General features: G+C 72.0%; 211 protein-coding genes, 2 tRNA genes, 1 other RNA gene, 1 pseudogene and 2 riboswitches (2 of these 217 cut by a window edge). Of the genes and pseudogenes, 99 read left to right on the forward strand and 116 right to left on the reverse strand.

The genetic code is table 11. The features are described 5' to 3' along the window. From BJ984_RS14255 to BJ984_RS14270, 4 genes are all read left to right on the forward strand, one after another. Positions 1–295, forward strand: the final stretch of a protein-coding gene (locus BJ984_RS14255) for a PspA/IM30 family protein (RefSeq protein ID WP_179548562.1). 452 nt of this gene lie to the left of the window's left edge; only the last 295 of its 747 coding nucleotides appear in the window; its start codon lies off the left edge, out of view; the stop codon is at positions 293–295. A gap of 40 nt (positions 296–335) precedes the next feature. Continuing rightward, positions 336–1,199, forward strand: a complete 864-nt coding sequence (locus BJ984_RS14260; RefSeq protein ID WP_179548563.1) for an arginase family protein — start codon at positions 336–338, stop codon at positions 1,197–1,199. Positions 1,200–1,301: 102 nt separating this feature from the next. Continuing rightward, positions 1,302–2,747 (forward strand): dihydrolipoyl dehydrogenase family protein, encoded by a 1,446-nt coding sequence (locus BJ984_RS14265; protein WP_179548564.1) that lies wholly within the window; start codon positions 1,302–1,304, stop codon positions 2,745–2,747. Positions 2,748–2,800: 53 nt separating this feature from the next. After that, the gene (locus tag BJ984_RS14270) at positions 2,801–3,187 is read left to right on the forward strand and encodes a Fe-S oxidoreductase (protein ID WP_179549477.1); all 387 of its coding nucleotides are present in this window, start codon (positions 2,801–2,803) and stop codon (positions 3,185–3,187) included. Positions 3,188–3,209: 22 nt separating this feature from the next. Here BJ984_RS14270 and BJ984_RS14275 read toward each other — a convergent pair whose 3' ends face one another. From BJ984_RS14275 to BJ984_RS14300, 6 genes are all read right to left on the reverse strand, one after another. Next, positions 3,210–3,596 (reverse strand): SIP domain-containing protein, encoded by a 387-nt coding sequence (locus tag BJ984_RS14275; protein WP_173181222.1) that lies wholly within the window; start codon positions 3,594–3,596, stop codon positions 3,210–3,212. A gap of 82 nt (positions 3,597–3,678) precedes the next feature. Continuing rightward, positions 3,679–5,109, reverse strand: a complete 1,431-nt coding sequence (locus tag BJ984_RS14280; protein WP_218870082.1) for an amidase — start codon at positions 5,107–5,109, stop codon at positions 3,679–3,681. A gap of 8 nt (positions 5,110–5,117) precedes the next feature. Then, complete coding sequence (locus BJ984_RS14285; protein ID WP_179548565.1) at positions 5,118–5,708, reverse strand: GNAT family N-acetyltransferase; 591 nt, start codon at positions 5,706–5,708, stop codon at positions 5,118–5,120. Positions 5,709–5,743: 35 nt separating this feature from the next. Beyond that, positions 5,744–6,442 carry a uracil-DNA glycosylase gene (locus BJ984_RS14290; RefSeq protein ID WP_179548566.1) on the reverse strand — a complete coding sequence of 233 codons (699 nt, stop codon included), beginning with the start codon at positions 6,440–6,442 and terminating at the stop codon, positions 5,744–5,746. Beyond that, positions 6,439–7,170, reverse strand: a complete 732-nt coding sequence (locus tag BJ984_RS14295) for a type 1 glutamine amidotransferase family protein (protein ID WP_179548567.1) — start codon at positions 7,168–7,170, stop codon at positions 6,439–6,441. Before BJ984_RS14295 ends, BJ984_RS14290 begins: the two co-directional genes overlap by 4 nt. After that, complete coding sequence (locus BJ984_RS14300) at positions 7,167–7,736, reverse strand: phosphoribosyltransferase (protein WP_179548568.1); 570 nt, start codon at positions 7,734–7,736, stop codon at positions 7,167–7,169. The genes BJ984_RS14295 and BJ984_RS14300 overlap by 4 nt, the downstream gene beginning before the upstream one ends. 58 nt (positions 7,737–7,794) lie before the next feature. On the opposite strand from BJ984_RS14300, the gene BJ984_RS14305 reads away from it, so the two are divergent. Further along, positions 7,795–9,288, forward strand: coding sequence for an MFS transporter (locus BJ984_RS14305; RefSeq protein ID WP_179548569.1), 1,494 nt, complete (start codon positions 7,795–7,797; stop codon positions 9,286–9,288). Positions 9,289–9,291: 3 nt separating this feature from the next. On the opposite strand, the gene BJ984_RS14310 is transcribed toward BJ984_RS14305, so the two are convergent. After that, positions 9,292–10,065 carry an SDR family oxidoreductase gene (locus tag BJ984_RS14310; protein WP_179548570.1) on the reverse strand — a complete coding sequence of 258 codons (774 nt, stop codon included), beginning with the start codon at positions 10,063–10,065 and terminating at the stop codon, positions 9,292–9,294. A 65-nt stretch (positions 10,066–10,130) separates the two neighbouring features. Here BJ984_RS14310 and BJ984_RS14315 point away from each other — a divergent pair, with 65 nt between their 5' ends. From BJ984_RS14315 to BJ984_RS14340, 6 genes are all read left to right on the forward strand, one after another. Continuing rightward, positions 10,131–11,204 carry an acyltransferase family protein gene (locus tag BJ984_RS14315; RefSeq protein WP_179548571.1) on the forward strand — a complete coding sequence of 358 codons (1,074 nt, stop codon included), beginning with the start codon at positions 10,131–10,133 and terminating at the stop codon, positions 11,202–11,204. A 32-nt stretch (positions 11,205–11,236) separates the two neighbouring features. Next, positions 11,237–12,562: a bifunctional o-acetylhomoserine/o-acetylserine sulfhydrylase gene (locus BJ984_RS14320; RefSeq protein WP_179548572.1), complete on the forward strand. Its 1,326-nt coding sequence runs from the start codon at positions 11,237–11,239 to the stop codon at positions 12,560–12,562. A 78-nt stretch (positions 12,563–12,640) separates the two neighbouring features. Then, entirely contained in the window at positions 12,641–13,846 is a 1,206-nt protein-coding gene (gene metX / locus BJ984_RS14325; protein WP_179548573.1) for a homoserine O-acetyltransferase MetX, read from the forward strand. Positions 13,847–14,009: 163 nt separating this feature from the next. Continuing rightward, complete coding sequence (locus tag BJ984_RS14330; RefSeq protein ID WP_179548574.1) at positions 14,010–15,173, forward strand: sensor histidine kinase; 1,164 nt, start codon at positions 14,010–14,012, stop codon at positions 15,171–15,173. Continuing rightward, positions 15,170–16,483: a hypothetical protein gene (locus BJ984_RS14335; protein ID WP_179548575.1), complete on the forward strand. Its 1,314-nt coding sequence runs from the start codon at positions 15,170–15,172 to the stop codon at positions 16,481–16,483. Before BJ984_RS14330 ends, BJ984_RS14335 begins: the two co-directional genes overlap by 4 nt. A 22-nt stretch (positions 16,484–16,505) precedes the next feature. After that, a complete protein-coding gene (locus BJ984_RS14340; RefSeq protein ID WP_271206550.1) occupies positions 16,506–17,213 on the forward strand; it encodes a response regulator in 708 nt (235 codons plus the stop codon). 13 nt (positions 17,214–17,226) lie between these two features. Here the strand turns inward: BJ984_RS14340 and BJ984_RS14345 are convergent, their stop codons facing one another. Next, positions 17,227–17,550, reverse strand: a complete 324-nt coding sequence (locus BJ984_RS14345; protein ID WP_173181234.1) for a thiamine-binding protein — start codon at positions 17,548–17,550, stop codon at positions 17,227–17,229. Beyond that, the gene (locus BJ984_RS14350) at positions 17,498–18,805 is read right to left on the reverse strand and encodes a glycosyltransferase 87 family protein (protein WP_179548576.1); all 1,308 of its coding nucleotides are present in this window, start codon (positions 18,803–18,805) and stop codon (positions 17,498–17,500) included. Before BJ984_RS14350 ends, BJ984_RS14345 begins: the two co-directional genes overlap by 53 nt. Before the next feature lie 157 nt (positions 18,806–18,962). Between BJ984_RS14350 and BJ984_RS14355 the strand changes: the two genes are divergently transcribed. Next, positions 18,963–19,652, forward strand: coding sequence for a YceI family protein (locus BJ984_RS14355; RefSeq protein ID WP_179548577.1), 690 nt, complete (start codon positions 18,963–18,965; stop codon positions 19,650–19,652). Positions 19,653–19,680: 28 nt separating this feature from the next. Here BJ984_RS14355 and BJ984_RS14360 read toward each other — a convergent pair whose 3' ends face one another. After that, positions 19,681–20,583 carry an ADP-dependent NAD(P)H-hydrate dehydratase gene (locus BJ984_RS14360; protein ID WP_179548578.1) on the reverse strand — a complete coding sequence of 301 codons (903 nt, stop codon included), beginning with the start codon at positions 20,581–20,583 and terminating at the stop codon, positions 19,681–19,683. Here BJ984_RS14360 and BJ984_RS14365 point away from each other — a divergent pair. Further along, positions 20,582–21,682, forward strand: a complete 1,101-nt coding sequence (locus BJ984_RS14365) for an NADH:flavin oxidoreductase/NADH oxidase (protein WP_179548579.1) — start codon at positions 20,582–20,584, stop codon at positions 21,680–21,682. The two genes, BJ984_RS14360 and BJ984_RS14365, sit on opposite strands and share 2 nt — an antisense overlap. A 32-nt stretch (positions 21,683–21,714) precedes the next feature. Here the strand turns inward: BJ984_RS14365 and BJ984_RS14370 are convergent, their stop codons facing one another. Together BJ984_RS14370 and BJ984_RS14375 are read right to left on the reverse strand one after the other, a co-directional pair. Beyond that, positions 21,715–22,755, reverse strand: a complete 1,041-nt coding sequence (locus tag BJ984_RS14370) for a hemolysin family protein (RefSeq protein WP_179548580.1) — start codon at positions 22,753–22,755, stop codon at positions 21,715–21,717. Next, the gene (locus BJ984_RS14375; protein ID WP_179548581.1) at positions 22,748–24,136 is read right to left on the reverse strand and encodes a hemolysin family protein; all 1,389 of its coding nucleotides are present in this window, start codon (positions 24,134–24,136) and stop codon (positions 22,748–22,750) included. The genes BJ984_RS14370 and BJ984_RS14375 overlap by 8 nt, the downstream gene beginning before the upstream one ends. A gap of 139 nt (positions 24,137–24,275) precedes the next feature. Here BJ984_RS14375 and BJ984_RS14380 point away from each other — a divergent pair, with 139 nt between their 5' ends. Further along, positions 24,276–28,109: a multifunctional oxoglutarate decarboxylase/oxoglutarate dehydrogenase thiamine pyrophosphate-binding subunit/dihydrolipoyllysine-residue succinyltransferase subunit gene (locus BJ984_RS14380; protein WP_179548582.1), complete on the forward strand. Its 3,834-nt coding sequence runs from the start codon at positions 24,276–24,278 to the stop codon at positions 28,107–28,109. A 70-nt stretch (positions 28,110–28,179) separates the two neighbouring features. Here the strand turns inward: BJ984_RS14380 and BJ984_RS14385 are convergent, their stop codons facing one another. Together BJ984_RS14385 and BJ984_RS14390 are read right to left on the reverse strand one after the other, a co-directional pair. Next, entirely contained in the window at positions 28,180–28,419 is a 240-nt protein-coding gene (locus BJ984_RS14385; RefSeq protein ID WP_179548583.1) for a zf-HC2 domain-containing protein, read from the reverse strand. After that, positions 28,416–29,051 (reverse strand): sigma-70 family RNA polymerase sigma factor, encoded by a 636-nt coding sequence (locus tag BJ984_RS14390; RefSeq protein ID WP_370545272.1) that lies wholly within the window; start codon positions 29,049–29,051, stop codon positions 28,416–28,418. The genes BJ984_RS14385 and BJ984_RS14390 overlap by 4 nt, the downstream gene beginning before the upstream one ends. Before the next feature lie 80 nt (positions 29,052–29,131). Here BJ984_RS14390 and aroA point away from each other — a divergent pair, with 80 nt between their 5' ends. The 6 genes from aroA (at position 29,132) to BJ984_RS14420 (ending at position 34,862) form a co-directional block, all read left to right on the forward strand. Then, positions 29,132–30,529 carry a 3-phosphoshikimate 1-carboxyvinyltransferase gene (gene aroA, locus BJ984_RS14395; RefSeq protein WP_179548584.1) on the forward strand — a complete coding sequence of 466 codons (1,398 nt, stop codon included), beginning with the start codon at positions 29,132–29,134 and terminating at the stop codon, positions 30,527–30,529. Then, positions 30,526–31,569, forward strand: a complete 1,044-nt coding sequence (rsgA, locus tag BJ984_RS14400; protein WP_179548585.1) for a ribosome small subunit-dependent GTPase A — start codon at positions 30,526–30,528, stop codon at positions 31,567–31,569. Before aroA ends, rsgA begins: the two co-directional genes overlap by 4 nt. Before the next feature lie 80 nt (positions 31,570–31,649). Further along, on the forward strand, positions 31,650–32,573 hold the full coding sequence (locus BJ984_RS14405; RefSeq protein WP_271206549.1) for an inositol monophosphatase family protein: 924 nt from the start codon (positions 31,650–31,652) through the stop codon (positions 32,571–32,573). A 193-nt stretch (positions 32,574–32,766) separates the two neighbouring features. Next, positions 32,767–33,270 (forward strand): septum formation family protein, encoded by a 504-nt coding sequence (locus tag BJ984_RS14410; protein ID WP_179548586.1) that lies wholly within the window; start codon positions 32,767–32,769, stop codon positions 33,268–33,270. Positions 33,271–33,301: 31 nt separating this feature from the next. Then, the gene (locus BJ984_RS14415; protein WP_179548587.1) at positions 33,302–34,159 is read left to right on the forward strand and encodes a DUF72 domain-containing protein; all 858 of its coding nucleotides are present in this window, start codon (positions 33,302–33,304) and stop codon (positions 34,157–34,159) included. 43 nt (positions 34,160–34,202) lie between these two features. Then, positions 34,203–34,862 (forward strand): histidine phosphatase family protein, encoded by a 660-nt coding sequence (locus tag BJ984_RS14420; protein WP_179548588.1) that lies wholly within the window; start codon positions 34,203–34,205, stop codon positions 34,860–34,862. An 84-nt stretch (positions 34,863–34,946) separates the two neighbouring features. Here BJ984_RS14420 and ssrA read toward each other — a convergent pair. Next, positions 34,947–35,345, reverse strand: a transfer-messenger RNA (tmRNA) gene (gene ssrA / locus BJ984_RS14425). Between the two features lie 124 nt (positions 35,346–35,469). Here ssrA and BJ984_RS14430 point away from each other — a divergent pair. Both BJ984_RS14430 and BJ984_RS14435 read left to right on the forward strand, forming a co-directional pair. Continuing rightward, a complete protein-coding gene (locus BJ984_RS14430; protein ID WP_179548589.1) occupies positions 35,470–36,150 on the forward strand; it encodes an SIMPL domain-containing protein in 681 nt (226 codons plus the stop codon). Beyond that, positions 36,147–37,109, forward strand: a complete 963-nt coding sequence (locus tag BJ984_RS14435) for an SDR family NAD(P)-dependent oxidoreductase (protein WP_179548590.1) — start codon at positions 36,147–36,149, stop codon at positions 37,107–37,109. The genes BJ984_RS14430 and BJ984_RS14435 overlap by 4 nt, the downstream gene beginning before the upstream one ends. An 80-nt stretch (positions 37,110–37,189) precedes the next feature. On the opposite strand, the gene smpB is transcribed toward BJ984_RS14435, so the two are convergent. From smpB to prfB, 4 genes are all read right to left on the reverse strand, one after another. Further along, a complete protein-coding gene (gene smpB / locus BJ984_RS14440) occupies positions 37,190–37,666 on the reverse strand; it encodes an SsrA-binding protein SmpB (protein ID WP_173181252.1) in 477 nt (158 codons plus the stop codon). A 110-nt stretch (positions 37,667–37,776) separates the two neighbouring features. After that, positions 37,777–38,691 carry a permease-like cell division protein FtsX gene (gene ftsX, locus BJ984_RS14445; RefSeq protein WP_179548591.1) on the reverse strand — a complete coding sequence of 305 codons (915 nt, stop codon included), beginning with the start codon at positions 38,689–38,691 and terminating at the stop codon, positions 37,777–37,779. Continuing rightward, on the reverse strand, positions 38,688–39,848 hold the full coding sequence (gene ftsE, locus BJ984_RS14450) for a cell division ATP-binding protein FtsE (protein WP_179548592.1): 1,161 nt from the start codon (positions 39,846–39,848) through the stop codon (positions 38,688–38,690). Before ftsE ends, ftsX begins: the two co-directional genes overlap by 4 nt. 110 nt (positions 39,849–39,958) lie before the next feature. Further along, positions 39,959–41,065, reverse strand: coding sequence for a peptide chain release factor 2 (gene prfB / locus BJ984_RS14455; protein WP_179548593.1), 1,107 nt, complete (start codon positions 41,063–41,065; stop codon positions 39,959–39,961). 55 nt (positions 41,066–41,120) lie between these two features. On the opposite strand from prfB, the gene BJ984_RS14460 reads away from it, so the two are divergent. The 3 genes from BJ984_RS14460 (at position 41,121) to BJ984_RS14470 (ending at position 43,326) form a co-directional block, all read left to right on the forward strand. Further along, positions 41,121–42,383, forward strand: coding sequence for an MFS transporter (locus BJ984_RS14460; protein WP_179548594.1), 1,263 nt, complete (start codon positions 41,121–41,123; stop codon positions 42,381–42,383). Between the two features lie 41 nt (positions 42,384–42,424). Next, positions 42,425–42,506: transfer RNA gene (locus tag BJ984_RS14465), tRNA-Leu, on the forward strand. Between the two features lie 55 nt (positions 42,507–42,561). Next, entirely contained in the window at positions 42,562–43,326 is a 765-nt protein-coding gene (locus tag BJ984_RS14470; protein ID WP_271206548.1) for a DedA family protein, read from the forward strand. Positions 43,327–43,352: 26 nt separating this feature from the next. On the opposite strand, the gene BJ984_RS14475 is transcribed toward BJ984_RS14470, so the two are convergent. From BJ984_RS14475 to murI, 4 genes are read right to left on the reverse strand one after another with little or no spacing between them, the layout of a single operon-like run. Further along, entirely contained in the window at positions 43,353–44,294 is a 942-nt protein-coding gene (locus tag BJ984_RS14475; RefSeq protein ID WP_179548595.1) for a cation diffusion facilitator family transporter, read from the reverse strand. 46 nt (positions 44,295–44,340) lie between these two features. Next, a complete protein-coding gene (gene rdgB, locus BJ984_RS14480; protein WP_246306789.1) occupies positions 44,341–44,940 on the reverse strand; it encodes an RdgB/HAM1 family non-canonical purine NTP pyrophosphatase in 600 nt (199 codons plus the stop codon). Continuing rightward, a complete protein-coding gene (gene rph, locus BJ984_RS14485; RefSeq protein WP_179548597.1) occupies positions 44,937–45,701 on the reverse strand; it encodes a ribonuclease PH in 765 nt (254 codons plus the stop codon). The genes rdgB and rph overlap by 4 nt, the downstream gene beginning before the upstream one ends. After that, positions 45,698–46,534, reverse strand: a complete 837-nt coding sequence (gene murI, locus BJ984_RS14490) for a glutamate racemase (RefSeq protein ID WP_179548598.1) — start codon at positions 46,532–46,534, stop codon at positions 45,698–45,700. Before murI ends, rph begins: the two co-directional genes overlap by 4 nt. Before the next feature lie 39 nt (positions 46,535–46,573). On the opposite strand from murI, the gene BJ984_RS14495 reads away from it, so the two are divergent. Both BJ984_RS14495 and BJ984_RS14500 read left to right on the forward strand, forming a co-directional pair. Then, the gene (locus BJ984_RS14495) at positions 46,574–47,932 is read left to right on the forward strand and encodes a nicotinate phosphoribosyltransferase (protein WP_179548599.1); all 1,359 of its coding nucleotides are present in this window, start codon (positions 46,574–46,576) and stop codon (positions 47,930–47,932) included. Between the two features lie 54 nt (positions 47,933–47,986). Continuing rightward, positions 47,987–48,280: a DUF3039 domain-containing protein gene (locus tag BJ984_RS14500; RefSeq protein ID WP_173181261.1), complete on the forward strand. Its 294-nt coding sequence runs from the start codon at positions 47,987–47,989 to the stop codon at positions 48,278–48,280. A gap of 10 nt (positions 48,281–48,290) precedes the next feature. Here BJ984_RS14500 and BJ984_RS14505 read toward each other — a convergent pair whose 3' ends face one another. Both BJ984_RS14505 and BJ984_RS19220 read right to left on the reverse strand, forming a co-directional pair. Then, the gene (locus BJ984_RS14505; protein WP_179548600.1) at positions 48,291–49,874 is read right to left on the reverse strand and encodes a hypothetical protein; all 1,584 of its coding nucleotides are present in this window, start codon (positions 49,872–49,874) and stop codon (positions 48,291–48,293) included. Next, positions 49,850–51,106 carry an ABC transporter ATP-binding protein gene (locus BJ984_RS19220; protein ID WP_373877439.1) on the reverse strand — a complete coding sequence of 419 codons (1,257 nt, stop codon included), beginning with the start codon at positions 51,104–51,106 and terminating at the stop codon, positions 49,850–49,852. Before BJ984_RS19220 ends, BJ984_RS14505 begins: the two co-directional genes overlap by 25 nt. Positions 51,107–51,350: 244 nt before the next feature. On the opposite strand from BJ984_RS19220, the gene BJ984_RS14515 reads away from it, so the two are divergent. The 4 genes from BJ984_RS14515 to BJ984_RS14530 all read left to right on the forward strand — a co-directional run bounded on the left by BJ984_RS14515 (position 51,351) and on the right by BJ984_RS14530 (position 54,148). Then, a complete protein-coding gene (locus BJ984_RS14515; RefSeq protein ID WP_179548601.1) occupies positions 51,351–52,043 on the forward strand; it encodes a phosphocholine cytidylyltransferase family protein in 693 nt (230 codons plus the stop codon). 140 nt (positions 52,044–52,183) lie between these two features. Then, on the forward strand, positions 52,184–52,969 hold the full coding sequence (locus BJ984_RS14520; protein WP_179549483.1) for an ABC transporter permease: 786 nt from the start codon (positions 52,184–52,186) through the stop codon (positions 52,967–52,969). Then, positions 52,969–53,733 carry an ABC transporter ATP-binding protein gene (locus BJ984_RS14525; protein ID WP_179548602.1) on the forward strand — a complete coding sequence of 255 codons (765 nt, stop codon included), beginning with the start codon at positions 52,969–52,971 and terminating at the stop codon, positions 53,731–53,733. The genes BJ984_RS14520 and BJ984_RS14525 overlap by 1 nt, the downstream gene beginning before the upstream one ends. Before the next feature lie 109 nt (positions 53,734–53,842). After that, positions 53,843–54,148: a hypothetical protein gene (locus tag BJ984_RS14530; protein ID WP_218870086.1), complete on the forward strand. Its 306-nt coding sequence runs from the start codon at positions 53,843–53,845 to the stop codon at positions 54,146–54,148. Positions 54,149–54,184: 36 nt separating this feature from the next. Here BJ984_RS14530 and BJ984_RS14535 read toward each other — a convergent pair whose 3' ends face one another. The 3 genes from BJ984_RS14535 to BJ984_RS14545 form a co-directional block, all read right to left on the reverse strand. Continuing rightward, positions 54,185–54,487: a helix-turn-helix domain-containing protein gene (locus BJ984_RS14535; protein ID WP_179548603.1), complete on the reverse strand. Its 303-nt coding sequence runs from the start codon at positions 54,485–54,487 to the stop codon at positions 54,185–54,187. 85 nt (positions 54,488–54,572) lie between these two features. Next, positions 54,573–57,263 (reverse strand): ATP-grasp domain-containing protein, encoded by a 2,691-nt coding sequence (locus BJ984_RS14540; RefSeq protein ID WP_179548604.1) that lies wholly within the window; start codon positions 57,261–57,263, stop codon positions 54,573–54,575. Beyond that, positions 57,260–57,832: an SRPBCC family protein gene (locus BJ984_RS14545; RefSeq protein WP_179548605.1), complete on the reverse strand. Its 573-nt coding sequence runs from the start codon at positions 57,830–57,832 to the stop codon at positions 57,260–57,262. The genes BJ984_RS14540 and BJ984_RS14545 overlap by 4 nt, the downstream gene beginning before the upstream one ends. 148 nt (positions 57,833–57,980) lie before the next feature. Between BJ984_RS14545 and BJ984_RS14550 the strand changes: the two genes are divergently transcribed. Further along, positions 57,981–58,271: a hypothetical protein gene (locus BJ984_RS14550; RefSeq protein ID WP_179548606.1), complete on the forward strand. Its 291-nt coding sequence runs from the start codon at positions 57,981–57,983 to the stop codon at positions 58,269–58,271. A 126-nt stretch (positions 58,272–58,397) separates the two neighbouring features. On the opposite strand, the gene BJ984_RS14555 is transcribed toward BJ984_RS14550, so the two are convergent. After that, a complete protein-coding gene (locus BJ984_RS14555) occupies positions 58,398–62,171 on the reverse strand; it encodes a TM0106 family RecB-like putative nuclease (protein ID WP_179548607.1) in 3,774 nt (1,257 codons plus the stop codon). A 134-nt stretch (positions 62,172–62,305) separates the two neighbouring features. Here BJ984_RS14555 and BJ984_RS14560 point away from each other — a divergent pair, with 134 nt between their 5' ends. After that, on the forward strand, positions 62,306–63,121 hold the full coding sequence (locus tag BJ984_RS14560; RefSeq protein ID WP_179548608.1) for an SDR family NAD(P)-dependent oxidoreductase: 816 nt from the start codon (positions 62,306–62,308) through the stop codon (positions 63,119–63,121). A 36-nt stretch (positions 63,122–63,157) separates the two neighbouring features. Here BJ984_RS14560 and BJ984_RS14565 read toward each other — a convergent pair whose 3' ends face one another. Next, positions 63,158–63,802, reverse strand: a complete 645-nt coding sequence (locus BJ984_RS14565) for a TetR/AcrR family transcriptional regulator (protein ID WP_179548609.1) — start codon at positions 63,800–63,802, stop codon at positions 63,158–63,160. A gap of 106 nt (positions 63,803–63,908) precedes the next feature. Here BJ984_RS14565 and BJ984_RS14570 point away from each other — a divergent pair, with 106 nt between their 5' ends. After that, a complete protein-coding gene (locus BJ984_RS14570) occupies positions 63,909–65,405 on the forward strand; it encodes an MFS transporter (protein ID WP_179548610.1) in 1,497 nt (498 codons plus the stop codon). Between the two features lie 91 nt (positions 65,406–65,496). On the opposite strand, the gene BJ984_RS14575 is transcribed toward BJ984_RS14570, so the two are convergent. Both BJ984_RS14575 and BJ984_RS14580 read right to left on the reverse strand, forming a co-directional pair. Further along, the gene (locus tag BJ984_RS14575; protein WP_179548611.1) at positions 65,497–66,288 is read right to left on the reverse strand and encodes a PhzF family phenazine biosynthesis protein; all 792 of its coding nucleotides are present in this window, start codon (positions 66,286–66,288) and stop codon (positions 65,497–65,499) included. A gap of 81 nt (positions 66,289–66,369) precedes the next feature. Beyond that, positions 66,370–67,014: a hypothetical protein gene (locus BJ984_RS14580; RefSeq protein ID WP_179548612.1), complete on the reverse strand. Its 645-nt coding sequence runs from the start codon at positions 67,012–67,014 to the stop codon at positions 66,370–66,372. Between the two features lie 159 nt (positions 67,015–67,173). On the opposite strand from BJ984_RS14580, the gene BJ984_RS14585 reads away from it, so the two are divergent. Both BJ984_RS14585 and BJ984_RS14590 read left to right on the forward strand, forming a co-directional pair. Then, positions 67,174–68,301 (forward strand): NAD-dependent epimerase/dehydratase family protein, encoded by a 1,128-nt coding sequence (locus BJ984_RS14585; RefSeq protein ID WP_179548613.1) that lies wholly within the window; start codon positions 67,174–67,176, stop codon positions 68,299–68,301. A 22-nt stretch (positions 68,302–68,323) separates the two neighbouring features. After that, the gene (locus BJ984_RS14590) at positions 68,324–69,595 is read left to right on the forward strand and encodes a M18 family aminopeptidase (RefSeq protein WP_179548614.1); all 1,272 of its coding nucleotides are present in this window, start codon (positions 68,324–68,326) and stop codon (positions 69,593–69,595) included. A 73-nt stretch (positions 69,596–69,668) separates the two neighbouring features. On the opposite strand, the gene BJ984_RS14595 is transcribed toward BJ984_RS14590, so the two are convergent. From BJ984_RS14595 to BJ984_RS14615, 5 genes are all read right to left on the reverse strand, one after another. Then, on the reverse strand, positions 69,669–70,280 hold the full coding sequence (locus BJ984_RS14595; protein ID WP_179548615.1) for a hypothetical protein: 612 nt from the start codon (positions 70,278–70,280) through the stop codon (positions 69,669–69,671). Positions 70,281–70,408: 128 nt separating this feature from the next. Next, positions 70,409–70,666 (reverse strand): hypothetical protein, encoded by a 258-nt coding sequence (locus BJ984_RS14600; protein WP_179548616.1) that lies wholly within the window; start codon positions 70,664–70,666, stop codon positions 70,409–70,411. 116 nt (positions 70,667–70,782) lie between these two features. Further along, the gene (locus tag BJ984_RS14605) at positions 70,783–71,457 is read right to left on the reverse strand and encodes an alpha/beta hydrolase family protein (RefSeq protein WP_173181323.1); all 675 of its coding nucleotides are present in this window, start codon (positions 71,455–71,457) and stop codon (positions 70,783–70,785) included. Continuing rightward, positions 71,454–72,257, reverse strand: coding sequence for an alpha/beta fold hydrolase (locus BJ984_RS14610; protein ID WP_179548617.1), 804 nt, complete (start codon positions 72,255–72,257; stop codon positions 71,454–71,456). Before BJ984_RS14610 ends, BJ984_RS14605 begins: the two co-directional genes overlap by 4 nt. A gap of 72 nt (positions 72,258–72,329) precedes the next feature. Continuing rightward, complete coding sequence (locus BJ984_RS14615; protein ID WP_179548618.1) at positions 72,330–73,691, reverse strand: NAD(P)/FAD-dependent oxidoreductase; 1,362 nt, start codon at positions 73,689–73,691, stop codon at positions 72,330–72,332. A gap of 214 nt (positions 73,692–73,905) precedes the next feature. On the opposite strand from BJ984_RS14615, the gene BJ984_RS14620 reads away from it, so the two are divergent. Continuing rightward, positions 73,906–74,787 (forward strand): glycosyltransferase family A protein, encoded by an 882-nt coding sequence (locus BJ984_RS14620; RefSeq protein ID WP_179548619.1) that lies wholly within the window; start codon positions 73,906–73,908, stop codon positions 74,785–74,787. 38 nt (positions 74,788–74,825) lie between these two features. Here the strand turns inward: BJ984_RS14620 and BJ984_RS14625 are convergent, their stop codons facing one another. Then, complete coding sequence (locus BJ984_RS14625) at positions 74,826–75,044, reverse strand: hypothetical protein (protein ID WP_179548620.1); 219 nt, start codon at positions 75,042–75,044, stop codon at positions 74,826–74,828. A gap of 93 nt (positions 75,045–75,137) precedes the next feature. Between BJ984_RS14625 and BJ984_RS14630 the strand changes: the two genes are divergently transcribed. Then, positions 75,138–75,854: a GAF and ANTAR domain-containing protein gene (locus tag BJ984_RS14630; protein ID WP_179548621.1), complete on the forward strand. Its 717-nt coding sequence runs from the start codon at positions 75,138–75,140 to the stop codon at positions 75,852–75,854. Beyond that, on the forward strand, positions 75,851–76,564 hold the full coding sequence (locus BJ984_RS14635; protein ID WP_271206547.1) for a GAF and ANTAR domain-containing protein: 714 nt from the start codon (positions 75,851–75,853) through the stop codon (positions 76,562–76,564). Before BJ984_RS14630 ends, BJ984_RS14635 begins: the two co-directional genes overlap by 4 nt. Here the strand turns inward: BJ984_RS14635 and BJ984_RS14640 are convergent. The 6 genes from BJ984_RS14640 to BJ984_RS14665 form a co-directional block, all read right to left on the reverse strand. Continuing rightward, positions 76,561–77,061: an SRPBCC family protein gene (locus BJ984_RS14640; RefSeq protein WP_179548622.1), complete on the reverse strand. Its 501-nt coding sequence runs from the start codon at positions 77,059–77,061 to the stop codon at positions 76,561–76,563. The two genes, BJ984_RS14635 and BJ984_RS14640, sit on opposite strands and share 4 nt — an antisense overlap. A 79-nt stretch (positions 77,062–77,140) precedes the next feature. Continuing rightward, positions 77,141–78,589 (reverse strand): phytoene desaturase family protein, encoded by a 1,449-nt coding sequence (locus tag BJ984_RS14645; protein ID WP_179548623.1) that lies wholly within the window; start codon positions 78,587–78,589, stop codon positions 77,141–77,143. Then, the gene (locus BJ984_RS14650; RefSeq protein ID WP_179548624.1) at positions 78,586–79,599 is read right to left on the reverse strand and encodes an SDR family oxidoreductase; all 1,014 of its coding nucleotides are present in this window, start codon (positions 79,597–79,599) and stop codon (positions 78,586–78,588) included. The genes BJ984_RS14645 and BJ984_RS14650 overlap by 4 nt, the downstream gene beginning before the upstream one ends. A gap of 97 nt (positions 79,600–79,696) precedes the next feature. Further along, positions 79,697–81,382, reverse strand: a complete 1,686-nt coding sequence (locus tag BJ984_RS14655; RefSeq protein WP_179548625.1) for a RecQ family ATP-dependent DNA helicase — start codon at positions 81,380–81,382, stop codon at positions 79,697–79,699. 89 nt (positions 81,383–81,471) lie between these two features. Continuing rightward, positions 81,472–81,768: a hypothetical protein gene (locus BJ984_RS14660; RefSeq protein WP_179548626.1), complete on the reverse strand. Its 297-nt coding sequence runs from the start codon at positions 81,766–81,768 to the stop codon at positions 81,472–81,474. A gap of 175 nt (positions 81,769–81,943) precedes the next feature. Further along, the gene (locus tag BJ984_RS14665; RefSeq protein WP_179548627.1) at positions 81,944–82,945 is read right to left on the reverse strand and encodes a glycosyltransferase family 9 protein; all 1,002 of its coding nucleotides are present in this window, start codon (positions 82,943–82,945) and stop codon (positions 81,944–81,946) included. Positions 82,946–83,097: 152 nt separating this feature from the next. Here BJ984_RS14665 and BJ984_RS14670 point away from each other — a divergent pair, with 152 nt between their 5' ends. The 7 genes from BJ984_RS14670 (at position 83,098) to BJ984_RS14700 (ending at position 89,880) form a co-directional block, all read left to right on the forward strand. Next, positions 83,098–83,658 (forward strand): D-glycero-alpha-D-manno-heptose-1,7-bisphosphate 7-phosphatase, encoded by a 561-nt coding sequence (locus BJ984_RS14670; RefSeq protein WP_179548628.1) that lies wholly within the window; start codon positions 83,098–83,100, stop codon positions 83,656–83,658. After that, positions 83,658–84,728, forward strand: a complete 1,071-nt coding sequence (locus tag BJ984_RS14675; RefSeq protein WP_179549485.1) for a glycosyltransferase family 9 protein — start codon at positions 83,658–83,660, stop codon at positions 84,726–84,728. The genes BJ984_RS14670 and BJ984_RS14675 overlap by 1 nt, the downstream gene beginning before the upstream one ends. Beyond that, positions 84,725–85,714, forward strand: a complete 990-nt coding sequence (locus BJ984_RS14680) for a glycosyltransferase (RefSeq protein ID WP_179548629.1) — start codon at positions 84,725–84,727, stop codon at positions 85,712–85,714. The genes BJ984_RS14675 and BJ984_RS14680 overlap by 4 nt, the downstream gene beginning before the upstream one ends. Next, a complete protein-coding gene (locus BJ984_RS14685; protein ID WP_179548630.1) occupies positions 85,711–86,958 on the forward strand; it encodes a glycosyltransferase in 1,248 nt (415 codons plus the stop codon). The genes BJ984_RS14680 and BJ984_RS14685 overlap by 4 nt, the downstream gene beginning before the upstream one ends. Then, complete coding sequence (locus BJ984_RS14690; protein WP_179548631.1) at positions 86,955–87,629, forward strand: D-sedoheptulose-7-phosphate isomerase; 675 nt, start codon at positions 86,955–86,957, stop codon at positions 87,627–87,629. Before BJ984_RS14685 ends, BJ984_RS14690 begins: the two co-directional genes overlap by 4 nt. Beyond that, positions 87,626–89,095 carry a PfkB family carbohydrate kinase gene (locus BJ984_RS14695; RefSeq protein ID WP_179548632.1) on the forward strand — a complete coding sequence of 490 codons (1,470 nt, stop codon included), beginning with the start codon at positions 87,626–87,628 and terminating at the stop codon, positions 89,093–89,095. Before BJ984_RS14690 ends, BJ984_RS14695 begins: the two co-directional genes overlap by 4 nt. Positions 89,096–89,181: 86 nt before the next feature. Further along, a complete protein-coding gene (locus tag BJ984_RS14700) occupies positions 89,182–89,880 on the forward strand; it encodes an SDR family oxidoreductase (protein WP_179548633.1) in 699 nt (232 codons plus the stop codon). A gap of 67 nt (positions 89,881–89,947) precedes the next feature. Here BJ984_RS14700 and BJ984_RS14705 read toward each other — a convergent pair whose 3' ends face one another. Beyond that, the gene (locus BJ984_RS14705; RefSeq protein ID WP_246306471.1) at positions 89,948–91,114 is read right to left on the reverse strand and encodes a glycosyltransferase family 9 protein; all 1,167 of its coding nucleotides are present in this window, start codon (positions 91,112–91,114) and stop codon (positions 89,948–89,950) included. Positions 91,115–91,322: 208 nt separating this feature from the next. On the opposite strand from BJ984_RS14705, the gene BJ984_RS14710 reads away from it, so the two are divergent. The 6 genes from BJ984_RS14710 (at position 91,323) to BJ984_RS14735 (ending at position 96,832) form a co-directional block, all read left to right on the forward strand. Then, positions 91,323–92,768 carry an aldehyde dehydrogenase family protein gene (locus BJ984_RS14710; protein WP_179548634.1) on the forward strand — a complete coding sequence of 482 codons (1,446 nt, stop codon included), beginning with the start codon at positions 91,323–91,325 and terminating at the stop codon, positions 92,766–92,768. After that, positions 92,765–94,369 carry a D-glycero-beta-D-manno-heptose 1-phosphate adenylyltransferase gene (gene rfaE2 / locus BJ984_RS14715; RefSeq protein WP_179548635.1) on the forward strand — a complete coding sequence of 535 codons (1,605 nt, stop codon included), beginning with the start codon at positions 92,765–92,767 and terminating at the stop codon, positions 94,367–94,369. Before BJ984_RS14710 ends, rfaE2 begins: the two co-directional genes overlap by 4 nt. Beyond that, on the forward strand, positions 94,366–95,247 hold the full coding sequence (locus BJ984_RS14720; RefSeq protein WP_179548636.1) for a glycosyltransferase family 2 protein: 882 nt from the start codon (positions 94,366–94,368) through the stop codon (positions 95,245–95,247). Before rfaE2 ends, BJ984_RS14720 begins: the two co-directional genes overlap by 4 nt. 94 nt (positions 95,248–95,341) lie before the next feature. Beyond that, positions 95,342–95,536 (forward strand): DUF2795 domain-containing protein, encoded by a 195-nt coding sequence (locus BJ984_RS14725; RefSeq protein WP_179548637.1) that lies wholly within the window; start codon positions 95,342–95,344, stop codon positions 95,534–95,536. Positions 95,537–95,613: 77 nt separating this feature from the next. Further along, entirely contained in the window at positions 95,614–96,432 is an 819-nt protein-coding gene (locus BJ984_RS14730) for a sigma-70 family RNA polymerase sigma factor (protein ID WP_179548638.1), read from the forward strand. A 70-nt stretch (positions 96,433–96,502) separates the two neighbouring features. Continuing rightward, positions 96,503–96,832, forward strand: coding sequence for a DUF7882 family protein (locus BJ984_RS14735; RefSeq protein WP_179548639.1), 330 nt, complete (start codon positions 96,503–96,505; stop codon positions 96,830–96,832). 37 nt (positions 96,833–96,869) lie between these two features. Here the strand turns inward: BJ984_RS14735 and BJ984_RS14740 are convergent, their stop codons facing one another. The 3 genes from BJ984_RS14740 to BJ984_RS14750 all read right to left on the reverse strand — a co-directional run bounded on the left by BJ984_RS14740 (position 96,870) and on the right by BJ984_RS14750 (position 99,498). Then, positions 96,870–97,394 (reverse strand): SRPBCC family protein, encoded by a 525-nt coding sequence (locus BJ984_RS14740; protein WP_179548640.1) that lies wholly within the window; start codon positions 97,392–97,394, stop codon positions 96,870–96,872. Further along, positions 97,384–98,916: a serine/threonine-protein kinase gene (locus BJ984_RS14745; RefSeq protein ID WP_179548641.1), complete on the reverse strand. Its 1,533-nt coding sequence runs from the start codon at positions 98,914–98,916 to the stop codon at positions 97,384–97,386. Before BJ984_RS14745 ends, BJ984_RS14740 begins: the two co-directional genes overlap by 11 nt. A gap of 126 nt (positions 98,917–99,042) precedes the next feature. Further along, positions 99,043–99,498, reverse strand: a complete 456-nt coding sequence (locus BJ984_RS14750) for a DUF3817 domain-containing protein (protein ID WP_179548642.1) — start codon at positions 99,496–99,498, stop codon at positions 99,043–99,045. A 131-nt stretch (positions 99,499–99,629) separates the two neighbouring features. Between BJ984_RS14750 and BJ984_RS14755 the strand changes: the two genes are divergently transcribed. The 4 genes from BJ984_RS14755 to BJ984_RS14770 all read left to right on the forward strand — a co-directional run bounded on the left by BJ984_RS14755 (position 99,630) and on the right by BJ984_RS14770 (position 103,742). After that, positions 99,630–100,001, forward strand: a complete 372-nt coding sequence (locus BJ984_RS14755; protein WP_246306472.1) for a UBP-type zinc finger domain-containing protein — start codon at positions 99,630–99,632, stop codon at positions 99,999–100,001. A gap of 67 nt (positions 100,002–100,068) precedes the next feature. Next, complete coding sequence (locus BJ984_RS14760; protein ID WP_179548643.1) at positions 100,069–101,232, forward strand: helix-turn-helix domain-containing protein; 1,164 nt, start codon at positions 100,069–100,071, stop codon at positions 101,230–101,232. Between the two features lie 27 nt (positions 101,233–101,259). Continuing rightward, entirely contained in the window at positions 101,260–102,525 is a 1,266-nt protein-coding gene (locus BJ984_RS14765) for an NAD(P)/FAD-dependent oxidoreductase (RefSeq protein ID WP_179548644.1), read from the forward strand. Further along, on the forward strand, positions 102,522–103,742 hold the full coding sequence (locus BJ984_RS14770) for an MFS transporter (RefSeq protein ID WP_179548645.1): 1,221 nt from the start codon (positions 102,522–102,524) through the stop codon (positions 103,740–103,742). The genes BJ984_RS14765 and BJ984_RS14770 overlap by 4 nt, the downstream gene beginning before the upstream one ends. Positions 103,743–103,774: 32 nt before the next feature. Here the strand turns inward: BJ984_RS14770 and BJ984_RS14775 are convergent, their stop codons facing one another. Then, the gene (locus tag BJ984_RS14775) at positions 103,775–104,353 is read right to left on the reverse strand and encodes a GIY-YIG nuclease family protein (protein ID WP_179548646.1); all 579 of its coding nucleotides are present in this window, start codon (positions 104,351–104,353) and stop codon (positions 103,775–103,777) included. A gap of 130 nt (positions 104,354–104,483) precedes the next feature. Beyond that, positions 104,484–104,867 carry a Rid family detoxifying hydrolase gene (locus tag BJ984_RS14780; RefSeq protein WP_179548647.1) on the reverse strand — a complete coding sequence of 128 codons (384 nt, stop codon included), beginning with the start codon at positions 104,865–104,867 and terminating at the stop codon, positions 104,484–104,486. Between the two features lie 158 nt (positions 104,868–105,025). Between BJ984_RS14780 and BJ984_RS19225 the strand changes: the two genes are divergently transcribed. The 3 genes from BJ984_RS19225 to BJ984_RS14790 are packed head-to-tail and all read left to right on the forward strand — an operon-like array spanning position 105,026 to position 107,023. Further along, positions 105,026–105,553 (forward strand): DUF7882 family protein, encoded by a 528-nt coding sequence (locus tag BJ984_RS19225; protein WP_476729754.1) that lies wholly within the window; start codon positions 105,026–105,028, stop codon positions 105,551–105,553. Next, entirely contained in the window at positions 105,475–106,653 is a 1,179-nt protein-coding gene (locus tag BJ984_RS19125; RefSeq protein ID WP_444979740.1) for a zinc-ribbon domain-containing protein, read from the forward strand. The genes BJ984_RS19225 and BJ984_RS19125 overlap by 79 nt, the downstream gene beginning before the upstream one ends. A 58-nt stretch (positions 106,654–106,711) precedes the next feature. Then, a complete protein-coding gene (locus tag BJ984_RS14790; RefSeq protein WP_179548649.1) occupies positions 106,712–107,023 on the forward strand; it encodes a hypothetical protein in 312 nt (103 codons plus the stop codon). A gap of 66 nt (positions 107,024–107,089) precedes the next feature. On the opposite strand, the gene BJ984_RS14795 is transcribed toward BJ984_RS14790, so the two are convergent. Further along, positions 107,090–107,329, reverse strand: coding sequence for a hypothetical protein (locus tag BJ984_RS14795; RefSeq protein WP_179548650.1), 240 nt, complete (start codon positions 107,327–107,329; stop codon positions 107,090–107,092). A 233-nt stretch (positions 107,330–107,562) separates the two neighbouring features. Between BJ984_RS14795 and BJ984_RS14800 the strand changes: the two genes are divergently transcribed. After that, positions 107,563–108,183: a DnaJ family domain-containing protein gene (locus BJ984_RS14800; RefSeq protein WP_373877438.1), complete on the forward strand. Its 621-nt coding sequence runs from the start codon at positions 107,563–107,565 to the stop codon at positions 108,181–108,183. Positions 108,184–108,238: 55 nt separating this feature from the next. Here the strand turns inward: BJ984_RS14800 and BJ984_RS14805 are convergent, their stop codons facing one another. From BJ984_RS14805 to BJ984_RS14830, 6 genes are all read right to left on the reverse strand, one after another. Then, positions 108,239–108,475: a three-helix bundle dimerization domain-containing protein gene (locus tag BJ984_RS14805; protein WP_179548652.1), complete on the reverse strand. Its 237-nt coding sequence runs from the start codon at positions 108,473–108,475 to the stop codon at positions 108,239–108,241. 24 nt (positions 108,476–108,499) lie between these two features. Beyond that, the gene (locus BJ984_RS14810) at positions 108,500–108,937 is read right to left on the reverse strand and encodes a hypothetical protein (protein ID WP_179548653.1); all 438 of its coding nucleotides are present in this window, start codon (positions 108,935–108,937) and stop codon (positions 108,500–108,502) included. A gap of 59 nt (positions 108,938–108,996) precedes the next feature. Then, positions 108,997–110,463 (reverse strand): hypothetical protein, encoded by a 1,467-nt coding sequence (locus BJ984_RS14815; RefSeq protein ID WP_179548654.1) that lies wholly within the window; start codon positions 110,461–110,463, stop codon positions 108,997–108,999. Next, positions 110,463–111,281 (reverse strand): TIGR03943 family putative permease subunit, encoded by an 819-nt coding sequence (locus tag BJ984_RS14820; protein WP_246306473.1) that lies wholly within the window; start codon positions 111,279–111,281, stop codon positions 110,463–110,465. The genes BJ984_RS14815 and BJ984_RS14820 overlap by 1 nt, the downstream gene beginning before the upstream one ends. Beyond that, positions 111,274–112,323: a permease gene (locus BJ984_RS14825; RefSeq protein ID WP_271206545.1), complete on the reverse strand. Its 1,050-nt coding sequence runs from the start codon at positions 112,321–112,323 to the stop codon at positions 111,274–111,276. Before BJ984_RS14825 ends, BJ984_RS14820 begins: the two co-directional genes overlap by 8 nt. A gap of 64 nt (positions 112,324–112,387) precedes the next feature. Further along, positions 112,388–112,819, reverse strand: a complete 432-nt coding sequence (locus tag BJ984_RS14830; RefSeq protein ID WP_179548655.1) for an arsenate reductase ArsC — start codon at positions 112,817–112,819, stop codon at positions 112,388–112,390. A gap of 149 nt (positions 112,820–112,968) precedes the next feature. On the opposite strand from BJ984_RS14830, the gene BJ984_RS14835 reads away from it, so the two are divergent. Beyond that, a complete protein-coding gene (locus tag BJ984_RS14835; protein WP_179548656.1) occupies positions 112,969–114,150 on the forward strand; it encodes a Na+/H+ antiporter NhaA in 1,182 nt (393 codons plus the stop codon). A gap of 21 nt (positions 114,151–114,171) precedes the next feature. On the opposite strand, the gene BJ984_RS18965 is transcribed toward BJ984_RS14835, so the two are convergent. After that, positions 114,172–116,805 carry an acyltransferase family protein gene (locus BJ984_RS18965; protein ID WP_179548657.1) on the reverse strand — a complete coding sequence of 878 codons (2,634 nt, stop codon included), beginning with the start codon at positions 116,803–116,805 and terminating at the stop codon, positions 114,172–114,174. 91 nt (positions 116,806–116,896) lie between these two features. Then, entirely contained in the window at positions 116,897–118,549 is a 1,653-nt protein-coding gene (locus tag BJ984_RS14845; RefSeq protein ID WP_179548658.1) for a CYTH and CHAD domain-containing protein, read from the reverse strand. Between the two features lie 67 nt (positions 118,550–118,616). On the opposite strand from BJ984_RS14845, the gene BJ984_RS14850 reads away from it, so the two are divergent. Continuing rightward, positions 118,617–119,507 carry an aminodeoxychorismate lyase gene (locus tag BJ984_RS14850; RefSeq protein WP_271206544.1) on the forward strand — a complete coding sequence of 297 codons (891 nt, stop codon included), beginning with the start codon at positions 118,617–118,619 and terminating at the stop codon, positions 119,505–119,507. Between the two features lie 51 nt (positions 119,508–119,558). Here BJ984_RS14850 and BJ984_RS14855 read toward each other — a convergent pair whose 3' ends face one another. Further along, positions 119,559–119,957: a winged helix-turn-helix transcriptional regulator gene (locus BJ984_RS14855; RefSeq protein ID WP_173181376.1), complete on the reverse strand. Its 399-nt coding sequence runs from the start codon at positions 119,955–119,957 to the stop codon at positions 119,559–119,561. A 116-nt stretch (positions 119,958–120,073) separates the two neighbouring features. Here BJ984_RS14855 and BJ984_RS14860 point away from each other — a divergent pair, with 116 nt between their 5' ends. Then, complete coding sequence (locus BJ984_RS14860; RefSeq protein ID WP_179548659.1) at positions 120,074–120,937, forward strand: SDR family oxidoreductase; 864 nt, start codon at positions 120,074–120,076, stop codon at positions 120,935–120,937. Between the two features lie 112 nt (positions 120,938–121,049). Next, complete coding sequence (locus BJ984_RS14865) at positions 121,050–122,420, forward strand: HNH endonuclease signature motif containing protein (RefSeq protein WP_179548660.1); 1,371 nt, start codon at positions 121,050–121,052, stop codon at positions 122,418–122,420. Positions 122,421–122,511: 91 nt separating this feature from the next. Here the strand turns inward: BJ984_RS14865 and BJ984_RS14870 are convergent, their stop codons facing one another. Genes BJ984_RS14870 through budA form a run of 3 tightly spaced genes read right to left on the reverse strand, consistent with a single transcriptional unit; the run spans position 122,512 to position 124,847 of the window. Continuing rightward, positions 122,512–123,477 carry an LLM class F420-dependent oxidoreductase gene (locus BJ984_RS14870; RefSeq protein ID WP_179548661.1) on the reverse strand — a complete coding sequence of 322 codons (966 nt, stop codon included), beginning with the start codon at positions 123,475–123,477 and terminating at the stop codon, positions 122,512–122,514. A 60-nt stretch (positions 123,478–123,537) separates the two neighbouring features. Then, positions 123,538–124,101 carry an MOSC domain-containing protein gene (locus BJ984_RS14875; RefSeq protein WP_271206543.1) on the reverse strand — a complete coding sequence of 188 codons (564 nt, stop codon included), beginning with the start codon at positions 124,099–124,101 and terminating at the stop codon, positions 123,538–123,540. A gap of 8 nt (positions 124,102–124,109) precedes the next feature. Then, positions 124,110–124,847, reverse strand: a complete 738-nt coding sequence (gene budA, locus BJ984_RS14880; RefSeq protein WP_179548663.1) for an acetolactate decarboxylase — start codon at positions 124,845–124,847, stop codon at positions 124,110–124,112. Between the two features lie 48 nt (positions 124,848–124,895). On the opposite strand from budA, the gene BJ984_RS14885 reads away from it, so the two are divergent. Together BJ984_RS14885 and BJ984_RS14890 are read left to right on the forward strand one after the other, a co-directional pair. Next, on the forward strand, positions 124,896–125,729 hold the full coding sequence (locus tag BJ984_RS14885; RefSeq protein WP_179548664.1) for a hypothetical protein: 834 nt from the start codon (positions 124,896–124,898) through the stop codon (positions 125,727–125,729). Between the two features lie 89 nt (positions 125,730–125,818). After that, a complete protein-coding gene (locus tag BJ984_RS14890; RefSeq protein WP_179548665.1) occupies positions 125,819–126,040 on the forward strand; it encodes a hypothetical protein in 222 nt (73 codons plus the stop codon). A gap of 48 nt (positions 126,041–126,088) precedes the next feature. Here the strand turns inward: BJ984_RS14890 and BJ984_RS14895 are convergent, their stop codons facing one another. The 5 genes from BJ984_RS14895 to BJ984_RS14915 form a co-directional block, all read right to left on the reverse strand. Next, a complete protein-coding gene (locus tag BJ984_RS14895; RefSeq protein ID WP_179548666.1) occupies positions 126,089–127,369 on the reverse strand; it encodes a CDP-glycerol glycerophosphotransferase family protein in 1,281 nt (426 codons plus the stop codon). A 125-nt stretch (positions 127,370–127,494) separates the two neighbouring features. Beyond that, entirely contained in the window at positions 127,495–128,340 is an 846-nt protein-coding gene (locus tag BJ984_RS14900; protein WP_271206542.1) for a glycosyltransferase family 2 protein, read from the reverse strand. Positions 128,341–128,393: 53 nt separating this feature from the next. After that, complete coding sequence (locus BJ984_RS14905; RefSeq protein ID WP_179548667.1) at positions 128,394–129,200, reverse strand: CDP-alcohol phosphatidyltransferase family protein; 807 nt, start codon at positions 129,198–129,200, stop codon at positions 128,394–128,396. A 2-nt stretch (positions 129,201–129,202) separates the two neighbouring features. Continuing rightward, positions 129,203–130,291 (reverse strand): glycosyltransferase family 2 protein, encoded by a 1,089-nt coding sequence (locus tag BJ984_RS14910; RefSeq protein ID WP_179548668.1) that lies wholly within the window; start codon positions 130,289–130,291, stop codon positions 129,203–129,205. A gap of 127 nt (positions 130,292–130,418) precedes the next feature. Beyond that, the gene (locus tag BJ984_RS14915) at positions 130,419–132,101 is read right to left on the reverse strand and encodes a S1C family serine protease (RefSeq protein ID WP_179548669.1); all 1,683 of its coding nucleotides are present in this window, start codon (positions 132,099–132,101) and stop codon (positions 130,419–130,421) included. 177 nt (positions 132,102–132,278) lie between these two features. On the opposite strand from BJ984_RS14915, the gene BJ984_RS14920 reads away from it, so the two are divergent. Continuing rightward, positions 132,279–133,472: an aminotransferase class I/II-fold pyridoxal phosphate-dependent enzyme gene (locus BJ984_RS14920; protein WP_179548670.1), complete on the forward strand. Its 1,194-nt coding sequence runs from the start codon at positions 132,279–132,281 to the stop codon at positions 133,470–133,472. Positions 133,473–133,476: 4 nt separating this feature from the next. Here BJ984_RS14920 and BJ984_RS14925 read toward each other — a convergent pair whose 3' ends face one another. The 3 genes from BJ984_RS14925 to BJ984_RS14935 all read right to left on the reverse strand — a co-directional run bounded on the left by BJ984_RS14925 (position 133,477) and on the right by BJ984_RS14935 (position 136,981). Beyond that, positions 133,477–134,289, reverse strand: coding sequence for a carbon-nitrogen hydrolase family protein (locus BJ984_RS14925; RefSeq protein ID WP_179548671.1), 813 nt, complete (start codon positions 134,287–134,289; stop codon positions 133,477–133,479). Between the two features lie 65 nt (positions 134,290–134,354). Beyond that, on the reverse strand, positions 134,355–135,653 hold the full coding sequence (locus BJ984_RS14930) for a cytochrome P450 (protein ID WP_271206541.1): 1,299 nt from the start codon (positions 135,651–135,653) through the stop codon (positions 134,355–134,357). Further along, a complete protein-coding gene (locus tag BJ984_RS14935; protein WP_179548672.1) occupies positions 135,650–136,981 on the reverse strand; it encodes a F390 synthetase-related protein in 1,332 nt (443 codons plus the stop codon). The genes BJ984_RS14930 and BJ984_RS14935 overlap by 4 nt, the downstream gene beginning before the upstream one ends. A 115-nt stretch (positions 136,982–137,096) precedes the next feature. Here BJ984_RS14935 and BJ984_RS14940 point away from each other — a divergent pair, with 115 nt between their 5' ends. Next, complete coding sequence (locus BJ984_RS14940; RefSeq protein ID WP_179548673.1) at positions 137,097–137,834, forward strand: GAP family protein; 738 nt, start codon at positions 137,097–137,099, stop codon at positions 137,832–137,834. A 7-nt stretch (positions 137,835–137,841) separates the two neighbouring features. Here the strand turns inward: BJ984_RS14940 and BJ984_RS14945 are convergent, their stop codons facing one another. Then, complete coding sequence (locus BJ984_RS14945; protein WP_179548674.1) at positions 137,842–139,095, reverse strand: hypothetical protein; 1,254 nt, start codon at positions 139,093–139,095, stop codon at positions 137,842–137,844. Beyond that, positions 139,092–140,330, reverse strand: a complete 1,239-nt coding sequence (locus tag BJ984_RS14950) for a sensor histidine kinase (RefSeq protein ID WP_179548675.1) — start codon at positions 140,328–140,330, stop codon at positions 139,092–139,094. The genes BJ984_RS14945 and BJ984_RS14950 overlap by 4 nt, the downstream gene beginning before the upstream one ends. Positions 140,331–140,422: 92 nt before the next feature. Between BJ984_RS14950 and BJ984_RS14955 the strand changes: the two genes are divergently transcribed. Continuing rightward, entirely contained in the window at positions 140,423–141,103 is a 681-nt protein-coding gene (locus tag BJ984_RS14955) for a response regulator (RefSeq protein ID WP_173181394.1), read from the forward strand. A 78-nt stretch (positions 141,104–141,181) separates the two neighbouring features. On the opposite strand, the gene BJ984_RS14960 is transcribed toward BJ984_RS14955, so the two are convergent. Next, entirely contained in the window at positions 141,182–142,735 is a 1,554-nt protein-coding gene (locus BJ984_RS14960; RefSeq protein ID WP_179548676.1) for a family 14 glycosylhydrolase, read from the reverse strand. A 50-nt stretch (positions 142,736–142,785) separates the two neighbouring features. After that, complete coding sequence (locus BJ984_RS14965) at positions 142,786–144,546, reverse strand: M28 family peptidase (RefSeq protein WP_271206540.1); 1,761 nt, start codon at positions 144,544–144,546, stop codon at positions 142,786–142,788. Between the two features lie 105 nt (positions 144,547–144,651). On the opposite strand from BJ984_RS14965, the gene BJ984_RS14970 reads away from it, so the two are divergent. Together BJ984_RS14970 and BJ984_RS14975 are read left to right on the forward strand one after the other, a co-directional pair. After that, positions 144,652–144,966, forward strand: a complete 315-nt coding sequence (locus BJ984_RS14970; RefSeq protein WP_179548677.1) for a hypothetical protein — start codon at positions 144,652–144,654, stop codon at positions 144,964–144,966. A 53-nt stretch (positions 144,967–145,019) separates the two neighbouring features. Continuing rightward, positions 145,020–146,003 carry a DMT family transporter gene (locus BJ984_RS14975; protein ID WP_179548678.1) on the forward strand — a complete coding sequence of 328 codons (984 nt, stop codon included), beginning with the start codon at positions 145,020–145,022 and terminating at the stop codon, positions 146,001–146,003. A gap of 42 nt (positions 146,004–146,045) precedes the next feature. On the opposite strand, the gene sufU is transcribed toward BJ984_RS14975, so the two are convergent. The 5 genes from sufU to BJ984_RS15000 form a co-directional block, all read right to left on the reverse strand. Next, positions 146,046–146,486, reverse strand: coding sequence for a Fe-S cluster assembly sulfur transfer protein SufU (gene sufU / locus BJ984_RS14980; protein ID WP_179548679.1), 441 nt, complete (start codon positions 146,484–146,486; stop codon positions 146,046–146,048). Further along, positions 146,486–147,814 carry a cysteine desulfurase gene (locus BJ984_RS14985; RefSeq protein WP_373877437.1) on the reverse strand — a complete coding sequence of 443 codons (1,329 nt, stop codon included), beginning with the start codon at positions 147,812–147,814 and terminating at the stop codon, positions 146,486–146,488. The genes sufU and BJ984_RS14985 overlap by 1 nt, the downstream gene beginning before the upstream one ends. A gap of 150 nt (positions 147,815–147,964) precedes the next feature. Beyond that, positions 147,965–148,038 (reverse strand) — tRNA-Met (locus BJ984_RS14990). A gap of 52 nt (positions 148,039–148,090) precedes the next feature. Next, on the reverse strand, positions 148,091–151,063 hold the full coding sequence (locus BJ984_RS14995) for a UPF0182 family membrane protein (RefSeq protein WP_373877436.1): 2,973 nt from the start codon (positions 151,061–151,063) through the stop codon (positions 148,091–148,093). A gap of 144 nt (positions 151,064–151,207) precedes the next feature. Next, a complete protein-coding gene (locus tag BJ984_RS15000) occupies positions 151,208–152,311 on the reverse strand; it encodes a YlbL family protein (RefSeq protein ID WP_271206539.1) in 1,104 nt (367 codons plus the stop codon). Between the two features lie 143 nt (positions 152,312–152,454). Here BJ984_RS15000 and BJ984_RS15005 point away from each other — a divergent pair, with 143 nt between their 5' ends. After that, complete coding sequence (locus tag BJ984_RS15005; protein WP_179548680.1) at positions 152,455–153,798, forward strand: zinc-dependent metalloprotease; 1,344 nt, start codon at positions 152,455–152,457, stop codon at positions 153,796–153,798. Between the two features lie 863 nt (positions 153,799–154,661). Here the strand turns inward: BJ984_RS15005 and BJ984_RS15010 are convergent. Then, on the reverse strand, positions 154,662–156,386 hold the full coding sequence (locus tag BJ984_RS15010) for an ATP-dependent helicase (protein ID WP_179548681.1): 1,725 nt from the start codon (positions 156,384–156,386) through the stop codon (positions 154,662–154,664). Beyond that, positions 156,383–157,537, reverse strand: coding sequence for an NAD(+) diphosphatase (gene nudC / locus BJ984_RS15015; RefSeq protein WP_179548682.1), 1,155 nt, complete (start codon positions 157,535–157,537; stop codon positions 156,383–156,385). Before nudC ends, BJ984_RS15010 begins: the two co-directional genes overlap by 4 nt. 62 nt (positions 157,538–157,599) lie before the next feature. Here nudC and BJ984_RS15020 point away from each other — a divergent pair, with 62 nt between their 5' ends. Then, positions 157,600–158,682 (forward strand): phosphotransferase, encoded by a 1,083-nt coding sequence (locus tag BJ984_RS15020; RefSeq protein ID WP_179548683.1) that lies wholly within the window; start codon positions 157,600–157,602, stop codon positions 158,680–158,682. 56 nt (positions 158,683–158,738) lie between these two features. On the opposite strand, the gene BJ984_RS15025 is transcribed toward BJ984_RS15020, so the two are convergent. Together BJ984_RS15025 and BJ984_RS15030 are read right to left on the reverse strand one after the other, a co-directional pair. After that, on the reverse strand, positions 158,739–162,542 hold the full coding sequence (locus tag BJ984_RS15025) for an ATP-dependent DNA helicase (protein WP_179548684.1): 3,804 nt from the start codon (positions 162,540–162,542) through the stop codon (positions 158,739–158,741). Beyond that, positions 162,539–165,982 (reverse strand): UrvD/REP family ATP-dependent DNA helicase, encoded by a 3,444-nt coding sequence (locus BJ984_RS15030; RefSeq protein WP_179548685.1) that lies wholly within the window; start codon positions 165,980–165,982, stop codon positions 162,539–162,541. The genes BJ984_RS15025 and BJ984_RS15030 overlap by 4 nt, the downstream gene beginning before the upstream one ends. A 215-nt stretch (positions 165,983–166,197) precedes the next feature. On the opposite strand from BJ984_RS15030, the gene BJ984_RS15035 reads away from it, so the two are divergent. After that, on the forward strand, positions 166,198–166,422 hold the full coding sequence (locus BJ984_RS15035) for a DUF3107 domain-containing protein (protein ID WP_173181406.1): 225 nt from the start codon (positions 166,198–166,200) through the stop codon (positions 166,420–166,422). A 9-nt stretch (positions 166,423–166,431) separates the two neighbouring features. Then, on the forward strand, positions 166,432–166,734 hold the full coding sequence (locus BJ984_RS15040) for a hypothetical protein (protein WP_179548686.1): 303 nt from the start codon (positions 166,432–166,434) through the stop codon (positions 166,732–166,734). A gap of 132 nt (positions 166,735–166,866) precedes the next feature. Here BJ984_RS15040 and BJ984_RS15045 read toward each other — a convergent pair whose 3' ends face one another. Next, positions 166,867–167,583 carry a ferritin-like fold-containing protein gene (locus BJ984_RS15045; RefSeq protein ID WP_271206538.1) on the reverse strand — a complete coding sequence of 239 codons (717 nt, stop codon included), beginning with the start codon at positions 167,581–167,583 and terminating at the stop codon, positions 166,867–166,869. A 277-nt stretch (positions 167,584–167,860) separates the two neighbouring features. On the opposite strand from BJ984_RS15045, the gene BJ984_RS15050 reads away from it, so the two are divergent. Next, positions 167,861–169,543 (forward strand): DEAD/DEAH box helicase, encoded by a 1,683-nt coding sequence (locus BJ984_RS15050; RefSeq protein ID WP_246306799.1) that lies wholly within the window; start codon positions 167,861–167,863, stop codon positions 169,541–169,543. Between the two features lie 284 nt (positions 169,544–169,827). Here the strand turns inward: BJ984_RS15050 and BJ984_RS15055 are convergent, their stop codons facing one another. Continuing rightward, entirely contained in the window at positions 169,828–170,697 is an 870-nt protein-coding gene (locus BJ984_RS15055; RefSeq protein WP_179548688.1) for a PHP domain-containing protein, read from the reverse strand. A gap of 104 nt (positions 170,698–170,801) precedes the next feature. Here BJ984_RS15055 and BJ984_RS15060 point away from each other — a divergent pair, with 104 nt between their 5' ends. Then, positions 170,802–172,280 carry an aminopeptidase P family protein gene (locus BJ984_RS15060; protein WP_179548689.1) on the forward strand — a complete coding sequence of 493 codons (1,479 nt, stop codon included), beginning with the start codon at positions 170,802–170,804 and terminating at the stop codon, positions 172,278–172,280. Positions 172,281–172,295: 15 nt separating this feature from the next. Here the strand turns inward: BJ984_RS15060 and BJ984_RS15065 are convergent, their stop codons facing one another. Then, a complete protein-coding gene (locus BJ984_RS15065) occupies positions 172,296–172,784 on the reverse strand; it encodes a YflT domain-containing protein (RefSeq protein ID WP_271206536.1) in 489 nt (162 codons plus the stop codon). Between the two features lie 197 nt (positions 172,785–172,981). Between BJ984_RS15065 and BJ984_RS15070 the strand changes: the two genes are divergently transcribed. The 4 genes from BJ984_RS15070 to BJ984_RS15085 all read left to right on the forward strand — a co-directional run bounded on the left by BJ984_RS15070 (position 172,982) and on the right by BJ984_RS15085 (position 177,168). Further along, a complete protein-coding gene (locus tag BJ984_RS15070) occupies positions 172,982–174,319 on the forward strand; it encodes a magnesium transporter MgtE N-terminal domain-containing protein (RefSeq protein WP_179548690.1) in 1,338 nt (445 codons plus the stop codon). Next, a complete protein-coding gene (locus BJ984_RS15075; protein WP_179548691.1) occupies positions 174,306–174,896 on the forward strand; it encodes a DUF1003 domain-containing protein in 591 nt (196 codons plus the stop codon). The genes BJ984_RS15070 and BJ984_RS15075 overlap by 14 nt, the downstream gene beginning before the upstream one ends. A 62-nt stretch (positions 174,897–174,958) precedes the next feature. Next, complete coding sequence (locus BJ984_RS15080; protein ID WP_246306800.1) at positions 174,959–176,164, forward strand: P-loop NTPase; 1,206 nt, start codon at positions 174,959–174,961, stop codon at positions 176,162–176,164. After that, positions 176,161–177,168 carry a hypothetical protein gene (locus tag BJ984_RS15085; RefSeq protein WP_179548692.1) on the forward strand — a complete coding sequence of 336 codons (1,008 nt, stop codon included), beginning with the start codon at positions 176,161–176,163 and terminating at the stop codon, positions 177,166–177,168. The genes BJ984_RS15080 and BJ984_RS15085 overlap by 4 nt, the downstream gene beginning before the upstream one ends. A gap of 334 nt (positions 177,169–177,502) precedes the next feature. On the opposite strand, the pseudogene BJ984_RS15090 reads toward BJ984_RS15085, so the two are convergent. Further along, positions 177,503–177,755: pseudogene (locus tag BJ984_RS15090) on the reverse strand (twin-arginine translocase TatA/TatE family subunit); the annotation flags it as partial. A 204-nt stretch (positions 177,756–177,959) separates the two neighbouring features. Here BJ984_RS15090 and BJ984_RS15095 point away from each other — a divergent pair. Further along, a complete protein-coding gene (locus tag BJ984_RS15095; RefSeq protein WP_179548693.1) occupies positions 177,960–178,589 on the forward strand; it encodes an O-methyltransferase in 630 nt (209 codons plus the stop codon). Between the two features lie 74 nt (positions 178,590–178,663). Here the strand turns inward: BJ984_RS15095 and BJ984_RS15100 are convergent, their stop codons facing one another. The 3 genes from BJ984_RS15100 to dapE all read right to left on the reverse strand — a co-directional run bounded on the left by BJ984_RS15100 (position 178,664) and on the right by dapE (position 181,318). Continuing rightward, the gene (locus tag BJ984_RS15100) at positions 178,664–178,837 is read right to left on the reverse strand and encodes a DUF3117 domain-containing protein (RefSeq protein WP_022897336.1); all 174 of its coding nucleotides are present in this window, start codon (positions 178,835–178,837) and stop codon (positions 178,664–178,666) included. A gap of 142 nt (positions 178,838–178,979) precedes the next feature. After that, positions 178,980–180,239 carry a mannosyltransferase family protein gene (locus BJ984_RS15105; RefSeq protein ID WP_271206535.1) on the reverse strand — a complete coding sequence of 420 codons (1,260 nt, stop codon included), beginning with the start codon at positions 180,237–180,239 and terminating at the stop codon, positions 178,980–178,982. Further along, complete coding sequence (gene dapE / locus BJ984_RS15110) at positions 180,218–181,318, reverse strand: succinyl-diaminopimelate desuccinylase (RefSeq protein WP_179548694.1); 1,101 nt, start codon at positions 181,316–181,318, stop codon at positions 180,218–180,220. Before dapE ends, BJ984_RS15105 begins: the two co-directional genes overlap by 22 nt. Before the next feature lie 39 nt (positions 181,319–181,357). Between dapE and dapD the strand changes: the two genes are divergently transcribed. Continuing rightward, on the forward strand, positions 181,358–182,311 hold the full coding sequence (gene dapD / locus BJ984_RS15115; RefSeq protein ID WP_179548695.1) for a 2,3,4,5-tetrahydropyridine-2,6-dicarboxylate N-succinyltransferase: 954 nt from the start codon (positions 181,358–181,360) through the stop codon (positions 182,309–182,311). Positions 182,312–182,340: 29 nt separating this feature from the next. Here dapD and BJ984_RS15120 read toward each other — a convergent pair whose 3' ends face one another. From BJ984_RS15120 to BJ984_RS15140, 5 genes are all read right to left on the reverse strand, one after another. Next, positions 182,341–183,630: a citrate synthase gene (locus BJ984_RS15120; protein WP_271206534.1), complete on the reverse strand. Its 1,290-nt coding sequence runs from the start codon at positions 183,628–183,630 to the stop codon at positions 182,341–182,343. 91 nt (positions 183,631–183,721) lie between these two features. Continuing rightward, on the reverse strand, positions 183,722–184,834 hold the full coding sequence (dapC, locus tag BJ984_RS15125; protein WP_218870088.1) for a succinyldiaminopimelate transaminase: 1,113 nt from the start codon (positions 184,832–184,834) through the stop codon (positions 183,722–183,724). Positions 184,835–184,889: 55 nt separating this feature from the next. Then, positions 184,890–185,210 carry a ferredoxin gene (gene fdxA, locus BJ984_RS15130; protein ID WP_173181419.1) on the reverse strand — a complete coding sequence of 107 codons (321 nt, stop codon included), beginning with the start codon at positions 185,208–185,210 and terminating at the stop codon, positions 184,890–184,892. A 22-nt stretch (positions 185,211–185,232) separates the two neighbouring features. Further along, positions 185,233–185,781: a DUF6113 family protein gene (locus tag BJ984_RS15135; protein WP_179548697.1), complete on the reverse strand. Its 549-nt coding sequence runs from the start codon at positions 185,779–185,781 to the stop codon at positions 185,233–185,235. A gap of 97 nt (positions 185,782–185,878) precedes the next feature. Further along, positions 185,879–187,555, reverse strand: a complete 1,677-nt coding sequence (locus BJ984_RS15140) for a helicase HerA-like domain-containing protein (protein WP_179548698.1) — start codon at positions 187,553–187,555, stop codon at positions 185,879–185,881. 164 nt (positions 187,556–187,719) lie between these two features. Here BJ984_RS15140 and efeU point away from each other — a divergent pair, with 164 nt between their 5' ends. From efeU to BJ984_RS15160, 4 genes are read left to right on the forward strand one after another with little or no spacing between them, the layout of a single operon-like run. Beyond that, the gene (gene efeU / locus BJ984_RS15145; protein WP_179548699.1) at positions 187,720–188,580 is read left to right on the forward strand and encodes an iron uptake transporter permease EfeU; all 861 of its coding nucleotides are present in this window, start codon (positions 187,720–187,722) and stop codon (positions 188,578–188,580) included. A gap of 56 nt (positions 188,581–188,636) precedes the next feature. Beyond that, on the forward strand, positions 188,637–189,824 hold the full coding sequence (efeO, locus tag BJ984_RS15150; protein WP_179548700.1) for an iron uptake system protein EfeO: 1,188 nt from the start codon (positions 188,637–188,639) through the stop codon (positions 189,822–189,824). Between the two features lie 17 nt (positions 189,825–189,841). After that, the gene (gene efeB, locus BJ984_RS15155; protein WP_179548701.1) at positions 189,842–191,140 is read left to right on the forward strand and encodes an iron uptake transporter deferrochelatase/peroxidase subunit; all 1,299 of its coding nucleotides are present in this window, start codon (positions 189,842–189,844) and stop codon (positions 191,138–191,140) included. Continuing rightward, positions 191,137–192,510, forward strand: coding sequence for an MFS transporter (locus BJ984_RS15160; RefSeq protein WP_271206533.1), 1,374 nt, complete (start codon positions 191,137–191,139; stop codon positions 192,508–192,510). The genes efeB and BJ984_RS15160 overlap by 4 nt, the downstream gene beginning before the upstream one ends. A 23-nt stretch (positions 192,511–192,533) precedes the next feature. On the opposite strand, the gene BJ984_RS15165 is transcribed toward BJ984_RS15160, so the two are convergent. The 6 genes from BJ984_RS15165 to BJ984_RS15190 all read right to left on the reverse strand — a co-directional run bounded on the left by BJ984_RS15165 (position 192,534) and on the right by BJ984_RS15190 (position 200,447). Then, positions 192,534–193,001 carry a hypothetical protein gene (locus BJ984_RS15165; protein ID WP_179548702.1) on the reverse strand — a complete coding sequence of 156 codons (468 nt, stop codon included), beginning with the start codon at positions 192,999–193,001 and terminating at the stop codon, positions 192,534–192,536. 90 nt (positions 193,002–193,091) lie between these two features. Then, a complete protein-coding gene (gene typA / locus BJ984_RS15170) occupies positions 193,092–194,999 on the reverse strand; it encodes a translational GTPase TypA (protein WP_179548703.1) in 1,908 nt (635 codons plus the stop codon). Positions 195,000–195,094: 95 nt separating this feature from the next. Beyond that, a complete protein-coding gene (locus BJ984_RS15175; RefSeq protein WP_179548704.1) occupies positions 195,095–196,855 on the reverse strand; it encodes a dipeptide ABC transporter ATP-binding protein in 1,761 nt (586 codons plus the stop codon). Next, positions 196,852–197,802, reverse strand: a complete 951-nt coding sequence (locus BJ984_RS15180; protein WP_173181428.1) for an ABC transporter permease — start codon at positions 197,800–197,802, stop codon at positions 196,852–196,854. Before BJ984_RS15180 ends, BJ984_RS15175 begins: the two co-directional genes overlap by 4 nt. Then, complete coding sequence (locus tag BJ984_RS15185; protein ID WP_173181429.1) at positions 197,792–198,721, reverse strand: ABC transporter permease; 930 nt, start codon at positions 198,719–198,721, stop codon at positions 197,792–197,794. Before BJ984_RS15185 ends, BJ984_RS15180 begins: the two co-directional genes overlap by 11 nt. A gap of 109 nt (positions 198,722–198,830) precedes the next feature. Next, a complete protein-coding gene (locus BJ984_RS15190; RefSeq protein ID WP_179548705.1) occupies positions 198,831–200,447 on the reverse strand; it encodes a peptide ABC transporter substrate-binding protein in 1,617 nt (538 codons plus the stop codon). A 199-nt stretch (positions 200,448–200,646) separates the two neighbouring features. Here BJ984_RS15190 and BJ984_RS15195 point away from each other — a divergent pair, with 199 nt between their 5' ends. After that, on the forward strand, positions 200,647–201,423 hold the full coding sequence (locus tag BJ984_RS15195; protein ID WP_246306475.1) for a CPBP family intramembrane glutamic endopeptidase: 777 nt from the start codon (positions 200,647–200,649) through the stop codon (positions 201,421–201,423). On the opposite strand, the gene BJ984_RS15200 is transcribed toward BJ984_RS15195, so the two are convergent. The 7 genes from BJ984_RS15200 to BJ984_RS15230 form a co-directional block, all read right to left on the reverse strand. After that, positions 201,420–202,208 carry a pentapeptide repeat-containing protein gene (locus tag BJ984_RS15200; RefSeq protein WP_179548707.1) on the reverse strand — a complete coding sequence of 263 codons (789 nt, stop codon included), beginning with the start codon at positions 202,206–202,208 and terminating at the stop codon, positions 201,420–201,422. The genes BJ984_RS15195 and BJ984_RS15200 overlap by 4 nt on opposite strands. A 60-nt stretch (positions 202,209–202,268) precedes the next feature. Continuing rightward, positions 202,269–205,223 (reverse strand): aminomethyl-transferring glycine dehydrogenase, encoded by a 2,955-nt coding sequence (gene gcvP / locus BJ984_RS15205; protein WP_179548708.1) that lies wholly within the window; start codon positions 205,221–205,223, stop codon positions 202,269–202,271. Between the two features lie 3 nt (positions 205,224–205,226). Further along, positions 205,227–205,598, reverse strand: a complete 372-nt coding sequence (gcvH, locus tag BJ984_RS15210; protein WP_173181434.1) for a glycine cleavage system protein GcvH — start codon at positions 205,596–205,598, stop codon at positions 205,227–205,229. Position 205,599: 1 nt separating this feature from the next. After that, positions 205,600–206,748 (reverse strand): glycine cleavage system aminomethyltransferase GcvT, encoded by a 1,149-nt coding sequence (gene gcvT / locus BJ984_RS15215; protein WP_179548709.1) that lies wholly within the window; start codon positions 206,746–206,748, stop codon positions 205,600–205,602. Between the two features lie 68 nt (positions 206,749–206,816). After that, positions 206,817–206,915: riboswitch (glycine riboswitch) on the reverse strand. A gap of 1 nt (position 206,916) precedes the next feature. Then, positions 206,917–207,006, reverse strand: a riboswitch (glycine riboswitch). Between the two features lie 101 nt (positions 207,007–207,107). Then, entirely contained in the window at positions 207,108–207,860 is a 753-nt protein-coding gene (locus BJ984_RS15220) for a copper resistance CopC family protein (RefSeq protein WP_179548710.1), read from the reverse strand. A 38-nt stretch (positions 207,861–207,898) separates the two neighbouring features. Beyond that, positions 207,899–208,999 (reverse strand): fatty acid desaturase family protein, encoded by a 1,101-nt coding sequence (locus tag BJ984_RS15225; protein ID WP_373877435.1) that lies wholly within the window; start codon positions 208,997–208,999, stop codon positions 207,899–207,901. A 184-nt stretch (positions 209,000–209,183) separates the two neighbouring features. Continuing rightward, a complete protein-coding gene (locus BJ984_RS15230) occupies positions 209,184–209,390 on the reverse strand; it encodes a cold-shock protein (RefSeq protein ID WP_173181437.1) in 207 nt (68 codons plus the stop codon). A 224-nt stretch (positions 209,391–209,614) separates the two neighbouring features. On the opposite strand from BJ984_RS15230, the gene lgt reads away from it, so the two are divergent. Beyond that, a complete protein-coding gene (gene lgt / locus BJ984_RS15235) occupies positions 209,615–210,631 on the forward strand; it encodes a prolipoprotein diacylglyceryl transferase (protein ID WP_179548711.1) in 1,017 nt (338 codons plus the stop codon). A gap of 49 nt (positions 210,632–210,680) precedes the next feature. Here the strand turns inward: lgt and BJ984_RS15240 are convergent, their stop codons facing one another. Both BJ984_RS15240 and BJ984_RS15245 read right to left on the reverse strand, forming a co-directional pair. Next, positions 210,681–211,463 (reverse strand): hypothetical protein, encoded by a 783-nt coding sequence (locus BJ984_RS15240; RefSeq protein ID WP_179548712.1) that lies wholly within the window; start codon positions 211,461–211,463, stop codon positions 210,681–210,683. 96 nt (positions 211,464–211,559) lie between these two features. After that, a complete protein-coding gene (locus BJ984_RS15245) occupies positions 211,560–212,951 on the reverse strand; it encodes an FAD-binding oxidoreductase (protein ID WP_179548713.1) in 1,392 nt (463 codons plus the stop codon). Positions 212,952–213,130: 179 nt separating this feature from the next. On the opposite strand from BJ984_RS15245, the gene BJ984_RS15250 reads away from it, so the two are divergent. Continuing rightward, complete coding sequence (locus BJ984_RS15250; protein ID WP_179548714.1) at positions 213,131–213,304, forward strand: hypothetical protein; 174 nt, start codon at positions 213,131–213,133, stop codon at positions 213,302–213,304. 101 nt (positions 213,305–213,405) lie between these two features. On the opposite strand, the gene BJ984_RS15255 is transcribed toward BJ984_RS15250, so the two are convergent. Then, a complete protein-coding gene (locus tag BJ984_RS15255) occupies positions 213,406–214,032 on the reverse strand; it encodes an LON peptidase substrate-binding domain-containing protein (RefSeq protein WP_373877446.1) in 627 nt (208 codons plus the stop codon). Between the two features lie 51 nt (positions 214,033–214,083). On the opposite strand from BJ984_RS15255, the gene BJ984_RS15260 reads away from it, so the two are divergent. Next, positions 214,084–214,581: a DUF427 domain-containing protein gene (locus BJ984_RS15260; protein ID WP_179548715.1), complete on the forward strand. Its 498-nt coding sequence runs from the start codon at positions 214,084–214,086 to the stop codon at positions 214,579–214,581. A gap of 21 nt (positions 214,582–214,602) precedes the next feature. Here BJ984_RS15260 and ychF read toward each other — a convergent pair whose 3' ends face one another. Both ychF and BJ984_RS15270 read right to left on the reverse strand, forming a co-directional pair. Then, positions 214,603–215,676, reverse strand: coding sequence for a redox-regulated ATPase YchF (gene ychF / locus BJ984_RS15265; protein WP_179549501.1), 1,074 nt, complete (start codon positions 215,674–215,676; stop codon positions 214,603–214,605). A 96-nt stretch (positions 215,677–215,772) separates the two neighbouring features. Further along, a complete protein-coding gene (locus BJ984_RS15270) occupies positions 215,773–217,287 on the reverse strand; it encodes a CoA-acylating methylmalonate-semialdehyde dehydrogenase (protein WP_179548716.1) in 1,515 nt (504 codons plus the stop codon). A gap of 160 nt (positions 217,288–217,447) precedes the next feature. On the opposite strand from BJ984_RS15270, the gene BJ984_RS15275 reads away from it, so the two are divergent. Next, positions 217,448–219,130, forward strand: a complete 1,683-nt coding sequence (locus tag BJ984_RS15275; protein ID WP_179548717.1) for a DNA recombination protein RmuC — start codon at positions 217,448–217,450, stop codon at positions 219,128–219,130. A 122-nt stretch (positions 219,131–219,252) separates the two neighbouring features. On the opposite strand, the gene glpX is transcribed toward BJ984_RS15275, so the two are convergent. Further along, the gene (glpX, locus tag BJ984_RS15280; RefSeq protein WP_179548718.1) at positions 219,253–220,233 is read right to left on the reverse strand and encodes a class II fructose-bisphosphatase; all 981 of its coding nucleotides are present in this window, start codon (positions 220,231–220,233) and stop codon (positions 219,253–219,255) included. A 177-nt stretch (positions 220,234–220,410) separates the two neighbouring features. Between glpX and fbaA the strand changes: the two genes are divergently transcribed. Both fbaA and BJ984_RS15290 read left to right on the forward strand, forming a co-directional pair. Further along, complete coding sequence (fbaA, locus tag BJ984_RS15285; protein WP_179548719.1) at positions 220,411–221,436, forward strand: class II fructose-bisphosphate aldolase; 1,026 nt, start codon at positions 220,411–220,413, stop codon at positions 221,434–221,436. Between the two features lie 59 nt (positions 221,437–221,495). Next, the gene (locus BJ984_RS15290; RefSeq protein ID WP_179548720.1) at positions 221,496–222,149 is read left to right on the forward strand and encodes a DUF6264 family protein; all 654 of its coding nucleotides are present in this window, start codon (positions 221,496–221,498) and stop codon (positions 222,147–222,149) included. 25 nt (positions 222,150–222,174) lie between these two features. Here BJ984_RS15290 and BJ984_RS15295 read toward each other — a convergent pair whose 3' ends face one another. Beyond that, positions 222,175–223,209: a 4-hydroxy-3-methylbut-2-enyl diphosphate reductase gene (locus BJ984_RS15295; protein ID WP_179549502.1), complete on the reverse strand. Its 1,035-nt coding sequence runs from the start codon at positions 223,207–223,209 to the stop codon at positions 222,175–222,177. Positions 223,210–223,293: 84 nt separating this feature from the next. Here BJ984_RS15295 and xseA point away from each other — a divergent pair, with 84 nt between their 5' ends. The 5 genes from xseA to BJ984_RS15320 all read left to right on the forward strand — a co-directional run. Next, positions 223,294–224,649: an exodeoxyribonuclease VII large subunit gene (gene xseA, locus BJ984_RS15300; protein ID WP_179548721.1), complete on the forward strand. Its 1,356-nt coding sequence runs from the start codon at positions 223,294–223,296 to the stop codon at positions 224,647–224,649. A gap of 9 nt (positions 224,650–224,658) precedes the next feature. After that, entirely contained in the window at positions 224,659–224,880 is a 222-nt protein-coding gene (locus BJ984_RS15305) for an exodeoxyribonuclease VII small subunit (protein WP_179548722.1), read from the forward strand. 2 nt (positions 224,881–224,882) lie between these two features. Next, complete coding sequence (locus BJ984_RS15310; protein ID WP_179548723.1) at positions 224,883–225,551, forward strand: DUF4245 domain-containing protein; 669 nt, start codon at positions 224,883–224,885, stop codon at positions 225,549–225,551. Beyond that, on the forward strand, positions 225,548–226,300 hold the full coding sequence (locus BJ984_RS15315) for a carbonic anhydrase (protein ID WP_373877434.1): 753 nt from the start codon (positions 225,548–225,550) through the stop codon (positions 226,298–226,300). The genes BJ984_RS15310 and BJ984_RS15315 overlap by 4 nt, the downstream gene beginning before the upstream one ends. A gap of 108 nt (positions 226,301–226,408) precedes the next feature. After that, a protein-coding gene (locus BJ984_RS15320; protein WP_179548724.1) for a class II fumarate hydratase crosses the window boundary here: on the forward strand, positions 226,409–226,759 show its 5' end (the start). Its footprint extends 1,107 nt past the window's final position; only the first 351 of its 1,458 coding nucleotides appear in the window; the start codon lies at positions 226,409–226,411; its stop codon lies beyond the right edge, outside the window.

The raw sequence follows: 226,759 nt of genomic DNA on the forward strand, positions 1-226,759 counted from the left end.
CAAGCGCGACAACCTCGTCGCCCGGGCCAAGACCGCCGAGGCGCAGGGCCAGGTGCAGGCGGCGCTGAAGAACATCGACGTGCTCGACCCCACCAGCGACCTGGGCCGCTTCGAGGAGAAGATCCGTCGCGAAGAGGCCCGCGTGCGCGGCCAGGAGGAGCTGAACGCCTCCAGCGTCGACGCCCAGTTCGAGAGCCTCGACGACCTCGGCGAGCTGACCGAGGTCGAGGCGCGGCTCGCCGCGCTGAAGGCCGGCTCGGGCAGCGGGTCGCGCGCCGTCACGAGCGGCGAGTAGGCACGGCGATCGCGGTGAGCACGCGGGCTGGGTGGCGGTCATGAGCGCGACCTTCGTGGTCGTGCCGAGCTGGCAGGGCTCCGGCTCGAGCCGGGCCATGCGGCTGATCGACGGCGCGGAGGCGGTGCGCGGCGATCTGCCCGCCGCCGCCACCCGCGTCGTCGAGGTGCCGCAGGGCGCGGGCGAGTCGCTCGACACCGGCGTACAGCGCTTCTCGTCGATCGCCGCGATCGCCCAGGCCACCGAGGCCGTGCTCGCCGATGCGCCTGGAACGCCGATCCTCGTCGGCGGCGACTGCGGCGTGGAGTTCGCCGGCATCCGTCACGCCGCGGCGGTCGCCGCCCGGAGGTCACCCGACGCCCGGCTCGCCGTGGTCTGGTTCGACGCGCACGCCGACCTCAACACCCCGCAGAGCTCGCCGTCGGGCGCGTTCCACGGCATGGTGCTGCGCGCGCTCCTCGGGGGCGGCCCGGCCGAGCTCTCCGACCCGTCCGGCACGGGCGCCGTCGCAGCGGTGCTCGAATCCGCGCAGGTAGTGCTCGCGGGGGCCCGCGCCCTCGACGACGCCGAGGCGGACTACGTGGCCGAGGCGGGCATCCGGATGCTCGGGCCCACCGAGCTCGCCGACCCCGCCGCGCTCGTCGAGACCCTCGTGGCCTCCGGTGCCACCGAGGTGTACCTGCACGTCGACCTCGATGTGATCGACCCGGGCGAGATCGGGGGCGTGCAGTTCCCGGAGCCGTTCGGACTGCCCGTCGCGGAGCTCGTGGCGGCCATCCGGGCGGTGCGCGAGCGGTTCCCGCTCACGGGCGCCGGGATCACCGAGTTCGCGCCCTCGACCCCGGAGGCGGCGGTCGACGACCTGCCGGCCATCCTCCGCATCGTCTCGGCGCTGGTGCGCTGAGCCGCATCGGCGCAGGCACCATCCCGCCGCACCCTCCGCCCCCACCCTCCGCGCCATACCCGAACCACGAACCGCACGACCCGAGAAGCACCAGGAGCAGCTGTGACCCAGGAATACGACCTCATCGTCATCGGAGCCGGCGCCGTCGGCGAGAACGTCGCCGACCGCGCCGCCCGGGGCGGCCTCTCGGTCGCCCTCGTCGAGGCCGAGCTGGTCGGCGGCGAGTGCTCCTACTGGGCCTGCATGCCGTCAAAGGCCCTGCTGCGCGCCGGCGAGGTCGTGCGCGCCGCCCGGGCCGTCGGCGGAGCGAAGGAGGCCGTGACCGGCGAGGTCGACGCCGCCGCCGTACTGGCCCGGCGCAACTCGTTCACGAGCGACTGGAACGACAGCGGTCAGGTCGACTGGGTGAAGGGCGCCGGCATCGACCTGGTGCGCGGTCACGCCGTCTTCACCGGTGTCAAGACGCTCACCGTGACGGCCGGCGACGGCAGCACCACCGAGCTGCGCGCCCGTCATGCCGTGACGGTCTCGACCGGCTCGGTCGCGCTGCTGCCCGACATCCCCGGGCTCGCGGAGGCCGCGCCGTGGACGAGCCGCGAGGCCACCAGCGCCCAGACGATCCCGCCCCGCCTCGCGATCGTCGGCGGCGGCGTGGTCACGGTCGAGATGGCCACGGCCTACGCGACACTCGGCTCGACCGTCACCCTCGTCGCCCGCAGCGGCCTGCTGGCCAACCAGGAGCCCTTCGCGGGCGAGCTGGTGGCGGATGCGCTGAAGGAGCTCGGCGTCGACCTCCGTCTCGGCGACTCCCCCGAGCGCATCGAGCGCGACGAGGACGGCGTCGTCCGCACAACGCTCTCCGACGGCAGCACGATCGAGTCGGAGGAGATCCTGATCGCGACCGGGCGACTGCCCCGCACCGGTGACCTCGGTCTCGAGACGATCGGGCTCACCCCCGACGAGTGGCTCGACGTCGACGACACGATGCTCGTGCTCGGCGCCGACGGCTCGCCCCTCGAGGGTGAGTGGCTCTACGCCACCGGCGACGTGAACCACCGGGCACTGCTGACCCACCAGGGCAAGTACCAGGCCCGCGCCGCCGGCGACGTGATCGTCGCGCGTGCGAAGGGCGAGACCGTCGACGACGCCCCCTGGGGCCGGCACGTCGCCACCGCCGACCACCGCGCGGTGCCGCAGGTGACCTTCACCGATCCGGCGGTCGCCTCGATCGGGCTCACCGCGAAGGCCGCCGAGGAGGCGGGCCTCGCCACGACCGTCGTCGACTACGAGATCGGCAGCGTCGCGGGCGCCGCGGTGCACACCGACGGCTACAAGGGCACCGCGCGCATCGTCGTCGACGACGACCGCCAGGTGATCGTCGGCGCCACCTTCGTGGGCCCCGACGTGCAGGAGCTGCTGCACTCGGCGACCGTCGCGGTCGTCGGTGAGGTGCCGCTGAAGCGGCTCTGGCACGCGGTTCCCTCGTACCCGACGATCAGCGAGGTCTGGCTGCGTCTGCTCGAGGGCTACGGACGGAAGAGCGCATGACGACGCGCGAGAGCGCCCCGGGGCCCGCCACGCCCGCCCCCGGTGGGCCGCTCATGGAGCGCGTGCGGAGCATCCTGTACTACCCGCCGCTCGCCCGGGCCGGCTACCTCTACGCCACCGCGGTCGCCGCGACCTACGGCACCGTGCTCGGCACCGGGCGCGTGCGCCGGGTCGAGGACGGCCTGATCGTCTGCACCGGGCTGCCGAAGTGGGCCTTCAAGCGCGGCGGAACCTGCGTCGGCGGCGTCTACCTCACCGACCGCAACGACGCCCCGCACGTGCTGCGGCACGAGGCGGTGCACCGCCACCAGTGGAAGAAGTACGGTCTGATGTTCCCGCTGCTCTACGCGCTGGCCGGCAGCGACCCGCTGCACAACCACTTCGAGATCGAAGCCGGCCTCGAAGACGGCAACTACCTGCCCCGCCCCAAGAAGGGCTGAGGAGAAGGGCTCAGCAGAACGGCTAAACCGCGAGGTGCTCGGCCGGCACGGCCTGGCCGAGCCAGACGCAGATCTCGTCGCCGTCGAGCTCGAGTTCGCCCGTCGACATCTCGCCGATCCACGCGGTGACCGCGCGGCCGAGGGCCTGACCGGGAGCGCAGGCGAGACCCGTGCCCATGGCACCGCTGCGCACGTCGCGCGGCAGCCAGGTGACGGTGACGCGCTCGGGCGTCGCGATCGGGTCGATCTCGGCGGCGGTGGGCACCTCCACGAAGACCTGCCCGCGGGCGCGGTGGCCGAGGGTGGCGACGAGGGCCCGGAGGGCGTCGAGGTCGGCCTCGGTTCCGGCGAGGAGCACGCGGCCGGAGGCACGGGAGACGAGGGTGGCGTCAGAGGCGATCGAGTACATGTCCTGATGAGTATAGGCATGCCTTACTTAGGATTGCCACACCTACGGCGATCCTTCAGGATGCGGGTGCCGGAGCACCCCGCTACCACTGGGGCGGATGGATCCGACCCCAGCGCAGCCGGCGCTCGAGCTGCGCTCCGAGGGCCAGCAGCGTCGCCTCTCCCCCGGGCCGGCCGATCAGCTGCGCCCCCATCGGGATGCCGCCCTCCGTGCGGTGCACGGGCAGTGTGATCGCCGGCAGCCCCGCCACGTTCACGTAGGAGGTGAAGGGCGCGTACTCGACCTGCTGCGCGAAGTTGCGCTCCCCCTCCTCCCGGTCGTACCAGCCGACCGGCCGGGGCGTGAGCGCGAGCGTCGGCGTGAGCACCGCGTCGAAGCGGTCGAACTGGCGCACGATCGAGCGCTCGAAGCGCGAAAGCGTGGCCAGGGCCGCCACGAGCTCCGACGCGGGCAGGGCGCGCCCGCGATGCATCAGCCAGCGCGTGAGCGGTTCGAGCAGGTGCTCCGTGCTGTCGTCGGCCGGCAGGGTCGAGGCCCCGGCCTGCCAGATCGTGCGGAACGCGGGCCCGTACTCCGGGGCCGGTTCGAGCGCGAACTCCTCGACGCCGTGGCCGAGCGAGGCCAGCGTGTCGCGGGCGACGGCGAGAGCATCCGTCGCCGCCGGATCGAGCCGGATCTCCTGCACGAGCTCCCAGGGGGTGCTCGTCGTCACGCCGATGCTGAAGCGGCCCTCGCCCCGCACGGCGGCGCCGAGGAACAGGCCGTCGTCGTAGGCCGGTGGGCGCAGCGTGTGGGTGTGGCGGATGCGGTCGCCGGTGCGGGCGATCATGCCGTCCAGGAGCAGGGCGGCGTCGACCACGGTGCGGGCGATCGGACCGGCGACCGGCAGCCCGGCCAGCGAGTCCTGCCCCGAGCCCGCGGGCACGAGGCCGCGAGAGGGCTTCAGCCCGACCAGCCCGCAGGCCGCCGCCGGGATGCGGATCGAGCCGCCGCCGTCGGAGCCCGGCGCGAACGGCAGCAGGCCGGCCGCGACCGCGACGGCCGCTCCCCCGCTCGATCCGCCCGCGCCGAGCGCCAGGTCGTAGGGATCGCGGGCGGGCGGCGCCACGCTGCTCTCGGTGTAGCCCGTCAGCCCGAACTCGGGCGTCGCGGTCTTGCCGAGGCTCACCGTGCCGGCGGCGTCGAGCTGCAGGGCGAGCTCGTCCGATTCCTCGGGCACGAACTGCTCGAACAGGCGCGAGCCGAAGGTCGTGCGCACACCGGCGCGGCGCACCAGATCCTTGTCGGCCACGGCGAGCCCCCAGAGCAGCGCGGTGCGGTCGTCGGAGGAGTCGAGCATCCGGGCCCGCTCGCGCGCAGCCTCGACCGTGACGGTATGGAAGGCGCCGAGCGACGGGTTCAGGCGCTCGATGCGCTCGAGGTAGTGGTCGACGGCCTCGAGCACCCCGAGCTCGCGGCGCTGCAGCAGCCGGTACTGCTGCAGTGCGCCGAGCTCATGGATCTGCGTGGGCAAGACTTCCCCTACTTCAGCGACTTCTGCAGCAGCACGGTGCCGAGCCAGTGCTCGAATTTGAAGCCGACCCGGCCGAGCCGCCCGACCTCCTTGAAGCCGAAGCGCTCGTGCAGCGCGATCGACGCCTCGGCGCCCTGGTCGGCGATGACCGCGAGCATCTCCTTGATGCCGGCCTTCTTCGAGCGGTCGATCAGCTCACCGAGCAGCACCTTCCCGAGGCCCTTACCGGTGGCGGCCGGCCCCAGGTAGATCGAGTCCTCGACCGTGCGGCGGTAGGCCGCCTTCTGCTTCCAGGCCGAGACGTAGGCGAAGCCGAGCAGGGTGCCGCTGGGTGAGACCGCCACGATGAAGGGGTAGTTCGCCTTCTGCGTCCAGGCGAACTTGTGCCGCCACTCCTTCAGGGTCATCGCGTCCTCGTCGAAGGTCACGACCGTGTTGGCGACGTAGTGGTTGTAGATCTCGCGGATGTACGGCAGATCGCCGGCCACCGCATCCCGCAGCTCGTACTCGAACGGCACCTCGAGCGGGGGCTTCTCGGTGGGGGCGGGGCGCAGCGCGCGGGGCAGCTGACGGCGCGGCTGGTACTCCTCTTCCAACATGCGTTCAGCCTACCGAGCGCCGGATGCGGAGCGGGTCAGCGCACCGTCCAGTCGACGGGCACGGCGCCCTGCTGCTCGAGCAGCGCGTTCACCCGGCTGAACGGCTTCGAGCCGAAGAAGCCGCGCGAGGCCGACAGGGGGCTCGGATGCGCGGACGAGACCACGGGCACGCCCTCGAGCATCGGCTCCAGCCGCGCCGCGTCCTTGCCCCAGAGCACGGCGACGAGCGGCGTGCCCCGCTCGGCCAGCACCCGGATGGCGTGCTCGGTCACCTCTTCCCACCCCTTGCCGCGGTGCGACGCGGGCTCCCCCGGCCGCACGGTCAGCACGCGGTTCAGCAGCATCACGCCGGCCTCGCCCCACGAGGAGAGGTCGCCGTGCTCGGCGGGCCGCAGCCCGAGGTCGTCGTCGAGCTCGCGGTAGATGTTCGCGAGGCTCCGGGGCACGGGGCGCACGTGGCGCTCGACGGCGAAGGAGAGCCCGATCGGATGCCCGGGCGTCGGGTACGGGTCCTGCCCCACGATGAGCACCCGCACCCCGGCGAGCGGCGCGCGGAAGGCCCGCAGCACGTCGTCGCCGGCCGGGAGGTAGGGCCGCCCGGCCGCCACCTCGGCGCGCAGGAAGTCGCCCATGGCGGCGATCCTCGGTGCGACGGGCGCGAGGGCCTCGGCCCAGCCCGCGTCGATCAACCCGTGCTCGGCCAGCTCGCCGAGTGACTGCCCCGTGGCGCTCACGCCCGGTCGGCGCCGGCCGTCGAGACGCGCACGCTGCCCGAGTCGGGCGTGACCTTCCAGACGCTGCCACGGCCGACGACCCACAGGGGGCCCTCGCCGATGACCAGTCCGGTGTGCTCGTCGATCGCCACGCCGCCGTCGACCAGGCCCGCCTCGGTCGCGGCGATCAGGCGCGAGACCGAGCCCCACTGGGCGGCGTGCACGTCGACCGCGAGATCGATCAGGCCGAGGCCCTCGGCGACGGTGAGCTGCTCGAGGTCTTCGGACGCCTCTTCGGCGCCGATCTCGACCTCGTCGATCTTCCAGCCGCCCACGATCGCGCGCTCGGCGACAATCGCGGCACCGGCCGAGAAGCCGAGGTAGGGCACGCCGGAGGCGACGAGGCGCCGCAGCTCGAGGAAGGAGGGCTCGAGCGACTGGCGGTAGGCGGGGGTGAGGCCGCCCCAGACGACGATTCCGTCGACGTCGGCGAAGGCCGCCGGCGCGATCGGCGCGTTCTCAGGAGCCAGCACGGCCACCGGCTCGATCTTGCCGAGCAGCTCGAAGGCGGACACGAGCTCGGCGTACTTCTCGGGGGCGTCGCCGTCGCGCACCAGCACGATCGCGAGCCGGGCGCCCTCGAGCTTGCCGGCGGCCTCGGCGTGCGCCGCGAGCTCGTCGAAGAAGGGGCGGTAGACCGCGCCCTCGTCCTCGACCGGCCAGCCGCCGCCGATCAGGTGGATGCTCACGCCTCGAGCGACCGCTCGTCGCCCACCGGAGGGTGTGCCGACCAGGGGAACACGATCCAGCGGTCGGTCGTCTTCCAGTGGAAGTCGGGGGCGATCACGGAGCGCGGCTTGATGTACAGGGTGGCCGACTTCACGGTGATGTCGACCTTCTCGAGCAGCTCCACCACGAGGGCCAGGGTGCGGCCCGAGTCGGCGACGTCGTCGACGAGCAGCACGTTCTTGCCGATCAGCGGCTCGTTGTCGAGCAGCGGCGGCAGGATGATCGGCTCGGGCAGCGTCTCCTCGACGTCGGAGTAGAACTCGACGTTCAGGCTGCCGCAGCTCTTCACGCCGAGCGCGTAGGCGAGGGCGCCGCCGGGGATCAGCCCGCCGCGGGCGATGGCGATCACGAAGTCGGGCTCGAAGCCGCTCTCGACGATGTCGCGGGCGAGCGAGCGGGATGCGTCACCGAACTCGAGCCAGCCGAGCACCTCGCGCTCGGAAGCGGCCGGGGCCTCCTCGGCGGCCGGGGCGGCCGGGACGGCCACCGATTCGTCGAGGGTCACGTCGTCTGAGGCCGAATTCATGGAGGCAACGCTATCGGTAATCCGCCCACCGGGACGACCCGGCCGCTAGCATCCGTTCATGACCAGCGCCGTCACTCCCGCCGCCCCCTCCGCCCGCGGCGTGCTGGGCGTCTCGGCCTCGCTGATCGGCTTCCTGTTCGCGGTCGAGCTGACCAGCGGCATCCTGCAGGGCTACTACGTGCCGCTGATCTCAGACCTGGTGCAGCATCTCGGCATCCGCGACGCCGACTTCAACTGGTTCGAGGCGGCGCAGCTGCTGCTGTCGGCCCTCGTGGTGCCGGTGCTGGCGAAGCTCGGCGACATGACGGGCCACAAGCGGATGCTGCTGGTCGCGACCGTGGTGACGGCCGGCGCCAGCTGGTGGCTCGTCGTCGCGAACGACTTCACGAGCTTCCTCGTCGCCTGGGCGCTGCAGGGCTTCTACGTGGTGTGGCTGCCGCTCGAGGTGGCGCTGATCTTCGACCGCGGACGCCGCTCCGGCCGGGCGGCCTCGCAGACCCGCCGGGCCGCCGGCCTCCTCGTGGTCGCCCTCGAGACCGGTGCCATCGTCGGTGCGCTGGCGGGCGGCGTCGTGTTCACCGCCCTCGGAGGCGACGTCGGCCTGACCCTGACGATCCCGGCGATCGCGGTGACCCTGGTGTTCTTCGTCATCCTGTTCGGGGTGCCCGAGTCGACGCCGGAGCCCGGGAAGCGCACCCTCGACGTGGTGGGCTTCACCCTGCTCACGATCGGGCTGCTGCTGATCACGAGTGGACTGACCTTCCTCCGGGTGAACGGGCCGGGAACCTGGTGGGTGTGGGTGCTGATGCTCGTGGGGGTGCTGGCGTTCATCCCGTTCGGGCGCTGGGAGCTGCGGCAGAGGGATCCGGCGATCGACCTGCGGGTGCTCCGCCAGCCGTCGATGTGGCCCGTGCAGCTCACCGCCGGACTCGTGGGCATCAGCCTGCTGGGCGCCCAGGCGCCGCTCAGCACCTTCGCCGGCACCGATCCGGCGAACGGCTACGGTCTGGGGCTCGCCGCGACGAGCCGCTCGATCCTGATCGGCGCCTACCTGCTCTCGATGATCGTCGGCGCGCTGCTGTTCCCGCTGGTGTCGAGGCGGTCGAGCCCCCGGGTCGCGCTGATCGCGGCGACGTTCCTGGTGGCCATCGCCTATGCCCTGTTCCTTCCGTTCCACCAGGAGACCTGGCAGGTGGTGACGAACATGGTGATCGCCGGGCTCGGCTCGGGCGCGCTCGTGGGGGCCCTGCCCGCCGCGGCCGCCGCCGCCGCACCCGCCGGGCAGACGGGGATCGCGGCCGGGCTGACGAACACGACCAAGACGATCGGCGGATCGTTCGCCTCGGCCGTGTTCGCGGTGGTGCTGTTCCACGGGGCGTCGACCGCGGTGGGGGCCACCGCGTCCAGCCTGTCGGGCTACCTCGTGGTCTGGGCGATCTGCGCCGGTGGGGCGCTGGCGGCCGCGGTGCTGCTGTTCTTCGTGCCGAAGCTCGCGTTCGCCGATCCGGCTCCGGATGCGCGGCCGGCGCCGTCCCCGGTCAGCTCTCCGTGAGCCTCAGCTCTCCTTGACCTTCAGCTCGCCGCGCGCGATCTTGTGCACCGCCGACTGGGCGACCGGCTTCACGATCACGAGGTCGAGGCTGACGTGCGCGGGCATCCCGAGCATCATCGCAATGGTCGCCGCCACGTCGTCCGCGCTCAGCGGGTCGGGAACGTTGTCGTAGACCGAGTCGGCCCGCTCCTGGTCGCCGCGGAAACGGTTCAGCGAGAACTCCTCGGTCTTCACCATGCCGGGCGCGACCTCGAGCACGCGGATCGGCTCCCCGCTGAGCTCCAGCCGCAGCACGTCGACCATCGAGTGCACCGCGAACTTGGAGGCGTTGTACCCGCCACCGCCCTCGTAGGAGAAGTGGCCGGCGGTCGAGGAGACCATCAGGACGTCGGCGGAGCCGCCCGGCTCGACGGATGCCCGCAGGAGCGGCAGCAGAGCGGCCGTGACACGCTTGACCGCGAGCACGTTGATCTCGAACATCCATCGCCAGTCGTCGGCGTCGCTCTTCTCGACGCTGTCGAGGCCCATGGCGCCGCCGGCGTTGTTCACGAGCGCGTTCACGCCCCCGGTCGCGGCGAGGAAGTCCCGCAGGGCGTCGACGTCGGCGGCCCGCGTCAGGTCGGCGACGAACACCTCGCAGCCGGTCTCGACCGCCAGCTCCTCGAGCCGGTCGGCCCGGCGGGCCACGCCCACGACGCTCCAGCCGTCCCGACGCAGCCGGCGCACCGTCGCCGCCCCGATGCCCGAACTCGCCCCTGTCACTACCGCGCGCTTCATCAGCGAACCTCTCCGACCGGGACCGCCCCGGTCCCTTCCGTGCCTACAAAGGTAGTGTGAAGAGGGTGACTCTTCCTGCCACCCCTGCTGAGCGGGCCCCCTCCCGGCCCAAGCGCGAGCCGCTCTGGGACAACGCCCGCTTCGTCGCGATCCTGCTGGTGGTCACCGGTCACGCGATCCTCAAGCTGATCGCCGAGTCGGATACGGCCTACGGCGTCTACCTCTTCATCTACGCCTTCCACGTGCCCGTCTTCGTGGCCGTGGCCGGCTATTTCGCCAAGTCGGATGCTCCGGGCCCGAAGCAGCTGCGCCGCATCGTCACCGACCTCGTGCTGCCGTACCTGATCTTCGAGACCATCTGGTCGGTCGTCCACTCGATCATCTCCGGCTCGCTCTCGTTCGACTACGCCGTGCCCTCGTGGACGCTGTGGTTCCTGCTGGCACTGATCATCTGGCGCGTCTCGTTGCCCTATCTCGCGCTGCTGAAGCATCCGCTGCTGATCGCGATCGCCATCTCGGTGGCCTCGGGCTACCTGCCGGGCATCGGCGGCGTCTTCGCGCTCGATCGCACCCTCACGCTGCTGCCCTTCTTCGTGCTGGGCTGGCGGCTGCGGCAGCTGCCGCTGACCGCGATCTGGCTGCGGGCGTCCGTCGGCACCGTGCGGCTGGTGCGGGCGGGGGCGATCCTCGTCTTCGCCGTGCTGGCGCTGGTGATCGCACTGAACGTGCCGCTCCTCCGCGAGATCAAGCTGCGGCGCTTCCTGCTGTTCGAGGAGGCCTACCCCGCCTTCGGCTACGACGAGTGGTGGGCCGGGGCCGTGCGGCTCGGCGTGATCGCGCTGGCGGGCATCCTGGTCTTCGCCTTCCTCGTGCTGATGCCCCGCAGTGCCACCTGGTTCTCGCCGCTCGGCCAGGCGACCATGTACGTGTACCTGCTGCACTCGTTCGTGCTCTACCCCATCCGCGAGTCGGGTGTGCTGAGCGGGCCGCAGAACGACCTGCTGCTGGTCGGGATGATCGTGTTCAGTGTGCTCCTCACCCTCCTGCTGGCCTCGAAGCCCGTGCGCCGGGTCACCCGGCCGCTCGTCGAGCCGCGGGCACGCTGGCTGTTCGTTACGCCCCGCGTCGCGCGCGATTGATCGCCGGTCGCGGCGGCCCTACTCTCCAAGACATGAGCGATTCCGCAGCGAACTGGAAGTTCGAGACCAAGCAGATCCACACCGGCGCGCAGCCCGACCCGACGACGAACGCACGGGCGACGCCGATCTACCAGACCACCTCGTACGTCTTCAACGATGCCGACCACGCGAAGAACCTGTTCGCCCTGGCCGAGTTCGGCAACATCTACACGCGCATCCACAACCCCACGCAGGACGTGGTGGAGCAGCGGGTGGCGGCCCTCGAGGGAGGCACGGCAGCGCTGCTGGTGGCCTCGGGTCAAGCCGCCGAGACCTTCGCCGTGCTGAACATCGCGCAGGCGGGCGACCACATCGTCTCGTCGTCGTCGATCTACGGCGGCACCTACAACCTGTTCAAGTACACGCTTGCGAAGCTCGGTATCGAGACCACCTTCGTCGAGGACCAGGACGACGCCGAGGAGTGGCGCCGCGCCGTGCGCCCGAACACGAAGCTGTTCTTCGCCGAGACCATCGGCAACCCGAAGATCAACATCCTCGACATCGAGCTCGTCTCGGGCGTCGCCCACGAGAGCGGCGTGCCGCTGATCGTCGACAACACGATCGCCACCCCGTACCTCATCCGCCCGTTCGAGCACGGTGCCGACATCGTCGTACACTCGGCCACGAAGTTCCTCGGCGGTCACGGCACCGTCATCGGCGGCATCATCGTCGACGGCGGCCGCTTCGAGTGGTCGAAGAACACCGAGAAGTTCCCGGGGCTCACCGAGCCCGACCCCTCGTACCACGGCGTCAGCTACACCGGCGCCCTGGGTGACCCGATCGCGTACATCATCAAGGCGCGCGTGCAGCTCCTGCGCGACCTCGGCGCCTCGATCGCGCCGGCCAGCGCGTGGCAGCTGATCCAGGGCATCGAGACCCTGTCGCTGCGCATCGAGCGGCACGTGCAGAACGCCCAGGAGATCGCGGAGTGGCTCGACGCCCACCCCGACGTGGCCACCGTGTACTACGCCGGACTGCCGTCGAGCCCCTGGTACGCGGCGGCCAACAGGTACGCCCCGAAGGGCGTGGGCGCGGTGCTCAGCTTCGAGCTGAAGGGCGGCGTCGACGCCGGCGCCCGCTTCGTGGAGAGCCTGTCGCTGTTCAGCCACCTGGCGAACATCGGCGACGTGCGGTCGCTGGTCATCCACCCCGCCTCCACAACGCACTCGCAGCTGACGCCGGAGCAGCAGCTGACCGCGGGCGTGACCCCGGGCCTCGTGCGGCTGTCGGTCGGCCTGGAGAACATCGACGACCTGAAGACCGACCTCGAGTCGGGTCTCGAGGCCGCCCGCCAGGTGGTCGCGGCCAACGCCGTCTGATCGTCATCTCCCCGAGGGGGCCCGGCGCGCGTAACAATCGCGCAGCGGGCCCCCTTCTCGTGCAGAATCGACAACGACATGGACTGGCAGACGAACGAGGACACGGTTCCGAGCGGCTTCGTCACCGACGCCCAGATCCGTTCGGTGCTCGGCAAGCCGCCCGCCTCCGGAGCCTGGCGGGTCGGTGATCCCGTGGGCCGGCGCTCGTTCGCGGCGATCGGCGACGTGGTCTTCGAGACCGGCGAGACCGTGCCGAACGTGCAGATCGCGTACCAGAGCTACGGCACCCTGTCCCCCGCGCGGGACAACGCGGTGCTCGTGCTGCACGCCCTCACGGGCGACAGCAACCTGAACCATCCGGCCGAGCCCGGGCATCCGACCGACGGCTGGTGGCCGGGGCTCGTGGGGCCGGGCCTGCCGATCGACACCGACCGCTGGTTCGTGGTCGCCCCCAACATGCTGGGCGGCTGCCAGGGCACCACCGGGCCCTCGTCGATGGCGCCCGACGGGGCGGAGTGGGGCGCCCGCTTCCCGTTCACCACCATCGTCGACCAGGTGCGGGCGCAGCACGCGCTCTCCGAGGTGCTCGGCATCGACCGCTGGGCGGCCGTCGTGGGCGGCTCGATGGGCGGCATGCAGGTGCTCGAGTGGGCGGTGCGCTACCCCGAGGCGATGGAGCGGATCGCCGTGATCGCGGCGCCCGCCTTCAGCTCGGCCGACCAGATCGGGCTGAACTCGGTGCAGGTGCAGGCCATCCGCGCCGACCCGGCCTTCAACGGCGGCGACTACTACGACGCCGCCGACGGCGACGGGCCGCACCACGGGCTGGCGCTCGCCAGACGGATGGCGCTGCTGAACTACCGGAGCCCGAGCGAGCTGAACGACCGGTTCCGGCGCAGCTGGCAGAGCGGTCTCGACCCGCTGGGCGGCGGCGGCCGGTTCGCGGTCGAGTCCTACCTCGACTTCCACGGCAACAAGTTCACCCGGCGGTTCGACGCCAACAGCTACATCACGCTGGTCGAGGCGATGAACTCGCACGACCTCGCACGCGGCCGGGCGGGTGTGCAGGCGGCCCTCGAGTCGGTGCGGGCGACGGCGCTCGTGGTCGGCATCGACAGCGACCGGCTGTTCCCCGTCGCCGATCAGGAGCTGATCGCCCGGCACCTGCCGAACACGCTCGACGGCGACCGGCCCGTGGTGATCGAGTCGAAGTTCGGCCACGACGGGTTCCTGATCGAGTTCGACGTCGTCGGGCGGGAGATCGCCAGGCTGCTGGCGACATGAGAAAACCGGGGGCCGCCTCGACGACCCCCTGAGCATGAGAAAACCGGGGGCCGCCTCGACGACCCCCGGTGCATTTCCCCCCGGAACTGCTTCCATGTTAGCGACAAGTGTCGAGTTGGTCGACGCCCCCGTTGTGGGGAGGCCCGCCTGTACTATTCAGACTGTGCCCAGGACCGACCGTGAACGGCGAAAGCTCCTCACCCGGTCGGCGCGCGATCTCGGCATCCTGTTCACCGGCGCCTCGCTCGGATCGGTGGTGCTGGCGAACCTCGGCCGGCTCGAGCAGATCGCCGTGCCGGTGGTGCTGTTCGCCCTCACCGGCCTCGGGTTCTACCTCGTCGGCAGCGCCCGTTCCCTGCTCTGGCCCGGCATCGTCTACGCCCTCAGCCTCCTCACCCTCGCGAGCTTCGCCCTCTCCGACACCCTGATCCCCGACGTGGCCACGACGGGCGCCGTGACGTTCTTCGCGTCCACGGCGATCCCCACGCTCATCCTCACCGTCGCGACAACGCGGCGCCTGCTCTGGATCGTCGTGCCGGCCTACCTCCCCGTGCTGGCGATCACCACCGTCATCACCTGGCCGACCGGGCGGGCGCCGTTCGTGATCGTGTCGATCGTCGCCGGCTGGGTGGCCCTGTTCATCACCGCGACCTGGCTGTCGGCGAGCCTGCGTCGGGCCTTCGGCGGCATGGCCCGCCTCGGCCGGGCCCACGCCGTGGAGCGCCAGGCGAGCGAGTTCGAGGCGCAGCGCCGGCGCAGCGCCCGCCTGCTGCACGACACCGTGCTCGCGACCCTGACGCTGCTCGCGCACTCGGGCATCGGCGTGAAGCCCGAGGCCCTGCGCAAGCAGGCCGGCGAGGACGCCCGGCTGCTGCGCCAGCTCCGTCTCGGCGGCACGCCGATGCCCCGCTCCTCGGGCGGCTACACGCTCGAGCACGTCGAGACGGGTGACCTCGGCCACACGCTCGAGTCGGTCAAGCAGCGCTTCGGGCGGATGGGTCTGCAGGTCGCCTGGCACGGCAGCGGCCAGATCCTGCTGCCGTCGCACGTGCTCGACGCCTTCCTGCTCTCGCTCTCCGAGTGCCTCGAGAACGTGCGCCGGCACGCCCAGGTGGGCTCCGCCGACGTCACCATCTCCGAGGACGACACCTCGGTGCGGGCCATGGTGACGGATGCGGGGGTCGGCTTCGACCTCGACACCGTCGACATCGAGCGGCTGGGCCTCGCCGAATCGGTGATGGCTCGGGTACGCGACGTGGGCGGCAAGGTGCGGCTGTTCTCCTCCCCCGGCGCCGGCACGACGGTCGTGCTGGAGGTGCCGAAGTGACGGAGCAGGATCGGCAGCAGCCGGCACAGCCGACCCCCGTCACCTTCACGCCCGGCGCCGGCACGCGCAGCCGCATGCGCAGTGCCGACCCCGACGGAGCGCTCACCCAGCTCGTGCGGGCGAGGCGGCTCGGCCCCGACGCGGTCGACGCCGTGCGACAGGGCATCGCCCGCGACTCCCGCCTGGGCATCGGCTACCTCGGCATCGGGGCCGTGATCATCGGCGCTCTGCTCGTGCTGCGCGGCCTGTTCTCGCTCGGCTGGACCTACGACCGCAACGAGCTCGTCGGGTTCAGCATCGCGGGGTGGCTGATCGTGATCGGCTCGTTCGCGGCGTCCGTGATGATCGCGCGGCGCACCCGGGGCAGCCTGCCGTCGGCGGCCTGGATCGGGCTGCTCGCGGCCGGTGCGGTCGCCCTCACCCTCGACCACGTGGCCGTCTGGAACTCCCCGGGCACGAACTACGTCTCGGTGCCGATCGGGGTCGGCGCGACCCTCCTCGCCTGCTCCACCTTCCGCCCGGTGAACCAGGTGCTGTTCGCCGCCGTCGGCCTCACGGTCGTCGAGCTCAGCAACATCGTGGTGGTCGCCCTGATCGACCCCGACGGCGTCGCGTACACCGGCCAGCAGGTGTCCCTCGCCGTCGCCCCGCTCTTCGCCGGCGTGATCGTGGTGCGCTCCTTCGGCCGCCTGGTGCAGCGCGAACTCGACCGCACCGTGGCCGAGAGCACGATCACCGCCCCCCGCTACGGACTGGGGCTCCTCGCCTCGGCGGAGCTGGCCCGCCTCGACCTCGCCGCCGAGGAACTGCTGCAGGACGTCGCCAGCGGCCGCACCACCCTGCCGCTGGACCGCTCGGAGGCGGCCACCGCATCCGGTCTCGCCACCGACCTGCGCCGGCTGCTCGTCGCCGGGCGGCGCGAGACCTGGCTGCACCACGCCGTCGCCGACTCCGAGTACCTCGCCTCCGCCGTGCGGCTGATCGACCCCGACGGCCTCGCCGGCTACCTCGAGGCCGGCCAGCGCGACGGACTGCTCTCGACGGTCTGGCTGATCGTCGACGAATCCGGCCGCTACACCCCCACCATCGATGTCGAGATCGGACGGCCCGGCTCCCTCAGCGGGCCCGACGCTCTGGATAGGATGGTGCTCCCGATAGTCATGTCGGTCGGCGGCATCCCCCGGCGCCGCATCGACCCGGCTGTCTGGTCGGCACTTTCCCGAGTCGGCCAGTACTCCGTCGACGGCCGCACCGGCCGCCTCCGGGTCAGTGTCGACGCCCACGTTGTCGTGCCGGACGCCTCACGGTGAGCCGGACAGAAGGAGACCTGTGGTGACGATCACACGCGAACCGATCCGACTGGCCATCGTCGACGACCACCGGATGCTCCTCGGCGCCCTGACCGAGTGGATCCGCGGCGCCGCCGACGACATCTCCATGGTCGCGGCCGTGACCACCTGGCCCGACCTGCTCACCCACCCGGAGTTCCCGGTCGACGTCGTGCTGCTCGACCTCGACCTGAAGGACAACCTGCCGGTCTCGGTGAAGCTGCGGGCACTGAAGTCGGCCGGCGTGAAGACCGTGCTGATGAGCACCTACTCCGAGCCCGTCGTGGTGCGCGAGGCCATCGCGGCCGGCGCGCTCGGCTACCTGGTGAAGAGCGAGGAGGCCGACATGATCGTCGAGGCCATCCGCGCCGCCTCGGCCGGCGACAGCTTCATCTCCACCGAGCTCGACCTGGCCCTGGCGGCCGACGACCTCGACTCCTCGCCGCGCCTCTCGGCCCAGGAGCGCCGCGTGATGGCTCTGTACGGCGGCGGCGAACCCGTGAAGCAGGTCGCGAAGGCGCTCGACATCTCGGAGGAGACGGCGAAGTCGTACCTCAAGCGCATCCGCGAGAAGTACCGCCTCGTGGGCATCGACGTGGGCACCAAGGTGGCACTGCGGAAGCGCGCGATCCAGGACGGACTGCTGCCCCGCGACGAGTACCTCGGCAACCAGACGGCCGACGACTTCGAGGACGACGTGCTGCCGAGCTAGGCGTGCTGCCGAGCTAGCTGCGGCGCTCCAGCGCCGCTTCGAGGCGCTCGACCTTGCCGGTCAGCTCTCCCGAGTGCCCGGGCCGGATGTCGGCCTTCAGCACGAGCGAGACCCGCGAGCCGTAGGCACCGACGGCCTCGGTCGCGCGCTTGACGACGTCGAACACCTCGTCCCACTCGCCCTCGATCGTCGTGAACATCGAGTCGGTCGAGTTCGGCAGTCCGGATGCCCGCACCACCTCGACCGCGGCGGCGACGGCGTCGTGCACGCTCGCCCCGTCGCCCTCACCCGCGGGGAAGGCCCCGCCCGACGGTGCCACCGAAAACGCCACGAGCATGCTGATCCGCCTTTCCCGATCCGCGTCTACTCTGCCACAGCATCGCCACCGCGATCACGAGCATCGTGATGCTCAGCAGGTTGCGCAGGGTGAGCACCGCGAGCATCACCGGGTCGAGCCCGAGGATCGCGTCGTAGGCGACCGGGTAGATCACCTGGGTCAGCCCGGCCATCACGAACGCGAGCACGGCGGGCCAGAAGAACCGCCGTCCCTGGGTGACGACGCCCAGGATGATCGGGGCCGACAGCCACACCATGAACTGCGGCGAGCCCACCTTGTTGAACACGATCAGCGCCATCACGAGTGCCAGGGCGAGGGGTGGCAGCACGTGCGTCGCGGGAGCGCCCTTCCGCACCACGTAGACGGCGAACAGCAGCACCGCGGCGACCGCGACCACGAGCAGCGGGGTCATCAGCATCGCGGCGACGTCGCTGCCCGGGCCGGTGACCTGGAAGGTCAGGATCTCCATGTCGTAGTAGACCTCGGAGCTGCCGCCCGCGTAGGCCGACCAGAGCCAGAACACCGAGGCCGGGGCCTCGACCTGCATCCCTCGGCCGGTCTGCTCGGAGACGAAGCTGAAGGCGTTCAGGCCGGCGCCGAGTGCGAGGGCGACGGCCAGCACCGCGACGAGGGTGACGGCCGCGGCGACGGCCGCGCGCATCCGTCGACGCAGTGTGATGACGACGGCGGCGATCATGGCCGCGGGCCAGACCTTCACCCAGGTGGCGATCGCGAGCAGCACGCCCGCGAGCACCGGACGGTTGCGGGCGACGAGCAGCCCGGCGATCACGATGTCGACGGTGACGATGTCGATGCGCCCGACGGCGACGGGCCCGAGCAGCAGCAGGAAGAGCAGCCACCACCACGCGGCGGCGAGGCGCAGCCGCTCCCCCGTCTCGAGGGGTCGCGCGGCCGCACCGTGGCCGGCCCGGCGGCGGGTGGTGAGGTAGGCGAAGATCGCCGCGTTCGCGATGCCCACCACGATCATCCAGCCGATGCCGTAGAGGCCGGGGCCGAGCGCCATCGCCGCGAGCATCGGCACGAAGGCGAGGATCGGGTAGACCCACGGGCCGTCGATGCCGAGCCGGTAGCCGTCGAGCGATTGCTCCACCCAGCCCTTGTAGACGCTGGTGACGTCGCCGAAGGGCTGGTTCGGGTGCGTGAGACCGTCGTAGCCGAGCCAGACGTGGAGGGCGAGGAAGGCCGCCCAGAGCACGAGGGGGTTGGCCGCGAGGCGGTGGAGGCGTGTCAGCACGAGGGTCATCCTAGGGTGTGCCCCGTGGGTGGCCCGTGTGCGTGGGCCGTGCGGCCGGGCCGGGAACCGCGGCCCAGGGCGCGCACCGGTCGTTCTCAGCCCGCAACCACCTTTCCTTGGTTCACTGGAGTCACTCCCACCGAACCGGAAGTCCTTCGTGAACAGATCCGCCAAGACCGCCGTCGCCCTGATGGCCTCGGTCGCCGCCATCGGCGCCGTCGCCCTGGTCGCCGTGCCGATCCTCGCGCGCAGCATGACGCTCGATCAGAGCGCCACGGTGCAGGCCGTCATGCCGACCGTCTTCGGCACCCCCGACGACCAGCTCGACGGCGCCGACGAGTCGACGAGCTTCTCGATCGACCGCTCCTCCTCCATCGGCTACCGCATGGAGAGCGCCTCGGGAGACGACCTCGTCTCGGCCGAGACCGACGAGATCTCGGGCGTCATCGCCCGCACCGGCGACACCATCACCACGGCCGAGTTCATGGTCGACCTCGCCACGCTGGCGGGCGACGGCGGGCCGCGCAACGCGGTGCTGAGCGCCCTGCTCGCGGCCACCGGCGGCAACTCGACGGCCTCGTTCGTGCTCTCCGACCCGGTGGCCCTGCCCGAGGCGGGCGGCGACCCGGTCGAGACGACCATCACCGGCACGCTCACGGTGCGCGGCATCAGCCATGAGGTGCAGGCGCAGGCCGAGATCGGCTTCGACGGCGAGTCGGGAACGCTCACCGGCAGCATCCCGATCGCGCTCTCCGACTACGGCTTCTCGAGCACGGCCCTGGCCGTGGTGGGGGCCTCCGACACGGCGCACATCGACATCGACCTGGTGGCGGCGCCCGCGTCCTGACGGGCTGGACCGGTTCTCGCTGCCGAGGTCAGTCGGCGACGCCGCTGACCAGGCGGGCGATCACGCGGGGCACGGCCTCGGCGATGTCGAGGGCCGCGATGGGTCCGCGATCGGATGCGCGCTCCGCCGCCCAGGCGTGCACGAACGCTCCCGTGGCCGCCAGGGCGACCAGCAGCTCGGGGTCGGCGAGCACCTCGTCCGAGTGCGTCGCGACGAGGGATCCGACGATCCCCCCCAGCACGTCCCCGCTGCCCGCGGTGGCCGCCCAGCTCGACGGCGCCTGCACCCGCGCCCCGACCCGGGGGCTGGCGCCGGCCAGCGGCGCACAGACGTGTGTCGTGCGCCCCTTGAGCAGCACGACGTGCCCGGTGGCGTCGGCCGCGCGGGCGGCCCAGCGCTCCGGGTCGGCGCTGACGGTGGCGCGGTCGATCCGGGTGCCGATCCTCTTCAGCAGGGTGACCAGCTCGCCCGCGTGCGGGGTGAGCACGGCCGGCGCCCCGAGGCGGTCGACGAGGTCGAGGGCGCCGGCGTCGACGACGAGCGGCACTCCGTCGGCGATCGCGTGATCGAGGGCGGCGGTCGTCTCCTCGTCCCGCGTGTCGGAGCTCTGGCCCGAGCCGATCAGCCACGCCTGCACCCGGCCAGGGGCCGTCACGATCTCGGGCCGGCGCCGCAGCACGAGGTCGGCCGCGCGGGCCGCACCGAGGTAGCGCACCATGCCGACGCCGGTGCGCACCGCGGCGTCCACGCCGAGCACCGCGGCGCCCGGGAACTCGTCGCTGCCGGTGACCACGCCGAGCACCCCGCGGCTGTACTTGTCGTCGTCGGGTCCGGGCACCGCGATGCTCCCGGAGGCGGCGAGCTCGGTCCAGTCGCGCCACTGGACGGGTGCGTCGGCGCGGGCGTCGGGAATAGCGGCGGGGTCGGACATGGTTCCACGATACGTGCCCCAGACCGCTCTGTTCCGTCCGTTCACCCTGCGCTCCGTCACCACCCGCAACCGGGTCTGGGTGGCGCCGATGTGCCAGTACTCGGTGGAGGCGCGCGACGGCGTGCCCACCGACTGGCACCTGATGCATCTCGGCCAGTTCGCGGCCGGCGGCGCGGGCCTCGTGATGACCGAGGCCACGGCGGTCGTGCCCGAGGGACGGATCAGCCCCCAGGACCTCGGCCTCTGGAACGACGGCCAGCGTGACGCCCTCGCGCGTATCGCCGCCTTCATCCGCGCCCAGGGGGCGGTTCCGGCCATCCAGCTCGCCCACGCCGGCCGAAAGGCCTCGACGTTCCGCCCGTGGGACGCCCGGCGCGGCACCGTGCCCGCCGAGGACGGCGGCTGGCCGACCGTCGCGCCGTCCGCGATCGCGTTCGGCGACTACGCCGAGCCCCGCGCGCTCGACGCCGCCGAACTGCCCGCGCTCGTCGCCGCCTTCGGTGACGCGGCCCGCCGCGCCCGGGAGGCCGGCTTCGAGGTGTTCGAGGTGCACGCCGCCCACGGCTACCTGCTGCACCAGTTCCTCTCCCCTCTCTCGAACACGCGCACCGACGCCTACGGCGGCTCGTTGGAGAACCGGGCGCGCCTCGTGCTCGAGGTCGTCCGCGCCGTGCGGGCCGCGGTCGGCGACGAGCTGGTGGTGTTCGTTCGGTTGTCCGCGACGGACTGGGCCGAGGGCGGCTGGAACGAGGAGGAGACCACGATCGTCTCGGGGTGGGTGCGCGACGCCGGCGGAGACCTGGTCGACGTGTCCAGCGGCGGGAACGTGCGGCATCAGAGCATCCCGGTCGGCCCGCTCTACCAGGTGCCGCTCGCCGAGACCGTCAAGGACGGCTCAGGGGTGCCCGTCTCGGCCGTCGGTCTCATCACGACGCCGCAGCAGGCCGAGGACGTGGTCGCGTCGGGGCGCGCCGACGCCGTGATGCTGGCGCGCGAGCTGCTGCGTGACCCGCACTTCGCCCTGCGCGCCGCCGAGGAGCTCGGCGAGGACATCGACTACTGGGCGCCGCAGTACGTGCGGGCCCGCCCGGCCCGCTAGCCGACCGACCCACAGCCACGGCAGGAGATCGGCTAACGCACCCGCCGAGTGGCGTCGTGCACCTCGCCGACGAGCTCCTCGATGATGTCCTCGAGGAACAGCACGCCCGTGGTCACGCCCGACTCGGTGAACGAGCGGGCGAGATGGGCACCTGATTTGCGCATGCTCGCCAGGGCGTCCTCCAGCTCGGTCTTCTCGAACAGGGAGGGCAGCTGGCGCACGCGCTTCGCGGGGATCGGGTCGTCGAACTCGTCGTCGTCGAGGTCGATCACGTCCTTGAGATGCACGTAGCCGGCGGGCATCCCCTCGTCGTCGAGCAGCACGTAGCGCGAGAAGCCGTACTTTGCCACGGCCCGTTCGACGTCGGCGGGCGTCGCGTCGGGCGGCAGGCTGACGAGCGAGTCGAGGGGGACGGCCACGTCGGCGACCGTCTTGGCCGTGAACTCGAACGCCGCGGTGAGCGTGCCCGCCGTGTCGGAGAGCACGCCCTCCTTCTGAGACTGCGCGACGATCGTCGACACCTCGTCGAGGGTGAAGGCGCTGGCGGCCTCGCTCTTCGGCTCGACCCGGAACAGCCGGAGCACTCCGTTGGCGGTGGCGTTCAGGGCGACGATGGCGAACTTCAGCACCCGGGCGATCGCGACGAGCGGCGTCGCGAGGAGGAGCACCGCGCGGTCGGGCACCGAGAACGAGATGTTCTTCGGCACCATCTCCCCCAGCACGACGTGCAGGAACGACACGAGCACGAGCGTGATGACGAAGGCGACCGCGCCGCTGGCCTCCTCGGGCAGCCCCACCAGGTGCAGCGGGCCCTCGAGCAGGTGGTGGATGGCGGGCTCGGAGACGTTGAGGATGAGCAGCGAGCACACCGTGATGCCGAGCTGCGTGGTGGCGAGCATGAGCGTCGCGTGCTCCATGGCCCAGAGCGCCGTCTTCGCGCTCGCCTTGCCCTGCTCGGCCAGCGGCTCGATCTGCGAGCGGCGGGCGGAGATGACGGCGAACTCGGCCGCGACGAAGAAGGCGTTGCCGGCCAGCAGCACGACGAGCCAGACGATCCCGAGCCAGTCAGCCACGGGGCACCTCTGTCTTGGTGCTCGTGGCGCCACTCGTGCCCGCGGCGCCGTCGGACGTCTCCTGTTCAGGGGCCTCGGGGTCGACGGCGGGCGAGGGCACGAAGCGCAGCCGGTCGATGCGTCGGCCGTCGAGCCGTTCGACCCGCAGGGCGCCGTCGGGCAGGGCGACCGTGTCGCCCACCACGGGCATCCGGCCGAGCACGCTCATCACGAAGCCGGCGACGGTCTCGTAGGGCCCGTCCTCGGGAACGTCGATGCCGGCCTGGTCGGCCAGCTCGTCGGGCCGGAGCATGCCGGGGAAGGTGGTGCCGGCCCGGGTGCGCACGACGCCGGCACGGGAGCGGTCGTGCTCGTCGACGAGCTCGCCCACCAGCTCCTCCACGAGGTCCTCGAGCGTGACGACCCCGGCCGTGCCGCCGTACTCGTCGATCACGACGGCCATCTGGTAGCCCTGCCCGCGGAGCTCCCCGAGCAGCAGGTCGAGGGTCATCGTCTCGGGCACGCGCACCGTCTCGGTCATGATCGCCACGGCGGGCACGTCGCCGCGCCGGTCGCGGGGAATGGAGACCGCCTGCTTCACGTGCACCAGCCCGACGATGTCGTCGATGTCGTCGTCGACGACCGGGAAGCGCGAGTGGCCGGTGGTGCGGGCGAGCTCGAGCACGGCCCACGCCGACTCGTCGCGCTTGACGCTCACGATGCGCGGCCGCGGGGTCATCACGTCGGAGGCGTCGTGCGAGGAGAAGAGGAGCGTGCGGTTCAGCAGCGTCGCCGTGTCGACGTCGAGGCTGCCCTGCACCGCAGAGCGGCGCACGAGCGAGGAGAGCTCCTCGGCGGTGCGCGCGCCCGACAGCTCCTCCTTCGGCTCGATGCCGATCAGCCGCAGCAGAGCGTTCGCGCTGTTGTTCAGAAGTGCCACCGCCGGGCGGAACACCATCGTGAACGCGAGCTGGAACGGCACCACGATGCGCGCCGTCTTGAGCGGCAGCGCCAGCGCGAAGTTCTTCGGCACGAGCTCGCCGACGATCATCGAGAGCAGCGTGGCGAACAGGATGCCCACGGTGGCGCTGATGGCGGGCACGACGCCCTCGGGGATGCCGATCCCGGTGAGCGGGGCCTCGAGCAGGCTCGAGACGGCGGGCTCCATGGTGTAGCCCGTGAGCAGCGTGGTCAGGGTGATGCCGAGCTGGGCGCTGGAGAGGTGCGTCGAGGTGTGCCGGAGCGCGGTGATGGCCGGCTGGAGGCCCTTCTCACCGCGGGCGGAGCGCGCCTCGAGATCGGAGCGGTCGAGGTTGACGAGCGAGAACTCGCTGGCCACGAAGAACCCCGTGCCGACCGTGAGCAGCAGCCCGACACCGAGCAAGATCCATTCGAGAGCCATTGTCTCCCTGACTCTACAGCCGCCCGAACGGCACCGGGAAAGGTTTAGGGTTGAAGGTGCACGTGTCCGCGCGTGAACACGCAGCGAAGCAGACACCGGCACGTGCCATCACGAGGCAACGGGAAGTGGGCGATCGGCTTTGGCTAGCCAATTGACGGGTACGAATACAGACGAGGGCGCGTCGGGCGAGTTCGGCGCGAACGAATGGCTCGTCGACGAGCTGTACGAGCAGTACCTCGCCGACAAGGACTCGGTCGACAAGTCGTGGTGGCCGGTGCTCGAGAGCTACCGCTCGCACCAGCAGGCGAAGTCGGGCGCAGCCGCACCGGCGGCGGGCCAGGGCAGCACGCCCGCCGCTGCGCCCACCGAGCAGGGCACCGCGCCCGCCGCCGACCAGGGCGCAGCCCCGGCCGAGACCGCCGCGCCCGTGCCGCAGACCGAGTCGGCCCAGGTCGCCGAGGCCTCCGGTGCCCGCGCCGCGACCCAGCCGGTCGCGAAGACCACCAGCATCGAGGCGAAGCCGCAGCCCATCCCGGCCGAGGCGCCCTCGACCCGCAAGAGCACCGCCGAGGAGGCCGCAGACCAGGCCGCCGCCGACGCCGAGAAGGACGTCGTCAGCCCGCTCCGCGGCATGGCCAAGTCCCTCGCCACGAACATGGATGCCAGCCTCACGGTGCCCACCGCCACGAGCGTCCGCTCGATCCCGGCCAAGCTGCTGATCGACAACCGCATCGTGATCAACAACCACCTGCGCCGCGCCCGCGGCGGCAAGGTCTCCTTCACCCACCTCATCGGCTGGGCGCTCGTGCAGGCGCTGAAGGAGTTCCCGAGCCAGAACGTCTACTACGACGAGGTCGACGGCAAGCCCTCGGTCGTCGCCCCCGCCCACGTGGGCCTCGGCATCGCGATCGACATCCCCAAGCCCGACGGCACCCGCGCCCTCCTGGTGCCCGGTATCAAGCGCGCCGACACGATGTCGTTCAACGAGTTCCTCGCCGCCTACGAAGACCTCGTGCGCCGCGCCCGCGGCAACAAGCTCACCGCCACCGACTTCCAGGGCACCACGATCTCGCTCACGAACCCGGGCGGCATCGGCACGGTGCACTCGGTGCCGCGCCTCATGAAGGGCCAGGGTGCGATCATCGGCGCCGGCGCCCTCGAGTACCCGGCCGAGTTCCAGGGCGCCTCGCCCCGCGTGCTCTCCGACCTCGGCATCGGCAAGATCATCACGCTCACCAGCACCTACGACCACCGCGTCATCCAGGGTGCCGGCTCGGGCGAGTTCCTGAAGAAGGTGCACGAGCTCCTCCTCGGGGAGCGCGGCTTCTACGAGAACATCTTCGCCGAGCTGCGCATCCCCTACGAGCCCATCCACTGGGCCGCAGACATCTCCGTCGACGAGGCCAGCGCCATCGACAAGACGGCCCGCGTGCAGGAGCTGATCAACGCCTACCGGGTGCGCGGCCACCTGATGGCCGACATCGACCCGCTGGAGTACCGACAGCGCACGCACCCCGACCTCGACATCGCGACCCACGGTCTGACCTTCTGGGATCTCGACCGCGAGTTCGTCACCGGCGAGTTCGGGCTGACCCGCCAGGCCTACCTGCGCGACATCCTCGGTGTGCTGCGCGACTCCTACTGCCGCAAGATCGGCATCGAGTACATGCACATCCAGGACCCGGCGCAGCGTCGGTGGATCCAGGAGAAGATCGAGCGCCCCTACGCCAAGCCCGGCCACGACGAGCAGATGCGCATCCTGGAGAAGCTGAACGAGGCCGAGGCCTTCGAGACGTTCCTGCAGACCAAGTACGTCGGACAGAAGCGCTTCTCGCTCGAGGGCGGCGAGTCGACCATCGCGCTGCTCGACGCGATCATCCAGGGCGCCGCCGAGGAGGGCCTCGACGAGGTCGCCATCGGCATGGCGCACCGTGGCCGCCTGAACGTGCTGACGAACATCGCCGGCAAGACCTACGGCCAGATCTTCCGCGAGTTCGAGGGCACTCAAGACCCGCGCACCGTGCAGGGCTCGGGCGACGTGAAGTACCACCTCGGCACCGAGGGCACGTTCACCGCCTCCGACGGCAAGGAGATCCCGGTCTACCTCGCCGCGAACCCCTCGCACCTCGAGGCCGCCGACGGTGTGCTCGAGGGCATCGTGCGCGCCAAGCAAGACCGGAAGCCGATCGGCACCTTCTCCACCCTGCCGATCCTGATCCACGGCGACGCGGCCCTCGCGGGCCAGGGCGTCGTGGTCGAGACGCTGCAGATGTCGCAGCTGCGGGGCTACCGCACCGGCGGCACCATCCACGTCAACATCAACAACCAGGTCGGCTTCACCACCCCGCCCAGCGAGTCGCGCAGCTCGGTGTACTCCACCGACGTGGCGAAGACGATCCAGGCGCCGATCTTCCACGTGAACGGCGACGACCCCGAGTCGGTCGTGCGGGTGGCGCAGCTCGCGTTCGAGTACCGCCAGAAGTTCCACCGCGACGTCTTCATCGACCTGATCTGCTACCGCCGCCGAGGGCACAACGAGGGCGACGACCCCTCGATGACCCAGCCGCTGATGTACAACCTGATCGAGGCGAAGCGCTCCGTGCGCAAGCTGTACACCGAGGCCCTCGTCGGCCGCGGCGACATCACCGAAGAGGAGTACGAGGCCGCGCACCGCGACTTCCAGGACCGCCTCGAGCGCGCCTTCGCCGAGACGCACGCGGCGCAGACCGCGTCGATCCCGGTGATCACGGCCGACACCCAGGCGGTGTCCGACCTCGAGCGCCCCGAGGCGCAGCGCGACGACAGCACCACGGCACCCTTCGAGACGGCCGTGTCGCTCGACGCCCTGCACTCCATCGGCGACGCCTTCGACAACAAGCCCGCGGGCTTCACGGTGCACCCGAAGCTGCAGCAGCTGCTCACCAAGCGCGTCGACATGAGCCGGAACGGCGGCATCGACTGGGCCTTCGGCGAGCTGCTCGCGCTGGGCTCCCTGCTGAACGAGGGCACCCCGGTGCGCCTCGCCGGTCAGGATGCGCGTCGCGGAACGTTCGTGCAGCGCCACGCCGTGCTGCACGACCGCGAGAACGGCCAGGAGTGGCTGCCGCTCGCGAACCTCAGCGACAAGCAGGCCCGGTTCTGGATCTACGACTCGCTGCTGAGCGAGTACGCGGCCATGGGCTTCGAGTACGGCTACTCGGTCGAGCGCCCCGACGCGCTCGTGCTCTGGGAGGCCCAGTTCGGCGACTTCGCCAACGGCGCCCAGATCATCATCGACGAGTTCATCTCCTCGGCCGAGCAGAAGTGGGGCCAGCGCTCGTCGCTCGTGCTCCTGCTGCCGCACGGCTACGAGGGCCAGGGCCCCGACCACTCCTCCGCCCGCATCGAGCGCTACCTGCAGATGTGCGCCGAGGACAACATGACGGTCGCCCGCCCCTCGACCCCCGCGTCGTACTTCCACCTCCTGCGCCGCCAGGCCTACGCCCGGCCCCGCAAGCCCCTGATCGTCTTCACCCCGAAGGCGATGCTGCGCCTGCGCGGTGCGACGAGCTCGGTCGAGGACTTGACGACGGGTCGCTTCCAGCCGGTAATCGACGACGGCCGCATCACCGACAAGGGCGCCGTCACCAAGGTGCTGCTGCACTCGGGCAAGATCCACTACGACCTCGCCAGCGAGCTGCAGAAGAACCCGAACGAGGCCATCGCCCTGGTTCGGCTCGAGCAGTACTACCCGCTGCCGATCGAGGAGATCACGGCCACGCTCTCCGGCTACCCGAACGCCGAGCTGGTCTGGGTGCAGGACGAGCCCCAGAACCAGGGCGCCTGGCCGTTCATCCTGACCGAGCTGGCCCGTCACCTCGAGGGCCGCACCGTCTCGGTGGTGTCGCGCCCCGCCGCGGCCTCCCCCGCCGCCGGAAGCGCGAAGCGCCACGCCACCGAGCAGGCGGCGCTGATCGCCCGAGCGCTCAGCTAGGTCGAGCAACGAAGAAGGGCCCCGCCGGCAGCTGCCGAGCGGGGCCCTTTTCGGTGAGCGGATGCGACGGCTAGTACGTCTGAACCTCGCGGAGGCGGGCCAGCAGCTGGTCGCGCAGCTCCTCGGGAGCGGTCTCCTTGCAGGCCCGCTGCACCGTCTGCGTCAGCACCACGCCGATGTGCAGCTCCGACTGGCAGCCCTCGCAGGTCGCGAGATGGTCGCGGATGTCCTTCGCGTCGGTCGTGCAGATCTCGTTGCGCAGATACTCCTCGAGTTCGGCGCGGGCCTTGTCGCAGCCGCAGTCACTCATTTCTTGCTCCCTTTGGCAGTGGCGGTGGCGACCTCGAGGCCGCGCGACCGCGCGTAATCGGTCAGTAGTCCGCGAAGCAGCCGCCGGCCTCGGTGCAGGCGGCTCATCACGGTTCCTACGGGGGTCTTCATGATGTCGGCGATCTCCTGGTAGGAGAACCCCTCGACGTCGGCCAGGTACACGGCCAGGCGGAAGTCCTCGGGGATCGACTGCAGCGCCTCCTTGACGTCGCTGTCGGGCAGGTGGTCGATCGCCTCGGCCTCGGCGGAGCGACTCGACATGCTCGCGGTCACCGACTCCGCGGTGCCCAGCTGCCAGTCCTCCATCTCACTGGTGGAGCCCTGGTAGGGGTCGCGCTGCTTCTTGCGGTAGGTGTTGATGAAGGTGTTCGTCAGGATGCGGTAGAGCCACGCCTTGAGGTTCGTGCCCTGCTCGAACTGCCCGAACGCGGCGTAGGCCTTGACGAAGGTCTCCTGCACGAGGTCTTGGGCGTCGCTCGGGTTTCGCGTCATGCGCAGCGCAGCGCCGTAGAGCTGATCGAGGAACGGGATGGCCTGCTCTTCGAAAAGGGCGCGCGGATCAGGGGTGGTATCACTCATCACCGGCCAGTCTACGACCGGGCGGTCCAACACGGCGGTCGCGGTCAAATCGCTCCTCCAGAGGGCTCTGCTGCACCGGCAGCGGATGCTGCGGGCGACTATTCTGATAACCGATGCCTGTCCAGAGATATTCCGCTCCGCAGTTCAACCCCTACGGCGACGACTCCCCGCAGGCGGTCGACGAGCACTGGCCCGCGCCGCGCGCGAGCGGCCCCGTCTCGGCCGTCCTCTTCCTCCCCGGCTCGAAGTCGCTGACCAACCGCGAGCTCGTGCTCTCGGCCCTGGCCGACGGCCCGTCGCGGCTGCGCGCCCCCCTGCACTCCCGTGACAGCTCCCTGATGACGGATGCGCTGCGAGCCCTCGGCACCACCATCGTCGAGACACCGGGCGACGGCGCCTTCGGCCCCGACCTCCTCGTCACCCCCGCCGCGGAGCTCGTCGGCAGCACCACGATCGACTGCGGACTCGCCGGAACCGTCATGCGCTTCCTGCCGCCGGTCGCCGCCCTGGCCCTCGGCCCCGTGACCTTCGACGGCGACGAGGGCGCCCGCCGTCGCCCGATGTCCACCACGATCAGCTCGCTCCGGGCCCTCGGCGCCGACATCGCCGACGACGGCCGCGCGGCCCTCCCCTTCACCCTGCACGGCTCCGGCCGCATCGAGGGCGGCCCGCTCACCATCGACGCGTCCGCCTCGAGCCAGTTCGTCAGCGGGCTGCTGCTGGCGGCCGCCCGCTTCGAGAACGGTCTCGAGCTGCAGCACGAGGGCTCCCGGCTGCCGAGCCAGCCGCACATCGACATGACGGTCGCGGCGCTGGTGCGCCGCGGCGTCGACGCCGAGTCGGAGGAGGGCGGTCGCTGGCGCGTCGCGCCCGGCCCCATCGCCGGCATCGAGATCGACATCGAGCCCGACCTGTCGAACGCCGCACCGTTCCTCGCAGCCGCGCTCGTCACGGGCGGCAGCGTCACGATCACCGGCTGGCCCGAGTCGACCACGCAGGTCGGGGCCGACCTGGAGCAGCTGCTGCCGCTGTTCGGCGCCACCGTCGTGCGGGACGGAGACCGGCTGACGGTCACCGGGGGCCCGAGCATCCGGGGCGTGTCGATCGACCTGTCGACCGGGGGCGAGCTGGCGCCACCGCTGGTCGCCCTCGCCGCGCTGGCCGACGAACCCAGCCGCATCACGGGGATCGGCCACATCCGGCACCACGAGACCGACCGCCTCGCCGCGCTCGCCACCGAGATCAACAACCTCGGCGGCGACGTGAGAGAGCTGGAGGACGGCCTCGAGATCACGCCGAGGCCGCTGCACGGCGGCCTCTGGTCGAGCTACGAAGACCACCGCATGGCGACGGCCGGTGCCCTGATCGGCCTCGCCGTCGACGGAGTGCTCGTCGACGACATCGCGACCACCGCCAAGACGCTGCCGCAGTTCCCCGAGCTCTGGGCGTCGATGCTGGCCGGTTCCGCACCCGACGGCACGGCGGCCGGCCTGCCCGGGGCGGCCCGATGAGCTGGTGGGACTCCGCCGACGACGATGACGACGAGGGCGACTTCGACGAGTCGACCGTGCGCATCCGCCCGAACCCGAAGGGCAACCGCCCGCGCACGAAGCAGCGCCCCGACCACAAGGACGCGGTCACCGGCCGCGTCATGACCGTCGACCGCGGGCGCTTCGCCGTGCTGATCGGCGAGGACACCCCCGAGGAGCACGAGATCACCGCCTCGCGCGCCCGGGAGCTCGGCCGCACGCCGATCGTCACCGGAGACCGGGTCGACCTGGTCGGCGACGTCAGCGGCGAACCGGGCAGCCTGGCGCGCGTCGTGCGGGTGCAGGAGCGCTCGACGCTGCTCCGCCGCAGCGCCGACGACTCCGACGCGGTCGAGCGGGTGATCGTCGCGAACGCCGATCAGATGCTGATCGTCGTAGCCGCCGCGAACCCCGAACCTCGGGCACGACTGATCGACCGCTACCTGGTGGCGGCGTTCGATGCGGGCATCACCCCCATCCTCTGCATCACCAAGACCGACCTCGCCGACCCGGGCGAGCTGCTGTCGGAGTTCGCCTGTCTCGACATCCGGGTGATCACGCTGTCGCGCGACGAGGTGCCGCTGGAGGAGCTGACCGACCTGCTGGTCGGCCACACCACGGTGACCGTGGGCCACTCCGGCGTCGGCAAGTCGACGCTGGTGAACGAGCTGGTGCCGGGGGCCGACCGTGCGACCGGAGTCGTCAACACCGTCACCGGCCGCGGCCGGCACACCTCCTCCTCGACGCTGTGCCTGCGGCTCCGGGCCGCCGACGGACGCACGGGGTGGATCATCGACACGCCGGGCGTGCGCTCCTTCGGCCTCGGCCACGTCGACCCGGCGAACATCCTGCGGTCGTTCGCGCAGACCGCGCGGGTGCCCGAGGGCGAGCCGCCCGGGGGCATCCCGCTGACGGAGGCGCACGACTGGGAGATCGTCGACCGGGTCGCGGCCGGCGAGCTCGGCGAGAGCGGGCGGGCGCGGCTCGAGTCGCTGCAGAAGCTGCTGCAGACCACCGCCTGACCCGGGCTCGTGCATCTCCTGGGTCGCTGACGGAGCCGGCTCGCGAACCGCTCGAGCGTCGCTCCCGCTAGCCTGGTCGCGTGAGCTCCGCGACGTCCCGCCCCGAGTCCCTGACCGACCTCTCCGACGACCTGGCCCTCGCCCTGGCGCTGGCCGACGCCGCCGACACGCTGTCGCAGCAGCGCTTCCGCGCGCACGACCTGCACGTCACGACGAAGCCCGACCGCACGCCCGTGACGGATGCCGATCAGGCCGTCGAGCGGGCGATCCGCGACGGGCTCGCGAACGCGCGCCCGGGCGACGCCGTCCTCGGCGAGGAGTACGGGGAGACCGAGGGCGAGCCCGAGCCCGACGCGACCGCGGACGAGGGCGGCGCACCGGGAGCCCCCGACGCCGGAGCGGTGGGCCGGGCATCCCGAGCCCACCCCCACCGCCAATGGATCGTCGACCCGATCGACGGCACCGCGAACTTCCTGCGCGGGGTGCCCGTCTGGGCCACGCTGATCGCGCTCGCGATTGACGGCGTGCCCGTGGTGGGCGTGGTGTCGGCGCCCGCCCTCGGCCGCCGCTGGTGGGCCGCCACGGGGCTCGGCGCCTTCACGACCGACCGGTTGGATGCTCGGGGCGACGGGCCCCGGGCGATCCGCAGCTCGGGCATCTCCGCGCTCGAGGACGCGTCGCTCAGCTACAACAGCCTCAAGGGCTGGGACGAGGAGGGCCGGCTCGACGAGCTCGTCGCCCTCTCGCGGTCGGTCTGGCGCACCCGGGCCTACGGCGAGATGTGGTCGTACATGATGGTGGCCGAGGGTCAGCTCGAGCTGGCGGCGGAGTTCGACCTCAAGCCGTACGACATGGCGGCGCTCGCCCCGATCGTCGAGGAGGCGGGAGGGCGGTTCACCTCGGTGGACGGTGTGGACGGGCCGTGGAGCGGCAGCGCCCTCGCGAGCAACGGGCTGCTGCACGACGCCGCCCTGGCGCTGGTGGGGCGACCTCTCCCGGCGTGACCCTCGCGGAGCGGTCGTGACCCTCGCGGAGCGGGCGTGACCCTCGCGGAGCGGGCGTGACCCTCGCGGAGCGCGCCCCCGAAATGGGCACACTCGGGCCATAATGGTGAGGCGGGGGCCTGCACAGCCGTTTCCCAGGTGCTGTTGCCGGGGGCGGTGCCCTCGGCGTTCCATCCCTACCTCGGAGGCCTCCATGGCGATTTCCCCGTCCAGACTCTCGTTCGCTGCTGCCGCGCTGCTCGTCACCGGCCTGTCCCTCACGGGCTGCACCGCGCTGTTCCCGAGCTCGGCCCCGCCGGCCACCGACTCCTCCACGGGCGAGGAGATCGAGCAGACCGACACCGACGTCTTCGCCCTCAGCGTCGGCCAGTGCCTGAACGACACCGACGGCACCGAGGTCAGCGAGGTGCCCCTCGTCGACTGCGCCGACGAGCACGACTTCGAGGTCTACTCCGACTTCGAGCTCACGGGCGACGAGTTCCCCGGCACCGACGAGATCAACACGCAGGCCGACGCGCAGTGCCTGAGCGATTTCGAGAGCTTCGTGGGCATCTCCTACGACGACTCGACGCTCGGCTACACCTACTTCACCCCCACCGAGGGCTCGTGGACCGACGGCGACGACCGCCTGGTCTCGTGCCTCATCGGCGACCCGAACGGCAAGGTCTCGGGCACGCTGAAGGGCGCGGCCAAGTAGCCGCCGCCCCCAGCACGAGGATCAGCGGGGCATGACGGCGCGGGCTCTCGTCGGCATCTCCGGCTGGCGCTACCCCCGCTGGCGCGGGGACTACTACCCGACGGGGCTCGCGCAGCGCCGTGAGCTGTCCTACGTCGCCGAGCGGATGGACAGCGTCGAGCTGAACGGCTCGTTCTACTCCCTCCAGCGACCCGGGAGCTACCGCCGCTGGCGGTCGGAGGCGCCGCCCGGGTTCGTCTTCGCCGTGAAGGGCGGCCGCTTCATCACGCACATGAAGCGGCTCGCCGGCGTCGAGACGGCGCTGGCGAACTTCTTCGCCTCGGGGGTGCTCGCGCTCGGGCCGCAGCTCGGGCCGGTGCTCTGGCAGCTGCCCGAGCGCCAGGAGTTCGACGAGGCGCTGCTCGAGCACTTCTTCGAGCAGCTGCCGCGCAGCACGAGCCAGGCGCTCGCCCTGGCGAAGAGGCACGACGAGCGGCTCGAGGGCCGGGCGCACCTCGAGATCGAGGGCGACACCCCGATCCGGCACAGCCTCGAGGTGCGGCACGCGTCGTTCCTCGGCGACCGGCCGGCCGCGCTGCTGCGGGCGCACGGCATCGGGCTGGTGATCGCCGACACGGCCGGACGGTGGGTGGAGCCGCAGGCGATCACCTCGAGCCTCGTCTACGTGCGGCTGCACGGCTCGCGCGAGCTGTACACGAGCGGCTACACCGACGAGGAGCTCGACGACTGGGCCCGGCGCATCGGCCGCTGGCTCGACGGCACCGGCACCCCCGACGGCGACCCCCGTGACGTGGTGGTGTACTTCGACAACGACGCCGCCGGCCATGCGCCCTTCGACGCCGAGCGCCTGCGGGAGCGGGTGCGGGGGCTGCCGGCCGGTCGGCCGTAGGAGGTGCGGGCGCTGCCGGCCGGTCGGCCGTAGGCTGGTGGGGATGCGACTCCTCCTGATCAGACACGGCCAGACCATCGACAACGTCAAGGGCGAGATCGGCACGGTCGTGCCCGGCCCCGGGCTCACCGAGCTCGGCCGGCAGCAGGCCGCCGCCGTGCCCGCCGCCCTCGTGTCCGAGTCGATCGACGCGATCGCGGTCTCGACCATGCGCCGCACCCAGGAGACCGCCGCCCCGCTCGCCGCGGCCCTCGGCCTCGACCCCGTGGTGCTCGAGGGCCTCCAGGAGATCTCCGCCGGCGACCTCGAGGGCCGGGGCGACCGCGAGTCCGTCACCACGTACATGCGCACGCTGCTGTCGTGGTGGACCGACATCGACGCGCGGATCCCCGGCGGCGAGAACGGCGCCGAGTTCGTCGAACGCTACTCAGCGGCGATCGCCGAGCTGTGGGCCGCGCATCCGGAGGGCACCGTCGCGGTGGTCAGCCACGGCGCGGCCATCCGCACCTGGGCGGCCTGGTTCTCGCAGAACATCGACGAGTCGACGACCCTCGCGCTCGAGCTGCACAACACCGCGGTGGTGGTGCTGGAGGGCTCCCCCGAGGGCGGCTGGGTGTGCGTCGAATGGGCGGGCGAACCGCTCGGCGGCGCGGCGCTCGACGACCCCACGGCCCCCGACCCCACGGGCGAAGCGAGTTTCTAGCTGAATCCACCCTCTGGCTGAATCCACGCACTGGCTGAATCCACGCACTGGCGGATGAGGGGCAACAGCGTACGACAACGGCGCTGGTGGAGATGGGGGGAATTGAACCCCCGTCCACTACTGTGATTCCGCGCCTTCTACGGGCGTAGCCTGTGCAGGCGTTCTGCTCGGCCCCGACCTTTGCCACAGGCATCCAGGTCGACGGGCCCAGTCACAGTGCAAGTCCCACGTGACCCTGAGACACAGTCACGCAGCAATCTCTCTAGATAATGCCGGAACCCGGGTAGAGAGCATTCCCGGACCGACAGTTGCTATTTAGCTAGGAAGGAAGACCTAGGCCGCGAGGGCGAAGGTGGCCTTCTTGGCCGCAACAGTGCTGTTTGAATTGGCACTTATGTTTTGCGGAGGGCGTTAACGAGATAACCCCGCATCCTCGGCCCGCTTCTCGCAGTTTCGCAGGCAGTGTCGAAACCGATCATCCCCGCGATGGGCCGTTGTCGTACGCTGTTGAGTTTCCAAATGCACCGGATGCTCATCCGCTGCAGCCCTCTAGTATACGTCAGCGGCGGCTCGGTGCGCCACCAGGGTCATGGGCTAGCGTGAAGGCATGCCAGAGACCATCATCACCGTCGCCGGCACCGGCCGGCTGCGCCGCACCCCCGAACGCGCGAAGGTGCGCATCGGCATCGGCTTCGAGGGGTCCAAGCGCGACAGCGTGCTCGCCGCCACCCGCGCCGCCCACGAATCCGTGACGGGCTCACTCGTCACCCTGCTGCACCCCGACGGCGGCCCCGTCATCGACTGGGCCTCCGAGGACATCCGCGTCTGGGGCCAGCGCCCCTACAGCCCCGACGGCTCGCGCCTGCCGGTCGAGTTCCACAGCGCCGTGTTCGTCGACGCCGAGTTCGGCGACTTCGAGGCGCTCTCCGAGTGGATCGACGTGGTCTCGGCCGGCGACGGCATCGCGGTCGACGGCATCGAGTGGCGCCTCGCCCCCGACACCGAGGCCGTGCTGCAGCGCGAGGTGCGCCAGGCGGCGATCCAGGATGCCCTGACCAAGGCCCGCGAGTACGCCGACGCCCTGGGGCTCGGCACGGTCACGGCGCTCTCGCTGAGCGACCCGGGGCTGCTCGACGACTCCGGATCGGGCTCGCCGGGCGGTCAGCCACGGATGCTCGCCATGGCCAAGTCCTCGGGCGGCGGCGGCATCGAGCTGCGGCCGAACGCGATCGTGATCGAAGCCTCGGTGCACGCGCGCTTCAGCGCCGCTCCCCCGGCCGCCCGATGAGCGAGTCCACGGCCGGCTCTCGCGCCGGCGGGGCGCGCGACGAGCTGCGTGGCCGCCACGTCGTCGTCACCGGAGGCACGGGCGGGCTCGGCTACTGGGCGAGCGAGCAGCTGGCCGCCCGCGGCGCCTCCGTCGTGATCGCGGCCCGCTCCCCCGAGAAGGGCGCAGCCGCGCTGGCCTCACTCGCCCAGCACGTGCCCGGTGCCGACGCCCGCTTCGTGCGACTCGACCTCGCCGACCTCGCCTCGGTCGAGGCCGCCGCGATCGAACTGGCCGGACTGCCGCCGATCGACGCCCTGATCGCCAACGCCGGCGTGCTCTCGAGCGACGGCCGTCAGGTCACCGCCGACGGCTTCGAGTCGATGATCGGCACGAACCTCCTCGGCCACGCCGCCCTGATCGGGCGCCTGCTGCCCCGGATGCTCGAGCCGGGCCGTGCACCCGGGCGCGCTGGTCCCCGCATCGTGAGCCTCGGCTCGATCAGCCACGAGTTCTTCCGGATCGACCTCGACGATCTGCAGAGCGAACGCGGACGGTTCCGCGAGTTCCGCACCTACGGACGGTCGAAGCTCGCCGTAATGACGTTCGCGTTCGAGCTCGACCGGCGGCTGCGGGCGGCGGGGGCCGACGTGGCGAGCCTGGTCGCGCATCCGGGCTTCGCTGTCGACGAGCTCACGCCCCCGCGCGACATCCTGCCGACCCCGAAGACGGCCGGCGCCCTCGTGCGCGCCGGCTACCGCCTCGGCGCCCAGGGCAAGGACGCGGGGGCTCTGCCGCTCGTGGTCGCCGCCGTCGATCCGCGCTCCGCGGGCGGGCAGTACTGGGGCCCAAGCGGCTGGCGCCAGCTGAAGGGCCGCCCCGCTATCGTGGCCGCGAAGCCCTACGCGCGGGATCGCGCCGTCGCCGAACGGTTGTGGGCCGCCATCGAGGAGCTCACGGGCATCCGCTACCCGGTCTGAATCAGGCAGGCCGCAGAGGCGACCGAGTGAGCAGGAACGGCGACCAGTGAGCAGGAGCCGCCGACCCGGCCGGGGAGCCCTCAGTCGCCGAGGTTGCGGCGGCCGGCCATGGCGCGATCAGCCTCGCGCTTGTCCTGCCGCTCGCGCAGCGTCTGGCGCTTGTCGTACTCGCGCTTTCCCTTGGCGACCGCGATCTCGACCTTGGCCCGTCCGTCGAGGAAGTAGAGCCGCAGCGGCACCAGTGTGTAGCCGCCCTCTTTGGTCTTGTGCGAGATTTTGATGATCTGCTCCTTGTGCAGGAGCATCTTGCGCTTGCGCCGGGGCGGGTGATTGTTCCAGGTGCCCTCGTTGTACTCGGGGATGTGCACGGCGTCGAGCCAGGCCTCTCCCCCGTCGATGAAGGCGTAGCCGTCGACGAGCGAGGCGCGGCCGGCGCGCAACGACTTGACCTCGGTGCCGGTGAGCACGAGGCCGGCCTCGTAGGTGTCTTCGATGGTGTAGTCGTGGCGCGCCTTGCGGTTGGTCGCGACGACCTTCTCTCCGCGTTCGCGGGGCACGGGCTTCTCCTGGGGTTCGATGACTGTGACGGCGTCGCCGGAGCGGTGACCGTGACGGGCCGCCGGATGCGGCAGCCCACCAGTCTATCCGGTCGGACGGTCGGGGGTGGTCAGACCTTCAGGTAGCGGGTGATCGCGAACTTCGCCGAGAAGGCCGCCAGCACGGCGCCCACCACCAGCAGGATCGGTGCCACCAGCAGGGCGTCTCCGATGCTCACGAACGAGGTGAACGGGAGCGCGGGCACGAGGAAGTCGCGCACGAAGAACTGCACGATCGCCACGATCGCGCCGCCCGCGAGGATCGATCCGATCAACGCGGCGATCACCCCCTCGAGGATGAACGGCGTCTGGATGAACCTGTTCGAGGCACCCACGAGCCGCATGATGCCGATCTCGCGGCGTCTCGAGAACGCGGAGAGCCGGATCGTGGTGGCGATCAGCAGCACGGCAGCCACGAGCATCAGGGCAGCGATGCCGATCGCGGTGTAGCTCGCGGCGTTCAGGATCGAAAAGATCTGCTCGAGGTAGCTGCGCTGGTCGGTGACGCTGTCGACACCGGCGAGGCCCGAGAGGCTCTCGACCAGAACGTCGGACTGGGTCGGGTCGACGAGGTTCACCCAGTAGGTCTGGTTCAGCAGGTCGGGGGTGACGTACTCGGTGACCGGGTTGCCGGCGAACTGCTTCTGGAAGTTCTCGTAGGCCTGGTCGTGGTCCTCGAAGTAGAACCGGTCGATGAACGGCGCGAGGGTGGGCGACTCGAGCTGCCCCTGCACGGCCGCGATCTGGTCGGGCGTCGCCTCGCCTCCGGCGCAGTTGTCGCCGCCGGAGGTCGCGGTGCACATGTACACGGCGACCTGGGCCTTGTCGTACCAGAAGTTCTTCATCTGGCCGATCTGCATCTGCAGCAGGATGGCCGTTCCCACGAAGGTGAGGGAGATGAAGGTCACGAGCACGACGGAGACGACCATCGAGACGTTGCGGCGGAGGCCGGTGCCGACCTCGCCCAGGATGAGTGCGAATCTCACGTCGTCGGCCCCACGTTCTGGTCGTTCGCCGGGTCGGCGGCGGCGCCGGGAGCCCGGAGGCCGAGCTTCTCGGCCAGGGTGAGCGACTCGGTGGCCGGGTCGCGGGGATCGTGCGGGGCGCCCTGCGGCGGCATCGGCGGCGCTGCGGCTGCGGCTGCGGCGGCCCGGTTCTGCTGCACCTGCTGGAGGGCTGCCGCCTGCTGCGCGGCGGCCTGCTGCTGGGCGGTGGCGCGCTGCTGGCGGGCGGCCTGCTCCTGGGCATCCGTCGTCTGCTCGGGGGCAGGAGGCACCGTGACGCGCTCACGCTCGGGCTCGGCCGGGCGCACGAAGGGCGTCGCCGCGGTCGCGGGAGGCATGGGGGGAACCTGGCGCACGGGCGCCGTGTGCGGCTGGGCGGGACCGGTCGGCCGCACGAGACCCTCGGAGAGGGCGATCTCGGCGGTGAGGCCCGAGTCCTGCAGAGCGATCTCGGCGGTCATGCCGTAGCCGCCCTGGTCTTCGTCACGCACGATCTGGCCGGTCACGAGCTCGACGACGCGGCGCTTCATGTGGTCGACGATCGCGTTGTCGTGGGTGGCCATCACGACGGTGGTGCCCCCGGCGTTGATGCGCTCGAGCACGGTCATGATGCCGGCACTGGTGGAGGGGTCGAGGTTTCCGGTCGGCTCGTCGGCCAGCAGGATGGCGGGCTTGTTGACGACCGCGCGGGCGATGGCCACGCGCTGCTGCTCACCGCCCGACAGCTCGTGCGGCAATCGGTTCGCCTTCTCGGCGAGACCGACCATCTGCAGCACGTCGGGCACGGCCTCCTGGATGAAGCCTCGGGACTTGCCGATGACCTGGAGGGTGAACGCGACGTTGTCGAAGACGTTCTTGCCGGGCAGCAGGCGGAAGTCCTGGAAGACGACACCGAGGTTGCGCCGGAAGTAGGGCACCTTGCGGTTGGAGATCGCGTTCAGGTCCTGCCCGAGCACGTGGATGTTTCCGCCCGTGGGGCGGTCCTCCTTGAGCACGAGGCGGAGGAAGCTGGACTTGCCCGAACCGGAGGCGCCGACGAGGAACACGAACTCGCCCCGGAGGATTTCGAGGTCGATCGAGTCGAGTGCCGGCCGCTTGGTGCCCCGGTAGGTTTTGGATACGTGATCAAACCGAATCATGACGTGATGACTCTAAGCAGAGCCCCCGGCGATCCCAGCGCGCGACTCGCTGGACACGCCGATTCATAGGATCCACATGAAGCGGCCGAGGAGGCCGGCATCTCCGGTCGCTAGTCCTGCTTGCGCTTGCGCCAGCGGATGCCCGCGTTGATGAAGCCGTCGAGGTCGCCGTCGAACACCGCGGAGGGGTTGTTGACCTCGTGGTCGGTGCGCAGGTCTTTAACCATCTGGTAAGGCGCCAGCACGTAGCTGCGCATCTGGTCGCCCCAGCTCGCGGTGATGGTGCCGGCGAGCTCCTTCTTCTGGGCCGCCTCCTGCTCGCGCTGGAGCAGCATCAGGCGCGACTGCAGCACCCGCATCGCCGCGGCGCGGTTCTGGATCTGGCTCTTCTCGTTCTGCATCGACACGACGGTGCCCGTCGGGAGGTGGGTGATGCGCACCGCCGAGTCGGTGGTGTTCACCGACTGGCCGCCGGGGCCGGAGGAGCGGAAGACGTCGACGCGGATGTCGTTCTCGGGGATCTCGATCACGGCGGCCTCTTCCAGCAGCGGGATGACCTCGACCGCGGCGAAGCTCGTCTGGCGCTTGCCGGCCGCGCCGAACGGGCTCATCCGCACGAGGCGGTGCGTGCCCGCCTCGACCGAGAGCGTGCCGAAGGCGTAGGGCGCGTCGATCTCGAAGGTGGCCGACTTGATGCCGGCCTCCTCGGCGTAGCTCGTCTCCATCACGGTGCTGGAGTAGCCGTGCTTCTCGGCCCAGCGCAGGTACATGCGCATCAGCATCTCGGAGAAGTCGGACGCATCGACGCCACCGGCCCCCGCACGGATCGTGATGACCGCCGGCCGCGCGTCGAACTCGCCGTTCAGCAGCGTCTGCACCTCGAGGTCGCCGAGCACCTTCTGCAGCGAGACGAGCTCGACGCGGGCCTCCTCGGCCGACTCCTCGTCGCCCGCCTCGTTGGCGAGCTCGATCAGCACCTCGAGGTCGTCCAGCCGCGACTCGATCGACTCGATCTTCGCCAGCTCGCCCTGCCGGTGGCTGAGGGCGCTCGTGATCTTCTGCGCCTTCTCGGTGTCGTCCCACAGATCGGGCACACCGGCCTCCTCGCTGAGGCGGGCGATCTCGGCCCGGAGGCCGTCGACGTCGACCACCGTCCGGATGTCGGCGAAGGTGCTTCGCAGCTGGGCGATCTGGTCACTGAGGTCTAAGTCGAGCATTATGCGAGAAGTCTACCGGGCGGGCCAATCGTTAGCGGGGGTAAACTAATCGGTGATGAGCGACGCACAGACCGACACCTTCCGGTTCCGCTCGATCGCGCTCCCGGCCCTCCTGCCCTCCCTGCTGTTCGCGATCGGCGAGGGCGCGGTGATCCCGATCATCCCGGGCATCGCCCACTCCCTCGGCGCCGGGCTCGCGGGCGCCGGCCTGATCGCCGCGATGATCGTGGTGGGGCAGCTCGTCGGCGACATCCCGAGCGGCTGGCTGGTGTCGAGGATCGGCGAGCGACGCTCGATGATCGCGGCGGGCATCCTCTCCCTCTTCTCCGTCGTGCTGGCGATGCTCGCGCCGAACGCCGTGCTGTTCGGCGTCGGCATCTTCCTGCTCGGGCTCTCGGCCGCGGTGTTCGCGCTCGCCCGGCAGGCGTTCATGACGAGCTTCGTGCCGGTGCGCATCCGGGCCCGTGCCCTGTCGACGCTCGGTGGCGCATTCCGGGCGGGCTGGTTCGTCGGGCCGTTCCTCGGCAGCGCGGTGATCACCCTGACCGGCAGCGTCTGGACCGCGTTCGGGGTGCACATCATCTGCCTCGTGGCCGTCGTGATCATCCTGCTCCGGATGCCCGACCCGACCGCCCGCCTCACGCAGCCCGATGCCGGACGGACGCTCGTCGAGGCCGAGGCGAAGGGTCTGTTCCGCACCATCGCCGACAACCGCGGCGTGCTGCTGCGCGTCGGATCCGGAGCCGGCGTCGTGGGCGCCCTCCGCGCCAGCCGGATGGCCATCCTGCCGCTCTGGGCCGTGAGCATCGGCCTCTCGCCCTCGACCACCGCGCTCGTGATCGGCCTCGGCGGTGCCGCCGACTTCGCCCTGTTCTACACCAGCGGCTGGATCATGGACCGCTTCGGCCGGCTCTGGAGCGTCGTGCCCTCGATGGTCGGCATGGGCGCCGCGCTGATCACGCTCTCGTTCACCCACGACCTCGGCGGCGCGGAGCAGTGGTTCGTCGTGATCGCGATCGTGATGGGAGTGGCGAACGGCGTGGGCAGCGGCATCATCATGACGCTCAGCGCCGATCTCGCGCCGCGCGAGAACCCGGCGCCCTTCCTCGGCGCCTTCCGCTTCACCGCCGACGCGGGGGCGGCGCTCGCCCCGCTCGGCGTCTCGGCCGTGGTGGCGGTCGCGTCGCTGCCGCTGGCGACCGGACTGGTCGGCGTCGTCGGCATCGTCGGTGCGGGCATCCTGATCCGGGCCATCCCCCGCTACCTGCCGCGGCCGGGCCGCGCGGCGGCGCTCGAGACCGCCCCGCCGGCTCGCTGACAAGCCGCCGACGACCCACCCCCTACACTGGATTTGCGTCTGCGGGAGTGGTGGAATTGGCAGACACGCAGGATTTAGGTTCCTGTGCTTTCGAGCGTGAGGGTTCAAGTCCCTTCTCCCGCACTCTCATCGATTTGCCGCCGGGCGGACGACCGCCCCGACGACTGGAGAACCGACCGTGATCGCCGCCGCACCTGCCGCCCTCATCCCCTGGCTCGATCCGAACACGCTTCTCAGCGGTGTCTTCGGCCCCGTGGCCCTGCTCGTCGTCTGCGCGATCGTGTTCGCCGAGACCGGCCTGCTGGTCGGCTTCCTGCTGCCGGGCGACACGCTGCTGTTCTTCACCGGCGTGCTCGCCGTCGGGGGCAAGTTCGGCATCGACATCTGGTGGGTCTGCCTCGCCATCTCGCTCGCGGCGTTCCTCGGCGGCGAGGTGGGGTATCTGATCGGCCACAAGCTCGGCCCGCGGGTGTTCGAGCGCAAGGAGTCGGGGCTGTTCAGTGTGCGCAACGTCGAGCGCACCAACGCCTTCTTCGAGCGCTTCGGCGCACTCGCCGTGATCATGGCCCGCTTCGTGCCGATCGTCCGCACCTTCGCGCCGATCGCCGCAGGCGTCGGGCACATGAATTACAAGAGATACTCGCTCTACAACGCCATCGGCGCCCTGATCTGGGGCTCGGGCATCGTGCTGCTCGGCTTCGCCCTCGGCCAGATCGAGCCGGTGCGCGAGTTCACCGAGAAGTACCTCGACATCGTGCTGATCGCCGTGGTGGTGCTCACGGTCATCCCGACCGTGTTCCACTACATCCGCGAGTCCCGCAAGGCCAAGCGCGACGTGCTCGAGGCCGAGGCCGAAGAGGTCGAGATCACCGGTGCGGCCGAGCGGCTGACGCTCGAGCCGGAGGTGTTCGGCGGAGACGTCGACACGAAGCCCAAGGGCTAGCTGGACTGTCGGCCCGACCCCGCGCCCTAGCGGTGCGGGTTCTCCTCGTGCCGCGCGTGCTCGACCGGTTCCAGCTGGAACGTCGAGTGCTGGACGTCGAAGTGCCCCTCGAGGCACTCCCCCAGCGAGTCCAGCAGCAGCCCGGTCTCGCCGCGCTCGAACACGAGCGGCTCCACCACGACGTGGGCCGAGAACACGTAGCGGCCCGAGGTGATGGCCCAGACGTGCACGTCGTGCACCTCGACCACTCCGGGCTCCGCCATGATGTGCGAGCGGATGCCCGAAACGTCCATGCTCGGCGGTGTCGCCTGACTCAGCACCTGCACGACGTCGCGGAGGAGCGACACCGCGCGGGGGACGATCATCGCGGCGATCGCGAGTGACGCGATGGCGTCGGCCTTCTCGAAGCCGGTGGTCAGGATGACGACGGCCGCCACGATGACGGCGATCGAGCCGAGCAGGTCGCCGAGCACCTCGAGGTAGGCGCCGCGCATGTTGATCGAGGATTTCGCGCCCCCGCGCAGCACCATCAGCGAGGCGAAGTTCGCCACGAGGCCCACGGCCGCGACGCCCAGCATGAGCGCGCCCTGCACCTCGGCGGCCTCGCTGGAGAGCAGCCGGCCGACGGCCTCGATCGTGACGAACACCGCGACGACGATGAGGATCAGGCTGTTGATCAGCGCCCCGAACACCTCGGCGCGCTGATAGCCGTAGCTGTGCCGCTCGTTCGGCGGCCGCGCCGCCACGACGGTGGCGATCAGCGCGACGATCAGCCCGATCAGGTCGGACAGCATGTGCCCGGCGTCGGCGAAGAGCGACAGCGATCCGGAGAGCACGGCACCGACGGCCTCGACCACGAGCACGGTAGAGACGATCGCGATGGCGACGGTCAGACGGCGGCGGTTCGCGCCGGCGCCGTGCGAATGACCGTGGGAGTGGCCCTCGGCAGTGCCCCGTGCATCCGTCATACCGACCACCGTAACCGCCCGTGGGTGCCTCACGGGCGCGTTTCGGCTAGTCGGGAATGACGTTCATTCTCAACACCGGGATGGCGGCCTCGAAGGCCCGCGCGCGGTGGCTGATCGCGTTCTTCTCGGCGGGGCTCAGCTCGGCGGCCGAGACCTCGAGACCCTCGGGCACGAACACCGGGTCGTAGCCGAAGCCGCCCGCACCCGCCGCCTCGCGCGCGAGCCGCCCGGGCCAGCGGCCCGAGACGACCTGCTCGAAGCCGGTCGCCGGCACGACGATCGCGATGTGGCAGGCGAAGCTCGCCGCGCGGTGCTCGTCGCGCACGTCGGAGAGCTGGTCGAGCAGCAGCTCGACGTTCGCGCGGTCGCCCTTGCCGTGGCCGGCCCAGCGCGCCGAGAAGATGCCGGGCGCGCCGCCCAGCACGTCGACGCAGATGCCGGAGTCGTCGGCGAGGGCCGGCAGGCCGGAGTGCTCGGCCGCCGTGCGCGCCTTGATCAGAGCGTTCTCGGCGAAGCTCACACCGTCCTCGACGGGCTCGGGGCCGTCGTAGGCGACGATCTCGAGCTCGGGAAGGGCCTGGCCGAGGATGTTCTGGAACTCCTCGACCTTGTGCGCGTTGTGGGTCGCGAGCACGACGCGCATCAGGCGGTCTCCCCGGCGTCGTCCGTCAGCACCGCGGTCTGCAGCGTCGCGAGCTCGGCGGTGCCGTGCAGGGCCAGGTCGAGCAGGGCGTTCAGCTCGGTGCGGTCGAAGGGTGCGCCCTCGGCGGTGCCCTGCACCTCGACGAAGAGGCCCCGGCCGGTGACGACGACGTTCATGTCGGTCTCGGCCCGCACGTCCTCGACGTAGGCGAGGTCGAGCATCGGCGTACCGTCGATGATGCCCACCGAGACGGCCGAGACCGAGTCGATCAGCGGCTGGGACTTCTGGCCGATGAACTTCTTCTGGCGGGCCCACTCGATGGCATCGACCATCGCGACGTAGGCGCCGGTGATCGCGGCGGTGCGGGTGCCGCCGTCGGCCTGCAGCACGTCGCAGTCGATCACGATCGTGTTCTCGCCGAGTGCCTTCATGTCGACGACGGCGCGGAGCGAGCGGCCGATCAGGCGGGAGATCTCGTGGGTGCGGCCGCCGATGCGGCCCTTCACCGACTCGCGGTCGGTGCGCGAGTTCGTGGCGCGGGGCAGCATCGAGTACTCCGCCGTCACCCAGCCCTTGCCCGAGCCCGACTTCCAGCGCGGCACGCCGTTGGTGAAGGATGCGGTGCAGAGCACTTTGGTCTTGCCGAACGACACCAGGGCCGAGCCCTCCGCCTGGTCGCTCCAACCGCGCTCGATCGTGACGCGACGCAGCTGGTCGGCCGTGCGGCCGTCTTTTCGGGGGCCGGTGGTCGGGGAATCGGTCACGGTGCTCTCCTTGCGGGATGGGGGATGGGGATGACGCCGGTCTCCACGAGCTCGACCCGCGAGACCTCGGGGCCGAGGAACATCTCGGCCAGGCGCAGGAACTCCTGCGCGCTCGTGCCGGTGGCCTCGTAGCGGTACTCGGGAGGTTCGGTGCTCGTGCGCTCCATTCCGGTGCGGACGAGGGTGCGGTAGACGTCGTTGGCGGTCTCGGTGTCGCTCGAGACGAGCCGCACGCCCTCCCCCACGACGTAGGAGATGGCGCCCTTCAGGAACGGGTAGTGGGTGCAGCCGAGCACGAGGGTGTCGATGCCCTGCTCGACGAGCGGCGTCAGGTAGTGCTCGGCCAGGGCGACGAGCTCGCGGCTGGTGGTGTCGCCGGCCTCGACGTGCTCGACGAACTCAGGGCAGGCCTGGGTGAACAGCTCGAGGTGCGGGGCTGCCGCGAAGGCGTCGTTGTAGGCGCGGGAGGTGATCGTCGCCTCGGTGCCGATGACGCCGACGCGGTCGTTGCGGGTGACGGTGACCGCCGTGCGGACGGCCGGCTGGATGACCTCGATCACCGGCACGTCGTAGCGCTCCCGGGCGTCGCGGAGCATGGCGGCGGACGCCGTGTTGCACGCGATCACGAGCATCTTCACGTCCTGGGCGACGAGGTCGTCGAGCACGTCGAGCGCGTAGCGGCGCACGTCGGCGAGGGGCTTCGGCCCGTAGGGCGAGTGGGCGGTGTCGCCGACGTAGAGGATGGACTCGCGCGGGAGCTGGTCGCGCACCGAGCGGGCGACCGTCAGCCCGCCGACTCCGGAGTCGAAGATCCCGATCGGCGCGTCACTCACGGTAGACCAGCCTAGCCCCGCCCGTTCTAAGCTCGAGCCGTGACCTCCTCCGCTGCCTCTCCCGCTGCTTCCCCTGCGGCCTCCCCCGCCGCCTCGACCGCGCTCCTGACCGACCGCTACGAGCTCACGATGGTCGACGCCGCGCTGCGGGCCGGCACCCACGACCGCCCGAGCGTGTTCGAGGCCTTCGGCCGCTCGCTCCCCCGGGGCCGGCGGTACGGGGTCGTCGCGGGCACCGGGCGGCTGCTCGAACTGATCGAGCGGTTCCGCTTCGGCGACGACGAGCTCGACTGGCTGCGCGCGAACGAGGTCGTCAGCGCCCCGACGCTCGACTGGCTGGCCGACTACCGCTTCACCGGCACGATCACGGGCTACCGGGAGGGCGAGGTCTACTTCCCCGGCTCGCCGCTGCTCGTCGTGGAGTCGAGCTTCGCCGAGGGCGTCGTGCTCGAGACGCTGATCCTCAGCGTGCTGAACTACGACTCCTCGGTGGCGGGCGCCGCGGCGCGGATGGTGTCTGCCGCGCGGGGACGGCCACTCGCCGAGATGGGATCGCGCCGCACCGGGGAGCGCTCGGCCGTCGCCGCCGCGCGCGCCGCGTACATCGCCGGGTTCGGGGCCAGCTCGAACCTCGAGGCGGGGCGCAGCTGGGGGGTGCCGACGATGGGCACCGCCGCCCACGCGTTCACGATGCTGCACGACTCCGAGGAGGAGGCGTTCCGGGCGCAGGTCGACGCGCTCGGACCCTCGACGACGCTGCTCGTCGACACCTACGACGTGCCGGCCGGCGTCGCCACCGCCGTGCGCGTCGCGGGGACCTCGCTCGGCGCCGTGCGGCTCGACTCGGGCGACCTGCTGACGCTGGTGCACGAGGTGCGCGAGCAGCTCGACTCGCTCGGTGCCGCCTCGACGAAGATCACCGTCACGAACGACCTCGACGAGTACGCCATCGCGGCGCTGGCGGCCACGCCGGTCGACTCCTACGGGGTCGGCACCTCGCTGGTGACGGGCTCCGGCCATCCGGCGGCGGGGATGGTCTACAAGCTGGTGGCGCGGCAGGGGGCGGACGGGGCATGGGTGTCGGTCGCCAAGAAGTCGGCCGACAAGGCCACGCACGGGGGGCGTAAGCATCCGGTGAGGCTCCTCGGAGCATCCGGGACCGCGGTGTCGGAGACGATCTACGTGGGCGACGCGGCACCGGCCTCGGCGCTCGGAGCGGGGCGGGCCCTGCACGTGACTCTCGTCGTGGACGGACTGGTGCAGGACGGGTTCACGGGTGCCGAGGGCGTGCGGGCCGCACGCTCGCACCACGCCTCGGCCGTCGCGGAGCTGCCGGGTGAGGCGTTCCGGCTGGCGGCCGGCGAGCCGGTCGTGCCGACCGTGTACGAGACCGTCTGAGCAGCTGCTCCGGTACGGGCCGAGCACCCCGCGACGCGTTCTAGAATCGTCTCCATGTCCGATCCTCTCGCGCGCACCTCCGAACCCGGCGACCTCCCCGACGGCGGTGGCGGAACCACGACGCTCGATCGCGAGCTCGAGGAGCTGCTCAACACCGAGAACATCGATCCGGGCGATCACGAGCGCTTCTCGCACTACGTCGAGAAGGACAAGATCCTCGAGTCGGCGATGACCGGCAAGCCCGTCAAGGCGCTCTGCGGCAAGAAGTGGACCCCGGGCCGCGACCCGGAGAAGTTCCCGATCTGCCCCACCTGCAAGGAGATCTACGAGCGCCTGCTCGACGAGTGATCGTCCGGCGCTAGTTGCGCTGGGCCGCGGCGAGGATCTCGGGGCCGCGACGGTCGAAGATGCGGGCGCCGGCGATGACGCCGACGACGAGCACCACGACGCCGACGCCGAGGCCGGTCCAGAGCGAGACCCAGAGGTACATCGGGTCGACGAACACGCCGAGCACGCCGTAGACGAGCGCCGGGGTCGACAGCGCGATGGTGCCGAAGAGCGAGAACAGCTGCGCCAGCACCGAGGTGGGCCCGGTGGACTGGGGCTGCGTGAAGGCGCTGTCGCCCGGGCGCGTGGCCGCGTAGGGGAAGCGGGCCGAGAAGATGCTGCCGAGACCGAGGCCGGTCAGCACGAGGCAGGTGCAGACGCCCAGCACGGCGGGCAGCGCATCCAGATCGTCGGCGAAGAGCACGCTGAGGAACGAGCCGATGCCGATCAGCGGAACGGCGATCAGCACGATCGGGATCATGCGGCCGATGCGGTCGGCGAGACCGACCTTGCCGGCCACCAGGTGCAGCCAGACGGCGGTGTTGTCGAAGGCCGTGTCGTTGTGCACGACCCAGCCGAGGAAGACGCACATCATCGGCAGGGGCAGCAGGGCCAGGTACTCGATCGGCACGCCGACGAACGCGAAGACGAGCACGGCGAGCACGGCGGGAGCCGGCACGATGACGAGCTGGGCGAAGTAGCGGGGGTCGCGGGCCCAGTAGGTGAGCACGCGGGCCGCGATGGCGCCCGTGGGGGTCGACGGGGTGCGACCGAACCAGCCGAGACCCGCCTCGTCACGGGTCTCGTCGTCGCGGGTGCCGGGTGAGACCAGCATCAGGCCGACGAGGCCGCGCCAGGCGAGCCAGAGCAGGCCCACGGTCGCGACCGCGATCAGGAGCTTCAGCACCGCGTAGACCCACTGGCCGTTCACGGCGTCGGCGGGGACGGCCCAGGCGGCGCCGAGCGGCGTCCAGCCGAGGGCACCCGCGAGGGCCGGCAGCACGCCGTCGCCGGCGGAGGCGTTGCCGCCCCAGCTGGTGATCATGAGCAGCAGGAGGCCGGGCACGAGCACCACGACGGCGAGCACGCCGACCACGGCGCCCACCTCGCGGGCGCGCCGGCTGGTGAAGGCGAAGGAGCCGAGCGAGATCGAGATGCGGGCACCGAGCACGCAGGTGATCGCGCCGATCAGGCCCGAGACGATCGCGAGCAAGGTCGACCCGGGCGATTGCGACCACGTGATGGCGGTGGCGAGGCCGACGATCGTGACGACCAGGGCGGGGACGCCGAGGAAGGCGGCGACCAGCAGGCCGATCGCGAGGCGCCCGTCGGTGACGCCGAACAGGGCGAAGGAGCGCGGGTCGAGGCGGTCGGTCAGGCCGAACACCACGGGCACCAGCCAGAAGGCGGCGACCACGACGCTGCCCGAGATGACGACGATCGTGCGGGCGAGCTCGGGATCGGCGTCACGCAGGGTGACGAGGCCGGCCACCAGCGCGATCGTCATGACCGCCGCGTAGGCGAGGCCGATCAGCACCCCCACCAGCTGCGACGCCGGACGCCGCCCGGCGTTTCCGAGCAGTCGCAGTCTCAGTCGGAGGAACTCAGCAACCATTCCATGCCTTCCGCGCTCTTGCGGCCGCCGGCCAGCTCGATGAAGCGCTCCTCGAGCGTGCCGCCCTCGCGCACCTCGTCGACCGTGCCCTTGGCGAGCACCCGGCCCTCGACGATGATCGCGACCCGGTCGCAGACGCGCTGGATCATGTCCATGCTGTGGCTGGAGAGCACGACCGTGCCGCCTCCGGCCACGTAGCGCTCCAGGATCTCGACGACGTTCGACGCCGACACCGGGTCGACCGACTCGAACGGCTCGTCGAGCACCAGGATGCGCGGCGAGTGGATCATCGAGCTCGCCAGGGCGATCTTCTTGGTCATGCCCACCGAGTAGTCGGAGACCAGGCGGTTGATCGCGTCCTCGAGGCCGAAGGCCACCGTAAGGTCGTCGGCGCGCTGACGCACCGTCGCCGAGTCGAGTCCGCGGAGCGTGCCGGAGTAGTGCAGCAGCTGACGGCCGGTGAGGCGGTCGAACAGACGGAGGCGGTCGGGCAGCACGCCGATCAGCCGCTTCGCCGCGGCCGGGTCGCGCCAGACGTCGTGGCCGAAGACCGTGATGGAGCCGCCACCCGGACGGAGGAGGCCCGTGGCCATCGAGAGCGTCGTGGTCTTGCCGGCGCCGTTCGGGCCGACGATGCCGTAGAAGGAGCCCTGGGGCACGTCGATGTCGATGCCCGCGACGGCCGTGGTGCTGCCGAACTTCTTCGTCAGGCCCGAGATGGAGAGGCTGATGCGGTTCGGGTCGAGGTCGCGCACGACGGATGCCGGAGCGGAGCGCTGGGCCGGGCGGCGCGCCGGGGTGCGGGGCTTCGAGGGGGTGCGGGGGGCGGCCGGGGTCGTGGCGCCGGAAGCGGGCTTGCGCTGCACCGGCTTGCGGGGGCTGGCGGGCTTCTTGGCCGGTGCCTTCGCGGCAGGCGCGGTGGTGGCGGCCTCGGGGGGCCGGGTCGCCTCGGGGGGCTGGGTCGCCTCGGGGGCGGCCTGAGCATCCGGAACCGTCGTCGGGTCGGCGGCCTTGGCGGTCGCCGCACGGGCTGCCGCGGTCTTCGCCGCGGTCGTCTTGGGCGCGGTGGTGCGCGCGGCAGTCGTCTTGGCGGCGGCGGGCGTGCGCTTCACCGGCTTGCGGGGCGCTGCGGAGCTCGTGGCGGCCGCCGAGGTGGCCGGTGCCTTTCGAGGTGCGCGCTGATCGCCCGAGCGCGCTCCTCCAGCATCTGGAGTGTCTGACTCTGAGCTCACCGCACCAACCTATCAATCCCGTCGAGACGCCGCACCGGCCCCAGGCGCACGTTCACGAAGCCCCCAGTCTGACACTCCCGGCCCCCGCCGACGCATCACGAAAGAGAAACGATACACGGGTTTCCCCTTGCCCGAAAAAGGGCTCATAGTACGCTGTCAGGAGGCATGAAGACGTGTCTGGATCATGACCATGAGGTTAACCAGGCCTGAGAACTGGCCGAACCCATCGACCAGAGGAGAAAACATGACAACGCAGGTCGTCATTCTCGCCGCCGGCATGGGCAGCCGCTTGGGCCGCTCACTTCCGAAGCCGCTCACCGAGCTGAGCGACGGGCGCACCATCATGGGGCAGCAGTTCGACAACATCCGCCACACCTTCGGCAGCGCCGCCAAGGTCACCGTGGTCGTCGGCTACAAGCTCGAGCACATCATCGAGGCGTTCCCCGACGCGTCCTTCGTCTACAACGAGGAGTACGACCAGACGAACACCTCGAAGAGCCTGCTGCGCGCCCTCCAGGCGTCAACCTCGGGCGGGGTGCTGTGGATGAACGGTGACGTCGTCTTCTCTCCCAGCGTGCTCGACCGCACCGTGCCTCTGATCGCGCGCGACCAGTCCTTCGTCACGGTCAACACCGCCAAGGTGTCCGACGAGGAGGTCAAGTACACGACCACCGCCGAGGGCTACATCGACGAGCTGTCGAAGACCGTCGTCGGCGGGCTCGGCGAGGCCGTAGGCATCAACTACATCTCCTCCCGCGACAAGGCGGCGTTCATCCGCCACCTGCAGCGCGTCAACGATCAGGACTACTTCGAGCGCGGCCTCGAGCTCGCCATCGAGAAGGACGGCGTGCTCGTCGAGCCGATCGACATCAGCGACCTGTACGCGGTCGAGGTCGACTTCGCGGAAGACCTGGAGCGCGCGAACCTGTTCGTGTGACCTGTGATTCCGGCGTCCTCGCCGCCGGAATCGCCTCGGCGAACCTGACTGGCGGTGCTGATTGCCTTCACCCGGGGGCGGGGCGTTAGGCTGAGCCCTCAGGCGACGAAAGGGCACCATCCGTGAGCGCAGCGACACAGCTGCCGCCGGCGCGCAAGGGCGGCGGATGGTCGCGGTACCGTCACTCACTCTGGCTCCTGACCCGCCGCGACCTGCGGGTGCGCTATTCCACCTCGGCGCTCGGCTACGTCTGGTCGATCCTCGATCCGCTCGTCATGGCGGGCATCTACTGGTTCGTCTTCACCCAGGTGTTCCAGCGACCCGTCGGCGCCGAGCCGTACATCGTCTTCCTGCTCTCGGCGCTGCTGCCGTGGATGTGGTTCAACGGCTCGGTGTCCGACTCGACCCGTGCCTTCCTGCGGGAGGCGAAGCTCATCCGCTCGACGAAGATCCCGCGCACGATCTGGGTGAACCGCCTCGTGCTCTCCAAGGGCATCGAGTTCGTGGCGAGCATCCCGGTGCTGGCCTTCTTCGCGATCTTCTCGGGCGCGGCCGTCAACGTCGACCTCGTCTGGTTCCCGCTCGGCATCCTGCTGCAGGCCGTGCTGACCGTCGGAGTGACGCTCATCGTCGCGCCGCTCGTGGTGTTCTTCCGTGACCTCGAGCGGGCCGTGAAGCTCGCGCTGCGGTTCCTGTTCTACGCCTCGCCCATCATCTACGGCACCCACGACCTGCCCTCCGAGCTGCAGAGCTGGGCGGCCTTCAATCCATTGAGCGGCATCTTCTCGCTCTACCGGGCCGGGTTCTTCCCCGATCAGCTGGACTGGTACCAGGTCGGCATCGGTGGCCTGATGTCGCTCGTGCTGCTGGCGATCGGCGTGCTCGTCTTCCAGCGCTCGGAGCGCTCGGTGCTGAAGGAGATCTGATGGCGTCGGGATCTGATCGGACGGTCGGCGCGGGTCACGACGTGATCGCGGTCGAGAAGGTGGGCATCCGCTTCAAACGCAACCGCCGCGCCCGCCGCAGCTTCAAGGACCTGTTCGCCGGCAGCACCCGCCGCTCGCGCCCCGACGAGTTCTGGGCGCTCCGCGACGTGAGCTTCACGGTCGAGCAGGGCGAGGCGATCGGGGTGATCGGCCGCAACGGCCAGGGCAAGTCGACGCTGCTCAAGCTCGTCGCCGAGGTCGTGCTGCCCGACGAGGGCCGCGTCGGTGTGTTCGAAGGCGTGGCGCCGCTGATCGAGATCACCGGCGGCTTCGTCGACGACCTCTCGGTGCGCGACAACGTGTACCTGACCGCGGGCCTGCACGGCATGACGCGCAAGGAGGTCGACGCCCGCTTCGACTCGATCATCGAGTTCGCCGAGATCGGCGACTTCCTCGACACCCCGTACAAGCATCTGTCGAGCGGGATGCGCGTGCGCATCGCCTTCTCGGTCATCGCGCAGCTCGAGGAGCCGATCATCCTGGTCGACGAGGTGCTGGCCGTGGGCGACAAGGGCTTCCGGGAGAAATGCTACCGGCGGATCGAGGAGCTGCTAGCCGGTGGCCGCACGCTGTTCTTCGTGTCGCACAACGAGCGTGACCTGCGGCGCTTCTGCACCCGGGGGCTGTACCTCGACAAGGGGCGGCTGGTGTTCGACGGGCCGATCGACGAGGCGCTGGCGAGGTACGCGGCCGACACGGCCTGAGGGGCGACTCCTCCCGCAATTGCCTGTGCACTTCCGCGTTCTCTCCACAAGCACGCCCCCACGGCCCCCGACCGCCCCCACCGTCAGTGGCACCCGGTGGGGTGGAGCCATGACCACCACACCCATCACCCGCCCCAGAACCGGCACCCTCGCCTACCAGGTCCCGCTCCGCCTCGACCGCCGCGGCGCCCCCGACCGCTACCTCCTCCGCAACGTCGGCGACGAGCCGCTCCGGGGGCTCTCGTTCAGCCTGCTCGGGGCCGGCCTCATGCGGGCCACCGCCCCGCTCCTGCTCGCGCCGGGCCAGGAGGTGCGGCTGGGCATCCGCGGCGCCACGCTGCCGCTCACGGCGGTGCTGGTCGTGCGGTGGTTCCGGCCGAACGGCGATGAGTACCTCTGGCGGGTGAGCTTCTGAGCGGGCTCGCCCGCCGGGGGCGTGCTGCGTCTCCGGCTAGGAAGTGCCGCCGGTCTCGCGGGCGCGGATGAGGTCGGCGACGGTGACCTTGTGCGGCCGCTCGGGCAGCATGTCGGGCGTCATCCCGTCGATCAGCACGGCGGGGTTGAGGTTCAGGGCCCCGGCGATCCGCAGGATGGTGTGCAGCGACGGGTTCGCCTGCCCGCGCTCGATCTTGCCCAGGTTCGTGAAGTGCAGCCCCGCGAGCTCGGCGAGTTCCATCTGGTTGATCGCGAAGCGCTGGCGCTCCTCCCGGATGCGGGTGCCCAGCAGCCGGGCCGCATCGGAGTTCGAAGTCACACCCCATGCCTACCTGCCCCATGCTCAGGCAACCAGAGCGAGCGAAGCACATGCGTTCCCGACCAACGCGTTCCGACCGCTCAGCTCACAGTCCCTCGCGTGCGAGGAGCGGCACCGCCACCCGCGTCAGCACGACCTCGAGCACGCCCCAGGCGAGGCGGCGGCGCCACGGCAGGTGCCGCACGAAGACGGCGGTGTACTCGAGTTCGGCCTCGCCTCCGCGGTAGCGCTTGAAGTCGGCGACCCCGCTCGAGGCGTGCAGCTCTGCGCCCTGGTCGTGGGCGCGGCGGGCGACGAGCCAGCTGAGCATCCGGTACAGCCCCGTCTCGGGCGGGAGAGCGGTGTCGTAGCCGAAGACGGGCGCGGCGAGGAAGCCGTGCGCGGTGCGCGTGCCCATCACGCCGTCGATGCGCCCGAAGGCGGTGCCGATCTCGGGGTCGGGGTGGTTCTCGGGGTCGGGGTGGTTCTCGGGGTCGGGGCCGCCCCGCTTCACCAGGAGTGTGAAGTCGAGGAAGCCGCTGCGCTGCGCCGCCGCGACGAACTCGGGCGTGTAGGCGGGGTTCAGCGGCGAGTACTTGTCGAGGTAGAGCATCCGGTACAGCTCGACGATGCGCTCGCGGGTCGGCCGGTCGGACGCGCCGGTTCGGGGGTCGATAGGCGCCGGCACGGCCTCGTAGCCGGAGGCCTCGAACAGCTGCCGGTCGCGACGCACGTCGCGCAGCGCGAGCCACTCCCGCCCGCGCGTCGGAACGAAGAACACGCTGCGCGACGGCAGCAGGCGGTAGCCGCTCCGTCGCAGCACCTCGGGCAGCAGCATCCCGCGACCGTGCACGCTTCGGAACCCGATCGCGCGGTCCGGATGCTCGCGCCGCAGCCGCACGGTCACCTCCGTCACTTCCCGCTGCCCCAGATCGGGCAGCAGATTCGTCGACACGAGCCCGTTCCCGATCAGCACCACGTCGTCGGCCCGTCCCGCGTCGAGCACTGCGCCGAGGCCCCGCAGCAGCAGAGTCGCGGCGCGCCGCATCCCGGCGGACCGCAGCTCGCCGAGCTCCTCGCGGGCGTAGTCGACGTAGTGGGTGAAGGGCGAGACGACGTAGCTCTCGGTCGGTGCATCGGCGGAGGTGATGGCGCCACCGTGTCGACGTCCTCGGCGGTCGTCCTCGCGCGTGGCGTGCCTCGATCGCGAGCGGTGCGTGGACACCGTCAGCGGCAGCTCGTACCGCCCCACCCGCACCGTCTCGAGTCCGGCGGTCGCGTTCGTCACCGCGGCGGTGACCCCGCCTTCGTCTGCGATCGCGGCCGCGAAGGCTCGTGCCCACCCGCGGCTCCCCTGCTCGTCGCCGGCACCGAGCAGTGACAGCGGCTCGGCCGGCGGGCCGCCCGACGACGGACCCGGGACGATGGGCTCGCCGTTCCACTCCAGGTCGTGGGTCGATGCCGCCAGCAGATCGACGTGGGCGCGACGGCTCTCGCGCAGCTGCACCGCGAGCGACCGCGCCAGGGACGCGAGAGGGAGGCGATCCTCGGGCGGACGCAGAGCATCCGGGTATCGCAGTTGCTCGGCGTAGACCTTGAGCCGCTTCAGTCGATTGCTGCCGGCTTCAGCGGGGGCGCCAGTGAGTGGCGGGTACATCGCGTGGGGCAGGCCCAGGCGACTGGTGGCGCGGGAGGCTGCGATCGCCGGCAGGCGAGCATCCGGTGCCGACGCCGACGCCGGCGCAGACACAGACCCAGACGCCGACGCGGACGAGGACGCGGACGTGGCTGTGACCGGCGATTGCGGGAAACCGAGCACGGACTGCGGGAGGAACGCGCGGGCGAGGTGGTCGGCGGGAGCGAAGAGGTGGATGCCGCTCGTCGCACGCGGGTTGCACTCGAGCACGACGACGGACGCGGCGGCGTGGCCGGGGCGGTGCATCAGGTCGAGGCCGAACTGTCCGGTGAGGGTGAGGGCCTCCGCCAGGCGCTCGGAGATGCGGCGGGCCTCTCTCGCCGGTGCGGTCGACGGGTCGAGCTGCTCGAAGGCGACACCCGCGCCCGTGTCGCCGCCGCGGCCCGCCCGCCAGACCGGGCGGTAGGCCACGAATGCCGTGAGGCGACCCTCGAGCGCGACCGCGTAGGTGCAGAACTCGGTGCCGCTGACGTGCTCCTGCAGCACCCATCGCTCGTCGAGCGTGACGCGCGGGAGGGTCGGGAGGGGCTGGTGCGGCGCGATCATCTGCGTCCGGGTGCCGAAGCGCGAGAAGGCCGGTTTGAGTACCAGGCCTGCGGGACCCTCGGCGCCGTCACGACCCCGTGCGCGCTCGCGGGACCGGGCGCGGTGACGCCAGTCGATCGCGGAATCGACGACCTCGGTCGCCGGGTGCGGTAACCCCAGCTCGGCCAGCAGGGCGGCGAAGTCCGCCTTGTCGTGCAGGCGGCGCAGCACGTCGATCGGGGGCGCGAACAGCATCCGCCCGAGCGCGGACGCCGATCGCGTCGCAGCTCCTGACGTCTCCGCATCGACCGCTGCAGCGAGCCAGAACGTCTCCTCGCAGGTGGGGATGACCAGATCGACGACGTGGCGGCGGGCGATGCCCGCGACGGCCTCGGCGAACTCCACGGGCCGGAACCGCGGCGACGGAACGCGGTAGGCCGCCGAGACGGCCCTCGACGCCGAGCTGATCGAGGTCTGGCTGTCGGCGACGATCACCCTCACGCCCTCGTCGGCGAACCGCCGGGCGAGGTCGAGCGTGGCGGGGGCCCGCGCCCCCGTCAGCAGCACCGTCGTCATGGTGCCGGGCGCGGGCCGCCCGTGGGGTCAGCGCCGTCACCGCTCGGCGCGGCGGGGGGTTCGTAGCCGTCGGTGCCGTGGGCCGCCGCGACGCAGACCGCCATGCTGCGGCGCATGGAGGCGCGCCAGACGGGGCCGATGAGGTGGGCCACGGCGAAGCGGCGGCCGGGCAGGGGGCGGAAGCCGTAGGTCCAGCGGATGCGCGAGCGCTCTCCCGCAGGACCGGCCGGCTCGAAGCGCCAGCGCGCCTCGGCGTCGGAGACGAGGTGCGCGAGGGTCTTCGTGTAGTCGGTTACGGTGTAGTCGAAGCGGCCCACCGCATCCGGAACCAGGGGCGGGTGGTGGACGTCGAGGTGCTCGCGGAAGCGGCTGCCGTCGGACAGGTGGACGGTGCGGGCGCGGCCCGGGGTGTCCCACGGGCCGGTCGCGTCGGTGACGCCCGTCACCCCGGGGAGCACGAGGAAGCGGTGGAAGAGGGTGCTGTCGTCGCGCGGAACGACCCGGGCGAAGGCGACCGCGGCGGGCACCGCCGTCTCGCCGACGGTCTCGAAGAGCACGAGCTGCTGCATGTGCTCACCGTAGCGCGGGACGGCGGATGCTCCCCGGATGGCACGGGTGGCGGGACCGGTCGCTCCGCGGATGTCGTGGGTGGAGGGACCGGTCGCTCCGCGGATGTCGTGAGTGGGCGAGACCCGAGCCCTCCCCTACGCTGTGGGCATGCCTTCGTACCGCGTGACCATGATCGTCGGATCGCTCGAGCTCGGCGTGCGCCCCGAGGAGGTGCTGCCGACGCTGACGCAGGCGATCGCCGACTTCACCACCGTCGAGGCGTCGGACGTGACCGTCGTGAAGGGCGCGCCACGTGTCGTCGTGCGGTTCACCGCCGACACCGACGAGGCCGCTTACCTCATCGCCGAGCAGGGCGTCGACGGCTCCCGCGTGTCGGTCGAGCCGATCGCCTGGCAGCTGACGCGCCGGGTCGGCGGGACCTGGGAGCTCGTGCAGTAGTCGCGTCCCCGCTCGCTCGATCGCCGCACCGTCCCGTTCGTCGGTGACGGGCGGATGCTCGGCACCCGCGGAGGACCGCTCGTCCTCGGTGGTGGGCTGATGCTCGGCCGCGCCAGCGGCCCGGGTCTACGACGTCGGCGGGTGGGTGAGGCGGAGGAACGCCGAGAGGGTCGCCAGCTCGGACGGGTTCAGAGGCAGGTGGTCGGTGAGCGCCGGCGAGTAGACGAGGTGGGCCGCCCACTTGGCGCGGGAGATCGCCACGTTGAGGCGGTTCTTCATGAGGAGGAAGGCGATCCCGCGGGGGACGTCGGCCGCCGAGGACGCGGCGAGGGAGACGATCGCCACCGGAGCCTCCTGGCCCTGGAACTTGTCGACCGTGCCGACCCGGACGCCCGGGAAGCCCGCCGCCGTGAGGTGCGCTCGGAGGCGCTCGACCTGGGCGTTGTAGGGCGCCACCACGATGATGTCCTCGGGCAGCAGCGGGCGGCCGGTGGCGTGGTCTGAGAGTGCAGGCTCGGCGGGGTCGTACCAGGGGCGGCCGACGGCGTCGCGGACGAGGGCGACGACGCGGTCGGCCTCCTCGGGGGAATCCGTCGAGTTGCCGTGGTGGAGCACCGGGTGCAGGTGCAGGCCCGGGGCGACGCCGACGAGGGAGCGGGCCGTGGTCGCCGTGGGCTCCGCGTGCAGCTCGCCCTCGTAGGAGAGGGCGCTGACCGGAGCGCAGACCGCGGGGTGCATGCGCCAGCTGACCGCCAGGAAGTAGCCGAGCTCCGGCGGCAGCACGTCGTGGCCCTCGGTCAGCCAGCCGAGCGCCGAGGAGTCGACCGGCTCGGGGTGGGTGCCCTGGGTGACCTGCGGGAGCTGCTGCGGGTCGCCGAGGAGGAGCAGGTTTCGGGCCGCGACACTGACGGCGATGGTGTTCGCGAGCGAGTACTGGCCGGCCTCGTCGACCACGAGGAGGTCGAGCTCCCGGCGGTCGATTCGGGTGGGATTGGTGAAGTCCCAGGCGGTGCCGCCGATGACCGCACCGGTGCCGTTCGCGGAGGCGGCGTCGAGGAAGCGGCGGTGGGCGTTCTTGGCCAGGGGGGTGAACCGGGCATCCGGATTCTCGCTGACCTTGCCGACGAGCGAGGGGTCGACGCCGGCGCCCACGATGGCCGTGAGCATGTTCTCGACGACGGCGTGGGACTGGGCGACGACCCCGACGCGCCAGCCGTGGTCGCGCACGAGGTCGGCGACGACTCGGGCGCCGGTGTAGGTCTTGCCGGTTCCGGGTGGGCCCTGCACGGCGAGGTAGGAGTCGTCGAGGGCGAGGAGGGAGTCGAGGATGGCGTCGATGGCGCCTCGCGGATGCTCGGCCACCGGTTCGAGTGGGCGACCGTCATGGCGTCGGGGGGCCCGACGGCGGAGGATGTCGACGGCCGCGTCGTTCGGGAATGCCGGGAGGGAGTCGGCGAGGGTGCGGCCCCACTCGGCGATGGCGTCCTGCAGGGAGGCCGTCTTGGGCGGGGCGGCCGGGGCGACGGCGACCGGGAGGGCGTCGTAGGGGTCGGCGCCGACGGTGAGGGCCTCCTCGAAGACGTACTGGGTGACTCCGTTCGGGAGTTCGCGCACCTCTCGCAGAACGGTGCGGGCGTGGGCGACGCGGTCGGCGGGGCGGGTACGCGGGGCGGGCCACGGATGCGGGGGGTCGTACACGAAGAAGCGCCCGTTCGCGCCCGGCTCGAGCCGGCTGCCGGGAGCGAGCGTGCCGCGGAGGCGGAGTTCGCGGCGGTCGGCGCGCTGGCCGGCGTTGCGGTACCAGGGGCGGTCGACGACGGCGGTCTCGACGGCGAGCACGTCGCGGGTGTCGGCCCACTCGTCGAGGGGCTGCTCGAGGCGGTCGAAGTGCTCCCACCAGAAGGACTTGTCCTCGCGGCGGTGGTAGTCGATGGCGGCGGCCGCCACGGCGACGGCCAGCTCGTCGGCGCTGCGGCCTGCGGCGGCCGGATGCGCGGGGTCGCGCTTCTCGGATGTCGGGGCCGTGGCGGCGAGGGCTGCGGCGTGGGCCATCAGGTCGCGGTGGAGGGGGCTCTCCTCGAACTCGAAGGACGCGGGGTCGTCGGGGTCGGGGACGCGGCCGGCGGACGCGGCCGGGTCGACGAGGGATGCCGCGTCGAGGAGGGTGGCGGGGTCGTGGGAGGCGGACTCGCCGAAGGCAGAGGCGCCGGAGGGGTAGGCGCCGGAGGGGTAGGCGCCGGAAGCGGCGGCGGCTGAGGCGGCGGCGAGGCGGGAGGGGGCGAGCGGGCCCGTGTCGAGGGCTGCGGCGCGGGCGAGGAGCCAGTCGCGGAGGCGGAGGGTCGAGAGGCAGTCGTACTCGTTGTAGTCGGCGATCTCGGCGAGCTGACGATCCGCCGCGAGAGCCGCGGCGGGGTCGGTGCGGCCCGCGTCGCGGAGCTCGGTGTAGTGCACGTAGGCCGTGATCGAGTCGGCGCCGTTGGTGACCTCGCTCTGGCGCAGCTGCTCCCCCATGTACAGCGGTTCGAGCTTCTTCAGGCTGTACGAGCGGGAACTCACGCGCACGCTCTTCTTCACGACCGGGTAGAGGTCGACCAGCACGTTGCCGCGGAGGAGCTCGTCGAGCTGCTCCTCCCCCACGCCGTGGCGGGCGCAGAGCATCTGCAGGTGGGCGCGCTCGTAGTTGGCGTAGTGGTAGACGTGCAGGCCGGGGTGGTCGCGCAGGCGCGAGGTGACGTGGTCGAGGAACGCGCGCAGCGCCTCCTTCTCCTCGGCGTAGGAGTGCGCCCAGTACGGGAGGAAGACCGTCTCGCCGGGGCCGTCGGGGTCGTGCTCGATGAGGCCGAAGAGATAGTCGAGGCCCCAGTCGGCCCCGTCGCCCTCGGAGTAGAGGGGGTCGCCCTCGAAGTCGAAGAAGATGTCGCCCGGGTCGGGCTCGGGCAGGCCGTCGAGCGCCGTGGTGTCGTAGACGCGGGCCGCCAGGCCGTGGCGGCCGTCGCGCTGCATGCGTGCCTGGTCGCGGAGGTTCTCGAGGGTCGTGGCCGGCAGGCCCTCGACCGGGCCCTCGGACAGGGCGAGCTCGTCGAGCGTCGCGACGCCGGACGCCAGCAGCTTGGCACGCTGAGCCACTCGGATACCCGCGACCAGCAGCAGGTCGTCGTGCGCCTCGACCTCGGGCGCGCAGACCTCGCAGCGGCCGCAGATGGTGTAGCGGGGGTCGCCCCACTGGACGGCGGGCTCGTGCATCCGCTCGTCGAGGAGGGCCTCGAGGCGCCGCCGCCGATCGAGGTAGACCGGGAGGATATCGCGCAGCTGGTGGGTGGAGCGGCTGCCGTCGCCGAGCAGCAGGTGCACCTCGTCGCCGAGAGGCACGTCGAGGCGGTCGAGCTGGTCGGCGTAGGCGGCGAGCTGCAGCAGCGCCGTGATCTTCGCGTGGCGCGCGAGCTTGGTGTCGTAGACCTCGTAGCGGTGGGGGGCGGATGCGGTGGGCGAGTCGGGCTGGGCGGGCGCCCTGACCAGGAAGTCGGCGAAGCCGAGGAAGCGGCCGTCGAAGAAGGTGGCCTGGAAGACGACGTCGGCACCCGCCCGCAGCGCGTCGAGCGTGTAGCGCTGGTGCTCGAGCAGGGCCTCGGGGGTGGGGCGCTCGGGCCGCGGGATCTCGGCGACTCCGCGCGGGTTCACCCCGTCGAAGGGGCCGTAGAGCTCGCGGAAGGCCTCGAGGGTGCGCAGCTCGTGGGCGTCGCCGAGGCGGGCGGTGCGCTCGAGCATCTCGTCGACCACCTCGGGCACGGGCTCGATGCGGCCGAGCTTGGCGTCGAGGCGACGCACCAGGGCGAACTCGCAGACCGCCGCGGCCGTGAGGTCGGTGGCGCTGTAGAGCACGCGGTCGCCGGCGACGATCATGGGGCCTCCCTGGGGTCGGGTTCAGGGTAGTGCGAGCCTCCGACAGCGAGGCGCTGACGGCGGGCCGATGACAGCGGCCCGGGATAGGGTGCGGAAGGATCGCCGGAAGAGGCGACGGGACGAGGAGCAGGCGCATGGCGGGCAAGATCATCGTGATCACGGGTGCGAGCGACGGCATCGGGGCGGCGGCGACGCGGGCCCTGAGCGAGCGGCACACCGTGGTCGTCGTGGGGCGGTCGGCCGAGAAGACGCGGGCGGTCGCCGAGTCGGTGGGGGCCGAGTGGCTGCTGAGTGACTTCTCCCGCCTCGACGAGGTGCGGGAGCTCGGCGCCACCCTGCTCGAGCGCTACGAGCGCATCGACGTGCTGGCGAACAACGCCGGTGGCATCATGGGCCCGCGCACCGAGACCGTCGACGGACACGAGCTGACGCTTCAGGTGAACCACCTCGCGCCGTTCCTGCTGACGCAGCTGCTGATGCCGCGGCTGCTCGATAGCCGTGCGAGCGTGATCGCCACCTCGAGCATCGCGCACCGCTACGGGTCCTTCGACTTCGACGACCTCGAGGCGCGACAGGGCTACCGGCCCGAGCGCGCCTACGGCACGGCCAAGCTCGCGAACCTGCTGTTCGTGCGGGAGCTGCACCGGCGGTTCCACGACGAGGGCCTGTCGGCGGCGGCGTTCCACCCGGGCGTCGTGTCGACGAGCTTCGCCGGGCAGACCAACAGCGCGCTGCGGCTGGTCTACACCTCCGTGCTGAAGCGGCTGCTGCGCACCCCCGAGCAGGGCGCCGAGACCCTCGTCTGGCTCGCCGCGGGCACCCCGGGCATCGACTGGGAGAGCGGCGCCTACTACGTCAAGCGCGCGCCGGCGGCGATCCGCAGCGGGGCCGACGACCCGGCTGTGGCCCGCGCGCTGTGGGAGCACACCGAGGCGCTGCTCGCCGAATAGCGGGCGAGCGGATGCGCGGCGGCGGTCGCTGCTCGCTCAGGCGCGGGAGGCCGAGAGACCGACCGCCGGCAGCACGACGCCGTCGATGATCGACAGCAGGTACTCGCGGTCGACCGGGCGCTGCGTGACGAGCAGGCGGTAGGCCGTCATCGACGGGGCGACCAGGGCGATGGTGGGGATGTCGACGTCGGCCGAGATCTCGCCGCGGGCGACGGCCCGCTCGAGCAGCCGGCGGTTGACCTCGGCGCGGGGCGCGACGATGGCCGAGTTGATGGCGTCGACCAGCTCGGGCGAGCGGGAGAGCACCGACATCAGCCCGGCCATGACCTGCATCTTGCGGTCGGCCTCCTCGAGCGTGCGCGGCTTGATCATCGCCACCAGGTCGCCGCGGAGAGTGCCCGTGTCGGGGAGGTTGTCGAGATCGAGGTCGCGCGACTTCATGCACGCCACCGCGTCGACCACGAGCTCGCCCTTGGACGGCCAGCGGCGGTAGAGCGTCGCCTTGCCCGCCTTGGCCCGGGCGGCGACCATCTCCATGGTCATACCGTCGTAGCCCTCCTCGGCGAGCACCTCGATGGCCGCGTCGAGGATCTCAGGGTCGCGCGAGTGGTCGCGGCGACGGCCGGGGCGGCCAGGAGCGGGCGCAGGGGTGGGCGTGGAGTCGATCAGGTCGAGCGGCATCGTCGCAGCTCCTCCTTCGGGTGTCGGATTGGACACTCTGATTGTTTCACGACATTTACAGAACTGATGGTATCCGAAACTGATTGGTTCCGTATATAGTCCCTCCATGCCTGAAAATTCTTCGCGCCGCTGGCTCACCCTCACCACGGTCGCCCTCGCCCAGCTGATGGTCGTGCTCGACGCCACCGTCGTCAACATCGCCCTGCCCTCCACGCAGGCCGACCTCGGCTTCTCCGACGGCGACCGCCAGTGGATCGTCACCGCCTACTCCCTCGCCTTCGGCAGCCTGCTGCTGCTCGGCGGCCGCCTCTCCGACCTGATGGGCCGGAAGCGCGCCTTCATCATCGGCCTGATCGGCTTCGCCGCGGCCAGCGCCCTGGGCGGTGCCGCCGACAGCTTCGGCCTGCTCGTCGCGGCCCGCGCCCTGCAGGGCGTGTTCGGCGCGCTGCTCGCCCCGACCGCCCTCGCGGTGCTCACCACGACGTTCACGATCCCCAAGGAGCGGGCGCGCGCGTTCGGCATCTTCGGCGCGATCGCGGGCGCCGGGGGTGCCGTGGGCCTCCTGCTCGGCGGACTGCTGACCGAGAACTTCAGCTGGCGCTGGAACCTCTACATCAACGTCGTGATCGCCGTCATCGCGATCGTAGGCGCCGTGATCTTCGTGAGCACGCCGAAGCGCGAGGGTGCCCGGCCGAAGCTCGACCTGCCGGGCACCGTGCTCGTCTCGGCGGCGCTGTTCGCCCTGGTCTACGGCTTCTCCAGCGCCGAGACGAACGACTGGGACTCGCCCTTGACCTGGGGCATGCTCGGCGCGAGCGTCGTGCTGCTGGTGGCGTTCGTGCTGTGGCAGCGGCGGGCCGCGCATCCGCTCCTCCCCCTCTCGATCGTGCTCGACCGCAACCGGGGGGCCGCCTACAGCTCGGTGCTGATCGCCGGTGCGGGCATGTTCGGCATCTTCCTGTTCGTCACGTACTACCTGCAGACGACGCTCGGGTACACGCCCATTCAGACGGGGCTGTCGTTCCTGCCGATGATCCTGCTGCTGATCACGGCGGCGCAGCTGTCGACGAACATCTTCGTGCCGCGGTTCGGTCCGAAGGTGATGGTGCCGATCGGCATGGCGCTGGCCGCGCTCGGGATGGCCTGGCTGACGCACCTCGACGTGACCGCCGTGTACGCGCTCGACGTGATGCCGCCGCTGATGCTGCTCGGGCTAGCGATGGGCACGATCATGCCGGCGTCGATCCAGACCGCGACGCTCGGGGTCGACCGGCAGTTCGCCGGGGTGGCCTCGGCCATGGTGAACACCTCGCAGCAGGTCGGCGGGTCGATCGGCACGGCGCTGCTCAACACCCTCGCCGCGACCGCCGCCGCGAACTACTTGGCCGACAACCTGCCGGCGACCGCCGAGGTGGCCGCGCAGGCCGCCGTGCACAGCTACGCCACCGCCTACTGGTGGGGCGCGGGATTCTTCGCCGTCGGTGCCGTGATCGCGGCGCTGCTGTTCCGGCGCAAGGGGCAGGGCGTGACCGTGGGGGTAGCGGTGCCCGAGGAGCGGGCCGACGAAGCCGTGGCCGAGCCGGCGCCCGCGATGGGTCACTGAGTTTCGGAGCCGCCCGAACCGGAGCCCCCCGCCGCGGCGTCACACGTCGCGGGTGCGGGGCTCCGCGCGTCCGGGGCCGAGCGCCTCGGCGTCACACGTCGAGAGTGCGGGGCTCCGCGGCTGCGGTGCGGCCGCCCACCTCGACGTCGCCACCCGGGAGCACCCGGGTGAGCAGGCGCGAGCCGAGGCCCTGGTCGATCGCGAGGTCGCGGCCGAGACGGGCCGTCAGCGCGACGGCCGCCGAGCCGGTCGCCTGATCCTCCGGCACGCCGAGCGCGGGGGCGAACATCCGCGATCGCAGGTGGCCGGCGGCTTCGTCGATGAAGGCCCAGGCGTAGTGCCGCCCGTTCGGGAAGCCGGACGGGTCGAGAGCGTCGACCTCGGCGGGCGAGGCCAGTCGGGTGAAGGCGAAGTCGGGTGCCCAGGCGGCACGGCCGGTGATCCAGACGAGGTCGCCGGTGTCGCGCACCGCCACCGGGCCGGCCGGGGTGTCCAGGGCGACGACGGGGGTGCCCTGCCGCGCCAGCAACCACGCCGTTCCGACGCAGGGGTGGCCCGCGAACGGCAGCTCGGTCGCCGGTGTGAAGATGCGGATGCGCGCCCGGCGGCCACCCGCAGCCGCAGTCGCGGCCCCGGCCACCGTCGACACCCCGTCCGAACCCGTTCCCCCGGCCGCACCCGCTCCCCCGGCCGTGCCCGACCCGCCGCCGCGCTCGATCAGCTCGTCGAGGAAGACCGTCTCGCTGAACCCGAGGCCGGTCGCGATCCGCTGCTCGGCACCCCGCGTGCGCTCGCTCGAGCGGATGATGCCGAGCGGGTTGCCGTGGCCGCCGCTCTCGTCGGTGAACACGGTGACGACGTCGACGGAAAGGCTGGTGCTCATCCTTCGAGTGTGGTCGGGCAGAGGCGGTGGCTCAAGGTGCCACCGCAGGGCTCGTGGCCTGGCACTCGCGAGACCGGGCGATCAGGCCTTGACCGCGATGTTCTGCGCGATCGGCACCCAGCCGGTGCCGACCGTCATGTACTCGGTGTGCAACCACACGCGGGTGCCCTCCGCGCCGAGGCGGAGAGTGGCGCCGTGCGAGCCGAAGGAGTCGGGCGAGAGGCACACCGCCTCGGGCTGCGACACGCTGAGCGAGGGCACCGGCAGGGTGGGCGCCGCGGTGGTCGGCGGCCCGAAGCCCTGCGAGACGGCTGCCGGGGTGGAGGCCGCCGCAGAAGCCGCCGCCGAGGCCGAGGGCGTCGGGGTCGCACCCGGAGCGGCGGTGCCCGCACCGGCCGGCGACGGTGTGGGCGACGGGGTCGCGAGCAGATCGGCCGGTGCCGGTGCCGCGATGAAGCAGATGTCGTCGGCCGAGGTGGCTCCGACCCAGAACGCGGTGCCGTCCTGCTCGGCGAGCAGGCGCACGCTGGAGTCGACGAGGTCGGCGTCGACATCCGGCACGACCGGCGGCACGATGTGGCCGGAGACGGGGGTGCCCCGGTCGAGATGCGCCATGCGCGACAGGGCCGCCGTGGGGCTCGCCGCGCATCCGCTCAGCAGCACCGGCACCAGCGCGACGACCGTCAGCCCCAGGGCGATCGACGCGCCCGCCCCTCGCCCGTGCATCCGCTCCCTCTCCGGTCCGCCGCTCGGCGGATCGCTCCGACCCACGACCGTAGCCCACGAAACCGACCGTCAGCTTCACGCGGGCCGCCGGGCGAACGCCGCGCTCTGCCGTCGGCAGACAGGCTGGATCGGGGCGGCCGGAGAGGGTTGACTCGCAGCATGGTCGAACGGGTGCTGGTGCTGGGTGGGTCCGAGTTCGTGGGGCGGGCGGTCGTCGAGGCCGCGCTGGCCCGCGGCTCCGAGGTGACGGTCGTGAACCGGGGGCGGCAGCCGGCGCCGGCGGGGGCGAGGTCGCTCGTGGCCGACCGGCGGGTTCCGGATGCTCTCGCCCGCGCCTTGGGCGACGAGCTCGCCGCTCCCGCCTCCGAGGGCTACCGCTACGATCTCGTCGTCGACACCTGGTCGTGGGAGCCGGAGGTCGTGCGGGAGAGCGCCCGGCTGCTCGAGCCCGTCGCGGAACGGTACTGCTACGTCTCGTCGCGCTCGGTGTACGCCGAGCCGGGCGCGGGGGCGGACGAGACCGCGGCGCTGGTGCCGGTGCCCGAGGAGGACGACGGCGACTACGCGGGGCGGAAGGCGGGCGGCGAGCGGGCGGTGGAGGAGGCGTTCGGCGCGCGGGGGCTGCTGGTGCGGCCCGGGCTGATCCTCGGGCCGTGGGAGAACGTGGGACGTCTGCCGTGGTGGCTCGGGCGGATGGCGCGGGGCGGGGAGGTGCTGGCGCCGGGTGAGGCCGGGGCGGGCATCCAGTACGTCGATGCGCGGGATCTGGCGTGGTGGCTGCTGGGGCTGCCGGCGGCGGTGCCGGTGCCGGTGGCGGGGGCTGCTGTGCCGGTGGCAGGGGTGGCGGGCGCTACGGCGCCGAGGGCCACGGACTCGGGAGTGACTGGAGCAGGTGCGAGGCGGAGTCTCGCGTTCGACGCGGTGAGCCCCGTCGGCCGGCACACGATGGGCGAGCTGCTCGAGGCCTGCGCCGCCGTGGCGGGATCGGGCCCGGCCGTGCAGCTGACCTGGGCGCCCGAGGACGTGCTGCTCGCCGAAGGCGTGGAGCCGTGGATCGAGCTGCCGGTGTGGCTGCCCGCCGGCCCCGACCACGACGCCCTGCACGGGTCCGACGTGTCGAGGGCGCTCGCCACGGGGCTGACGTTCCGGCCGCTGGCCGAGACGGTCGCCGACACCTGGGCGTGGCTCGGCGAGCGGGGTGGTGTGCCGCCGCAGCGGGCCGACCGGCCGGCGCTCGGCCTCTCGCCCGAGAAGGAGCGCCGCGTGCTGCAGCGGCTGCGGCACTGACCCCGGGTGGTTGGATGGGGGGATGATCGACACCGCCACGCACATCGACGACTTCGCCGCCTTCATCCGGGAGTCGCCGTCGTCGTACCACGCGGCCGCCGAGACGAGGCGGCGCCTGATCGAGGCCGGCTTCACAGCCCTGGACGAGGCGGACGAGTGGCCGCGGGAGCCCGGCCGCTACGTCGTGGTGCGCGACGGCGCCGTGATCGCCTGGGTGGTGCCGGAGGGCGCGACGGCGCTCAGCGCGTTCCGGGTGCTCGGCGCGCACACCGACTCCCCCGGCTTCAAGCTGAAGCCGAAGCCCACGACGGGCTCGAACGGCTGGCTGCAGGCCGGCGTCGAGGTCTACGGCGGCCCGCTGCTGAACTCCTGGCTCGACCGGGAGCTCGAACTCGCCGGGCGTCTCGTCACCCGCGACGGCGTCGAGCACCTCACCCGCACGGGTCCGTTCCTGCGCATCCCGCAGCTCGCCATCCACCTCGACCGCGACGCCAACACCGGGCTCACCCTCGACCGGCAGCGGCACACGGCGCCGGTCTTCGGGGTGGGCGACGCGAGCCAGGCCGACCTGCTCGGAATCCTCGCGCGGGCGGCCGGTGTCGAGGTCGAGGAGGTCGCGGGCTACGACATCCTGACCGCCGACACCGCCTCGCCGGCCCGCTTCGGGCTCGACGCCGCCCTGTTCGCCGCCGGGCGGATGGACAACCTCAGCTCCGTGCACGCGGGCCTGGCGGCCCTCCTGACGGTGGGGCTCGAGGGCGACACGGTCTCGGTGCTCGCCGCCTTCGACCACGAGGAGCTCGGCTCCGAGTCACGTTCCGGCGCGAGCGGTCCGCTGCTCGCCGAGGTGCTCGGGCGGGTGCAGAACGGTCTCGGCGCGAGCGAGGAGGAGCGGGCGCGGGCGTTCGCCGCCTCGTGGTGCCTGTCGTCCGATGCGGGGCACTCCGTGCATCCGAACTACCCCGAGAAGCACGACCCGGTGAACCGGCCGGTCGCGGGCGGCGGCCCGCTGCTGAAGATCAACGCGAACCAGCGCTACGCGACGGATGCGCACGGCGCCGCGCTCTGGCGCCGGGCGTGCGAGCGGGCCGGGGTCGACTACCAGGAGTTCGTGTCGAACAACACGGTCCCGTGCGGGTCGACGATCGGGCCGCTCACGGCGACGCGGCTCGGCATCCGCACGGTCGACGTCGGGGTGCCGCTGCTGTCGATGCACTCCGCGCGCGAGCTCGCGCACGTCGACGACCTCGTGGCGCTGTCGGCGGCGATCGGGGCGTTCTTCGCCGGAGCCTGAGGGTCAGGCCGTGCTGCCGGCCTCGTCGCGCGGGCCGCGGCACCCCAGGCTCTGACGCGCGGGGGCGTGAGGCTCAGGCCGTGCCGCAGCGCGAGATGCTGCGCAGCGTCACCGTCGTGCCGTCGTCGCCGGGCGAGACGATGGCGGTGAGTGGCACGAGGTTCAGCCCGATCAGACGGATGCTCGTTCCGCCGTCGTCCCCCTGCGCCTCCGTGACGACGCTCCACCCCTTCGCCCCGTACGAGTCGGAGACACTCGCCGCCCACGCCGCCGGGTCGAACCCCGGAGCCATGGTCAGCACCCGCTCGAGCTCGTACTGCCGGCGGTCGCTCTCGTCGACGCACGGTTCGACGACCGAGGAGTCCTGAACCGAGACCGGCGGCGCCGGCAGGGTGGCCGTCAGCTCGTCGGCCTGGGCCGTCGCCTCGGCGGTCGCCCCTTCGAGGGTCGTGGGGGCGGATGACCGCGAGGTCGTGAGGCCGATGACGACGGCCACCACGAGCACGATGCCGATGCCGAGCCAGACGAGCGTCGCCGGCCGGAGCAGCCCGGCCCATGGCTCGCCCTTCGGCGGGATGACGGGCAGCTTCCGGCGCGGCAGCAGCCGGAACCCGTCGAGGGCCGAGGCGGCGGTGGGCTCCCGGCTCGGCAGCTGGGGGTCGCGGGGCGCGCGGTCCTCGGGCATCGGGCCCCTTCCGTTCTCGACGGCCCGATGCTACCGGAGCGCCATCGGAGCCGGCTGAGCGGTGCCCGCGGGCCGCCCAGGCGGGGCCGGGGCCGGCCCCAGGGTAGGGGCTAGCGGCAAGGTCGGGCCTAGCCGTCGAGCGTGCCCGAGTCGTCGCTCGAGGTGGGGGCGGGCGTCGGGAAGTCCGACTCGGCCGGCGCCGGCGTCGAGGACTGGAACGGCGACGGCGTGATGTCGTCGTCGGGGGCCACGGGCGTTCCGGACGAGGTGCGCTCGGGATACGGCGTCTGCGCGTCGGCATCGCAGCCGGTGAGCCCGACGACGGCCCCGCTCGCGAGCAGGGCGGCGGCGGAGAGGGAGAGGATGCGGTGGCGGAGGGTGGTCATGGGTCGTCCTTCCAGGGCGGGGTCTCCTCCCAGCAAACCCCCCGGAACGGGGGCTCGCCAGGAGGCTGGACAAACCCGGCCGGTCGCCATGACCGCGAGCGCGACCAGGTAGCGGGTCACGGCCGGGCCGCCGCCTCGACCGTCACCGCCAGCGTCGTGGCGTGCCGGAGCACCCGGAAGTGCCCGCCCACCCGCACCTTCACGTTCTCGGCCCCGGGCAGCACGCTCGACTCGGGGATGATCGGGTCGTACTCGCCGAAGACCGAGGTGATGCGGTCGTTCACCCGGTCCTCTTTGTTGAGCAGCACGGTCAGCGGGTCGCTGGCACGGAAGGCGCGGAGGGTGCGGTTCGGCGCGAAGTCGGCGTAGCGGGAGCCCGAGAAGGGAGTCGCGATCGCGACCATCCGCACGAGGCGACGGTCGGGGTCGAGCTCGAGCATCGCGTACTTGCCGATCAGCCCGCCCTTGCTGTGCGCGGCGATGAAGACGTCGTCCAGGCCGTTCTGCCGCACGAAATCGGCGACCACGCCGGCGCTGTCGATCACGGGCCGGCGGTTGTGGCGCAGGGCCTCGATCACGAACACCGGATGCCCGCGCCCGTGCAGCGCCTCGATGACCGGCGCCATGAAGTGCCAGGTCTCGTACACCCCGGGGATGACGATGCACGGACGCTCGGTGCCGGTCTGGAAGTCGGCCGGGTCGGAGCGGGAGGCCATCCCGGCGAGCTGGAGGCCGGCGGCGGTGGCGTAGTCCTCGACGAACCAGCGGGCACGGGCGACGAGGCCCGTCACCCGTGCACCCCGGCCGCGCGCTCGGGCCGGTGCGCCTGCGCAGGCCCGTGCACGGGCGCCTGCCCGTGCGGGTGCTCGTACTCGGCCGCGAACTGCTCGATCGAGGCCGCCACCGTGCGGGCGGCCGAACGCTGCACGACGTGGCCATGGCCCCGCACCTCCAGCAGGCGTCCGTCGGCCGCGACCGCGGCCAGCTCCCGGCACCACGGTGCCCGGGCGATCGGATCACGGCTGCCGCGCACGACCAGGACGGGCGCCTGCACGGCGGCGACCGCCTCCGTGGTGGGGTACGTGAGCATCGGCCCCAGTTCGGTGAAGAACCAGCGCACCCCTGTGCGGAGGTAGTCGGTCACGACGATCGCGTTCGTGCCGAGCGGCTCGCAGAAGGTGTCCGCCGCCAGGTCGAGCGCCTGCTGCCACGCCGTGGGTCGCGCCGGATCGGTCACGGGCCCGATCAGCACCAGGGCGCCCACGAGGTCGGGTCGGCGGAGCGCCAGCTCCAGCGCGAACTGCACCCCCATGGAGTGCCCGACGACGGTGCACCCCGACAGGCCCCGGGCGTCGAGGGCGGCGGCCACGACCTCGGAGTGGTCGGCGACCGAGAAGGGCCGGGGCGGGCGCGGGGTGCCCGCGAAGCCGGGCAGGTCGAACGAGAGGGTCAGGCGGCTGTCGGAGAGCTCCTCCTGCAGCCGGTCGCTGTAGCGGTGCGAGACGCCGATACCGTGCAGGATGACGACCGCCGACGGCTCACCGGGCGTGCCGGCGGAGGGGCCGGATCGCGGCGCGGTCGTGCCGGCCATGTCAGCCGACAACGACGGTGCCTGCCGCCGACTCCCTGCCGCTGGTCACCGGGGTCATCCTGGCGGGAGGATTCACGAGGACTTCCGCTTCTTCGCCGCTGCGGCGGCGAGCGCCTTGAACGACCCGTCGAAGGCGCGCTTCGGGTGGCGCACCGCCGGAAGGGCGACGAGCTCGCGGCCGGCCACGGCCTCCGCGATCCAGCCGAGCAGCACGCGGGTCTTGCGGCCGAGGGTGGGCAGGGCGAGCAGGTGGTAGCTGCGGTGGGCCAGCCACGCCGGCAGGCCGTTCAGGCGCACTCCCTTGATGTTCGCGGCGCCGTCGCCGATGCCGTAGCTCGCCACGGTGCCGAGCGAGACGTGGCGGTACTCCTCGGGCTCCCGGCCGGCCAGGTCGGCGAGCACGTTGCGGGCCGCCACGGGACCCTGCCGCATCGCGTTCTGCGCGTTCGGCGGGTAGTAGGCGGGCTGCGATTCGGCGGTGAGGTCGGGGATCTGGGCGATGTCACCGACGGCCCAGACGCCCGGAACCGGCGTGCCGTCCTCGCGCACCACGCGCAGCGAGGCGTCGGCCATCAGGTGGCCCTTCGGCCCGCGCGGCAGGTCGGTGGCGTCGAGCACGGGATTCGGCTGCACCCCGGCCGTCCAGATCACGGTGCCGGCGGCGAAGCTCTCCCCCGTGCTCAACTCGACGACCGCGTCCTCGACGCTCTTCACCGTCGTCTCCAGCCGCACGTCGATGCCCTTCTCGCGCAGGTGACCGAGGGTCCAGCGGGAGAGCTCCGGGCCCACCTCGGGAGCCACCCGGTCGAGGGCCTCGACCAGCACCCAGCGGATGTCCTTACGGGACAGATGGTCGTGCTGGGCGACGGCCTTCACGCTCAGGTCGGCCAGTTCGGACAGCCCCTCGACCCCGGTGTAGCCCCCGCCTACGACGAGGAAGGTGAGCGCCTTCGCGCGCTCGGCCGGGTCGTCGGTGCCCGCCGCGCGTTCGACCTGCTCGATCACGTGGTCGTGCAGGAAGGCCGCCTCCTCCACCGTCTTGAAGCCGATGCCGTGCTCCTGAAGCCCAGGCGTCGGGAAGACCCGTGAGATGGCTCCCATCGCGACGATCAGCTCGTCGTAGCCGAGCGTGGACTCGGAGCCGTCGGCCGCGCGGAGCGACACGCTCCTCGAGCCGGAGTCGACACCAGTGACCGAGGCCTGCAGCACCCGGCAGCGGCGGAGTGTGCGGCCGAGCGGCACCGTGACGTCGCGCGGGGCGACGTGCCCGCCCGCGACCTCGGGGAGCAGCGGCTGGTAGGTCATGTAGGTGTTCGGGTCGACGACGGTGACCTCGAGGTCACGGTCGACGTGCCGCTGCAGCAGCCGGGCCGCCATCAGGCCGCCGTAGCCGCCGCCGAGGATCAGCACTCGGGCGATTCCGCCTGTTCTCATGGTCGTCTCCTTCGCGTGATCGGGTCGTGGAGTCCTGGGCGTGACCATACTCGCGGGCGCCTCCGTCCGCAGGGGCCGGGCGGGAGACGGTTCCGCAGAGTACGGTGACGACTCGTAGCGCCACATCGACTTCCCCGGCGGCACCCGGCCCCACGCCGGAACTCCGTGCCGTGGAGAAGGCCGCCCAGGTCGAGAAGGACATGATCAGCACCACGTGACGAACCATCGACGAGACACCGCCGGAGACCCCGACCGCCCCGCCGCCGCCCGCGACACCCCGCCCACGATCTCGGTCGTGATCCCGGTGCGCGACGACGCCGACGGGCTCCGGCGGTGTCTCCGCTCGCTGGCCGCCCAGACCCTCGCGCCCCTGGAGATCGTGGTCGTCGACAACGGGTCGAGCGACGACAGCGCGGCCGTGGCCCGGGCCGCGGGCGCCCGGGTCGTGACGGAGGACGAGGAGGGCATCCCGGCCGCCTCCGCCCGCGGCTTCGACGAGGCCAGGGGTGACATCGTGGCGCGGCTGGACGCGGACTGCGTGCCGCCCGTGGAGTGGATCGCCGGCATCGCCCGCGCCTTCCGCGAGCGCCCGGGGCTCGTCGCCGTGACGGGCGACGCACGGTTCTCCGACGGGCCGCGGCTGCTGCGCCGGCCCCTCGCCGTCGTGTACCTGGGCGCCTACGCCCTGTTCTCGGCGCCCGCCCTCGGCCATCCGCCTCTGTTCGGCTCGAACTGCGCCGTGCGGCGCGAGGCCTGGCTCGCCGTGCGGGACGAGGTGCACCGGCACGACCTGCTCGTGCACGACGACCTCGACCTGTCGGTGCACCTCGGCGCCCTGCCGGCGGCCGCGCACGGTGCCCGTGGCCGGTGGCGCCGGCCGGGCATCCGTCTCGACCGCCGCATCGGCATGGGCATCTCGATGCGGCCCTTCGCCGACCCGCGGGCCTTCCTGCTGCGGGTGCGGCGCGGAGTGCACAGCCTGACGGTGCACGGCGGGCAGGAACTGCCCCGGCCGCTGCTACCCCGGCCGATGCTGCGCCGGACCCCGCTGCCCCGCTCGCCGCGGCCCCGCACCCCGCTGCCCCCCGGCCGGTGAGAGGAGCACGGTGATCCCCTGGATCGCTCGCCGAGCGGCTACGCCTGACCGCCGTCGTCAACGGGCAGCAGCGCGAGGGCCACGCCGGGCGTGATCAGAAGTCGCGCCTGCTGCGGCACGCCCTCACCGTGATTGACGATGAGCCAGCCCGGCTCGCCGCTGCGCACGATGGTCTCGATCTCCTTCTGGAGCTCGTCGACGTCCCGGCCGCCCACCGAGTAGTGGTTGCCGGCGTAGTCGATGTTGATTCTCTTCATGTCACGCTTCCCTCGAATGCTCCAGACTGAGCCTCCGGCACCGGTTTGGCAATGGCCCGGCCGAAACCGGCCGCAGTTGATACGGTTCTGTTCATGGCCGATGCATTCTCCGACGCTCTGCAGGAGCTCCGAGAGTTCAGTGGAGCCGATGCCACCCGCCTGGCCGAGCCCATCGCCCGCAGCTTCCCGGTGTCGGGCGCCTCGATCTCCACCCTCGGTGAGATCCTCACGTCCGAGACGGTCTCGGCGAGCGACCCGCTGGCCGCGCGCCTCGACGAACTGCAGCTCGACCTGGGCGAGGGCCCCTGCTGGGACGCGCTGCGCACGTTCGCCCCCGTCTTGGAACCCGACATCCGCCACCGCCCGCGCGGCTCGTGGCCGGTGTTCCTGCCGGCCGTCGCCCAGGAGGGGATCGGAGCGGTGTTCGCGTTCCCGCTCGCCGTCGGCCACCTGCGGCTGGGAGCCGTCGACCTCTACTCCGTCGACCCGACGACCCTCACGCCCCGGCAGGCCCGGCAGGCGTCGGCGATGGCCGCCGTGGTGAGCCGGCTGGTCCTGCGACGCGCCCTCGAGGCGGCCTCCGACGATGAACCGGTCTCGGCGCCGATCGACCGCTACTCCCGGCGCGCCATCCACCAGGCCACCGGGATGGTGATCGCCCAGCTCGGGGTGTCGGTCGACGACGCGGAGATGCTCGTGCGCGGTCACGCCTACGCCGAGAGCCGCACCATGGCCGAGGTGGCCGACGACATCCTGAACGGCCGCCTGCGCTTCTCGGTCGACGGGGACCTCATCGAGGACCGCGCGTGAACGGCGAGCTGCGGGAGACCCGCCTGATCGAGGGCTTCGCCACCCTCGCCGACACACTGGTCGAAGGCTACGACGTGGTGGATCTGCTGCAGACCCTCGTCGAGATCTGCCAGGACGTGCTGGCGGTCGAGGCCGTCGGCCTGCTGCTCGCCGACGAGAGCGGCGAGCTCGACGTGGTGGCGTCCACCAGCGAAGATCCCCGGCTCGTGCACACCATGCAGCTCGGTGCCGAGGCCGGCCCCTGTCATCGCAGCTTCGAGACCGGGGAACAGGTCAGCCTCGGGCGGTTGGACGACACCCCCGACGAGTGGGGCCCCTTCCGGAAGGCGGCCGAGCAGCTCGGCTTCGGGGCGGTCGCAGCGGTGCCGATGCGCCTCCGCGAGACCCGGATCGGGGTGCTCAGCCTGTACCGGCTCGAGCAGACGCCCCTGTCCTCCGCCGACCTCCGTGCCGCCCAGGCACTGGCCGACGTCGCGACCATCGGCATCCTGCACGAGCGTGTGTTCCGCGAGACCGACGCCGTGCGCACCCAGCTGCAGCGCGCCCTGAACACCCGGGTCGTGATCGAGCAGGCCAAGGGGGTGCTCGCGCACACCCACGGCGTGTCGACCGAGCAGGCGTTCGACCTGCTGCGCGGCTACGCCCGCTCCAACCGGCTGGGCCTGCACGACGTGGCCCAGCGCCTCGTCGGGCGCACCCTGATCTTCTAGCGGTCCGCGCCCGGCGCCCCGGTCGCGCCCGGCGTCGTGGTGCGACTCTCGGTCGCGTCGTTCTTCGGCCGGTTCTCGGCGATCCAGGCCAGGCGGCGGAGCGTCTCCACGTTGCGCACGTAGAGCGGCACGTCGAGCACCAGGGAGGGCACGAACGCACCAGGGCCCTTCACCGCGCGTTCCCGGATGCGCACGAGCGAGCCGTCGCCGCGGGGCTTCACGTCGACGGTCACGCGCGCTTCACCGATCGGCCAGCCGGCCGGCTGGATGACCATCCGGTGCGGCGGGTCCCACTCCAGCACGGTCGTCTCGTCGTCGATGACCGTCGGCCAGACGCCGAAGGAGTGCTGCAGCTTCGACCCCACTCGGGGCCAGTCGTCGTCGACCTCGCGCATGCGGGACGCGCCGACGACCCAGACGGGGAACAGCCAGCCGTCGGCGAGCACGTCGAAGACCTGCTCCGGGGTGGCTCTGACGAAGCGGACGTTGGTCGACATGGTGGTCACCTTTCCGGTGGAGGGGGCGATGACGCCCGGCGAGGAGTTCAGCGAGTGAGGAGTTCAGTGAGCGAGGAGTTCAGCGAAGCGAGGGCGGGGAATCGATCCCGAAGTCGGCGGCGAGTGACCGGCGGGCGGCGTACCAGCCCGCCAGTCCGTGCACCCCCGGCCCGGGCGGGGTGGACGAGGAGCAGAGGTAGACCCCCTTCGCGGGAGTCGCCCACGGGTTCAGCGAGAACCGCGGCCGGGCGGCGAGCTGCACGAAATCGGCCGCACCGGCGGCGATGTCCCCGCCGATGTAGTTCGGGTCGTAGCTCTCCAGCTGCACGGCCGAGCGGGCCGACGAAGCCAGCACCAGGTCGCGGAAGCCCGGTGCGAAACGTTCGATCTGCCGGGTGATCGCCTCGGTCGGGTCGACGGTCGACCCCCGGGGCACGTGCGTGTAGGTCCAGAGCACGTGCTTGCCCTCGGGGGCGCGGGACGGGTCGGCGATCGAGGGCTGGGCGGCGAGCACGTACGGCGAGTCGGCGTGCCGGCCCTCGGCGACGGCCCGCTCGGCGGCGGCGATCTCGGCCCGGGTGCCCCCCACGTGCACGGTGCCCGCCTGCCGCAGCAGCTCGTTCGTCCAGGGCACCGGGCCGTCGAGCGCGAAGTCGACCTTGGCGGCCGCGTTGCCGTAGCGGAACCGCTCGAGCCGCGCGCGGAACCGCGCGGTCAGCCGGTCTCCCGCGATCCGGGCCAGGGCCCGCGGCGTGACGTCGAGCAGAACGGCCCGCGCCGCCGGCAGCTCGTCGAGGCTCGTCACCTCGGAGTCGGTGACGATCTCTCCACCGTGCGCGACGAGGTCGGCCGCCATCGCGTCGACGATCGCCTGGCTGCCCCCGATCGGGATGGGCCAGCCGCGCCCGTGCGCGTAGGCGCCGAGCGACAGCGCCGCCCCGGCCGTGGCGAGCCCGGGCATCGGGAGGATCGAGTGGGCCGCGACTCCGGTCAGCATCGCCGGCGCGACCTCGCCCCGGAAGCGCGCGTTCCAGAGCGGCGAGCCCTGCTCGAGCGCCCGCAGGCCGAAGCGCGCGGCGACCAGCGGATGCGCGGGGATGCGCAGGAGCGGGGAGCCGGCGAACTGGGCGACCCGGTCGGCCTCCTCGGCGAGCGGCCCCATCAACCGCATCCAGGCCGGGCCGTCGGCACCGAGGTGCTCGGCCGTCCGCCGGATGTCCCGGAACGCGATACCGGCCTCTCCCCCGTCGAGCGGATGCCCGTACGACACCTCGGGCACAACCAGGTCGATCCGGCGCGCGAGCCCGAAGCTGCGGAAGAAGCCCGACGCGAGGGCCATCGGATGCACGGCCGAGCACAGATCGTGCAGGAAGCCGGGAAGGGTCACCTCCGCCGAGCGCGCACCGCCGCCGACGGTGCTGTCGCGCTCGTGCACCTGCACCGACAGCCCCGCCCGGGCGAGCGTCACGGCGGCGGCGAGACCGTTCGGCCCCGCCCCCACGACGATCGCGTCGGGCGTGGAGGTCATCGGCGGCCGCTCAGGACCGACCGTGCGGCGATGCCCAGGGCCCCGATTCCGGCCGCGGCGCCGGCTCCCGCGATCGAGAGGGCGAGCGGCCGGTGCAGGATGTACCAGACCTCGAGCGAGCGTGTCTTCGCCTGGTCGCTGAAGATGCCGCGGGCACCCTGGTCGCCGGGGGTCGGCTCGTACAGGTTCGTGGGCAGCATCGGCTCGGTCTTCTCGGGCGCCTGCTGACCGTCGTAGCCGGTCTTGGCGAGGTACCAGTCGAGGAAGCCCGCGACGAAGCGGTTGCCGATGACGGTCTTCGCGGTCGGGCCGCCCACCCAGGTGCGCCGGCGCGGATGCTCGGCGACGTGCGCGATCACGCTGGCCCCCACCTCCGGCTCGAAGATCACGTCCATGGGCTGCGGGTGGTGCGGCAGCGCCGACTTGACCCAGTTGAACTGGATCGTGTTCATGGCGGGCATGTCGACCGTCGAGATGCGCACCGGGCTCTCCCGGTGGATCAGCTCGGTCGTCACCGACTCGGTGAAGCCCTGCACCGCGTGCTTCGCGCCGCAGTACGCCGCCTGCAGCGGGATGCCGCGGTGGGCCAGGGCCGAGCCGACCTGGATGACGTGCCCGCGCTCCCGCGGGATCATCCGCGTCAGCGCCGCCCGGGTGCCGTTGACGAAGCCGAGGTAGTTCACGGCGGTCGCCCGCTCGAAGTCCTCCGGGTCGGTCTCGACGAACTCCGCGAAGGAACCCACCATCGCGTCGTTGACCCAGAGGTCGATCGGGCCGAGCTCCCGCTCGACCTGGTCGGCGGCCCGCTCGACGGCCTCGCGGTCGGCGACGTCGGTCACGATGCCGAGGCCCCGACGGCGGTACGCCTCGATCTCCTCGACGACCCCGTCCAGTCCGTCGGTGCCGCGCGCGAGCACGGCCACGTCCCAGCCCCGGCCCGCCAGCGCGCGGACGGTGGCCCGCCCCAGTCCGGCCGTGCCTCCGGTGACGACGGCGACTCCCCTGCTCATGCTGCTCCTCTGGTGTCCGGCGGAGTGCTCCGGCCAGGTGGCCGGCCCGGTGGACTGTGCTCGTCAACGTACCCCGGGCCGATCCTGCCCGCTCGCATCAGGCGATCAGGTGCTGTTCGGCGATCACCGAGCGTGAGAGCACGGTGTAGCCCTCGCCGTCGAAGAACACGGTGATGCGGTCGGGGTCGACGCTCACCACGGTGCCCTCCCCGAGGCTCCGGTGGCGGATGCGCTGCTCCACCGCGAAGTCGCCGGGGCCCTCCGCCGTGTCGGCGAGTGCCGTTCCGGAGGCGTCGGGACGTGCATCCGGAACCGCCGCCCGCGCCTCGCAGAGGTCGCAGTGCCCGCAGAAGGTCTCAGCGTCGTCGACGGGGGTGGCGCCGTCGACCGGGCTGGTGTCGCCGAAGTAGTCGAGCAGGAAGCGGCGGCGGCAGCCGAGCGTCTCGGCGTAGCCCCGCATCATGTCGATGCGCGAGTGCTCGATGCGGGTACGACGCTCGTGCGCCTCGACCGCCCCGCGCACGGCCTTCTTCGCATCGATTCCGCGGACGAGCCGGAGCCCGGCGCGCCGGTCGATCACGGCCCCCGCCTCGGCGAGGAGGTTCACCTGCTGGGTCACCGAGCGGGCGGGCACGCCGGAGGCCTTCGCCAGGGCCGCCCGGGTCAGCGCGCGGTCGGCCGAGGCGAGCGCGGAGACGATCGACCGCAGCCGCGACTCGTCGGGCGAGGAAGAGGCGAAGAAGCTGCGGAGCCCGAGGTCCTCGGGCCGGTAGTGCAGGGTCGTCTCGGCCGGCTCGCCGTCGCGGCCCGCCCGGCCGATCTCCTGGTAATAGCTGTCGACCGAGTCGGGTACGTCGGCGTGCACCACGAAGCGGATGTCGGCCTTGTCGATGCCCATGCCGAAGGCCGAGGTGGCCACCACGATCTCGTGCTCGCCCGCGTGGAACGCGGCGTACACCTCCTCCTTGACCCGGGCCGGGAGACCGCCGTGGAAGGCCGCCGCCCGCCGGCCCCGCTCTCGGAGCGCCTCGGCGTACTCCTCGGTGGCCCGCCGGGTGGCGACGTAGAGCAGCCCGGGCACCTCGAGCGAGGCGAGCTGCTCGAGGACGGCACGCCGCTTCTCGTCGGGGCTCTCGTGACGCACGACCGCCAGGTGCAGATTCGGGCGGTCGAAGCCGCTGACCAGCACCCGTGGATCACGGAGGTGCAGCTTCTCGAGGACGTCCTCCCGCACGGGGGCCGAGCCGGTGGCGGTGAGCGCGACGATCGGCGGATGCCCGAGCCGGTCGGCGATCTCACCGAGCCGGAGGTAGTCGGGCCGGAAGTCGTGCCCCCACGCCGACACGCAGTGCGCCTCGTCGACGACGAACTGCACCACCCCGACCGCCCGCAGCCGGTCGACCGTCTCGTCATTGGCGAGCTGCTCCGGAGCGAGATGGAGCGTGCGCGCTCCCGTGCCGTGCTCGGCCAGCTCCCACGCCGCGTCGTTCTCGGCCGCCGACTGCGCCGAGTTCACCGCCGCCGCCCGGAGCGGCCCGCCGTCCTCGTCGACGTGCCGCACCTGGTCCCACTGCAGGGCGATCAGCGGCGTGACCACGACCGTGAGCCCGCCGAGCGCGAGGGCGGCGAGCTGGTGGATGGCCGACTTGCCGTGGCCGGTCGGCATGACGGCCAGCAGGTCCCGGCCCGCGAGCACGGTCTGCACCGCAGCCTCCTGGCCCTCCCTGAGGGTGTCGTAGCCCAGACGGGCGGCGAGCAGGGAGAGGTCGGGGGTGGTGGTCAACGGGTTCCTTCCGGCACGCGCGCGGTCAGCGCATCCGGAACCGTACGCGCGCCGAAAAGCGCCGGCACGGGGTTGACAGCAGTGCCCGATCAGGCGGGTTCGTCACCCGCGGCGATCGTGGTAGGGAGCGGCTCGCCGGGGAGCCCGAACACGTCGTAGTCGTCGTAGACGTCGGTCCAGCCGGCACTCGTGGGCCCCGGCCGGGCGAGCGAGCGGAGTTCGCCGAGCGCGTCGGCGTCGGCCGGATCCGGGTGCTCCGAGTCGGCGCTCAGCGCGACGATCGGCGCGCCGGGCCCGAGGAGCAGACGGGCCGGCCGCACGCAGCCGTCGGGGCCGACGACGGGGATCGTGGCGACGCCGGTGGCCCCCGCCCGGCCGAGCAGCACCGCGTAGTCGAGCAGGGCGTCGGAGAAGGCGTCTCCGGTCAGGAGATCGGCCGCGCCGATCAGGATGCGCTTCAGGGCCGCACGACCCTCGTCTGGCGTACGATCTTCGACCGGCTGGACATAGCTACCCCTTTTGCGTTCGTGTCGTCGAACACCGGGGTCTGGGGCGTCCCTCTCAGAGTACGCCCTCCGGGGACAAGGCGGCGATGGCCGCCAGGACGTCCTCGACGGACACGGCGAGGATGGCCGGGTCGGGGGTGTCGGCGAACGCGTCGCCCCGGCGCTGCGCGGCGTCGGTCAGCACGATGTGGGGGCCCGGGGGCGGACCCCAGATCTCGGGCGCCGCCGGGCCGAACAGCACGACCGAGGGCCGGCGGTAGGCCGACGCGAGGTGGGCCGCCCCGGTGTCGGCCGAGACCACGAGCCGGGCGTGGGCGATCACGCCGGCGAACTCGGCCAGCCCCAGCTCGCCGGCCAGCACCCGGCCGGGTCCGAGCCCGGCCGCCCCCGCGACGGCGAGCGCCCGCTCCCGTTCGGCCGCGCTGCCGGTGAACACGACGTGGTGGCCGCCCTGCTCCAGCTGACGGGCGACGGCGGCGAAGCGGTCGGCGGGCCACAGCCGGGAGCCGTAGAAGGCGCCCACGTGCACGACGGTCGGCGCCGTCGTCAGCGGATCGGCGCCGAGCCGCCGCGCATCCGGAGCCGGGGCCGCGATCTCGAGCGTGGTGTCGCCCGGGTCGGCCGGCACGCCGTACGCACCGACCAGTCGCACCCAGCGCTCGCGCTCGTTCATCTCGTCGATCCACTCGGGCGCCGGTGCCGGAGCAGCGGGCAGACCGGGCACCTGGTGCACCATCGCCTGGCGGGCGCCGAGCGCGTCGACGATCAGGCGGCTCTCCGGCCCGCTGCCGTGCAGGTTCACCGCGACGTCGATGCGCCCCGGTGCGATCGGCAGCGGGTCGTTCAGGCCGGGGGTGGGGAGCAGCGCGTCGATCCCTCCGACGAGGTCGACGATCGGCTCGAGCCAGCCGGGCACCGCCAGCACCAGCCGGTGGCCGGGGTGCGCCCGTCGCAAGCCGTGCAACGCCGGCACGGCCACCAGCAGGTCGCCGAGCTTCAGGGCGCGGAGGGCCAGCAGCACGGGGCGGTCGTCGTCGCGGGGATCGAAGTGCAGCATGCCCCCATGCAACCCGCATGCCGCGCCGTGCGCCACCGGCAGGCGGCGGAGAACAGCGGAATGCAGCGGATTCCGGCGAGGGGCTTGACTCCGGGCAGGAGAAGAAGAGAAGACGGTGTTTAGTTCTCCGGGGAGCGGGGAACTCCTCCAGCATGCAAGCCAACGCCTCCCCCTCCGCCTGGCCGGCCGCCGTGCTGTTCGACCGCGACGGCACGATCGTGGTCGACGTGCCGTACAACGGCGATCCGTCGCTGGTCGAGCCGGTCGCCGGCGCGGCGGCGGCACTGCAGCGGGTGCGCGACGCCGGGCTGGCCGTCGGAATCGTCACCAACCAGTCGGGCATCGCCCGCGGGCTGGTGAGCGCCGAGCAGGTGGCCGCCGTGAACGCCGAGGTCGAGCGGCGACTCGGCCCGATCGACGTCTGGCGGCTCTGCCCGCACGCACCGGGCGACGGATGCCCGTGCCGGAAGCCCGCACCCGGGATGGTGCTCGACGCCGCCCGCTCGCTCGGAGTGCCGCCCGCCCGCGTGGTGCTGATCGGGGACATCGGCGCCGACGTCGAGGCCGCCCGCGCGGCCGGTGCGACGGGCATCCTAGTGCCCACGTCCGTGACGAGGCCCGAGGAGATCGCGGCGGCACAGCTCGTGGCGGGCGACCTCGCCGAGGCGGTCGACCTGGCGCTCACGGCCCTCGACGATCGGGTGCCCGCGTGATCCGCCGCGCTCTGGTCGCGCGGCTCGACAACGCCGGCGACGTGCTGCTGGCCGGTCCCGCGGTGCGGGCCGTCGCCACGTCGCCCGGTGTCGACGAGGTCTGGATGCTCGTCAGCCGCCAGGGCGAGGCCGCGGCCGCCCTGCTGCCGGGAGTCGATCGCGTGCTCACCTGGGACTGCCCCTGGATCACCTCCCCGCCGCCGGACGCCACCCGGGAGCAGCTCGCTCGGCTCGACGGGCTGCTCGACGAGGCCGCAGCCGGTGCGTCGCTCGACGTGGCCGTGCTGCTGACCTCGTTCCACCAGTCGCCGCTGCCGCTCGCCCTCCAGCTGCGGCTCGCGGGGATGCCCCGCATCGTCGGCGCCTCGGTGGACTACGCCGGCGCACTCCTCGACGTGCGCCTCCGCCCTGGGGAGGACCTCGACGAGGACCAGCCCGAGCCCGAGCGCGCCCTCGCCATCGCGGCGGCGGGCGGCTTCGTGCCGCTCCCGGGAGACGACGGGCGGCTCGCGGTGCGGATCGGCGCGGAGGACCGCGCGTCGGCACAGGCTCTCGCGCCCGATGCCCCATACGTCGTGCTGCACCCGGGAGCCACAGCGTCGTCGCGGCGCTGGCCGGCGGAGCGCTACCGCGAGGCGGTGCGCCTGCTGGCCGCACGGGGGATCCGGCCCGTGGTGACGGGAGGCGCCGGGGAGCGCGAGCTCACCGCCGCCGTCGCGGGCGGCGAGGGACTCGATCTCGTCGGCCGCACCGGGCTCGGTGCCCTGGCCGCCCTGATGGAGGGCGCCGAGGCGGTCGTCACGGGCAACACCGGACCGGCGCACTTGGCGGCGGCGGTGGGCACCCCGGTGGTGAGCCTGTTCTCCCCCGTCGTGCCGGCCGTGCGCTGGGCACCCTACCGGGTCGATCACGAGCTGCTCGGCGACCAGCACGCACCCTGCCGGGGCACCCGGGCCGTCGAGTGCCCGGTGCCCGGGCATCCGTGCCTGGCATCCGTGACGGCGACGGAGGTGCTCGAGGCCCTCCAGCGCCTCGTGCCGCTCGCCGAGCGGGCGGGGGCGGCCCGATGAGGATCCTGGTGTGGCACGTGCACGGTGGCTGGATGGACTCCTTCGTGCGCGGCGGCCACGACTACCTGCTGCCGACCGGCGAACCCGAGCGGGGCGGCGGCATCGGCCGGGGCGGCCGCGACTGGCCGGCGACGGCGGTCGAGGTTCCGTTCGCGGAGCTCCGGGACGCGGAGGTCGACGCCGTCGTCCTGCAGCGGCCGGTGGAGCTAAACCACGTCGAACGGCTGCTCGGCCGACGGCCGGGCCGGGACCTGCCCGCGGTGTTCGTGGAGCACAACACCCCGAAGGGCGAGGTGCCCTCGACCGTGCATCCGCTCGCCGATCAGAGCGCCGTGCCGATCGTGCACGTCACCCACTTCAACGCCTTGATGTGGGACTCGGGCCGCGCGCCGAGTCTCGTCGTCGAGCACGGCGTGCCCGACCCCGGCCCGCTCTACACGGGCAGCCTCGACCGGATCGGCGTGGTGGTCAACGAGCCGGTGCGTCGCGCGCGGGTGACCGGCACCGACCTGCTTCCCGCGTTCGCCGCCGTGGCCCCGCTCGACGTGTACGGCATGAAGACGGATGCCCTGCCCGGCGCCCTGGGCCTCGCCGACGGCCTCGTCACCGCCGCCGGTGACCTCCCGACCGCACTCCTGCACCCCGCTCTCGCGGAGCGCCGGCTCTACCTGCACCCGAACCGCTGGACCTCGCTCGGGCTCTCGCTGCTGGAGGCGATGCACCTCGGCATGCCGGTCGTCGCGCTCGCGGCGACCGAGGTGCCCCGGGCCGTGCCGCCCGAGGCGGGGGCCGTCTCGAGCGACGTCGCCGAGCTCGTCGCCGCCGCCCGACTGCTCGTCACCGACCCCGACGAGGCCCGGAGCCGCGGCCGGATCGCCCGGGAGTTCGCGCTCGAGCGCCACGGCCTGTCCACCTTCCTCGACCGCTGGGACGGCGTGCTCGCCGAGCTCGTGCGCGGTCGACCGACAGTAGGGAGCACCCGGTGAAGATCTCCATGGTGTCCGAACACGCCAGCCCCCTCGCCACCCTCGGCGGGGTCGACGCGGGCGGCCAGAACGTGCACGTCGCGGCCCTGTCCACGGCCCTCGCCGAGCGCGGGCACGAGGTGACGGTGTACACCCGGCGCGACTCGGCGACGCTGCCCGAGCGGGTGACGCTCAGGCCGGGCGTCGAGGTCATGCACCTCGACGCCGGACCCGCCGAGCCCGTGCCGAAGGACGAGCTGCTGCCGCTGATGGCCGACTTCGGCGCGCGGCTCGCGGAGCACTGGGAACCGGGCCCGCCGGACATCGTGCACAGCCACTTCTGGATGTCGGGGCTCGCCGCCCTCGACGCCGCCGGCCGCGACGGGATCGGGGTGCCGGTGGTGCACACCTTCCACGCCCTCGGCACCGTGAAGAAGCGGCACCAGGGGCGCGACGACACGAGCCCGCCCGAGCGCACGGTGCTCGAGCCGATGGTGGGGCGCGGCGCCGACCGCATCGTCGCGACCTGCTCCGACGAGGCCTTCGAGCTGAAGGCCATGGGCGTGCCCGCCGGACGCATCTCGGTGGTGCCGTGCGGGGTCGACGTCGAGCTGTTCAGGCCCGACGGGGAGGTCGCCCCGCGGGGCGCTCGCCGGCGCATCATGACGGTCGGCCGGCTCGTGCCCCGGAAGGGCGTGGGCTCGACGATCTCGGCGCTCGCCCGGCTCGTGGCCGAGGGCCGCGACGACGTCGAGCTCGTGATCGTCGGCGGCTCGACCGGGCCGGACGCGGTGCTCGAGGATCCCGACGTGCGGCGGCTCCGTGCCCACGCCGAGCGCCTCGGCGTGCTCGACCGGGTGACCTTCCACGGGCAGCTCCGCCAGGCCGAGCTGCCCGCGATGATGCGCTCGGCCGACGTCGTCGTGTGCGCGCCCTGGTACGAGCCCTTCGGCATCGTGCCGCTGGAGACGATGGCGTCGGGCGTGCCGCTGGTCGCCGCCGCGGTCGGCGGCCTGACCGACAGCGTCGTCGACGGCGTCACCGGCCTGCACGTGCCCCCGCGGGACGACCGGGCGATCGCCTCGGCGGTCGGCTCGATCCTCGACGACCCGGCTCTCGCCGCCGCGCTGGGAGCCGCCGGGCGCCGGCGCACCGAGCGGCGCTACGCCTGGTCGAGGGTCGCCGCCGAGACCGAACGCGCCTACCGGCAGGCCGCCCAGGCCCGCCCATCCGAGAGAGCACGCCGAGGGAGCGTCACGCTATGACGACGAGCAGCAGCACGACGAGCAGCAGCACCACGAGCACCACGACAACCTCGACGCGGCGCGCACCCGCCTCGGTGCCCCTCGGCACCGCCGACCGGGCGCTGCTGGGGCTGCACCTGCGCGACCACGCCCGGGCGATGGCCGAGCTCGAGGCGCAGGTGCCCGTGATCGAGCGCTGGGGCCGTGAACTCGCCAACCGCCTCGGCCGTGGCCAGCGACTGCTGGTCGCGGGCAACGGCGGATCGGCGGCGGAGGCCCAGCACCTGTCCTCCGAGATCGTCGGGCGCTTCGACGGCGAGCGGGCGCCCTTCTCGGCGCTGGCCCTGAACGCCGAGAGCTCGAGCGTCACCGCCATCGGCAACGACTACGGCTTCGAGCAGGTCTTCGCCCGGCAGGTCACGGCCCACGCCCGATCGGGCGACGTGGTGGTGCTGCTGTCCACCAGCGGGCGGAGCCCCAACCTCGTGGCGGCGGCCCGCGCGGGAGTGCGAGCGGGCGCCGCGACCTGGGCGCTCACGGGCGAGGGGCCGAACCCGCTCACCCGGGCGAGCGCGGAGTCGCTCGCCCTTCCGGGCACGGCGGCGAGCGTGCAGGAGGCGCAGCTCGTGGCGATCCACCTGCTCTGCCGGGTGTTCGACCACGCCATCGCCACGGCCGGGCGGTCGTCGTGATCGTCACCGTGGTGGGCGACGTGCTGCTCGACGTCGACCTCGACGGCCGCACCACGAAGCTGAGCCCGGATGCCCCGGTGCCCGTCGTCGGCGTCACCCACCGGCGGGCGCGAGCGGGCGGCGCCGGCCTCGTCGCGGCCATGCTCGCGGGCGACGGCGACGGCGGCGGCGGCGGCGGACGCGGCGACGGCGGCGTTCGCGGCTACGGCAGTGGCGACGGCGGCGGTCACAGGGGCGGCCTCCGGGTCGAGCTCGTCACGGCGCTCGGGGACGACGAGGGCGCCGGGGAGCTGCGGTCGCTGCTCGAGGAGCGGGCGGGCATCCGTCTCGTCGCCGGCCCCTCCGGCGCCCCGACGCCGGTGAAGACCCGGGTGCGCACCGACGGGCACGCGGTCGCGCGGCTCGACGAGGGCTGCGATCCCCCGCCGGCCCCCGTCGTGACCGAGCAGATGCTCTCCGCCGTGGCCGCCGCCGAGGTGATCGTCGTGGCCGACTACGGCCGCGGTCTCACGGCCGTGCCGGCCCTCAGAGAAGCACTCGCCCGACGGGCCGCCGTCGTGCCCGTGATCTGGGACCCGCACCCGGCCGGCACCGAGCCGGTTCCGGGCACCGCCGTCGTCACGCCCAATCTGAGCGAGGCGCTCGCCCTGTCGGGAGCGTCGGGTCGCGGCATCGCCGGAGCAGCCCGCGCGGCCTCGGCGCTGGCTGGGAGCTGGGGCGCTCAGACGGTCGTCGTCACGCTCGGCCACGAGGGCGCCCTGCTGCACCGGGCGGGGTCGGGCCCGCTGGTCGTGCCGGCACCGCGGGTCGAGACCCTCGATCCGTGCGGTGCGGGCGACCGCTTCGCCGCCACGCTGGCCCGGAGCCTCGGCGAGCGACTCCCCCTCCCCGACGCGGTGCAGCGGGCCATCGACGAGGCGGCCGCCTTCCTGGGCGCCGGCGGCGTGGCCGGGCTCCGGGCGGCCACCGATCCCGAGGAGCGGGCCGAGTCGGCGGTGCTCGTCGGCGGGGGCCGTGAGGCCGTCGCCGTGGCCGCCCGGGTCAGGGCCGCGGGCGGCACCGTCGTGGCGACGGGCGGCTGCTTCGACCTTCTGCACGCGGGGCACGCCCGCACTCTGGCGGCGGCACGCGCCCTCGGTGACTGCCTGATCGTGTGTCTCAACTCCGACGACTCGGTGCGCCGGCTGAAGGGCGCCGACCGGCCGATCATGAGCCAGGACGACCGCGTGGCGCTGCTGTCCGCGCTCGAGTGCGTCGACGCCGTGCTCGTCTTCGACGAGGACACCCCGGAGCAGGCGATCCGCCGGCTCGAGCCCGAGCTCTGGGTGAAGGGCGGCGACTACGTCGCAGCGGCCCTGCCCGAGACGGCGGTGCTCGCGGAGTGGGGCGGGCAGACCGTCACCGTGCCCTACCACCCCGGCCGCTCGACCACCCGGCTGGCCTCCGCGCTCGCGAAGGTCGGCTGACGCGCCTCCCGCTTCCTCTTCCACTCTCCCCGCACCACTCTCTCCGCTCCACCGGCTGCAGCCGCAGCACCGACGAAAGGAACACCTTGACCGAACGACGACCACTCGGACGCGTGCTGATCACCGGAGGGGCCTCCGGCCTCGGGGCGGCCGTCGCCGACGCGGTGGCCGCCGCGGGCGGCACCCCCGTCGTGCTCGACCTCGACGTGAGCCGGGTCGAGGGCCACGAGGCGGTGCAGGCCGACGTGTCGGACACGCGGGCCGTCGAGCAGACCGTCCGCGAGCTCGTCGAGCGCCTCGGCCCGCTCGACGCCGTCGTGACGGCGGCCGGGATCGACCGCTGCGGCCGGCTGCTCGACGTCGACGCCGCGGAGTGGGAGCGGGTGATCGGGGTGAACCTCCTCGGCACGGTCGCCGTGGTGCGCGCCGCCCTGCCCTCGCTCACCGAGCGGCACGGCCGGGTCGTCACGGTGGCGTCCTCGCTCGCCCTGCGCGCGGTCAGCGACGCCACCGCCTACTGCGCCTCGAAGTTCGGCGTGCTCGGGTTCAGCCGCGCCCTCGCCGCCGAGACCCGGGGCGAGATCGGCGTCACCACGCTCATCCCGGCCGGCATGCAGACCCGCTTCTTCGACGACCGGTCCGACCAGTACCGACCGGGCGCCGACGCGAAGCTGAACGACCCGGCGAACGTTGCGAACGCGGTGCTGTTCGCCCTGCAGCAGCCGGAGGGCTGCGAGGTGCGCGAGCTCGTGATCGCGCACGAGGAGGAGCCGTCCTGGCCGTGAGGATCCGGCCCGTCGGGCCGTGGCGGGCAGCGGGGCGGGGCCGGCCGTGGTGCGGCCGGCCCCGTGCTCAGCGGCGGCGACCGTGCGCCAGCACCTGGCGCACGTCGTCGAAGACCGGCCCGACCTCGACCTCGGCGACGAACGAGTCGTCGTGCTCGCAGCGCTCGGCCGTCCAGCCCGGCTGCCGCGAGTCCTGCCCGCAGACGGGGCAGGCCGTCGTCCACGAGAGATGCACGCGGTGCTCCCGCCGGGTCAGCGGCCCGCCGTTGATCAGGTTGCCCACCCAGTAGACCGACACGGTCGGCGTTCCGACGGCCTGGGCGAGGTGCCGCGGTCCGCTGTCGTTGCCGACCAGCACGTCGGCCGACGCCAGCACCCCGACGAGCTCGGGCAGGGTCAGGGCTCCGGCTAGAGAGACGAGTCGGCCGCGCATCCGCTCGCCCCCGGCCAGGGCCACGATGCGCTCGGCCGTCGGCACGTCGCTCGCGTCGCCCACCACCACGACCCGGTGGTCGTCGTTGAGCGCGCGCCGGGCGAGCTCGGCGAACGACTCGGCGGGCCAGCGCCGGCGCGGGTCGGTGGCTCCCGGATGCACGACCACGACCCCTCGGGACGCTCCGGTGCCCCGGCCCCCGCCGAGCAGCTCCTCGCCGCGCCGCCGCTCCTCGTCGAGCACCCGGACGACCGGTTCCATCGTCACCGGCGCGGCGCCCGCCTGGGCCACCGTCTCGAGCCACCGCACCACCTCGTGCTGGTAGTAGAGGTACGGGACGGTGCGCTCCAGCGGCGCGGCGTCACCGGTCATGGTGCCGACCGTGTGCCGGGCCCCGAGGGCCAACAGGAAGGGGTTGGAGTAGCGGCCGCCGCCGTGCAGCTGCACCGCCAGGTCGAAGCCCTCGGCGCGCATCCGGACGTGGAACCGGGCGGTCGCGAGCGGATCGGCGGCGTCGTCGGCACCGCGCACCCCGCGGGCCGCGGGCAGCAGCTCGACCCCGTGGACCGGGCCCGGGCGCCCCTCGAGCAGCGCCCCGTGCAGCGGGGTGCCGAGCAGGGTGATGCGGGCGTCGGGATAGGCGGCGGCGAGCGCCTCGACGGCGGGCATCGCGAACAGCAGGTCACCGAGGCCGCCACCTCGCAGCACGGCGATGCGGTGGACGCCGTCGAAGCGATCGCGGAGCGGCGCCAGCACAGGGCCCGGTGTCTGTCCCGGGAGGTCGGTCAGGGTCATCGTCATCCGGCGTCCTCGTCTCTCGTGCTGTTCCTCTTGAGTGCCCCGACGAGCCGCGCGGGAAACATCGGATGCCGCACCGGGTGTGTAAGCGGCGGCGCCGGTGGGTACAGCACGGGTGACCGCGCCGCAGGCATGGCACCGCGCGGCACCGAGACGGCTCCGCGCGGCATCAGCCCTGCGGCACCGGCCCCCGCGGCACCGAGGAGGACGCATGCAGTTCGACAGCGACACCGTCACCCCGCTCACGACGCCGGCCACGGTGCCAGCCGCCGGATCGGCTGCCGCCGGATCAGCCGCAGCCGGCGGCGAGGTCGCCATCACCGACCCGCGCACCGGTGCCCTCGTCGGCTGGGTCGACTTCACCACCGACGAGGAGCTGACGGCCGCCGTCGACCGGGTGGCGGCCGCCCTGCCGGGCTGGCGCCGGATCTCCCCCGCCGACCGGGGGCGCACGCTGGCCAACGCCGCGGAACTGCTCGCCGAGAGCGAGCTCGAGCTGGCCGAACTGAACCACCGCGAGACGGGCCGCCCGCTCGAGCAGGCGCTCGAGGGCGTGCGAGCCGGGGTGTCGACGCTCGTGCAGTACGCCGAGCTCGGCCCGCTGCACACCGGCCGCACCCTGCGCGGCGGATCGGGCGCCATCGACTACACGGTGCCCGAGCCCCGGGGCGTCGTCGCGGTGCTCACCCCGTGGAACGATCCGGTGGCGGTCGCCGTCGGCCTGATCGGCGCCGCACTGGTGACCGGCAACACCGTGGTGCACAAGCCGAGCGAGCGGTGCCCGCACCTCGGCAGCCGGCTCGGGGAGGTGCTGGCCTCGGCGTTCCCCCGCGACGTGCTGGTGTCGGTGTCGGGCGACGGCTCGACCGGGGCCCGGCTGATCGCGCATCCGGCCGTCTCGACCGTGGCCCACGTGGGATCGAGCGCCACCGGGGAGCGGATCGCCCGGGCCGCCGCCCTGACCGGCGCCCACGTCGTGCGGGAGAACGGCGGCAACGACGCCCTGATCGTCGACGAGGGCGTCGACCCGCGCTGGGCCGCCGAGCGGGCCGCCATCGCCGCCTTCACGAACACCGGCCAGCTCTGCACCGCCGTGGAGCGCATCTACGTGCACGAGGCCGTCGCCGAGACGTTCGTGACAGCACTGGTCGAGCGGGCGGGCGAACTGAACCGCTCGGGCGCGCTCGGCCCCCTGGTCGACGAGCGGATGCGGCAGGCCGTGCACGAGCAGGTCGTCGACGCCGTGCAGACCGGTGCGACGGCCCTGGTGGGCGGCGAGGTGCCGGCCGGCCCCGGCTCGTTCTACCCGGCCACCGTGCTGACGGGCTGCCGCCCCGGCATGACGGTGATGCAGGAGGAGACCTTCGGGCCGGTGGCCCCGGTTCAGATCGTCCGGTCCTTCGCCGAGGGCCTGCGGCTCGCCGACGACGACCGTTACGGACTCTCGGCCGTGGTGCTGACGCCGTCGATGGAGCACGCGCAGCAGGCGGCCGAGCAGCTCACCGTCGGCACGGTCAAGGTCAACGACGTGTTCGGCGGCGCCCCCGGAGGCTCCGCCGAGCCGCGCAAGGCGAGCGGCAGCGGCTTCGGCTACGGCCCCGGACTGCTCGACGAGCTCACCCTGACGAAGGTCGTGCACATCGGGACGCCGCGATGACGGCCGCGGCCGAGCGCGGGGCGCGGGTCGGGGCTGGAGTCGGGGCCGGGGCTGGAGTCGGGCACGGAGTCGGGCCCGGGCTCGCCCTCGCCGAGCTGCCGGCCCTCATCCGGGCTCGCGCGCCGCGGGTGACGGTGGTGGGCGAGGTCATCCTCGACCGGTGGTGGCGCGGCCCCGCCCGGCGGATGAGCCGTGAGGCCCCCGTGCCCGTGGTCGACGTCGACGAGACCCGCTCCTGCCCGGGTGGGGCGGCGAACACCGCCGTCAACCTCGCGGCCCTCGGTGCCCGGGTGCGGCTGGTGACCGTGCTGGGCGACGACGAGGCGGGGCGGGAGCTCGCACTCCTTCTGCAGCAGGCGGGTGTCGACACGAGCGGACTGATCGAGCATCCGGGCGCCACCACCACGACGAAGACCCGGGTGGTCGGCAGCGACCAGATCCTCGTGCGGAGCGACCGGCACGCCCCGCTGCCGACGCCCGAGGTTCTCGAGCGGTTCGTGGCGGCCGTGCGGGCGGCGACGGATGCGCGCTCCGGCGCCGAGGCCGAGATCGTCTGCGACTACGGAACAGGCCTCCTCGGCGACCGCGTGCGCTCGGCCCTCGTCGGGCGGGACAGCCGGCCCGCGCTCACGGTCGTGGATGCCCATGACATCGCGGCCTGGGCCGGTCTCGGCGCCGACGTCGTCACCCCGAACGCCGCGGAGGCCGTGCGCGCCCTGGCGGCAGCGGGACGGCGGCCGGAGTCGGCCGAGCAGCTGCGCGCCCTCGGCGACCCCGACTCCGACCGGCTGGAGGCGGCGACCGCGCTGGCCGCGGAGCTCTTCGCCGCCTCCGGCGCCGGGGCGGTCGTCACGACCCTCGACCGCGACGGCGCCGTGCTGCTCCAGCCCGGCGCGCCCGTGCACCGCACGACCGCCCGGCCGAGCCTCGAGCAGCAGGCCTCCGGTGCCGGCGACACCTTCGCGGCGGCCCTCACCCTGGCGGTCGTCTGCGGCGCACCGCTCGCCCTGGCCACCGACCTCGCCCAGGCGGCCGCGGACATCGTGGTGCAGCAGTACGGCACCTCGGTCTGCGACTCCCAAGAGCTCGAGCGCTCGGTCGCCCGCAGCTCGCCCGAGCTGCTGGACGCGCGCGGTCTCGTGCGGGCACTGGCGGCCGATCGGGCCGCCGGGCGGCGCATCGTCTTCACCAACGGCTGCTTCGACGTGCTGCACCGGGGGCACACCAGCTACCTGCGTCAGGCCGCCCAGCGCGGCGACGTGCTCGTCGTCGCGCTGAACGACGACGACTCGGTGCGCCGGCTGAAGGGCGAGGGCCGACCGGTCAATCCGCTCGCCGACCGGGCGGCCGTGCTCGCCGCGCTCGGCAGCGTCGACCACGTCGTCGCCTTCTCGGAGGACACCCCGGCGGCGCTGCTCGAGGCCGTGCATCCCGACGTCTACGCCAAGGGCGGCGACTACACCCCCGAGATGCTCGAGGAGGCCGCAATCGTGCGGGCCTACGGCGGCCAGGTGGTGATGCTCGACTACGTTCCCGAGCACTCCACGACGGCCCTGGTCGACCGCATCCGCACCGGCACCGGCCCGGCGGTGCCCTCGTGAGCGGCGGCAGCCGCCGGGGCTCGGCGCGCTGGGGCCGGCCGGCGGAACCGCCCGCCCCCGAGATCGACGTGCTCATCCCGACGGTCGGCCGCGTGGCCGAGCTCGCGGTGACCCTCGCCGGGCTCGCCGCCCAGGACGACCCGCCGTTCGGCGTGGTGGTCAGCGACCAGTCCGACGACTTCAGCTCCGCGCGGGCGCCGGCCGTGCAGGCGATGGTGCGGGTGCTCGCCGCGCAGGGACGCCCGGTGCGGCTCGAGCACCACGTCCCCCGGCGCGGCATGGCGGAGCAGCGGCAGTTCCTCCTCGACGCCGCCCGGGCGCCGGCCGTCCTCTTCCTCGACGACGACGTCTGGCTCGAGCCCGGCCAGCTGGCGCGACTGCACGGGGCGCTTTGGGCGAGCGGTGCCGGGTTCGTCGGTGCGGCACCCCAGGGCCTGTCGTACCTGGCGGATGCGCGGCCGCACGAGCGGGCCTCGTTCGAGCCGTGGCGGGGGGCGGTGCATCCGGAGACCATGCGGCGCGGGGCCGTGGGCTTCGACCGCCTCTCGCTGCACAACGCGGCGAACCTCGCCCACCTGGCCGCCGACCTGGATCTGGACGACGAGGACGTCGTGCTCTACCGGATCGCCTGGCTGGGCGGCTGCGTGCTCTACGACACCGCCCGGCTGCGGGAGGCGGGGGGCTTCGACTTCTGGCGCGACGCCCCGCCGGTGCACTCCGGCGAGGACGTCGCGGCGGAGTGGCGGGTGATGGAGCGCTGGGGCGGGGCGGGCGTGCTGCCGTCGGGCGCCGTGCACCTCGAGGCGCCGACGACCATCCCGCACCGGCCGGTCGACCTGTTCGACGTGGTCTTCGCGCCCGCCGATCCCGAGGGATGACCGACCCCGTGGGATGACAGACCCCGAGAGATGACAGACCCAGAGAGATGACAGACCCCGAGAGATGACAGAACAGATGAGAGAAGGAGACACCATGTCCGACACCCCCAACCCGATCCAGGTGCAGAAGCACCTCGGCGGCCTCGACTACCCCGCCTCGAAGGACGACATCGTGGCGAAGGCCGAGCAGTCCGGAGCCGACGACACCGTGCTCGAGGCGCTGCGCGGGCTGCCCGACCGGGAGTACGACGCGCCGACCGCGGTGAGCGAGGCGCTGTCGGGCTCGTAGCCGGCGGGCTCTTAGAGCAGTGGGGAGAAGGAGTCAAGGGTGTTCTCGGGCCCACGGTGCGGCCGTAGACCGAGTTCATGACACGACTCCGACTCTCCCCGGCTCCGGCCTCGCCGACCCTCGACGCGCCGACCCTCGACGCGCCGGCCGTCGAGCAGCTGGTCCTCGGCCATCTCGCGCTGGCCCAGGCCGTCGCCCGCCGGTACTTCCGGCCGAGCGCCGGAGCGAACCAGAACGAGGACCTGCTGCAGGTCGCCTACGTCGGTCTGGTGAAGGCGGCGCAGCGTTTCGACCCGGAGCGAGGCGAGAACTTCGCCTCGTTCGCCGTGCCCACCGTCGCGGGCGAGATCAAGCGGCACCTGCGCGACAACGGCTGGATCATCCGGCCGCCGCGCCGCATCCAGGAGCTGCACGGGCGCGTGCGGGAGGCGGTGCCGCGGCTGACCCAGCGGCTCGGCCGGGCCCCGGGGCCCGCCGAGCTCGCCCAGGAGCTCGACTGCGGCGTCGACGAGGTGCTCGAAGCGCTGGCGTCCAGCACGACCCTGTTCCCGGCGTCGCTCGACCGCGCGGTGGGCGACGACGAGGGCGTGCGGCTCTCCGACGTCATCCCCTCCGCAGGCGACGAGATCGGCCACGCCGAGACGGCCGCCACGATCGCGTACGCCTGCCGGGAGCTCCCGGAGCAGCAGCGGCGGATCATCTACCTGCGCTTCTTCGAGGACCTGACCCAGCAGGAGATCGCCTCCGAGCTGGGTGTCACGCAGATGCAGGTGTCGCGGCTGCTCGCCCGCGCGCTGGACGGACTGCGACAGCGGATCGCCCGCGGACCGTCGGTGCGCTGGCGGGCGGCGGGACGCGCATCCGCTCATCTCGCCCGCACCCGTCTGGTCGCGTGATCAGGAGTTCCACCCGCTTGCAGAATGCCCGGGACCAGAGGAGAGTGGACAGCCAGGGAGGTTGCCGGGCATGGGAAAGATCGTGTACGACTCGACCTTCACGGTCGACTTCGAAGACCGGGTGCTGGCCCACCTCCAGCTCGTCATCGGTGCGAAGCTGCGCCGCGGCGAGGCGTTCTTCTTCTCATGGAAGGACGACCCGAGCAACGGCGACGGCCGCACCGTGATCTGGTTGCACCCCCACATCCCGCTGACGTTCAAGTTCTACGGCGGGCGCCAGCCGGCCGTCAACCGGGCCTGGGTCGAGGCACTGATGGTCACCGCCAACTCGCCCCAGGGGCTGCAGCTCGTCGGAGAGCCCCACGACCCGGGCGTGCCGGGCGATCACCTGCACGACTGAGGGCGGGGCGGCTGCTCCGGCCTGAGCGTCAGGCGCGCTAGACGCGCTCGGCGTTCGCGGGCGGCGGGTCGTCGCGGTCGACCGACTTGATGGTCACGTGCGATCGACCCTTGGGGCCCCCGGTCGAGACGAGGTGCTTCGCGTAGGAGCGGAGCGCCGAGGCGATCACCCGGGCGTCGATGCCCACGGTCGCGGCGGCGCGCTCGGCGGCGGTGTGCGGCTCCCAGGAGACCGAGAGCGTCACGCGCGTCGAGTCGTCGTCGACCGCGGCGAAGTCGGCCCGGCCGGTGAAGGCCAGGTCTCCGCCGATGGTGCGCCAGGAGAGGTGGTCGTCGGGGATCTGCTCGAGGATCTCGGCGTCGAACTCGCGCGTGATGCGGCCGACCGAGAGCACCCAGTGGCTGTAGGTCTCGGAGGTCACCGCGACCGAGGACACCGGCTCGAGGAAGTCGGGGAAGGACTCCAGGTCGACCCACTGCTTGTAGGCGGCCGAGAGCGGGGCCTTCACCACGATCGAACGGGTGGCCTTGCGGAGGGGCCGGGGGGTGCTGCTATCTGCCATTGCCGTTTCCGTTGCCGTTGTTGTTGCCGGGGCCGCTGTTGCCGTTGCCGTTGCTGTTGCCGGGGCCGCTGTTGCCGTTGCCGTTTCCGTTGCCATTGCTGTTGCCCGGGCCGCTGTTGCCGTTCCCGTTGCCGGGCTGGGGCTCCTCGACCGGGGCGGGCTCCTGCTCGACCGGCGCGGGCTCCTCCACCGGGGCCGGCTCCTCGACGACCGGAGTCGTGTCGCCGCCGGTGTCGGACTCGGTGACGGGCTCCACCGGGGTCTGCTCTGCGGGCGTTTCCTCGACCGTGGCCGGAGTGGACGACTCCACCACGGGAGGCGCCGTGGGGGCGACCGAACCGCCGGCCGCGCCGAGCCCGATCAGCACGGCGAGCACGCCGATCGCCAGGGCGCCCGGCACCGCGATCGCCAGGGCCACGACCTTCGGGCGCCGACGCTCGGCGCGGCGCTGGATGCGCCGGGTCGGCAGCTCCATCGCCACGGTGCGGTCGAGTGCGGACTCCACGTCGAGCTCGGCGAGGGAGACGACGGGTGCGGCCACGGGGGGCGCCGCGTCCATGGGCGCGGCGATGAGGGGCGCGGTCGCGATTCCCGCCTCCGTCGCCGCGGCCGGCAGCTCGATCACGCCGGTCGCCGCGAGCGGGTCGTCGTCCGAGGCGGCGGCGGGCACGAGCAGCGCGAGCTGCAGCTCCCGCGCGGCGACGGCCACGTCGAGGGCGGTGGGACGGTCATCCGGTCGCGGTGCCGTCATCGCGCTGAGGAGCGACTTCCAGCCGTAGCCGAGGTCGCCCGGGATCTCGGGGGTCTGGGTGACCCGGGCCATCAGCGACTCGTGCGTGCCGGTCTGCGGGAACGCCCGGCGGCCGGTCAGCGACTCGATCAGCAGCAGCCCGAGCGAGTAGATGTCGGCCGCAGGCGCGGGCGGTGCCCCACGCACCTGCTCGGGGCTGAGGTACGCGGCGGTGCCCATGATGGTGCCCGGCAGCGTCACCCGGGTGCTGTCGATGAGGTAGGCGATGCCGAAATCGGCGAGCTTCGCGCGGAAGGCGGGCCCCGGCGTCGAGCTCGGGCGGAGCAGCACGTTGGAGGGCTTGATGTCGCGGTGCACGACGCCGCGCTCGTGCACGACGTGCAGCGCCTCGGCGAGGTCGAAGGCCATCGCGGCCGCGTCGGCGGGAGCCAGGGGCCCGTCGGCGAGCCGGCCGCGCAGGGTGGGGCCTTCGACGAACTCCATCGCGAGGTAGCTGAGGCCGCCCTCCTCCACGCGTGCGTCGAAGAGGGTCACCAGCGCGTGGTGGTTGAGCGAAGCGAGCACCCGTGTCTCGGAGACCGTGCGGCCCGACTCGGAGGGCTCGGTCGCGCCCGGGCGGAAGACCTTGATGGCGACGGTGCGCCCGAGCAGCTCGTCGTTCGCGCGGTACACGGTGGCCATGCCACCCTCGCCGGCGGCGGCCTCCAGACGGTAGCGGCCATCGAGGATCTCGCCGGTGCGAGGGACGTCGTCGGTCACGAGCTCGCGCATCACCGATCCTTCCCGCGGGGGAATCCGCTGCTACTTGCCTACCACGATCAGGTCAACAGCGATTGACCTAAAAGGGTGGAATTCGAGGGGGGTGCGGGTGAGGCGAGCGAGCGGATGCGCGCGCGCTCAGCCGACCGGAGGGCCGGCCACCAGGGCCACCGTCGTGAGCACCGCCACGACGACCACCAGCACGACCGCGAACATCCACGGGTGCCGCAGGAACCAGCGCAGCAGGCGGTCGATCGGCGTCCGATCGCGGGGATCGGAGCCCGCCTCCGTGCGCCAGTCGCCCTCGAGCCGGCGGCGGCGCTCAAGTACCGCGTCCATCACCAGCGTGCCGTAGGGCGGCACCGCCGTCAGCCCGGCGACGACGATCAGCCACCACGGCCAGCGCTGGTTCAGCCCCACCACGACCGTCGTCACGACGAAGGCGATGAACACGGTGCCGTGCGCGAGCCCGATCGCGAAGAAGAACGGCACCTCGGCGCCGGCGGCGTAGCGAGCCACCATGGCGGCGATCAGGGCCGTCCAGGTGACGGCTTCGGCGATGGACACGGCGCGGTACAGCAGGCGGGGAGACATCCCCTCCAGCCTAGCCAGCGCCGATGCCGTGCCGCGGCCGCGCATCGGCCTTGGCCTGTGTGCCTGCGACGATCGTCGGACGGCGCTTCGACGGCCGGACTTCCGCACGGGCGGCCGGGTGGCGTAGCGTCATGCCGACGAAGGGAGCCGTCATGGCCGAAGCGGTGCAGGCGATCGATCCCTCGGTGCCGCCGAGTGGTACCGGGTGCGTGGAGTGCGAGGCGACGGGCAGCTGGTGGCTGCACCTGCGGCGCTGCGCCGCCTGCGGTCACGTGGGATGCTGCGACGACTCGCTGAACAAGCATGCGACGGCCCACTACCGGCAGACCGGGCATCCGGTGATGCAGAGCTTCGAGCCGGGCGAGGACTGGTTCTGGGACTACTCGACGGAGGACTACACCGACGGGCCGCGGCTGGCCGACCCGCAGAGCCACCCCGTGTCGCAGACGGTGCCGGGGCCGGCGGAGCGCGTGCCCGCCGACTGGGAGTCGCTGCTCGGCTGAGTGGTAGCGGGCTGAGTGGTAGCGGAAGGGCCACGCGCCCGCCCGGGCTGTTTCCTAGCCTGAGGGCATGAACCTCCAAGACGTCGTCGACGAACTCGCCGAATCGCTCGGCCGCTCCGTGGTGGTGAACGATCTCGCCTACCGTCCGCTCGCCGCGAGCGCGCAGGGCGACGAGATCGACCGGATCCGGACGGTGAGCCTCCTGCAGCGCGCCACCCCCCAGCCCTATCAGGCCTACCTCGACGAGCTGCAGGTCAACACGGCCCGCCAGCCGATGCTGATCGGGCTCGAGGAGTTCGGCGGGCGGGAGCGGCTGGCCGTGCCGATCCGCGACGAGTCGGGCACGGTGGCCATCCTGTGGCTGATCACCGGCGACCTGCCGCCCCTCACCGCCGCCGACTACGCCGCCATCGAGGCCGCGGGCTCGCTGCTGCGGGCCCTGCTGTCGGCCGACGGCGAGGGGGCGGGCGAGGGCACCAGCCGCCCTGCCGTGCTGCGGCGCCTGCTCTCGGCCGACCCGGCCACGCGCCGTCGCGCCTTCTCGGACGCGGTCACGAAGCGCTTCCTGGAGCGCGGCCCCGGCACCGTCGTGCGGGCCGTGATGGTGGGCCCCGACCGCTCGCACGTCGAGCGCGTCGCCTTCGGCCGGCACCTCGGCGCCCTGCGCTCCCCCGGCTTCGCCTTCCTCGGCGAGTGCGGCGACGCGCTGATCGTCGTCGGCCGCGCCGGCGACCGGGAGGCCCTCGACGAGACGGTGCGCCGCGAGGCGGAGCGCTACGGCATGGCCGTCGCCGCGATCGGCTCGGCGCACCACGACCGCGCCGACGACGACCTGCAGAACGCCGTCGATCAGGCCTGCACCGCCGCCGCGATCGTCTCGGCCCTGCCGCACCTCGGCCCCGGCGCCGACATCGGCGAGCTCGGCGCCTGGGCGATGCTGTCCGCCGTGGTGGGCGACCGGCGGCAGCTGGCGATCTTCTCGCCGGCCGCCCATCGGCTCTGCGTCGAGGGCGACCCGCTGCAGCGCACCACGGTCGAGACCTACCTCGACGTCTGCGGCCAGGTGCGCGACGCCTGCGAGCTGCTGCACATCCACCGCACGACGCTGTACTACCGGCTCGAGAACATGCCCGAGGTCGTGAAGGCGGCGCTCGACGACGGCATGCAGCGGAGCACCCTGCACCTCTGCCTCAAGCTGATCCGGCTCTGGGAAGCGACCGGCCGGGCCTAGGCCCGGCCCGCGAGAGGAGAGGCCGCCGTGACCGAGCAGACCCCGACCGCCCCCCGCATCGTGCACCTGTACGGCGAGCGCCGCAGCCGCGACGCCTACGCCATCCGGGACTTCCTGACCCGCAGCGTGGTCGACTTCACCTGGACGACGCTCGCCACCGACGAGCAGTGCCGCAGCATCCTCGGCGTGCCGCTCGCCGGGGCGCAGCTGCCGGTCGTCGACCTGCCCGACGGCACCCGGCTGAGCGACCCCAGCCTCGCCGAGATCGCCACCCGCCTCGGCTGGGTCGAGGCCCCCAAGCTCGCCGAGTACGACCTGTCGATCTACGGTGCCGGCCCCGCGGGGCTGTCGGCCGCCGTCTACGCCGCGTCGGAGGGCCTGCGGGTCGTCGTGGTCGAGCGCGAGGCGGTCGGCGGTCAGGCCGGCTGCAGCAGCCTGATCGAGAACTACCTCGGCTTCCCGCACGGCATCGCGGGCGCCGACCTCGCCGAGCGCGCCCGGCAGCAGGCCGTCGAGTTCGGTGCCGAGCTGCTGATGATGCGGGCCGGGGTGCAGGGCGAGTTCCACGACGGCCGCATCCACGCCCGGCTCGCCGACGGCAGCACCCTCATCGCCCGGTCCAACATCTGCGCCACCGGCGTGGAGTGGCGGCGCCTCGGCCTCGACCGGGAGGACGAGCTGCTCGGCCTCGGCCTCTACTACGGCGCCGGCACGAGCGAGGCTCCGGAGTGCGCGGGAGAGCAGGTCTTCGTGGTGGGCGGCGGGAACTCCGCCGGCCAGGCCGTGATGAACCTCGCCGCCCACGCCGCCCGGGTGACGATGCTCGTGCGCGGTGCGGATCTCAGCGCCACGCTCTCCAGCTACCTCGCGACGCGGGTGATGGCGCAGCCGAACGTCGACATCCGTCTCGACACCCGCATCACCGAGCTGCACGGCGACGACGCGCTGACCGGGCTGACGCTCGAGGACAGCCGCACCGGCGCGAGCGAGGAGGTCGCCGCCTCGCGGGTCTTCGTCTGCATGGGCGGCGCACCCGACACGGCCTGGGCGGCGGCCACGCCGATCGTGCGCGACCGGCTCGGCTACCTCGTGACCGGGCCCGACCTCAGTGCGGCCGACCTGGCGGGATGGCCCCTCGAGCGGCACCCGTTCTTCCTCGAGACGAGCGTGCCCGGATCGTTCGCGGCCGGCGACGTGCGGCAGAACTCGGTCAAGCGCGTCGCGTCGGCCGTCGGCGAGGGCGCGATGGCCGTCACCTTCGCGCACCGCTACCTCTCGGAGACCTTCGGATGAGCACCTCCCCTGCGCCGCGCCGCTTCTCGGTCTCGCACGGGCCGGCCTTCTGGATCGTCGCGGTCACCTTCCTGCTGGTGATGGCGTACTCGACCGTGCCGACGCCCCTCTATCCGCTGTACGAGCAGCGGGACGGCTTCCCGCCGTTCGTGGTGACCATGATCTTCGCCGCCTACGCCGTGGGCGTGATGGTGAGCCTCTACCTCGCCGGGCACGTCAGCGACTGGCTCGGGCGACGCCGCGTGCTCCTCGTGGCCGTGCTCGTGTCGGCGCTGTCGGCCGTGCTGTTCCTGTTCTTCACCGAGGTGCCGGGGCTCCTGGTCGCCCGCTTCGTGAACGGGGCGAGCATCGGCATCCTGACCGCGACCGCGACCGCCCACCTCGGCGAGCTGCGGGCCCGGGCCAAGCCCGACGAGAACACGATCGTGGCGGCCTCGGTGTCGGGAGCGGCCAACCTGGGCGGGCTCGCGCTCGGCCCGCTGATCGGCGGGCTGTTCGCCGAGTTCCTGCCCGACCCGCTGATGCTGCCGCACCTGGTGTTCCTCGTCGTGCTGATCGTCGCGGCCCTCGCCCTGCTGCTCGTGCCCGAGACGGTCGACGTGCCCACCGGCGACGACCGCCCCCGGTACCGACCCCAGCGCCTCTCGGTGCCGGCCGGCTCGGGCCGGGCCTTCGCCGTCGCCGCGTTCGGCGCCTTCTCGGGGTTCGCCGTGTTCGGGCTGTTCTCCTCACTCGCGCCGACCTTCCTGGTGGTCACCTTCGACTCCCCCGACCACCTGCTGGCCGGCGCCGTCTCGTTCTCGGTGTTCGCTGCCGCGGCCCTCGGTCAGCTGGCCCTGGTCAAGCTCCGGATGCGCACCCAGCTCACCATCGCCCTCCTCGGCTGCACGTCCGGCCTCGTGCTCGTCGCGGCCGGGGCGCTGCTGCCCGCGCTGGCGCTGTTCCTGATCGGCGGCGTGGTGGCGGGGCTCGGCGTGGGGCTGCTGTTCAAGGGAGCACTCGGCACGGCCATCGGACTCGCCGAGCCCGCGCGGCGGGGCGAGACGCTGGCGCTGGTGTTCCTGATCGCGTACGCGGGGCTCGCGGTGCCGGCGCTCGGGGTGGGGGCGGCGCTGGCGTTCGTGCCGGCGATCGTGGCGCTGGTGGTGTTCGTGGGGCTGGTGCTCGTGGCGATGACGGTGGCGACGGTGCTGATGCGGCGGCGGGCGGCGCGGTAGGGGGCGCGGGCGGCGCGTCGGGCGTCGGCGGGTCAGTGGCCGGCCAGGGCGGCGGCCTCGCTGAGCCAGCGGCGGTGCTGGTCCCAGGGGTCGGTCGCGCCGGCGCGCAGCACGTCGATGTGCGCCAGCAGCGCGTCGTGCTCGTCGAACCACTCCCGCCCCGCGCGGTGGGCCGCGAACTGCTGGTGCCGCCGCTGCTCCAGCCGCCGGTCGCCGCGCTCGAACGCGAGGAGCTCCTCGTAGTGCAGCTGCGAGAGCCGTGAGCGCGGATTGGCCGAGGTGCCGATCTTGATCCGGCCCCGTGAGCGGATGTAGTACACGACGTCGACCCGCACCGGCCGCGCATCCGGGTCAGGATGCTCGTGCAGCCGCCACTCGCACACCGCGCAGAGCCACCCCGACGGCCACTTCACACCGAGCCGCGACCCGCAGGCCGGACACGGCGACGGCAGCACGTCGGTGACCCCCGCCTCTCCCGCCACCCACTCGGCTGCCCGCACCAGATGCTCCTCGCAGAGCCCGAGCCCGGCCTCGACCACGACGGGCCCCGCGCACCGGCCGCTCCCGCCGCGCGGGTCGGCCGCGCCGCAGCCGGCGCTCGGATCCTCCATGCCCGCACGGTACCGCGTGCCTCCGACACCGGCGAGCGGTGCGGTGGGCCCGGTGTTGTGCGTGCGACGAGCTTTTCCGCGTGCCGCGTGCCGCGTGCCGTGGCCGGTGCGATGTGCGGTGCGACGCGGCTCAGGCGGCGACGAGCTCGATCTCGATGCGGGCGCCGAGCGGCAGACCGGCCACGGCGACGGTGGTGCGGGCGGGATACGGTGCGTCGAGCATCCGCTCGTAGACCCCGTTCATCGCCGCGAAGTCCTCCATGGAGGTGAGGTAGACGTTGACCTTCACGGCGTCGGCCAGCGTGCGACCGGCAGCGGTCAGCACGAGTTCGAGGTTGGCGAACACGCGCTCGGTCTGCGCGACGGCGTCACCGTCGACGAGGCGTCCGGTCGCCGGGTCGATCGGGGTCTGACCCGAGAGGTAGAGCAGCTCGCGCCCCCGCCCCGTCGCAGCGTGCGAGTAGGGGCCGACGGCGGCGGGGGCGTCGTTCGCGTGGACGGTTTGTCTGGGCATGCCCCGATCCTGCCACGGCGGGCCCGCCGCCGGCCTGGCCAGATCCGCGCCACAGGTGTCGACTGCGGGCGGGGGCGGACATGGTGACGTGCCGGGTGCGCTCTCGGCGGTCGGAAAGCGAACCGGCGCAGTCGAGCCCCGCCCCGTGTCGGAGCGGCATGGCAGGACACGAGAACCTGGGACAGACGCGCCGGCGAGCGGGCCGCGAAAGGACACCCGCGGGCAAGCTCATCTCCGACTCGTCGTTGACGGTCGGCTTCGACGATCGGGTGATCGCGCACCTCCAGGTCGGGATCGGCGCGAAGCTGCGGCGCGGAGAGTCGTTCACGGTCTCGTGGAAAGACGACGGTCAGCTGGGCGACGGGCGCACCTCCATCAGGATCCACCCGGCCGTTCCGCTCGTGTTCAAGTCGTTCGGCTGTTCAAGTCGTTCGGCGGGCGGCCTCAGGCGATCAACCGCCGCTGGGTCGAGGCGCTGGCGTCGGATGTCGGTGGTCGCTCGTAGGGTCGGAGCGGCCGCAGCGCACGGCGGCCGGAGAGGAGCGCGGGCGTGCCCGAGAGCATCGACGCCTGGTGGTCGCGACGCCAGCGCTCGAAGGGCAGCGACGTGCCCTACGCCGTCGGCACCTACCGCGACGACTGGGCGCGCTACCCCGTGCTCGTGCGCCAGTACCACCCCGATCTGAACCGCATGATCACGCTCACCCAGGTGCCGCCGGGGGCGGACGTCTATCTGACGTGGCAGTGCGAGTCGGGCCATGTCTTCATCGCGACCCCCGCGGAGCAGCGCTCCCGCCCCGGCGGCGGCCAGCGGCGCCGCTCGGTCTGGTGCCCCACCTGCTCCGACCTCGCGGCTCCCCGCCGCCCGCCCAAGCCGTTCCCGGGCCCGGCGGTCCCCCTCGACGGGCCGGCGGCCGCCGCGCCCCCGGCACGGTATCCCCTCTCTGGTGTCGATCCGGGGCCACTGCCGCGGGCGCAGCATTCCGGCAGGCGGGTGACGGATACCGGAGGTGGGGCGACGGGCGCTGGAGGAGCCGCAACGGGTGCCGGGGGTGGGGCTCGGATGGCACTCCGGGACGGGCGGGCCAGCGGGGCCACGGCGTATCGGGCGGCGGCGCGGTCGGAGCGGGCGGCCGATCCGCTGCCGCCGGCGGGGCCGGGGGTCGGGGCGGCCGCCCGCCGCGCCAGGGCGGGGATCGTGCGGCTGGCGGTGGCGCCTTTCGTGGTGCCGCCGCTGCCGGAATCGCCTGCGGAGAGCGTCGGGCCCGCGCATCCGCCCCCACCCGCCATGCCGGGAGCGGAGGTGCGGAGCGAGGACGTGCGCACCGACCCCCGCCACCGGGCCGGCGACGCGTTCCACAGCACGCGGGCCCCGCGCACGGCGTCGGCCGCCGAGGCCGAGCTGCGGAGCCGCCTCGCCGAGCGGTTCGACCTCGACCTCTCCCCCGAGCGGGCCAACGCCGTCGCCGTGACCCGGCCGTTCTTCGGGCGCACGGAGGTGTGGCCGGACATCGTCATCCCCGAGCTGCGGGTGGCGATCGAGTACGACACCGTCGGCCGCTTCGGCCTCGAGCACGTCGGCCCCCGCGAGGACACCGACCGCCGCAAGGACCGCATGCTCCGCGCCGTCGACTGGGAGGTCGTGCGGGTGCGCTGCGGCAAGCTGCAGCCCCTCGGCCCGCACGACATCGTGGCCTCGGGCGTCACCGCCCGTCTGGTCGACTCGCTGGTCGATGCGCTCCGCACCATCCGTGGCGATCTGTTCGTGAACGCGTACCTCCGCTGACGCCGGGCCCGTCGGCGGCTCCCCGATCGTGGTGGGGCGCGGGCGGTAGCCTGAGGGCATGGAGTGGGTCGACCGCATCGGCGTGGCGTTCTGGGTGATCGTGCTCGTCGCGGTGCTGGTCGTCTTCGCGGTGGTGGCGTGGCGCCTGATCCGGATGGCCGCAGCCGCCCGACGCGGCGACTTCTCGACGGGCCGCGCCCGCGGCCGTGCACCCGGCACCGCATCCTCGCGCTCACCTTCGGCGCGAGGCAGCAGCCTCCGCCCCGACACCACCCCCGGCGCCTACCTCCTCGACGACACCACCCCGCCCGCCGACGCGCCGTCAGTGGCCACCCCGCCCACCGCCGACCAGGACGACGAAGCGCGCTGAAGCGAACACTCAGTGACAACCGTCACGCGGCGCAGGGCGCCGATCGGGTGATGGCGGAAAGGAGCGTCAGGCGGCGCGGCCGGCCGATCCGACGGCGGCAGCGGTGAGGGCCGCGTCGAGTTCGTCGAGTGCCAGCGTGAGGAGCTCGGCGTCGAGGACGCCGGTGTCGGCCTCGTGGGTCACGGTGTAGAGCGCCAGGCGCAGGCGCGCCGCGGCGGCCGGGGACGGGCCGGCGATGGTGTCGATGCGGGCGTGCAGGCGCCGGCGGTGGTCGATGTGCTGCGTCGTCCACACGCGGTTCGTCATGGGGTTCTCCTCGTGGTCGGGGGCCGCCCTCGTCGGCCCGTGCTGGTCACCGTAGGCGAGTGGGTGGCACGAGCATCCGGTGTGACGTCTCTTCGTCGTCATGTGTCGCTCTGTGACGACGATGACCGGGCGGCCGTGCGGGTGCATCCGTGCTCATGGAGCGATGCTGGCGGCTGGGCGGCGGCCATGGGGGTCGCGACCGAGAAATGGGGAATCGTTCTACGCTGGAACGAGTGGTGCAGGACAGGTCGAAGCGAGATGACGGGCGGGTCGCCGATCCGCGGCTGAAGGCCGCCCGCTACCGCACGGGCACCGGTGACACGGACGAGTCCGAGGCCGACGACGCCGGGCGACCGACGATGGAGCAGCGGGCGCAGTACGTCGAGATCCAGATCGCCCAGGCGATGCGCCGGGGCGACTTCGACGATCTGCCCGGTGCCGGGAAGCCGCTGACCGGGCTCGGGGGGACGTACGATCCGGACTGGTGGATCCGGCAGAAGATCGAGCGGGAACGCCTGACCGGGCTCGGCCCGCCCGCGCTCACCCTCCGCACCGAGGACGCCGAGCTCGACGCCCGCCTGGACGCCACACACGGCGAGCACGCCGTGCGCGAGCTGCTCGGGGACTTCAACCGGCGTGTGATCGAAGCGCGGCGGCAGCTGCAGGGCGGACCGCCGGTGGTGACGGCGACGCGCGACGTCGACGCCGAGGTCGCGGCGTGGCGCGAACGTCGGGAGGAGCGAGGTCGCGTCGCCCGCGAAGCCCGCGAGCGGGAGGACGCGGAGATCGCAGCACTCCCCTGGCGGGAACGCCGCCGCGCCCTCCGCGCCCGTCGCCTGCGCGACGGCTGGTGACGCGGTCTCACCGACTCCGACATCGTCGGGCGCGGTGGGGCGACTGCCTGGGAGATCAGGCGCCGGGGGCGTCCTGGGCCTCGGATCCCGACGCCGAACCCTTCTTCAGCCGCTTCTTCGTCGACCGCTCCACGAGGATAGCGAGGTAGTCCCGCACGGGCCTCCCCGCCAGCTCGGTGAACTCGGCCCGCGTCGCCTGCTCGATGTCGGCGCGCGGGCGATCCGGGAACCGCTGCTGCAGGCGGTCGACGATCTGCTCGATGGTCTCTTCGTCCGTCACTTCTCTGGCCATGAGCCGCAGTCTGGCATCCGCGGGTTAACGGCCGGGGTCGACTGACCCTCCCCGAAGGTTCCGGACGGCGGACGTCACCACCCAGCCGAGCACTGACGCGACCCCCGCGGCCACGGCGTTCTGCGCCACCACTCCGAGTGAGGAGGGCCACGTCGCGTTGCCCGACGCCAGCACCAGCATCCCGCAGACCCCCGCGCCGATGACGGCGCCCAGCACCGCGAACAGTCCCAGCACCGCGAACAGAACGACGTGCAGCCCCGGCGGCCGCTGCGGCAGGCGACGAGAGACCCACGCGGCGGCGGGCACCCAGAGGAGCAGTCCGCAGAGCGCATACGCCGCCGCAGCGCCCACCAGCACCCCGGCCACCGACGGCCCGGACATGTCCCACTCCTCGACCGTCAGCATCAACCCCAGCACGCCGACGATCGGCCACACCACGACCCCAGAGAGTTGGCTCCGCACGGCCTCATCATCGCGTGCCCGGGTTGACCGGAGATGAACGACGTGCGGCGACGGAGACCCTAGCCGCACCAGTCCGGCTGGAACCCCGGCACCCCGCGCTCCACGGCGCCGCTCGTGACCTCGACGAAGTACGTCGTCATCTCCGAATAGCCCGGCAGCGCGTACCCGTCCCCGACCGCGCCGCCCGCGATCGTCTCCACCGCCAAGTACTGCCCGTTCGGCGAGAGACAGAAGCTCCGGATGCGCGAGCCGGCCGCCGCGGGACGGTAGAGCTCGCCCGTCCCCGCCGCATCGGCGTAGAGGATCACCGACGACTGCGCCGCCGATCCCGACGAGTAGTCGACCGCGTCGTACTGGCGCACCGTGGCGCCGTTCGGGAGGGTGGCGATGGCGCCCGGGTAGAGGGCGGGATCCGCATCCGGAACCGCCTGGTCGAGCGGCTCGACGGTGCCGTCGGCGAGGTCGATCGTGGACGTGCCCGCCGGATCGGCGACCACGAGCTTCAGCCCGCCCGCGAGGAAGTCGCGCATCTCGACGTGCCGGCCGAGCGGGGTGGGCCCGCCGCTGCCGAGCGGTTCGATGAGGTAGAGCTGCTGGTCGGTGCTCTGGGCGACGAGCGCCGAGCTTCCCGGCACGAACTGCCAGTCGACCACGCGCAGCGGCGAGCCGTCGAAGCCGGTCACCTCTTTCGGGCGCCCGGAGGCGTCGAGGGGGTCGAAGGTGAACAGGGCGTTCTGGTAGACGCGGCCCTGCGCATCCTGACCCCCGTTCACCGTGTAGCCGAACAGGCCGGCCGTCGCCGAGGCGTGCAGGTTCTGGATGCGCGAGCCCGTCGGCGTGAACACGGTCGCCGGCGTCGCCCCGGCCTGGGCGACCGCGAGCGTGCTGCCGCCCTCGGCGTCGAGGAGGATGACCGCGAGGGCGTCTCCGGCGACGGCGTACTGCTGGATGCGCGGGGCCTCGAGCACCACGTCGGTCGACGAATCCGCGCCCGACGCGAGGCTCGACCGCAGGATCTGGTCGTCGGGCTTGTCGGCCCCGGCCGCCGCCCCGCCGCGCCGGAGCAGGCTGTAGACGTCGATGTCGGGGGTGCGGAAGGAGTAGTCGATGGTGCCGGTGAGGCCGGTGCCGTCACCGGTCACCCCGTCGACCCGCACCGCGTAGTCGGTGGCGTAGTCGAGGACCGCCCCGAACGTGAGCGTCACGTCGGCGCCCGAGGAGTCGAGGGTGAAGGGTGCTGCCGGAGTCACCGTCACCTGCGAGGCGTCGACCGCCTCGAGCGGCTGGTCGGCGTGCAGTACGAGCTTCTGGTCAGGGCGGGTGATGGTGGCGGCGGGATTGACCGAGCCGGCCTGCAGGGTCGGACCGCGCAGCACGGCTGCGGTGCCGAGGCCGGCCGCCGCCAGGGCGAGCACCACGAGGGTGACGGCGCTGGTGCGGCGGAAGCGGCGCAGCTGGGAGCGTTCGGCGCGCTCGTGCGAGGGGGCGGAGGCGGCCCGAGCACGGGCCATCAGGCGGCGGGCCATCAGTAGACGTAGGGCTCGGCAGGCTGGTCGACGGGGGTGATGTCGGCCGGCTCGAAGACGATGGGCTGGCTGCTCGAGGTGCTGGGGTTGGTGCCGAAGGTTCCGGATGCCTCGACCCACGTGTCGACCGCGTAGCTGTCCTGCCATCCCGGCAGGTAGACGGGCACGCCGACGGGCTGGGCGTCGACCGCGCAGCAGGTGACGACGAAGCGGGCGACGTAGAAGACGTCGTCGGGGTCGGTGGGATCGGGGGTGACGAAGCCGGTGAGGGTGGCGGACTTGCCGGCGAAGTAGTCCTCGCCGGCGCCCTGACGCAGGAGCGAGGCCCAGTCCTTGATGGTGAAGGCGGCGGTGTCGCTGCCGACGAGGGTCTCGGTCGCGCTCGTGTCGGTGACGGCGGCGGAGGCGTTCAGGTCGCGCTGATCGACGGTGGCGGTGGTGAGGGTCGACGGCGGAACGATCAAGAGGGCGCCGACGGTCGCGGCGATCACGACGCCGGCGGCGACGGCCCAGACGGTATCGCGGCGGCGGAGAGGACGCGGCGGCACGGCGGCTCCGAGGTCGGAGGAATCATGGCCGTCGTGCCCGCCATGGTCGGCGTCGACATGGTCGTGGTCGCTCGCCGGCGCCGTCGGCACGATCGCGAAGGCCGCCAGCACCACGACCCCCGCGAGCACCGCCATGATCACCGTGAACTCGTAGTAGCGCGGGTGGATGTACAGACCCAGCTGGCCGGTCACGGCGAGCCAGATGATGGCGACGATCCCGACGAGCGAGAGGAGGATGCCGCGCCAGCGGGTGAGCAGTCGGTCACGCAAGAAGGTTCACTCCGAATCCGAGGGCGAGGGAGGCGAGGGCCACCACGGCGACGAGCCGCACGAGGGCGCCGGTGGTGAAGGTGGTGCGCAGCAGCGTGATCATCTTCACGTCGACCATCGCCCCGAACACGAGGAACGCGACCACCCCGCCCGGCAGGAAGGTCGAGCCGAAGGCGAGGATGAAGAAGGCGTCGACGTTGGAGCAGATCGCGATCACGAACGCCAGCAGCATCAGGGCGAGCACCGACCAGATCGGGTTGCTGCCGAGCGCCGTGAGCACGTCGCGCGAGAGCCCGACCTGGATGGCACCCGCGATCGCCGAGCCGACGATCAGCGCGGGCAGCATGGTGGACGTCTCGTCGGCGAACGCGACGACCCCGCGCCGCAGCTTCGCCAGCTGCCCGGCCCGTCCGTGCTCGTGTTCGTGGTCGCCGTCGCCGATGCGGCAGGCCTCCTCGAACGCGGGCGTCAGCAGCAGCTCGGGCCGCGGGTGCCGGCTGAACAGCCAGCCGACCAGGTTCGCGATCACGAAGCCGCCGGCGATGCGCCCGATCAGGATGCCGTCGTTCCAGCCGAAGGCCTGGTAGGTCGTGACGATGGTGACCGGGTTCAGGATGGGCGCCGCGAGCAGGAACGTCATCGCCTCCGGCACGCTGAAGCCCTTCATCATGAAGCCGCGGGCGAGCGGCACGTTGCCGCACTCGCACACCGGCAGCAGCACGCCGACGAGCGAGATCACCACGCGCCGGAGCGCCGGGTTCCGGGGCATGATGCGGTGGATGACCTGGTCGGGCACCCAGAACCGCACCACGACCGAGATCAGGATGCCGAGGAACACGAACGGCAGCGACTCGATCACGACGCTCACCGAGAGGGTGACGAAATCGCGGAGGCGGTCGGGAAGAGCATCCGCCCCCCACGTCGCCGAGACGGCCCGGAGCACGAGCAGCGCCACCCCGAGCACGGCGCCGACGACGAGACCGCGGAGCGCGGTTCGGGATCGGGGGGCCCGGGTGCGGGGCGGCAGCACGTCGCTCGTCACAGGGAACCAGCGTAGGGCAGCCCCGTCGCACGATCCTGGGAGAGCCGTGCCGAGGCGGCAGGCCTCAGACGAGGCTCGCGATGAGCCCCTCGACCCGCCCGCGGATGTCGTCGCGCACGTCCCTCACGACCGAGATCGGCTGCCCGGCGGGATCGGTGAGCTCCCAGTCCTCGTACCGCTTGCCGGGGAAGATCGGGCAGGCGTCACCGCAGCCCATCGTGATGACGACGTCGGCCTGCCGCACGGCATCGGTCGTGAGGATCTGCGGCACGGCCCCCGCGAGGTCGATGCCCTCCTCGGCCATCACGGCGACGGCCGCGGGGTTGACGGCGTCGCCCGGCTCGCTGCCGGCCGAGAACACGTCGATGCGGTCACCGGCGAGGGCCCGCAGGTACCCGGCGGCCATCTGGGAGCGGCCCGCGTTGTGCACGCAGACGAACAGCACGGCGGGGCGGGCGTCGGTCACGATGGAGCTCCTCGGGGTCGGTAGCGACATCTTAGACAGCGCGGGTGAACGACGGATCCCCGCCCCGACCGGCTTCGGTAGACTGGCTGCTGGTGTGCCGGGAAGTCTGGTCGGCGGGCGGTCGAACGACCGCTCTCGATGCCCCACCGAGCCACCACCCGTGGCAGCAAGGACACCGCATGGCCGTCATCCGCTCCGAGCGCGTCGCCGCGTTCCTCCTCCTGATCGCCGCCGCGCTCGGCCTGATCGCCGCGAACACGCCGATCGGCCCCGCGCTGATGGAGGTGCAGGACGCCCACTTCGCCATCCCGGGCACACCCCTCGACCTCTCCGTCGGCCACTGGATCAGCGACGGCCTCCTCGCGATCTTCTTCTTCGTCGTGGCCGTCGAGCTGAAGAACGAGTTCGCGGTCGGTCAGTTGAACTCCGTCTCCAAGGCGGTGCGCCCGGCGATCGCGGCGCTCGGCGGCGTGATCGTGCCGGCCCTGATCTTCCTCCTGATCACCGCCGGCTCGGGCTACGAGGGCGGCTGGCCGATCCCCACCGCCACCGACATCGCCTTCGCGCTCGGGGTGCTGGCCGTGTTCGGCAAGGGCATCCCGTCGCGGCTCCGCATCTTCATCCTCGCCCTGGCGATCCTCGACGACATCGTCGCGATCCTGATCATCGCGGTCTTCTTCACCGCCGACCCGAACCTGCTGCTGATCGTCCTGGGTGCGGTCGGTGTCGTGGTGTTCGGTCTGCTGAGCCGGCTGCTGGGCACCAGGTTCCGGATGCTCGTGGCCGCCGCCATGGTCGTCACCGCCGCCCTGACGTGGTCGCTCGTCTACCTGTCGGGCGTGCACGCCACGATCGCCGGTGTCGCCCTCGGCCTCGCCATGGTGCGGAAGCCCGCCATGAAGCTCCGGCACCACCTCGAGCCGGTCACGAACGGGGCGATCCTGCCGCTGTTCGCGTTCTCGGCGGCCCTCGTCGCGATCCCCCAGGTCGCGCCGAGCGAGCTGGCTGCGCCGTTCTGGGGCATCCTGATCGCGCTGCCGGTGGGCAAGCTGATCGGCATCAGCCTCGGCGGATGGCTGTCGAGCTTCGTCGGGCCGCGTGAGAAGCGACCGCACCTCACCCTGCACGGGCTGCTCGCCGCGGGGGCTCTCGGCGGCGTCGGCTTCACCGTGTCGCTGCTGATGAACGAGCTCGCGTTCGCCGCCCAGCCGGAGGTCGCCGACGAGGGCACCCTCGCCGTGCTGCTGGGATCGAGCATCTCGATCGTGATGGCGGCGATCCTCGTCTCGACCCTCGCGGGCACCTACCGGCGGCTCCGCCGCCTGCGCCTCGAGGCCGAACGCCGCATCGCCGCCGCCTGACCCGGCCGCGCATCCGGTGAGCTACATGACGCCCTGGGCGGCCAGCTCCCAGCGGATCGACTCGGCCACCCGCACCGCGTACTCGGGCGTCATGTGCACCTGGTCGTAGCGCGTCGGGACGGTGCCCGCGAAGGCCGGGCAGAAGCCCTGGGCGCAGGTGAAGCCGAGCGAGCTGACGACGTGGTCGCCGGTGCCCTCTGCCGCGACCCCCGCCTCGAAGGACTTCTGGAAGTCGTACCAGGTGCCGTCGACGCCGGCCGTGCAGTCCTGGGGGCTCTTCACGGGCGAGTAGCAGGCGCCGAGGTTCGCCCCGAGCGGCGGCGGCGCGAGGTAGACGACGTGCCCCGGGGTGTCGAAGCGCGACGCCAGCGAGATGGTCGAGCCCACCAGCTGGGCGACGGTGAGCGGCTGCCGGTCGGCCGCGTTGCCGAGGGCGTAGGCGTTCGACACGACCACGAGCTGCGGGGCGTCGGCGGCGATCTGGGCGGCGACGTCGGCCTTCCGCTGCGGGCACGAGTCCATCACGCCGTCGCCGTCGTTCTGCACCAGCACGTCGGTGAAGCGGCAGCCGTAGAGGCCCACGGTCGTGACCTTCCACTGGCCACCGCTGCGGTCGGCGATCTCGCGGAACGCCGGCGCGTAGGCCAGCGCCGTCGAGTCGCCGACGAGGTACATGTGGTTCGGCGCGTCGCCGCTCCCCCAGGTGCAGCGCCCGAAGTCGGGGGTACCGCCGAGGTCGAAGCAGCCCTTGGCGGGGTTGCGGCTGGAGGTCTCCGAGATGGCGGCGTCCATCGAGGGCGAGAGGTTCGAGGGCCACTCGGTGGCCGAGGCGGCGTTCCAGAGCTCGGCCTGCAGCTCGTCCTCGGGGTTGACCGGGGCGGCGGGGTCGGCGCCGACGTCGGTCTGGCCACCGTCGGTGGCGCCCGGTTCCGGATGCGCGTCCCCGCCCAGCCCCGCCGCGGGAACGCCGCTCGGCACCGCGAGGGCGAGCGGCCCCTCCCCCTTGACCGAGAGCTGAACGGTCACAGCGACCACCACGACGATCACGACCACCCCGAGGCCGGCGCCGAGGAACTGCCCGCTGAAGCGCTCGCGCCAGCCCTGCCACGCGGTGCGGCGCGCGTCGCGGAGGCGGGCGCGCTCGCCCTCGGTCCCACTCTCGAGGGCGCCACCCTCCCGGTCGGTGCCGGACGCTGCCGACGACTTCGCCGCGACTCGCGCCGGAGTGGCCGCGGGTGCGGAGGTCGACGCGGCCAGCTCGGCGCGCAGCCTCGCCCGTTCCGCCTCCGCGGCCAGGGCCCGGGCGCGGACGCGGTCGGACACCGGGGAACCCGCGCGACCGGCGGCTGTCGCGGAGCGGGGCGGCACCGGGGCGGGGGCGGGTGCCGGTTCGGGCGTCGTGGTGGTCGGCTCGACGGGATCGGGCGTCCGCGCATCCGGACCCTGCTGCACCGGCTCGGGCTCGGGCGCGCGCACGGGCTCGGGCTCGGGCTCAGCCGCCTGCGGCTTCTCGAGCAGCTCGCGCCCCCGCAGCCAGGGCGAGCGGTGCAGCGGCTGCTCGATCAGGAAGTAGGCCACGAGCGACACCGCGAGCGTCAGCCCGAGCACCGCGATCGTGACGGCGAGCGACTGCTCGGGCACGAGCAGCAGCACGAACACGAGCACCGGGAAGTGCCAGAGGTAGAGCGAGTAGGAGATGTCGCCGAGGAATCCGCTGACGGGGTTCTCGAGCGGGAACAGCCAGCGCTGCCGGCCGCCGATGCCCGCCACGATGACGGCCGCGGTGGCGATCACGGCAGGCGCAGCCCACGGCCCCGGGAACGCCATCGTCGAGTCGACGAGCAGCAGCGACGCGACGATGCCGGCGAGGCCCAGCCAGCCGAGCACTGCGCGCACCGCCGTGGGCAGGCGCGCGAACAGCGGCGCGGACACCGCGAGCAGCCCGCCGAAGGCGAGCTCCCAGACCCGCGTCAGGGTCGAGAAGTACGCGACCGTCGGGTTCGCGGTGCTCTGCCAGAGCGCCACGGCGAACGACGCCGCCGCGAGCAGCGCCAGCACGATCCCGAGCACCCATCGCTGCCGCTGCACCGGGCGAGCGGATGCGCGTGCCGCAGCGTCCCCGGTCGCCGCCGCCTCACCGTCCTCCCCGGCACCGGCCTTCGCCGAGACGCGGCGGCCGATCAGGGCGACGAGCAGCACGACGAGCACGGGCCAGACGAGGTAGAACTGCTCCTCGACCGAGAGCGACCAGAAGTGCTGCAGCGGCGAGACCGCGTCGCCCTGCCGGAAGTAGTCGGTGCCCTGGGCGGCGAAGCGCCAGTTCGAGACGAAGAACAGGGCCGAGACCGCGTCCCACGCGGTCGACCAGAAGCGGGGCTGATTGAACAGGAGCCACGCGAGCGCCGTGGTGACGACGAGCACGGTGACCGCGGCGGGGGCGATGCGGCGCATCCGCTTCGCGTAGAACCGGCGGAGCGACAGCGTGCCGGCCGCGGCGTCGCGCAGCAGGAGGCCGGTGATGAGGAAGCCCGAGATGACGAAGAACACGTCGACACCGGCGAAACCGCCGAGCGGCCAGCCGATCACGTGGTCGAGGATGACCGCGATCACGGCGAGGGCGCGAAGGCCCTGGATGTCGTGACGGCGCGAGTTCATGGCGTGAGAATCCTAGCGGGGAGGAGAGCGCTCTCCTTCCGCCGCCGGTCGAGCGCCCCGCCGGCCGGGCTGCGCCGGCGGGGCGTCATCCTCAGAGCAGGCGGCGGAGCGCCTTGCGGGCGGCATCAGCCGCGTCGAGGGCCTGCCGGGCCTGGTCGAGCGAACGCTGATAGAGCACGCCGTAGGTGAACGAGCCCTCCCCCGCCGCCTCGGCCCGGCGCGAGGTGAGCAGCACGAACTCGGCGAAGAGCGAGGCGTCGCGGTGCCGGCCGAGGGCGTCCTGCAGGTCTTCGGCCGACTCGCCGACGGTAGCGACCGAGGAGCCGAGCACGGCCGCGGCGCCGTCGGTCGAGAACTCGGCGGCGTGACGCAGCCGGCGGGCGGCCTTGCGCGAGTCGTGCAGGGCCCCGATCGCCTCGGCCTCGGCGACCAGCTCGGGGCCGTCGGCGTCGGAGTCGCGGTCGCCGGCGCCGTCGCTCGGCACCGGCAGCGCCTCCCGGATGCGCGCGGCTCTGATGAGCGCCCGGCGACCGGTGCGCTTCACGGCCTTCTTCGCCTCCTTCTTCGGCGAGGTGGTCGCGGCCCTTCCGACGGCGCCATCCGCGCCGCTCGCGTCCGCGCCCGCCCCGACGCCGGCGAACTCCTCCAGGTCCTCCAGCAGTCGGAAGTAGGGCCCCTGCCCGAGCACCCGCACGAGGCGCTGGTGCGCCTCCGCGTGCTCGGCCCGGGTGTCCTCGACCAGCCGGCGCACCGCATCCGGGTCGTCGATGCCGCGCTCCCGGGCGAAGGCGTCCAGCTCGTGGGCGGCCCAGTCCGCCCGCACCTCGAGGTCGCGCACCTCACCGAGCACCGCGCCGAGCCGGGAGAGCCGGTCGCGGAGCCCCGCCACGACCGCGTCGTCGAACAGTCCCCGATGGATGGCGAGCACGTTGCGGAGGCGCCGCACCGTCGTGCGGAAGCGGTGCACAGCGTCCTCGTCGTCGCGCCTGACCGCCGGGTCGAGCTCGACGAGCCGCTGCACGAGCTCGGCGACTCCCGCGCGCACCACGTCGGCCGCCGTGGGCTTCGCGGCCGCGGATGAGGACGACTGTGCCGGTTCGTCCGATCCGAGCCCGGTGCGCCCCAGCGCCTGCGCGAGCTTCGAGACGCTCGGCGAGACGGTGGCTCCGGCCGCGAGCAGGTGCCGCTCGATCTCGTCGAGCAGCGTCGCGCGCCCGGCGGCGGTGGCGGGCCCGGCGGGGCCGAGTTCGGCCTCCCACTCGTGCCAGACGCGGGCCGTGCCCTGCCGAGCATCCGTCGCCTGCACCGTGTCGTCGGCGATCTCGGCCACCAGCCCGCCCTCGGCGTCGCGCAGCTCGGTGACATGACGGATGGTGACGATCCGCGCCAGCGGGGTGAGCCCGTGGTCGCGCACGTGCACCCGCACGGTGTCGGCGACCTCGTCCGGCACCTCGGACGGGTCACCCGAGCCGAGCGGCCACTGCAGCTCGGTGCGGCCCTCCGCGGCCGGCAGCTTCACGTGCCAGCCCGCGTCGTGCCCGCCCTCCCTCCGCCGCAGGGCGATCCGCGCCCGGGCCAGCGCATGCTCGGCCGTGTCGAAGTAGACCGCCACGAGGGTGAACGGCTCGAGCGTCGTGACCTCGGCGACGCCGGCCGTCTGCCCGATCCCGTCGAGCGACGGCAGGGCCCGCTCGCCCTCGACGGCGTACTTGCGTTCGATCTCTGTCTGACTGGTGTGAGCCATTGCTCCGGTCTACCCCTTCACGGCGAGTTCCGCTTTCACGGCCGGGAATGCGGAGCACACTGAAGGCGTGTCCGTCCCTGTACTCATTCTGGTCACCCGGCCCCTCGACGACGAGTCCGAGGGGTCGACGGATGCGCGTCCTGCCCCGTTCTCCCAGGCCGATCCCGCCCTCCCCCACCTCAGCGTGCTCGACCTCGGTGCCACGCGCGGCGACGGGGTGTTCGAGACCGTGATGGTCGCGGAAGGAGCGGCCCCGGCGATCGACGCCCACCTCGACCGCTTCGCGGCCTCGGCGAAGCTGCTCGATCTGCCCGAACCGAACCGGGAGGTGTGGCGGGCGGCCTTCGATGCGGCGGTGGCCGCGCATCCGCCCGTCGAGCTGCTCGCGGTGAAGCTCGTGCTGACCCGCGGCATCGAGGGGCAGGACGCCCCGACGGGCTGGATCCTCGCGCAGCCCGGCCGCGACTTCAGCCGCGAGCGGGTCGAGGGCGTGCGCGTGGTGACGCTCGACCGCGGCTACCGGCACGACGTCGCCGCCACCTCGCCGTGGCTGCTGCAGGGCGCGAAGACGCTGTCGTACGCGGTCAACACGGCCGCCATCCGCGAGGCGAAGCGGCGGGGTGCCCACGACGTGATCTTCACCAGCTCCGACGGCTTCGTGCTCGAGGCGCCGACCGCGAGCGTGCTGCTGCGGGAGGGCGACCGGTTCACGACCCCGTCGGCGGAGCTCGGCATCCTGCCCGGCACGACGCAGCGCCGGGCCTTCGCTCTGCTCGAGGAGCTCGGCTACGAGACCGGGTCGGTGCGACTGCGCAGCAGCGAGCTGGGGAGGGCTGACGCGCTGTGGCTGGTGTCGAGCATCCGTCGCGCCGTGCCGGTGGTCGAGCTCGACGGCGTCGCCAAGGCGGTCGACCGGGAGCTGACAGCGCGGCTGAACGAGTACCTCGGGGAGCACTGAGGCGGGGCTCGGGCCGGGCCGGAGCAGGTGGTCGCGCCGGCCGTGCTGGCGCTATGCCGTCTCGGCGAGGCCCTGCGCGAGGGAGGTGCGCTGCACGTTGTCGCCCACCCAGCGCACCAGCGGGATGAGGAGTGCGGCGAGCTCGTCGCCGAGTGGCGTGAGGCTGTAGTCGACGCGGGGCGGCACCGTGCCCGCCGACTGCCGCAGCACGAAGCCGTCGCTCTCGAGCTGACGGAGCGTCTGGGCGAGCATCTTCTCGCTGATGCCCTCGACATAGCGGTGCAGCTGCCCCCAGCGCATGGGCTCACTGGCGAGGGCGGCCAGCACGAGCACGCCCCACTTGCTGGTGACGTGATCGAGCACGACCCGGCTGAGGCAGCCGGAGGCGAACGGGTTGCCCGGGATCGACGGGGTGTCGGAGTGGATCTCGTCCCAGATGCTGTCGGCCATCTTGCCACTCTAGGGTACTTACCGGTAAGTGGGTACAGCGATCCGGGAAGTATCCTCGGGGGGACGCAGTTCACCCTCAGGACAACGGCCCCGAGCGGGGCCCCGAAAGGATCATCATGACCATCGTCGTCTCCGGAGCCACCGGCCACCTCGGCCGCCTCACCGTCGAGCACCTGCTCGCCCGCGGCGTCGCCGCCTCCGACATCGTGGCCGCCGGCCGCACGCCCGAGAAGCTCGCCGCCCTCGCCGAGGCCACCGGTGTGCGCACCGCCGTGATCGACTTCACCGACCCCGCGACCCTCGACGCAGCTCTCGCCGGCGCCGAGAAGTTCGTGCTCGTCTCCAGCAGCGAGGTCGGGCAGCGCGCCGCCCAGCACCAGAACGCCATCGACGCGGCCGCCCGGGCCGGCGTGGCCCAGCTCGTCTACACGAGCGCGCCGAAGGCCACCGACACCACGCTCATCCTGGCCCCCGAGCACAAGGCGACCGAGGAGGCCATCGCCGCCTCGGGCGTGCCCGCCACGGTGCTCCGCAACGGCTGGTACCACGAGAACTACGACGGCTCCTACGCCCAGGCCGTGCAGTCGGGCGTCTACCTCGCGAGCACCGGCGACGGCCGGGTCGCCAGTGCACCGCGCACCGACTACGCGGAGGCGATCGCCGCCGTGCTCACGGAGGACGGCCACCTCGGCGCCGTCTACGAGCTCTCGGGCGACGTGGCCTGGACGGGCGACGACTTCGCCGCGGCAGCCTCGGCGGCGAGTGGTCGTTCGGTCGTCTACCGGTCCGTCTCGCCCGAGGAGCACCTCGCGGCACTCAAGGACGCGGGCCTCGACGACGGCACGGCCGGTTTCGTGGTCGCCCTCGACGGCAACATCCGCGACGGGCTGCTCGGCGAGACCTCGGGCGACCTCGCGCGCCTCATCGGTCACGCCACCCAGCCCCTCGAGACCTACCTCACGGCCCTGGCTGCGAAGTAGCCCGCCTCACCCTCCCTGCGCCCCGTCGACAAGTGCGATCCGGCCGCCGCAGGGAGGGTGGAACCTCCCCATTTAACGAGCTTTCATCAGGCTTTTCTGATAGAATCTCAGCATGGAAATCGACGTCTCGCTCAAGGAGATCGCCAGCGATCTTCAAGGCGTTCTGGGTGCGGCGCGCAGCAGGCTGGCGGGGCTTTCCGACGAGGCGCTGCTGGAGTTGATGGCCGACTTCGAGGCGGTTGCACGGCTGGCGTCGGCCGGGGGCGTGCTCACCGCTGGCGAGGTCGCGGTGAGGTCACGCACCGAGCTCGGCGACGAGGGGCTCAGCCGGTCGCAGAACTTCACCAGCCCGGTCGCGCTGGTCGCGAAGGTCACCGGGGCGTCGGCGCGGGCGTGCAAGGCGCGGCTCGACCTCGGACGCAAACTGCGGGGTGCGATGCTGCTCGGTGGTGGCGAAGGGCCGGCGCCGTTCCGGGTGGTCGCCCGTGTTCTCGATGAGGGCGTTCTCGGGGTCGAGGCGGCGTCGGCGATCGTGAAGCAGTGTGGGGTGCTCGCCGACCGTGGATGCTCCCCCGAGGTTGTGAGCCTCGCCGAGGAGACCCTCGTCGACCAGACCATCTCGTGCCGACTCACCGCCGACGAGACCTTCCGGGCCGCCATCCACCTCCGCGAGGTGATCGACCCCGACGGTGCCGAACCCCGTGACGAGGTGCTGCAGATGCAGCGGTCACTGACCATCGCGCTGGCCCCGGATGGGATGTACCGGGGGAAGTTCGCGCTCACCCCCGAGCAGGGCGGGATCTGGCATGCCAGCATCCGAGCGTTGCAGAGCCCGCGCGTGACCGGACCGCGATTCGTCGACGGAGACGAGTACGCGACCGCGGATGGCCGCACGCAAGCGCAGAAGAACGCCGACACGGTGACCGAACTCATCGCCCGCGCCGCAGGTGCCGACGACATGCCGCGCATCAACGGCGCCATCGCCACCGTCAACGTGCACATGACCCTCGACGACCTCGAGAAGGGCCGCGGAGTCGGGTGGATCGACGGCCTCGACCAGCCCATCCCCGCCTCCACCGTCGAACAGCTGCGGTGCACCTCCCCCACCGCCACCACCCTGTTCGGCGACAAGGGCGAGGTGCTCTACCACGGCAAGACCAAGCGCCTCTTCACCCCAGCGCAGAACCGGGCACTCGCGGCGAGGGATGGCGGGTGCGTGTGGCCCAGCTGCGACCGACCGCCCTCATACTGCGAGACACATCATGCAAACGAGTGGGTCTCGGACGATCATCCGCCCGGCCGCACCGACATCGACAACGGCGTTCTGCTCTGCCACTTCCATCACTCCCACCTGCACAAATCACCGTGGAAGCTGACCATGCAAGGCGGCATGCCCCATCTCATTCCGCCGAGATGGGTCGACACGGAACAGACACCGATCCCGACCACTCGGCGACGCACCATCCAGCGACCCGCCGCCTAGCCAGCCACCGCATCCGAGGGCGCGGCAGCACCGACGGCTGCCGCGCGCTCACGCGCTTGCCCGAGATGGGCATGGCCGGGTTGAGAGGACGCTACAGAGCGCGCAGTTTCTCCAGGAGAGGGCCGGCTGCCGTCGCCAAGAACTCGTCCTGACCCTCGTCCCCCACCTGCACCAGGGCGATGTCGGTGAACCCCGCCTCGATGTACGGCCGGAAGCTCTCCGCGATCTCGTCGAGGTCGGGCCCGCACGCGATCGAGCCGGCCACGTCGTCAGGTCGCACGAACTGGCTGGCCGCCGCGAAGCCTGCAGGCGTCGGCAGGTCGGCGTTCACGGCCCAGCCGCCGCCGAACCAGCGGAACTGCTCGTGCGCCTTCTCGATCGCCGCCTCCTTGTCGGTGCCCCAGCAGATCGGGATCTGCCCGATCGATCGCGACGGCTTGCCGGCGGTCTCGGTCCAGCCCTTCACCAGCTCGGCGTCGGGCTCGACCGCCACGAGGTGATCGCCCAGCGGCGCGAACCGCGCCACCGACTTCTCGCCCGACACGGCGAGCGCCAACGGCACGCCCTCATCGGGCAGATCCCAGATGCGTGCCGAGTCGACACGGAAGTACTCGCCCTCCCACGTCGTCAGCTCGCCCGTGTGCAGCTCGCGGATGATGTGGATCGCCTCCTCGAGCATGTCCTGCCGCGCCGAGACGGCCGGCCAGCCCTCGCCCACGACGTGCTCGTTGAGGTTCTCCCCCGAACCGAGCCCGAGGATGAAGCGCCCGTCCGAGAGCAGCTGCAGCGTCGCAGCCTTCTGCGCGACGACGGCCGGGTGGTAGCGCACGGTGGGGCAGGTCACGTAGGTGGCCAGCTCGACGCGCGAGGTCGCCTGGGCGACGGCGCCCAGCACCGTCCAGGCGTACGAGGCGTGCCCCTGCTCGGTCAGCCACGGCGAGTAGTGGTCGCTCGACACCTCGAAGTCGAAGCCCACCTCCTCGGCGGCGACGGCGTAGCGCACGAGGTCTTTCGGACCGCTCTGCTCGGTCATCAGGGTGTAGCCGAAGCGCACCATGGGAATCTCCTGTTCTGCCGGGTGATACCCCCACGCTGGCACCACCGGCCAGAACCCGCACTAGGCGAGCGGTGGCTGCACGAGCTCCGGCCGGCGGGCGACGGATGCGCGACTGCGCAGCACCGCAGACCCCACCCTCAGCGTCCCGCTCGACAGCGGCTCCACCCGCACCCCACCGCGCCCGCGCAGCGCCTTGTGCGCCCCCTCGGCCAGCACCACGTTCATCCACCCGCACGGGCTCGCCGGACGGTGCCCCTGGAACAGCACCTCCCCCTCCCCCGAGTCGAGGCTGAACTCCTGGCCGCGCAGCGCATCGACGTCGACCCCGCGCAGCAGGATGTTGCGCCGCGGCGCCGCGAGCGGGAAGGGCGAAGCCACCCCGAGCGCCTGCTGCACCCACTCCAGCGACTCGACCGCCATCACGGTCACGGCCGCCGTGCGGTGCGCCGCGCTCCGCCCGAAGAAGCGGTCGCCGACGATTCCGAGTCCGGCACGTACCTCGATCGACTCCCGGCTCTCGTCGACCCCCGCCGGTGCGGGCAGCGGTCCGTCGGCCGGCCTGCCCTCGTACCGATGCAGCGGCGACGCCAGCAGGTGCACGATCTCGACGTCATATACCGTCACGCCCGCGGTCACCGCTGGTGGTCGCTCTCGGCGTGCCGGATCGCCGCATCCACCTCGGCACCCCCCTCGAGGTCGGCATCGAGGTAGGCCGCCGAATGCGGCAGACGGATGCTCACGCCGAAGTACGTCTCGATCGCGAGCTCCCCCGTCGCCGCCGTGAGGCCCAGCACGTGGCCGCCGACGCCGCCCGAGGCGTCGACGAAGTGCAGGTGTGTGCCCGCGACGCTCACGCCCTGGAAGAAGGACGGGGCGACGAAGCCCACGAGCGTGCCCACCGCATCCGTCACCGAGACCTCGCGCTGGTCGTGCACGGCCTCGGCGAGCGGGAGGTAGGGCTTCGACTGCCGGCGCGCCTCGCGGAGCGCCAGCATGCCGAAGCGCCCCTCGAAGCGCACGGCGTGGAAGACGTTCTCGCTCACCGTGCGGGCGTGCACCTCGCCGACCAGTGATTCCAGGTCGGCGACGGCTTCGAGCGGCTCGGAGGAGTCGGCCCGGAAGGGCACCACCTCGGCGAACGCCAGGGTCTCCGACGGCGGCAGCACCGTGACCGTGCCGTCGCCGTGGAAGAGCCGGAACACGCCGTCGAGCACGACCAGCTCGCCGTCCATGTGGTCGCCGCAGCCGAGCCCGAAGTCGCCGCCCCGCGCCACCTCGGCCACCGTGAACTCACCGTCGAAGAGGCCGGCGACGAGGGCATCGACGACGGAGTACTGCTGCACGGCCTTCTCGGCCCGGAATCGGCGCATGAGGGGCATTCTCGCGCACATCTCAGCAGAACGCACCAGAGTAGAGGCATGCCCACACGTCTCGAGCGCAACATCGACCTCCTGCTGAGCGTCCACCGCCCGGCCGTGCTCGCGCATCTGCGCAGCATCCGCCGGCTGCACCCGAACGCCACGCCCGAGCAGCTGCTCGCCATCCTCGAGCGCCGCTACGTGACCGCAGTGACGAGCGGTGGCGCGGCCGTCGGGGCGAGCGCCATGTTCCCCTTCGTCGGCACCGGGGTCTCGCTCGGCCTGTCGGCGGTCGAGACCGCCGGCTTCCTCGAGACCACCGCACTGTTCGCCCAGTCGGTCACCGAGGTGCACGGCATCGCGGTCGACGACCCCGACCGGGCGCGGGCCCTCGTGATGACGCTGATCATGGGCAAGGCGGGCAGCGACCTGCTCAAGCAGATCGCCGGCCAGGCCACCGGAGGCCTCGGCCGGAACGCCTACTGGGGCCAGGTCGTCACCTCGAGCCTGCCGCAGTTCGTGGTCGGGCCGGTGGCCGATCAGCTGAAGAAGGTGTTCCTCCGGCGCTTCGCCATCGGGCAGGGCACCAACGCGGTCGGCCGCGCCATCCCGTTCGGGGTCGGGGCCGCGATCGGCGGAGTGGGCAACCTGATGCTCGGCCGAACGGTCATCCAGTCGGCGCGCTCGGCGTTCGGCGCTCCGCCCATCACCTTCCCCGAGGCCCTCGCCATCACCATCAAGGCCCCGAAGGGCGCGAAGCCGGTCGAGGTGGCCCCGCCGAAGAAGGGCGGGATGCGCATCCTGCCCCGTCGTCGTCAGGCCTCCATCGAGGCGCCGGGCCCCCGGGGCGAGGGGCCGCAGAACGACACGGCCGTGCCGGAGATCCGCATCTGAACTCCTGTGCTCCACCTGGCAGTGGTAGCCTGGTGATCGACCGAGGGTATATAAGCGCAATCAGGGGTTCGAACAAGGAGGGGGTCGTCATGAAGTATCGTGTCGCCGCCGCCGTGCTCGTCACCTTCGCGTTCCTCGGCCTCGGCTCGGCCGCCGCGTTCGCCGGCGACGATCACGAGGCACGCCCCGTGCTCGCCGAGACCGGCTACGACTTCACGCCGATGCTCGTCACGGCCGCCGTGTTCCTGCTGATCGCGGGAGTCGCTGTCATCGTGGCGAAGTACTTCGTCGCCCGCACCGGCGCGCGCTAGCCCAGCCGGCACGCGCCGCCGCCAGCAGCAGCAGCCGGCACAGCCGGATCAGTCCTTCTCGTCGGCCTCGGCCTCGGTGTCGCCCAGCGCCACCGGCTCGTCCCGCGCGTGCAGCACGGCGTTCCGCTCCCATTCGGCGAGCAGCTGCTCGATCGCGCCGTGGAACCGCGCCGTCGCCGCTCCGGGCGTCGTGTCGCCGAAGTAGTGCCGCACCCAGCGCCCGAGCCGCACGCCGGCGGCCGAGTCGTGCGAGAGCTCGTCGATCCGCGCGCGAACCTGCGGCGCCTGCTCGACGGTGAGCCACTCGCAGTCCGAGAGGTAGCCGCCCATGTCGATCTGCGCCTCGGGCGCCACGGGCCGCGTGATGAGAAGAGGCTTGCCCGTGGCCAGCCGGTCGTAGACCATCGCCGAGACGTCGACGATCGCGATGTCGGCGGCGGCGAGCTGCCAGCCGAGTTCGGCACCCGTGTCGTGCACGTGCTGCGCCGACGGATCGGCCCGGTTCGCCGCGGCGATGGCCTGGACGATCTCGCGGTCGGCCGCGGCGTAGGCCGGGTCGAACACGCCGCTGCGCGGGTGCGGACGGTAGATCAGACGGTGCGAGGGCGAGGCGAGCACGTCGCGCACGAGCGCCACGCCGTGCGAGGCGATCGAGCCGTAGGCGGCCGCCGCGCGATCGCCCTCCCAGGTCGGCGCGTAGAGCACGACGGTGCGCTCGTCGGGCGTGAACGGCGTGCGGCCCGAGTAGTGGTCGGCCTGGGGCCGCCCGATCGGGATGGCGCGCTTGTCGAAGTCGAAATCCCAGAGCACCCGCTGCAGCCGCGCGACGGCGGCGTCGCCGGCCACGAGGCTGTAGTCGTAGGCCTTGAACTGGTTCGTCGTCATGTACATCTTGTCGCTCTCACCATGATTGATGAACACGTGCCACCGTCGGCCGTAGCGCATCATCTGGAAGTTGCGAGCGTTCTGATTGACGTACAGCACGATCTTGAGCTCGTGCTCACCGAGGAAGTCCTCGAGGTCGCGCACCGTGCGCACGTAGGCCACCGGAACCGGCGACTCCTCGAGCAGCGCACTGGTGCCCGCCGGGTTGCGGCTGAGGATCACGACCGGGTGCGTCTTCGCCAGCTCGGCGAGCGGGGCGTACCACTGGCGCAGCTGGTACAGGTTCACCGGGCCGTCGGCGAAGTAGACGCCGATCTCGAAACGACGGGTCGGCAACGGCGCCCGCGAGGCGAGCTGCCCGGCCAGCCGGCGGCGCACCGAGCGCGCCTTGACGAGGTCGCGGACGACGTTCCACCCGAGCTTCGCATCGTTCAGCAATCCCACCCGACAAGGCTAACCAGGGCGTTCGGGGCCACCCCCCGAATCGGGGCCGTCCGGGGTGTTCTTTAGGCAATCGTGACCTTCGTCACCTGTCGAGCGAGCGGATGCGCGTCGCACCCCCGAGGCGCTCAGACGATCGGCGGCCGCCAGGCCCGCGCCATCCGCAGCACGGTGCGCCACGACATCGGCCGCCGCTCCCCCGCGTCGCTCCGCCAGCCCTCGGCCCAGCCGCCGAACCAGGCCTTCAGCGCCGCCGGACGCCGCGCCCAGCGCAGCAGCTGGATGCCCGTCCAGCTGCCCACGTACAGCGGAACGAGCACGGCCGGGAGGTTGCGCTTCGCGAGCCACACCCGGTTCCGCGCGTTCAGCCGGTAGTAGTACGAGTGCCGCGTCGGCTCGATCGCCGGGTGGTTCGCCACGAGCTCCCCGTCGTACCAGGTGCGGAGCCCCTGGTCCCAGACCCGCCAGGCGAGCTCGATGCCCTCGTGGGCGTAGAAGAACGGTGCGGCCCAGCCGCCCGTGCGGTCGAAGACGGCGCGGGGCAGCATCGTGGCGCCCTCCCAGACCGAGAACACGGGGCCCGACTCCTCGGGCGAGCCCTTGCGGATGCGCGGCACCCAGCGGCGCGGGTTCTCGCGCCCCTCGGGGTCGACCACCCGCGGCTGCAGCAGCCCGATCGACGGGTCGGCCCGCAGCCGGGCGACCGCGTCGGCGAGGAACGTGGGCGACGGCAGCGAGGCGTCGTCGTCGAGGAAGAAGACGTACTCGCCCGTGACGACAGCCGCCCCGGCGTTGCGGCCGGCGGGGATGCCGACGTTCTCGGGCAGGGCGAGGGTCTGCAGAGCATCCGGGAGCCCGGTGGGAGCCCAGCCGTTGCCGACGCAGACGATGTCGAGGTCGACGCCCTGCTGGGCGAGCAGCGACTCGGCGCCGCGCAGCAGGTCTGCCGGGCGCGTGCCCTGGGTGAGCAGCACCACGCCGATGGTGGGCCGGGGCCCGCCCGCACCACCCGCCGCGGTCGCCTCGCTCAGGAGCGCACCCGCTTGGACGCCATGATCGCCACGAAGTGCCCCACCAGCGCGAGCATCGACAGCGGCACCAGGGCGATGAGCAGGATGCGGTCGGCGAGCACCCCGCCGATGAACAGCCCCACGACGGCGAAGGCGAAGATCAGCATCGTCAGCTCGACCGAGTGGTAGAGCCGGTGGAAGGGCAGGAAGCGCGCAGCGCGACGCAGGCGGGCGACGAGGGCCTGGGAGGGCTCGGACTCGCCCTTCTTGTCGGCCAGCTTGTCGAGCCCGGCGTTCGCCCGGGCGACGTGCACCATGTCGTTCAGCGCCTTGTTCAGCACGATCACGAGGGCGAGCAGGAGGCCGAGGGTCGTCCAGAGGAAGTCCTCGGGCGCGTCGAACGGGTAGCCGGCGGCCCGGATGCCGAGCGCGATCGGGATGAGCGACTCGGTCGTGTAGTGCCCGACCTTGTCGAGGAACACCCCGGCGGGTGAGGACGTTCGGCGCCAGCGGGCGACCTCGCCGTCGCAGCAGTCGACGAGCATCTGCAGCTGGCCGAGCACGAGCGCGAGTGCGGCACCGCCGAGGCCCGGGACGAGCAGCGCGGCAGCGGTGGCCCAGCCCGTGAGGATCATCAGGCCGGTGACGCCGTTGGCCGAGATGGAGGTCTTGAGGAGCATCCACGTCACGTAGGGCGAGAGCCGGCGCAGATACAGCGACGCCGTCCAGTGCTCGGCGTTGCGGCGGCCGCGCACCTCGGGGGGCTGCGCGACGGCCTTGAGCTCGGCGATCGAGGTCGGCCGGGCGGAGGGGGCGTGGGGCACGGTCACCTTCCCGTGTGCGCGGTGATGTTCTTCGTGAGCTTCAGGAATCCGAGGATGAAACCGAGGCCCCAGCTGAAATGGATGCACGGCAAGACTACGAGAAACCAGGCTCCTGCGCGTGCGCCCTGGCTGCGCGCCGCGCCGAGGGCCGCGACCGCGACGAAGACGAGGTAGACGAGCGGCACGACGAAGCCCGCGGTCAGGATCGCGCCGGTGGTGCGAGCCGCGTCGTCGCCCGCGACCGCGAGCGTGACGAGCCCGGAGACGCCGAGCAGGAAGCCGAGCGCCGCGGCCGTGACCATGACGGGCGGCACGAAGTACTTCAAGGCGTTCGCCGTGAAGAAGCGGCGGGCGAGCTCGCCGCGCCAGAGCCCGGTCGAGAAGAACTGCCGGGCGAGGCGCTCGAGCGAGGGGCGGGGCCGGTAGGTCACCACGAGCCGGGGCGTGAACCAGACCGTGCCGCCCGCCTCGCGGAGGCGCCGGTTGAGCTCCCAGTCCTGGCCGCGGCGGATGTCCTCGTTGAAGAGGCCGACCTTCGTCAGCCAGGCGCGCTGGAACACCCCGAGGTAGACGGTCTCGGCCGGCCCCTCGACGCCGCCGACGTGATGCGCGCCCCCGCCGAGGCCGGCCTTGGAGCCGTAGGCGTGGGCCACCGCGCGCTCGAAGGCGGTGGTGCCCTCGGCCTGCATGATGCCGCCGACGTTCGCCGCATCGGTGCGCACGAGCGCCTCGACCGCGATCCGGGTGTAGTCGCGCGGCAGCAGCGAGTGGGCGTCGACGCGCACCACGACGGGGTAGCGCGAGGCGCCGATGGCGACGTTCAGCCCGCTGGGGGTCGACCCGGTGGGGTTCTCGATCACCCGGATGCGCGGGTCGACCGCGGAGAGCCGCTCCACCAGCTCGGTCGTCCCGTCGATCGAGGGGCCGAGGGCGACGATGACGTCGAAAGGCCCGGTGTAGTCCTGGTCGAGCAGGCTCGCGATGGCGGCCTCCACGTGGGTGACCTCGTTCAGCACGGGCATGACGTAGGAGACGCCCGGCAGCCCGGGGTCGGCGTGCTCGGGCGCTGGCGGGCCAGAGAGGTCGGTCATCGCATCCGCTCGTCGATCGTGGTGCTGGTCGTGCCGCCCGGGACGACGGAAGGCCCGCCGCCGCTGGAGTGCGACGACGAGCCTATCAGCCGGGTGATCCCGGGCTCGGGACGGTGCAGGGGATGCCCTAGCCGGCGAGTTCGCCGAGGGTGACGTCGACCGTCTGCGACTTGCCGTCGCGGAGGAAGGTCAGCTCGGCGCTGCCGCCCGCGGGCTGCGTGCGCACCAGCGCCGTGAGGTCGATGGAGTCGGTGACCGGCTGGCCGTTGAACGCGGTGACGATGTCGCCCGCCTTCAAGCCCGCGGCCTCGGCGGCCCCACCGGAGCTGACGGAGTCGATGTAGGCGCCGCCCTGCGTGCTGTTCGGCTGCGAGGCCGCGTCGGCGACGGAGGCGCCGAGCAGGCCGTGGGTGGCCTTGCCGTTGTCGATGATCTCACCGGTGACGCGCTTGACGAGATTCGCCGGGATGGAGAAGCCCACGCCGATGTTGCCCGACTGGCCGCCGCTCTCGCTGCCGGAGCCGGCACTCGCGATCGCCACGTTGATGCCGATCAGCTCGCCCTTGTCGTTCAGCAGCGCGCCGCCGGAGTTGCCGGGGTTGATCGCCGCGTCGGTCTGGATGACCGAGAGCGAGATGGACTGCTGCTGGGTGGGGGCCTGCTGCTCCTGCTGCGGGTCCTGGCCCGGCAGGTCGAAGTTCCAGAAGTCGTACGGGCCCTGCTCGCCCTGGTCGGGGCTCGGGTTCGTCTCGGTGTCCTCGGGAGCGGCGGAGGAGGCGACCGTGATGCTGCGGTTCAGCGCGCTCACGATGCCGTTGGTGACGGTGCCGTTCAGCCCCAGCGGGGAGCCGATGGCCACGGTCTGGTCGCCGACCTCGAGCTCGGACGAGTCGGCGAACTCGATCGGGGTGAGGTTCTTCGCGTCGGTGAGCTTGATCACGGCGAGGTCGGCGACCGGGTCGGTGCCGACGACGGTGGCATTGTAGATCGTGCCGTCGTTCGCCTGCGCCTTGATCTCGGCGCTGCCGGTCGCGCCGTCGAGCGTGACCACGTGGGTGTTCGTCACGACGTAGCCGTCGGCGGTGAGCACGACGCCCGAGCCGGTTCCCGCAGCGCTGTCGCCCGAGGCCGAGATCGTGACGACCGAGGGCGAGGCCTTGGCCGCGACCGCGGTGACGAGGTTCGCGTCGTCGGGGTCGTTCACCGTGATGCTGGTGGGGCTCGAGGCCGAGTTCGACGAGGTGCCGTCGTTCTGGCTGACGACGAGGGCGGTGACGCCGGCGCCCGAGGCGCCGCCGATCAGGGCGCCGATGGCGAGGGCCGCGATCAGTGCGGGGCCGCCGCGGCGCTTCTTCGGTGCCTTGGTCGCCTTGTTCTGGTCGGCGTAGGCGCCGGAGGCGGCGTACATCGCCGAGTTGAAGTTCGGGTCGTGCGGAGCCGTGGCGTAGGGCTGCGTGCCGTTCGGCGGGGTTCCGAAGGAGCCGTTGCCGTAGTGGGCGGGCTGCACGGGCTGGCCCTGGGGGGCCGGGTAGGCGGGGCCGGCGGGCGGCGTGAAGGCGGTGGGCTGCTGCTGCGGGGCCGGGTGCTGCTGGGGAGCCTGCTGGTGCGGGGCCTGGTGCTGCTGCGCGTCGTACGGCGGGAGCGGGGTGGTGGCCTGCGTCGGGTTCGGCGACTGTGCTGGGGTGATGGGAGGGACGACGGCTGTCGTGTCGTCGTGGTGCGCGGGCGCCGTCTCCGAGGCCGGAGCGTCGTGCTTCGGCTGCTGGTCGTCGGCCGGAATGCCCTCGGGGTTCTCGGTGCTCTCTGACATGTGGGGTGCTCCTTCCAAGCACTAGCTAGCATCCTCACCCAAACTGGGCGTTCTCTATGACCAGGCTGTACGCAGACTGCCGTGTGCTTATGACGACCCTAGGAAGCCCGTCCGGCCGCTGATCGAGCATCCCCCTCCCGGCCCGGAACGGCATCCCCGTGACGGTAGGTTCTAAGGATGACCCTCACCGGATCCTGGCAGCGCACCGCCCGAGGTGCCGGACTCCTGGCCCCCGACGGCCGGATCGCCTCGACCATCTTCGCCGAGATGAGCGCCCTCGCCGCCTCGACCGGCGCGATCAACCTGGGCCAGGGCTTCCCCGACGAGGACGGCCCGGCCGACGTGCTCGAGGCCGCCCGCCGCGCCATCGCCGACGGGGTGAACCAGTACCCGCCGGGGCCCGGGATGCCGGTGCTGCGCGAGGCGGTCGCCGCCCACCAGGAGCGCTTCTACGGGCTGCCGGTCGACCCCGCCGAGGTGCTCGTCACCGCGGGGGCGACCGAGGGCCTGGCCGCGACCATCCTGGCGCTCGTCGACGACGGCGACGAAGTCGTCACGCTCGAGCCCTTCTACGACGCCTACGGAGGCCTGATCGCCCTGGCCCGCGGCCGCCACGTCACGGTGCCGCTGCGTGGACACGACTTCCTGCCCGACCACGACGAGCTGCGGGCGGCCGTGACAGACCGCACCAAGGTCATCCTGATCAACAACCCGCACAACCCCACCGGCACCGTGCTGCCGCTCGAGACGCTCGAGCTGATCGTCGAGCTGGCGCACGAGCACGACGCGATCATCGTCACCGACGAGGTCTACGAGCACCTCGTCTTCGACGCCCCGCACCTTCCCGTGGCGTCGCTGCCGGGCGCGCGCGAGCGCACCGTCACCATCTCCTCGGCCGGCAAGACCTTCAGCGTCACCGGGTGGAAGATCGGCTGGATCGTCGCCCCGCGCGAGATCGTCACCGCGATCCTCGCCGTGAAGCAGTTCCTCACCTTCGTCAACGGCGCCCCGTTCCAGCCGGCGGTCGCGGTCGGGCTCGGGCTCGGCGACGACTTCTTCACGGGCATCGCCTCGACGCTGAAGACCAAGCGCGACCTGCTCTCCCAGGGCCTCGTCAAGGCCGGCTTCGACGTCTCCTCGCCGCGCGGCACCTACTTCGTCGTCGCCGACGCGGCCCCGCTCGGCTACGCCGACGCGCGGGTGCTGTGCCGCGAGCTCCCGTCGCTCGCCGGCGTGGTCGGCGTGCCGATCAGCGCGTTCTGCCACGAGGAGCTCGCGGGCGAGTACGCCTCGCTCGTGCGCTTCGCGTTCTGCAAGAAGACCGAGGTGCTCGAGCGCGCTGCGGCGCAACTGGCCCGGCTGGGGCGGTAACCTGCTAGGCCTTCGGCACGACGCTGAAGCGCCGCAGCGCCAGCGCCGGGTTCACCCGCCGAACCTCGTCGATGCGGGCCGGGTCGACCCACGCCACCGCCACGTCCTCGCGCTCGCCGAGCGAGGCGATCGTGACGCCCATCGGGTCGACCACGAGGCTGGCCCCCACGCCGATCGGCGGTGTCTGGTCGGCGGCCGCGACGTAAATCGTGTTCTCGAGGGCCCGTGCCGTGACGAGGCTGCGCCAGTGCTGCTCCTTCAGTGGCCCGCGCACCCACTCGGCCGGCACGGCCACGAGGTCGGCCCCGGCGTCGACGAGCCGTCGCGTCACCTCGGGGAAACGGATGTCGTAGCAGGTCTGCAGCCCGATCGTCACGCCCTGGATGGAGAAGGTCTCGGGCTCGGCGATCTCGCCGATCTCGACCCAATCGCTCTCCCGGGCGCCGAAGGCGTCGTAGAGGTGCAGCTTGCTGTACGTCGCCACGAGTCCGTCGACGGGGTCGATGGCGACGAGGCGGTTGGCGAAGCGCTCCGGATGCGCGGACGTCGCCACGAGACCGGCCACCACGTGCACGTCCAGCTCGCGGGCGAGATCGGCGAGGGCCGCCACGAAGGGTCCGTCGACGGGCTGGGCGTGCTCGAGCATCCGCTCGCCGAGGGGGTCGACGAAGAAGGAGGAGTACTCGGGGAAGACGACGAGCGACGCGCCTCGGTCGGCAGCGCGCCGGGCGAGCCGGGCGATGGTCGCGAGGTTGGCGTCGACGTCGTCTCCGGGGGCGAACTGCGCGACCGCGACGCCGAAACCGGGCGGGGTCATGCTCCGGCCGCCTCGACGCATCGGGCAAGGAGACCGGGCTTCAGGGCTGCACGCATGCCTCGACCCTACCGCCGGGTGCGTGTGCCCGTCCGGGTGGCGAGGGTGAGGGTGCGGTAGGCCGGGATCAGGGCGCCGCGCTGGGCCCGGCGGCCCGTGACGGCCAGCGGGGCCTGGGCGTGGGCGTCGAGCACGGCGCCGATGGTGCGCTGGATCTGCGCCATCGCGAGCGGAGCGCCGAGACAGAAGTGCGCCCCTGCGCCGAACCAGAGCTGCTTGAGCGACGCGGCCGGGTTGCCCACCGGGTCGAAGCGTCCCGCACCCCGGTTCGCGAGGAAGGTCGCCAGAACGAGGCGGTCTCCCGGATGCACGGCCTCCTCCCCCACGCGCGCCTCCCGTTCGACGCTCCGGAGCATCACCGGCGACGGCGTCGTGACCCGCAGGCCCTCGCCGATCGCGGCGTCGAGCAGGCTGCGGTCGTGGGCGAGCACGTCGAGCCAGCCGGTGTCGGCGAGGATCGCGACGAGCCGCGGTAGGTAGGAGACGAGCGTCTCGGTGCCGGTGAGCACGAAGGCGCCGACCGCGCCCATGGCCTCCTCCTCCGAGAGGCCGAGGCCGCGCATCCGGCCGGGGAGGGTCTCGTGCGGGGTCGGGCGGGAGTCGCCGGCGGTGGTCGCCTCGAGGCCGACGCCGGCCGGCGCCTCACGGTAGGCGCGGCGGGCATGACGGGTCAGCTCGTCGAGCACCTCGCGCGCCTCGGCGATCTGCGATGGTGTGAAGCGCGGCCGGGCGAGCGAGACGAAGCCGGTGATCGCGGAGACCCGGGCGAAGAGCTCTTCGCCCATCACGCCGCGGTCGAGGCCCACCAGGCGGCTGATCACCTGCCCGGCGTACTCGCGCACCTCGGCCACGAGGTCGACCTGTCCGCCGGCGACGAGGCGCTCGGTCAGACGGTCGGCGCCCTCCCCGATGGTCTCCTCGGTCAGCGCGCCCACGAAGGCGGGCGCGAACAGAGGCGCCAGGCGCCGGCGCAGGGCGGCGTGGTCGGCGCCCTCCATGTTGAGCAGCACCGAGGGGCCGAGCACGGGCGTCCAGAGCTCGGCGGACGATCCGGGGCCGGTCTTGCTGAAGCTCTCGGTGTCGAGCAGCACGGCCCGCAGCAGGGCGGCGTCGGCGACGATCACGCCGATCCGGGGCACCCGCAGCGTGGGGCGCCTGACCCTCGCGAGCAGCGGGTAGGCGAGCGGATGCGCGGTGCGCTGCACCCGTTCCTCCCAGCGTCGCTCGGCTCCCGGTGTGACTCCGGGCACGACCGCGGCGAGGTCGGCGATCAGGCGCAGTTCGCGCTCGGGTTCGGCCGCGTTCACGGCGACTCCCGGACGATGCGGCGCACCTTGACGGCCGGGTCGCGCGGCGTCCACGGGTCGTGGACGATCTCGGCCGAGCATCCGGCCGCCTCGAACAGCGCGTGCAGCGCCCGGTCGACACTCTGTCGCGCGGCGGCGGCAGCCGGCTCGGTCTTCGCCCCGGGTTCGAGGGCGAGGGCGACGTGCACCGCGGTGCCGCGCTGGGTGACGCGCCAGTCCGCGAAGTCGGCCGACTCGAGTGCCAGGGCTTGCCGCAGCACGTCGGGGAACACGTCGACGAGTCGCGAGCCGTCGCTCGACGGCAGGCGCAGCACGGCGTCGGCCCGGCCGTCGATCCCGGCCACGACGGTGGTGACCCGCCCGCAGGCGCAGCGTTCCGGCGCGCGCGGATCGACCCGCACGACGTCGTCGAGCCGGTACCGCGCGATGATCTGCGTACGCCGCTCGAGGTCGGTGACCACGGGCACGAACCGCGTGCGCTCGGCGTCGAGCCACTCCCGGTCGAACCGCACGGTCTCCTCGGCGAGATGGAGCGCGCCCGCCTCGCACGGCAGGCCGAGCATCCCCTCGGTCGCCTGGTAGACCTGCCGCGGCCGCACGCCCCACGCCGCCTCGATGCGCTCTGCGCTCTCGGGGTCGAGCACCTCGGCCACTGACACGACGAGTCGTGGCGCCCCGATGCCCGCGTCGGCCGACGCCCGGGCGAGCGCCTCGAGAACGGATGCCGGCCCCACCAGCACCGTCACCTCCCCCGCACCGGCCAGACGCCGCACGAGCCCGTCGAACGGCTCCGTGAGGTCGAAGAACGCGAACCGCACCCGCGAGCTCGCCACGGACTCGTAGAGTCCGCCGCCCGCCCGCAGGAAGAACGCGATGGTGACGGGAGGCCGCCACGGCGTGAGGAGCTGCCGCACGGCGGCCCGGTCGAGGACGCGGGCGAGCACGGTGCCGGCCCAGAGCATCCGTTCGCGGGGGCTGACGAGGAAGGCACCACGCCGCCCCGAGGTGCCGCTGGACAGCCCGACGGTGAGGTCGCCTGCGACCGTCGGCGTGAAGTCGCGCGAGCGCTCGGCGGCCTGCGCCGCGGCGAGCGCCTCGGTCAGCCGGACCCCGCGGGTGTTCATCGCGTCGAAGTGCTCGAGCAGAACGGCCTTGTCGGTGATCGGGAAGTCGCGGGCTCGGCGGCCGGCCCAGTACGGGGCATGGCGGGCACGGCGGATGAATGCGTGCATCCGCCGTCGCTGCCAGGCCTCGAGTTGGCGCCGGCTGCGGAAGCGGTACCCCCACCGCGCCCGCACGAAGCGCGCGACGAGGAGTGCTCGCAGCATCCCCTCGCTCATCGACCCTCCCATCCCGACAGGATACGCAGGCCCCCGCCGGCCGACCCGGCGCCGCACTCGGTGCGGTGGAACCGAAGGGCGGTGCTGCTCCTAGACTGGCCGCATGGCGGCGATCATCGGGCATCTTCTGCCGCTCGCGCTCGGGGTGGCGCTCAGCTCGGTGCCGATCGTGGTGATGGTGCTGATCCTGCTGTCACCGCGCAGCCGCTGGTCGGCACTGGCCTACCTGATCGGCGCCGTCGTCGGGCTCGCCGGGCTGACGACGCTGTTCGCGGTGGTCGCGTCGCTCTTGCCGCCGGTGCAGCCGGCCGAGCCGAACCCGCTGATCGCGACCATCGAGCTCGTGATCGGCGCGGCGCTGCTCGCCCTGGCGGCCCTGCGCTTCGGCCGCGCGCGCTCCCGCGCCAGGGCCCGCCGCGCCGCCGCCCCCGTCGCAGCCGGTGCCGAAGCCGCCGTCGCCGCTGACGCCATCGCCGACGCGGCCGCTCCGCCCGCCTGGATGACCCGCCTCACCTCGCTCGGCCCGCTGCCCTCCCTCGGGGTCGGCTTCGTGCTGATGCTGCGGCCGAAGAACCTCCTGCTCACCCTCGCCGCGGGCGTCGCCATCGCAGCAGGCGGGGCCCCGCTCGCCGACGAGGTCGGGGCGGGCGCCGTGTTCGTGGTGCTCGGCATCTCGACGCTGGCGGTGCCGATCCTGTTCGCACTGATCGACCCCTCCCGCACCCTCGGCCCGCTGCGCGAGCTCCGCGACTGGATCGCCAGGAACAGCTCCACCGTGACCACCGTCGTCCTCGTGGTGCTCGGCACCGTCGTCGTCGGAAGCGGCCTCGCCCGCTTCTGAGACGGGCTCAGGCCAGCTCGACCACCACGAGGGCCCGCCCGGTGCCGAGATCGATCGTGTGCCGGCCGAGGCGGGTGAACAGCGGCCACACGGCCGGGTCGATCGCACGGCGGTGAGTACCCGCGAGCGCGAACGCGATGGCCGGCGGCGCCCCGGCCCCCGGCCGCGACGGCACGAGGGTGAGGTCGAGCGCCGGAGCCGACGGCGGGGCGGTCGCCACCAGCAGCCACACCAGCGCCAGCACGAGCTGCCGCTGCTCCGTGCCGAGGCGTGCGGCCAGCAGCGAGGGGTCGACGATGCGCACGACGTCGCCGAGGTGCTCCGACTCCGAGACGGCGAGTTGCAGCCAGGTCTGCTCGTGGTCGGCCAGCAGCGCGAGGCGCAGCCCGTCGCCGAGCTGAGCTGCGGATGCGGCCGTCTGCGCGTCGATCGCCCGGCCCGCCGGCAGGGCCGCGACCCCGGCCAGCAGGCGCTCGGCGTCACCGTCGAGGCGCCGCAGCTCTGAGGCCGCGAGCACCCCGTGCCCGAGCGCGGGGGCGGTGACGAGACTGCCCGTGACCGCCTGGTCGATGGTGCGGCCTAGATAGCGGTCGGCCGCCTGGATCATCGACACCCCCGCCAGGACGGGCGCCAGCCCGAGCAGCACCCCGGTGACCCCCGTCGAGAGGCTCTGCGGGTCGTTCGCCCAGCCCAGCAGCACCGTGCCCGTGCCGGTGACGGCGAGAACCGCCGTGCCGACGACGCTCCAGCGCAGCGGCTGCCGCGGCAGGCAGGCGATCAGGCACGCGCCGAAGCCGATCGTCGCCGTCGGATAGACGCCCCGGCCGCCGTCGAGCAGGAACGCGCCGAGGTCGAGCAGCATCGCGGCGAAGCCCGACCCGATGACGAGCAGCGACAGCCGTGCCGGCAGGATGCCCCCGCGCAGCCGGGCGGCGAGGAACGACGCCGCGAACGTGACGATCAGCAGCCCCCACGCCACGAGCGACAGCCAGCGCCACTCCCCGTCGCCCCACGACCAGCCGAGCGACGCCAGCCCGCGGATGAGCAGCAGCACCGCGAACAGGTTGAAGCCGAGCCCGAGGTACCCGGCGCTGAGGTTCCGGTCACGACGGATGCGCGCCCGCAGCCGCCCCCGGGCCTCCGGCCCCCCGCGCATCCCGGCCAGCAGCTGAGCGAGCGACCCGGCCCGCCCCGCGACGGCCTCCTCGCCACCGCCACCGCCGAGGGCCGCCGTTCGCGGGCTCGGGCGGACGGGCGTCACCGGGGCACCTCGATCAGCACCGTCGTGCCGCGACCCGGCGAGGAGAAGACGCGCAGCGAGCCGCCGGCCTCGGCGAGGCGGCGGTGGACGGCGTCGATGGCGGCCTCGGCCGCCGACGGGCGCGCCGGCGGGACCGCTGCCGCGAAGCCGTCGCCACTGTCGGTGACCACCGCGCGCAGCCTCGTGTCGTCGCCGCTCAGGGTGACGTCGGCCGCCCGGACTCCCCCGTGGCGCCGCACCACCTCGAGGGAGTCGGCGACCGCGCCGACCAGTGCGGCCCGGCTCGCGGGAGTCACGTCTCCGGTCTCCTCCCCGTGCCAGGTCGCATCCATCCCGTGCACCTGGCACCAGGCCCGGACGGTCGCCCAGGGGTCGGCCGTGGCGGCGGCGAGCGGCAGCGCATCCGCCGGCAGTCCGTGTGGTCCCGGCTGGCCGCGCTGGCCGCGCTGGCCGCCGAGCGTGCCCTCGGTGCGCAGCTGTTCGAGCAGGGCGCTGTCGTTCGCCGCCTGCGCCCGCAGGGTCTCGGGCGGGACGCCCTGGCCGGAGTGCGCGATCAGCGTGAGGGTCGCCAGCACGGTGTCGTGCATCATCCGGGCGCCGTAGCGCAGCTCGGCCTCCGCCTCGGTCGAACGGCGTTCGGCGGCGTAGCTCTCCCGCAGCCGCGCCTGGCCGATCTCGGCCTGCCGGGCACTGCGCGCGAGCCACAGCCCGGCGCCGAGCATCGCGGTCCAGCCCCCGACGATCGCGAGCACGACGAACGGTGCCCGCCCGGTGGACACGGTGCCCGCCCACGCCAGCACGGACACCGGCAGCACCGTCACCGCCACGATCAGGCCGAGCGCGCGCAGCTCGGCCACAGCGACGAAGAGCGACGGCACCGCCATCGACGCCAGCGCCGTGATGGTGGCCAGGGTGGGGTTGTCGTCGACGCCGGCCCCGGGCAGCAGGAAGGTGCCGAGCGTGGCCAGGGCGGCGCAGTAGGTCAGCGTGACCACGAGCCGGCCGTTCCGCGGCGTCAGGGCGAGGAACCCGATCGTCATCAGCAGCATGCCGACGAGCGTCGGGACGAACGCCGCGATGCTCGCGTGCTCGGGAACGGCGAGGTTCACGGCGGCGCAGACGGTGGCGACCACCCCGAAGCGGCGGGCGCAGATGATGCCGAGCCTCAGCTGCTCGCCCGAACCCGGCGCCCCCGGCACGGAGGGCGCTTCCGGTGCCGGGAGGTGGGTCGCCATCTGTCGAAGATAGCGCGGCCGGCCGGCGCCTCCGACGATTGCCCCGGAAGGGGGGACCGTGCAGCCCGGGGCGGCATGGGAGGCTTGCGCCTATGGCCAGGGACGTTGTTCGCATCGCGATCGTCGACGACCACCGGATGCTCCTGACCGCCCTGACCGAGTGGATCAAGAGCGCGGCCGACGACATCGTCTGCGTCGCGGCGGTGACGACGTGGCCCGAGCTGCTCGCGCATCCGGAGTTCCCCGTCGACGTGGTGCTGCTCGACCTCGATCTGAAGGACGACCTGCCGGTCTCGATCAAGCTCCGCGCGCTCGACACCGCCGGGGTCAAGACCGTCATGATGAGCACCTACTCCGAGCCAGCGGTGGTGCGGGAGGCCCTCGCGGCCGGCGCCCACGGCTACATCGTCAAGAGCGAGGGCGCCGAGACGATCGTCGAGGCCATCCGCCTGGCACTGGCCGGCAACCGCTTCGTGTCGCCGCTCGTGGGGCTGCAGCTCGACGCCGCTCCGGCGATGGCGAAGCTGAGTGCGCAGGAGCGGCGGGTGATGGCGCTGTACGGCTCGGGCGAGTCGGCCAAGCGGATCGCGACCGTGCTGCAGATCACCGAGCAGACGGCCAAGTCGCACCTGAAGCGGCTGCGGGCGAAGTACCGGCTGGCGGGCATCGACGTCGGCTCGAAGGTGGCGCTGCGCAACCAGGCCATCCGCGACGGCCTCATCCTGCTCGACGACACGGGCCGCACGCCCGCGGCGGCCACCGAAGACGCCTGACGGCGTCCGGGGCTGCGAACCCCGGGGCTGCGAGCCCCGGGCCTCCGGTCACCTCGTTGCGCAGCCCCGGGCCTCCGCTCAATGGAAGTCGCGCAGGAAGCGCTCGAACTCGCTGCGGCCCGGCGCGCCCGGCCGCGACACGTCGGAGATGCGCAGCACCGTCAGCCCGCGGTAGGCGGTCGGCCACCCGCTGAAGGCGTCGCGGATGTGCGACCAGCCGACCGTCGAGGGCGACCCCGCACTGCCGAGGCTGCCCGCGAGCGCGTTCTCGCCCTTCAGGGTGACGTTCGCCCGCGAGGCCGCCGCACCGACCCAGGTCACGAGCGACGCGGCGTCGGAGTAGGCATGATCTGCGCCGTCCCACTCCCGCCCGTCGGGCATCTCGAGCGCCGTGAAGTGCAGCGTGATCGGGTGGGTGGGCGCCGACGCACCGTCGCCACGGGTCTCGAGATCGTGCACGAGCCCCATCACCCCGTCGTAGCCGTGCCCCGTTGAGACGTCGTTGTACGCCTGGTCGGTGTGCACGAGCCCGGCCGCGATCTCGGGCACCCGCCGCACCGGGCTGGTCGCCATGGTCTGCCAGTGCACCCCGGGCACCTTGAGCCCGAGCGGCACGGCGGCGAACGGCCCGTCGAAGGCGCGGATGGCCTGCACCATGACGTCATGCCCGTGCGAGAGCAGGCTCTCGCTGTACCAGCGGGTGAAGTCGCGCCCGTACTGCAACGACGCGTACGACCCCGAGGTGATGAAGCGGTCGTGGTCGGTGGGCGGCGTGATGGCCGCGTAGCCGAGGCCCGGGATCGACCAGGCGGTGCCCACCCCGGCCACCGAACCGTACTTCGCGACGGCCCAGTCGGCGAAGTCGCGCACCGCGGTGTCGGTGTAGCTCTGGAACGTGCCGCGATTCGGGTAGGCCGCGGGGCTGCCCGGCGCCGTGTCGTCGTGGTGGGCGTAGGAGGGGTAGCGAAGTTCACCGGCCGGACCGGTGCCGATGGTGATCTCCTGGATGCGGCCCCGGTAGTCGGTGGTGCCGCTGCTGTAATGGTCTTCGAACGCGTTCATGAAGTCGCGCATGTCGACCAGCGCCCGGTCGACGCCGACGCCCCACGGAGCCACCGCCTCGCGGTTCTGGTTGCCGTACTCGCTGCGGTAGAAGTCGTCGACCGGGGCGCTCGCGCACGGGCCGTAGATGCCGCAGATCTGGTAGGGCTCCCACACCCACGACGGGATGGGGATCGTCTTGCACTCGTCTCCGACGTTGCCGCCGCACTGGTGGAACGACATCATCGGCACCAGATCGAGCCCGGCGGAGGTGGCCGCCTTGAAGAGCTTGTCGTAGTAGCCCCAGTCGAAGCCGCCCCGCGTCGGTTCGGCCTTGCCCCACCAGACGTCGACGGCGAGCGCGTCGACCCCCTGCGAGTCGGCGACCGCGAGCGAGGCGGTGAATGCCCGCCAGTCGGGCCCGTCGCTCGCCCAGTCCTCGACGAAGAGGGGGGCCATGACGTTGACCGTCGACGCGGCCCCCGGCGCGGCCGAGGCCGGCGCAGCGGGGGCCGTCGAGGTGAGACCGGCGGTCAGGAGGGCGGTGGCCGCGACTGCGACCCCCACGCGGGAGAGGATGCGAGATGACATCCCCCCACGCTAGGGACGCGGAGCCACCGCCCTACCTGAGTACTTTCCACCTACTCCTGGTCGCGGGACGCGGGCGAAGAAGCCGACGACACCGACGACGCCGGCGTGACCGACGGCCGGCGCATCCGCACCGCCACCAGCACGATGCCCGCACCCAGCGCCAGCACGGCGAGCGGGATCGCGGCGAGCGCCCCCGACACGTCGGCACCGGTCGCCGCGAGCGAGCCCTTGCCCGACCCGGGCGCCGGAGCGGCCGTGGGAGCGGCCGTCGGGGGCGCCGCGGTGGCCGTCGGCGTCGGGGTCGGCGTCGGGGTCGGGGTCGGCGTGGGGTCGACACCCGGGCGGATCGCCGAGAGGTCGTTCGACAGCGACGCCGTCACCGACGCGATGGCGCCGAGGTTGATGCCGAGCGCCTCCGTGCTGATGTTGTCGATGTCGTCGCCCGCGGCGTGGTAGTTCGGGTCGTACGCCTCACCGGCGGTGCCACCGAAGCGCTCGGCCTCGGCCGCGGTCTTGATGTCCTCGGCACCGGTGAACAGGCCGGAAGCCGGCACGCCGTTGTCGATGAACGCCTGGTAGTCGCTGCGCCCGTCGAAGTTCGTGCCCTGGTGCGCCTGGCCGATGCCGTCGAAGTAGTCCGTCAGTGCCTTCTCGGTCGCGATCGAGCCCTCAGGGATGTTGACCGCCGGGTCGACCTCCGTGTCGGAGCCGTCGGCGTCGTAGACCCCGATGATGTAGTTCGGCGAGCCGACCATGTCGAAGTTGAGGTAGGTCGCGATCTTGCCGAGCTCCTCCTCCGGCAGGCTGTAGACGTACTCGGTCGAGCCGACCAGGCCGACCTCCTCCGCACCCCACCAGCCGAAGCGCACGGCGTGGTCGAGCTGCCCCGACCCGGCCAGCTGCACGGCGGCCTCGAGGATCGAGGCCGAGCCGCTGCCGTTGTCGTTGATCCCGGGGCCCGCGGGCACCGAGTCGAGGTGCGCCCCGAGCATGACGACGTTCTCGTGGTCGTCGGCGTTCGGCGTCTCGGCCACGATGTTGAAGGTGTCGACGGTGGTGGTCGTCTGCTCGATCGTGAGGTCGACCAGGGTCGGGCCCTCGGCGATGGCGGCGAGCGCGTCGGCGCCCTCCTCGGGGGTGAGGCCGACACCGGGCACGAGCCCGTCGACCGGCTCGCCGTAGGTGCCGTTCAGGGCTCCCGGCTCGTTGTTGTAGACGAGGATCGCGACGGCCCCCGCGGCTCCGGCCGCGAGCGACTTCTGCGAGAAGGCGCACTCGCCGCGGCTGACCACGGCGACCTTGCCGGTGGCGTCGACGCCGTCCCAGGCCGCGGCGTCGCAGCCGAGCGGCGTGGCCGGGGCCACCAGCTCGGCGTCGACGATGCCGTCGACCGGTGTGCTGGGGGTGAACTCCATCAGCACGCGCTCGGGCGTGGCCGGGTCGATCGCGCCGGTGGCGGGGTCGTAGGTGGTGGCGGTTCCGAGCAGATCGATCGAGAAGGCCTCCACCGACTGCGTCGTCGCCTGGAAGTCCTGCCGCACCGGCTCGTAGCCCGCCTCGCGCAGAACGCCCTCGATGTACTGCCCACTCTCTTCGTAGCCGGGCGTTCCGATGGCGCGGGTGCCGTCGTTGGCATCCGCGATGTCCTGCAGGGCCTGCAGGTGGCCCATCACTGCTTCGACCGTGACCCGCTCCTCGAGATCGACGGGGTCGACGGCGTACGCGGCCGAGGCTCCGAAACCGGCGACCCCCGCGACCATCACCCCCGTTCCGATCCCGATCGCTGCGAGTCTCCGATGACGTCTGATCACGTGGTTCTCCCCTTGAGTGGCGTGAAGTGTTTCCGGAAGGCTACCCCCGTGGAGGGGGCATCGAGCAAGGGGTAACCTGATCGAAACATCAGGAGGCAGCCGGCCATGAGCGACGACCCGACGAAGATGGGCAACCAGCCCTCCCTGACCACCTCCACCGGCACGATCTGGCTCGTGGTGGGCGGCATCATGGCGGCCATCTCGGTGGTGCTCCTGCTCGCCCTGCAGCAGGTCGACTCGAGCGGCGTCGCCCTGCTCGGAGTGGTGCTCATCGTGCTCTCCTACCTCGTCATGGTCGAGGCGCGCCTGCTGATGCGCAACCTGCACCGGCGCCTGATCGTGCTCGCCACCTTCTTCGGCATCATCGCCGTGCTCGCTCTCGTCTTCGTCGTGCTGATCGGCATCTCCGCCGTCGACTGAGCGGGCGCGGCGCGACAGCTGGCGGCCGCCTCAGCATTGTGTAACAATCAGGCATGCTCCCCGCCCTGGCCGTGCTCCTGGCCGCCGTCTGCTTCGGCACGACCGGCACGGCCCAGGCCTTCGCCCCCGGGGGCGCCGAGCCGCTCTCGGTCGGAGCCGCGCGCATCCTCGTCGGGGGCACCCTGCTGGCCCTGATCGCCGTCGGCTCCCGGATGCGCGGCCACACCCCGAGGTCGCAGCCCATCCCGAGACGTCCGACCCGCGGCCGACTCCCCTCCTGGTCCCTCGTCGCGGTCGGCGCCGCCGGCGTCGTCGCCTACCAGCCCGCGTTCTTCGCCGGGACGAGCGCCAACGGCGTCGCGATCGGCACCGTGGTGGCCCTCGGCTCGGCCCCGGTCGTCACAGGACTCCTCGCCTGGCCACTAACCCGCCGGGCACCGAGAGCCCGGTGGAGCATTGCCACCGTCATCGCTCTGGCGGGGGTCGTGCTGATCAGCGGCGTCCTCACGCCGCCGGGAGCAGGCAGCGCATCCGGAGTCGACCTGCCCGGCCTGCTGGCCTCGCTCGGTGCCGGCCTCTCGTACGCGGTCTACACGCTCGCGAGCAAGGCGCTGCTCGACCGGGGTGCGACCCCGAGCGGGACGATGGGGGCCGTCTTCGGGGTCGCCGCGGCCGCCAGCCTGCCCCTGCTGCTCACGACCGACTGGAGCTGGCTGCTCACGCCCGGAGGACTCGCCGCCGCGCTCTGGCTCGGCGTCGTGACGACCGCTCTGGCCTACGTGCTCTTCGGCTGGGGGCTCGCCCGCCTGCCCGCCGCGACGGTCGCGACCCTCACCCTCGCCGAGCCGCTCACCGCGGCCCTGCTCGGCACCCTGCTGCTCGGCGAGGTGCTCGCGCCCGTGGCCGCGGTGGGGCTGGCGGTGCTCGCAGCGGGCATCCTTCTGCTCACCCTGCCGACGAGGAACCGGGCCGGGCTCAGCCCTGAGCCGGGGCGCCCACATTCAGCCGTGAGCCAGGACGTTTCAGCTCAGCCGTGAAGCAGGACGTTTCAGCTCAGCCGTGAGCCGAGGCGGCCGGGCTCAGCCCTGCACCAGGGCGTGCTCGAGCGCCACCCACGGCAGCATGGCGCACTTGATGCGGGTGACGTAGCGCGAGACGCCGCCGAGGGCGACCGCGTCGCCGAGCAGCTCCTCGTCGCCCTCCACGGCGCCCTTGGACTGCATCAGCTCGCGGAAGGCGTCGATCCGCCGCGTGAGCTCGTCGGCCGGCAGCTCGTGGGCGAGGTCGCTCAGCAGCGAGGCCGAGGCGGTCGAGATGGAGCAGCCCTGCCCCTCCCAGCTCAGCGAGTCGACGACGCCGTCGGCACCGCGGTGCACGTTCAGCGTCACCTCGTCGCCGCAGGTCGGGTTGATCTGGTGCGAGGAGCCCGCGGCCCCGTCGCGCAGGCCGTAGCCGTGCTTCTCCTTCGAGTGGTCGAGGATGACCTGCTGATACATGCTCTCGAGCTCGCGCGAGGCCATCACGCCACCCGGAAGAACTCGCGCGAGTCGGCGACGGCCTGGACGGCCGCGTCGATCTCGTCGGCGGTCGTGTAGAGGTAGCCGCTCGCGCGCGTCGTGGCGGTGACCCCGAAGCGCCGGTGGATCGGCTGCGCGCAGTGGTGGCCCACCCGCACGGCGATGCCCCGGTCGTCGAGGAACTGCCCGACGTCATGCGAGTGGATGCCCTCGACCACGAAGCTCGCGAGGCCCACCCGCTCGGCGTCGGCGCCGGGCCCCAGCACCCGCACGCCGGGAACGGCACGGAGCCCCTCGGCGAGCCGGCGGCCGAGCTCGGCCTCGTGCACGGCGATGCGGTCGAGACCCACGCCTTGGAGGTACTCGACGGCCCGGGCCAGCGCGATCACCTGTGCGACGCGCTGCGTGCCCGCCTCGAAGCGCATCGGCGCGGGCAGGAACGACGACTCGGTGAGGCCGACGGTGGTGATCATCGACCCGCCCGTCAGGAACGGCGGCAGCGCGTTCAGCAGCTCGGAGCGGCCGTAGAGCACGCCGATCCCCGTCGGGGCGAGCATCTTGTGCCCCGAGAAGACCGCGAAGTCGACGTCGAGCGCCGTCAGGTCGAGCGGCAGGTGCGGCGCCGACTGGCAGGCGTCGAGCACGGTCAGCGCGCCGACGGCCTTCGCGAGGGCCACGAGCTCGGCGACCGGGTTGACCCCGCCCAGCACGTTCGAGACGTGGCTGAAGGCCACGAGCTTCGTCTGCGGGCCGATCAGCGCGGCGGCCTCGTCGAGCCGAAGGGCGCCGTCATCGTCGACCCCGATGACCTTGAGGGTCGCGCCCGTGCGGAACGCGAGCTCCTGCCAGGGCACGAGGTTCGCGTGGTGCTCCAGCTCGGTGGTGACGATTTCGTCGCCCGGTCCGATGCGGAATCGCTCGGCCTCCGCTCCCCCGCGCCCGAGGGAGGCGTTGGAGATGCCGTAGGCGATGAGGTTGATGCCCTCGGTGGCGTTCGAGGTCCAGACGATCTCGTCGTCGGCGACGTTCACGAAGCGGGCCACGGTCGCCCGGGCCTCCTCGAACAGCTCGGTCGCCTCGCCGGCCAGCGTGTGCGCCCCGCGGTGCACGGCGGCGTTGGTGTGCTCGTAGTAGTGGCTCTCGGCGTCGATGACCGCCTGCGGCTTCTGCGAGGTGGCGCCCGAGTCGAGGTAGACGAGCGGATGCCCGTTCACGCTGCGACCCAGGATCGGGAAGTCGGCGCGCAGCAGCCGCACCTCGGCGTCGCTCAGTCCGGAGCTGGTCGCGGTGCTCGCGCTGTCGAGCGCGCTCTGGGTGCTCTGGGTGCTCACGTTGATAGTCACAGATGCCTCGGGGTGCTCGGATTCCGTCTGTCGTTCACTGAGTCCAAGTGCTGCGGCGGACACTTCATTCCGCCGCCGCCGCACGCCCAGCCACTACGCAGAAGAGGCCCGGTCAGATGACCGGGCCTCTTCGTCTTGTTGCGGGGACAGGATTTGAACCTGCGACCTCTGGGTTATGAGCCCAGCGAGCTACCGAACTGCTCCACCCCGCGGCACAAGAAGAAACTCTAGCACACGTTCGGAGTGGTCGTCACCACCGGCCCGCTACTGCGAGGCGGCGATGGCCCGGTCGACGGCCTCCTTCAGGCGGGCGTCGGCCTCGCCGTAGGCGGTCCAGTCGGCGGCCTTCAGCGCGGCGTCGCGGTCGGCCAGAGCCTGCTGCGCGTCGGCCAGGGCCTGGGTGAGGGCGGCGTCACCGGTCAGGGTGGGCGCCGGCGTCGCCGTGCTCGGGTCGGTGGTGCCCGTGCCGGGGTCGGTCGTGCCGGTACCGGGGTCGGTGGTACCGCCGTCGGTCGGGATCTCGGAGGTTCCTCCGCCACCCGTGTCGTCGGTCGGGATCACGTTCTCGTCGCCCGCGTTCGCTCCCGAGTCGCCGCCGAACAGCGAGTCGAGCGCGCCGTCGAGCGTGTTCTCGAACGCGATCTTGTTGCCGAAGGAGACCAGCACCTTCTGCAGCAGCGGGAAGCTCGTCTCACCGCGGGACTGCACGTAGACCGGCTGCACGTAGAGCAGACCGCCGCCGACCGGCAGGGTGAGCAGGTTCCCGCTGATCACCTGGCTCTCGCCCTGACGCAGCAGGTTCAGCGCCGAGCTGACCGCCGGGTCGGACGAGAAGCTGTTCTGCACCTGGCCCGGGCCGGGGATCGTGTCGTCCTTCGGCAGCGTCAGGAGCCTCAGCTTGCCGTAGTCGCCGGACTTCTCCCCGTCGGTGCTGCCGGCATTCGCGTCGACCGCGAGATAGCCGGTGAGCACGTTCCGGGAGGACTCGGCGGACTGCTGGGTCGCCGGGATGAACGTCGAGTAGAGCGAGTACGACGGATCGTCCTGCGTCGGCATCTGCAGCGTCAGGTAGTACGGCGGCTGCAGCGTCGGGCTGGTCGAGGAGGACGTCGGGTCGTTCGGCGTCGTCCAGGCGTCCTCCTGCGAGTAGAAGGAGCCCGCGTCGGTGACGTGGTACTGACCGAGGATCGAACGCTGCACCTTGAACAGGTCGGCCGGGTAGCGCACGTGGCTCATCAGCTCGCCGCTCATGTCGCTGATCGGCTTCACGGTCGACGGGTAGATCTTCTGCCAGGTCTGCAGCAGCGGGTCGTTCTCGTCCCACGCGTAGAGCGTGACCGAGCCGTCGTAGGCGTCGACCGTGGCCTTCACCGAGTTGCGGATGTAGTTGATGTCATCGACCGGGTAGGCGGGCGTCGGCGTGTAGGTGTCGGCGATCGACGAGCTCAGCGACTGCACCCGCGAGTACGGGTAGTTCGCCGAGGTCGTGTAGCCGTCGACGACCCAGACGACCTTGCCGTCGACGACCGACGGGTAGGGGTCGGAGTCGATCGTGAGGTACGGCGCGACCTTCGAGACGCGCTCGGCCGGGTCGCGGTCGTAGAGGATCTGCGAGTCGTCGTTCACGGCGTCGGAGAGGAAGATCTGCTCCGACTGGAACTTCAGCGCGTAGACGAGCCGCTTGAAGATGTTGTCGAGCTTCGGACCGCCGTCGCCCTCGAAGGTCGTGTACGTCTGCGACGCTCCGTCTTCGCCCGAGGGGTAGTCGAGCTCGATCTGGTCCGAGCCCTCCGGGCCGCCCACGATCGAGTAGGCGGGCGAGTTCTCGCCGAAGTAGATGCGCGGCTCGAAGTCGCCGAGCTGTCCGACCGAAGGGATGCCCGACTCGATGAAGACCGGCTGGCCGTCGCCCGAGCGCTGGTTGCCGAAGGCCGCGACGACGCCGTAGCCGTGGGTGTAGACGACCGTCTGGTTGTACCAGGTGGCGGATGACCCGAGCGCGTCGATGTCGATGTCGCGCACGGTGACCACCGCATCCTGAACCTGGCCGTCGATGTCGTAGCGGTCGACGTCGAGGTGGTCGGGGAACTGGTAGTACTGCCGGAACTGCTGCAGCTGCTGGAACGACTTGGTGACCAGGGCGGGGTCGAGGATGCGGATGTTCGCGGTCGTCGCCGCGTCGTTGCGCAGCGCGCCCGGCTCGGCGGTGGTGGTCGCCTCGTAGGGCGTCTCCTCGACGTCGGCGACCCCGTAGGCGTCGCGGGTCATGTCGATGTTGCGCTGGATGAACTCCTGCTCGAGGGTGCGCTCGCTCGGGTCGACCTGGAAACGCTGCACGACCCAGGGGGCGAGCGACCCGAGGATGAGCGCGCTCACGATGAGCAGCGCGGTGCCGATGATCGGCAGGCGCCAGCGGCCGATGACCGCGGCGACGATGAAGAGCACGGCGACGAGCACCGCGATGCCTGCCAGGATCTGGAGACCGGGGATCGTCGCGTTGACGTCGGCGTAGGACGCGCCCGTGATCAGGCCCGAGCTGTTGGCGAGCGTGGCGAACTGGTCGAGCCAGATGCTGACGGCCTGCAGCAGCAGGTAGATGGTGGCGGTGACGGCCATCTGGATGCGCGCGATCTTCGAGATGCGCACCTCCCGCTGCGAGAAGCGGATGGCCCCGTAGAGGTAGCTCGTGGCGATGGCCGCGAGGCCGGCCACGATGACGACGGCCGAGGCGAAGCCGACGGCTCCGCGCCAGAACGGCAGGTCGTAGATGTAGAAGGAGATGTCGAGCCCGAACTGCGGGTCGGTCTGACCGAACGCCGTGCGGTTCAGGTACTGCAGCGTCAGCTGCCAGCGGGAGGCGGTGGCGACACCGGCGAAGAGGCCAAGCACGGCAGGGACGCCGAAGGTGGCGAGCCGGCGGAGGGGCTCGATGACCTGCTGGTAGCGGTCGAGCTGCGAGTTGAGCTTCGCGTAGACGGGCCGCCAGCGGAAGGCGATCTCGATCGAGGCCCAGACGGGCACGGCCATGGCGACGAAGCCCACCAGGAACATCACACCGCCGGCGAGCCACTGCGTCGTCAGGACGCTGAGGAATCCCAGCTGGTCGTACCAGAGGATCTCGGTGTAGAGGGTGGAGAAGACGAAGAAGAGTATGGCGAGCACGACCACGATCGCTATGGCGATCGCGAGAGTGACTCTCGAACGTCGTGCGGGCTTCTCTGCTGTTTGGGAAGTCACGTATGCCTCTGGCTCGCTGTGCGGTGTCCACTGATTCTAGACAATGGAATCCTAGGGAGAGCTGGCTGAGGGTATGCCCGACGTCGCTGGCATTCCGCTGGAGGCGAAGTCGGTGCGGGGGTCGGGTTCGGCGGGCTGCGGGTCTCAGCTGCAGGTCGGCAGCGCCGAGGTGTCCCCGCCCGTCGAGACGGCGTCGAGCACCGCGAGCGAGTCGTCGAGGGTCGCCACGGCGAAGACCTGCAGGCCGTCGGGCACGTGGCCCACCACCTCGTCGCAGTTGGAGGCCGGTGCGAGGAAGTACTCGGCCCCGGCGTCCTTCGCGCCGACCATCTTCTGGCGGATGCCGCCGATGGCGCCCACCTCGCCCGCCTGGTCGATCGTGCCCGTTCCCGCGATGTCCTTGCCGCCGTTCAGCTCGCCCGGGGTCAGCTTGTCGATGATCCCGAGCGCGAACATCATGCCCGCGCTGGGGCCGCCGACGTCGTTCAGCTGGATGTCGACCGTGAAGGGGAACTCGAAGTCGTACCCGGCGCTGATGCCGAGTGCCGGAGCATCCGTCTGCTCGGAGATGACCGGGGTGATGGCGACGGTCTTCTCGGTGCCGCCGTCGCCGGCCTTGACGGTCAGCTCGGCCGGGGTCGAGGTGCCGTTCGTCGCGAGCGCCTCGCGCAGGGCGTCGACGTCGGAGACCGCCTGGCCGTTCACGGCGAGGATGGCGTCGCCCGCGTCGAGCTGACCGGCGGCGGGGCCGTCGGGGTCGAGGCCGGCCACGGTGACCTCGGTGGTGTAGGCGATGCCGAGGTTCGACAGGGCGGCGGCGACGGCCTCCTTCTGGCTGTCGACCATGAGGGCGGCGTTCTGCTCGTCGCGCTGCTCGGTGGTGACGGTCGGCGGGTAGACGGCGTCGATCGGGATGACCGCCCGCGAGCTGTCGAACCACGCGGAGAGGATCTCGGCCCAGGACGGGCGCTGCTCGGGCGTCCCCCGCACCGAGACGGTCAGCATGTCGAGCGTGCCGGCCGTGGGATAGGTGTCGGCGCCCTCGATGGAGATGAGCGGAACGTCCTCGCCGTCCTGCTCCTGGCTGCCGAGGGTGTCGAAGACGGGGCCCGGCTGCTCGATCACGTAGGGGGCCGGCAGGAAGCTCATCACGAGGCCGAGCACGAGGGCGATCAGCAGGACGGTCCAGCCGGTGCGGACGCGGCGCGACGGGCGCGGCCGCGCGTCGTCGGGTTCGAACAGACTCACGGCATCCTCTCGCTGTCGGCACTCGGGTGGCTGTTCGCCACGGGCGCACGCAGCAGCGCTCAAGCTTATGGGAAAACCCAGCCTGGGCGGTGGGCCACCGGTTAGCGTAGGAGCACTATCTGACAGCCCGCATGGAGGACACCGTGAGCGACGAGAACCGCGACCATCCGGAGGACGAGTTCCGCGACATGCTTCGGCAGTTCCTCTCGGGCAACTCCGACATCGACCCCTCGAAGCTCGCCTCCGCGGCCGGCCTGCCGTCCGATCCGGCGGCCGTGTCGCAGCTCATGGCGCAGCTGCAGAACGCCATGCAGGCCTCGGGCGACGGGGTCGACTGGAGCGTCGCCACGAAGCAGGCGCAGGAGATCTCGGCCGCCGGCAGCCTCGCCGTCACCGACCAGACGAAGGCGCAGCTCGACCAGGCCCTGCACATCGCGACCCTCTGGCTCGACGAGGTCACCGGCCTCTCCGACTCGGCCGTCGCCCCCCGCCTGATGACCCGGCAGGAGTGGGCAACCACCACGGTTCCCGTCTGGACCCAGCTCGCCGAACCGGTGGCCGAGTCGATCGCCGACGCCCTCACCGACGTGCTGCAGAACCAGGCGCCGGAGGAGATGGCCGGCATGATCGCGGGCGCCAGCCAGCTCATGCGCAATCTCGGCGGCACCCTCTTCGCGATGCAGCTCGGCCAGATCGTCGGCCAGCTCTCGAAGGAGGTCGTCTCGGGCGGCGACGTCGGCATCCCCCTGCTCGAGGAGGGCCAGGCGGCGCTCGTGCCGCAGAACATGGCCGAGTTCGGCGAGGGCCTCGACATCCCCGACGATGAGGTGCAGCTCTACCTCGCCATCCGCGAGCTCGCCCATGCCCGCCTGTTCCGGCACGCGCGCTGGCTGCGGTTGCACGTCATCTCCTCGATCACGGAGTTCGCCAAGGGCATCTCGATCGACACCGAGCGACTCGAGGAGCTGGCCGGCAGCTTCGACCCCTCCAACCCCGAGGAGCTCAAGCAGGCCATGGCGAGCGGGGCGCTCATCCCGCCGAAGACCGAGCAGCAACAGCACGCCCTCGCGCGCCTCGAGACCACCCTCGCCCTGATCGAGGGCTGGGTCGACACCGTCACCGCGCAGGCCTCGGTGCGGCTGCCGCGCTGGAACTCGGTGGCCGAGACGGTTCGCCGGCGCCGCGCGTCGGGCGGCCCGGCCGAGTCGGCGTTCGGCGCCCTGATCGGCCTCGAGCTGCGGCCCCGCCGCCTCCGCGAGGCGGCGGCCCTGTGGCAGCAGGTGACGGATGCGGTGGGCCAGGAGCAGCGCGACGCCCTGTGGTCCCACCCCGACCTGGTGCCCACGATGGCCGACATCGACGACCCGGCGGCGTTCATCGCCCGACTGCAGGCCGGCGAGCCCGAGCCAGACGAGATGGACCAGGCGCTGGAGGATCTGCTGCGCGAGGAGGAGACGCGGGGGGACGAGCAGCCGCCGGTGGTCTGAGACCACTCCTGCACCGGTCGGGTTCGCCGACCGCTTCGGCGGTCGAGCTGTTGATAACCGCCCTCGGGGCTGACCCAGGCGACAGGATGCCCGCATGGCACTCCGACTCTCCCCGTCCCATCCGCTGGTCTGGCGCACCCCCGACGAGGTGCAGTTCGGGGTCGAGCATCCGCTGCTGAGGCTGCGGGGGCTCGACGCCGGCCAGCACTTCCTGCTCGGACTGCTGCAGAAGGGCGTGTCCCGGCCGGTGCTCGGCGCCCTCGCGTCGTCGCAGGGCATCGCTCCCCCGTCGGTCGACGCGCTGCTCGCCTCGGTCACCCCGGCGCTCGAACGGTCGCCGCCGTCTCGGGCGGCCGGTCTCGACGGGGTGGCGGTGGAGGTGCGCGGGCACGGAGCACCAGTGCCGGTGATCTCCGCACTGCTGCGTCGATGCGGGGCTGTCGCCGCCGTGCCCGGTGTCGCACCGGCGTTCGGTGTGCTGGTCTCGCACTACGCGACGGCGCCACGCCGGGCATCCGCGTGGCTGCGCGACGACGTGACGCACCTGCTGGTGGAGTTCGGCGACCGCTCGGTGCGCGTCGGGCCGATGGTCGTCGGCGGCACCTCGGCGTGCGCCGCGTGCCTCGAGTTCGCGCGCGCCGAGGCCGACCCCTGCTGGCCGGCACTCGCCTCGCAGCTGGCGAGCCGTCAGGCTCCGACGGCGGATGCGGTGGGCGCCTCGATCGCGGCCGGCCTCGCCGTCGACGCCCTGCTCGAGCACCGCTCCCTCACCACGCGCGGCTCACCGAGCCCCTGGCCGGGCCGGGCGCTGCGGGTGCGACCCTCGGCGCTGCTCGAGCCCGACGGCGTGACGGTCGAGTCGGTCAGTCCGCATCCACGCTGCGGATGCCGGTCTCTGCCAGGAAGCGCGACGCCGTCCTCGCCGCCCCACGCCGGATCCCGGCCGCCGCCCACGAGAGCTGCAGCCGTTCCCGGGCCCGGGTGATGCCGACGTAGAGCAGTCTCCGCTCCTCGTCGACCCCCTCGAGGCCCGAGGCGTAGCTGATCGGCAGCAGACCCTCGGAGACTCCGACGATGAAGACCGCCGGCCACTCCAGGCCCTTGGCCGAGTGCAGGGTGGCGAGCGTCACGGCGCGCACCGTGGGCTCGTGCTGGGACGACTGACGCTCCATCAGCTCGTCGGTGAACTGCCGGAAGGTCGTGCCGGCGGGCATGCTCTCGGCGAGCCCGATCAGCGCGTTGAGCGACTCCCAGCGGTCGCGCACCGCTCCGACGCCCTCGGGCGGCACCTGGGTCCAGCCGCGGGAGCGGAGCACGTCGCTGACCGACTTGAAGAGGGGCTCGTCCGAGATCGACACCGAGGCGGCGCGCAGCTCCATCACCGCACGCTTCACGTCGGGCTGGTCGAAGAATCGGGTGGCGCCGCGCAGCTGATAGCTGACGCCGGCGGCGGTGAGGGCCTGCTCGAGCGGGGCCGACTGGGCGTTGATGCGGTAGAGCACCGCGATGTCCTGCGGAGGAGTGCCCGACTCGACGAGGCGGGCGATCTCGGCGGCGACGCCGGCGGCCTCGTCGAGGTCGTGGCGGTAGGCGGTGACGGTGGGCTCGGGCGGGGTGTCGGCCACAGCGTCCGAATCACTCGCTGCCGAGTGCAGCGTCAGGGCGCCGGGGCGGCCGCGCATCAGGCGGTTGGCCGAGGCGACGATCGGCGGGGTCGAGCGGTAGTTCTGCTCGAGCGTCACCACGGTGGCGCTCTCGTGCCGGCGGGGGAAGTCGAGCAGGAAGTCCGCGCTCGCCCCGGCGAAGGAGTAGATCGTCTGGCTCGCGTCGCCGACCACGCAGAGGTCGCGGCGGTCACCGAGCCAGAGCTGGAGGAGGTGGTGCTGCAGCGGGGAGACGTCCTGGTACTCGTCGACCACGAAGAACCGGTACTGCTCCCGCACCTGGATGGCCACCGACGGCTCGATCTCGATCATCCCCGCGGTGGCGAGCAGCACGTCCTCGAAATCGAGCTGCCGGCGCTCGTCCTTCAGCGCCTCGTAGCGCTCCTGCAGCTCGATCATCTGCTCGACCGAGAGGTTCGAGGGCATCGTGCGCACGGTGCGCGCCTTCAGCTCGTAGTCCGCGAGCGAGAGGTTCGAGACCTTCCGCCACTCGATCTCGGCGGCGACGTCGCGGAGGGTCGCCGTGTCGACCCGCAGGCGCAGCGTCTCGGCCGCGTGGGCGATCGCCCGCGCCTTGTTCTCGACGATGCGGGGAGCCTCTCCCCCGATCACCTGCGGCCAGAAGTAGTTGAGCTGCGACAGCGCGGCGGCGTGGAAGGTGCGCGCGGCGACCCCTCCCGCGCCCAGCGGACGCAGTCGCGAGCGCAGCTCGGCCGCGGCGCGGGAGGTGAAGGTCAGCGCCATCACGCGGCCAGGCGAGTACACCCCGGTGGCGACGCCGTAGGCGATCCGGTGCGTGATGGCCCGGGTCTTGCCCGTGCCGGCTCCGGCGAGGATGCAGACCGGGCCGAGCAGCGCCCGCGCCGCGATCCGCTGCTGCGGATCGAGGGCCTCCAGCAGCTCCTCCGACGAGGTGCCGATCATCCCTCTCCCGAACCGCTCGGCACCGGTCGCTCATCGGCCGCGGCGTCGGCGGGCAGCACCACGTCGGACGGGGTGTTGCGCGGCAGCAGCGGTCCGCCGTACCAGCGCTCGATGATCGCGCGCGCGATCGAGGAAGGGCCGGGCAGCAGGATGCCGTTGTCCGGGTCGACGATCTCCTCGCGGCTGAACCACCGCAGGTCGACGATCTCGTCGCCGTCGGGGCGCTCGCCCGCCGCTCCGTCGTCGGCGACCCGGGCCATGAAGCCCACCATGAGCGATGCCGGGAACGGCCACGGCTGCGAGCCCACGTACTCGGGGTCGGCGATGACCACTCCCGACTCCTCGGCGATCTCGCGGATCGCCGCCGCCTCGAGCGACTCCCCCGGCTCCACGAAGCCGGCCAGCAGCGAGTAGCGATTCTTCTCCCAGAGCGCGTTCGACCCGAGCAGCAGCCGCTCCTCGGCGTCGACGATGCCGACGATCACGGCCGCGTCGGTGCGCGGGAAGAGCTCGACGCCCTCGACGGTGCACCGCCGCACCCAGCCGCCGGTCTCGACCGTGGTGGTCGCACCGCAGCGCGGGCAGTGGCTGCTGACGGCGTGCCAGTTCATCATCGCCAGGGCCTCGGTGAAGACTCCGGCGGCGCTGTCGTCGAGCTCGGTCGCCACGAGACGGAGGTTGACCCAGGAGGCGCCCGGGCGTTCGGCGACGAGGGCGTCAGCGCGGGCATCCGGAACCGTGACCGCGAACACCGGGGCACCCGTCGGCCGGTCGTCGGCGTCGAGCAGGATGCCGAGGTAGAGGCGGACCTGGCCGGCGGCGGTGTCGGCGGTGTGAGTGTCGGCGGAGTCGTTGTCAGCGGACTCGCTGTCGGCGGAGTCGCTGTCGGCGGAGTCGCTGTCGGCGCCGAGCTCGTCGGGGCGGAGGAGGGCGAGCTCGGTGCGGCGGTCGGCCGGCGGCTCGCCGAAGCCGTCCCAGCCCTCGGGGTCGGAGCCGGTCGAGGCGAGTGCGAGGCCGCGGTGCAGCACGAGCACGCGGGCGCGCTCGGAGGACCAGAGCCGGTCGAGGGCGGCGGGGTCGGAACGGGTGTCGTGGTCCCGATCGATGCGGTGCCGCGAGAGGGGCAGCGAAGACGGGAAAGCGCGGGACATGGTTGACCAATCGTGCGTGGCGAAAGCCGGTGCGGGAGCCTGCCCGCCGTACCCTGGAAGGCATGGCGAGATCCCACTTCACTCTAGCCGCGCTCGCGACCTCGGCCGTCGCCGGGGCGGACATCGTCGCGACCCGCCCGCTCTCCACGAACACCGTGGGCCGCTTCGACTCGGCGGTCGTCACGCTGCGCTCGGGCGACGAACTGGTGGTGCGGGTACCGCGCGACGACGACGCCGGCTCGGAGCAGTCGCGCGACCTCGTCGCTCTGAACGCGCTGACGCCCGGCGTGCGCTCGCGTCTGCTCTTCCACGTGCCGGCCTTCCTCGGCCAGACGCCGGTCGGCGACACCCGGGCCGTGGTCTACGACTACATCCCCGGCCGCCCCGGGTCGCTCGGCGACGTCGGGGGCGAGGAGAGCGGGTCCGACTCGATCGGGCGGGCGATCGCGGGCATCCACTCGCTGCCCACCTCGGTGGTGTCGGATGCGGGGCTGCCCTCCAACTCGGCCGGCCAGATCGCCGCCACCTCCCGCAAGCTCACCGACCGTGCCGCCGCGTCGGGCCGGGTGCCCAAGGAGCTGCTGACCCGCTGGTCGCTGGCGCTGGAGGACAGCGCGCTCTGGCAGTTCCAGCCGACGGTGGTGCACGGGGCGCTCGCGCCGGAGTCGTTCCTGATCGCGGCCGACCAGGTCACGGGCATCCTGAACTGGCACAACCTGCGGGTCGGCGACCCGGCTCTCGACCTGTTCTGGCTCAACTCGGCGACCCACATCGAGAGCGCCGACCGCGTCTACGCCGCCTACGCGCGCGCCGTGACGAAGCCGGCCGACCACCAGCTGCGCAAGCGCGCCCGCCTCTACGCGGAGCTCGAGATCGCGCGCTGGCTGCTGCACGGGGTCGACAGCCGCGACGAGGCCATCATCGCCGACGCCGAGAACATGCTCGCGGGCCTGCACGCAACCGTGCAGAACGACCTGCTCAACCCACTGTCGACCGACACCGGCCAGATCATGGGGCTCGAGGACGTCGAGGCGCTGCTCGACCGCACCCCCGTCTCGGGCGGGGTCGCCGCGGGCGCTGCGCGCGCCGGCTCGGGGCTCGGCCCGCTCTCGACCGACCACGCGAACCGCATCGCGGAGGACTGAGCGGCTTCACGCGTGCCGTCGGCGCTCGCTCGGACGCGGCCGACATTCAGCCCGGATCAGAGCGCGGCGTCCCGAAGCAGCGCCTCGAGCTCGGTCTCGGAGTAGAGCCGCTCCGGGCGGATGACCGTGTCGTCGGCCACGAAGTAGAACGACGCGTCGACGAGGTCGACGTCGATACCCTTCCAGCGTGCGTAGGCGAGGCGGTACAGCGCGAGCTGCAGCTGCTTCAGCTCGAGGTCGGCGGCGTCGACCGGCGCGCGGCCGGTCTTCCAGTCGACGACCTCGAAGCGCCCGCCCTCGGCGAAGATCGCGTCGATCTTGCACACCACGATGCGCCCGCCGAGCACCAGGTGGATCTCGACCTCGACCTCCTCGGGCCGTCTTGCCGCGAACGGCGACCGCTGGAACGTCTCGATCAGCTCGGCGAAGCGCGCATCCTCGGCCGACGCTGCGGACGGCTCGCGGTTCGAACCACCCACGCCGCGCCCAGCCTCGTCGTGAGACCCCTCAGCCGTCGCTGCCCCGGCCAGGTCGTCCAGATCACCCGGACCGCCGAGGTCGTCGAGCTCGTCCAGGTCGACGAGGGCGTCGAGCTCGTCGAGGTCGCCGAGGGTGGGGAGGTCGTCCAGCTCGTCGAGGTCGTTCAGGTCGTCGAAGAGGTCGTAGCCGGGGAGGCCGTCGACGTGGTCGGCACCGAGGGTGGGCAGGTCGACCAGCGCGTCGGCGCCGTCGCGGCGGAACATCTCCTCCACCCAGCTGTGGAAGCGCGTGCCGAGCCGCGTCTGCCGGTAGGGCCGCTCGGGCATCGGCCGCTGCAAGGCGCGCACGACGGCCTGCGGGTCGGACACGTAGTCCTTGAAGCGCGACGCCGGGATGCGCACCGGCACGTCGAGCGGCACGTCGGCGCGGAGCCGCGCCCGCTCGGCCAGCAGCAGCTCGATGTCGTGGTCCCAAGGGGTGGACGCGGCCGGGTCGGCGGCCCGCACTGAGGCCGCCGCCGACTCGACCCGCGAGCGCCGGCCGCCGAGGGGGTCGCGCGGCCAGCTGACCCAGCTCTCCGCTTCTGCCAGCGGGTTGTCTTCGTGCTCGGGCGCATCCTGCAGCACGCCCTCGGCGATCAGCCCGATCGACTCGAGCTCGCGGAGGTAGAGGCCGGGGCCGCGGGGGCGCTTGACGCCGGTCGTCCAGAAGGAGCCGGTGAGCAGGAGCATCTCGCGCGCGCGGGTGACCGCGACGTAGATGAGGCGGCGCTGCTCGGCGGCGTACTGCGACGCGTTGTCGGCCTGGAAGGAGTCGAGGGCCGGCTTGAAGTCGCTCTGCGTGTCGAGCCCCTGCCAGGCGAGCTTGGGCAGCTCGGCGCTGTCGCCCCGGAAATCGAACGGCAGCTCGCCGAAGCTCAGCCAGCCGCGGCTCGAACGCGGGTCACCGGGCAGCTCGCCCTCGACCATCCGCGGGATGGCGACGACGTCCCACTCGAGACCTTTCGCGCCGTGGATGGTGAGGATCTGGACCGTGCCGGGCTCGGCCTCCTCGCTGCGCGGCTCGAGGCGGTCGCGCTTCTCCGCCTCCTCGAGCCAGGACAGGAAGTCGCCGAGGCCCGCGGTCGGATCGAGCGCGAGGAACGACGTCAGCTGCTCGGTGAAGGCGTCGAGGCTGGCGCGGCCGAGGGTGTGGTGGGGGCTGGCGAGCACCTCGATATCGAGGAGGAGCTCCTGCTGCACGAGGTCGACGAAGTCGACCAGACCGAGGCCCGCGCGGGTGCGGAGGTGGGCGAACTGCCCGGCGGCGCGGCGGAGCCGGTCGAGGCCGGCCTCGCTGAAGGGCTCGAGAGCGCGATGGTCGGGCCGCGCGGTGGCGAGGAAGTCGAGGGCGTCGACGATGGACCTGTCCTCGTCGTCGACGACCGAACCGCGGAGCCGGCCGGAGACCTCGGGCTCGAGCTTCTGGAAGCGGTGGTCGCGTTCGGCGATCCAGGAGGCGAGGGCGCGGAGGGCCATCAAGTCTTTCGTGCCGATGCGCCAGCGGGCGCCGGCGAGCACGCGCAGGAGGTCGGACCCCGCGGTCGGGTAGTAGAGGACGCGGAGCGTCGACACGAGGTCGGCGACGGCGGGCTGGCCGAGCAGACCGCCGATGCCGAGCACGTGGTATCGGACGCCCCGCGCCTCGAGCGCGGCCGTGAACGGCTCGATCTTCTTCACCGAGCGGCAGAGCAGCGCCGCCGACGGGCGCGTGCCGTCGGGGCGGGGGCGCAGCTGCTCCTGCAGCCACGCCGCGACCTGCTCGGCCTCCTCGCGCACGGTCTCGCTGAAGCCGACGTCGAGCCGCCCTGCGACCACGCCCGGGCGCGGCCCCAACTCCTCGACCGGGATGCCCGAGGTGGCGGTCAGCGGCCGCACCAGTGCGTTGGCCGCCTGGAGCACCACCTCGGGGTTCCGCCAGCTTGTCGACAAGGCGAACGGCGCCACACCGGACGTCGCGGTCGCGGCGGACCCCTCGGCAGCGGCAGCTGGAGACACGGCGATCGCCCCGGACGTCGCGGTCGCGGCGGACCCCTCGGCAGCGGCAGCTGGAGACACGGCGATCGCCTCGGCCGCCGCACCCGCACCCGCACCCGCACCCGCACCCGCACCCGCACCCGCGGAGAGCATGGCACCAGCCGGCTCCGGCGCAACCGCCGCCAGGCCCGGCCCACGCCGGGTGTCGCCGAAGTCGGCCCGGAACCGCGCCAGGTTCGCCGCGCTCGCCCCGCGCCAGCCGTAGATCGACTGATGCGGGTCCCCCACCGCCATCACCGCGTGCTCGCGGAACAAAGCCGAGAGCAGGCGCGTCTGCACGACGCTCGTGTCCTGGTACTCATCCAGCAGCACGACGCGGAAGCGGTCCCGGTAGTCCGCCACCACCCGCGGCGTGCTCTCCACGATCTCCAACGCGAGCGCGATCTGGTCGGAGAACTCGACGTACCCGCGCCGCACCTTCTCGGCCGCGTACTCGTCGGCCAGGTCGAGCAGCAGCGGCAGCGACGCCACCGGCGCGATCGCCGACTCGAGGTAGCCGAACACGGCGCCACCCCGGGAGCTCTTTCCCTTCGGCAGCTCGGCCAGCGCCTGGAACCTCTCGGCATAGCGCGACACCGGCCCCGACCCGGTCACGTTCTCGCTCAGCGCGCGGCTGAGGTTCAGCACCGCCGACGTCACCACGTCGACCGACCGGTCGATGCCGAGCAGCCGCTCGTCGCGACTCGTCACCACGACCGACCGCGCCAGCTGCCAGGCCGACGCCTCGCTCAGCACGGCCGCCTCGCCCTCGCGGCCGATCAGCACGGCGTTCTCCCGGAAGATGCTGTTCGCGAACGCGTTGTAGGTCGCGATCTCGGGCGCATCGAACGGGTCGGGCTCCCGCTCGGTGACCCGCGCCTCGGCCAGCTGCGCGAGACGCTTGCGGATGCGCTCCGCCAGCTCCCCCGCCGCCTTGCGTGTGAAGGTCAGCCCGAGCACCTCGGGCACCTCCACCAGCCCGTTCGCGATCAGCCAGACCACACGGTTCGCCATGGTCTCGGTCTTGCCGCTGCCCGCCCCGGCGACGACGATGCGCGGGTCGAGCGGCGCCTCGATCACCGCACGCTGCTGCTCGGTCGGCCGCGGCAGCCCCAGCCGGTCGGCGATCTCGACGGCCGGGATGAGGCCGCCGGGCGTGCGGGTGAGGGGATGCGCATCCGCTGACCCGTGCACCGATGCCTGCCCTGATGCCGGCCCCGACCCGCCACCCGATTCAGGCGCCGGATGCCCGGCCCCCGCGCCCCGCGGCGCGACGAAGGCCTGCGGATCGTCGAGGTCGGCGAGGTCGAACAGCGCGTCGCTCATTCGCTCACCGCCTTGATCAGCTGGATGCGGTACTCGTACCGGTTCTGGTTGTCGCGCTCCTCGGGAGCCACGACGCCCGGGAACTCGGCGGCGGCCATGCCCTCGGCGACCGCCTCGATGCGCCGGGCGATCTCGGCGAGGGCCTCGTCGTCGAGCGGATCCTGCACGCGGAGGGTGAACCGCGCCTCACGGTCGCCCTTCGCGACGTACAGCAGCGCCGCGCCCCGGTGCGAGGGCCCCTCGGCGAGGCCCCTCAGGGTTGGCTCCGAATCCGCATCCGGAGCGCCGAGCCCGTCGACCGTGCCCCGGGCGAGCGCCAGCTGGTACGCCGCCATCTGGGCGTGCCCCGGCATGTCGGCCGCGCGCACCGGGTACTTGCCCGTCTTGAGGTCGATGACCAGCAGCGTGCCCTCGCCGTCGCGCTCGACGCGGTCGATCGACCCGTTCACCTGCGCGCGCCCTTGCCGGAACGAGAAGCCGGCCTCCGCGCCCACGAGCTCGTGGCCGTCGCGGTTCTCGAAGCGGCGGAGGTAGTCGGCCAGGCCGTCGAGCTTCGTCTCGAGGGCACGTCGCTCGCGCTGCTCGATCCAGGGGGCCTCGAAGCGCAGCTCCTTCCAGCGCTCCTCCGAGACGCGGGCCAGCGCCTCGACCGTCGGCTCGGCCTCGGGGTCGGTCGACACCGACTCCATCGCAGCGTGCACGATCGTGCCGATGCCGGCGGCCAGGCTCTTGGACCCGCCCGCGACCTGGTCGACGAACCAGATCAGCGGCGACTGCTCGAACGCCTCGATGCGCGACGGCGACACCCGCACCACGGCATCCACGTCAGCGGGGTCGATGACGGGCTCGTCGGTCGAGGCGGTGAGCAGTCCGTACCACTCGGCGGGGTCGGCTCCGGGCGCACCCTCCTGCGCGAGCCGGGCCAGCGCGGCGGCCGCGCGGGCGTCACCGTCCTCGGCGACCCGGCGGCGGAGGTAGCCCGTCAGGCCGCGCAGAGTGAGGGGGTGCCGCGCCTGGGCCATCGGCTCGGCGTCGGGGGCGAAGCCGAAGAACGGCGAGGGCTGCTCGTCGTCGTTCGCGACGCAGCTCAGCACGGTCAGCGACCGCGACCGCGACACGGCCAGCGCGAACATCCGCAGCTCGTCGCCGAGCACCTCGGCCCGCTGGGCGGCAGCGGCCGCCCCCGCAGCAGCCTCCTCCAGAGCGGCACCCTCAGCGTGCGCGAGACCCGCAGCAGGCGCACCATCGTCATCGGCATGTGCCGGCGGCGTCTCGTCGACAACCGGGCCGGCGGATGCTCGGCCCGACGCCGCGCCCGACAGCGCCGCCGAGAGCTCAGCCCCCGACAGCGCCGCCCCCGACAGCTCCCCCGCCTCGGCGAGCGCCGTCAGCCGCTGCGCGTGCAGCAGAGACCCCCGCAGCCGGAGGTTCGGCCAGACCGACTCCTGCAACCCCGCCACCACGACGACGTCGACCTCGACTCCCACCGCACCTGTGGGCGTCGTGACGAGCACGGCGTCGCTGCGGGAGCGCGGCGAGAGCGTGTCCTCGGGCACCTCAGCCGTCAGGAACTCGTCGAGGAACAGCTCGGCCGGCCGTTCCGGGTCGCGCTCGACCGACCGCCGGGCCGCCGTGAAGAGGGCCACCGCGCCGTCGAGGTTGCGGTTCGCCTCATCGGCGACGATGCCGGTGCCGGCAGCGAGGTCGCCCCAGCGCTTGGCGAGACCGGTGCGCTGCCAGAGCTCCCAGAGCAGTTCTTCGACGCTCGCCCCGGCCTCGTGACTCGCTCGCACCGCCGCGAGGGTCGTGCCGAGCGCCGCGACCCGCCGCGCCGGTGCCGAGTCGATCGTCGCGAGGACGCCGGGGATGCGCACCGCCTCCTCGAGCAGCTCGTCGGAGTGCCGGCTGCCGCCGCTCGCGAGCTCCTCGTGCCGCAGCGCCAGCCGTAGCCGGCGCAGCCCCACCGCGTCGACGCCTCCGAGCGGCCCGAGGACGAGCGACGACACCGCCGACGACGTCAGCTCCAGCCGCCCGATGGCGAGCGCCACCCCCTCGGCGAGGTGCCGCGCCGCGTAGTCGTCGCGCAGCGCCTGCACGGCCGAGAGCGTGCGCGTCGGCACCTCGGCGAGCCCCAGCCCGCGCGCCATCGCCGGCACGAGCGCACCCGATCGCACGATCACCGCCATCTGCGACCACTCGGTGCCGTGGAGCAGGTACTGCTCGCGCAGCAGCCGCGCCACGGTCGCGATCTCGCCGGCCCGCGTATCGGCCTGAATGCGCAGCACCCGCCCAGCGCCGGCACCTCCACCGGCCGCAGAAGCAGCGCCGGCACCGGACTCCACCGTGTCGCGCTGCCGCCCCGCGGCCGCCGCCCCGATCCTCTCCGTCACCCTCCGCGTCAGCCCCCGCAGCACCCCGCGCTGCCGGTGCGACTCCCGCAGCAGCACGGGCGGCAGCGTCGGAACCCCCAGCGCCCGCGACAGCTGCCCCAGCGCCCGTACGTCCGACCCGCGGAACCCCGTCGTCGCCGTATCGGGGTCGCCGAACGCCACCACCGCGGCCCCCTGCCGGGCGAACTCCCGCACCAGGTTGACCGCCCCGATCGCCAGGTCGGGGAAGTCGTCGACCACCACGAGCCGCAGCCCCGCGGGCAGCCCGGCGTCGCGAACGATCCGCCGCGCCTCGGCCAGCAGCTCCGCCGAGTCGAGGTGCGCCACCTCGTACGCCTCGAGCGTCGTCTGGTACTCGGCCAGGAAGGCGGCCGCGCCCTCCCACTCCGCCAGACCCTGCGCGACCCCGAGGCGCGCCAGCGCCGCGGGCGACACCCCGTTCTCGGTCGCCCGCATCATCAGCTCCCGCAGTTCCGTGCGGAACTCCTTCAGCCTCCGCACCTCCGGCGGCAGCGACGCCGGCCAGGCGACGGCCCCCCGCCCCGCCAGCTCGTCCTCGATGCCGCCCTGCACGAGCTCCGCCACGATCCTGTCCTGCTCGGCACCGGTCAGCAGCGCCACCGCACGCGACGGGGCAGCGGATGCCCGAGCCGCCCCCGCGACCGGGGCCGCCCCCGCGCCGGCCGCCGTGCGATCTCCTCCCGTGCGCACGATCCCGAACGCCGCCGAACTGGGCGTGCGCGCGAGCGGACCGCTGCTCGGCACCCCCAGCCGCAGCGCCACCCGGTCGCGCAGCCGCGTCGCGCTCTGGCGCGTCGACGCCAGCACCAGCACGCTCTCGGGCGCGAGCCCGTGTCGCTCGACACGGTCGGCGACGAACTCCACGAGCGCCGTCGTCTTGCCCGTGCCGGGAGCGCCGATCACCGCGAACGACGCCCCGATCGGCCGATCCAGCAGCTCGGGCGGCACGCCCGGGCGAGAGCGCGACGCAGCCTGCGTCGGCGCCTTAGGGGGCGTCGCGCGGGAGGCGTCGGACGGTGCATCGATCACGGCCACCACGGTACCGGCCGCCTCCGACATCGCCGGCCGCGCATCCGCTCGCCCTCGTCGGCGAGCAGCAGAACGCGCACCGCAGAGGCGAGACGGGCCCCTGTTCGCTCTGGGCTGGTGCCCGCGCGCCCCATTCGGCGGGTGCTGTCGGGGGTGTGCCGTAATCTGAACTCGTGGCCGGTCGAATCGGTCACGTGACGTGAAAGGCACACCTGATGGACATCCGTATCGGCATCGCCAACTCGCCCCGTGAGCTCAACTTCGAGTCGAGCCAGTCCCCCGCCGAGATCGAGGCGATCGTCTCCGACGCCCTCACCAACGGCAGCACCCACGTCTCGCTGAAAGACGACAAGGGCAAGCAGTACCTCGTTCCCGTCGCCTCGCTCAGCTACGTCGAGATCGGCAGCGAAGAGTCGCGCCGCGTCGGCTTCGTCGCCTAACCTCTGGTCATGGAACTGCTGTTCATCACCCTCGGTGGCGTGATCCTCGGGCTGATCGCCCGCTACGCGCTGCCGAACCGCGATCGGCACGGCGTCGTGGTGGTCCCCGCCATCGGCGCTGCGGTCGCAGCGGTCGTCTGGGTCGTGCTCACCTGGGCCGGCCTCCCGTGGGACGGGGGGTGGATCTGGGCGATCAGCCTGGTCGTCACGGCCGTCGCGGTCGTGGTCGCCGACGTGCTGATCGGTCGCCGCCGCAAGGAGCGCGACGAGGTTCGCCTCCAGCAGCTGCTCACGGGCCGCGTCGCCGCCTGAGCCGCGTGCTCGACGGCGACGTCGTCGCCTGAGAATCTCCGCGCCGAGCGGCCGGGTGGAGGCACGGCCCGCGTAGCACGCACCGCCCACGCTGCACCCCCGCGAGCAGCCGGGCGGATGCGCGGTGGCCGCCTACGCCGTGAGCCCCAGCCGATCCATCCGCCGCGTGTGCGACGCGATCATCTCGGTGAACACCGGCTCGATGCGCTGCTCGTCCGACTCCTGGTTGCCCGAGAGGTGGATGGCCGAGCGGCACACGAGCAACGTGTCGCCCACGACCCGCCGCCCCCACATCGCGAGCCGCGGCCCGAGCACCGGGTCGGCGGCGATCCCGTCGGCCAGCAGGTCGGCGATCGCCCGCCGGCCCGTCTCGGCGTCGAGGATGGCGACGCAGCGCGGCGCGATGTCGCCCGGCAGCCCCGCGGCCAGCAGCGTGAAGAAGTCGTCGAGGATGCCCGCGGTCAGGTACACGCTCGCGAGCTGCTCGAACCAGTCGCCTCCGCGCACCAGCGAGCGGTAGCGGTCGATGCCCGCCGTGAACGGCTCGATCACCTCGGCCGGCACGTCGACCCGGCGGCGGATCTCGGCGACCAGCCGTTCGTGCTTGTCGAGCGCCTGACTGGCCGCGGGGGCCAGCACCTGCTTGGCGGCCACCGAAGGGGCGGCGGCGATCGCATCCGACACCTCTTCGAACACGGCCAGCTGCACATAGGCGGCCTGGCCGAGATAGGGCAGCACCTCGGGCGTCAGCTCGGCCAGGTTGACCTTCGGGTAGCTCGCCGAATCGTCCCGGGGTTTCAGCCGCGGGATGTCGATGCGCACCTTCGGGCGGCGGAGAAAACCGAACACGACGCCAATCCTAACGGGGCCCGCCACGGCGCCCCGACCCACGGCCGACCCGTCCCCGACGCCTCCCCGACCCGCCGCCGCGGCCCTTCCGGCCTGCGTGCAGGCCCCGTCCACTAAACTCGACCCGGGCCCTGACGCAAATCGGGGCAATCCGCCGCCGCCCGGCGCCATCGCCGGTCATCGCTCAGAGCATCCGAGCGCCGTTCCTCACTACGGCGGCACCGCTTCCACGACAGGTATCCACGTGAATTTTTCAGACCTCAAGGTCGACCAGGACATGGTCGACGCCCTCGCCGCGAAGGGCATCCTCGAACCGTTCCCCATCCAGGAGCAGACGATCCCCCTCGCCCTCGACGGGCAGGACATCATCGGCCAGGCCAAGACCGGCACCGGCAAGACCTTCGGCTTCGGCCTCCCCCTCATCCAGCGTCTGGGCCTCGACCCCGAGCCGGGCGTCAAGGCGCTCGTCGTCGTGCCGACCCGCGAGCTGTGCGTGCAGGTCACGGAAGACCTCGAGATCGCCGCCGGCAACCGCCCCACGAAGATCGTGTCGATCTACGGTGGCAAGGCCTACGAGGGTCAGATCGAGCAGATCAAGGCCGGCGCGCAGATCGTCGTCGGCACCCCGGGCCGCCTCCTCGACCTCGCCGGCCAGCGACTGCTGAACCTCGGCGCGGTGAGCGAGATGGTGCTCGACGAGGCCGACAAGATGCTCGACCTCGGCTTCCTCGCCGACATCGAGAAGCTGTTCGCCCAGACCCCCGCGAACCGCCACACCATGCTCTTCTCGGCCACGATGCCCGGCCCGATCGTCGCGCTCGCGCGCCGCTTCATGAACCGGCCCATCCACATCCGCGCCACCGACCCCGACGAGGGCCTGACGCAGGCGAACATCAAGCACCTCGTCTACCGCGCCCACAACATGGACAAGGACGAGGTCATCGCCCGCATCCTGCAGGCCGAGGGCCGCGGCAAGACCGTCGTCTTCACCCGCACCAAGCGCGCCGCCGCGAAGCTGGTCGAGGAGCTCAACGACCGGGGCTTCAACGCCGCCGCCGTGCACGGCGACCTCAACCAGGAGCAGCGCGAGCGCGCGATGGCCGCCTTCAAGGCCGGCAAGAAGGACATCCTGATCGCCACCGACGTGGCCGCCCGCGGCATCGACGTCGACGACGTGACGCACGTGATCAACCACACCATCCCCGACGACGACAAGACCTACCTGCACCGCGCCGGCCGCACCGGCCGTGCGGGCAAGACCGGCATCGCCGTCACCTTCGTCGACTGGGACGACCTGCACAAGTGGGCGCTGATCAACCGCGCCCTCGAGTTCGGCCAGCCCGAGCCGACCGAGACCTACTCGTCGTCGCCGCACCTGTTCTCCGACCTGAACATCCCGGCGGGCACGCGCGGTCGCCTCAAGGCCACCTCGCGGTCGGCCGAGGCCGGCACCGCGCCCCGCTCCGACCGGGGCGAGCGCAGCGGAGACCGTGGGGGCGACCGCGGTTCGCGCACCGGCGAGCGGAGTGACCGCGGTGCTCGTGGAAGCGACCGCGGCGAACGCGGTGACCGCGGACCCCGCACCGGCACCCGCGCCGCCCAGGGCACCGTCTCGGCCCCGGCGACCGAGGCGACCGGCACCGAGTCCGACGCGCCGGTGACCGCAGCCGTCGCGGCCAGCGCCACCGCCGGCGGCGAGAACGCGGGCGCACCGCGCAACCGCAACCGCAACCGCTCGCGCGGCTCCGCCCCGACCTCCGTGCTCGACAACGACACCTCGCGGAAGCTCGCCCCCGGCTCGCTCGCCTCGGGCACGCTGCCCGCCGCCATCAAGGAGTCGAGCGCCGGCGCGACCGAGTCCACCTCGGCCGGCTCCGGCAGCGAGCACCACGACGGCAACAGCGCCCCGCGCCGCCGCAGCCGCTCGCGCCGCCGCGGCCCCCGCCCCGCGGGCGAGTAGCGCTCGACAGCTGAACGCCGAAGACGGTCGCGCCCCTCGGGGCCGGCCGTCTTCGGCATTCCGGGGGTTCGGCCGGCTCGACGGATGCTCGCGCCCGACCCCCGGCCGGGCAGCCGCTCATCGTGGTCGCCGTGACGGCAGCCACCGCTCGACACGGGCGGGGCATCCGCTCATCGTGCTCGCCGTGACGGGAGCCACCGCTCGACGCGGGCCGGGCATCCGCTCATCGACCCCGGAGGTGGACGTGCACCCAGCGGCAGCGCGGGCCGAGGCGGAAACGAACGCTACGCGTAGACCGGGCTCCAGCCGGTGGCGCGTGCTATCAAGCGGTCGAGCACCTCGGGCCTCGTGGTGTTCTCGCCGAGGCGGTTGGGCTTGCCCTCGCCGTGGTAATCGCTCGAGCCGGTGAGCGCGAGGCCGTAGCGGTCGGCGAGGCGCAGCAGCCGCGCGCGACCCTCGACGGTGTTCTCTCGGTGATCGACCTCGAGGCCGAAGAGTCCGGCGTCGACGAGGTCGCCCATGCGGTCGTCGAGGGCGACATCCGCCCGGCTGACGGTGGCCGGATGCGCGATGACGGGCACTCCCCCGGCCGCGACCACGAGCTCGACGGCGAGCAGCGGGTCGGGGGCGTAGTGCGGCTGGTAGTAGCCGGCGCGCCAGTGCAGGATGCCCGCGAACGCCTCGCTGCGCGTCTCCGCGAGGCCGCGTGCGACGAGGGCGTCGGCGATGTGCGGGCGTCCGACGGTGGCACCGGGGGTGGTCTGAGCGAGCACGTCGTCCCAGCCGACGTCGTAGTCGCGGCCGATCCGGGCGACCATCTCCTCGGCGCGGTGCAGCCTGGCTTCGCGGATGCGGGCCGTCTCGGCCACGAGCTTGGCGTTGTTCGGGTCGAAGAGGTAGGCCAGCATGTGCACGCTCGACCAGTCGAGCCGGGTGCTGAGCTCCATGCCCGGGATGAGCGTCACACCGTTCTCGACGGCCGCACCACTGGCCTCCGACCAGCCCGCGGTGGAGTCGTGGTCGGTCAGCGCGACGGTGCCGAGGCCCGCCTCGGCCGCGGCCCGCACCAGGATGGCCGGCGACTCGGTGCCGTCGCTCACGCGGCTGTGCGTGTGCAGGTCGATCGGCGCGCGGAACAGCCGATCGGGAGACATTCCCCAATGCTAACCACTCCACGATCCCTCCACAGACCGCCGCATCCGTCCACAGGCGGTGGCGCTCCCCGCGCGCGCCCGGCCGCCGGGTGGAGAATGGAGGAATGGCAGACACCACCGCACCCAGCACCGCCGACCACTCCGTCACCGAGGCGCCGAAGCCGCGCGCCACGAGCAACCGGTCGACGACCCCGGCGTCCGACACGTTCCGCGACTACATCGGCAGCCAGTGGGCCGACCGCGAGGAGGTGCTGCCGCCCGCGCGCGAGCAGGCGCCGTTCGCGGCCGAGCGCCGCCGCCGCCTCTCCGAGGCCTACACCGGCAAGCGCCTCGTCGTCGCCTCGGGTGCCGCCAAGCAGCGCTCGAACGACACCGACTACCCCTACCGGGCGCACTCCGCGTTCTCCTACCTCGCGGGCTGGGGCTCCGACAGCGAGCCGGGCTCGTTCCTCGTCTTCGAGCCGGCGGATGCGGGTCACGACGTCACCCTCTACTTCCGTGAGCGCGCGGGCCGCGACTCCGACGAGTTCTACGCCAACCCCGAGATCGGGGAGTTCTGGATCGGGCCGCGCCCCTCGCTCGCCCAGGTCGCGAGCGACCTCGGCGTGGCCACCGCGGGCATCGCCGGGTTCGAGGACGTGCTGTTCGACGCCTCCACGCTGGTGGTGCGCGAAGCGGCCCCCGAGCTGCCGGCGGGTGCCGGCGAGGAGGCCGACGCCGACTTCCACCGCTTCCTCTCCGAGATGCGCCTGGTGAAGGACGAGTACGAGATCGAGCAGATGCGGCTCGCCATCGCCGCCACCGCCCGGGGCTTCGACGACGTCATCGCCGACTTCCCGCGCAGCTCGCAGCACGAGCGCGGCGAGCGCCTGGTCGAGGGCGTGTTCAACACCCGCGCGCGGCTCGACGGCAACACCGTGGGCTACGACACGATCGCCGCCTCGGGTCCGCACGCCTGCATCCTGCACTGGACACGCAACGACGGGCCGGTGCTGCCGGGTGACCTCATCCTGCTCGACGCGGGGGTCGAGCTCGACAGCTACTACACGGCCGACATCACCCGCACCATCCCGGTCGACGGGCGCTTCACCGAGGTGCAGCGGAAGGTCTACGAGGCGGTGCGCGAGGCGGCCGACGCCGCGTTCGCGATCGTGCGGCCGGGCATCAGGTTCCGCGAGATCCACGCGACGGCGATGGGGGTCATCGCCCGGCGCACCGCCGAGTGGGGGCTGCTGCCGGTCAGCGCCGAGGAGGCGCTGGAGGCCGACAACCAGCAGCACCGCCGCTACATGGTGCACGGCACGAGCCACCACCTGGGCATCGACGTGCACGACTGCGCGAAGGCCCGCCGCGAGATGTACCTCGACGGCGTGCTCGAGCCGGGAATGGTCTTCACCATCGAGCCGGGTCTCTACTTCCAGCCCGACGACCTCACGGTGCCCGAGGAGTTCCGCGGCATCGGCGTGCGCATCGAGGACGACATCCTGGTCACGGCCGACGGCGCCGAGAACCTCTCGATCGGGCTCCCCCGCACGGCCGACGAGGTCGAGGCCTGGTACGCGCGCCAGAACCCGTCGGCCTGACGGGCACCGCCGCCGCTAGTCCTGGCCGAGGAGGTTGCGGGCGCGGTTCGCCAGCTCGCCCGTCGTGAGCACCGAGTACGACGTCGCGACCACCTGCATCACCGAGGTGAAGTCGCGGCGGCGGCGGTTCAGGCTGTAGACGGCGATGTTGAAGAACATGCCGAAGCCGGCGCCGATGAGGGCCGCGGCGCCGATGAACAGCAGTGTCGAGGCGCTCGGGGACAGCAGGGTCAGCAGCAGACCGAAGAACAGCCCGATCCACAGGCCCGACAGGGCGCCCGTGCCCGCGGCGCGCCCGTAGCTCAGCGTGCCCGTCACCCGCTCGACGCTCACCAGGTCGTTGCCGATGATCGACACCTCCTTCACCGGGAACTCCGCCTTCGAGAGCGTGTCCACCGCCTTCTGCGCGTCGTCGTAGCTGTCGAAGGTGGCGACCACCTCCCCGCGCGGGATCGACGGGAAGCGCGGCAGCCCGCGGCCGGTGGACGAGGATCGATCACTCACCCCCAGATCATCCCACGGGCGCATCGGAGCGACCCGAGTGACGCCGACCCCGCAGCGGCCGAGCGACCCGAGCGGCGCCGACCCGGCAGCGGCCAAGCGACCCCAGTGACGCCGACCGCGCGGCTCGAGCATCCGGAGCCCCACCGCCCCGGCCGCCGCCCGGCTGACGTGCATGCAGGGGGTCTAAGTTAGTAGTCGTGAGTGCCACCAGAGTCTTCGTCGCCCGGTTGGCGGGGTGCACCGTCTTCGACCCCGCCGGCGACCGTCTCGGCAAGGTGCGGGACGTGCTCGTGGTGTACCGCAAGAGCGATCCGCCGCGGGTTGTCGGGCTGATCGTCGAGATCCCCGGCCGGCGCCACGTCTTCGTCTCGATCGGCCGCGTCACGAGCATCTCGAGCGGCCAGATCATCACCACCGGGCTGATCAACGTGCGCCGCTTCGAGCAGCGCGGCGGCGAGGTGCGCGTCATCGCCGAGATGCTCGGCCGCACCGTCGTCTTCGCCGACGGCACCGGGCAGGCCACCGTCGAGGACGTCGCGATCGAGGAGCACGGCCCCGGCGAGTGGGCGATCGTTCAGCTCTTCGTGCGCCGACCGAAGACGAGCGCCAGCCTCTTCGCCAAGGGCGCCACCGTCTACGCCAGCTGGAACGACGTGCGCGAGAAGACCTCCCTGGGCCAGCCGCAGTCGGCGGAGCAGCTGATCGCGACCTACAGCGAGCTGAAGCCCGCCGACCTCGCCAGCACCCTGCTCGACTTGCCGCAGGCGCGCATGCTCGAGGTCGCCGAGGAGCTCTCCGACGACCGCCTCGCGGACGTGCTCGAGGAGATGCCCGAGAGCGAGCAGGTCGAGATCCTCGCCCAGCTCGACGACGACCGCGCCGCCGACGTGCTCGACCAGATGCAGCCCGACGACGCGGCCGACCTGATCGCGCAGCTCTCCGAGGAGCGCGGCGAGCACCTGCTCGAGCTCATGCAGCCCGAGGAGGCCGACGACGTGCGCATGCTGCTCGCCTACGCCCCCGACACCGCCGGTGGCCTGATGACCACCGAGCCCATCATCGTCAGCGCCGACGCCACGGTGGCCGAGGGCCTCGCGCTGATCCGCCGGCACGAGCTCGCGCCGGCGCTCGGTGCCGCCATCTGCGTCACCCTGCCGCCCTATGAGCCGCCGACCGGCCGCTTCCTCGGCGTCGTGCACTTCCAGCGCATGCTGCGCTACCCGCCGCACGAGCGCCTCGGCACCATCCTCGACCAGGGGCTCGAGCCCGTCACGGCCGACACCAGCGCGGCCGTCGTGTCGCGCATCCTGGCCAGCTACAACCTGGTCTCCGTTCCGGTTGTCGACGACAACCACCGCCTGGTCGGGGTGGTGACCATTGACGACGTCCTCGACTACCTCTTGCCCGACGACTGGCGAAGTAACGACAGCGACCCCGACACCCCCCGGGTGCCGGATCGCACACTCTCGCGAGCGCAGGCCATAGCCCCGCGCTTGACCACCCGCGGAAGGAGGACCTCGTATGGCCGGTCGTAACAGCAAGCCCCAGAACCCGCTCGACGCACCCAAGGGCCGTCGCACGAGCGTCATCCCCCGCCGCCCGGTGGCCTCCCGCGACCGCTTCGGCCGCGCCACCGAGGCGATCGCGCGCGCGATGGGCACCCCGTTCTTCCTGATCGGACTGACGCTGTTCTGCGTCGTCTGGATCGTGTTCAACTCCATCGGCCCCGAAGACCTGCGGTTCGACTCGGCGGCCATCGGCTTCACGGCCCTGACCCTCATCCTGTCGCTGCAGGCCTCGTACGCCGCCCCGCTCATCCTGCTCGCGCAGAACCGGCAGGACGACCGCGACCGCGTGCAGTTCGAGCAGGACCGTCAGCGCGCCGAGCGCAACCTCGCCGACACCGAGTACCTGGCCCGCGAGGTCGTGGCCCTGCGCCTCGCGATGCAGGACATGGCGAGCAAGGAGTTCATCCGCGCCGAGCTGCGCTCGCTGCTGGAGGAGCTCGATCGGGGTCGTGACGATGTTCCGGATGCTCCCCCCGCCGGCTCGGCCCGCAGCCGTTCGGGCCGCGGCACCCCGACCGGCTCGCTGCCGGTCGTCAAGCCGTGAGCGACGTTCTGCCCGAGCCGGGCGAGGATGCTCGCGCCGCCGCCGCGCGCGGCGACACCGGGCTGGCGACCGCCGTGCGCACCGCCCTCGCCCGCGTCATCGACCCGGAGATCCGCAAGCCCATCACCGAGCTCGACATGGTCGGCGGTGTGCAGGTCGACGCGGCCGGCCTCGCCTCGGTCGACCTGAAGCTCACGATCGTCGGATGCCCGGCCGCTTCCACCATCGAACGCGACGTCCGCCAGGCCGCCGCCGGCGTGCCCGGCGTCCGGGCGGTCGACGTGGCGGTCTCGGTCATGACCAAGGAGGAGCGACAGGCCCTCACCGAGAAGCTCCGCGGACCCGGCGGCCCGCGCACCATGCCCTTCGGCCCCGGCTCGCTCACCCGCGTCTACGCCGTCACGAGCGGCAAGGGCGGCGTCGGCAAGTCGACGCTGACCGCCAATCTCGCGGTCGCCCTCGCCGCGCGCGGGCTGGCGGTGGGGCTGGTCGACGCCGACGTGTACGGGTTCTCGATCCCGGGCATCCTGGGCCTCGTCGACGAGCACGGGGTCGCGGCCCGGCCGACGCGGGTCGACGACATGATCCTGCCGCCGGTCGCGCACGGCGTGAAGGTCATCTCCATCGGGATGTTCATCGACCCCGAGCAGAGCTCGGCCACGGGCGGCGCCGTCGCCTGGCGGGGGCCGATGCTGCACCGCACGATCACGCAGTTCCTCACCGACGTCTACTTCGGCGACCTCGACGTGCTGCTGCTCGACCTGCCGCCCGGCACCGGCGACGTCGCCATCTCGATCGGACAGCTGCTGCCGAACGCCGAGGTGATCGTGCTGACGACCCCGCAGCCGGCCGCCGCCGACGTGGCCGAGCGCTCGGGCCTCGTGGCGATGCAGACCGGGCAGCACGTCTACGGCGTGATCGAGAACATGGCGGGCTACGCCGCACCCGACGGCACCGTCGTCGACCTCTTCGGCGCGGGCGGCGGCGCCGAGGTCGCCCGCCGCCTCTCCGACCGCCAGCAGGCGGCCACGGCGGCCCGCACCGCCGCTGGCGCCACCGGCGCACACGCCACCCACGACGGGGCCGTGCCCCTGCTGGCGTCGGTGCCGATCAGCGTCGCCCTCCGCTCCGGCGGAGACGCCGGGGCGCCGGTGGTGCTGGCGCATCCCACCGACCCGGCCGCCGTGGCGATCGCGTCGGTCGCCGACCGCATCGCCCGCCGCGGCCGCGGTCTCGCGGGCCGCAAGCTGGGGCTCGCCCCGGCATGACCGCCCGGGCCGCCGTCCTCGCCGCGCTGACCGCGCTGGCACTGGTCGCGGTCTCCGGATGCTCGAGCCCGCCCTCCCTCGCCCCGAGCACCGCTGCACCCACCGACGTCGGCACCGGCAGCGCGTCCGGCACCCCCACGCCCGCGGCCACACCCGCCGAACCGGTCGTCATCGACGGCCTCGGCCTGGCGATCCTGCAGAACCGCCCCGACTACGGCGCCCGCCGCCTGCAGCTCTCGATCACCAACGAGACCGACGCTCCCGTCACGGTCACCGCCGCCCGTTTCAGCTCCCCGCAGTTCGTCGCCCCGGTCGAGACCGCGAAGGCCACCGACGTGCCGGCCGGCCTCACCCGCTTCCTCCCCGTCCCGCTGCCCGAGGCGGACTGCCCGGCCCCGGCCACCACCCCCGAGCTGACGGTCACCATGATCGACGCCGACGGAACCGCCCGCGAGGTCACCGGCCGCCCCGCCGACCCCTTCGGCGTGCTCGACCGCATCGCCACCGAGGACTGCCTCGACGAGGCGGTCGCCGCGGTGGCCACCCTCCGCCTCTCCGACACCCTGCGGATCACGGGCGACGGCCCCGACGCCGTCGCCCACCTCGACCTCATCGTCGAGCCCCGCCCGATGGGCGTGACCACCGACACCGGCGGCTCCAGCGTCGTCGCACCCGCCGCACCCTCCGGCGACGGCCCTGCCACACTCCACCTCGACCACGCCGCATCGACGGTCCTCCTCGAGCCCGCCGACGGCGCCGACTGGTCGCTCGACCTCGCGGTCACCCCGGGCGACTCCCCCACCACGATCACCCTCGACGCCATCCCGGCCCGCTGCGATCCGCACGCCATCGCCGAGGACAAGCGCGGCACCTTCGTCCCCGTCACCCTCGAGCTGTCCGACGGGCTCGCCGGCACCGTCTCGATCCCGTCAGCCGACCCGCTCCGCCTGGCGATCTACGACTACGTGGCGAGCGCCTGCGGTTTCGCCGTCCCCGAGGGCTGAGAACCCGGATGCTCGTCTCAGGTCGCCTCGGAGTCGTATGCCGTGGCAACCGGCCGCGGAACCCCGCCGCCGTCATCCGCCACCACGCCCTCACCCGCGCCACCGGTGGAAGCCCCACCGTCACCGGCAGCGCCCGCAGCAGCACCGGCAGCCCCGACCACTCCCACCGCAGCCGCACCGGCGGCAGCACCCGCCCCACCGGCATCGCCCGGAAGATCGACCGGCACCGGCCCCCCGGCCGACTTCGCCTTGTGCTGCAGATACGCCGGCTCGGGTCGCGGCCGGTTCGGCGGACGGACCGCCGAGGTCGTGGCGGCCGCACCGTCGGCGGGCCCGTCGTCGAGCAGCGCCTCGCGGATGATGCGCCGCGGGTCGTACTGCCTGGGGTCGAGCTTCTTCCAGTCGACGTCGTCGAACTCGGGGCCCATCTCGTCGCGCATCCGGCTCTTCGCACCGTTCGCCATGTCGCGGAGGCTGCGCACGAACTGCGCCAGCTTCGCCGTGTACCCGGGCAGGCGCTCCGGGCCGAGCAGGAACACCGCGATGATCCCGATCAGGAGCAGCTTCTCGAAGGTCAGCCCGAACATTCTTGAATCATAGCCGCGCCGGGCGACGCCCAGGTCGGGTGTTCCCCGGGAACCGGGCGGTAGCATCCGCAGAACGTCAAATCCCCCCGAGCGACGGGCCAGCTCGGCCGGCGCGGGCTCGGAGCCGAACGCCGCACGGTCCCGCGCCGCGTGGCACCCCGGCACCCGCGCCGCCACTGCCTAAGCTGAACCCGGAGGCCATCAGTGACTAAAGAAGCCAGCTGGAAGTTCGCCGACGACATCGTCGTCGAGACGACGCAGATCGTCGCCGCGCGCACGCACGCGGCCGAGGTGGGGGTCGAATCCGTCTCCCCGGCGATCGGCAGCCAGCTGGCCGTGATCGCCGCGGCGGCCCGCGCGAAGTCGATCGTCGAGATCGGCACGGGGCTCGGCGTGTCCGCCCTGTGGATGCTCCGCGGAGCCCCCGACGCCACCATCACCTCGATCGACACCGAGCTCGAGCACCAGCAGGTGGCCCGGGCGGCGCTGCTCGACGCGAAGGTACCGGCCAACCGCATCCGTCTCATCACCGGCACGGCGGGTGACGTGCTGCCCCGCCTGAACGAGAGCTCCTACGACCTCGTGCTCGTCGACGCCGACCCGGCCTCGGTGATCGAGTACGTCGAGCACGGACTGCGCCTGGTGCGCCAGGGCGGCACGGTGCTCGTGCCGCACGCGCTCTGGAAGGACAAGGTCGCCGACCCCGCCCAGCGCGGCGACACGGTGGGCGACTTCCGCACGCTGATCGCCGAGCTCTCGGGCTCGGACGCCGTGCTCGTGGCGCTCTCGCCCGCCGGCGACGGCCTGCTCCAGGTCACGAAGATCGTCGAGTAGCAGCCGGTTAACTGCCGACGACCTCGGTGCCCGCTCCGAGGAACGGTGCGCCGAGGTCGTCGCGAGCCTGTCGGCTAGGCGGGATTGACCACGCCAGCAAGTGCGTCGTGGAGCTCCTTCGCTTCCGCGTCGTTGACGGAGACGACCAGGCGACCCCCGCCCTCCAGCGGCACTCGCACGATGATGAGGCGTCCTTCTTTCACTGCCTCCATAGGCCCGTCTCCGGTCCTCGGTTTCATGGCGGCCATTCGGCTCCCCTTTCCTGGTGTGATCTCCATTATCTCCGATAGTGACGCGTGCTCGGAACCAGTGGCCCGAAAGCATGCGTGACGACGGCCCGGATGCGCGTCCTGACGACGGCGCGACGCGGCCCCGCGGACCGCCGGCCGATCACGGCGGCGTCCAGTCCCGCCCGTCGACGCCCCAGCCGATCGCCATCCAGCCGACCTGCCCCGCGATCGCCACGAGCACGATCAGCACCCGGTACACGGGCGAGCGCGGCAGCGCGAGCGCCCCGAGCGCCGGGAACAGCGGCATGAGCAGCCGGAACGTGCTCGACTGCGGGAAGAACACCGCCAGCAGGTACAGCGCGTAGCTCGCCAGCCAGAACCGCAGGTCGACCCCGAGCCGCTTCACCGGCGGCAGGAACAGGAACACCGCGAATCCCACGATCAGCAGCACCACGACGATCGGCCCCCACGGCGCGCCGAGCCACCAGACACCGCTCTCGAACCACGCGGTGAACGGCACGAGCTCGCCGTAGCCGATGTACGCGGCCCGCCACGCCAGCTCGGTGTCGGTGTACGCGGTCGGCGACCCGGTGACGACGCCCGCGATCACGAGCCAGGCCAGCCCCATCACCCCGCTGAACACGGCGAGAGCGGATGCCGTCACCCGCTCGCGGAGCGGGAACGGCTCGCGCCCGCGGGTCAGGAACCGGTACCCGACGTGCAGCACGACGAACAGCGCGAACGCGAGCCCCGAGGGCCGCGTCAGCGCCATCAGGGCGACGATCGGGAACACCCAGCCGTACCTCCGGGTGACCACGAGGTACAGGGCGCTGACGAGGAGCAGCAGGCTCATCGACTCGGCGTAGGCGAACTGCAGCAGCGGCGAGAGCGGAGCCACGCAGAACAGCACGACCGCGAAGAGGGCCGCTCGCGCATCCTGGAGCACGTGGTTCATCAGGCGGTAGAAGACCACGGCGGTGGCCGCGGCGCAGAGCACCGAGACGGTGACGGCGACGAACTCCCAGGTGGTGCCGGTCAGCGCGCGCAGGCCCGAGACGAGGAAGGGGTAGCCCGGCATGAACGCCCAGGCGCTCTCGCCCACGTGGCCGTCGGCGGTGACGGGCAGCACCGAGGGGTAGCCGTAGAACGAGATGATCTTGTACCAGTTGCCGTCCCAGATGGCGGCGTAGCTGAGGTAGGGCGGGTTCGCGCCCGTCCACGGGTTGGGGCCCTGGGCCCGCGCGAACAGCAGCACGATGATCGTGGTGACGACCCGCGACAGCGCGAACACCCCGAGCACCTTCGCCCACCACGGGGTTCTGGCCCAGAGGGTGCGGCGGCGGGCATCCGTCATCTGCTCGTCGTCGACGCACACGACGAGCGGAGCGGGCTCGGAGCTCACCCGCGGCCGGACAGCCACGACCGCAGCCCCGCCTCGCAGTCCTCGATCTGCGACACGCGCACGCGCTCGTCGTCGGCGTGCGCCTTCATCGGGTCGCCGGGCCCGTAGTTGACGGCCGGAACGCCCATGGCCGAGAATCGCGCCACATCGGTCCACCCGTACTTCGGCTTCGCCTCCCCGCCCACGGCGGCCAGGAAGCGCTGCGCCAGCGGAGCGTCCAGCCCGGGCCGCGCCCCGACCGCGAGGTCGACGATCTTCACGTCGTACCCCGCGAACAGTTCACGGATGTGCGCCACCGCCTCGTCCCCACTGCGCGACGGCGCGAACCGGTAATTCACGTGCACCATCACCTCGTCGGGGATGATGTTCCCCGCCACCCCGCCCGAGATGCCCACCGCGTTCAGCCCCTCGCGGTAGACCAGCCCGTCGACCTCGACCTCGGGTGCCTCGTAGGAGTCGAGGATCGCCAGGATCGCCGCCGCCTTGTGGATCGCGTTGTCGCCCACCCAGCTGCGCGCCGAGTGCGCCCGCAGCCCGTACGCGCGGATCTCCGCCCGCAGGTTGCCGTTGCACCCGCCCTCGATCTGCGAGTTCGTCGGCTCCCCCAGGATGGCGAAGTCGCCCGCGAAGAGGTCGGGCCGGTTCGCGGCGAGCCGAGTCAGCCCGTTGAGCTCGTTCGAGACCTCCTCGTGGTCGTACCACATCCAGGTGATGTCGACGACGGGCTCGGTCAGCTCGGCCGCGAGCTTCAGCTGCACCGCGACGCCGGCCTTCATGTCGACCGTGCCGCGGCCCCAGAGGTACTCCTCGCCGTCGAGGGTCTCGTAGCGGGTCGGCAGGTTGTCGTTCAGCGGCACCGTGTCGATGTGCCCCGCGATCACGACCCGCTGCGCCCGCCCGAGGTTCGTGCGTGCGACGATCGTGTCGCCGTCCCGGATGATCTCCAGGTGGTCGGCACCGGCGAGCGACGCGACGATCGCGTCGGCGAGCAGCGTCTCGTCACCCGACACCGATTCGACGTCGCAGATCTGCTGCGTCAGCACGGTCGATGATTCGGAGAGGTCGAAGACCGGATGCGCGGGGTCGAAACGAGACATTGTCCAAGTTTAGGGTTCTCGGCCCCATACGCTTGAGTCATGCCTGAAGAAGTACTGAACCCCACCCACGCCTGGGGCCACGGACTCGCCACCATCGCGGCCGACGGCACCGTGCTCGACACCTGGTACCCGTCGCCCGCCCTGGGCTCCCCGCCCGAGGCCGCCACGCTGCACGCGCCCGCCGATCTGGTCGCGCACGCGGTTCCGGATGCCCGCCGCGACGTCTCGGTCGAGATCGTCGCCGAGGTCATCGAACTCGACGCCCCGCCCCGCTCGACGCCGGACGCCTACCTCCGCCTCCACCTGCTCTCGCACCTGCTCGTCGCGCCGAACACGATCAACCTCGACGGCATCTTCGGCCATCTGCCGATCGTCGTGTGGACGAACGCCGGCCCCGTGCATCCCGACGCCTTCGACCGGCTGCGGCCCGCCCTGCAGCGCGCGGGCATCCAGGCCTACGGCGTCGACAAGTTCCCGCGGATGCTCGACTACGTCACCCCGCCCAAGGTGCGCATCGCCGACGCCTCGCGGGTGCGCCTCGGCGCGCACCTCGCGCCGGGCACCACCGTGATGCACGAGGGCTTCGTGAACTTCAACGCCGGAACCGTCGGCACCTCCATGGTGGAGGGCCGCATCTCGCAGGGCGTCGTCGTGGGCGACGGCTCGGACATCGGCGGCGGCGCCTCGATCATGGGCACGCTCTCGGGCGGGGGCACCCAGCGCGTCTCGATCGGACGGCGCGCCCTCCTCGGCGCGAACGCCGGCATCGGCATCTCGATCGGCGACGACTCGGTCGTGGAGGCCGGTCTCTACGTCACGGCCGGCACCAAGGTGGTGCTGATCGACGGCGACGACGAGAACCGCATCGTGAAGGCGGTCGCGCTCTCGGGCGTCCCCAACCTGCTCTTCCGCCGCAACTCCCTCACGGGCGCCGTCGAGGCGACCGCCCGCTCGGGCTCCGGAGTGACCCTCAACCCCACCCTCCACGCCTAGCCCTCGACCGAGCGCCAGGGGCGGGCGGGCTAGGGGCGCGGGGGCAGGTCGCGGGCCGGGGCGCCCAAGTAGAGCTGCTGCGGGCGGCCGATCTTGGTCTGGGGGTCGGTCGCCATCTCGCGCCAGTGCGCGATCCAGCCCGGCAGCCGGCCGATCGCGAAGAGCACGGTGAACATGCGCGTCGGGAAGCCCATCGCCTTGTAGATGACGCCGGTGTAGAAGTCGACGTTGGGGTAGAGGCGCCGCGAGATGAAGTACTCGTCCGACAGGGCGACCTGCTCGAGCTCCTTCGCGATGTCGAGCAGCGGGTCCTGCACGCCGAGCGCGAGCAGCACCTCGTCGGCCGACTCCTTCACGAGCTTCGCGCGCGGGTCGTAGTTCTTGTAGACGCGGTGGCCGAAGCCCATCAGGCGCACGCCCGACTCCTTGTTCTTCACGCGCTCCACGAACTTCGCCACGCCCTCGCCCGAGTCGCGGATCTGCGCGAGCATCGTGAGCACGGCCTCGTTCGCCCCGCCGTGCAGCGGGCCGAAGAGCGCGTTGATGCCGGCCGAGATCGATGCGAACATGTTCGCCTCGGTCGAGCCGACGAGCCGCACGGTCGAGGTCGAGGCGTTCTGCTCATGGTCTTCATGAAGGATGAGCAGCCGCTCCAGCGCCTTCGACAGCACCGGGTTCACCTCGTACGGCTCCGCCATGGTGCCGAAGTTCAGGCGCAGGAAGTTGTCGACGAACGACAGCGAGTTGTCGGGGTAGAGGAACGCCTGCCCGAGGCTCTTCTTGTGCGCGTACGCCGCCATCACGGGCAGCTTCGCCAGCAGGCGGATGGTCGAGATCTCGACGTCCTCCGGCTTGTGCGGGTTCAGCGAGTCCTGGTAGTACGTCGACAGCGCCGAGACGCCCGACGACAGCACCGACATCGGGTGCGCGTTGTGCGGCAGCGCGTCGAAGAAGCGCTTGAGGTCCTCGTGCAGCAGGGTGTGACGACGGATGCGCTCGTCGAACTCCGACAGCTCCGACGCCGAGGGCAGCTCGCCGTAGATGAGCAGCCACGCCGTCTCGAGGTAGGTCAGCGACGTCGCGACCTGCTCGATGGGGTAGCCGCGGTAGCGCAGGATGCCCTGGTCGCCGTCGATGTAGGTTATCGCCGACTTGGTGGCGGCGGTGTTCACGAAGCCGTAGTCGACGGTCGTCAGGCCGGTCTGCTTCGTGAACGTCGAGATGTCGAGCGAGGATGCCCCGTCGACGCTCTTCAGGATCGGGAACTCGGCCGTTCCACCGGGATAGGTCAGAGTGGCCTTCTGTTCGACGTCCGTCACGGAGCCTCCTTGAGTGATCCTGCCTGAGTGGTTTCTGTGGCGGGACGCAGGCTGCATCTGTAGACCGTGACCGCGTTGACCCGTATACAGCCTAATGTCCGCGCGAACGCAAACGCGACGCGGCGGCGTCGATGCGCTCGTCGGTGGCCGTCAGCGAGAACCGCACGTGCTCGGGGAAGTGCTCTCCGTAGAAGTGCCCGGGCCCCGCGAGGATGCCGAGCGATGCGAGGTCGGAGATCGTCGACCAGGCGTCGCGCCCCTCGGTCGCCCAGAGGTAGAGCCCGGCCACGCTCTCGTCGATGCGCAGCCCCGCGGCCTCGATCGCCGGTCGCAGCACGGCCCGCCGAGCGGCGTACAGCGCCTTCTGCGCGGCGACGTGGGCGTCGTCGCCGAGAGCGACCTCCATCGCGGCCTGCACGGGTGCCGGCGGGATCATGCCCGCGTGCTTCCGCACCGTGACGAGCCGCGCGATCAGCGCCGGGTCTCCGGCCACGAAGGCGGCGCGGTAGCCCGCGAGGTTCGACTGCTTGCTCAGCGAGTACGCGCCGAGCACGCCGGTGAGGTCTCCCCCGGTCACCCGCGGGTCGAGGATCGACGGCACGGGCTCGGTGGCCCAGCGCCCGTCCCAGCCGAGCTCGGCGTAGCACTCGTCGCCGACGATGACGGTGCCCAGGGCACGGGCCCGCGCGACGGCCGCCTGCAGGGCCGGCACGTCGAGCACCCGGCCATCCGGGTTGCCGGGGCTGTTCAGCCAGACGAGCTTCGTCGTCGACGGCCACGAGTCGGGGTCGTCGGCCGCGAGCGGGGTCGCGCCGGCGAGCCGGGCCCCCATCTCGTAGGTGGGGTACGCGGCGAGCGGATGCGCGACCACATCGCCCTCGCCGAGCCCCAGCATGAACGGCAGCCACGCCACGAACTCCTTCGAGCCGATCGTGGGCAGCACGCTGTCGTCGCCCAGCCCGGGCACGCCACGGCGTCGCTCGAACCAGGACGCGATGGCGCTCCGCAGGGCGGGGGTGCCGGCCGTCTGCGGGTAGGAATGCGCATCCGTCGCCGCTTTCAGGGCGTCGGCGACGAGAGCGGGGGTCGGGTCGACCGGCGAGCCGATCGAGAGGTCGACGATGCCGTCGGGGTGGGCCCGTGCGCGAGCGGCGTACGGCGCCATCTCGTCCCACGGGTAGTCGGGCAGGGCGCCCAGTGCCATCAGCGCAGCGCCATCAGTACAGTGCCATCAGAACAGTGCCATCAGGTCGGTGCCGTCAGTGCGCCTGCGGCGGGAGCACCGCGATGACGGGGTGATCCTTCTTGATCACGCCGACCTTCGCGGCACCGCCGGGCGAGCCGATCTCGTCGAAGAACTCGACGTTGGCCTTGTAGTAGTCGGCCCACTCCTCGGGCAGATCGTCTTCGTAGTAGATCGCCTCGACGGGGCACACGGGCTCGCAGGCGCCGCAGTCGACGCACTCGTCGGGGTGGATGTAGAGGGAGCGTTCACCCTCGTAGATGCAGTCGACGGGGCACTCGTCGATACACGCGCGGTCTTTAACATCGACGCACGGCAGGGCGATGACATAGGTCACAGGCGTTCAGGCTCCTTCGGGATTACCGGCTCAAGTCTACGGCGTCGGGGCGGGCTCCCGGATGCGCGGGGCCATCGGTTCCGGCGGGCCGACGTCGCGCACCGAGCTTCGGCCAGGCGATCACGACGACCGCGATCAGCGTGCTGCCGAACAGCCAGACGAGCCCGGTCGGCCCGGCCGGCACGAGGATGGACCCACCGGGGCTCTCCAGCGTGAGCAGCGCGACCATGCCGATCAGGGCGGCCGCGGCGAGCGCCGACGCCAGACGGCTGGGCGCGATCATGCGCAGGCCGGTGAGCAGCAGGGCGATCGCGACCAGCGCGATGATCAGCCCGATCGGCAGGTCGAACAGCCCGAACACGCTGATGTCGATCTGGTGCACGACCGTGCCGATGGCTCCGAACAGCGCGCCGAGCAGCAGGGCGACGACGTAGCCCAGGATGCGCGACCCGCGACTGGAGCCGATGACGTCGCCCGGAGCCGGGGTGGGCGCGGGAGCGCCGTACGCGGGGGCACCGTACGCGGGGCTGCCTGGCGCAGTGGCGCCGTACGCGGGCTGGTCGGGGAGCACCGGATCAGTCTAGGCGCGCGATCCTGTACGCCACGGGTGCGCGCCGGGCTGCCGAGATATCTCCGAGCGGCGGTGCCGCCGGACACCGGGCGCCGTCTCAGCGGCGCCGGCGGCGGGTGCCGAAGACGCCCTCCAGAACCCCGCGCAGGATCGTCTGCGTCGTGCGCGATCGCAGCACGTCCGAGAGGATGTCGGTGTCGGACGTCGTGCTGCGCGGCCGGGTCCTCGGGCGCGGCGACGGTTCCCGCCGTGAACGCGAACGCTCGTCGGCGCGACGGTCGCGCTCCAGCTGCGCGTCCATCTCCTTCTGCTGGCGGGCGTACTCCGCGGCGGCCTCCCGCTCCGACGCCGCCCGGGCGGCCTCCGCCGCGGCCGCCTCCTCGGCGGCGAGCGCCGCGTTCAGCCGGACGGTCAGGATCTCCCGGGCCGACTCACGATCGATCGGCGTGCCGTACTGCGCCAGGAGCGGCGACGCGGCGACCGCCGCCTCGACCTCGGCGGCGGGCGTGGGCGCCATCGACCCCTGCGGTGCCCGCACCCGTGTCCACGCGACGGGAGTCGGCGCACCGTTCTCGTTCATCACGGTCACGACGGCCTCGCCGATGCCGAGCGCGGGGAGCACCTCCTCGAGGTCGTAGCCCGACTTCGGATAGGTCGACACGGTCGCCCGCAGCGCCTTGGCGTCGTTCGGCGTGTAGGCGCGCAGGGCGTGCTGCACCCTCGAACCGAGCTGGGCGAGCACGTCGCCCGGCACGTCCTTCGGCGTCTGGGTGACGAAGAAGATGCCGACCCCCTTCGAGCGGATCAACCGCACCGTCTGCACGATCGCCGCCGTGAAGTCCTTCGACGCGTCCGAGAACAGCAGGTGCGCCTCGTCGAAGAAGAACACCAGCTTCGGCTTGTCGAGGTCACCGACCTCGGGCAGGTCGTTGTACAGGTCGGCGAGCAGCCACATCAGGAAGGTCGAGAACAGCGCCGGCTTGTCGGCCACCCGGGGCAGCTCGAGCAGGCTGATCACACCCGAGCCGTCGGGGGCGGTGCGGAGGAACAGAGACGTGTCGATCTCGGGCTCTCCGAAGAACGCGTCGGCCCCCTGCGCCGAGAAGGCGATCAGCTCGCGGAGGATGACTCCGACCGTCGCCGTCGACAGCCCGCCCATCGCCTTCAGCTCGACCCGCCCCTCGTCGCTCGTCAGGTGGGTCAGCACCGCGCGCAGGTCGCTCAGGTCGACGAGCGGCAGCCCGGCCTGCTCGGCGTAGTGGAAGACGAGCCCGAGGCTCGACTCCTGCGTGTCGTTCAGGCCCAGCACCTTGCTCAGCAGCAGCGGGCCGAACGCGGTGAGCGTGGCGCGCACCGGAACGCCCGTTCCCCGCCCACCGAGGCTGAAGTACTCGACCGTCGCCGCGCGCGGCGTCCAGTCCTGCCCGATGCCGCGCGTGCGGGCGAGGAGCTTGTCGCTGCTCTCCCCCGGCGTGGCGACACCGGTCAGGTCGCCCTTCATGTCGGCGGCGAACACCGGCACCCCCGCGGCGGCCAGCTGCTCGGCGAGCACCTGCAGCGTGCGGGTCTTGCCCGTGCCGGTCGCCCCCGCGACGAGGCCGTGCCGGTTGGTCATGGCGAGCGGGATGCGCACCGGCACCCCGGGCACCGCCTCCCCGTTGACGAGCGCACCGATCTCGAGCGCCGGCCCGTCGAAGTCGTACCCCGCCCGAACCGCCTCGACCGCGGCCTCGTCGAGCGGGCCGGCCACCGTGCGAACCTCGTCATCCGTCATGGCGCCAGCTTAGGCACGCCCTGCGCCCGTGAGGCCGCGCGAGTGGACAAAGCGCGGCCCGCGGGGCTACGCTCATTTGGTAAGGCTAGGCTTACCCAAGTTAGGCAGCCCACACCTCCCGGCGCGCTGCGTCCCCACACCCGTTCCCCCGAAGTCAGGTATCCGTGCTCGCGAACTATCTGATCGGCCTGCGCGAGGGCCTCGAGGCCGCGCTGGTCGTGAGCATCCTCATCGCCTACGTGTCGAAGATCGGCCGCCGCGACGTTCTCGCCCGCCTTTGGGTCGGAGTCGGTCTCGCCGTGCTCGTCGCCCTCACGCTCGGCGCGGTGCTCACCTTCGGCGCCTACGGCCTGAGCTTCGAGGCCCAGGAGGCCATCGGCGGCTCGCTCTCGATCATCGCGACCGGCTTCGTCACCTGGATGGTGTTCTGGATGCTCCGCACCTCCCAGAATCTCAAGGGCGCCCTGCAGTCCGACGTCGACAAGGCGCTGATCGGCGCCGGCTGGGGCCTCGTGCTGGTGGCCTTCCTGGCCGTCGGGCGCGAGGGCATCGAGACGGCGCTGTTCATCTGGGCCGCCGCACAGGCCACCGGAGAGACGACGCTGCCGCTCCTCGGAGCACTGCTGGGCATCCTGACCGCCGTCGTGCTCGGCTACCTCATCTCGAAGGGCCTCGTGCGCATCAACCTGTCGGCGTTCTTCGCCTGGTCGGGCGCCGCGCTGATCGTGGTCGCGGCGGGCGTGCTCTCCTATGGGGTGCACGACCTGCAGGAGGCGGGCATCCTGCCCGGCCTGAAGAGCCTCGCCTTCGACGTCAGCGGCGTCATCCCGCCCGACAGCTGGCTCGGCACCTTCCTCAAGGGCACCGTGAACTTCTCCCCCGCCACCACCTGGCTCGAACTCGGCGCCTGGCTCGCCTACTTCGTGCCGACGATGTTCCTCTTCCTCCGCGCGGTGCGTCGCGGCCGGCAGCAGAAGGCGGCTCCGGCCGTCGCGCCCGCGCCCGCCGTCGCATCCGCATCCTGACCGAAGCGTCCTGACCCCCGCGTCCTGATCACCGCCATCCTCCAAGGAGCCCCCACGTGAAGACCAAGCCCCTCCTCGCCGCCGCCGGCGCCGCCGTCACCCTGCTCGCGCTCGCAGGCTGCGTCCCGAACAGCTCCGCGTCCTCGACGGACGCGGCCGGTGCGATCACCGTCGACTCCAGCTCCGACGACTGCTCGGTGAGCGCCTCGTCGGCCACGAGCGGCACGCTGACCTTCTCGGTGACGAACTCCGGCGACCAGGTGACCGAGTTCTACCTGCTCGCCGACGACGGCCTGCGCATCGTCGGCGAGGTCGAGAACGTCGGCCCCGGCATCTCCCGCGACCTCGTCGTGCAGGCGCAGCCAGGAGACTACTTCACCGTCTGCAAGCCGGGCATGGTCGGCGAGGGCATCGGCCGGGCCGCCTTCACCGTCTCGGGCGACAAGGTGCAGCTCGCGGGCGACCAGCAGGAGCAGGTCGACCAGGCCGCCACCAACTACGTGGCGTACATCAAGGACCAGGTCGGCCAGCTCGTCACGGGCACCGACACCTTCCTCGAGACCTACCTGGCCGGCGACGACGAGGCCGCGCGCGGCCTCTACGCGACGACCCGTGCGAACTACGAGCGCATCGAGCCCGTCGCCGAGTCGTTCGGCGACCTCGACCCGATGATCGACTTCCGCGAGGCCGACGTCGCCGAGGGCGACGAGTGGACCGGCTGGCACCGCATCGAGAAGGACCTCTTCCCGCCGACCGCCGAGGAGAACGGCGGCACCGCCTACACGCCCCTCACCGCCGACGAGCGCAGCTACTACGCCGACAAGCTGAAGGCCGACACCCAGTCGCTCTACGAGGCCGTGAACGCCGACGACTACACCGTCTCGATCGACGCCATCTCGAACGGCGCCATCGGTCTGCTCGAGGAGGTCGCGAGCGGCAAGATCACCGGCGAGGAGGAGATCTGGTCGCACACCGACCTCTGGGACTTCCAGGCCAACCTCGAGGGCGCCCGCGTCGCCTACGAGGGCGTGCGCGACATCGTCGAGGCGAAGGACCCCGAGCTGGTGACGACGATCGACGAGCGCTTCGACTCGCTCGAGAAGACCCTCGCCGAGTACGGCAGCCTCGACTCCGGGTTCGTCTACTACGACGAGCTGACCACCGATCAGGTCAAGCAGCTGGCCGACGGCGTGAGCGCGCTCAGCGAGCCGCTCAGCCGCCTCACGGCGACGCTGGTGGGCTGAGCCGTAGGCTTCTGGGCATGACCGATCACGATCCGACGCCGGCGAGGCCGGGCATCTCCCGACGGGGGCTGCTCGGCCTCGCCGGCGCCGGCGTGCTCGGAGCCGGAGCCGGCCTCGCCGGCGGTATCGCGGTCGACCGCTTCGCCCTCCCCCAGTCGGCTTCCGCCGCGCCCGGCGCGGGCACGGTCTACCCGTTCTTCGGCGAGCACCAGGCCGGTATCGTCACCCCGGCTCAAGACCGGCTGCACTTCGCGAGCTTCGACGTCGCCGACATCACCCGCGACGAGCTCGTCGGACTGCTTCAGGACTGGAGCGCCGCCGCCGTCCTGATGACCGCCGGCACCCCGGTCGGCACCTACGGCGCCGTCAACGGCCCCTACACCGCTCCGCCCGACGACACCGGAGAGGCGCTCGACCTGCCCGCCGCGGGCCTCACGATCACCTTCGGCTTCGGCTCGACCCTCTTCACCGCCGCCGACGGCGCCGACCGCTTCGGCCTGGCCGGCCAGCGCCCCTCCGCGCTCGTCGAGCTGCCCCACTTCCCGGGCGACATGCTCACCGAGGCGCTCACCGGCGGCGACCTCTGCATCCAGGCCTGCAGCGACGACCCGCAGGTCGCGGTGCACGCCATCCGCAACCTCTCCCGCATCGCCTTCGGCCGGGCGTCGCTGCGCTGGTCGCAGCTCGGCTTCGGCCGCACCAGCTCGACGACCACGGCGCAGGTGACCCCGCGCAACCTGTTCGGCTTCAAGGACGGCACGGCGAACATCAAGGCCGAGCAGTCCGACGTCGTGGCCGATCAGGTCTGGGCCACCCGCGACGACGGGGCCGCGTGGATGCACGGCGGCTCGTACCTCGTCGCGCGCAAGATCCGCATGACCATCGAGACCTGGGACCGCACCTCCCTGAAAGACCAGGAGGCGATCGTCGGACGCACCAAGGGCGAGGGAGCCCCGTACTCCGGCGGCACCGAGTTCAGCGAGCCCGACTTCGACGCCACGGGGCAGGGCGGTGCCCCGCTGATCGCGGCCGACTCGCACGTGCGCCTCGCGCATCCGACCCAGAACTCCGGCGCGCAGCTGCTGCGCCGCGGCTACAACTTCGTCGACGGCAACGACGAGCTCGGGCGGCTGAACGCCGGACTGTTCTTCATCTCCTACCAGCGCGACGCAGCGAAGCAGTTCGTGCCGATCCAGATGAACCTCGCCAAGAACGACGCGATGAACGAGTACCTCCGCCACGTGGGCTCGGGGCTCTGGGCCGTGCCGCCCGGCGCCTCGACCGGCGGCTGGGTCGGCGAGACGCTGCTCGGGTGACCCCCGAGGGGCCCTTCTCGGCCCGCTTCCGCCTGATCACCCTCGGCACGGTCGTGCTCGTGTTCGTCGCCGCATTCGAGAACCTGGCCGTCACCACGGTGATGCCCGTGATCAGCGCCGAGCTCGACGGCTCCGCCCTCTATGCCGTCGCGTTCGCGGCTCCGCTCGCCGTGTCGGTGGTCGGGATGGTCGCGGCCGGTCAGTGGTGCGACACCAGTGGGCCCCGGGTGCCGCTCTGCGCATCCGTCGCCCTGTTCATCGCGGGACTCGTCGTCGCGGGCCTGGCCGGCAGCATGGAGCAGGTGGTCGTCGGCCGCCTCGTGCAGGGGCTCGGCTCGGGCGGGGTGACCGTGACGCTCTACGTGATCGTGGCGCGGGTGTTCCCCGGGGCGCTGCAGCCGCGGGTGTTCGGGCTGATGTCGGCGGCGTGGGTGATACCGGCCCTGGTCGGCCCGTTCATCGCCGGTGTCCTCGGCGAGACGGTCGGGTGGCGCTGGGTGTTCCTCGGCGTCGCGTTCATCTGCGTGCCGGCGCTGGGGCTGCTGCTGCCCGTGATGCGCACGCTCCGGCGGGCGCAGACCGGCACGGCGTCGGGCTTCCGCATCCCCCGGCTGCTCTGGTCGGGGCTGCTCGCGGCGGGCATCCTGGCGCTCAGCGTCTCGGCCGAGTTCGGCGGTGCCGTCGCACTCGTGGTCGCCGTCGCCGCGGTCGTGGTGGCGGTCGTCGCGATCCGGCCGCTCGTGCCGCGCGGCACGCTCACCGGCCGCACCGGGCTTCCCCGCATCGTGCTCACCCGGCTCGTGCTCGCCGGCGGGTTCTTCGCCACGGAGACGTATCTGCCCTACTTGCTCACCCGCGACTACGACTTCTCCCCCGGCCAGGCCGGCCTCGCCCTGTCGGTCAGCGGGGTCGCCTGGGGTGCGGCGTCGCTGCTCCAGGGCCGCTACGCCGCGCGCCTGCGCGACCGGGCCGTGCTCACCGCGGGCACGGCGCTGGTGGCCGCCGCCGTGGCCGTCACCCTCGCGACCGCCGCGCTCGGCCTGCCCGGCTGGATCGCGATCGCCGGCTGGGCCCTCTCGGGCACGGGCATGGGGCTCGCCTACCCGAGGCTCTCGGTGCTGCTGCTCTCGGGTTCGTCGCACGACGACCAGGGCTTCAACAGCAGTGCCCTGAACATCGCGGATGCCGCCGGCCCCGCGGTGGCGCTGTCGGTCGCCGGGCTCGCCTTCCAGGCCCTCCCGGGCGCGGGCGCCGACGGCTTCGCCAGGGTGTTCGGGCTGGGGCTGCTGCTGGCCCTCGGGGCGGTGGCGCTGGCGCGGGGTGCGGCGCCGCGGACGGCTCCCTCGGCGGTGTCCGGCGCGCGGGGCTGACCGCGCATCCGGAGCCCGACCCGCTACGAGGTGGTGCCGCCCACGATGTAGGTGGCGGTGCTCTGGCCCGAGCCGTCGTCGGCCACGCTGACGATCACCGAGTACTCGGCGTCGCTGTAGGCCCCGCTGCCGACGCCCTCGACGAAGCCGGAGTAGCTCGCCTCGAAGCCGGCCCCCTTCAACTGGGAGTCGATGGACTGGAACGCGGGCTCGCGTTCCTCGTCGACCTTGACGATGACGGTCCAGCCACCGCCGGAGTCGACCGTGCCGGCGCCCATGCCGCCGATCACCTCGCCGTCGTAGAGCGGCACCTCGTTCGCGGGGAAGCCGTCGGGCAGGCCGCCGTCGGAGTTGAGGTCGACGTCGCCGCCGCCCGCCTGCTCGACCGCGCCCTCGACGATCTGCTCGACCGGGTTGGCGCAGGAGCTGAGCGCGGGGGTGAGCACGGCCGCCAGGGCGAGCGCGAGGATGAGGGCCGGCTTCTTCGTCATGCCCCCGATCATCCCAGACGGGATGCGCCGGGCACCAGACGCAGAACGGCCGGCACCCACGAGGGATGCCGGCCGTTCTGAGCGGTGCTGCTACTGGTTGGCGCGCTTGAGGTTCGCGGTGCGGCGGGCACGCGCGTTCGCGTCGAGCTCGACCTTGCGGATGCGCACGATCTCGGGGGTGACCTCGACGCACTCGTCCTCACGGGCGAACTCGAGGCACTCCTCGAGCGAGAGCTGACGCGACGGCGTCATCGACTCGAAGGTGTCGGAGGTCGACTGACGCATGTTGGTCAGCTTCTTCTCCTTGGTGATGTTCACGTCCATGTCGTCGGCGCGCGAGTTCTCGCCGATGACCATGCCCTCGTAGACCTCTTCGGTCGGGTTCACGAAGAACGTCATGCGCTCCTGCAGGGCGATGATCGCGAACGGGGTGACGACACCGGAGCGGTCGGCGACGATCGAGCCGTTGTTGCGGGTGACGATCGAGCCGGCCCACTCGCCGTAGCCGTGCGAGATCGCGTTGGCGATGCCGGTGCCGCGGGTGATGGTGAGGAACTCGGTGCGGAAGCCGATCAGGCCGCGCGACGGGACGATGAACTCCATGCGCACCCAGCCGGTGCCGTGGTTCGCCATGTTATCCATGCGGCCCTTGCGGGCGGCGAGCAGCTGCGTGATCGCGCCGAGGTACTCCTCGGGGGCGTCGATCGTCAGGTGCTCGTAGGGCTCGTGGGTCTTGCCGTCGACCTGCTTGGTGACCACCTGCGGCTTGCCGACGGTGAGCTCGTAGCCCTCGCGGCGCATGTTCTCGACCAGGATGGCGAGCGCGAGCTCTCCACGGCCCTGCACCTCCCAGGCGGCGGGGTTTCCGATGTCGACGACGCGCAGCGAGACGTTGCCGATCAGTTCGCGGTCGAGGCGGTCCTTCACCATGCGGGCGGTGAGCTTGTGGCCCTTGACCTTGCCGACGAGCGGCGAGGTGTTGGTGCCGATGGTCATCGAGATGGCCGGGTCGTCGACCGTGATGGCCGGCAGGGGGCGAACGTCGTCGGGGTCGGCGATTGTCTCGCCGATCGTGATGTCCTCGATGCCGGCGATGGCGACGATGTCGCCGGGGCCGGCCGACTCGGTCGGGAAGCGGGTGAGCGCCACCGTCTTGAGCAGCTCGCTGATGCGCTGGTTCGTGACGGTGCCGTCATGCTTGACCCAGGCGACCTGCTGGCCCTTCTTGATCGTGCCGTTGAAGACACGGAGCAGGGCGAGGCGGCCGAGGAAGGGCGAGGAGTCGAGGTTCGTGACGTGGGCCTGGAGGGGCGCCTCGTCGTCGTAGGTCGGCGCCGGGATGTGCTCGAGGATGGCGCCGAAGAGGGGCTCGAGGTCGTCGTTGTCGGGCAGCGTGCCGTTCTCGGGCTTGTTCAGGCTCGCGGCGCCGTTGCGGCCCGACGCGTAGACGACGGGCACGTCGAGGATGGCGTCGAGGTCGAGGTCGGGCACGTCGTCGGACATGTCGCTGGCGAGGCCGAGCAGCAGGTCCTGCGACTCGCCCACGACCTCGTCGATGCGCGCGTCGGGGCGGTCGGTCTTGTTGACCAGGAGGATGACGGGGAGCTTCGCCTCGAGCGCCTTGCGCAGCACGAATCGGGTCTGCGGCAGCGGGCCCTCGCTCGCGTCGACGAGCAGCACGACGCCGTCGACCATGGACAGGCCGCGCTCGACCTCGCCGCCGAAGTCGGCGTGGCCGGGGGTGTCGATCACGTTGATGGTGATCGGCTTGTCGCCGGCGTGCTTGCCGTTGTAGGAGATCGCCGTGTTCTTGGCGAGGATCGTGATGCCCTTCTCACGCTCCAGGTCGTTCGAGTCCATCATCCGGTCGTCGGCGTCGAAGTGCGCGTCGAAGGAGTTGGTCTGCGTGAGCATGGCGTCGACCAGCGTGGTCTTGCCGTGGTCGACGTGGGCGACGATCGCGACATTGCGCAGGTCGTCGCGGGTGGCTTGTGCCATGGGGAGTCCTCAGGTCTCTTGAACCCGGGACTGATGGCAGAAGCCACCCGCGGGCTCGAATAACGGGGTGTGGGTGGGCGTCGTGGCCCGGACCGCTAAACGCCCAGGGTGATTCCAGCGCCCGGAATAGCGTTCAGCAACTCCCTAGTGTACTGCTCCTTGGGGTCGTCGAAGACGGCATCCGTCGAAGCGGCCTCCACGATGCGTCCCTGCTGCATCACACAGACGTTGTCGGCGATCACGCGGACCACCGCCAGGTCGTGCGTGATGAACAGGTAGGTCAGCTCCAGCTCGTTCTGCAGCTCGGCGAGAAGCTGCAGGATCTGGGCCTGCACCAGCACGTCGAGCGCCGAGACCGCCTCGTCGAGCACGACGATGTCGGGCTTCAGCGCGAGCGCCCGGGCGATGGCCACGCGCTGGCGCTGGCCGCCCGACAGCTCGTTCGGGTAGCGGGTGATCAGCGACTGCGGCAGCGAGACCTGGTCGAGCAGCTCGAGCACGCGGTCGCGGCGCGCGGTGCGGTCGCCGACGTTGTGCACCTGCAGCGGCTCGGCGATGGTGTTGCCGATGTTGCGCAGCGGATCGAGCGAGCCGTAAGGATCTTGGAAGACGGGCTGCATGCGGCGGCGGAGGCCGAGCAGCTCCTTGCCCTTCAGCGGGGCCACGTCGGTGCCGTCGATGAGGATGGAGCCCGACGTCGGGTTCTCCAGGCGGAGGATCATCTTCGCGACGGTCGACTTGCCCGAGCCCGACTCGCCGACGAGCGCGGTGGTCGTGCCCTTCTCCACGGCGAACGAGACCTTGTCGGCGGCGATGAGCTCGCCCGACGAGCCCTTGCCCTGGCCGCGGATCTTGTAGACCTTCGTCAGGTCCTTCACCACGATCGCGTCGGGGCGCTTGGTCGCGGCGCGGTGCTCGACGCGCTCCTCGGCGGCCGCGATCAGGTCGAGACCCTCGGTGACCTTCGTGGGCGCGTAGTCGAGGTCGCTCAGGGCGTGCGTCTCCGACTCGGCGGTCGCCCTCTGGATGCGCCGCGAGGCGAGGCTCGGTGCCGCGGCGACGAGGCGCTGCGTGTACGGGTGCACCGGGTTCTGCAGGATCTCCTTCGAGGGCCCGGCCTCGACGATACGGCCCTTGTACATCACGACGAGCTGCTCGGCGCGCTCGGCGGCGAGGCCGAGGTCGTGCGTGATGAACAGCACCGCGGTGCCGATGTCGCGGGTCAGCGTCTCGAGGTGGTCCAGGATGCGCCGCTGCACGGTCACGTCGAGCGCCGACGTGGGCTCGTCGGCGATCAGCAGCTTCGGGCGCGACGACAGGCCGATGCCGATCAGCACGCGCTGGCGCATGCCGCCCGAGAACTGGTGCGGGAACTGCTTCAGGCGCTTGTCGGCGTCGGCGAGGCCGGCCTCCTTCAGCACCTGGATGGCGTGGGCCCGCACCTCCTTGCGACCCGACGCGATGCCGTTGGCCCGGATGGTCTCCTCGACCTGGAAGCCGACGCTCCACACGGGGTTGAGGTTCGACATCGGGTCCTGCGGCACGAAGCCGATCTCGCGGCCCCGGATGTCCTCCATCTGCTTCTCGGAGTAGGAGCTGAGCTCCTTGCCGTCGAACATGATGGTGCCGCCGGTGATGCGGCCGGCGCCCGGGAGCAGGTTGATGATCGCGTGCGCGGTCGTCGACTTGCCCGAGCCGGACTCGCCGACGATGGCCAGGGTCTGGCCGGGCATCAGCGTCAGGTCGACGCCGCGCACGGCCGGCACGATGCCGTTGGTCGACTGGAAGCCGACCTCGAGGTTCTTGATCTCCAGCAGCGGCGTGGTGCCGGCGGAACGGGGTGTCGGGTCGCTCATCGCTGGGCCCTCGCCTTCGGGTCGAGTGCGTCGCGAACCACTTCGCCCATCATGATGAAGGCGAGCACGGTGATCGAGAGCGCGAGTGAGGGGTAGATCAGGGTCTGCGGCGCGTTGCGCAGGTCGACCTGAGCGGCGCTGATGTCGTTGCCCCAGGACATGGTGGAGTTCGGCAGACCGACACCGAGGAACGACAGGGTCGCCTCCGCGACGATGGCGGCGCCGAGCGAGATCGTGGTGACGACGATCACCGGGGCGATCGAGTTCGGCAGCACGTGGCGCATCAGGATCTTGAAGTTCGAGACGCCGACGGCCTGCGCGGCCATCACGTAGTCGCTCTGCTTCACCCGCAGGATCTCGGCTCTCAGCACGCGCGCCGTGGAGGGCCACGCGAAGATGCCGATCGCCAGCGAGATCACGAACACGTTCCGGTAGGCCGAGAACACCGACATGATGACCACGGCGGCCAGGATGTAGGGGATCGAGAAGAAGATGTCGCCCGCACGGGAGAGCACCGCGTCGAGCCAGCCGCCGTAGAAGCCGGCGAAGGCGCCGAACAGGATGCCGAGCACCGTCGTGAGGATCGTCACGATGATGCCGACCGACAGCGACGTCGAGGTGCCGTGCACGATGCGCGAGAACACGTCGCAGCCCTGCTTGGTGAAGCCGAGGATGTGCTCGCCGGTCGGGCCGTCGTTGCTGTTGGACAGCTGGCAGTCGGAGTTCGGCGCCACCGGCGTGAACAGGCCGGGGAACAGGGCGACGACGACCACGAGCAGGATGATGACCGCCGAGATCCAGAACATGGGCCGGCGGCGCATGTCGCGCCAGGCGTCGATCCAGAGATTGCTCTTGCGTTCGCCGACGTTGACGGCGTCGATCGCGACGAGAGGGGTCTCCTCCAGCGGTGCGACGAAGTGCGTCGGGGAGAGTGGCTTATTTGACATAGCGGATCCTCGGGTCGAGAAGGCCGTACAGGAGGTCGACGACGAGGTTGACCACCAGGTAGATGAGCACCATGACGGTCACGAACGAGACGACGGTGGGCCCCTCGCCTCGGATGATCGCCTGGTAGAGCGTGCGGCCGACGCCGGGCACGTTGAAGATTCCCTCGGTGACTGTCGCGCCGACCAGCAGCACACCGAAGTCGGTCGCCGCGTAGGTGACCACCGGGATGAGCGAGTTGCGGAGGATGTGCACCGGGATGATGCGCCGCCGGCTGAGGCCCTTGCCGTACGCCGTGCGCACGAAGTCGAGGCCCGCGGTCTCGATGACGGAGGCCCGGGTGAGCCGGATCAGCTGCGCCAGCGAGATGCTCGCCAGCACGAAGGCAGGCAGGATCAGGTCTTGGATCGGGGCACCGCTGGACACCGTCGTCCTGGCCCAGCCGAGTTGGATGCCGAACACGTACTGCCCCACGAAGGCGATCACGAAGATCGGCAGCGAGATGAACACCAGGCTCACGATCAGGGCGGTGCCGTCGAACAGCTTGCCCTTGCGAAGGCCCGAGTACAGGCCGATCAGCACGCCGCCGACGAACTCGATGATGAGCGCCAGGATGGCGAGGCGGATGGTCACCGGGAACGTGCGGGCGAGGATGTCGGACACCGCTTCACCGGAGAAGGAGGTGCCGAAGTCACCGCGGAGGATGCCGCCGAGGTACAGGAAGTACTGCACGATGAACGGCTGGTCGAGGTTGTACTCCTGACGGAGCCGCTCGAGGAGTGCCGGGTTGGGCGTCTTGTCGCCGAAGAGGGCGAGAAGGGGGTCTCCGGGCATCGCGAAGACCATGAAGTAGATGAGGAACGTCGTACCCAGCAGGACGGGGATCGCCTGGAGCAGACGCCTGAGGATGTAACCGGCCACGAATCAGACCGAACCAATCGAAACTAAGGGGCGAGAGCCGCCACGCGAATCACAGACAACATGATACGGGGGCGGCAGCGCATGGCTGCCGCCCCCGTAGATGCGGGAACTAGCTCTTGGTGATCTCGTAGTAGAGCGGCACCGAGTTCCAGCCGAACTCCACGTCCTGCACGGTCTCGCCGTAGCCACCGACCACGTTCGAGTACCACAGCGGGATGGCGGGGAGGTCCTTCAGCAGGATCTCCTGAGCCTTCTGGAAGTCGGTGTTCGCCTCGTCCGCGTCAGCGGTCGACGAGCCTTCCTGGAGCAGCGCGTCGAACTCGGGGTTCGAGTAGTCGCCGTCGTTCGAGGACGCGTTGGTCGCGTACAGCGGGCCGAGGAAGTTGAACAGACCGGGGTAGTCGGCCTGCCATCCGGTGCGGAACGCCGTCTGGATGCTGCGGTCGGTGATCGCGGTGCGCGCCTCGGCGAAGGTCGGGTACGGAGCACCCGACGCGTCGATGCCGAGCGTGTTCTTGACGCTGTTCGAGACCGCGTCGACCCAGTCGGCGTGGCCGCCGTCGGCGTTGTAGGCGATCTGGAACGAGCCCGACCACGGCGAGATGGCGTCGGCCTGGGCCCACAGCTTCTTCGCCTCGTCGGGGTTGTACGCCAGCACGTCGGCGCCCTCGAGCGAGTCGCTCCAGCCGTCGATCACCGGGGAGGTGAAGTCGGAGGCCGGGGTGCGGGTGCCCGAGAAGATCACGTCGGTGATCTCGTCGCGGTTGATGGCCATCGAGATGGCCTGGCGGCGCAGCTTGCCCTCTTCGTCGTTGCCGAAGTGCGCGAGGCGCTCCGGGATCGTGAACGATTGGAAGATGGCGGCCGGCTGGTTGACCGCACGGTCGCCCAGGTCGGACTCGTAGTTGCCGAAGGCGCTCGAGGGAACGGCGTCGAGCACGTCGAGGTTGCCACCGAGCAGGTCGGCGTAGGCCGCGTCCTCAGACGCGTAGAAGACGATGGACAGGCCACCGTTCTTCGCCTGACGGCCGCCCCGGTAGCTCTCGTTCGGGACGAGGTCGATCTTCTCGTTGTGCGCCCACGCGGTGTCGCTGGCCAGCTTGTACGGGCCGTTGCCGACGGGGTTCTGGCCGAAGGCCTCCATGTCGTCGAACGCCGACTTGGGCAGCGGGTAGAACGCCGAGTAGCCCAGACGCAGCGGGAAGTCCGAGCGCGCCTCGTTCAGGGTCACGGTGAAGGTCAGGTCGTCGACCTTCTTCAGACCGGTGAGGGGGCTGTCGGCGTCGTAGCTGAAGCCTTCGATGTCCTCGAAGAAGTAGCTGTTCAGCTGCTCGTTCGACAGGAGGGCGCCGTACTGCCACGCGTTGATGAAGCTGTCCGCGTCGACCGGGTCGCCGTTGCTGAAGGTCTGGTCGGCCTTCACCTTGATGGTGAACGTCTTGGAGTCGTCGGTGTCGATCGACTCGGCCATGTCGAGCTGCGGCGCACCGGTGGCGTCGTAGTACTCCAGGCCGGCGAAGATCGAGTCGAGGATCTTTCCACCACCGGTCTCGTTCGTGTTGGTGGGGATCAACGGGTTCTGCGGCTCGGAGCCGTTCGCCGTGATGACCGCCGAGGTGTCGCCCGACGAGCTGTCGTCCGAACCGCCGCTGGCGCAGCCGGACAGTGCGAGCGCGCTCGCGGCGATCAGCGCGATAGCGCCGATGCCATACCGTCTCTTCTTCAATTTTCCTCCTGTGCAGAATAGGGGCAGGCGACGATCCCCTTGTGAGGGCCGAGACCTAAGGAAGTACCCTAAGTGGGGGTAAACACGAGATCAAATGCGGGCCGAAAAAGTTACATACACGAAACTATCTCCGCAGGATCTTTGTGCACATTCGACAGTACCCGCTCGAAAACCGCGCCTTGCGCAAGAAAGCGAAATGATGGTGCGAGCCGAATCCTGGTTCCCGATCCGGCGGCGCAGACTCCGCACGGAGATCCTCCTGGTGCTCGGGCTGTCGCTCGGGGCGTCCGCCGTCTACTCCGTCGTGAGCCTCCTGGCGAAGGCCACGTCGGGCACCGCCCTGGCCGATCAGACGGCCACCATCAACGGCTCGCTGAGCGACCGGCCGTGGCTGGACCTCACCTACCAGCTGCTCGCGATCGGCTTCGACCTGGTGCCGGTGGCGCTCGTGCTCTACCTGCTCGCGATCTCCGGCGGCAACCCGTTCCGCCGCATCGGCTTCGACCTCACCCGGCCGGGCCAGGACCTCGGCCGCGGAGCTCTGCTGGTGCTCGTCGTGGGCGTGCCGGGCATCGTCCTCTACGTCGTCTGGCGCCTGCTCGGCTTCAGCGCCGCGGTCGTCGCCGCACCGCTCGACGGCCAGTGGTACACGGTGCCCGTGCTGGTGCTCGCCGCCCTGCGCGCAGCACTGCAGGAGGAGGTCATCGTCGTCGGCTACCTCTTCACCCGCCTGCGTCAGCTGGGCTGGCGGAAGTGGCAGATCATCGTCGGCGCCGCCGTGCTGCGCGGCAGCTACCACCTCTACCAGGGGCCCGGTCCGTTCGTCGGCAACGTGGCGATGGGCGTGATCTTCGGCTGGTGCTATTGGCGCTGGGGCCGCGTGATGCCGCTCGTCGTGGCGCACTGGATCATCGACATCATCTCGTTCGTCGGCTACCCGCTCGCGCTCGGCCTCGCGCCCGCGCTCTTCGGCTAGACCGACCGGCGGGGCCGCCTGCGCGACCCGCCGCCCCGCACCGCGGTGACGACCATCAGGGCCGCTCCCCCGACGAGCACGGCGACGGATGCCCAGCCGCCGATCGCGATCCAGTCCGCTCCCCCACCCGAACCGCCCCCGGTGGCCGCCGGCTCGGGCGTGAACAGCGGCTCCGTCGTGGGCGTGGCCGTGGCGGACGCGGTGACGTTCACCGTCAGCCGCGCCGAGGCCGTGCCCTGGAACGAGCTCGAGATGGTGCAGAGGATGGTCGAGGTGCCGATCGGGAAGGCCTGACCCGACTCGACCGGCGTGCCCGCGATGGCGCAGCCGTCGAGGGTGAGGCCTGGGGGCAGCGCCGCCTCGATCGGCACCGCCGCACTGCCGCTCGCGTCGGCCTCCAGGTCGAGCTGGCCGGGCAGGATGCTCGACCCGGTGAAGTCGGCGCCCACGATGCGCGTGCCGTTGAAGTCGGCTCCGTCGAGCACCGCTCCCTCGAACACCGCCCCTTGCACGTCGCCGCCCGCGAAGGACGCTCCCGTGAGGTTCGCGGTGCGGAAGTCGCCCTCGCCGAAGCGGGTGCCGCTCAGGTCGACGCCCGGGCACTGGGCGCCGCCGGGGCCACCGTCGCTGATCGGCGAGATGACGCAGTCCCCCTCGGCGAACAACGGGTCGGCGTGCGCCGGCGCGAACGAGGCCAGAGCGAGCACGGCGCCGAGCAGCACGCCGGCACCGGCGATGGCCCTCCCCCGGGGTCGACGAGAACGGGTGTCGAGCAGGGCGGGCATGACCCGAACCCTACCTCACCACCCCGTCGTGTGCTCTTCCCGACCGGGCCGGGGCGCCGCTCAGGCGAACGCCTCCGGCGGCGGGCACGCGCAGACCAGGTTGCGGTCGCCGTAGGCCTGGTCGATGCGCCGCACCGGGGGCCAGTACTTGCCCCGGATCAGGCTTCTCACGGGGTACACCGCGCGCTCCCGGTCGTAGGGGTGCGACCACTCGCCCTCGATCACCGACTGCGCCGTGTGGGGCGCGTTCCGGAGCGGGTTGTCCTCCACCGGCCACTCCCCCGCGGCGACCGCGTCGATCTCGGCCTTGATGCCGATCATCGCGTCGACGAAGCGGTCGATCTCGGCGAGGTCCTCGCTCTCGGTCGGCTCGACCATCAGCGTGCCGGCCACCGGGAAGCTCATCGTCGGGGCGTGGAAGCCGTAGTCGACGAGCCGCTTGGCGACGTCGTCGACCGAGACGCCCGAGGCCGCGGTGATGCCCCGCAGATCGAGGATGCACTCGTGAGCCACCAGGCCGTTGTCGCCCGTGTACAGCACCGGGAAGTGCGGTGCCAGGCGGGCGGCGACGTAGTTGGCGGCGAGCACCGCCGACGCCGTGGCGTCGGCCAGTCCCTCGAGGCCCATCATGCGCACGTAGGCCCAGCTGATCGGGAGGATGCTCGGGCTGCCGTAGGGCGCGGCCGAGATCGGCCCGCCGCCGTGCACCACCGGGGCGCCGTCGGCCTGGAGGTGCTCGACCTGCTGAGCGAACACATGCCCCGGAAGGAATGGAGCGAGGTGGGCCTTCGCGGCCACCGGTCCGACGCCGGGACCGCCGCCGCCGTGCGGGATGCAGAAGGTCTTGTGCAGGTTCAGGTGCGAGACGTCTCCGCCGAAGTCGCCGAAGCGGGCGAAGCCGAGCAGGGCGTTGAGGTTCGCGCCGTCGACGTACACCTGGCCGCCCGAGGCGTGCACGAGCCGGCAGATCTCGGCGACCTCGTGCTCGTAGACGCCGTGGGTCGACGGATAGGTGATCATCAGCGCGGCGAGGTCGGCGGCGTGCGCCTCGATCTTCGCGCGCAGGTCGTCGAGGTCGACGTTGCCGAGCTCGTCGCAGGCGACCACGACGACCTTCATGCCGGCGAGCACCGCGGAGGCCGCGTTCGTGCCGTGCGCGCTCGACGGGATCAGGCACACCGTGCGGTCGACGTCGCCGCGCGAGCGGTGATAGCCGCGGATGGCCAGGAGCCCCGCGAGCTCGCCCTGGCTGCCCGCGTTCGGCTGCAGCGAGACCGAGTCGTAGCCGGTCACGTCGGCGAGCCAGCGCTCCAGCTGTGCGATCAGCTCGAGGTAGCCGCCCACGTCCTCCTTGGGCGCGAAGGGGTGGACGCCCGAGAACTCGCGCCAGGTCACCGCCTCCATCTCGCTCGCCGCGTTGAGCTTCATCGTGCAGGACCCCAGCGGGATCATGCCGCGGTCGAGCGCGTAGTCGGCGTCGGCGAGGCGCTTGAGGTAGCGCATCATGCTCGTCTCCGAGCGGTGGGCGCTGAACACGGGGTGCGTCAGGTAGCCCGAGGTGCGGAGCAGGGCATCCGGGATGCTCGCGGCGGGGGCCGAGCCGACGGCCTGCGGCGAGGCGTCGAACACGCGCACCAGCTCGAGCAGCTCGCGGTCGCGGGTCGTCTCGTCGACCGCGATGCTCACCGTGTCGTCGTCGACGACGTGCAGAAGGATGCCCCGCGAGTGCGCGTGCCCGGCGAGACCCCGGGCGCGGCCCGGCACCCGCACCTGCACGGTGTCGAAGTAGTCGGCGTGCACGATCTCGAGGCCCGCCGCCGAGAGCGCGGCCCCGAGGGAACGTGCGGTGGCGTTCACCTGCTCGGCGATCGCCCGCAGCCCCTCGGGGCCGTGGTAGACCGCGTACATGCCCGCCATGACGGCGAGCAGCACCTGAGCGGTGCAGATGTTCGAGGTCGCCTTCTCGCGGCGGATGTGCTGCTCGCGCGCCTGCAGGCTGAGCCGGTAGGCCGGGTGACCTGCGGCGTCGACGCTCACGCCGACGAGCCGGCCGGGGAGCTGGCGCTCGAGCCCGGCGCGCACGGCCATGTAGCCCGCGTGCGGACCGCCGAAGCCCATCGGCACGCCGAAGCGCTGACTGGTGCCGACGGCCACGTCGGCGCCGAGCTCGCCCGGGGAGGCGACGATCGTGAGGGCGAGCAGGTCGCCAGCCACGACCGCGATGCCACCCGAGGCGTGCACGCGCGCGATCACGTCGCTCGGGTTCCACAGCCGGCCCGACGCGCCCGGGTACTGCACGAATACGCCGAAGGCGTCGACGTCGTCACCGGTGAGCGGATGCGCGGGGTGGTCGACCGCGTCGAGCACCGTCTCGACGATCTCGATGCCGACGGCCTCGGCGCGCGCCTTCAGCAGCGACGTCGTCTGCGGGAACGCGTCGGCGTCGACCAGGAAACGGTGGGACTTCGACTTCGAGGCGCGGCGCGCGAGCAGCATGCCCTCGACGGCGGCGGTCGACTCGTCGAGCATCGAGGCGTTCGCCGTGGCGAGCCCCGTGAGATCGGCCACCATGGTCTGGAAGTTGATCAGCGCCTCGAGCCGGCCCTGCGAGATCTCGGGCTGGTAGGGCGTGTACGCGGTGTACCAGCTCGGGTTCTCGAGCACGTTGCGAGTGATCACGGCGGGCGTGACCGTGCCGTAGTAGCCGAGCCCCAGGTAGGAGGTGGAGACGGTGTTGCGTCCGGCGAGGGCGCGCAGTTCGTCGATCGCCTCGCGCTCGGTGGCGGCCGGCGGCACGAGAGAGTCGGCGAGCGAGCGGTCGAACTGGATGGCGGTCGGCACGGCCGCCCGCATCAGCTCGGCGACGCTGGAGTACCCGACGGCCTCCAGCATGCGGGCCTGGGCGGCGGCGTCGGTGCCGATGTGGCGGGCCGAGAACAGGCCGGAGGCGGCGGGACGGTCGGTCAGGGTGCCGCCGGGTGAGGTGGCCGCGACGGGCTCGAGGAGGTCGGTCATCCGTCAGCCCCCGATCAGCGCGGTGTACTCGTCGAAGGAGAGCAGCTCGGGCAGCTCGGTGAACTCCACCTTGAGCAGCCAGCCCTCTCCGAGGGGGTCGCTGTTGACGAGCTCGGGCGAGCTCTCGACGGCCTCGTTCTTCTCGACGACGGTGCCGTCGACGGGAGCGAAGAGCTCGCCGACCGACTTGGTCGACTCGATCTCGCCGACGATGCTGCCGCCCGCGACCTCGGTGCCCGCATCGGGCAGGTCGAGGTAGACGATGTCGCCCAGCTGGGCCGCCGCGTAGGCGGTGATGCCGATCGTCGCGACCGAGCCCTCGACGAGCACCCACTCGTGCTCGGCGGTGTAACGGAGTTCGGTGTTCTCAGGCATGTCAGTCCTTCTTCCGGCGGTAGAACGGCAGGGTCGTGGTGCGGAACGCGAGGCGGGTGCCCCGGATGTCGACGGTGACCTCCGTGCCCTCGGCCGCGAGGCGGGGGTCGACGTAGGCGAGGGCGATGGGATGCCCGAGCGTGGGCGAGAGCGCACCGCTCGTGACGAGACCGGCGGGAGGCGCATCCGCACCCCCGTCGATCGGGAAGACCTGGTAGCCGGCACGAGCGGCGCGGCGGCCCTCGGCGACGAGGCCGACGAGCACGGGGGCGTTCTCGTCCGGGCCGGCCACCAGGGCCTCGCGGCCGACGAAGGACTCCTTGCCGAGCGCCGGCACGCGGCCGAGGCCAGCCTGCACGGGCAGCGTCTCGAGCGACAGCTCGTGGCCGTAGAGCGGCATGCCGGCCTCGAGGCGCAGCGTGTCGCGGCTGGCGAGCCCGGCCGGCACGAGGCCGAGCGGGCCGCCCGCCGCCTCGAGGGCTCGCCAGAGGGCCTCGGCGCGATCGGGGGCGAGGTAGAGCTCGTAGCCGTCCTCGCCCGTGTAGCCCGTGCGGGCGAGCAGCACGGGCTCTCCGCGGAATCGGGCGGGGGTGGAGCGGTAGTAGCGCAGCTCGTCGAGCCCGGGGGCCTCGAAGCCCTCGGTGCTTTCGAGGATCTCGCGGGACGCCGGGCCCTGCACGGCCACGAGCGCCGTCTCGTCGCTCTCGTCGGTCAGGACGAGGTCGAAGCCGGCGGTGCGCTCCTCGAGCGCGGCGGCGACCGGCTCCCGGTTGGAGGCATTGGCCACGACGAGGAACTCCTCGTCGCCGAGCCGGTAGACGACGACGTCGTCGATCACCCCGCCCTCCTCGGCGAGCAGCAGGGAGTACTTGGCCTGGCCGATCGTGGTCGCCGACAGCAGCCCCGCCAGGGCGTGGTCGAGGAAGGCGGCGGCGTCAGGGCCGCTCACGCGGAACTCGGCCATGTGCGAGAGGTCGAAGAGGCCGGCGGCCGAGCGCACGGCGTGGTGCTCGGCGAGGTCGCTGGAGTAGCGCACCGGCATCTGCCAGCCGGCGAAGTCGGTGAAGCCGGCGCCGGCGGCGCGGTGCACCGCGTCGAGCGGCGAGAACCGCGAGGGCGGTGAGATGGGGGATGCTGGTGCGTCGGTCACGAGTGGAGTTCTCCGTTCGGCGAAGCGGGGCTTCGCGAGAGGAGGGCGCGGTGGCGCCCTGCGAGAACTCCCCCTCTGTCATCGTGCCTGAGAGTTTCACACCCGTGAACGGGTGCTTTCACCATGGGCGAGCCGCCGTCGATGCCGCGGACTGCTTTCCAGAGTGGCCAGTTCGACGCGGTACGAGGACCTGAGAGATTATCGGGGAGGATTGCTCCTTCGGTGCCCGGTCGCGCCGGGCTCTCCCGCGTCGGCCTGATGGCCAGCGGTATTCAGTTGAAGGCGCTGCCCGGGGGCTGAGCCGTGAGGTGCTGCCCGTGGGCGGCGCCGTGAGGTGCTCGGGCCAGCATAGCGCGGGCTCAGCTGCCGCCGAAGCCCCCACCGCGGCTCCGTCGGATGGTGAGCACCACGATGGCGGCGATCGCGCCGAGCCCCACGAGCACGATCAGCACAATGACCGGCCACGGCAGCATCGCCCCGGCCTGCTGCAGCTCGCCCGACACCGGCCCGGCCGTCTCGGTGGCCTGGAGGGTGGCGGGGGCCTCATCGGCGGCGGGAGCATCCGTCGCCGCCGCCTCGGTCGGAACAGCCGCCGCGTCGGACGGGGTGGTCACGGCCGGGGTTCCCTCGTCGGGCTCACCCGCCCAGGGTGCGCCACAGGTGGGCGGGTTCGTCAGCCCGTCGTGGGCGCCCTCGAGCGAGGCCGGCTCGTAGTCGAAGCCGTACTGGCCGCTGGTCGGGTGGCCGTCGGAGGACACGACCTGCCAGAGCACCTGGTAGCCGCCCGCGTCGCCCAGGGCGATGGGTGCCGAGACGCTGCTGCCGTCGAGGGTGACGCAGCCCGACTCGTAGTGCAGGCCCTCGCTGTCGACGATCTGCACCGCGAAGCCGTCGGTCGTGCCGCCTGGCTGCACGAGCAGCTCATCGCTGAAGCCGAGCACCACCGAGCCGGGGTCGGCCGTGATGGAGTCGCCGTCGCCGGGCGTCGCGCTGGCCAGCGAGTCGTGGGCGGACGCCGAAGCGACCGCCCCGCCGAACCCGGCCCAGAGGAGGGCCGTGCCGGCGAACGCGGTCGCTACGAGGAGGGTCAGGGGGCGGTGGGTGCGGCTCACGCCTTCACGATAGCCGCGGCCCCTGACAGCGGGCCCGCCTAGCTGCGGCGCACCCGGTACTGATTGACCAGCGGGCAGTCGAACGGGTCGGGAGCCGACAGGCCCACCTTGTTCATGTAGACGACGACCGCCTTGTGCGCCGCGAGCAGCGACACCTGGGTGTAGGGGATGTTGTGCGTCGCGCAGTACTCCTGCACGACCGGGCGAGCCTTCACGAGGTTCGGGCGGGCCATGTTCGGGAACAGGTGGTGCTCGGTCTGCAGGTCGAGCCCGCCCATGCCGATGGTCATGGCCCAGCCGCCGCCGATGTTCCGCGAGGAGAGCACCTGCTTCGACAGGAAGTCGATGCGCGAACCGGCCGGGAAGATCGTCATGCCGATGTGGTTCGGCGCGAACGAGGCACCCATGTAGAAGCCGAAGACGGCGACCTGCACGCCGACGAAGGCGAAGGCCATGCCGAGCGGCAGGAAGTAGAAGACCACGGCGAGGTAGGCGATCAGGCGGATGCCGATGAAGGTCAGCTCGAGCGCACGGCCCTCGACGGGCTTGCGGCTGAACAGGGTCTTGAACGAGTGGAAGTGCAGGTTGAAGCCCTCGAGCAGCAGCAGCGGGTAGAGCAGGATGCCCTGCTTCCGCGTGATCAGGGCGGCGACGCCCTTCGTGGCCGCTGCGTCCTTCTCGAGGAAGGAGACTGTGTCGCGGTCGATGTCGGGGTCCTTGCCGACGGTGTTCGGGTTGCCGTGGTGGCGGGTGTGCTTCGACATCCACCACGTGTAGCTCATGCCCACGAAGGCGGTTGCGAGCGTGCGGCCCGCGCGGTCGTTGGCCTTGTTCGACGCGAAGACCTGGCGGTGCGAGGCCTCGTGGGCGAGGAAGGCGAACTGGGTGAAGATGATGCCGAGCGCGCCCGCGATCAGCAGCTGGTACCAGGTGTCGCCGAGCAGCACGAAGCCGGTCACGGCTCCGCCCAGGGCGAGCATGAGGGCCGCGAACATTCCGATGTAGAAGCCCTGGCGCTTGCGCAGCAGGCCCATGTCGCGGACGGTCGACAGCAGCTCGGAATAGGCGGCGGTGGGGTGCGCGGCACCGGCTTTACGGGGAGTCGTCGCGCGGGGGGAGGGGTTGCTCGTGATGGTCACAAGGCCTCGTCACTGAATTCGGGTTCGGCTTCACAACCGCGGTGTTCGAGCAGATGCCCTGTAGATGTTCTCAACCTAGGGGCCGAACCTGCGTAACCCCCGGCAGGGGACGAAAAAAGAACCCGCGTCCTTGTCAGGACACGGGTTCTCGTTCATCGCCGAGGGCGATGGGGGTGAGGCGAGATCAGCCCAGGGGGGTGATGTTCTCGGCCTGCAGGCCCTTGCGGCCCTGCGTCACGTCGAACTCGACGCGCTGGTTCTCTTCGAGGTTCTTGTAGCCGGAGCCGTTGATGCCCGAGTGGTGGGCGAAGACGTCTTCTCCACCGTCATCGGGGGAGATGAAGCCGAAGCCCTTTTCGGAGTTGAACCACTTCACGGTGCCTTGAGCCATTATTTTTCTCTTTTCGAGGTAAGCGGTTCCGCTTGTCGGAACCTACCGTCGCGGTGCACTTTGTTCCGCTCCTCAGAAAAGCAAGCCGCTCGCCGCGAGAAAAGCGGCGAATGACCCTATTCAAGATTCATGGGTAACACAACAACTGAGACCAGCTTAGCCGCTAACCCGGCCCCACGGCTACAAGGTTCTGTTTCTCGTGTCGCGAAGCTTTAGAATTCAGCGTGCCTTCTCTCAGCCCGCTCAGCATTCCCAGCCCTCCCCTGGAGTTCTCGCAGTTCCAGATCGGGCCCCTGACGATCCACATCTACGCGCTCTTCATCCTCGCGGGCATCGTCGCCGCCATGCTCATGGTGAACCACCGGCTCACCAAGCGCGGCGGCGAGCCGGGCGTCGTGATCGACATCGTGCTCTGGGCGGTGCCGCTCGGCATCGTCGGCGCCCGCATCTACCACGTGCTCACGCACGGGAGCGACTACTTCTACGAGGGCGCCGACCTCTGGCGGGTCGTGCAGATCTGGGACGGGGGCAACGCGCTCTACGGCTCGCTGATCGGCGGTGCCGTGGGGGCGGCGATCGGCTGCCGCTTCGCGGGCATCCGGCTCTGGTCGTTCGCCGACACGCTCGCGCCGGCGATGCTCGTGGCCCAGGCCATCGGACGCCTCGGCAACTGGTTCAACCACGAGCTGTTCGGCCTGCCGACCACGCTGCCGTGGGGCCTCGAGATCGAGTCGACCAACGGCGCGTTCCCGGTGGGCCTGCCCGAGGGCACGCTGTTCCACCCGCTGTTCGCCTACGAGATCATCTGGAACCTCGTCGGCGTCGTGCTGCTGCTCGCCCTCGAACGCCGCTTCCGCCTGCGCTGGGGCAAGCTGTTCGCCCTCTACCTCGTCTGGTACGGCCTCGGCCGCGCCTGGCTCGAGTCGATCCGCATCGATCCGTCCAGCGACGGCTTCCTCGGCGTGCCGGCCAACGTGTGGGCGTCGTTCGCGGCCGTGCTGCTCGGCATCATCCTGTTCGTGGTGCAGACCCGCCGTCACCCGGGCCTCGAGACCTCGGTGTACCGCGCCGGACGCGGGCCGCGTCCGGTCGTGAACAAGAAGAAGAAGGGCGCCGACGACGAGGTGTCGACCGGGCTCGAATCGGTGGACGAGTCGGCCGCATCCGGCGAGGGCTCGGGCGAGCGATGGACCGACGACGAGCTCAAGGCGGCCTCCGGCACCTCGGCGCCGCTGCGCTGACCCGCGCTGCTTGCGCGGCGTCGCTGCCTCTCGCCCGCCCCGCCCCGCCTCAGTCGAGCGCGGCGCGTACGTCGGGCGAGAGGTGCTCGAGCCGCCGCCGGTCGCGGATGGCGACGATCCCCACGCAGGTAACCCAGACCAGCCACGGGAACGTCGCCAGCATCGCGGTCGCCGCTCCCCCGGCAGCGAAGAAGCTGTCGGGGCTCGTGCCTCCGAACATCATCGGCACGGTGAGCACGTTCAGCACCGCCACGGCGTAGGCGATGTAGCCCGTCCACTTGGGCAGGGCACCGGAGGCGAGGGTCACGTAGCCGGCGGCGGCCGCCACGAGGGCGTTGAGCGTGCATCCGATCGACCCGAACATGAGGGTGTGGCCCACGGTCAACGCCCGGAGCGACGAGGCGTCGGGCCGCAGGTCGGTGGTGTCGAGCGCGGTCGCGCCCTCGAGCCCGTCGCCGACGAGCGTCACCGCGATGAAGAGCACCCCGGCGCCGTAGGCGATGTTCGCCACCCACTGCAGGTCGGGCCGGGTGTGCGTGATGAGCTGCCGGAACCCCGAGAGGAAGACGAGCAGCGCCGCCATCAGAAAGGTGTCGATCAGGATCGTGAACAGCGTCTGATTGGCCGTTCGGGCCATGAACTCGACCAGCGCCGCGTCGTCGTCGAGGGCGGGGCGCGCGCCCACCAGCAGCACCTGCACGAGGAACTCGCTCGCGGTGAGCACGGCGACGCTGATCGCAGCGATGCCCGTCCACAGCCGCACGTCGGGGTTGAGCTTGCCGTTCTTCACGACGGTGATCATGTGGTTGTGATGGCTGACGTGCGTCTGCATGGCGCTGCTCCCCCGGGCCGGGGCCGCCCTCCGCGGCCCTCGCGCCTCCGAGAGTAGCGGGTGGCGGGGTCGCGCCGGGGCCTATCCCGCCGGTGCCTATCCCACCGGCGCCGTCTCGGGGAAGCCGTGGAAGAGCGTGTCGGGGTCGAAGCGGGCGATGAGGTCGCGGATGCGCGGCCAGTCCTCGTCGCGGAACGAGCGCGCGATGCGCTCCGGGTGCTCGCGGATGTCGGCCTCGCTCAGCACGTGCCCCGTGCACGTCGGCAGCAGCGCGGCGGCGACCTCGTCGAGCCAGGCGCGGTTCGCGGCGTCGTCGGCCGGGTCGTCCCAGATCACGTACACGATGAGGACTGTCGTGTCGTGCAGCCCGTAGGCCGCCTCTCCCACGGGCAGCAGCTCGGCGCCGCGGCCGTTCGCGGGCATCCCGGTCAGCACGTAGCTCTTGCCCGACGGCGCGCAGGCCATCAGCGCCTCGAGCGGTGCCATCGCCTCGTCGAGGGGCAGGTGCGTCCAGAAGGTGTCGGCGAGGTACCGCGCCCCCTCGGGGTAGGTGGCGTCGACGGGCACGTGCAGCTCGCTCAGACGCGCGGGCCCCTCGAACCGCCCGAGCGGCACGAGCCCGGGCGCGCCGTCGCCGAGCGGCGCGAGCGCGTCGGTCACGCCGTCGCCGTCGCCGTCGCCGTGCGCCTCGATGACGGCCGTGGCAGCCACTCCGACGACCAGCGGATGCTCGGCGGTCCCTCCCGGCCGCCCCACTCCCTGCGTCACCACCGCCACCTCGACATTCGGCTCCAGCCCCGCCGAGGCCTCGGTCACCCACCTCGTGACGGCGGCCAGCTCGTCCAGCGGATACGTCCACGTGCTCACCCGCACCTCCGCCGGCGCCGGCCGGAGCTGCACCTCGAACGACGTCACGACGCCCGGGAACCCGGGCCCGACACCCCGCGCCAGCCAGAACAGGTCCTGGTTCTCGTCGACGGACGCCGTCCGCAGCTCGCCGTCCGCCGTCACCACCCGGAGGCTCCGGATCGAGAAGCACGACGGAAGCCACGCCCCCCAGTTCACCCCGAGCCCTCCCCCGAGGAGGAACCCACCCACCCCGGGATCGCCGCAGTGCCCCACCGGAAACGCCAGCCCCTTGGCCTCGAGCGCCGCCGACAACGCCTTCCCCCGAACCCCCGGCCCGATCGTCGCGACCATCGCCTCGGCGTCGACCGCGATCCCGTCGAGCTCACCCAGATCGATCAGCACCCCGCCCTCGCGCACCGACGCCGCAACCCAGCTGTGCCCGCCCGAGCGCACGGCGACCCGCTGCCCCACCGCGGCGGCATCCCGCACGGCCTGCACGACCTCGGCCTCGTTGCGCGGCCGCACCACCGCCACCGGCCGCCCGCCGGCCACCATCGCGTTGAACACGCCCTCGACGACGGCTCCCTCGAACCTCTCGTCCCCGGCACAGATGGTCTCGGGTCTCAGCTCAGCGATCACGGCCTCACGCTATCCACCGCTCCCCCGCCCCGCTCGCCCCAGAACGGGGCCGCCGTTGCCGCGCCTCGCCCGCCCCAGCACGGGGCCGCCGTTGCCGCCCCGCCGTCGCAGTCCTAGGTTGAGGTCACGATCCCGGCCCTCGGGCCTGCCGCCTCGACCGAGCTGCGAAGGAGTCCCTCATGACCGACGCCGACACCCCTGCCCCCGACACCGCCCCCGACGGAACCGAGCCCGACGAGCATCCGGAACTCGCCGCCGGCACCGCCGTGCCCGACCAGCTCACCGACGAGCCCACGATCACCCCACCCGTCGGCGCCCCGGGCGCCGCCGACGGCTCCGGCGCCGACGCCTGAGCCGCGGCTCACGGCAGCGGACCAGTCGCGGCACCGGCCCGGTGCACGCGATGTCGGCGCCGCTGCCCGATCACCGGATCCGGACTCGACGAGGTGGTGCCTCACTCGGCCGACCAGAGCACCTCCGCCTCGAGGACCAGGCCGATCAGCCGACGCAGAAGATCCTCCATCGAGGTGGACTTCACGAGCGTGTACCGGTCGTACTCTCCGAGCGGAGCGATCGCCGCCAGTTGCCACACGGCAGTGCCGGGATCCTCCGACAGCTCGATGTCGTCCTCCGACTGCGACCCCGACTCCGACCCCGACTCCGACTCCGTGACGCGGGCGATCGCACGCCGGACGACCGCTTCAGCCTCGGCCCGCAGAGCTGCGAGCTCCTCCGACCACTCCAGATCCGGCAGCATCGAGAGCTCGGCCCGGGGGTACGGGTCCTCGTCGATCCAGCGCTCGACCGTGAACCGCCGGGTGCCCAGGCCGACGATCAGAAGGCCGTCGGCACCCGCGGCGACGCTCACGAGCCGCGCCATCGTGCCGACCGAGGCGCGCTCGTCGCCACCCCCGGCCTCCGGTCCGCGCTCGATGAGGACGACACCGAACTCGAACCCCGGCTCGTCCTCGTCGAGCAACCGCCCGACCATCGTGAGATATCGGGGCTCGAACACCCGCAGAGGAATGGGCATGAAGGGGAACAGCACTGACCCGAGCGGGAACATCGGCGAGGCGGCCATGCTCCAGTGAAGCACTGCTGACACGGTGTGACGCTGACATAGAGTGAAGAGGTGCACCGACCGCGTCCGGAGATCCCCGCGTCAGGGCAGGAGTCTGTCTGGGACTACCCGCGGCCGCCGCGAGTCGAGCGCGTCACCGCGCCTGTCACGGTCCGGCTGGGCGGACAGCTCGTCGTCGAGACCCGAGACGCCGTGCGGGTGCTCGAGACCAGCCATCCGCCGGTCTACTACCTCCCGATCACCGACTTCGCACCCGGCGCACTGACCCCCGCCGACGGTTCGTCGTTCTGCGAGTTCAAGGGCGCCGCCCGGTATCTCGACGTGCGCGGCGGTGACGAGGTGCGGCCGGCGAGTGCATGGAACTACCCGCAGCCGTCTCCCGGGTTCGAGCAGCTCCGAGACCGCGTCGCCGTCTACGCCCAGCAGATGGACGAGTGCACGGTCGACGGCGAGGTCGTGACGCCGCAACCCGGAGGCTTCTACGGGGGCTGGGTCACTCGCGCTGTCGTCGGGCCCTTCAAAGGCACGCCCGGGTCACAGGGCTGGTAGTGCCCGGGCGAGACGCGAGTGCTAGTTGTTGAAGCGGAACTCGACCACGTCGCCGTCCTGCATGACGTAGTCCTTGCCCTCGATGCGGGCCTTGCCGCGCGAGCGGGCCTCCGCGATCGAGCCCGTCTCGACGAGGTCGTCGAACGAGATGACCTCCGCCTTGATGAAGCCCTTCTGGAAGTCGGTGTGGATGACGCCGGCCGCCTGCGGGGCCGTCCAGCCCTTGCCGATCGTCCAGGCGCGCGACTCCTTGGGGCCCGCGGTGAGGTAGGTCTGCAGACCCAGCGTGTCGAAGCCGATGCGGGCGAGCTGGTCGAGGCCGCTCTCCTCCTGGCCGGTCGATTCGAGCAGCTCGGCGGCGTCGGCGGGGTCGAGGTCGATCAGCTCCGACTCGAGCTTCGCGTCGAGGAAGATCGCCTTGGCCGGGGCCACGAGGTCGGCGAGCGCGCCCTTGCGGGCCGGGTCGTTCAGGATGCCCTCGTCGACGTTGAAGACGTAGATGAAGGGCTTGGCCGTCAGAAGCCCGAGCTCCTTGATCGGCGCGAGGTCGATCGACGACGCCGAGAGCGGCTTGCCGGTGTCGAGCCAGGCGCGGGCCTCCTGCGCGGTGGCGAGCACGACGGGCTCGAGCTTCTTGCCCTTGACCTCCTTCTCGAAGCGCGCTTCCGCCTTCTCGAGGGTCTGCAGGTCGGCGAGCACGAGCTCGGTGTTGATGGTCTCCATGTCGCTCGCGGCGTCGACCTTGCCGTCGACATGCACGACGTCGTCGTCGACGAAGCCGCGGATGACCTGAGCGATGGCATCGGCCTCGCGGATGTTCGCCAGGAACTTGTTCCCCAGCCCCTCGCCCTCGCTCGCACCCTTCACGATTCCCGCGATGTCGACGAACGACACCGGCGCCGGCAGGATGCGCTCGCTGCTGAAGATCTCGGCCAGCTTGTCCAGCCGCGGGTCGGGAAGGTTCACGACCCCGACGTTCGGCTCGATGGTGGCGAACGGGTAGTTCGCCGCCAGGACCTGGTTCTTGGTGAGGGCGTTGAACAGGGTGGACTTGCCGACATTGGGCAGTCCGACGATCGCGATAGTAAGAGCCACGAGCGTCAAGCTTAGCTTCCGGATGCGCGCGCCGAGCTTCGGGGTGCGCGGGGCCTGCCCGCCCGGAGCAGCGCCCCGCGCATCCGGAGCTCTTCGCTAGTTCTGGGGGAAGCCCAGGTTGATGCCGCCGTGCGAGGGGTCGAGCCAGCGCGAGGTGATCGCCTTCTCCTGGGTGAAGAAGCGGAAGCCCGCGAGGCCGTACGCCTTCGAGTCGCCGAAGATCGAGTCTTTGACGCCGCCGAAGGAGTGGTAGGCGACCGGCACGGGGATGGGCACGTTGATGCCGATCATGCCGACCTCGACCTCGTTCTGGAAGCGGCGGGCCGCCCCGCCGTCGTTGGTGAAGATGGCCGTGCCGTTGCCGTAGGCGCCGTTGTTGATCAGGTCGACGCCCTCCTCGTAGGAGTGCACGCGCACCACCGAGAGCACCGGGCCGAAGATCTCGTCGAGGTAGACCTTGCTCGTGGTCGGCACGTCGTCGATCAGCGTCGGGCCGAGCCAGAAGCCGTCGGCGTCGCCGTCGACCTCGATGCCGCGGCCGTCGACGACCACGGTGGCGCCGTCGGTCGCCGCGATGTCGATGTAGGAGGCCACCTTGTCGCGGTGAACCTCGGTGACGAGCGGGCCCATGTCGCAGTTGCGGCGGCCGTCGCCGATCTTCAGACCGGACATCCGCTGCTGGATCTTGGCGACCAGCTCGTCGGCGATGGTATCGACGGCGACGAGCACCGAGATGGCCATGCAGCGCTCACCCGCCGAGCCGAAGCCCGCGTTGATGGCGGCGTCGGCGGCCAGGTCGAGATCGGCGTCGGGGAGCACCAGCATGTGGTTCTTCGCCCCGCCGAGGGCCTGCACGCGCTTGCCGTTGCGGGCCGCGGTCTCGTAGATGTAGTGCGCGATGGGGGTGGAGCCGACGAAGGAGATGCTCTTGACGTCACTGTGGTTCAGCAGGCCGTCGACGGCCTCCTTGTCGCCGTGCAGCACGTTGAACACGCCGTCGGGCAGTCCGGCCTCCTTGAAGAGCTCGGCGAGCCAGTTCGCGGCCGACGGGTCTTTCTCGGAGGGCTTCAGCACGACCGTGTTGCCGGCCGCGATGGCGATCGGGAAGAACCACATCGGCACCATCGCCGGGAAGTTGAACGGGCTGATGATGCCCACGACGCCGAGCGGCTGCTTGGTGGAGTAGACGTCGACACCGGTCGAGACGTTCTCGGAGTACTCGCCCTTCAGCAGGTGCGGGAAGCCCGTGGCCAGCTCGACGACCTCGAGGCCGCGGGTGATCTCGCCGGCGGCGTCGGAGAGCACCTTGCCGTGCTCGGCGGTGAGGATCTCGGCGAGCTCGCCCTTGCGCGCGTTCAGCAGCTCGCGGAACGCGAACATGACCTGCTGGCGCTTCGTGATGCTCGTGTCGCGCCAGCCGGGGAAGGCGGCCTTCGCGGCGGCGACGGCGGCATCGATCTCGGCGGCGTTCGCGAGTGCGACGCTCTTGGACTGGCGACCGAGGGCCGGATCGAACACGGGGGCGGTGCGGCCGCTCGTCGACACGAGCTCGGCCCCGCCGACCCAGTGGTTCACGACGGGCAGCTGGCCGGTGGAGACATCGTCTGACATGATTCCTGACTTCTTCGGTGGGAACGGGCTTGTTCGATGGGAACGGGAGTACTTCATCGATGGAGCTGAATCACGCCAGCCTAGGGCTTCGGGCCGACGTTGGGACGGCGTGTCGACGTGGCGATCCGCCGTTGTCGGTGGCCGCTGACACACTGGGGGCATGGACGCACTCCTCCCCCTCGTCATCGGTCTCCTGCTGGGCCTCGCCCTCGGTGTGGCCGGCGGGTGGCTGCTCGCTCGCAGTCGGCGGGCGGATGCTCGTTCCGCGGCAGACCCGGCCGTCGACGCGGCGCTGGCCGAACGCACCGCCGACCTCACCGAGGTGCGCGGTCGCGTCGAGCAGCTCGTCGACGAGCGGGCGGCGCTGCAGAGCCGCCTGGCCGCGGTCGACGCCACGGCCACCGCGCTGCGCGAGCAGGTCGACATCGGCTCGCTCGCCCATCGGGAGCAGATCGAGTCGGCGTCGCGCGCCCACCGCGAGCAGGCCGCCGCTGCAGCCGCACAGTTCGAGGCGCAGCTCGAGTTCGCCAAGGAGCAGGCGCGCGAGCGCCTCGCCCAGCAGGATGCGCAGTACAAGGCGCAGATCCGCGGTCTCGAGGAGCGCCTCACCGACTTCCAGCGCCGGCTCACCGAGCTGAAGGAGGCCGAGGCCGCCCGCATCGACGAAGACAGCAAGGTGCTCGTGGCGCTCAGCCCGGTGCAGGAGAGCCTGAAGGCCGTTCAGGCGAAGGTCGTCGAGCTCGAGACCCAGCGCCAGCAGCAGTACGGCGAGCTCTCGCAGCAGCTCAAGTCGGCCACGGAGTCCGAGGAGCGCCTGCGCTCGACGGCCGAGTCTCTCGCGTCGGCCCTCCGGTCCAACAGCACGCGCGGCGTCTGGGGCGAGACGCAGCTGCGCAGCGTCGTCGAGGCGGCCGGGCTGATCGAGCGCGTCGACTTCGACGTGCAGACGAGCATCCAGAGCGACTCGGGCGTGGGCCGGCCCGACATGGTCGTGCACCTTCCGGGCGGCAAGAACATCGCCGTCGACGCGAAGGTGCCGTTCGATGCCTACCTTGAGGCCTCGTCGATCCCGGCGTCGGCCACCGGCGCCGAGAGCGACCGCCGCACGCAGCTGATGAAGAAGCACGTCGCCGCGTTGCGCAGCCACATCACGGCGCTCGGCACGAAGGGCTACTGGAACGGGCTCGAGGCCTCCCCCGAGCTCGTGATCGCGTTCATCCCGAGCGAGTCGCTGGTGTCGAGCGCACTCGAGGCCGACCCGTCGATCATGGAGTTCGCGTTCGGCAAGCGCGTGGCCCTCGCGTCCCCGGTCACCCTGTGGTCGGTGCTCAAGACCGTCGCGTTCAGCTGGCAGCAAGACGTACTGACCCAGGAGGCGCGTCAGCTCTTCGACCTCAGCCAGCAGCTCTACACGCGCCTCGGCAAGACGGCCTCGCACATCGACAAGCTCGGCCGCACGATCGACCGCACGGTGAAGGACTACAACGCCTTCATCGGCTCCTTCGAGCGCCAGGTCTTCCCCACGGCCCGCAAGCTCGGCGCCCTCTCCTCCGAGAGCCTCTTCCCCGAGCTCGCCCCCCTCGAAGAGACCCCCCGCGAGCTCTCGGGCCACGAACTCCTGGCCGAACTCGAGGCGGCCGCCCCCGCCGACCCATCCCCCGCCGAGTCCGCGCCGGCCGACGGCACCCCGACCCACGACGTTCGCACCGAACTCGAGGCTGCCTCGCCCCACACCGATGCGAAGCGAGACGCCGACTACCTCGACCACGAGTCGTCTCACCCCACGACCCCGTCCACGGTGGTCACCCTCGACTTCGGCGACGACAAAGCCGCCAACGCCTAACTCAATCCCACCCAGAACACCGGTCGCTGGGCCGGGTGATGTTCCGCCTCAGCCGCCTTTGAGCTCCGCTCAACCCTTAGGCTGAGGTGGAATATCACCCGGCCCAGCGACCGGAAGCCCGCCTACAGCCACTTCTCCAAAAGGTGATCAGCTTCGATCCGCCGAATAGTCCCCGAGTGCGACCGCAGCACGATCGATTCAGTCCGGATGATCGGCCCCAGCCGCTTCACCCCCGCCACGAGCCCCCCGTCGGTCACCCCCGTGGCCACGAAGAACGTGTTGTCGCTCCGCACCAGATCGTCAGCCCCGTAGATCATGTCGAGATCGAGCCCCGCGTCGATCCCCTTCTGCCGCTCCTCGTCGTCCTTCGGAGCGAGCCGCGTCTGGATGAACCCGCCCAGCGCCTTGATCGCGCACGCCGTCGCCACGCCTTCAGGGCTCCCGCCGATGCCGACGCACATGTCGATGCGCGTTCCGTACCGGGCCGCGTTGATCCCGCCGGCGACGTCGCCGTCGAGCATCAGCCGGGTGCCGGCGCCGGTCGCGCGGATGTCCTCGATCAGTTGCGCGTGCCGCGGCCGGTCGAGCACGGCGACGCGGATGTCGCCGACGTCCTTGCCCTTCGCCGCAGCCAGCGCCCGGATGTTGTCGCCGATCGGCCGGTCGATGTCGATCACGCCGATGCCGTCCGCATCCGTCACGATCTTGTTCATGTAGAACACGCTGGAGGCGTCGAGCATCGACCCGCGGTCGGAGGCGGCCAGCATCGAGATGGCGTTCTGGCGGCCGGCGGCGGTGAGCGAGGTGCCGTCGATGGGGTCGACCGCGATGTCGCAGGAGGGCCCGCGGCCGGTGCCGACGTGCTCGCCGTTGAAGAGCATCGGCGCCTCGTCCTTCTCGCCCTCGCCGATGACGATCACCCCGGCGAAGTCGACCGTTCCGAGGAACTTGCGCATCGCATCCACGGCAGCACCGTCGGCGGCGTTCTTGTCACCCTTGCCGATGAAGGGCTGAGCCCGGATGGCGGCGGCCTCGGTGGCCCTCACCAGCTCCATCGCCAGGTTGCGGTCGGGATTCTCATAGAGAGGTGCGCTGTCGTTCATCGACGTTCCTTCCGAGGGTTCCCCGCCAGCCTATCCGGGTGGGCCGTGGCGGGAACCGCCGCCCACGCGCATCCGCCTGGCCAGAGCCCGGTGGCTGGCTAGACTCGTCGTTGACACGGCACCGGCTGGAGCGCACGGCTTCGCTCGCCGGCCGCTCTGCCCACCAAAGGAGATGACATGCCCATTGCAACCCCCGACCAGTACGCCGAGATGCTCGACAAGGCCAAGGCCGGAGCCTTCGCCTACCCCGCCGTCAACGTCTCGTCGTCGCAGACGCTGAACGCCGTGCTGCAGGGCCTGAGCGAGGCCGGGTCGGACGGCATCATCCAGGTCACCACCGGTGGCGCCGACTACTTCGCCGGCCAGACGGTCAAGGCCCGAGCCACCGGCGCCCTCGCCTTCGCCGCGTTCGCGCACGAGGTGGCCAAGAACTATCCCGTCACGGTCGCGCTGCACACCGACCACTGCCCCGAGCCCGCCCTCGCCGACTTCGTGCTGCCGCTGATCGCGGCTTCCGAGGAGGAGGTCAAGGCCGGCCGCGACCCGATCTTCCAGTCGCACATGTGGGACGGCTCGGCCGTGCCGCTCGGTGAGAACCTCCGCATCGCCGAGGACATGCTGAAGCGCACCAAGGCCATCAACGCCATCCTCGAGGTCGAGATCGGCGTCGTCGGCGGCGAGGAGGACGGTGTCAGCCACGACATCAACGAGCACCTCTACACCACGCTCGACGACGCGATCGCGACCGTCGAGGCGCTCGGCCTCGGCGAGAACGGCCGCTACATGGCCGCCCTCACCTTCGGCAACGTGCACGGCGTGTACAAGCCCGGCAACGTCAAGCTCAAGCCCGAGCTGCTGAAGGAGATCCAGGACGGACTGACCGCCAAGTACGGCCACGGCCCGAAGCCCCTCGACCTCGTCTTCCACGGCGGATCGGGATCGACCGACGCCGAGATCCACGAGGCGGTGCAGAACGGCGTCGTGAAGATGAACATCGACACCGACACCCAGTACGCCTTCACCCGCTCGATCGCGGACACCATGTTCAAGAACTACGACGGCGTGCTGAAGGTCGACGGCGAGGTCGGCAACAAGAAGGTCTACGACCCCCGCGCCTGGGGCAAGATCGCCGAGACCGCCATGGCCGCTCGCGTGGTCGAGGCCACCCAGCAGCTGGGCTCCGCCGGCCACTCCGGCAAGTAACCCGCGGCGGCCCCCCGAGGAGCCGCCGTCCAGCACCGAACCACCGAGCAGGGAACCGCGTGACCGACGAGCGACCGAAGCCCAAGTACGGAGAACTGGCCCCCGAGGGCTGGGTCTGGCAGCCGCCGAAAGAGGCGACCCCCGACCCCGTCCCCGAGGCCGAGACCTCTCCGGCACCGGCTCCGGTCGCTCGTCCGTCGGGCCGGCCCCCGGTCGATCCGCGCTGGCCGGCTCCGGATGCTCGTGCCGCGCGCTCCTCGACGGGTGCTCCCGAGGGCGACCCGGCGCCGGGTGCCGAACCGGTCCCGGCCCCGCGACGCGGCCTCGCCGTCGACGTCAACATCACGATCGTGCTGCTCGTTCTCGGCACCCTCTCGGTGGGATCGAGCGTCGCCACGCTGCTCGACCTGAACGGCTACATGACGACGGCCGGAGCCGCTTTCGGGCTCGGCGGCTATCCCGCGAACGAGGTCACGCGCGTCACGGGCGTGACCGGCGCCGTGCTGCACGTGCTGCTGATCGCGGGAACGGTGTGGCTGTCGATCCGGCGGATCAAGCGGCAGAAGCTCGCGTTCTGGGTACCGCTGACGGCGGCCGTGGTGTCGTTCCTGATCACCTGCATCTGCGTGGCGATCGCGTTCTCGCAGGCGCCGGAGCTGCTCGACTCACTGACGACGCTGCCGGCGGTCGTGACGATCACGCCGACGCCTTAGCGGCCCGGCCCAGCAGCCGCAGCCGCTACGCGCTGTGGCGGCCGCCCAGCGCGCGGGCGTCGCGGTTGCCCGCGGTGTCGCGGCGCAGCTCCTTCGGCAGCGAGAACACGAGGTCCTCCTCCGCCGTCTGCACGGTCTCGATGTCGCCGTAGCCGGCCGCTGCGAGGTCGTCGAGCAGCTCCTGCACGAGCACCTCGGGCACCGAGGCGCCGGAGGTCACGCCGACCGTCTCGACGCCGTCGAGCCACTCCTGCTTGACCTCGTGGGCGTAGTCGACCCGGTAGGCGGCCTTCGCGCCGTACTCGAGGGCGACCTCGACGAGACGCACCGAGTTGGAGGAGTTGGCCGAACCGACCACGATCACGAGGTCGGCGCCCTGCGCGACCTTCTTGATGGCGACCTGGCGGTTCTGGGTGGCGTAGCAGATGTCGTCCGACGGCGGGTCCTGGAGGTTCGGGAACTTCTCCCGCAGCCGGCGCACCGTCTCCATGGTCTCGTCGACGGACAGCGTCGTCTGCGAGAGCCAGACCACCTTGTCGGGGTCTTTGACCTCGATGTCGGCCACCGCATCCGGACTGCCGACCAGGGTGATGTGCTCGGGGGCCTCGCCCGCCGTGCCCTCGACCTCCTCGTGGCCCTCGTGGCCGATGAGGAGGATCTCGAAGTCGTCGCGGGCGAAGCGCACGGCCTCGCGGTGCACCTTCGTGACCAGCGGGCAGGTGGCGTCGATGGCCTGGAGGCCGCGGTCGGCGGCGCCCTGCACGACCGCCGGCGAGACGCCGTGGGCCGAGAACACGATGTGGGCGCCCTCGGGCACCTCGTCGATCTCCTCGACGAAGATGGCGCCGCGCTTCTCGAGGGTCGAGACGACGTGCACGTTGTGCACGATCTGCTTGCGCACGTAGACCGGGGCGCCGTAGTTCTCGAGCGCCTTCTCGACGGCCACGACCGCCCTGTCCACTCCTGCACAATAGCCACGTGGGGCTGCCAGCAGCACACGCTTGTGACCGGTCACCGGGTTATCCTTTAGCCTGTTGCGAAGGCCGGGAATCCTCGGCATCGGCAGGCTGATGGTCGTCGCGTTGCTCACCCTTCGATTCTACGTGAGCACAACTGGGTGAAGGCCTGAAGGAGAGAACCAGACGTGTCCGACGCTCCCGCCCCCTCGTTCTCGTCGGGGCCGCCGACGCTCGAGAACCCCTGGCCCGTGGGCGAGCTGGCGCAGAAGATCCGCGGCTACATCGAGCGCCTCGGCACCGCGTGGGTCGAGGGCGAGATCACGCAGTGGGGCGTGTCGGGCGGCAACGTCTACGGAAAGCTGAAAGACCTGTCGGGCGACGCCACCGTGAGCTTCACCATCTGGTCGTCGGTCAAGGCGAAGCTGCCGGCCGACCTCAAGCAGGGCGACCGGGTGATCGCGCTGATCAAGCCGAGCTACTGGGTGCGCGGCGGCTCGCTCTCGATGCAGGTGTTCGAGATGCGGCACGTCGGGCTCGGCGACCTGCTCGAACGGCTCGAGCGGCTGCGCGCGCAGCTCGCCTCCGAGGGGCTGTTCGACCGCGGCCGCAAGCGCTCGCTGCCCTTCCTGCCGGGCACCGTCGGCCTCGTCACGGGCAAAGACAGCGACGCCGAGAAGGACGTGCTCCGCAACGCCCAGCTGCGCTGGCCCTCTGTGCGGTTCCGCGTCGTGCACGCGGCCGTGCAGGGCGACCGCACGGCCCGCGAGGTCGTGGCGGCCATCGAGCTGCTCGACGCCGATCCGGCGGTCGAGGTCATCATCGTCGCCCGCGGCGGCGGCGACTTCCAGAACCTGCTCGGCTTCAGCGACGAGGCCGTGGTGCGCGCGGCCGCGGCGGCGACCACCCCCATCGTCAGCGCCATCGGCCACGAGGCGGATGCTCCGCTGCTCGACCTCGTCGCCGACCTCCGCGCCTCCACCCCCACCGATGCCGCGAAGCGGGTCGTGCCCGACGTCACCGAGGAACTGATGCGGGTCGATCAGGCCCGCACGCGCATCCGCACCCGGGTCGCTGCCACCGTCTCGATCGAGGTCGACCGGCTGACGCAGATCCGCTCGCGCCCGGCGCTGTCGAACCCGGCCTGGATCATCGACTCCCGTTCGGAAGACCTCACCCGCTTCGTCGCCCGCGGCGAGGAGCTGGTCAGCCGCGTGCTCGAACGCGAGGGCAACCGGGTGCGGGAGCTGGTGGCGCACGTGCGGGCCCTGTCGCCGCAGCGCACGCTCGACCGCGGGTACGCCATCGTGCAGTCGGTCTCCGGGCCGAACGCGGGGCACATCGTGCGGGCGGCGACGGATGCTCCGCAGGGCTCCCTCGTCACGGTGACGGTCGCCGACGGCGCGCTCGACGCGGTCTCCTCGGGTCCCTCCTCCTCGGGTGCGGCCGCCGCGGCCCGCGTCCCCTCCTCCACAGGTTCGGGTGATGTGGAGCACGACGCCGGGACCGGCGGCACCGCCGATCCCTCCGTCTCCGATCGATAGGATTGAGCCATGGCCTCCTCGCCCTCCCCCGACGTGCAAGCCCTCTCCTACGAGGAGGCTCGCGACGAGCTGATCCGCGTGGTCGGCGAGCTCGAGCAGGGCTCCGCCACCCTCGAGCAGTCGCTCGCGCTCTGGGAGCGCGGCGAGTCCCTCGCGGCCCGCTGCGAGCAGTGGCTGATCGGCGCCCGGGAGCGGCTCGACGCCGCCCGCAGCGGCGCGGCAGGCGAGTAGTCGTGGCCAAGAGCACCGAACCCCGCGTCGTCGCCGAGCTCGGCCGGCCCGAGACCGCTGAAGAGACGGCGGCCCGCAAGGCCGAGCAGTCCCGCCTCTACCGCGACCGAAAGACGCTGCGCAATCTGCTCTACGCGCTGCTGGTGTCGGTGGGGCTCGTCGCGGCGATCATCTTCCTGGTGCCGCGCCCCGAGGAGTCGCTGCTCGAGAGCGTCGACTACCAGGACGTCGCCGCGAGCGCGCAGGCCTCGATGCCCGTGCCGCTGGCCGCGCCCGAGCTGCCCGAGGGCTGGACGTCGAACGCCGCCGAGGTGCGCTCCGGCACGGCCGACGGCGTGCTCTCCTGGTACGTCGGCCTGATCACGCCGCAGAAGCAGTACATCGGGCTGACCCAGGCGGTGGATGCGAACCCCACCTGGCTCGCCGACCAGGTCGGCCGCGGGCTCGCCTCCGGAACGGTCTCGCTCGACGGCGTCGACTGGACCGTCTACGACAACCGCGACCGCGCCGGCTCGTCCGACGAGGTCGGCAACGCCGAGTACGCCCTGACCACCGAGTCGGGCGCCACCACCTACGTCGTGTTCGGCACCGCCGACCCCGACGAGATCGAGCAGGTCGCGGCGGCCCTCGCGGCCAACGTGCAGGAGCAGCCCGCGGAGGCAACCCGATGACCCACGACAGCATCCCCACCGCCGACGCGGTCGACGAGCCCGCCACGGCGGGCACCACCGACGAGGTGACCACCGGTGCCGCGACCATCGCCGACGCGGTCGAGCCCATCGGCGAGGCCACGACGCCGGCGCGGGTATGGGCCACGATGTCGCGCGGCAACGAGCGGTTCGTCGCCGGCACCCCGAAGCACCCGCGTCAAGACGTCGAGACCCGCGCCGAGCTCGCCCACCTGCAGACGCCGCGCGCGGCCCTGTTCGGCTGCAGCGACTCCCGGCTGGCCGCCGAGATCATCTTCGACCTCGGCCTCGGCGACCTCTTCGTCGTGCGGAACGCCGGCCAGGTCATCTCCGAATCGGTGCTCGGCAGCCTCGAGTACGCCGTCGAGGTGCTCGGCGTGTCGCTGGTCGTCGTGCTCGGCCACGACGAGTGCGGCGCCGTGCGCGCGGCCATCGACTCGCAGCTCCCCGACGCCGCTCCCCTCCCGCCGCACATCCAGTCGCTCGTCTCGCAGATCGTCCCCGCCATCGCCGAGGTGCCGACCGATCGTGCCGACGACGGCACGCTGCTCTCGGCCCCGGATGCGGGTCTGGTGGGCAAGGCCCATCTCCGTGACACCGTGCGCCAGCTCCTGGAGTCCTCCGAGATCATCACCGAGGCGGTGGCCGAGGGTAGATTGGCCGTCGTCGGCGCGAACTACCGCCTGGCCGAGGGCCGGGCCGTGCCCGACGTGGTGGTCGGCCAGATCTGATCCCGGGCGTCTCCGAGATCACGCGGATGCGCCCCTCCCGCTTCACACCAGAAATCACCGACTCCGGCGCCCGGCGCGTCGTGGTCACGTAGAAAGGACGACCACACAGTGGTGGACAACGCCTCCGGAGTCGACAGCTCGGCCTCCGACAGCTCGACCTCCGGCTCCTCGACCGAGTACCGCATCGAGCACGACACCATGGGCGAGGTGCGGGTTCCCGCGTCGGCGCTCTACGGTGCGCAGACCCAGCGCGCGGTCGAGAACTTCCCCGTCTCGGGCAGCGTGCTCGAGCCGGCCCAGATCGCGGCGCTCGCCCGCATCAAGAAGGCCGCGGCCATCGCCAACGCCCGCCTCGGTGTGCTCGACCAGCCGATCTCCGACGCCATCGCCGGCGCGGCCGACCGCGTCGCCGCGGGCGAGTTCGACGGCGACTTCCCGATCGACGTCTACCAGACCGGT

Source organism: Herbiconiux flava (assembly GCF_013409865.1).
GTDB lineage: Bacteria > Actinomycetota > Actinomycetes > Actinomycetales > Microbacteriaceae > Herbiconiux > Herbiconiux flava.

Bases quoted from the DNA above. Each gene is read 5' to 3' on its own strand.
- metX (WP_179548573.1), top strand. From the start codon at position 12,641: ATGGACTGGCAGACGAACGAGGACACGGTTCCGAGCGGCTTCGTCACC.
- BJ984_RS14415 (WP_179548587.1), top strand. From the start codon at position 33,302: ATGACGGCGCGGGCTCTCGTCGGCATCTCCGGCTGGCGCTACCCCCGC.
- BJ984_RS14540 (WP_179548604.1), bottom strand. From the start codon at position 57,263: ATGACGACGGTGCTGCTGACGGGGGCGCGGGCCCCCGCCACGCTCGAC.
- aroA (WP_179548584.1), top strand. From the start codon at position 29,132: ATGCCTGTCCAGAGATATTCCGCTCCGCAGTTCAACCCCTACGGCGAC.
- BJ984_RS14845 (WP_179548658.1), bottom strand. From the start codon at position 118,549: ATGGCTCACACCAGTCAGACAGAGATCGAACGCAAGTACGCCGTCGAG.
- BJ984_RS15255 (WP_373877446.1), bottom strand. From the start codon at position 214,032: ATGGCCGCCTCGCCGATGTTCCCGCTCGGGTCAGTGCTGTTCCCCTTC.
- BJ984_RS14690 (WP_179548631.1), top strand. From the start codon at position 86,955: ATGACGACGAGCAGCAGCACGACGAGCAGCAGCACCACGAGCACCACG.
- BJ984_RS14915 (WP_179548669.1), bottom strand. From the start codon at position 132,101: ATGTCAGAGAGCACCGAGAACCCCGAGGGCATTCCGGCCGACGACCAG.
- BJ984_RS14420 (WP_179548588.1), top strand. From the start codon at position 34,203: ATGCGACTCCTCCTGATCAGACACGGCCAGACCATCGACAACGTCAAG.
- BJ984_RS15200 (WP_179548707.1), bottom strand. From the start codon at position 202,208: ATGCCCGCCCTGCTCGACACCCGTTCTCGTCGACCCCGGGGGAGGGCC.
- BJ984_RS14750 (WP_179548642.1), bottom strand. From the start codon at position 99,498: ATGTCTCCCCGCCTGCTGTACCGCGCCGTGTCCATCGCCGAAGCCGTC.
- BJ984_RS14385 (WP_179548583.1), bottom strand. From the start codon at position 28,419: ATGAGTGACTGCGGCTGCGACAAGGCCCGCGCCGAACTCGAGGAGTAT.
- BJ984_RS14835 (WP_179548656.1), top strand. From the start codon at position 112,969: ATGGCCGTCATCCGCTCCGAGCGCGTCGCCGCGTTCCTCCTCCTGATC.
- BJ984_RS14375 (WP_179548581.1), bottom strand. From the start codon at position 24,136: ATGGCTCTCGAATGGATCTTGCTCGGTGTCGGGCTGCTGCTCACGGTC.
- ftsE (WP_179548592.1), bottom strand. From the start codon at position 39,848: ATGATTCGGTTTGATCACGTATCCAAAACCTACCGGGGCACCAAGCGG.
- BJ984_RS14570 (WP_179548610.1), top strand. From the start codon at position 63,909: ATGCCTGAAAATTCTTCGCGCCGCTGGCTCACCCTCACCACGGTCGCC.
- BJ984_RS15040 (WP_179548686.1), top strand. From the start codon at position 166,432: ATGGAACTGCTGTTCATCACCCTCGGTGGCGTGATCCTCGGGCTGATC.
- rsgA (WP_179548585.1), top strand. From the start codon at position 30,526: ATGAGCTGGTGGGACTCCGCCGACGACGATGACGACGAGGGCGACTTC.
- BJ984_RS14790 (WP_179548649.1), top strand. From the start codon at position 106,712: ATGGAGTGGGTCGACCGCATCGGCGTGGCGTTCTGGGTGATCGTGCTC.
- BJ984_RS14650 (WP_179548624.1), bottom strand. From the start codon at position 79,599: ATGAGCAGGGGAGTCGCCGTCGTCACCGGAGGCACGGCCGGACTGGGG.
- BJ984_RS14730 (WP_179548638.1), top strand. From the start codon at position 95,614: ATGACACGACTCCGACTCTCCCCGGCTCCGGCCTCGCCGACCCTCGAC.
- BJ984_RS14320 (WP_179548572.1), top strand. From the start codon at position 11,237: ATGAGCGATTCCGCAGCGAACTGGAAGTTCGAGACCAAGCAGATCCAC.
- BJ984_RS14505 (WP_179548600.1), bottom strand. From the start codon at position 49,874: ATGGTTGCTGAGTTCCTCCGACTGAGACTGCGACTGCTCGGAAACGCC.
- BJ984_RS14670 (WP_179548628.1), top strand. From the start codon at position 83,098: ATGCAAGCCAACGCCTCCCCCTCCGCCTGGCCGGCCGCCGTGCTGTTC.
- BJ984_RS14870 (WP_179548661.1), bottom strand. From the start codon at position 123,477: ATGGTGCGCTTCGGCTACACCCTGATGACCGAGCAGAGCGGTCCGAAA.
- BJ984_RS14935 (WP_179548672.1), bottom strand. From the start codon at position 136,981: ATGCTGCGAGCACTCCTCGTCGCGCGCTTCGTGCGGGCGCGGTGGGGG.
- prfB (WP_179548593.1), bottom strand. From the start codon at position 41,065: ATGCTCGACTTAGACCTCAGTGACCAGATCGCCCAGCTGCGAAGCACC.
- BJ984_RS14770 (WP_179548645.1), top strand. From the start codon at position 102,522: ATGAGCACCTCCCCTGCGCCGCGCCGCTTCTCGGTCTCGCACGGGCCG.
- BJ984_RS15140 (WP_179548698.1), bottom strand. From the start codon at position 187,555: ATGACGGATGACGAGGTTCGCACGGTGGCCGGCCCGCTCGACGAGGCC.
- BJ984_RS15020 (WP_179548683.1), top strand. From the start codon at position 157,600: ATGGCGAGATCCCACTTCACTCTAGCCGCGCTCGCGACCTCGGCCGTC.
- BJ984_RS14755 (WP_246306472.1), top strand. From the start codon at position 99,630: ATGCCGACGAAGGGAGCCGTCATGGCCGAAGCGGTGCAGGCGATCGAT.
- BJ984_RS14310 (WP_179548570.1), bottom strand. From the start codon at position 10,065: ATGAAGCGCGCGGTAGTGACAGGGGCGAGTTCGGGCATCGGGGCGGCG.
- BJ984_RS14365 (WP_179548579.1), top strand. From the start codon at position 20,582: ATGGTTCCACGATACGTGCCCCAGACCGCTCTGTTCCGTCCGTTCACC.
- BJ984_RS14270 (WP_179549477.1), top strand. From the start codon at position 2,801: ATGGAGCGCGTGCGGAGCATCCTGTACTACCCGCCGCTCGCCCGGGCC.
- BJ984_RS15180 (WP_173181428.1), bottom strand. From the start codon at position 197,802: ATGTCAAATAAGCCACTCTCCCCGACGCACTTCGTCGCACCGCTGGAG.
- BJ984_RS15035 (WP_173181406.1), top strand. From the start codon at position 166,198: ATGGACATCCGTATCGGCATCGCCAACTCGCCCCGTGAGCTCAACTTC.
- gcvP (WP_179548708.1), bottom strand. From the start codon at position 205,223: ATGACCGACCTCCTCGAGCCCGTCGCGGCCACCTCACCCGGCGGCACC.
- BJ984_RS14460 (WP_179548594.1), top strand. From the start codon at position 41,121: ATGAGCGACGCACAGACCGACACCTTCCGGTTCCGCTCGATCGCGCTC.
- BJ984_RS14735 (WP_179548639.1), top strand. From the start codon at position 96,503: ATGGGAAAGATCGTGTACGACTCGACCTTCACGGTCGACTTCGAAGAC.
- BJ984_RS14525 (WP_179548602.1), top strand. From the start codon at position 52,969: ATGGCGTCGGGATCTGATCGGACGGTCGGCGCGGGTCACGACGTGATC.
- sufU (WP_179548679.1), bottom strand. From the start codon at position 146,486: ATGGCCTCGCGCGAGCTCGAGAGCATGTATCAGCAGGTCATCCTCGAC.
- BJ984_RS14830 (WP_179548655.1), bottom strand. From the start codon at position 112,819: ATGTCGCTACCGACCCCGAGGAGCTCCATCGTGACCGACGCCCGCCCC.
- BJ984_RS14615 (WP_179548618.1), bottom strand. From the start codon at position 73,691: ATGAGAACAGGCGGAATCGCCCGAGTGCTGATCCTCGGCGGCGGCTAC.
- BJ984_RS14285 (WP_179548565.1), bottom strand. From the start codon at position 5,708: ATGTTGGAAGAGGAGTACCAGCCGCGCCGTCAGCTGCCCCGCGCGCTG.
- fbaA (WP_179548719.1), top strand. From the start codon at position 220,411: ATGCCCATTGCAACCCCCGACCAGTACGCCGAGATGCTCGACAAGGCC.
- BJ984_RS18965 (WP_179548657.1), bottom strand. From the start codon at position 116,805: ATGAACTCGCGCCGTCACGACATCCAGGGCCTTCGCGCCCTCGCCGTG.
- BJ984_RS14530 (WP_218870086.1), top strand. From the start codon at position 53,843: ATGACCACCACACCCATCACCCGCCCCAGAACCGGCACCCTCGCCTAC.
- BJ984_RS15305 (WP_179548722.1), top strand. From the start codon at position 224,659: ATGGCCTCCTCGCCCTCCCCCGACGTGCAAGCCCTCTCCTACGAGGAG.
- BJ984_RS15100 (WP_022897336.1), bottom strand. From the start codon at position 178,837: ATGGCCGCCATGAAACCGAGGACCGGAGACGGGCCTATGGAGGCAGTG.
- BJ984_RS15085 (WP_179548692.1), top strand. From the start codon at position 176,161: ATGACCGCCCGGGCCGCCGTCCTCGCCGCGCTGACCGCGCTGGCACTG.
- BJ984_RS15315 (WP_373877434.1), top strand. From the start codon at position 225,548: ATGACCCACGACAGCATCCCCACCGCCGACGCGGTCGACGAGCCCGCC.
- dapC (WP_218870088.1), bottom strand. From the start codon at position 184,834: ATGGCACTGGGCGCCCTGCCCGACTACCCGTGGGACGAGATGGCGCCG.
- BJ984_RS14260 (WP_179548563.1), top strand. From the start codon at position 336: ATGAGCGCGACCTTCGTGGTCGTGCCGAGCTGGCAGGGCTCCGGCTCG.
- BJ984_RS14740 (WP_179548640.1), bottom strand. From the start codon at position 97,394: ATGGCAGATAGCAGCACCCCCCGGCCCCTCCGCAAGGCCACCCGTTCG.
- BJ984_RS15025 (WP_179548684.1), bottom strand. From the start codon at position 162,542: ATGAGCGACGCGCTGTTCGACCTCGCCGACCTCGACGATCCGCAGGCC.
- BJ984_RS15230 (WP_173181437.1), bottom strand. From the start codon at position 209,390: ATGGCTCAAGGCACCGTGAAGTGGTTCAACTCCGAAAAGGGCTTCGGC.
- BJ984_RS14345 (WP_173181234.1), bottom strand. From the start codon at position 17,550: ATGCTCGTGGCGTTTTCGGTGGCACCGTCGGGCGGGGCCTTCCCCGCG.
- BJ984_RS14705 (WP_246306471.1), bottom strand. From the start codon at position 91,114: ATGACGATGACCCTGACCGACCTCCCGGGACAGACACCGGGCCCTGTG.
- BJ984_RS14550 (WP_179548606.1), top strand. From the start codon at position 57,981: ATGCCTTCGTACCGCGTGACCATGATCGTCGGATCGCTCGAGCTCGGC.
- BJ984_RS14560 (WP_179548608.1), top strand. From the start codon at position 62,306: ATGGCGGGCAAGATCATCGTGATCACGGGTGCGAGCGACGGCATCGGG.
- BJ984_RS15250 (WP_179548714.1), top strand. From the start codon at position 213,131: ATGACCGACGCCGACACCCCTGCCCCCGACACCGCCCCCGACGGAACC.
- BJ984_RS14940 (WP_179548673.1), top strand. From the start codon at position 137,097: ATGGCGGCGATCATCGGGCATCTTCTGCCGCTCGCGCTCGGGGTGGCG.
- BJ984_RS19225 (WP_476729754.1), top strand. From the start codon at position 105,026: ATGGCAGGACACGAGAACCTGGGACAGACGCGCCGGCGAGCGGGCCGC.
- BJ984_RS14725 (WP_179548637.1), top strand. From the start codon at position 95,342: ATGTCCGACACCCCCAACCCGATCCAGGTGCAGAAGCACCTCGGCGGC.
- BJ984_RS14545 (WP_179548605.1), bottom strand. From the start codon at position 57,832: ATGCAGCAGCTCGTGCTCTTCGAGACCGTCGGCGAGACGGCGGTGCCC.
- BJ984_RS14630 (WP_179548621.1), top strand. From the start codon at position 75,138: ATGGCCGATGCATTCTCCGACGCTCTGCAGGAGCTCCGAGAGTTCAGT.
- BJ984_RS14745 (WP_179548641.1), bottom strand. From the start codon at position 98,916: ATGCGCGAGCTCGTGACCGACGACGTCCCTCGCACCGGCGAGATCCTC.
- BJ984_RS14610 (WP_179548617.1), bottom strand. From the start codon at position 72,257: ATGGCCGGCACGACCGCGCCGCGATCCGGCCCCTCCGCCGGCACGCCC.
- BJ984_RS14960 (WP_179548676.1), bottom strand. From the start codon at position 142,735: ATGTCATCTCGCATCCTCTCCCGCGTGGGGGTCGCAGTCGCGGCCACC.
- BJ984_RS14555 (WP_179548607.1), bottom strand. From the start codon at position 62,171: ATGATCGTCGCCGGCGACCGCGTGCTCTACAGCGCCACCGACCTCACG.
- BJ984_RS14305 (WP_179548569.1), top strand. From the start codon at position 7,795: ATGACCAGCGCCGTCACTCCCGCCGCCCCCTCCGCCCGCGGCGTGCTG.
- BJ984_RS14435 (WP_179548590.1), top strand. From the start codon at position 36,147: ATGAGCGAGTCCACGGCCGGCTCTCGCGCCGGCGGGGCGCGCGACGAG.
- BJ984_RS14775 (WP_179548646.1), bottom strand. From the start codon at position 104,353: ATGGAGGATCCGAGCGCCGGCTGCGGCGCGGCCGACCCGCGCGGCGGG.
- BJ984_RS14860 (WP_179548659.1), top strand. From the start codon at position 120,074: ATGACCATCGTCGTCTCCGGAGCCACCGGCCACCTCGGCCGCCTCACC.
- BJ984_RS14815 (WP_179548654.1), bottom strand. From the start codon at position 110,463: ATGGCCCGCCGCCTGATGGCCCGTGCTCGGGCCGCCTCCGCCCCCTCG.
- BJ984_RS15060 (WP_179548689.1), top strand. From the start codon at position 170,802: ATGGCAGACACCACCGCACCCAGCACCGCCGACCACTCCGTCACCGAG.
- BJ984_RS14970 (WP_179548677.1), top strand. From the start codon at position 144,652: ATGAGCGACGACCCGACGAAGATGGGCAACCAGCCCTCCCTGACCACC.
- BJ984_RS14590 (WP_179548614.1), top strand. From the start codon at position 68,324: ATGATCGACACCGCCACGCACATCGACGACTTCGCCGCCTTCATCCGG.
- BJ984_RS14805 (WP_179548652.1), bottom strand. From the start codon at position 108,475: ATGGCCAGAGAAGTGACGGACGAAGAGACCATCGAGCAGATCGTCGAC.
- BJ984_RS14565 (WP_179548609.1), bottom strand. From the start codon at position 63,802: ATGCCGCTCGACCTGATCGACTCCACGCCCACCCCTGCGCCCGCTCCT.
- BJ984_RS15275 (WP_179548717.1), top strand. From the start codon at position 217,448: ATGGACGCACTCCTCCCCCTCGTCATCGGTCTCCTGCTGGGCCTCGCC.
- BJ984_RS14855 (WP_173181376.1), bottom strand. From the start codon at position 119,957: ATGGCCGACAGCATCTGGGACGAGATCCACTCCGACACCCCGTCGATC.
- BJ984_RS14955 (WP_173181394.1), top strand. From the start codon at position 140,423: ATGGCCAGGGACGTTGTTCGCATCGCGATCGTCGACGACCACCGGATG.
- BJ984_RS14645 (WP_179548623.1), bottom strand. From the start codon at position 78,589: ATGACCTCCACGCCCGACGCGATCGTCGTGGGGGCGGGGCCGAACGGT.
- BJ984_RS14580 (WP_179548612.1), bottom strand. From the start codon at position 67,014: ATGCACGGGCGAGGGGCGGGCGCGTCGATCGCCCTGGGGCTGACGGTC.
- dapE (WP_179548694.1), bottom strand. From the start codon at position 181,318: ATGTCTCGTTTCGACCCCGCGCATCCGGTCTTCGACCTCTCCGAATCA.
- BJ984_RS14475 (WP_179548595.1), bottom strand. From the start codon at position 44,294: ATGACGGATGCACGGGGCACTGCCGAGGGCCACTCCCACGGTCATTCG.
- BJ984_RS15240 (WP_179548712.1), bottom strand. From the start codon at position 211,463: ATGCAGACGCACGTCAGCCATCACAACCACATGATCACCGTCGTGAAG.
- budA (WP_179548663.1), bottom strand. From the start codon at position 124,847: ATGCGCCGATTCCGGGCCGAGAAGGCCGTGCAGCAGTACTCCGTCGTC.
- BJ984_RS14515 (WP_179548601.1), top strand. From the start codon at position 51,351: ATGACAACGCAGGTCGTCATTCTCGCCGCCGGCATGGGCAGCCGCTTG.
- BJ984_RS14680 (WP_179548629.1), top strand. From the start codon at position 84,725: ATGAGGATCCTGGTGTGGCACGTGCACGGTGGCTGGATGGACTCCTTC.
- BJ984_RS14430 (WP_179548589.1), top strand. From the start codon at position 35,470: ATGCCAGAGACCATCATCACCGTCGCCGGCACCGGCCGGCTGCGCCGC.
- BJ984_RS14760 (WP_179548643.1), top strand. From the start codon at position 100,069: ATGAACCTCCAAGACGTCGTCGACGAACTCGCCGAATCGCTCGGCCGC.
- BJ984_RS14360 (WP_179548578.1), bottom strand. From the start codon at position 20,583: ATGTCCGACCCCGCCGCTATTCCCGACGCCCGCGCCGACGCACCCGTC.
- BJ984_RS14795 (WP_179548650.1), bottom strand. From the start codon at position 107,329: ATGACGAACCGCGTGTGGACGACGCAGCACATCGACCACCGCCGGCGC.
- BJ984_RS15195 (WP_246306475.1), top strand. From the start codon at position 200,647: ATGGTGCGAGCCGAATCCTGGTTCCCGATCCGGCGGCGCAGACTCCGC.
- gcvH (WP_173181434.1), bottom strand. From the start codon at position 205,598: ATGCCTGAGAACACCGAACTCCGTTACACCGCCGAGCACGAGTGGGTG.
- glpX (WP_179548718.1), bottom strand. From the start codon at position 220,233: ATGAACGACAGCGCACCTCTCTATGAGAATCCCGACCGCAACCTGGCG.
- BJ984_RS14910 (WP_179548668.1), bottom strand. From the start codon at position 130,291: ATGACCGACCTCTCTGGCCCGCCAGCGCCCGAGCACGCCGACCCCGGG.
- rfaE2 (WP_179548635.1), top strand. From the start codon at position 92,765: ATGACGGCCGCGGCCGAGCGCGGGGCGCGGGTCGGGGCTGGAGTCGGG.
- efeB (WP_179548701.1), top strand. From the start codon at position 189,842: ATGACCGATCACGATCCGACGCCGGCGAGGCCGGGCATCTCCCGACGG.
- BJ984_RS15175 (WP_179548704.1), bottom strand. From the start codon at position 196,855: ATGAGCGACCCGACACCCCGTTCCGCCGGCACCACGCCGCTGCTGGAG.
- nudC (WP_179548682.1), bottom strand. From the start codon at position 157,537: ATGTCCCGCGCTTTCCCGTCTTCGCTGCCCCTCTCGCGGCACCGCATC.
- BJ984_RS15010 (WP_179548681.1), bottom strand. From the start codon at position 156,386: ATGATCGGCACCTCGTCGGAGGAGCTGCTGGAGGCCCTCGATCCGCAG.
- BJ984_RS14890 (WP_179548665.1), top strand. From the start codon at position 125,819: ATGAAGTATCGTGTCGCCGCCGCCGTGCTCGTCACCTTCGCGTTCCTC.
- BJ984_RS14300 (WP_179548568.1), bottom strand. From the start codon at position 7,736: ATGAATTCGGCCTCAGACGACGTGACCCTCGACGAATCGGTGGCCGTC.
- BJ984_RS14575 (WP_179548611.1), bottom strand. From the start codon at position 66,288: ATGAGCACCAGCCTTTCCGTCGACGTCGTCACCGTGTTCACCGACGAG.
- BJ984_RS14275 (WP_173181222.1), bottom strand. From the start codon at position 3,596: ATGTACTCGATCGCCTCTGACGCCACCCTCGTCTCCCGTGCCTCCGGC.
- BJ984_RS14865 (WP_179548660.1), top strand. From the start codon at position 121,050: ATGGAAATCGACGTCTCGCTCAAGGAGATCGCCAGCGATCTTCAAGGC.
- BJ984_RS15165 (WP_179548702.1), bottom strand. From the start codon at position 193,001: ATGACGAAGAAGCCGGCCCTCATCCTCGCGCTCGCCCTGGCGGCCGTG.
- BJ984_RS14975 (WP_179548678.1), top strand. From the start codon at position 145,020: ATGCTCCCCGCCCTGGCCGTGCTCCTGGCCGCCGTCTGCTTCGGCACG.
- BJ984_RS14925 (WP_179548671.1), bottom strand. From the start codon at position 134,289: ATGACCCCGCCCGGTTTCGGCGTCGCGGTCGCGCAGTTCGCCCCCGGA.
- BJ984_RS14600 (WP_179548616.1), bottom strand. From the start codon at position 70,666: ATGACCACCCTCCGCCACCGCATCCTCTCCCTCTCCGCCGCCGCCCTG.
- BJ984_RS14410 (WP_179548586.1), top strand. From the start codon at position 32,767: ATGGCGATTTCCCCGTCCAGACTCTCGTTCGCTGCTGCCGCGCTGCTC.
- BJ984_RS14595 (WP_179548615.1), bottom strand. From the start codon at position 70,280: ATGCCCGAGGACCGCGCGCCCCGCGACCCCCAGCTGCCGAGCCGGGAG.
- BJ984_RS15270 (WP_179548716.1), bottom strand. From the start codon at position 217,287: ATGTCAGACGATGTCTCCACCGGCCAGCTGCCCGTCGTGAACCACTGG.
- BJ984_RS15055 (WP_179548688.1), bottom strand. From the start codon at position 170,697: ATGTCTCCCGATCGGCTGTTCCGCGCGCCGATCGACCTGCACACGCAC.
- BJ984_RS14665 (WP_179548627.1), bottom strand. From the start codon at position 82,945: ATGCTGCACTTCGATCCCCGCGACGACGACCGCCCCGTGCTGCTGGCC.
- BJ984_RS14585 (WP_179548613.1), top strand. From the start codon at position 67,174: ATGGTCGAACGGGTGCTGGTGCTGGGTGGGTCCGAGTTCGTGGGGCGG.
- BJ984_RS14950 (WP_179548675.1), bottom strand. From the start codon at position 140,330: ATGGCGACCCACCTCCCGGCACCGGAAGCGCCCTCCGTGCCGGGGGCG.
- BJ984_RS14500 (WP_173181261.1), top strand. From the start codon at position 47,987: ATGTCCGATCCTCTCGCGCGCACCTCCGAACCCGGCGACCTCCCCGAC.
- BJ984_RS14640 (WP_179548622.1), bottom strand. From the start codon at position 77,061: ATGTCGACCAACGTCCGCTTCGTCAGAGCCACCCCGGAGCAGGTCTTC.
- BJ984_RS15075 (WP_179548691.1), top strand. From the start codon at position 174,306: ATGGCCGGTCGTAACAGCAAGCCCCAGAACCCGCTCGACGCACCCAAG.
- BJ984_RS15295 (WP_179549502.1), bottom strand. From the start codon at position 223,209: ATGCCGAGGATTCCCGGCCTTCGCAACAGGCTAAAGGATAACCCGGTG.
- BJ984_RS14710 (WP_179548634.1), top strand. From the start codon at position 91,323: ATGCAGTTCGACAGCGACACCGTCACCCCGCTCACGACGCCGGCCACG.
- BJ984_RS14885 (WP_179548664.1), top strand. From the start codon at position 124,896: ATGCCCACACGTCTCGAGCGCAACATCGACCTCCTGCTGAGCGTCCAC.
- BJ984_RS14780 (WP_179548647.1), bottom strand. From the start codon at position 104,867: ATGCCCAGACAAACCGTCCACGCGAACGACGCCCCCGCCGCCGTCGGC.
- BJ984_RS14625 (WP_179548620.1), bottom strand. From the start codon at position 75,044: ATGAAGAGAATCAACATCGACTACGCCGGCAACCACTACTCGGTGGGC.
- BJ984_RS14920 (WP_179548670.1), top strand. From the start codon at position 132,279: ATGACCCTCACCGGATCCTGGCAGCGCACCGCCCGAGGTGCCGGACTC.
- dapD (WP_179548695.1), top strand. From the start codon at position 181,358: ATGCCTGAAGAAGTACTGAACCCCACCCACGCCTGGGGCCACGGACTC.
- BJ984_RS15050 (WP_246306799.1), top strand. From the start codon at position 167,861: ATGGTCGACGCCCTCGCCGCGAAGGGCATCCTCGAACCGTTCCCCATC.
- typA (WP_179548703.1), bottom strand. From the start codon at position 194,999: ATGGCACAAGCCACCCGCGACGACCTGCGCAATGTCGCGATCGTCGCC.